The sequence below is a fragment of the Henriciella marina genome (assembly GCF_027213945.1).
Taxonomy (GTDB): Bacteria; Pseudomonadota; Alphaproteobacteria; order Caulobacterales; family Hyphomonadaceae; genus Henriciella; species Henriciella marina_A.
On record NZ_JAPWGW010000002.1, the window covers coordinates 453,719 to 619,050 of the forward strand.

The window sequence follows — 165,332 nt, forward strand, 5'->3', positions numbered from 1 at the left end:
CTGGAGTCCGATGCGAGCCTCTCCTATGTGCAGCACCTGCCGATTGGCCCCATTCTCGGAATCCTGCCCTGGAATGCGCCTTTCTGGCTCGCTTTCCGGTTTGCAGCCCCTGCCCTGATGGCGGGAAATTCCTGCCTGATGAAGCATGACCCGCATGTGCCGGGCTGTGCCGAAGCCATTGAGACCTGCTTCCGCGAGGCGGGCGCACCTGAGGGACTGTTTCAGGCGCTTTATCTGGAGACGCCGAACGTCGAAGCGGTGATCCGCGATGACAGAATTCGCGGCGTGTCCTTTACCGGCTCTTCGCGCGGCGGGTCTGCCGTTGCCGGGATTGCCGGGTCAGCGATCAAGCCTGCAGTGCTGGAGCTTGGCGGGTCTGATCCCTCCATCGTTCTGGCCGATGCCGACCTCGACAAGGCGACGGACGTGCTGACGCTGTCGCGCATCATCAATGCAGGCCAGTCCTGCATTGCGGCCAAGCGGATCATCGTTGAGGAGAGCGTCTACGACAAAGTCGAAGCGCTGATGAAGGAGAAGCTTGCGGCGCTGAAGCTGGGTGATCCGCGAGAGGGCGAGACGGATGTAGGCCCGATTGCACGCCCGGACCTGAGAGATGAGCTGCACCGGCAGGTTCAGGAGACGATCAAACAGGGCGCGGACTGTGTGCTTGGCGGTGAGTTGCCGAGCGGCAATGGCTATTTCTATCCGGTGACGCTCCTGTCGAATGTCACGCCGGACATGTGCGCCTTCAATGAGGAGACGTTCGGGCCGGTTGGTGTGCTGGTAAAGGCGCGGGACGCAGACCATGCCGTAGAGCTGGCGAACGACACGCGCTACGGCCTTGCGGCGAGTATCTGGACAGAGACCAGCCGCGGGGAGGCGATGGCGAGCTTGCTCGATACTGGTCAGGTCAGCGTCAACGGCATCGTGAAGACAGACCCTCGACTGCCAAGCGGCGGCACAAAGGCATCGGGTCTTGGGCGCGAACTGGGGCCGCACGGCATCCTTGAATTCGTGAATGCCCAACAGGTCTGGGTCGGACCTGCGAAACCTGCGTGACCCAAGGAATGCGCGAAAATCCTGACACAACTTCATCAGGATATGGCAAATTTTCTTCAAGTTTGCCGGGCGCGTTTCAGCCGGACTTCAAGTCTCGCTCTTAGGCTTGCTTACTGAACGCCTGCGAAAATGCGGGCCCCAGTAAGTAGCAATGAGGGTCAGAATGACGTCCTCCGTCCTGCAGGCAATTTCCGTCGCTCTCCTGTTCTGCGGGTTCTCCGCATCAGCTGCGATTGCCGACCCCGCGCCTCGTCAGACCGGTAGTGCCGTCTACCATGCGGCTACATCGCCCGCAGGTCCGGCGCAGACCGATCTGACTGTCGTCGTGAACCGGTCGACCCCCATCGCCGTTGGCCGCCCGTTCGCACGCATTGCCATCTCCCAGCCAGAGATTGCTGACGCTGCGCCGACCTCAGACAACCGCCTTTATGTCCGTGGACGCACAATCGGCTCGACCAATATCCTGGTCTATGATGATGATGGCGACCTGATCGAAATTATCGATGTGCGCGTCGAACATGATCTGGGCGCCATCCAGAGCGACATTGCAGCCCTTTTCCCTGACATCAGCCTCGACCTTCGCACCGTGGCCCAGCGCCTTCATGTGCGCGGCAATGTGCCGGATGATGAAACGGCAGCCGAGATCATGCAGATCGCGGCAAGCTATGCGCCCGATGCGGTGATCGATGCGCTCGACGTGAACAGTCCGCAGCAGGTGATGCTGGAAGTGCGTTTCGTCGAAGCGTCGCGTGAAGACGTGAAAGAGCTTGGCATTGGCGGTGAAGTCAGCCGTGCGGGTGATTTCCTGTTCGCGACCGGCTCGGAGCTTCTCTCCGGCGGCGCGCCAAAATCCATTCTCAGCCTGCTTGGCGCGTCTGGTGGGGTGAATATCGACTTCTTCCTTGAAGCGCTGGAAGAACGCGGCGTCATTCGCACGCTGGCCGAACCGAACCTCGTCGCCCGCTCTGGTGAGACGGCGAGTTTCCTCGCGGGCGGGGAGTTTCCCGTGCCGGTCGCCGCCGATGAAGACACGATCAGCATTGAGTTCCGTGAGTTCGGCGTGAGCCTCGAATTCACGCCGCGCATCCTGTCGAACAACAAGATGAGCCTCGAAGTCAGCCCGGAAGTGAGCCAGCTCGATCCGCGCAACTCTGTTCGTCTTGCGAGCGTCGAGATCCCGGCGCTGAGCGTTCGCCGCGCCAACACGATCATTGAGCTTGCTGATGGCGAAAGCTTTGCGATTGCTGGCCTGATCCAGAACACGGTGGACACGACCTCGGTTCAGACGCCGTGGCTGGGCGATGTGCCTGTGCTTGGCGCACTCTTTCGCTCGAACCGTTTCCGCGAGAATGAGACAGAGCTCATCATCATCATCACGCCGCGCCTTGTCCTGCCGACGCCAGCGGGTACGCGAATTCCGGATCCACTCACGAATAATCCAATGCCATCGGAAGCAGAGCGCCTGCTGCTGGGAAACCTTAGCCACGACAATGGTCCAAGCCGCGCGTCTGTTGGCACTGGCACACTTCTGACGCCTTCCGCTGCAGCAGCGCAGCCTGTGGCTCAGGCCTCACGCCCTGATCTTGGCTATGTGCCGGGAATGGGAGGCGAGTAGGCATGAGCGCCACACCGCTTCAGGTGACGGGGCCAGTGCGCCTTCACGTCTTCGCGCCCGGTGGGCACGAGGCATTGGTGGCCGCAACCACAAACCTGCCGACAGTCACCGTGACCAGCCATGCGAGCCCCGACGCTGCGCTTGAAGCGGCCCAGGCTGAACGCGGCGGCGTGCTTGTGCTGGAGAATGCCGGTAAGTTTGACCTTGTCGAACTGCTGATCCGCGTCTCGGAGACCGCGCCGAGCCTGCCTGGCATTGTAATCGGTGAGAATATTCCGATCCTCGCGGTAAAGCGGCTGATGTCGCTGCAGCGCTGGGACATGCTGCCGCCGCCGATTTCACCAGTGTCGCTGATCGAGGCGCTGGAGCTTATCTGCAAGCAGGACGGTTCGGGGGCGGATAGCTCAGGCAAATGCTGGACGGTGACGCCGTCGGTTGGCGGTGCTGGTGCGACACTGGTGGCAGTCGAAATCGCCTACCAGCTCAGCCAGCGCGAGACGCGCAGCAAGGTCTGCCTCATCGATCTCGACTTCTTCGATGGGGCGTGTGCGTCCTATTTGAACTGCCCGGCAAACCTCAATCAGAGCGCGCTGACCCAGTCGGCGGACCGGATCGACGAGGCGTTGCTTCAGGCCTTCATCACACACCACAAGAACGGTATCGATCTCCTGGCAGCGCCGCGCTCACACCGGCTGTGGAATGCGATCAAGCCGGAATCGATCCTAAAGATGCTGGAGGTTGCCTGCAGCCTCTATGATCATGTGATCGTCGACCTGCCGCGTTGGCCTTCGCCGTGGATGGCATCTGTCGTGACAGGTGCTGACGAAAACATCGTGATGAGCGAGCTTACCGTACCGGCACTCCACGCCGCACGCAACCGCGCCGAGGACCTCGAAGACGCGTCCGAAGGCATCGTTCAACCTCGCATCGTGCTGAACCGGATGTCTAAGAAGCTGTTTGGCGGCACCGTGACCGTGTCGCAGGCCGAGGAAGCCATCGGCCGCCCCGTCTTCGCAACTATCTCGTCGGAATGGGAAGCCGCGCTTGCCGCCGTGAATTTCGGTCAGGCCGTCAGCGAAGCGAAGCCGGGCAATCGCCTCGCCAAGGATATCAGCCGCCTGATCGACCTTCTCGAAGAAGGCAATGCCCCAATGGTCCAGTCACCCCCGAGCAGAAAGAAAGCCTAGATGGCCCGCTTCTCCCTTCTCTCTCGCAATAGCTCCGCCGCCGAAAAGCTTGAGCCTGAAACCGCAGCGCCAGACGCGAGCGCGGATGAAGCGACGAAGAATGAAGGTCCGCTCTTTGCAGCTGACGATGCTGACGAGGCCGATGATGAGCCCGAAGAGAGCTCAGGCTCTGCCTCATTCGACCTGCTCGAAGCCAAGCTGCGCGTCCACAACAAGCTGATTGATGAGTTGGACCTCTCGGTTCTCGACAAGCTCGACGAAGTGGAAATGAAGAAGCAGGTCGGCCGGCTGGTTTCCGAGATTGTGCGCGATGAGCGCATCCCGATGAACCAGGCCGAAGTGCTGGATTTTGCAGATTCAGTCTATCACGAGATGACGGGTCTCGGCCCGCTGGAGCCGCTTCTCGCAGACCCGACGATTTCGGATATCCTTATCAATGGCGCGAAGCAGGTCTATGTGGAGCGCCGCGGTGAGCTTGAACTCTCAGAGGCCAAGTTCCGCGACAATGCCCACCTTCGCCGGATCGTCTCGCGCATTGTGTCCGCCGTCGGCCGCCGTGTCGATGAGAGCCAGCCGCTCGTCGATGCGCGTCTTCTCGATGGCTCGCGCGTCAACGCGGCTGTGGAGCCTGTCGCGATTGACGGTCCGCTTGTTTCCATAAGGAAGTTCTCAAAGAAGCCGCTGACGCTTGAAAAGCTGATCGGCTTTGGCGCGATGCCGAACGAGGTCGCCGAGTTTCTGTTCAATGCCGTGAAATGCCGTGTCACCTGCATCATTTCCGGCGGTACGGGTTCCGGCAAGACGACGTTGCTGAATGCGCTCTCCAAGGCGATCAGCCACAAGGAACGCCTGATCACCATTGAGGACGCAGCGGAACTTCAGCTGCAGCAGCCACACGTCGCCCGCATGGAAACGCGCCCGCCAAACCTGGAGGGCAAGGGTGAGATCCGCCAGCGCGAACTGGTGAAGAACGCCCTTCGTATGCGTCCTGACCGGGTGATCCTTGGCGAGGTGCGTTCCGAAGAGGCTTTCGACATGCTGCAGGCCATGAACACGGGCCATGAAGGCTCCATGGCGACGATCCACGCCAATAATCCGCGCGAGGCGATCAGCCGTCTCGAGCAGATGGTGGCGATGGGCGGGCTGCGCATCTCGTCCGAAGCTGTCCGTGGGCAGATCTCTTCAGCTATCGGTATCATCATCCAGGCCCAGCGCCTGTCTGACGGTTCGCGCCGCATTACCCATGTGACCGAAGTGACGGGCATGGAAGGCGACATCATCCAGATGCAGGACATCTTTCTCTTCAACCGCCTTCGCACCGGCGAGGATGGCACAGTGATCGGCGAGTTCCGCGCCACGGGCCTTCGCCCCAAATGCCTCGATGAGATGCAACGGCGCGGCGTGCACCTGCCGATGGAGTATTTCGACCCGTCCAAGCCGCTTCTCGAAGTGCCGGGGAAATAGATGGAGACTTCGGTCGTCATCTATGTGCTGGCCTTCGCTTCAGCCTTTCTCGCCGCCCAGTCGGTCCTTGGTTTTGGACAGGGCGCGGTTGAGAAGACGCGGCTGAACCGGCGCCTGCGCGTGCAGGAAAAGCAGGCCAGCGTCGCTGACCTCATCATTGAGCTTCGCCGCCAGCGCGGGCAGGACAAGGAGGGCAATGGGCGTCTGGCGGTTCGCTGGTTCAACGATCTCGTGACTCGCTCTGGACTTGCTTATGATCCTGTCACTTGGTCGATGATCGCGCTCGCTGTCGGCGTCGTCGCAGCAGCTGCTACCTACTATTTCACAGCTAATCTGATGCTGACGCCTGCGGCAGGTGTTCTGTCGTCGACGGTCCTGCCGATCTTTTTCCTCAAGATGAAAGCCGCCGCGCGTGATCGCGAGCTCGGCGAGCAATTGCCTGATGCGCTCGAAATCATCGTCCGCAGCCTCGAAGCGGGCCACCCGGTACCGACCGCGGTTTCGCTGGTCGGGCGCGAAATGCCGGACCCGATCGGGTCCGAATTCGGCATGGCAGCTGACGAAATTGCCTATGGCTCAAGCCTCGAAGAGGCGGTGAAGAAGCTCGCTGAGCGTACACAACAGCCCGACGTCGAACTCTTCGCCGCCACGGTACGCCTGCAGGCGCGGACCGGGGGCAATCTCGCCAGCCTGCTCAAGGTCAACGCATCGACGGTCCGCGCCCGTCAGAAAATGCGCCTGAAGATCAAGGCTGCCTCATCGGAAGGGCGCGCCTCCGCGCTAATCCTGACGTCGGCTCCCTTCATCGTGATGGGTGCGATGCACATGCTGACCCCGCACTTCTATGGCAGCGTCATCAATGAAAAGCTTGTCCAGTATGGTCTCGGCGGCTGCCTTGTCTGGATGGCGATCGGCAACCTCGTCATGCGCAAGATGATCAGTTTCAAGGTCTGAGGGAGCGATGCCGATCAACTTTCTTCAGACCTCCAATTTCGCGCTTGTTTCCATCCTCGCGATTGTCACCCTGTCGGCACTGGCCGTGCTGGCTATCAAGCTGTTTGACGCGCTAAAGATCCGCAAGAAGATGGCTCAGAGGCTGGAGAGCGACGCTGCCCGCCGGGTTCGTGCGCAGACCCAGACCGCCAGCCAGAAGCGCGACCAGCTGATCGAGAAGATCGGCCGCCGCTTTTCCGATCCGAACTCCGAAGCGCTGAGCAAGCTGCGCGCGCGCCTGTTCAAGGCCGGGTATTACTCCAAGGCTGCGCCCTACCTTTTCATCGGTATCCGGTTCATTGCGCTTATCGTGCCACAATTGCTGCTGCTCGCGACCTGGCCGCTTTATGGCGACATGCTGCCAGGCAATGGGTTAATGCTTGCCTCAGGCGGCCTTGCAGTCATCAGCTTCGTCGCGCCATCCTTCATGCTCGATAAAAAGCTCTCGCGCCTGCAGGACCAGTACCGCGAAGGCTTTCCGGACATGATGGACCTGATGGTTGCCTGCGTTGAGGCTGGCCTCAGCCTCGACGGCGCGGTCCAGCGTGTCTCCGAAGAATTGGCGCAACGCTATCCGAACCTCGCTGACCATTTGAAGATCATGAACCTCGAGACGCGCGCAGGCCGGGCCCGTACCGAGGCCTGGAAGAATTTCGCAGACCGCCTCGGCCTCGATGAAGCGCGGGCGCTCGCGACCATGCTGCGCCAGTCCGAAGAGCTCGGCACAAGTGTGGGTGAGACGCTGCGCGTCTTTGCGACCGACATGCGCGAGAAGCGGATGCTCTATGCGGAGGAAAAGGCGCTGGCGCTTCCGGCCAAGCTGGTCGTGCCGCTGATCCTGTTCGTGTTTCCATCGCTGCTGACGGTGCTCATGCTGCCTGCCGTGGTTCGCATGATGGAAGTGATGGCGGCAACGGCGTAGCTCGCTTCACCTTAGCCGGGCGTTCAGCCCCGGCGGCGCACGACCATGATTTCGGTATACTGAACATAGGTGAACTGCCCTGCCTCAGACTCAAAGGTCGTGACCTGAGCCGCAGCCGCAATTGGCGAGTGCTCTGCCTCCAGCGTTTCTGAAAGATGTACAGGCAGGGGCGTGGATGGGTGTGTCAGTACAGGCTCATCTACAGACATGGCCGGCATACGAGCTGGCGTAGTCGGCTTGGTCTCAGTCGCTGTACTCAATGTCTTAGTCACGCCACTGGAGGCTGGCTGGGGTACACGCCTCTCCGCCGCCCACGCTGCGTTGACGACGGCGACCAGAAGGACGCCGCCAAGGCAGAAAAGGATGATGAGTGTGACGCTCATGCATGCATCCAGTTTGTCGCGCCTAATATGAAACGCGAAAGCTAGATCTAGCGCAAGATAGGCTGTTGGGCGCGGAAACTTGCCGCCAAACTACTGGCTGGACGGGACCCGGACCGTTGATTCCTGATCGCCCAGGATGATGGCGACCTGCGTGCCCGATGGTGGACGCGGTGCAGTTGGCGGCGCTGCTGCGACCTGGCGCGGCGCGGGCGCTGGTGAGCGCAGGCGCACGGCTTCTGCCATCTCATAGGCGTCGTCTGCACTGCCGCGAAGCGCCAGCGAAAGCGTACCGGACTTGCCTGCGACCGAGAGCGTCTGGGCCTGTTCAAGCGTAACGGCAAGCGTTGCGGTGCGGAATGGCGACGGGTCATTTCCGGCGACATCATCGTTGAGGTCCAGCGCCATGACTTCGACATTCTGCAATAGGACTTCTGCGCTCGCACCGCCCGCGCGCACGGGCTGGTCATCAACGAGGGCCGCGCCGTCATTGGCCATGAAGATGATATCTACCATGTCGCCCGGCAGGACGAAGCCAGCGACGCCGGCAACGTCATTCATTTGGATCGTATAAGCGCGCATGCCCGGGCGTATCTTCGATGAGAGCGAGGCGCGCATGCCGACCGCGAGCAGCATCTTTTCCGACAGGATTTCGCCGCTGCCGATTTCGATCAGGGTCGGGCGCTTAAGTCCGGTTTCTTCAAGGTCGCCGCGCGTTTCGAAAGCGCCGCGGGGAACGTCGGTCACAGGTATTGCCTCTGTCTCGAACCAGGCCGGATCAAGCGTCACGCCGCGCGGGATGTCCCGGACGGCAACGAGCACGTCGCGGGTCTCGATGACGACCGGCTGCACTTCAGTCATTTCGGCTGGTGCGGGATCCTTGTCGCCGCCAAGCCAGAGGCGCGCGCCAAGTACGGCAGCGCCGCCAAACACGAGTGACAGAACGAGCGAGACGATTGGAGACATTTTCACGAGGCGAACCTCCCAGGCAGCAATTGCCGATGAAGGTAGCGTGGCGGGGTTTAAACCTTCCGCAAACGCAGCGACGCCATTTAACCGGACTGCTTAACCAAGAACCGCGTCCTGTGTTTCCTGTTCGACTGGCACGACATCGACGGCCTGTGACCCGGCCTGCCCGGAAGCCGACTTCAGCACGCCCTTCACAGGTGAGACGTCCGAATAGTCTCGGCCATAGGCGATCACGATATGGTTAGTGGCAACCTCGCACGCATTCGTCGGATCATACTCGATCCAGCCAAGCTCCGGCCCGCACCAGGCGCGTACCCAGGCATGCATGGCGTCCGCCCCTTCAAGGCGCGGCTTTCCGGGCGGCGGTTCGGTGCGCAGGCAGCCGCTGACATATCCAGACGGTATGCCCACGCTTCGCAACGCAGCGATCATGATATGGCTGAAATCCTGGCAAACGCCCTTTCGCGCGGCAAAGGCATCTTCGTGACGTGTGTCCACCGACGTCGCCGAAGGATCGAAGGTCATCTCCTCATGCAGACGCTCGCCGAGTCTGTGCACGACATGACGTGTCGACGCGTCCAGCGGAACGAGGTCCCGGACATAATCCTGCAATACGAAATTTGGACGGATCCGCGGTGTGGTTCCGAGGAAATGGAGCGGTGAGTCGGGTGTGAGATTTCTTATTCCGCTCAGAATGTTCGGCATGGTTTCAAGGTTGGCCGATACCAGCTGAGGCCGCGGCTTCATGTGGCGCTCGACGCGCGCGGTGAGGCTGGCTTCGAAGCGCTGATGGGCCTCGGAGAAAACGACCTCGCTCGTCCAGTTGCCGAAGAAGTCCCGAAAACCACTGCGTTCGGCAGGTTCAGGCGAAACGGTGAGAACCTGTCCGGTCACTGACTGAACGACCGGCAGATCAAGAGGCCAGAGATGCAGCAGGTGACGACCTGTCAGCACCATGCCGCCGTACCGATACGCAATGCTGAGTTTGAGATCATAGAGCATAAGAGGGGCGCCTTCAGCTCATGAATATGCGGGTGAGACTATCGGATATCGCCGCGACCTTATTGCGGAAACCAGCGAGATAAACAGAGTCGATGTCCTCTGGGGAGAGCGCTTCAAACGCTTCACGCAGGGCTGTGCAGTCGCCAAGCAATTCCCCGCTTCCGTCCGCTTTCATCAAGTCAGCAAGAGGATGCATCTGCATCTCGAGCTCCCTGAGGTGGAAGATGAGCGAGCGAGGGTTCAGCTCATCAAGCGCGGTCAGCTCCGCTACCGATGGCCTGCTTGGCTGGAACCCGTATCGGCGCCGATGCGAAATAGAGCTGTCTGCATATTCCAGCGCGAGATCGAGACTGCCAAGCGGAGCGTCGTCGGCGAGAAAGCTCGCGAGTGCGGAAGATAGCGACATGAGACGCTCAAGGGACCTCCCCAGACTGAGGAAGCGCCACTCCGTGAAGCGGTACATGTTGTCCTGCAACAGGCCGGTAAAGGCACTCGACTGCCGCAGCAGGACGCCCATTTCCTGAGCCGCGCCATCTCCGGGCGCCACATTGTGTGCCAGGGCATCATCCAGCCGGTCGCTCAACTGGTTGATCGCGGCCCAACCGTCGGGCGAAAGTCGGTCGCGCACGCTTTCGGCCGCGCGTAGCGCAGACCGGATCGTACCTTCCAGCGCTGGAGGAATGGAGACCTGCGTGTCGAGACCGATAAAAGTGCAATAGCGAGTGAGGTGAACCAGAAGCGGAGATTGCGGCGATGCGGCTTCGGCAAGCCGTTCGTGGCGGGCGCGGTTCAGGCGCGTAAAACCTTCGGCCCGCTCCATGTAGCGGGCGAGCCAGTACAGGTTTTCAGCCGCCTTGCTCGGCAGTGCCCCCTGTTTCGCACGCGGTGCCTTCGCTTGCCCGCTCGCAAGGCGGGTGACCGTGTCGACCGGCTCATCGCTGACAATCCAGACATCGGCAACAGAACTGCCCGCCTGCATGCTTAAAACGTTCGAATTCGTCTCTATACCGATCCGGGCAAAGCCGCCGGGCATGACGCACCAACCGTCTGCCGTGCGGACCATGAAGACACGAAGACTCATGGGACGCGGAACGAGCGCGTCACCCACCCAGGCCGGTGAGGTAGAGAAGGACACGGTTTCCTGCCCGACCAGAAGCTCACCTTCAGTATCGATCAGTCGTTTGGCGAAATCGACCCCCTGCCTTCGAAGCTGGCTCCCCATAATGGTGGACTCGTCCGGATCGAACATCTGGCGCGTCGAAAGCGCCGGCCCGATAAGCATATTCTCAAGCCTGGAAACCACATGCTCGCGCTCAGCCGGCTGACCGCACCACCAAGTTGCGATGTTGGGTATTTCAAGCGGCTTGCCTGCCAGACGTCTTGATATACGGGGCAGGAATGCGAGCAGTGCGCGTGATTCAAGTATGCCCGCACCTAAAGCGTTTACGACTGACACATTGCTTCGGCGAACAGCACCCACCAGCCCGGCCGTGCCAATCTGCGAAGCCTCATCAAGCTCTAGCGGGTCGGCATAAAGCGTATCCAGTCTGCGCCAGAGAACGTCCACGGGCTGAAGGCCCGATACGGTCCTCACAAAGACCTTGCCTTGCTGAACGGTGAGGTCTTCGCCCTCTACGAGGAGCAGGCCGAGATAGCGAGCGATATAGGATTGTTCGAAGTAAGTCTCGCTGAAAGGACCGGGGGTCAGGATCGCCACATGTGCGTCCTGCGAGGTGCGCATGTTCAGCAGTGCGGTGCGAAACTCGGAGAAGAACCCCGAGAGGCGATGCACCTTTGCGTCGGCATAATGCTCAGCAAAGATGCGCGAGGTCGCAACACGGGTTTCGAGCGCGTAGCCTGCCCCTGACGGCGCCTGCGTCCTGTCATTCAGCACCCACCATCTGCCGTCAGGGCCGCGGCTGATCTCGAACGCAACAAAGTTGAGATGATAGCCGCCGCGGGGCTTCACGCCGACGAGGGACCGGATCCACTCCGGACTCTGGGCAATAAGCCTACCGGGCAATGCGCCGTCGGCGACGAGCTGGTTCGGACCATAGAGATCAGCCGCCACCGCCTCGAGAAGGTCGGCACGCTGTTTCAGCGATCCGGAAATGTCCTCCCACTCCTTTGCATCGATGAGCACGGGAATGTGACTAAGCGGCCATGGCCGCTCAGTCGCGCGGTCCTCCGTGTACTGACGCAAGAAAACGCCAGAATTCCTGAGATAGGCATCGCCCCTCGAAAACATCTGGCGAAGCATGTCCGGATCATGCTCTGAAAGGTGCGAGATGAAGTTCTGCCAGACCGGTCGAATGCGGCCATCAGCGTCGAGCAGCTCGTCCGGAACACCGGGCACAGGCTTGTAGAGCGCCAGCAGACGGAAGAGTGTTTCTTCTGCTGCCTTCCGGGGCCGTGACATGGATTACACGCCCTGCGGCCTGCGCAGGTCGAGGGTCAGCGGAAACTCCGGATGCACCCTTTCGACCTCTGGCGTATAGCTCCCCGGCTTGTGCCCCTGCGGCTCGAACCGGGCGAGTCTGCGGGCTTCTGCCTCGTTCGAATTGACGGGGAAGGTCTCATAATTGCGACCACCCGGATGGGCGACATGATAGACGCAGCCGCCAACCGCATGCCCGCTCCAGGTATCGAAAATATCGAAAGTAAGCGGTGTATTCACCGGCAAGGTCGGGTGAAGCGACTCCGGTGGCGCCCAAGCCTTGTAGCGCACCCCCGCGACTTCGCTGGCGCTGCCAGCTGACTGGGTCAGCGGCATGCGCCGGCCATTACAGGTCACGGCAAAACGTCCGGGGGCACCCGACAGCAGCTTGACCTGAAGACGCTCCGCCGAACTATCCGTATACCGAACAGTGCCGCCGATCGCGCCAGTCTCGCCGAGAACATGCCACGGCTCGATGGCCTGGCGAAGCTCCAGCGTGGTGCCCTCATAGGTGACCTCACCGCAGAACGGAAAGCGGAACTCAAATTGGGCTTCATACCATTCTGACTTGAGATCGAAGCCATGCGCCTTGAGGTCTGCGAGCACTTCCATGAAGTCCTGCCAGACAAATTCCGGCAACATGAACCGGTCATGCAGGCGCGTACCCCAGCGTACAGGTGTGCCCTCTACAGGGCTCTTCCAGAAGCGCGCAATCAGGGCACGGATCAAGAGTTGCTGAGCAAGGCTCATGCGCGCGTTTGGCGGCATCTCGAACGCGCGAAACTCCACCAGTCCCAGACGCCCCGTCGGCCCATCCGGCGAGAAAAGCTTGTCGATGCAGATTTCGGTGCGGTGCGTATTGCCCGTCACATCGATCAGAGCATTGCGAAGCAGCCGGTCAATCAGCCATGGCGGAATACTCCCCTGCCCCGGCGCAGGTATCTGGGAGAGCGCAATCTCAAGTTCATAGAGCGTGTCATTGCGCGCCTCATCGATGCGCGGTGCCTGACTGGTTGGCCCGACGAAGCGACCGGAGAAGAGATAGGATAGGCTCGGATGCCTCTGCCAGTGAAGGATGAGGCTTTTGAGAAGATCCGGCCGGCGAAGGAACGGGCTGTCATTTACATTCGCGCCGCCAACTACGACGTGATTGCCACCGCCCGTACCGGTATGGCGGCCATCAATCATGAATTTGTCTGTGCCAAGACGCGTCTGGCGCGCCTCTTCATAAATCGCCTCAGTCGTCGCGACGCACTCTTCCCAATTGTGGGCCGGGTGAACGTTGACCTCGATGACGCCTGGATCAGGCGCGACGCGTATCACATTCAGGCGCTCATCCGATGGCGGGGCATAGCCTTCGATATGGACAGGCTTGCCGACGGCCTTTGCCGCCTTTTCGGCCGTCGCGACCAGCTCAAGATAGTCCTCAAGCGCTTCGGTCGGCGGGATGAAGACGCAGAGGTGACCGTCACGGGCCTCGACGCTGAGGGCGGTGCGCACGCTTGCGCCTTCCTGCGGTGTCATCTGTTGCTGGCGGACATCCTGCCCCTTTGCCGCTTCGGTGCGGCTGGACACATTCTGGCGCGCATCTGCGGGCACGTTGCGCTGCTCGACCGCCTCATCAATCGAATGGTCCGGCAGCGGCCCGCGCGGCTCTGCCGGATCGGTGACATGCATGTAGGGATAGACGGATGGGGCAAGATGAGGAAGCGACTCCAGTGGCAGGCGGTAACCTGCCGCGCTGTCGCCCGGCACGAGGAAAAGCTTGCCGCGCCGGAATGACCATTTCTCACTGCGCCAGCGCGATGTCGCTGCCTTTGCCTGCCAGCGCTGGACCGGCAGGACGAAAGCCACAGGCTCTGTCAGGCCGCGCTCAAACACCTTGGCGATACGCTGGCGCTCTTCAGGATCTGAAAGCTTGGAGTTTTCGGGCGTGACATTGTCAGGCAGGCGGCCTTCGCGAAGGATCCACTCTGCCGGGTCTTCATAGGCAGGCTGCACGACTTCATCTGGCAGGCCAAGTTCGACCGCCATCGCTTCAGTCATCTTGCGCGCATCATCCGCCGTCGCGCCGGTGTCTTCGCCTTCGTAGGCAATGAGGTCCGCGTCCCGCCAGACCGGCTTGCGGTCCCCGCGCCAGTAGAGAGAGAACGTCCAGCGCGGCAGGCTTTCTCCCGGATACCACTTGCCCTGACCGTAATGCAGCATCCCGCCCGGCGCGAAACGGTCGCGCAGCCTGCGGATCAGCTGGTCTGCCAGGGCGCGTTTGGTTGGGCCGACGGCGGCGGTATTCCACTCTGCGCTTTCAAAGTCATCAATGGACACAAAGGTCGGCTCACCGCCCATGGTGAGGCGTACATCTTCTTCTTCGAGAACGGCATCAACCTTCTTGCCAAGCGCGTCGAGGTCCGACCAGCTCTCATCCGAGAAGGGCTTGGTGATCCGCGGATGTTCCGCCACGCGATTGATCTTCATGTCAAAGTCGAACGTGGTTTCCGTCTCAGGATCGCCGCTGAAACCGCCAGAGATTGGCGCGGCGTTCTGATAATGCGGCGTCGCAGCCAGTGGAATGTGGCTTTCGCCGGTCATAAGGCCGGACGTCGGATCAAGTCCGACCCAGCCGGCGCCCGGGATGTAGGCTTCGACCCAGGCATGAAGATCGGTAAAGTCATGGTCAGTGCCAGCAGGCCCATCGAGGGCAGCAAGATCAGGCTTCAGCTGGATGAGATAGCCAGAAACGAACCGGGCCGCGAAACCAAGACGGCGCAGTACCTGCACCAGCAACCATGAGGAATCCCGGCAGGAACCAGAACCCTTGCGAAGTGTGACTTCAGGTGCCTGAACACCCGGCTCCAGACGCACGATATAATCTACGACCTGTTCTACCCGCCGGTTGACGTCGACGAGGAAGTCGACCGTGTTCATCGGGTCTTCCGGAATAGTGTCGAGGAACGCTTTCAGCAGCGGCGTCAGCCGGTCCGGGCGCCGGTAGATTTCAAGGTCAGGCGCATACTCGTCAGCGTACTCGAACGGCCAGGTCTCAGCCCGTTCCTCGACGAAGAAGTCGAACGGGTTGTAAACCGTCATGTCGGCGACAAGGTCGACTTCCACCTTCAGCTCACGCACCGGCTCGGGAAATACGAAGCGCGCCAGCCAGTTGCCATACGGATCCTGCTGGTGGTTCACGAAATGTTTGGTCGGCGAGACCTTCAGGCTGTGCGAGACGATCCGGGTGCGCGACTGCGGCGCGGGCCGCAAGCGGATAATCTGCGGTCCCAGCGTAACCGGGCGGTCGTATTTATAATGCGTGAGGTGATAGATGCTGGCGAGAATGGCCATGAAGAAACTGCCTTACCTGTATTGCCCCCTTCTCTAGCCTACATGTTGAGGTTTCGCGAACGGGAAAGCGGAAATGCTGAACAGGCTGCGCCAGATGCACAGGCCGCAGGCATCCGGCAGGCTGTGATGGTCGCTCAGGCAGAGGCTTTGAAGACTGGCCAGCTTTCCACGATCTTTCCGTTCTCGAAGACAGCGATGTCGCCAAATTGCAGGAAGACCGCCTCTGACTGTGTGGGCCGGAAAAAGATAAAATCGTCAGGTCTGAGCGGCACATCTTCTGGCGCTGTCAGCATCTGCTGATTGCTTGATCGGCCATACTTTTCATTGACGAGGATGCCTTCAGGCCAGACGGGCTTCGCCATCCAGTTGCCGCCGAATGTGTAGATCGTCTTTGAATGCCCCTCTGGCATTTCCGGCTCGCGGCCCTCCAGGAAGTCGAAACCAGCGACATTGATCCCGTCTAGAACCTTGAGTGCGGGGGCAGCGATGAAGCTTGCCGGAAGGTGATCTTCAAGAAGATCGGTATCGAAATCGGTCGGCTTTACCAGCACTGATCCTGCCGACACCTCGTTTGCCATGCTCGTATCAGTGTAGAGGCGGTATGTCGGACTGCCCGCCGTGTTGAACGTCAGGAACTGCCCGTTCTCTAACGTCTCAGTGCACCTTGTCAGAGATTTCGCCGATTCATAGGCCTCCCTGGCATGGGTCCGGGCCTTGTCTCGAAGGCCATGCTTCTCCGGCATTTTGGCGATATGCGGCTCGTATCCCATCAGACCGGTGAAGCTCGCGCGGTTCGAAGCTTCCAGCTTTTGCCAGGCCTGCCCGAGGGCATCATCTGCAGGAAAGCCGCCGCGGTGCAGGCCGACATCAATTTCGAACACGATGTCGAGATGGACAGAAAGCTCAGCCGCCAGGTCGAGATACTGGTCGAGGCGTTCGGGCGTATCGATCAGCCATTGCACCTTCGCGTCCGGCGGCGCATCGCGATAGAAAGCGCGCGCCGCGGCGACGGGCATGGGCTTCCCCAGCAGCTGGTTCACATCCGGCATGGCGCGGGCAATCTCGATCAGCATTTCGAGGTTGAACGTCATCAGGCGGTCTGTGCTTGTCTTCTCGCGGATATGCTGAAGCAGCGGCAGGCTCGGCAGGGATTTGGCGACGATGCGGTAGCCCATCCCATCAGGCAAATGGCCTTTGAATGTCTCTATATTGGCATCGAGACGCGCCCGGTCGATGACCAGCGTCGGTTGCGCAATGCCAGCCGCGTTGAGCGCGCTTTGGAGCTTCTCGAAATAGGCCGCGTCAGAGCTGGTCATCCTGCCTCCGGCTCAAAGAGCGATTTGATATACGGCGTCATGAAACGGCCTTTCGGGTCGACGCGGCGGCGGACCTCGCAGAAACGGGCGAAATCCGGATAGAGGGCTTGCAGCTCATCATGGCCGAGGCTGTGCAGCTTGCCCCAGTGCGGCCGGCCCCCTGCCCGCCTGAAAATCGGCTCAATGTCTGAAAAGAAGAAGTCATAGGCGTCTTCAGCAAACGCATGGACCGCGATGGAAATCCGGCCCTCGCCATTGAACGGGCTGAGCCAGATATCGTCGCCTGCAGACTTGCGCACTTCGATGGGGAAGAAAACGTCCGGGCGCTCTCTTTCAATGTAATCGATTACCTCTTTCAGGACGTCCAGCGCGGCATTGGCTGGCAGGTGATATTCCATTTCGTTGAAGGGGACATTCCGCTCACTGGCGAGCAATTGCCAGCCATTGCCGATGACATCCTCGCCTTCGAAATTCGAGAAAGCCTGCTCAAGAAACTGGCGCCTGGAGGCGATGTCGTCCGGGGCATAGTCGCGGGCGCGTTTCAGGCCGAGGACGGCGTCATCATCATCGGCTTCCGCACGCTCAGTTGCGGGGGCATCGGTCTCTTCATGCGCGATCGAGATGCCGTAGCCAGAGAACGGCACGTAGAAAAACTCATAGTTTCTAAGGGTCTGCCAGCGCTTCATCGCCTTGGACAGAAGCTCATCCAGCGGTTCGGCCCATGTCGTGCGGTGGAGCCTGTAGGCGTCGACCAGCTGAATTTCCGCCTCCACCAGCACACCGATTGCGCCAAGCGAGACGCGGCAAGCTTCGAAAATATCCCGGTCGCGTTCGCGCGAAACCGTCAGGAGATCGCCATCAGCCGTCATCACTTTGAAGGCCGTCGTCTCGGCTGAGAGGCAGGCGAGCGTTTCGCCGGTGCCATGGGTCGCCGTCGAAATGGCGCCGGCCAGCGATTGAACATTGATATCGCCGAGGTTTCTGAAAGCGAGCCCGTGTTTCTCAAGCGCGGGCGACAGGTCCTTCAGGCGGGCTCCGGCATTTACCCAGGCGCGCTCTGTCTGAAGATCAACCGAGTGCACCAGCCCCATCCGGTCCAGCCTGAGCAGCGTTCCATCCGTCGCCGCGACAGGGGTAAACGAGTGGCCAGCCCCAACGACCCGTACCGGGCCCGGAGCTGTTTTCACGATATCTTTCAAAGCGTCAGGCGTTGACGGCTCATGGATGACGGCTGGCTTTGCCGTCTGATTGCCAGACCAGTTGGTCCAACTTTCCCCTGTCTTCACTGTGTCCGGCATGCCGTTCGTCCTCCACCTCCAAACAGACCATAGTTTCGCAAGCGCTGGCAACGGTCAGATGGATTTCAGTCTTTTCAGGCTTTCCTGGAATTCCACCGAAGGATGCGCGCAGAAGGCGCCTCTCGCTTGACTCTTTGGCCTGAGAACAAAATAAGAACATATGGAGTCCGCAGCCCTAGATATTCCCGGCGTCTTTCGGCTTGGCGAGACGCGCAGAAAGCCCGACCCCGGCTTTCCGCTGAACCTTGGCCGCGAAGGCGTGCATGAGATCTGCGAGGCGTCTCATGGCGACATGGCGGCGATGACAGGCTTTGCCTTGGCTGCCGCGCGCCCGCCGGCAGGGGCTGTGTTCTGGGTTCGCCAGTTCGGTTTGTCACGCGAACACGGGCAGCTGCTGCATGCCGGGCTGGAGACGGTCGCCCGCCCTCCTGCGGGCCTTCTCTCGGTGGAGACCCGCAAGACAAGCGATGCGCTCTGGGCAAGCGAGGAAGCCATCTGTTCAGGCGCTGTCGGTCTGGTCATCGCCGAGATCGAGGGCCTGGACTTTACCGCATCGCGCCGGCTGACCCTTGCGGCCAGTCGTCATGGCATCCCGCTCATCCTGCTTCTGCCATGGCGCCGGGATGGCAGCAGCGCCGCCACAGCCCGCTGGCGTGTGACCTCCCGCCCATCCGCCCCAAATGCTTTCGACGCCCGCGCGCCGGGCGCCAGCCGCTGGCAGGCCGTCCTGGAGAAATCCCGGCAGGCACCGCAGATGGCGGGGCACGTCTTCAACATCGAGCTCGACCATGAAACGCTATCTCTCCGTGTGGTTTCCGGGCTGGCCGCTCACGCGCCTTCGCCGCGCGCGGCGCCAGCCGACATCGATATCCGTGACGCCCCGCCCAGGCAGCAAACAGGTTGAGCCCGCCCGCAAGCCCTTCGTCCTGGTCGAGGATGGCCCGCACGGGCTGCGCGTCGCTGCGGCGAATGCCTCGGCGCGCACGCTTGGCATATCGGCTGGGCTTGGCTTTACCGATGCACGCGCCCGCTGCCCGGACCTCATGCATGAGGACATCGACCGGCAGGCCGACCAGACAGCCTTGCAGCGGATCGGCGACTGGATGGTGCGCCTCTCTCCTATCGTGGCACTCGACGGCTATGACGGGCTGATGATCGAGACCACAGGGTGCGATCACCTGCATGGCGGCGAAGCGAAGATGATGAAGGCCGTCGCTGGCCTGCTTGAGCGCAATGCCATTCCGCATAGGCTTGGCCTTGCGAGCACGCCGGGCGCTGCCAGTGCCCTCGCGCGGGCACGGCCCGGTCATATCCTTGCCGATGGAGAGGAAGCGGCAGACCTTGCAGACCTTCCGATCAGCGCCCTTCGCCTCTCGGCAGAGGCAGAAACCCTGCTCAAACGCTTCGGCCTTCGCAGGATCGGGCAGCTTTACGGCATAGACCGAAAGGCGCTGGGGCGGCGGTTTCAGTCGCGCGCGGCCGGTGATGCGGTCCTCTTGCGTCTCGATCAGGCGCTTGGTCTGCGGCGGGAACCGCTCACCCCACTAACAGAGCCACCATCACACATTACGCGCCTGCCCTGCCCTGAACCGCTTCTTGCCATCGAGGGTGTGGAAGCCGGACTGGAACAGCTGGCTGAGGCGCTTTGCGTCAAGCTCACCGATCAGGGACAGGGCGCGCGCGCCTTTGCCTTTCATGCCTTTCGCGCCGATGGCGAGGTCAGCTCTGTCTCGGTCACGCTCGCAAGGCCGGTCCGGACCCCGAAACACATCCTTCGCCTCTTTTCGGAGAAAATTGACCAGATCGACCCCGGCTTCGGCATCGACCTCATGATGCTGGAGGCCCGCCGGACCGGGCCGGTGGACATCAGCGCGCCTGCCCTTTCCGGCGACCTTGCCGCCAGCGATACAGACCCCGTCCTTCTCTCGGCCCTTGCCGACCGGATCACCGCCAAGCTCGGCGAAGGCGCGGTAAGGATTACAGAGGCGCATGAAAGCCATTTGCCTGAGCAGGCTGAACGCAAGGCGGCGTTTGATGGCGCGCTGCCAGCACCCGCTGTCCCTCATATCTCTCACGGGCCGCGCCCGATCCGTCTGATCGACCCGCCCGAAGAGATAAAGGTGCTGGCTGAAGTGCCAGACGGGCCGCCGCTTCGCTTTATCTGGCGCCGGGTCCCGCATGCCGTGACGCGGGCGGACGGACCGGAACGGCTTTCCCCTGAATGGTGGACATGGACAGCGCCCCCGCCGCCATCCGGCAGCCCTGAAGGCATGGACCGCAAATGGCTCAACCCAAAGCTCGACCCGCGCGCGGACGCGGCCCTTATAAGTCGCATCCGGTCCGAACTTGAAATGGATGACATTGGTGAGCCCATCTCGAACCTGCCGCGTGCCCGCGACTATTATCGCATAGAAGACAGCGACGGGCGCCGCTTCTGGCTGTTCCGGCAGGGGCTTTATGAGGATGGCCGGGGCGGCCCACCGCTCTGGTTCATGCATGGGCTGTTCGCATGACCGGTTACGCAGAACTCGCCGTCACCACGAACTTCTCCTTCCTGCAGGGCGCCAGCCACCCGGAAGAACTGGTCGCGCAGGCCAAGGGGCTGGGCCTCACCGCGATTGGCATTGCAGACCGCAATACGCTGGCCGGCGTGGTGCGTGCGCATCTTGCGGCCCGGGATTATGAGATGCGCCTGCTTGTCGGGGCACGCCTCATCACGGCAGACGGGTTCGACCTCATCGCCTACCCGCAGGACCGGGACGCGTATGGCCGGCTTTCGCGGCTTCTGTCCGAAGGCAAGCTGCGGGCAGAGAAAGGCGCATGCCATATCACGCTTGAGGATGTGATCACGCATGCCGAGGGTCAGGTCTTCATCGCCATGCCGCCGCTCTCTCCGGATGAGGCTTACAGGCTGCGCCTTGAATGGCTGCGCGCCCAGTGGGGAGATCGGCTCTATCTTGGCGCGCGCTATGGGTTTCAGGGCCAGAACCGTGAGCGGATCGCCCGGCTGGCAGACCTCGGTTTCAAGGCAGGCGGTGTACCCATCGTCGCCGTCAATGACGTGCTCTATCATGCCGCTGAACGCCGCCCGCTACAGGATGTGGTGACCTGTATCCGCGAGCATTGCACCGTTGATGAGGCGGGCTTCCGGCTGGAAGCCAATGCCGAACGGCACCTCAAGCCGCACGAGGAAATGGCGCGGCTTTTCAAGGGGTTCGAGCCTGCTCTTCGCAGAACGCAAGAGATTTCCGATCGCTGCCCCTTTTCGCTGGATGAGCTTGCTTACGAGTATCCCGACGAACCTGTCCCGGCCGGAACGACGCCTCAGGAGCATATCGAGAAGCTGGCCTGGGAGGGGGCCGCCTGGCGGTATCCTGGCGGTGTTCCAGACAAGGTATCGGCGGCCATCAGGAAAGAGCTGACCCTGATCGGTGAGCTTGATTACGCACCCTACTTCCTGACGGTCCATGACATCGTCGCCTGGGCAAAAGACAAGGGCATTCTCTGTCAGGGGCGCGGCTCGGCGGCCAATTCGGCAGTCTGTTACTGTCTTGGCATCACCAGCGTCGATCCGTCGGTGACCAGCCTTCTTTTCGAGCGCTTCCTGACCAAGGAAAGGAAAGAGCCGCCGGACATCGATGTCGATTTCGAGCATGAGCGGCGCGAGGAAGTCATCCAGTATGTCTATCGCCGCTATGGCCGCCATAAGGCCGCGCTGACGGCGACGGTGATCTCCTATCGACCGCGCTCTGCCGTGCGGGAGGTCTGCAAGGCGCTGGGCCTGTCGCAGGACATTGCGTCGGCGCTGGCGGGGACTGTCTGGGGCAGTTTCGGATCGGACGTGAAGGAAAAGCAGATCCGGCAAGCAGGCCTAGACCCCACCAATCCGGTGGTGCGCCGCGCGGTCCAGCTGACCCGCCAGCTGATCGGCTTTCCGCGCCACCTTTCCCAGCATGTCGGCGGCTTTGTCCTGACGCGCGGGCCACTGGTCGAGACCGTGCCCATCGGCAATGCGGCCATGGATGAGCGCACCTTTATCGAGTGGGACAAGGACGACATCAGCGCCTTGGGCATCATGAAGGTGGATGTTCTGGCGCTTGGCATGCTGACCTGTATCCGCAAGGCGTTCGACCTGCTGCGCCTTCACAAGGGGCTCGACTATTCGCTGGCCACCGTCCCGCAGGAGGATGGGGCGACCTATGACATGCTGTGCAAGGGCGACAGTCTGGGCGTCTTCCAGGTGGAGAGCCGGGCGCAGATGAACATGCTGCCGCGCCTTCGCCCGCGTGTGTTCTATGACCTTGTCATCGAGGTCGCGATTGTCCGCCCTGGCCCCATTCAGGGCGATATGGTCCACCCCTATCTGCGCCGCCGTAACGGACAGGAGACGGTGACCTATCCGTCCCCTTCCCCGAAGCATGGCCCGGCCGATGAGCTAGAGACCATCCTGAAGCGGACCAATGGCGTCCCGCTCTTCCAGGAACAGGCGATGCAGATCGCAATGGATGCGGCGAAATTCTCTGCCGACGAGGCCAATGGCCTCCGCCGTGCCATGGCGACCTTCAGGAAGGTCGGCACGATCCAGAATTATGAAGAACTGATGGTCGAGCGCATGGTCGCGCGTGGCTATGAGCGGACCTTTGCCCAGCGCTGCTTCGATCAGGTGAAGGGGTTTGGCGAATATGGCTTCCCCGAAAGCCATGCGGCTTCATTCGCGCTTCTGGTCTATGTCTCGTCCTGGCTGAAATGCCATCACCCGGACGTCTTCTGCGCCGCGCTTCTCAACAGCCAGCCCATGGGCTTCTACGCCCCAGCCCAGATTGTCCGTTGCGCGCAGGAGCACGGCGTCGAAGTCCTCGAAGCGGATGTGAACCTTTCGGACTGGGATAATATTTTGGAGCCTTGTGAGCTTTCTGCTCGGGGCTGTTCGTCACCTGAAGGCGACGGCCCCTGCGCCTGCGCGGTCGCTTGTGAGGGGAATGACATCCAAGGAGACGATGCGATTTCTTTTCCTCCCCCGTTTACGGGGGAGGTGCCCAAAGGGCGGAGGGGGCGAGCGGCAGACGCTACGCCTAAAGCATCCCCCCTTCGACCCGCTTCGCGGGCCACTTCCCCCGCTTGCGGGGGAAGAAAGAACGCGCGCCTCGCCGTGCGTATTGGCTTTCGCCAGATTGACGGGCTGCGCGAAGATGAGATGGAAGCCATGATGCAGGTGCGTGGCGGTGGGTTTGAGCGCCCGGAGGATATTCGCCGGCGGTCCGGCATGACCCGGCGGGCCATAGAGCTTTTGGCGGCGGCAGATGCCTTCCGGTCAATGGGGCTGGACCGGCGCGAGGCGCTATGGGTCTCTCGCGGGGAAGCCGCTGGCAAGACGTTGCCGCTCTTTGCGGCCGCCGATACGGCCGAACAAGGCGGCGAGGAAGCAACGCCCCTGCCCCGGATGCCGTCTTCAGAACACGTGCTTCAGGATTATCAGACCACACGCCTGTCGCTGAAGGCCCATCCCATGTCCTTCCTGCGCGAGCATTATGCCTCCATGCGGACGCTGAGCACGCGTGAAGCCTCTGACCTGCCAAACGGGGCGCGGGTGCAGACAGCCGGTATCGTGCTGGTGCGCCAGAGACCCGGTTCTGCCAGCGGGGTGTGCTTTATCACGATCGAGGACGAGTCCGGTATCGCAAACCTCGTCGTCTGGCCGAACGTATTCGAGCGGTTCCGGGCCGTCGTCATGGGGGCGCGGATCATCCTGGTCAAAGGGCGTATCCAGCGGGCCGAAGGGGTCACTCACCTGGTCGCAGAACAGCTGATCGACCGCACCGATGACCTCACCCTGCTGTCAGAAAATACGCTTCGCGATCCGATGAAGGGCGTGCTTTCCAATGCTGACGAAGTCGTCAAACCCATTCCTGAAAGACGCGGACCGGGCCGAAGGCCAGCGCAAAGTCATCCGCGAAACGTCCGCATCATTCCAAATAGTCGTGATTTCCATTGATATGACTGCAGATCAGGTCGAACGCTATCTGGCCTTCTGGCAAAGTCGGCCTATCTCGCGGTAAGGGTAAACGGTGCAGGGCGTTGCATCGCTATTTTGCCATGGAAGCAAGTATCTCCGCGTGCCTTCCCGACTGGGCAGTCGCGCGGCCTACTCAGGGTCAGCCGTGTTTAACAACTTGATCAGAATTGCCGCTTTAACGGCCGTGCTCTCACTGGGTGCATGCCAAGGCGAAGAAGCCCAGACGCAGCCTGAGCGCAGAGCACCGCAGGCTATCAAGATTGTGCCTCACCAAGTCAGCTATGCCACTGACACGGTTCGCGTTGAAGCCGTCGGCACGGCGCGGGCGCGGGCTTCCGCAACAATACAGGCCGAAGTGGCTGGCGAAGTCATCGCTGTAAACTTCACCGCAGGCGACAAGGTTTCACGCGGAGATGTGCTGATCCATCTTGAGTCGCGCGCCGCACAACTGGCCGTCGAGCAGGCGGAGGTTTCTCTCGCCGATGCACAGCGACTTATCGACCGCTACAACACTGTCTCTACACCCGGCGTGATCGCAGGTAATGAACTCGACCGCGCTGAAGCGGCCTATGATGCCGCCGAAATCAACCTCAGCATTGCACGCGATGCGCTGGGCGACCGCACAATTCGCGCGCCTTTCAGCGGCTATGTCGGCCTGACCGATGTCGACCCGGGCGCCCGCATCACGCCAGATACCGTCCTGACGCGCCTCGACGACCGCGACGTTCTCTATGTCGACTTTCCCGTGCCCGAGCAGACATTTGGGCGGATCGCCGCCGGGGACATTTTCGAAGTCGAGCCATTTTCGAACCCGGAAGCATCTTATGAGGCGGAAGTCCTGACCATCGATAGCGCGATCGATACGCAAACGCGCGCCTATACGGTAAGGACCGCCATCGACAATTCCGAGGACCAGCTTCGCCCCGGCATGAGCTTTCGCATCGGTTTCGAATTACCAGGACAGCAATATCCGTCGGTTCCTGAGGCTTCCATTGTGTGGGGCGGTGACGGCGCATTCGTGTGGGCCGTAAAAGATGGCGAGACCACCCGCGTTCCCGTGACCATCGTCAACCGGATGGAGGGGATGGTGCTGGTTCGGGCTGATATCCCGGAAGGTAGCTGGATCGTCGAAGAAGGCGTCCAGAAAGTGCGGCAAGGCACAGCCGTCGAAATGCCTGCGTCACGCAATACCCGTCCGGTCGCAACGAATGGGCTTGCATCCGGCGGTCAGGCCGCCGCCCAGCCATGACACCGCCGGGCCAGGGCCTCCCGGGACTCGCCGTCCGTCGCCCGATGATGGCGGCGGTCCTGAACCTTCTGATCGTGATTGCAGGTCTCGCCGCCATTCTGGGGGTAGAGGTCCGCGAATTGCCAGATGTCGACCGGCCGATCGTTTCGGTCCGCGCAACGCTTCCTGGCGCGGCGCCAGAAACCATCGACGCTGAAGTGACGAGCATCATCGAAGGCGCCGTCGCAACAGTGTCGGGCGTCAAGGAGATCCGATCTTCAAGCGAAGAGAACAGCGCTCGCATGCGGATCGAGTTCAATCCGGGCGTTGATCTCGATACAGCGGCTTCTGATGTGCGCGAAGCGGTCAGCCGCGTAACACGGGAACTGCCCGACCGAACGGAAAACCTTTTTGTTACCAAGGCTGACGATCAGGGCCAGTCGGTACTGACCGTCGCCGTCATCAGCGATGCCTATAGCGAAGAAGAACTCTCAAGGATCGTCGAGAACGACATCATGCCGGAATTCCTGGCCATTGATGGGGTGGCGACCGTGCAGCAATTCGGCACGCGCGAACGCCAGATGCGCGTGCTTGTCGATCCACTCAGGCTCAATCGGTTCGGCCTGACGATCGCTGACGTCGCGAACGCCCTGCGCGAGGCTCCGTTCGATGTTCCTGTTGGCAGCTTCCGGTCTGACAGTCAGGAATTGATCGTGCGGGCCGAGGCAACGGCTGCCACGCCCGAGCTCATCAAGGACATCTATATTCAAGGCAATACCAAGGTCGGCGATGTCGCTGAAGCAGTGCTGGGACCAGCGGATGCTGATAATTTCCTGCGGCTGAATGGCGAGCCGATCATCGGGCTTGGCATTATCCGACAGGCGTCGTCGAATACGATCCAGATATCCGATGCCGCTAAAGAGAAGCTGCGCCAGCTCAATCCCCGCTTTGACGACATCGAGCTTCGCGTGACCTCAGATGAAGCTGTCTTCATCGAAAAGTCGGTTGAAGAAGTGCTGACCAGCCTCGCGATCACTGTGCTCATCGTGGTGATCACCATTTGGGTCTTCCTCGGCTCGATGAAGGCGACCATCATTCCGGCTGTCGCCATTCCGGTGTCGTTGATCGGGACCGTAGCGGGCATCTGGCTGCTCGGCTTCTCGATCAACCTTCTAACGCTGCTCGCGCTTGTGCTTGCGACCGGCCTCATCGTCGACGATGCCATCGTGGTTCTGGAGAATATCCAGCGGCGCCAGTCAGAGGGCATACGAAGGCGCGCTGCCGCCGTGCTGGGCACACAGCAAGTTTTCTTTGCCGTCATCGCAACGACTGCCGTGCTGGTCGCGGTTTTTGTCCCCATTTCATTCCTGCCTTCGACAACCGGCCGGCTGTTCCGGGAATTCGGCTTCGTGCTCTCGGTGGCCGTGCTGATTTCTTCCTTCGTAGCGCTCACCCTTGCACCCGCGATCGCTTCCAAATTCCGTTTCATTCCGAGAGACCCAGCAGAGCGGAAGGATAGCTGGCTGGAAAAGCGCGGACGCACGATCTCAAACACCTATGGCGCCGCCCTCAGCGCGTGTCTTGCCCACCCTATCGTCGTCGGACTGGTTTGCCTTGGTGCAGCAGGCGCGGCGGGCCTTCTCTACACGTCTGTTCCAGAGGAGCTGGTGCCACCAGAAGACCGCGGTGTGGTCGAGGTGTTTGCGACCGGACCCGACGGCGTGGGCCTTGCTTTCATGGAGCAGGAAGCAGACGAGATCGAGCAGGTCCTCCAGCCCTATGTCGAAAATGGCACGATCGAGTCGCTCTTTACCATTGTCGGTCGCTATGACCCGAACCGTGTCGGTGTGACCGCCTGGCTCGCCCCTTGGGAGGAGCGCACGCTGAGCCAGGAAGACATTATCTCCCAGCTTCAGGGACCGATGTCGGAGATACCGGGCTCACGGGTGTCCGTATTCGGCCGATCCAGCCTGTCCAGCCGAGGCGGTGGCCGGGGTGGCGGCCTTCAGATCGCTCTGACCGGCAGCGATTACAGCGAAATCTACGCCGTTGCGCGGGAGCTTTCGTCTGCGATTGAGGACAGCGAAGTTCTCTCCAACCCGGAAATTTCCTACCAGCCGACCCAACCGCAGCTTTCGATACAGGTCGACCGCAGGCGCGCCGCAGACCTCAACGTGCCGCTGGATGAGCTGTCAGTGACCCTGCGCGCCATGGTGGATGGTGAAGACCTGATCGACCTTAATGTGAACGATCAGGCCATTCCGATCATCCTGGAATCGGAAACAGGGACGATCCGCGACCCGGGCGACCTTCAGAACCTTTATGTTCGCTCTGACAGCGGCGGGCTCGTGCCGATCTCGACGCTGACCACAATCCGTGAGGAGGGGGTTGCCGCAGAACTTGATCGGACCGAGCAACGCCGTGCCATCGAGGTGGAAATGGACACAACGCCCGGCCTCCCGCTGGCTGATGCGATTGCGGAGATTGAACGGCTAACGGACGAGATATTGCCGCCAGGCTTTGGCATGATCCTGCAAGGCGAGGCCGCGACGCTGGAGGAGAGCAACCAGGACCTCCTCCTGACCTATGGCTTTGCCTTTGTGATCGTCTTCCTTGTCCTCGTCGCGCAATTTGAAAGCCTGACCAGCCCTGTGGTTATCCTGCTCAGCGTGCCATTCGCGCTGGCGGCGGCGATCTATGCGCTGTTCCTCACCGGCACATCGCTCAACATCTATTCGCAGATCGGCCTCATCATGCTGATCGGTCTTATGGCGAAGAATGGTATCCTGCTCGTCGAGTTCGCGGACCAGCTGCGCGGCATGGGCCGCAGTGTACGCGACGCCGTGTTTGAGGCGGCGACCATTCGCCTGCGCCCGATTGCGATGACGCTGATTTCGACGGTGCTTGGCGCTGTTCCCCTGATTGTGTCGAGCGGCGCTGGCGCAGAGGCGCGTAACTCCATCGGCTGGGTCGTGTTCGGCGGGCTCGGGATTGCGGCGCTGTTCACGCTTTTCCTGACACCGGCGATCTATCTCGGCATCGCGCAGCTCTCCAAGGCCCGCACCGTTGAGACGCGGGCGCTTGAGGATGAGCTGGAAGAAGCGCGCAGCAAGACCAGTAGTCAGCCTGCCGAATAGCTCAGGAGAGCCTTGCCCAGAAACCCGCCCACGGGCCGAACGAGCGAGGCAGCTTTTCCTGATCGTTCGGCATATTGCACGCCGCAATCAAAGCGGGGAAATCTGGAGTCACATGATCCGGAATATCCACTTGTTCACCTGACAGATTGAAAACGCAGAGAATTTCTTCGCCGTCATGCCGGCGCCTGAAGGCCAGAACGGGCACGTCATCGTGTAGGAATTCAATCTCTCCCCAGCGTAGCGCTGGTGAAGTTTTGCGCAGCTCTATGAGTTTCCGGGTCAGGTTGAGGCTGGAAGACGGGTCATTCGCCTGTGTGTCCAACGCCAGCGCCTGATGAGCAGCATCGACGGGTAGCCATGGCCGTGCAGGAGAGAAGCCTGCATTGGGGTCAGTAGATGTCCATGGGAACGGCGTGCGCGCGCCATCGCGCCCCAGGGTTCGCGGCCAGTTGGCAATGGCTTCCGGATCCTGAAGGTCTTCAAAGCCGACCTGGCCCTGTGGCAGGCCAAGCTCCTCGCCCTGGTACAGAAATGCGTTCCCCCTCAGCGAAAGCAGCAGGAGAAGGAGAAGGTCTGCGGCTGCCTTGCGATGCGGCGGGCTTGCCCAGCGGGAAACGGCGCGCGGTGCATCATGGTTGGAGAAGGCCCAGCTTGGCCAGCCTTCACCCGCCTCACCGTTCCATTGTTCGAGCGAACGGCGCACGCGCGCTGGACTGATCGTCTGAGCGTAAAGGAAATCGAAATTATAGGCGGAATGAAGCCTCTCCTCGCCTTCGGTGAAGGATTTCATCTCTGGCACAGGGTTGGGGCCGACAACTTCTGCGACCGAAAACCGCTCCGGATAGGCGTCGAGGCGCGCGCGCACGCGTTCGAGGAAGGCGGGAATTTCTGGCTGGGACATGTTGTAGAGGTGATCCTGCATGTCGAAGGGGCGTGTCACCTTCTCCATGGCGAGACCGGACGGCGGATTATCGCGGAGTTCTGCGTCATGGATGGCGAAATTGATGGCATCGAGTCGGAAGCCATCCACACCGCGGTCCAGCCAGAAAGACGCCGCATCGAGCAGCGCGTTCTGAATCTCCCTGTTGCGGACATTGAGGTCCGGCTGCGAAGCGAGGAAGTTGTGCATGTAGTATTGCTGACGGCGACCATCCCATTCCCATGAAGGCCCGCCAAACACAGCCTGCCAGTTATTGGGCGGGGAGCCATCCGACATTGGGTCCGCCCAGACATACCAGTCCGCCTTGTCGCCCTCTCTGCTCTCGCGGCTCTGCCTGAACCAGTCATGGGCGTCAGACGTGTGCGAATAGACCTGGTCGATGATCACTTTGAGATCGAGGCCATGCGCCTTCGCGATCAGACGGTCGAAGTCTTCGAGCGTGCCAAAGAGCGGATCGACGCCGCAATAGTCCGCAACGTCATAGCCAAAGTCTTTCATCGGCGACGTGAAGAAGGGCGATAGCCAGATCGCATCGACACCGAGGGATGCGACATGGTCGAGCCCGCCGATGATGCCTTCAAGGTCACCGACGCCATCGCCATTGCTGTCGGCAAAGCTGCGCGGATAGATCTGGTAGATCGTAGCGCCCTTCCACCAGGGCTGTCTGTCTTCGGTCATGACGTGGGCAATAGCCTTTTCATCGGGCAATGGGCGATCTCTCTTATTTCGTGCGAAATCGGCCAAGGTAAAGCCAGCCAAAAAACTGTCTGTCTGGTTGACGTTGGGTCCGGCCCCGATAGCGCTTCACGCGTGCGCAGAATTCTGAGACGATGAGGTTGAAGACAAAAGTGGGAGGACAGAGCGATGCTCATCAATGTCAGCGAAACCGCGCAGGAAGAAGCAAGCGTCCACTGTGGCCACAAATTCGAGCGGGCCTATCCAGTCGCCCCGGCGGCGGACCTGACCGATCTTGATCTCTTCACGAAAGGACAGCCCTTCGGCGCCTTTGCGGAAATGCGCGAGAAGGCTCCTGTCTGCTGGCATGAAGAGGCCGAAGGCGCCGGCTTCTGGGCGCTGACGGGCTATCACGACATCCGCGCGGCGGAGTTAAACACCAAGGCGTTCTCCTCCCAGAAGGGTGGCATCCTCATGAATTATGGGCACGCCGATGCCCGCCATCCCCTGCTCCACCGGGCATCGCTGGATGCCATGATCTGCCTTGATCAACCCTATCATTTCCCGCTGCGCCGCGAACACATGCCTTTCTTTACGCCGGCCTACGTGGCTGAGCTACGTGAGCGGGTCGATGCCAAGGTCAGTTTACTTCTCTATGCGATGGAGGCGAAGGCACGCGACACGGGCAAGCCCATCGATATGGTCGAGACGTTCTCTGCCGAACTGCCACTTTTCACCCTGTGCGAAATTCTCGGCGTCGCGGAGGCTGACAGGCCCAAGCTGATCAAGTGGATGCATTATCTGGAGGTTTCTGCCGATACGATGCGCAAGGGCGAAGCGATCGATCCGCAATTCTTCGGCGACTTCATCAACAATGTGCTGGAAATGTTCGAGTACGGAAAACGCGTCCTCCATGATCGTCGCCAAAACCCGAAATCAGACCTTCTGTCTGCTATCGCGAATGCGAAGGTGGACGGTAAACTCCTGTCAGACGAAATGCTCGATGGGTCGTGGCTGCTCATTGTCTTTGCGGGCAATGACACAACCCGCAATTCCCTGTCGGGTACGATGAAGCTGCTTAGCGAGTTTCCGGAGCAGAAGCAGGCGCTGATCAATGATCCCTCAAAGATACCAAATATGGTGCATGAGGCCATCAGGATGGTGTCGCCAGTCATCTATATGCGCCGCACGGCAACAGAGGACACCGAGATCAACGGTCAGAAAATTGCCGAGGGCGAGAAGATCGTCATGTACTACGGCGCGGCAAACCGTGACCCGTCGGTTTTTGCAGATCCCGACAGGTTCGATGTCGATCGCGCCAATGCCAAGGACCACCTTGCTTTCGGAATGGGGCCACACGTCTGCCTCGGCCAGCGTGTCGCCAACATGCAGCTGGAATCAGCCTATCGTCAGATACTCGCTCGCTATCCAGATGTAGAATGGACCGGCGATATCGACATCGCGCCGAACAACTTTGTTCATGCAATCTCCCGCATGGGAATCGACCTCGGGCTCTCACGGTAGAAAAACAAAACCTGTGATAACAAAATAAATCATTCTGTTAAGATTTGATTTCCATCCAAATGATAGAAATTGAAACTTCACAGGGGTGGGGACGAAATCGGTTTGGATCAGGCCATTGCAATAGGCTTTACAGTGCCGGCCATCGCAACCGCGATGTGTGCGATATTTCTATGCTTCTGGCACTATAATCGCGAAGACCGGGCAGCGCTGATCTTCGCTGCCGCCTTCGTCATGTGCGCGGTGGGTTTCCTGCTCAACCACTTTATTCTGGCCAAGGAATCTGTTGCGAATGCGATTGTCCACAATGCCTGCTATGCGGCCGGACTCTATCTGCTAAGCGACGGCATCCACCGTGCTTTCAAAAAACAGACGCCTCGCCTTGCCCTGGTCACGCTTGGTGTCGGGAGCGTTATTGCGGCCGGAATAATCCAGATCAGTTTCGTCGGCCTGTCTGTCCGGATTATCACGTTGAACTTAATTCACGGCCTGATGCTGATCATCACGGCCTGGTCTCTAAGGGACATATGGAACAGAACATGGACCGGCACAGCTGTGCTGGCTGCCCTGGCACTTTGCATTATCAATTTCATTCTCGTCTCGCCTATTACCGTGACTGGCAATACGATCCGGGATGATACCTTTTTTCAGTCGGCCTACTGGCAGATCATAAATCTGATCAGCATCTTTTCCGTTCTTGGCATGGGTGGTGCGTTGGTGTCGGTCTGCGTGATGCAGCGCCTCGAAGCCCTGCGTGATGATGCTGAAAGCGATTTCCTGACAGGGCTGAAAAGCCGCCGCGCCTTCGAGCAAGCTGCGCGTCATTACTGTGAAGCCCGTTCGGGTGATTATGCGGCAAGCGTCATCATCATCGATCTCGACCACTTCAAGCATGTGAACGATGCTTACGGTCACGCCGTTGGCGACAAGGTCATTCGGGGCGTTGGCGCGCTTCTTTCTGCCAAGACGCGGATGAGCGACATGGCGGGCCGAATGGGCGGCGAAGAGTTCTGCATGGTTCTTCCGGGCACGAACATGGCCGGCGCCAAAACTCTGGGGGAACGCCTGCGCCACGCTATTTCGGAATTGCCAATGGAGGGCGTGCCAGAAGACCTGAAGGTGTCGGCGAGCTTTGGTGTGGCCGAGCTTGGGCGCGAGATGCTCTTCGAAGATGTCTATCCGATTGCGGACGCGGCTCTTTACGCGGCCAAATCGCTCGGCCGTAATCGCGTCGAATGCGCAGAACTTCCAGCCGATGTAGGCAAGCCGGTTCACCGGAAAAAACTGGAAAGCGTTCCGAGCGACGACGCAGACGGACAGCGGCTCGCCTCCTGATAAACGCTTTCATCTCCGGACAGCCCTGACCCGAGGTTAGACCTGTTCAGCGCCTGCCTCTCATGCTCTTTCAGACCAAAGACAACCGAGGAGGATATTATGTCAGACAAGCCGGAAAGCGTTGGCAACGAAGTCACCTATGAGGTGAAGGACCATGTCGCCCTCGTCACGCTGAACCGTCCCGACAAGCGCAATGCGGTGAACGGCGCTGTTGCATCTGCGCTGGGCTGGATCTGTGAAGAAACCGAACGCGATGACGATGTGCGGGCCTGTATCCTGACCTCTTCGCTGGAATCGACTTTCTGCGCTGGCGCCGATCTCTCCGAGATTTCCAAAGGCAATGCTGGCGCGCTGTCGACCAAGAAGGGCGGGTTTGCGGGCTTTGTGAAGTTCCCACGTACCAAACCATGGATTGCGGCTGTTCGCGGCAATGCGCTCGCAGGTGGTTGTGAGCTACCGCTCGCCTGCGACATGATCGTGGCTGCAGACAATTCGCGCTTCGGCCTTCCAGAGGTGAAACGCGGTATCTTTGCCGGTGCAGGCGGTGTGTTCCGCCTGCCGCGCGCCCTGCCCCGCAATATTGCGCTGGAAATCGTCGCAACCGGTGACCCGCTTCCTGCAGAACGTCTTTACCAGCTTGGCCTGGTCAACCGGATGGTTGCGTCCGACAAGGTTCTCGATGAAGCGAAATCGCTGGCGGCACAGATTGGCGTGAATGCACCGCTGGCTGTACGCAAGAGCCTCGAAGTTGCCCGCCAGGCATATGACGGCACTGAGAGCGATCTCTGGAAAGCGTCCAATGAGGCGTCAGCCATCGTGTTCTCCAGCGAGGATGCCAAGGAAGGCCCGCGCGCCTTCCTCGAAAAGCGCGCGCCTGTCTGGAAGGGTAAGTAGCGCCGCTGGTTCGCAAGAGGACCTATGAAACAGAAAAACCCCCGCATCCGGCTATGCGGGGGTCTATTTTTTTAGAGAGGCAGGAAAACGGAGCCCTTAGCCAAGTTACCAGGCGGCCTGGAAGCCGACGCGGGCACCCGTACCGCCGCGGTCCACGCCCTTGGCAACACCGGCATTGAGCTGCCAGGTCGGGTTGAGACGGAACGCGGCCGCCATGGAAAGCGCGCCTTCGTCCTCATAGTGACCATAGCCACCGCTGAGCGCGAACTGTTTGCCTTCCGGCACGAATGGCGTGTCGAGCGCAATTGCTGCGGCAATACCACCGCGATTGTCACGGATGTCATCGCTATTGCGGCCGATCAGGCGGGTATTGGCAGCGATGAGACCCGTGTTCTGCGCCAGACCGGACGAGAGGCTATAATCTGCTGCGAGATTGCCATTACGGTCAGTGGTGACGACGCCGACTTCACCCGACTGCGCGGCAGTGCTGGCAGCGGAGTTGAGACCGGCGAAATTGTAGGTCGCATCAGAACCGCCAATGGCGATCTGGTTATCAACCATCGCCGTTGCGCCATTACCGATCGCGATGGAGTTCGCGCCAACAGCCGAGGTCTGGTTGCCGAGCGCAACGGAGCCCGCACCGCTGGCATTGGCGGCTTCGCCAACAGCCGTAGAGCGAACGCCGGACGCCGTGGCAAGGTGGCCGAAGGCATGTGCACGTTCAGCCGTTGCTGCCGAGCGCCAGCCATAGGCGGTTGCTGCGGTCGCGGTCGCGACAGATTCGCCGCCGACAGCCGTAGAGGATGTGCCGCTTGCGATGGCTTCGGTACCCATGGCGACCGCGTCCTGACCGGATGCGACGGCAAGGTTGCCCTGTGCGATGCTTTCGAGGCCGGAGGCATTCGCCGCTTCACCGACGGCCAGCGAGCGAACGCCTGATGCATTGGCGAGGTGACCGAAGGCCTGCGCACGTTCTGCAGTAGCCTCAGAACGCCAGCCATAGGCACTGGCACCGGGGCCCATTGCGACAGCCTGGCCACCAACGGAGGTCGTGGACGGGCCGCTTGCCACAGTTGCGCGGCCGGTGGCGCCGTCCCGGTTACCGCCAATGGCAATTGCGTCGCCGCCATTCGCCTCAGCGGCGTTACCGATAGCGATCGCGTTTGTGTCAGTGGCCGACGCCAAATTGCCAACCGCGATGGACTGCTCACCTGAAGCAGTTGCGGCTTCACCTACAGCGGTTGATCTGACGCCGGAAGCTGTCGCGAGATGACCGATTGCATGAGCGCGCTCTGCGGTGGCAGAGGCCTGCCAGCCAAAGGCGGTTGCTGCAGTGCCCGTGGCATTGGATTCGCCACCGACAGCAGTAGTCGATGTGCCGTCTGCGTTCGCTTCGGTACCAACCGCGAGGGCATCCGAGCCGTCTGCATCAGCATCTACACCGCATTCCAGTGAGGTCGCGTCGACGGCACCTGTATTACAGTCTGGTGTAGCGTCAGCCGAAGCCGTCGAGATTGGCAGAACCACCCAGCTTGCGCCTGCAAGCGTGAGTGCACTGACGGTCTTCTTTAGATTGGAGAGTCGCATGAATTGCCTTCCCTGTTTCCTCTTGGGACCGGCATGGGCGAGGTAACATGCCGGCTTCAGGCGCGTGCCTGACGCGTCAGCTACGACCGCGAGGGGCGTCGGGGTGCAGAAATTTCGAAAAAACCGAAGGTTTATCGATCGGAATTTCGAGTTGCCCAATCTGTGACGAAGCTTCTGCAGATAGACGAAAGCCTCCAGTCCATCATCCGCTCACCAGGCTGTGATCGCTTGCAGCTTTACTTCTGCCTCAACGACCTAGATCAACTGACGAGATCAGGGGTGTGCATGAGTAAACCAGAGTTCGTGAAGCTTAATCTGGATCTGAAGTTGGCACTGTCTGCCTGTGCAGAGGGCGACGCTGCCGCATTCAAGGTTATCTATCGGCTCACCGCGCCAAAGTTTTTTGCCATTCTGAAAAACCAGCTCAAGGACGCCGAGGCAGCCAAGGACGTGCTTCAGGAAGCTTACGTGTCGATCTGGAAGAATGCGCACCGTTTCGATGCCGATAAAGGCAACGCCTTTACCTGGATGCTTGTCATCATGCGCAATCGCGGGCTTGATCGACTTCGATCAAAAGCGCGCACGCCCGTGACTGAAGAGATCGCGGAGACAATTCCGGATGATGCTGCCCGGCCGGAGCAAGAAGCGCGGACGCGCAATCTCGGTCGCATACTCGACAGTCAGCTCGCAAAATTGCCTGAGCAGGTTTCTCTCTCGATCTCACTCAACATCGTACAGGGAATGACATGCCGGGAGATCGGACATATTCTTGAGGTGTCGCCCAATACGGTGAAAGCCTGGGTCCGGCGCGGACTGAAGAAGCTGCGCGCTGACATGCCAGTCGATAGCGTCAGCGCTATAATCTGAACACCTAACAGCACTCGTCGATCAGATTGGACTAACGGCACCTGTGAACACCACGGGTCCGGTTGGGCCAGCCTCTGGAGACCCGCCTTCCGGCTCCACACTGATCGCTAGGGTGTCAGACCCGGCTGCGAGCTGTGTTGCGATAGAAAGGTTGATCACGCCATCGTCTGAGAGTTCGGTCAGAAGTCCGAGTGACTGCGGTGCATCCAGCCCGTCTCGCAACAGCCAGAGTTGCCAGACGCCATCTGCCGGCGGCTGCACATTGGTGAGGCGGCCCGTGATCTGGTTGCTGTCCTTGTCATAGAGAAGCACGACCACTGTGGGCGCTTCCCCGCCTGATGTCATCAGGGTCAACAGCTCTTCCTGCACGCTAGCGACCTCTACGGGTGCAGGCGGCGGTGTTTCGGTATCCGGGATGGAGTGCACAGCGAGTGAACCTACAGCCAAGATGAGCGAGGCAGCTGTCGCGTATTGCCAAGGCCGCTCAGGGTGACGGCGCGATCTGGAGCTGCTGCGTCGCCTGACGCGCTGTGGCGCCTCTGGAGCGGGGGTCGGAGCGACAGCTTTCGTGCTGGCTTCCGGCCCCGCAATCTGCGCCATGATGTCATCCAGCACACCTTCGGGCGGCGCTTCGTCTTCACTTAATGCACTGAGCGGCGACAGGAACTCTTCCATCTCGGCCACGAGCTCACGGAAGCTCTCACTCTCGACGTAAAGGCGCTTGAACTCTTCAAGCTGCTCAGCGTCTGCATGTCCGAGAATGACGGCACTCGCCAGCTCTTGTTGCTTATTCGGGGATATCTCGCTCATCGGGCGCCCCCCGAATTGCGTGAAACAATCTCGGCGAGACGCGCCCGTACGCCTGCGGCTGGCGCACTTGTCCTGCTGGCGATCTGATCGATGCTCTCGAATTTCAGATACGCTGCAGTCAGCATGTCTCGGTCGGCCTCGCTCAATTCTTTCAGGGCGGACAAGCCCATGAGACCCACCCCATCCGAGGGCGGATTTGGCACATGGGGCAAGAGTTCGCCATCGCTTGTATCACTGAAACGAATATCGATCGCTGCCTGGTGCGCGATAGCCGCAATAAAATGCATGTAATCGCACCCGGTCGCAGGTATCGATGCATGGTTTTTCCATAGTTTCAGATAGGTGGTGGCGAGTGCGCGCTGTGCAAGCTCCGGCTTTTTCAGAAGCGCGACAAGCTTTCCGTAAATCTTCGGCGAGGACAAAGCGAACACCTGCCTCATAGCTTCAGTATGACCTTCACCCAACGCCCGCATCGCGTCGTTCAGCTGCTGGCGCTCTCCAGAATTCATCAATCCACCGCTACCAAGGCCATTCGTCTCAAATATGACGGCCGCATCACCGATCCAGTTCGAATAAAACTGATGTGGCTTTGGCTTTGTTCCACCTTTCAATATGCTTGGCCCGACCGCTTATGTCTCCGGACAGTACAGTATGTTTTCACGGTACTGGATTCGGGAAGCTCTCTTAAGAAACCGGTACGCGGATTTTCTGAACAAGCTCCAGGATTTCTTTCGGTGGAGGCTTGGTAGCGAGTGTCGTGACAACACCGACACCTGCAGCCAGCCACATGAACACAAAGCCTATACCTTCAGGCGAGACACCGAATAGCCAGTTCGCCGGATCTGTATCGACGAACTTGAACCAGTAGATATAGCCAAACGTGGTGATTAGGCCGGTCAGCATGGAGGCGATGGCGCCTTCCTTGTTCATTCGCTTCCAGAAGATGCCAAGGAAGATGACCGGGAACAGCGAGGCTGCTGCGAGCCCGAATGCGAAGGCCACAACCTGAGCGACAAAACCCAGGCTGTTGGAGAAGATGCCGAGTAGCCCGGCCGCAAAGACGGCGCCGGCCGCAGCGCCGCGCGCCACGCGAAGCTCCGTCTTGTCGTCCATCGATTTGAACAGCGTTCGCCGGCAAAGGTCATGGCTGACAGCAGAACTGATGACCATAAGCAGACCAGCTGCGGTGGACAGGGCGGCGGCAAGCCCGCCCGCCACGACCAGGCCGATCACCCAGCCCGGCAGATTGGCAATCTGTGGATTAGCCAGAACGAAGATGTCGTTGTTCGGGCTGACCTCATTCTCGATCCCATCCGGCGCGTTCGGTCCGCGATACTGCATGACGCCATCGCCATTCTTGTCCTCGAAGGCGACGAGACCGGTCGGCTCCCAGTCCTTGTACCATTGAGGCACCGGCTTGCCGCCTGCAGCCTCAATCTCTGCTGAGCGGGCATCATAATCCTCATCGTCGGCGATGTAGGTCGCCTCATTTACCGTATCGATGAAGTTGATGCGCGCGAATGCGCCGACCGCGGGCGCCGTGGTGTAAAGGATGGCGATAAAGATGAGTGCCCAGCCAGCCGAGACACGGGCCGCATCGGCGCTTTTCACGGTGAAGAAGCGGATGATGACGTGCGGCAGGCCCGCCGTGCCGAACATCAGCGCAGCCGTGATACAGAACACGTCGATCATCGACTTGTTGGTCTCTGTATACTCCAGAAAGCCGAGATCGGTGACGACGGTGTTGAGCTTTGCAAGCATGGAAATGCCCTCGCCCTGCGCTTCGCCGATGAAGCCAAGCTGAGGGACCGGGTTACCGGTGATGATCAGGGACATGAAGATCGCGGGCACCGTGAAAGCAAAGATCAGCACGCAATACTGCGCGACCTGCGTGTAGGTGACGCCCTTCATCCCGCCGAGCACGGCGTAGAAGAAGACGATAACCATGCCGATGATGATCCCCCACTCAAACGGCACGCCGAGGAAGCCGGAGAAGGCGACGCCCACGCCTTTCATCTGCCCGGCAATATAGGTGAAGGACACGAACAGCGCGCAGACGACTGCGATCACACGGGCGGTCGTGGAATAATACCGGTCGCCGACAAAGTCCGGCACAGTGAACTTGCCAAACTCCCGCAAGAATGGCGCAAGCAGAAGCGCGAGCAGGACATAGCCGCCTGTCCAGCCCATCAGATAGACAGATCCGCCATAGCCCATGAACGCGATAAGCCCAGCCATGGAGAGAAAACTTGCCGCCGACATCCAGTCAGCCGCCGTCGCCATACCGTTTACGGTCGGGTGAACATCATGACCCGCAACGTAGAAGTCATCGGTCGAACCGGCCCGCGCCCAGATCGCGATGCCGATATAGAGTGCGAAGGTCGTGACAACGAAAAAAAGTGTCCAGGGATCCAGCATATCAGGCCCTCACCCCATGTTCCTTCTCGATCCTGCGCATTGCCCAGCAATAGAAAAAGATCAGGACCACGAAGACATAGATTGCGCCTTGCTGGGCAAACCAGAAACCAAGCGGCGCGCCGCCGAGCGACCATTGATCGAGGACGTCGCGAAGCAAGATGCCCGCCCCGAATGAAACGGCGAACCATATGACAAGCAGACCAATGGTCAGCCTGATCGTTGCCTGCCAGTAGGCGCGGCCTTCATCTGCGCTCGAATTCTCCTGCACGGCGCCCTCCCTCTTTTATTTTTGCGAGCCTGCCGCCTCAGATGCCGCTTTGCAATCATTATGGAGGAGACTTCCGCGAGGTTTATTACAACGGCGCGAAATGAAAACGGCGAGGCCGAAGCCTCGCCGTCTCCTTTCCGGTTAACCAGCCGAACGTTCTAGTTATTTGGAACGTCGAGGGGGTCGCTGGTTCGATCGATCGGTGTGATCGTGATCGTGTCCGGATCAATTGGCGCGCCGAAGCGAGCCGTACTGAAGACCGCCCCGAAACCTGCTCCAAAGCTCGACGCCGGATCGACCTGCCCTGCGGGGGGTGGCGGCGGCGGCGGTGGAGGAGGCGGGGGTGGCGGTGGAGGCGGCGGAGGTGGTGCTGGGGGAGGCACGGTCGCGCCGCCACCACCATTGTCGCCCCCACCGCAAGCGCTGATACCTATGGCGGCAACGCCAGCGAGTAATGCAAGCTTCAGATAGGAGTGTCTTTGCGTTCTCATGATCTCACCTTCCTAGTTGTTTGGTGAGCCGGCGATCGGCGTATTGAGATACGGGAACTGGTTCTGCAGTTCGAGCGCGGTAATCGGAGCGCCATCTGTAAACGCAGCCGTGCCGACATTTGCGTCCGACGGGTCGCAGAAGCCAAGATCGGTTGATTGGCCACCAATCGTCACCGGATGGCAAAGTCGGCCCATGGTAACTCGAAGCGCGATATCGACAGTATCGTCGCCCGGCCTGCGGCCATTCGGGAAGCCAGCAAGGTCATCCGCCAGCACGCCGAGATTGCTCTGCGAACTGCGCGGCGTTGGCGCAATACCCATATTGAGGCGCATCATCTCCGACGGCGTCACGCCAGCTGGCTGGTTGAGCCCCTCAATGCCGGTCAGGAAGGCCGCTACCAGATCCTGGCGTGGCAGATTGGTTGGCGCGATCGTCTCAAAATCTGTTCCCAGCGTGCCGTTCACGGCATCGCGGAAGAGAATGTCGAGAAGGACTGGCAGCGTCGGATTCGTGACATAGTCCGCCAGAGCTGAGTCCTGCGTCGGCTCTGCCGCGTTGAACAGATCCTTGTCCGGCAGACCGATAACGACTTCGTTCACGAGCGGCGCAGACAGGCGCGACTGCTGGACGAAGGCGCCGCCGTATAGCGATGTCTGCTTATAGGTCGGGGACGGGTCCTCGATCTCGGCCTGTGGCAGGCTCGCTGTCGTCCAGCCGCCGATGATGCCATCACCATCTTCATCGAGACAGCTGATCGGCACCTCAAGCGCCAGAGAGGTGACATTCGCCTTGCCGACAAGGTCGTCATTGGCGCGGTCCTGGGTAATGCCGCCCGGGAAGCCGTTGCCATCGCCGTTACCGGCGCTGCTGTCACCATCAATCGGCACGAGGTTCACGAGATCGAAGACTTCACCGAGATTGACAGCGAAAGCTTCAGCCCGCTGGCCTGCAAAAACCCGCCCGGTGCCGCAGCCTGGGATGTCGACCGTAGAAATGAAGCTGTTCGCGTAGCCAGCATAGTCAGGCAAGGTCTTGTTGCCGATATTGTCGACTGGCTTGGTGAACCTGCCAAGCTCGGTGCGTGTACCCTCGCGGCGGTCACCTGTGATGAGTGACAGTTCATAGGTTTCCAGTTCGCCGAGCGCGCCCTGATTGCCTGGACCGATCTGTCCGGCCTGACGCAGTGGGATCGCAAGCTCCTTGTCGCCGACCGGGACGGTAATACCCGTGCCGTCGCGTAGCGTGTTCTCGAAGTCGAACTGGAAGGTCAGGTCCTCTACAGCATCCCCGTCGACGTCAACGTGGATCTCGTAGATGGCGTCCGGGTCCATCGTGAAATAGTTCGGCCCGCCATATGGGGCCTGTAGCGGCTGATAGTTGGCGATGAAGGTGACATAGTCCGAACGGCCATTTTCATAGCTTCGGAACATGTAGAAATCGGTGCCATCGACTTTCGGCTGCTCGGTGATGCCTGGCGCTTCGCGGTGGCTCGATGCCAGTGCTGGCGCGAGCAACGCCCCGGCCGCAGCAACACTGAGCGCTGCTATGGAGACATAAGACAGTTTCATATTGGCGTTCCCTCTCAAGAAGAATGTCTGGCGTCGTTTCGTGTCAGACGCGGGGACAGTTACGAACTGGAAAGGATTGGGGGTGCACCCGCGCGAAAAAACTTTTCATCGGTGCCGTTCAGACCAGAATTAAGGGCGGCTGCATCCGTTCCGCTTCGCCAGCCGTACCTGTTTTGAATTTTGGAGGAGGACGATCATGAACCGCATGCTTTCACTGTCGATTTTAGCTGCCGCCATGACCACAGGCATTGCGCACGCCCACGACTTCTGGGTCCAGCCAGAGACATTTACGCCTGAGGACGGCGGCGCCCTGCCCGTCCGCCTTTTTGTCGGTCACGGTTCTGATAAATCAGACTGGCCGGTGCCGCCGCACCGGATCGTGGGCTTTCAGAGTTTCGGACCTGACGGCCTGAAAAATCAGGTGCGCAGCGCGGAAAGCCTGAGAGGAGACTTGTCCGTTGTGCTCGATGAGGTCGGAACGCATCTCATTCTTGTTGAAACAACCAATAGCTTCAGCGAACTCGAGGGCGACAAGTTTAATGCATATGTCGAGGATGAAGGCATTCGTCCGATCATGCTGGACCGCGCGGCCAATCGCGCTGAAAACCGGCCGGGCAAGGAGCTTTACTCGCGCCGCGGTAAGGCATTGGTCCAAATCGGTTGCCCCGCTGACGCTTCAAAAAACTGGAGCAAAGAACTCGGTCTGACGCTTGAGATCATACCAGGCACAAACCCTATTGAGTGGAATGCCGGCGACGTCATGCCGATCAAAGTCCACTATCACGGTGTTCCGGTATCCGGCGCGACGCTTCACATCACCAATCTTGACGATGATACGGTGCATTTCAGTGCTGAAACGGATGTCGGTGGAGAGGTCGACATCTCGTCCTCGCTGACCGAAGGGCGCTGGCTGGTGCACACGGTCTGGGCCGAAGCCGCAGACAGTTTGCTTGAAGGCGCTGACTATCAGACGGTCTTTTCGAGCCTGACATTCGACACTGGAAGCCCCTGCCCCCGTTAAGGGGCAGGCCCCCGGCTAGGCGTCGATATCTTCCAGCCCCTTCATCGCGCGGTGTTCATGGCGCATGCCGAGGAACAGGCTGATGCAGCTTGCAAGCAGTATCGACGTGAATGGCAGCGCGGCCGTAATCGTACCTGCCTGCAATGAATTCAGCGTGTCGCGTCCCCCGCCATAGAGCAGCATGGACGCCGTAACGCCGAGCATACATGCCCAGAATACGCGTTGGGGGACGGGCGCGTCGGTCTTGCCCCCTGATGTGATGCTGTCAATGACGAGCGCACCAGAGTCGGCGGATGTCACGATAAACACGACGAGCAGGAAGATCGCTGCGCAAGACGTGATAATCGAGAATGGCAAGCTATCCAGCATATGGAAAAGCGTCAGCGCGGCAGTGGTCATGCCATCGCCGAGTTCGCCCTGACCGTTTTCGTATTGCTGGATCGCCGTTTCACCAAAAGTGGTAAACCAGAGCACGCAGATCGCGACCGGCGCCAGCAGGACCACAGAGAAATACTCGCGGACCGTGCGGCCTTTAGAAATACGGGCGATGAACATGCCTACGAAAGGCGACCAGGAGATCCACCAGGCCCAGTAGAAGATGGTCCAGTCGTGGAACCAGGCAGTATCCTCGCGCCCGAACCAGTTGGTGAGAGCTGGAGTGTCGGTCAGATAGGCCAGGAAATTTTCGCCAAGCCCCATTATGATGGCCAGTGTTGGCCCAGCGATCAGAACGAAAAGCATCAATATGACGGCGATGGTCATGTTGATGTCCGATAGAAGCTTCACGCCGCCGTCGAGCCCCCGCAGGACCGAGATGACCGCGAGGCCTGTAATCGCCGCAATGAGGAGCGTCTGCAAGCCAACGCTGACCTGAACACCCGTGAGGAAACCGATACCGCTGCTGGCCTGGGCCGCGCCAATGCCAATCGTCGTGGCCAGGCCGAAGACGGTCGAAATGACAGCGAATGTGTCGATGACATGTCCCCAGAAACCCCATACGCGATCGCCTAGGATTGGGTAAAACGCCGACCGGATCGTAAGTGGCAGGCCTTTATTGTAGGCGAAAAAGCCAAGGGCGAGACCGACCACGGCATACACGCCCCATGGCGCCACGCCCCAGTGAAACAATGTTGCGCTGAATGCGAGCTTCCGGGCCTCTTCGGTGTCGGCTTCTACATTGAGTGGTGTGCCAAACCAGTCCGAGTAGTAAGCGAGCGGCTCTGCTGATCCATAGAACATGAAGCCGATCCCGACACCGGCCGCGAAAAGCATCGCAATCCATGACGGTATGTTGAAATCAGGCTTGGCGTCTGGTCCGCCAAGTCGGATTTTTCCGAGAGGCGAGAAGGCCAGCGCGAGGCAGAAAAGAAGAATAAGTGGCGGCGTCAGCGCAAAGAGCCAGTCAAATGTTTCTAGTGTCCACGTTCTCGACGCTTGCAGGGCAAATCCAGTTGCTTGCGGAAACACGAGCGATGTGACGGCGAACACAAGAACAAGACCGGCGCTGAGAAAGAATACCGGGTTGTGAATATCAAGGCCGAACCATTCGACATTGTCTTGACCGACCTCATAGTCAGTTGTGTACTCAGCATCACCCTCAGGTTCGCTCATATTCAACTTCTCCGTAGCGGCAAATTCCGCTGATTGTTTGTAGATCGAATGATTATGTCAGCCTTGATCTTTATACTCAGGGATAACTTTCAAGGTTTGAACAAATTTGCAGACATGTTGCAATGCTGCAACCATGGTTAAACACACTGAAAACTATGCGTTTTTTGCCCTTCGGACGCAGGTATTGGTCTCAGCCGTGTCAAAAGTTTGACTATTTTATTTTATTTGCCGAACTATCGCCTTATGTGAATTTGGTGCCCGGGCGCGATCTGGCTTCTGCCTGAAGCTCGCGATGGGGCCTTTCGCATGATCACACGCGACCACGCAAAGATGGGGAAATTCATGAATAAGCTTTTCGGCGGAGCTTCGCTGCTCGCCATCGGCGCTATTGTAGCTGCCACTCCAGCGATGGCGCAGTCTCAGGAAGAGGCTGCCCAGAACAATAGACGTCTTTCAACAGTAACGGTGACGGCCACCAAACGTTCCGAAAGCGCGCAGGACATCCCTGTGACGGTGAACGCACTGGGCGAGCAGGAACTTGACCAGCTCGGCGTCAAGAACTTCAGCGACTACCTGGTCCAGCTGCCAGGCGTCACCGCTGGCGGTTCCGGCCCAGGCCAGAATACGATCTATATCCGCGGCCTCGCTTCTACGACGCCAAACCTGACGGTTGCTGGCGTTGCGGGTCTCGCACCGAACGTTTCATTCTATCTCGACGAACAGCCACTCGCGCAGCCAGGCCGTAACCTCGACGTATACGCAGCCGACCTTGAGCGCGTAGAGGTTCTTTCCGGCCCGCAGGGCACGCTCTTCGGCGCAAGTTCGCAAGCTGGCACGGTTCGGCTTATTACCAACAAGCCATCGCTGTCCGGCTTTGATGCTGGCTTCAAGGCATCGACCGCCTTCACGGATGGCGGCGAGATGAGCAATAGCGTTGAAGCGATGCTCAACCTTCCAGTCACTGACAAGCTTGCACTTCGCGGTGTCGTCTACACAGACACGCAGGGCGGCTATATCGACAATGTCGGCGGCACGCTTTCAGTTCGCGAGTCGGCTCGCTTCCGTGCGCAAGGCACAGTCCGTGACAATGGTGTACCGGTGAATGCTGCCCGCGCTGGCTTTCAGGCCGGCGCTGACCTTTCAGGCGTGACCTTCATCGATGCCAATAATGGCACGATCGTCGAGAACGACATCAACGACGTTACCTATCAGGGTTTCCGCCTGAGCGGTTATTACGAGTTCAACGAAGATTGGGACCTGCTGGTCCAGCATTCCCAACAAGGGATTGAGTCTGACGGCGTTTTCTTCGCTGACCCTGAGCTCGACGATTATGACATCGTTCGCTTCACGCCTGAGGAGATCGAAGACGATTTCCACTCCACCGCGTGGACGCTCGAAGGCCGTCTCGGCATGCTTGAAGCCGTTTACACGGGTGCATACACCGAACGGACCACCGACCAGGTCGTCGATTACTCCGACTACCTCTTCGTCGGCCAGTACCTGCCTTATTACATCTGTGACTATGACGTGACCTATCCGACCGGCGCTGCGCCTGCCGGTACGTGCTACGCGCCGAACCTTTCGGTCAAATCGCATTCGGAAACGAAGGTTCAGACACACGAGCTGCGCTTCAACACGCCGGATGAGTATCGCTGGCGCGCAACCTTTGGTGCCTTCTACAGCGACCTCGAACTCGCAGAGCGCAATGACTTCATCTATCCAGGCTCGACGCAGGTCGTTTACACAGACGGTTCTGTCGGCTTCGCGCCGAACTTCCCGCTGACCAATGGCGCAGCAACGCCTGGTGATGTCGGCAATGAAAGCCAGGGCTACTTCAGCCAGCCGGGTCCATTCCCGCCAGGCGTGATCTTCCGCAATGATGTGCTTCGCACGGACGAGCAGATCGGCCTCTTCGGCGAGACGACTTTCGACCTCACCGACCAGTTCGCTATCACGCTCGGCGCGCGTTACTACGACGTCGAAGTCGATCTTGAAGGTTCAGCGAACTCGTCCTTCTTCAACCTCTTCGCGGATACTGATCAGCAGGTCTTCGGGACGAACATCTCGCAGCTCTACGGACCGAACGGCCCGGCGGATGCCCCTGACACGGCAGCGACCGACGGCGTCATCCTGAAAGCAACGGGTGAGTGGACGCCGACAGAGAACACGCTTTTCTATGCGACGTATTCTGAAGGTTACCGTGCCGGGCTGCTTAACCGTCCAGGCGGTGCATCAGGCCCGAACAACTACACGGTGCCTTATGCTGTCGATACGGACGAAATTCAGAACTACGAACTCGGTTGGAAAACCGAGCTGTTCGACAACTCGCTCCGCTTCAATGGCGCTGCTTTCTTCGTCGACATTGAAGGTCTTCAGACGACGATCTTCGACCCGTCCATCGTGAACCTGTTCTTCTCCGATAATGCTGCAAACGCAGAGCTTAAAGGTATCGAAGGCGACTTCACCTGGCTTCCCGAAAGCATTGATGGTCTGACGATTGCCGGTGCGTTCTCGCTGCTGGATTCGGAAATCACCGACGTTCTCGTCCCCACAGATGACGTTGTGGTCGGCTCTGAACTGGCTTTTGCGCCAGCTTATCAGGGCAATCTGCGCGTGCGTTACGAATGGGATCTCGAGCAGGAGATCGCCGGCCAGCGCGTGCGAGCTCACGTGATGCCGCAAATGGTCTTCTCCGATGAGTCTGTCACCGACGTGGTGGAGATCAACAAGATGGACCTTGATGGTTACGTCACCTTCGGTGCTACCGCTGGTATCACGGGCGACAATTGGGGCGCAGAACTCTTCGCCACCAACCTGACCAATGAGTATGCCGAGCTTAGCGGCAGCTTTGTCTTCGACCGTGAGCGGGTTACTCCGATCCGTCCGCGTACGATCGGCATTCGTCTGAAGTACGACTACTAGTCGATACCGAAGACAACCTTGCTTCTATCGCAGCGTCCCGGTTATTCGGGACGCTGCACTAGTTTTGAATGGATGAAATGACTGAAGCCGAGACGACTGCCGATCAGCTGAAACAGGTTCGCGCCTTGATGCAGCGAGGGCAATTCAAGGCGGCTTCGGATGCGTTGTATATCATCCTCAAAAATACGCCGGACCACAAGGACGCCGTCTATATGGCTGCGGCTTGTGCACGGTATCTCGGCGACACTGGCACCGCTTTCCATCATCTCGACCACCTCAAACGCCTGGCACCTGATTTTGGCCGAGCCTTCCAGGAGGAAGGCCACCTGCGCCGCAAGACAGGCGATCTTGATGCCGCCATCACGGCCTATCAGCGCGCGGTGCGGTACAATCCCGCGCTTGTCGCAAGCTGGACAGCGCAAGCTGAAATCCTGTCGGCTTCCGGGCGCGCAGAGGATGCGGCCCATGCGCGGGCACAGGCCGACCGGCTGAAGCGGTTGCCGCCAGAGCTTCTGGCCGTGACGAATTATATTCATGAAGGCCGCCTCATCCATGCAGAGCGTATTGCGAGAGCCTTCCTGCAAAAGAACCCGCGCCACATCGAGGGTATGCGCCTTCTCGCCGATATCGGGACGCGGCTTGGCGTGCATGAAGATGCAGACTTCCTGCTCGAAACGGCCATCGAGCTCGACCCAGACAATCCGCAGCTTCGCATTGATCATGTTCAGGTTCTTCGAAAACGCCAGAAATACGAAGCGGCACTCGCGCAGGCCGAAACGCTTCTGAAGCACGATCCTGACAGCCCGGTCTTCAACTCAATCTACGCCATCGAAGCCATGCAGGCAGGCAATTATGACGAGGCGCTGGAGATTTTCGACGAAGTGCTCAGCGCCCTTCCCGACGATCTTGCAACGCTGACCTCGCAGGGCCACGCGCTGAAGACCGCTGGGCGCACTGAGGAGGCGATTGCATCCTACCGCCGGGCAGTTGAGGTCAACCCGCTGCACGGCGATGCCTGGTATGCGCTGGCCAACCTCAAGACCTACAAGTTCAGCGCTGGTGATATCGATGTGATGCGAGGCGCGCTTGTTGACCCGAACCTGCACTTCATGGGCCGCGTCCATCTTGCCTTTGCGCTCGGCAAGGCGCTGGAAGATGCAAAGTCCTACGATGAAGCCTTTGAGGCCTATAGCAGCGGCAATGCGCTGAAGAAGTCGCAGATCCGCTACACGACCGAACAAATGCGCGCCGAAGCCGATGGACAGATCGAACATTGCACGCGTGAGCTGTTCGAGAAGCGGGAGGGCGCTGGCCATGACGATCCGGCACCGATCTTTATCGTCGGTCTCCCGCGCGCAGGCTCTACGCTGATCGAGCAGATACTAGCCTCACACAGTCAGGTCGATGGCACGCTGGAGCTGCCGAATATCCTGTCGCTGGCGCACCGTTTGCGTGGGCGTAAACAGATTTCAGATCGAGAGCGCTACCCACGCATCCTGCATGAACTGCCCGATGAAGAGCTGTCCGCGCTGGGTGAAGACTATATCGCAAATACGGCGATCCATCGTTACGGCGCGCCCTTCTTTACCGACAAGATGCCCAATAATTTCAGGCATATCGGGCTGATCAGCCTTATCCTGCCAAATGCGAAGATCATCGACGCGCGCCGCGAGCCGATGGCCTGCTGCTTCTCAGGTTTCAAGCAGCTCTTCGCGGAGGGTCAGGAGTTCAGCTATAGTCTGGAAGACATCGGCAATTACTACCGCATCTATATCGAGATGATGTCCCACTGGGACAGTGTGCTTCCCGGCAAGGTTCTACGCGTGCAGCACGAGGAGGTCGTTGACGATCTGGAAGGACAGGTCCGGCGTATTCTTGATTATTGTGGTCTGCCGTTTGAGCAGGCCTGCATCGACTTTCACAAGACTGAGCGTGCCGTCCGGACGGCAAGTTCGGAACAGGTCCGGCAGCCGATCAGCCGTTCGGGTGTCGACCAATGGCGCAATTTTGAATCGCACCTTGTCCCGCTGAAGGACGCCCTCGGTCCAGCCCTCACGGACTATCGCTAGACCTCAGGCAAAGTGCAGTCGGCGGTACTTGCCCTTGAAATAGAGGAGCGGGTCTCGGCGCGGCTCATACTTTGCACGCTCTACCTTGCCGATGAGGATTACATGATCACCGCCATCGTGGAGATCAGACTTGATGCATTCGAAATTCGCGAGCGCACCTGATATCAGCGGGGAGCCATACTGGCCCTCCTCCCATGGCGTCTGCGAGAACCTGTCCTCGCCCGGCATGGCAAATGTATTCGAGACTGGCTGTTGGCCAATATGAAGGACATTGACCGCAAAGCGTTCAGAAATCTCAAGCGCCTCAAGGCTTGAGGAGCTTTTAGCGATACAGACGAGAAGCAACGGTGGATCGAGCGAGACGGAGGTGAACGAGTTCGCCGTCAAGCCGACAGGCTCCCCCTGCGCTGACATGGTGGTCACAACTGTCACCCCGGTCGCAAAGCAGCCAAGGGCATCACGCAAGGTGCGGGCATCTGAACCCTGCTTGTAATCGGGCATCATGCGCGGAACCCGGCGTTCGAGGAAGTCGAGCAGGACCGCACTGAACGCATCGGAGCGATCGAATACGGCGAGGTGTCCAGCGTCCTCAATCTCGGCGAATTCCGCAGTCGCAACCTTCTCGACGAAGCGGTTGGCCGCATCCCGGTTACCAAAGCTGCTGAGCGCACCTCGGACGAAGAGAACGGGGACTTTCAGGCCTGAGGCAGCAACCGAAATGCGCTCGCTCGACTTCTCGACATCAATCACCTCTCCGAAGACCGGGTCGACGTGTTCTGTCTGGGCGGGGGCCGACCGGATTGAGGCAGCAAGCGCGGCTGCTGTGCGCAAATCGATTTCAGGCGGTGCATCAGCGAGGACGAGACCGGACGCAAGGTGGGCGCCTTCCTCCCCTATAGCCGTCAGCGCGATCCAGCCGCCGAGCCCCGCCCCGACGACGACCGGGCGTGAAGCAAGTTGCGCCAGAACCGCGCGCAGATCCTCAACGCAGGCATCGAATTCATAGCGGCCATCTTCGGAGCGCGCGCTACGCCCGTGACCGCGCAGATCAAGGCTGATGACGTGACGTCCTGCTTTCACAAGGGCTTCGGCCGTTTCTTGCCAGACATGGCGGGTCTGTCCGCCTCCATGTAGCAAGAGAACGGACGGGTCTTCCTCGGCGCCGCGCACATCTGCACTCAGGACCAGACCGCCGAAGCCTTTGAATTTGCGTTCTGCCATCTGTCCTACCCGTCACCATTTGAGAGGTTGTTTCCTGCCTCACTTAGGGCACTTTACCAATCCGCGAAGGGTAGAAACATTGGCGTAAACAGTCGACAGCGCCAATGGGCGCGCTTCTGGATTTTCGCGTAATCGGCGACATGCATCGACGCCCCCGGCAAGTTTGGTTACAAACTTGTTCAGGGCTGCGCATGAGACGCCGTTACTGGAAAGGATATCAGAATGAGCGATCAAACAGGATCACGCAGATCCCGGCCAAAAATGGGGACCTTCCGGCGGATTGAGACGATAACACCACTGCTCGTCTTGCCGCTGATTGCCTATGTCATCATCGCCGTCATCGCCGGCGGACAACACATGGATGAGACACCGGCAATCGCTGGCAACCTCAACGCCACGCTGTTTTCTGTACCAATGGTGTCAGGCGTAAGCTGGAAGATGCGGCTGGGGGACGTCTTGCTGCTGGTCTCACTGGTGCTGCTGTCGATTGAGATCATCAAGGCAACCAGTTCGCGCTCCAGCGCCATGGTTAATCATATGGCCTCCATGGCCGTACTCCTGACCTGCATTGTGTGTTTCATCCTGTTCGCCAATTTCGCGACTGCCACCTTCTTCCTTTTCACCTGCATCGCGCTGATCGACGTGATGGTCGGTGTGATCGTGAGCATCGTGTCTGCACGCCGCGATTTCGGCGTCGGCGACGGCTTCGGCAGCTAGCTTTCAGACCTCAGATCATGATGCGGGCGCAGCGTTTTCGCTGCGCCCTTTTTCATTGTCAGTGCGCATGTCAGGCACACCGAATATCCGCAGATGGATCATCAGGAGAGCTGGCAGCATAAAGACCAGAAGGAAGGTCCCGATCAGGATGCCGAAGCCGAGCGAAATGGCTGTCGGGATGAGGAACTGGGCCTGGATGCTCGTCTCAAGAATGATGGGCGTCACACCGAGGAAGGTTGTGAGCGTCGTGAGCAGTATGGCCCTGAAACGATCCAGCATTGCCGACACGACAGCCTCTACGGGCGCTTCGCCATTTTCGAGCCGCTCATTCAGGAAGTCTGTCACCATCAGGGACGCGTTAATGATGACGCCTGAGAGACCGATGATACCGAAGAAGGACAGGAGTGTCAGGTCTGCGCCGAGTAAGCCATGGCCGATCAACGCGCCAACATAGCCGAACGGGATGGCGCCCATGATGACAAGCGGCTGGCTGTATGACCGGAAGTTAAGCGCCAGCAGGCTGTAGATCACGATAAGCGCCAGCATGAAGTTACGAGCGAGAACGGGCTGCGCTTCGGCCTGGTCCTCCTGATCGCCGGAGACCTGCATGGTGAGGTTTTCGTATTCCTGCTGAAGCTGCGGCAGAGCCTGCTCGAACATGTAAGCGGAAACCGTGTCCGCTGTCGTCACATCCTCGTCTACGAAAGCGTTGAGCGAGTAGATCCGGCGGCCATTCACGCGGTTGATCGCGGCAGGTGCTGGCGCAATCGTCAGATCAGCTAGCGCTTCCATGGGAATGTACCCCTCCCCGACTTTGACACGCAGGCTCTTAAGCGTTTCGAGCGACGCGCGCTCGCTCTCTGGCAGACGTACACGGACCGGAATCTCTTCACGGTCACGCTGAATGCGGACAGCCTCGGCGCCGAAGAAAGCCGCGCGAACTTCTCTAGCGAGGTCGTTCTGCGTGAGACCGTAATTACGAGCGAGCGGCTTTAGCTGGATGCGGACTTCCTCTGTCGTGCGAAAACGGTCGTCGCGGACGTCATATACGCCGGGGCGGCTTTCCAGCTCACGTCGAAGCTCCAGCACCGCTTCGCGGGTTTCGGCGTCAGTCCGCGCCGATATCTGAAGCTGAATTGGCGCGCCCGGACTCACAAGGTCCGATGTAAAGGTCAGCTTTTCGGCACCGGGTATGCGGCCAACCCGGTCACGCCAGGCACGTTCGAATTCGCGCGCACCAAAATCGCGGCTGCTGGATTCCTGGAGTTGCGCAACCACGAAAGCACGGTTGCCAGATGCAGCACCTGCGCCCCCACCCGTCGCATTTGCTTCATTGCCGCCGAGAGGTTCAGCGATCTGCCAGAGGACACCGATCAGCCCATTCTCTGCCTCGGTCACGTCTTCAATGGCGGCCGATGCTGCCTCTTCAATCTGCATCGCAAACCGGCGCGTCTGTTCTTCAGAACTGCCCTCGGCAAGCTCTAGTTCAGCGGTGACATAGTCGCCTTCTACGGCGGGAAAGAAGATGAATTTGACGTAGCCGCTGGCCGTCAAAGCCTGCGTCGCGAAGAGGATACCGAAGCCCATCATCAGCACCATGGCGGGACGCAGCACCACGAACTGGATCGCTTTCTTGAGAGGACCGGCAGAAAATTTCCGCAGCGCTCCGGCAACGCGGTCGCGAACCGGGTCCGCAAAACGGCGAGGCGAGTATCGGCCCGGTGGTTCGTCGCTGAGGTGCGACAGATGACGCGGAAGAACGAAGAGGCTTTCGACCAGCGACAGGAAAAGAAGCACGATCACGACAGCCGAAACCTGGCCGAGGAACTGACCAAATAGTCCCGGCACGAGCAGGATCGGGACGAAGGCCGTCATGGTCGTGGACACAGAGAACAGTACCGGCCGTGCAACTCGCGTTACACCGAGACGCGCGGCTTCCATCTGCCCTGCCCCGGCGCGCCAGTTGGCGTGGATGTTTTCGCCAACGACAATCGCGTCATCCACGATGATACCGATGGCGAGAATGAAGCCGAATAGCGAGAGCTGGTTGATGGTGATGCCGAAGATCAGCATCGGGAAAAATGCGCCAACGAAGCTGACCCCGACACCGAGGGCGACCCAGAAGGCGATCCGGATGTCGAGGAACAGGAGGAGCAACAGCGTCACAAGGATCAGGCCGAGCACCGCATTGCGCACCAGAAGATCAATCCGCGAACGAAGGTTTACCGCCTCGTCGCGCCACAGAACGTACTGAACGTTTCCGGGTAGAGCAGCATCAATCTCCGTCTCGATATAGTTACGGACGATACGCGCATTATCGAGCGTCTTCTCCCGGCCTACCCGGAAGACGGACACCGTGACAGCGGGCGCGCCGGCATAGTTCGCCTCGACTGGGTCATCAGACAGGCCGTCATGAATGACGGCTATGTCAGACAGATAGATGGGGCCACCATTGCGCCCTGCGCCTACAACGATGTTCTCGAATTCTGCACCCGTGCGACGTTCTCCAACCGCTCGCACCCTCAGAAGCTGACGGTCATTTTCGATCTCGCCGGCTGACAGATCCAGGCTTTGCTGGGAGATGATCTGCGCGACCGATGTCAGGCTGATGTTTCGCGCGCGGAGCTCTTCCTCCGGTATGGCGATTTCGATGAGGTAATCTGCGACGCCGCCAATCTCGACGAGGGAAAGACCGTCTTTTGAAGCAAGTTCGCGCCTGACCCGGTCAGCCGCCTGCTTCAGTGTCTGGCGATCAACGTCGCCGTGCAGAATGATCTGCGAGACAAGCTCATCCGGCTCAACCTCGCTTATCTGCGGCGCTTCGGCAGCTTGAGGAAAAACGGTGATGCGGCCGATCTCGTTCTTCACCTCATCGAGCATCTCCGAAATGTCCTCGCTTTCGGGAATGTCGACGACAACGTTGCCAACGCCGGAGGCCGCAAGACTGGTGATCTTGTCGATGCCCTCAAGACCTTCGAGCCTCTCTTCGATGGGTCGGACGATCGAGGTTTCGACATCTTCCGGCGTCGCCCCCGGATAGGGGACGGTGATCGAGATATTGTAGGTTTCGATGGGTGGAAAGACACGAACGTTAAGCGCCGAAAGCGACGCAATGCCGGAGATGACAAGGAATACCATCAGGAGGTTTGCAGCCACCCGGTTGGCAAGAACGCCTTCAATCATCCGGATCAAGGCTGGGACTCCTCGAGGTGCACCAGCATCCCGTCAATCTCTTCAGCAAGGACGGTCAGCATCAGTCTGTCGCCGGAAGAGAGTTGCGGTGCACGTATCAGAACACCGTCCTCGTCGCGGTCGACAGTCTCGACATCAACGCGGCGCAGCTGCTCATCGCTGCTGACCACCCAGACAAAAGCATCCTGTCGGACGGCGCCATCTGGCACGCGCCACATCGGTGTAGCTGAGCGTCCCTCTATCAACAGGTCCATATAATCACCTGCGAATATGTCCCCCTGATGTTCGGGTGCGAAGGCGTCAGGGAAGATAGCAATCACCGTCGCGGTGCGCGATTGCTGATCTATTTCTGGTGAAAATTCAGCGAGATAGCCGTCGATATCTGTGGCACCAAGTGAACTAGAGTTTGGGACAGCCCTGACCGGCAGGCGCCCGTCATCGCGCACCGCCAATGCACCACGAACAGCCCTGACATCCTTGGCAGGCAGACCAGCCTGTATCTCGCCCTCGCCTGCACTGATTAGCCGGGCGAGAGGCTGGCCGGGCGAAACAAACGTGCCCGGCGCGACAGTTTCCGACACGACGATGGCATCGAATGGAGAGACGATCGAAGACTTCTGAAGGTCACGGCGCGCGATTGCGAGCTGGGATCTTGCCTGCCTGACCCCTGCTTCGGCATCTTCATACGCCGCGATGGCCTGTTCAGCGGCCTTCTCAGGTGACGCGCCGATTTCTGCCAGGTTTATTTGTCGATCACGCTCTGCTTCGGCCTGGCTCTGCCGTGCTTCCGCCGTCGCAAGCTGCGCCTGCGCGCGCTCCACATTAGCACGGAGATTTCCATCATCGATTTGAAGGATGGTCTCGCCCTTACCGATCCGTCCACCCGCCTGAAGGTCCGGATTGATGTTTGTTACCTTGCCTGACACTTCACCGACGAGGTCAAGTCGCTCGCGCGGCTGGATACGCCCCGGAGCCCTAACCAAAAAAGTTGAGCCAGCCTGCTCAGCCTGGACCGTCTCCACATAGGGAATGCTGTCTTCCCGGGCGACCGCGCCTTCTTCAGGAGCATTCGCAGCGCCTGCCAGTGTCATGATCACAAAGCCGAGAACGAGCACGCCGAGGCCGGCGATAATCCAGATCCAGCTCGGGCGTTTGCTGGATTCCTGCGATCGGTATTCATCAGACATGGAGGTTTTGATCTCGCTGGGGCATTAGGTGTCTTGTTCGATTGGATATAGATCGACAGGGTAAGGGCAAGATGTCAGCCAGCCGCAGAACGGTGATCATGAAAAACCTGCTTCAGATGTCGGCGGTTGCCGCTTGCGCACTCTCCCTCTCCGCATGCCTGACCGTTGGGCCGGAATATGAACCACCAGAGACAGAAGTCTATCAGGATAGTTGGATCGCCGGAGAATTAGCGGTCCTTTCGCCCTGCCAGCTACCACAGTCAGACTGGTGGACTGCCTTCGATGACGCCCTGCTGACCGCGTTGATCGAGGATGCACGAACGCGCAATCCCAGCATCGATGAGGCGGCAGCAAACGTTGCAAATGCTCAGGCAGCTCTCGGTGCGGCAAGAGCTGCCAGCCTGCCAATGGGCGCGCTCAATGCATCCGTGGTACGCCAGAAACAGTCCGCGGCGAGCCTCGGCGCCGATGTACCTTTCGAGTTTGAAGCGCAGACGCTGTATTCCGCAGGTACTGAATTGAGCTGGCAGGCTGATCTGTTTGGCCGTACTGCGAATGGCATTGCCCAGGCCGATGCGGCGCTTGGCGGACGCGAGGCGATTGCAGCCGACGCGGCGCGTGCCATTCTCGCAGAGACGGCGCGCGCCTACCTCACTCTTCGAGAGCTCGACGCCCGCATTTCGGTGAATGACAGCAATGTTGAGCGTCAGGAAGATGTTCTTGCCCTGACCTTGCGCCTCCGCGAAGCAGGCGAGGTCGCAGACATTGATGTGGAGCGCCAGACCAATCTCGTTCAGACGACGAAAGCCGCAATCAGCGCGCTGAAAGCTGCCCGTGCGCAAACCGTCACGGGGCTCGCCCGTCTCACAGGCCGTACGCTGCCTGATTTCTACGAAGATTACCCAGTACTTCAGCCGGGTGGTACGAAGACACTGGACCCTGTCGAGGCATTCGGGCCCATAGAAATCGGTGAACCAAAAGACCTGCTTCGTCGACGGCCGGACATCCGAGCGGCTGAACGCCAGTTGGCCGCGGCCACATACAGGGTGGGCATAGAGACAGCTGACCTTTACCCCAGCCTCACGATTTCCGGACAAGCGAACTATCAAGCTGGCGAGGTCGGCGAGCTCTTCAGCGCTGATGCGCTGGGCTATAATTTCGGTCCTCGGCTAAGTTGGGGCATTTTCAATCTACCGCTGACTCGCGCGCAGATCGAGCAGGCCGAAGCCGATGTGGAGGCAGCACGCGCCAACTTCGAAGGCACGGTCCTCGATGCTCTAACAGAAACGGATGCTGCGCTGCTTGCCTACAATTATGCGGTTGAAGAAACCGCCTTCCGCACGGGCGCCTTTAACGCCGCAAAGCGAGCTCGCGACCTCATCGAAATCCGCTATCGCGAGGGCGCGGAAAGCCTGCTCAGCCTCATAGACGCTCAACGCCAGACGTTGTCGGTCGAGGATGGAGAAATTCAGGCGCGTTACGAAGCCCTGCGCCGCCGGGTTGGAATTTACGCTGCCTTCGGAGGCTGACGCCGCGTCCGGTGTTTTCGAGAGTGCAACTCAGTGTAAGAGTGGCGAAAACAGCGAACACAGGGCGGAAGATGTATTACGCGGAACTCAAGCGGGCCAATAGCGAGCTGACCGGACCCGGCGGCGACTTTGAAATTGTCGAGCAGGAAATCCTTGGCAACAGGATCCGGGCCTGGAAAAACGCACCGCCCAGCGTGCGCGAAGTCTGGCTGGCGACGCTGGAATTCGCTGACCGCGATTACCTCATCTACCATGATGAAAAGCTGACTTATGGCGAGACACACGCACTCACCAATTCGGTTGCGAACTGGCTGTTTCAGCAGGGCGTAAAGCCGGGTGACCGTGTCGCGATCTCGATGCGAAATTATCCAGAGTGGATGATCATATACTGGGCCTGTTGCGCCGTCGGGATCACCGTCGTTGGAATGAACGCCTGGTGGACGGCCGAGGAGATGGCCTACGCGCTCGAAGATTCCGATCCGGCTGTGCTGTTCCTCGATTCAGAGCGTCTCGCTCGCGTTCGCCAGAAGCCAGACATGTTACAGGACACAAAGCTTGTCGGCGTCCGCCTCGACGATGTGCCCGGAGACGTCATCGACTGGAAGGATGTGATTGCGACAGGCGGCGACCTGCCAGATGTCACCGTCGATCCCGATAGCGATGCCTGCATCTTCTATACGTCCGGCACGACTGGCTTTCCGAAAGGCGCACAGCTTACGCATCGCGGCTGTGTGTCGAACCTCTTCAACATGCTTTATGCGCGTGCATCCTCTGCGCTCGCGGTGATGTATGCGACCGGTGAAGTGCCGCCTGATCCGGCACCTGTTCCTGTTACACTTATCAATACGCCGCTCTTCCACGTGACGGCGAACAATTGCGCGGCCTATGCGGTAACCGCCGCTGGCGGGACGATGGTGCTGATGTACAAATGGGAGGCAGGCGAAGCCCTGCGCCTGATCGAGAAGCACCGGGTGATGACTGTGAGCGGCGTGCCCGTCATGGCGCGTGAACTGATCAATCATCCTGACTTTGAGAAGACCGATACGTCCAGCCTTCTGGCGCTTGGTGGCGGCGGTGCGCAGGTGCCACCTGATCTTGTTCTGGCCATTGAGGAAAAAGTATCCACCGCGCGGCCAAATACCGGCTATGGCATGACGGAAACCTGCGGGATCATCACATCGGTGGCTGCCGATTTCTATGTCGACAGACCAGACAGTGTCGGCCCGGCAATGCCGAGCTATGAGGCCAAGTGCGTCGATCCCGACGGTAATGAAGTACCGCTGGGCGAGCGCGGCGAGCTGTGGGTTCGCGGCTCATCGGTCATCAAGGGGTACATCAACCGTCCCGAAGCCACGGCCGAAACCATCACCGATGGTGGATGGTTGCACACAGGCGACATCGCGAAGATGGATGCGGATGGCTTCATCTATATCGTCGACCGCAAGAAGGACATGGTCCTGCGCGGCGGCGAGAACATCTACTGCGCCGAAGTCGAAGCTGCGCTTTATCGGCATGATGACGTTGCAGAATGTTCGGTATTCGGCATTCCTGATGAGCGGCTGGGCGAGGAAGTCGGCGCGGCGATTGTTGCAAAGCCTGGCAGACAGGTCAGCGAAGATACGATCCGCGAACACTGCGGGGCCATCATGGCAAAGCACAAGGTGCCCCGCTACATCTGGATCCTGAACGAGCCCCTGCCCCGTAATGCAAGCGGCAAATTCCTCAAACGCGAGCTTCGCGACCGGCTTAGCGCCAAGGTCTGAGATATTGGATGTCGCCGGGCCGTTCAGGCCCGGACCGCCTATTCGTGACCTATATATCCCAGCGTTGAGGCCCGCTGGATTGCTCTCGCCTTGCCGGTCACACCGAGCTTCGTCGCACTATTGGTGATGTGAAAGCGAACAGTCGGCACCGAAATGTGCATGATGGTGGCAATCTCTGCATCGGTCTTGCCAGCGGCGGCCCATTTAAGGCACTGGATCTCGCGCCGCGTCAGATAGACGGCCGGTCCCTGCGGGCCAAGGTCCCGCGCATCATGATAGGTTGCCACAAACCGGAGCGCGAGTGCGTGAAGATTGGCGGCGTTGGCGGCGAAGGCGTCGGCAAGGTCAATTTCCTTATCTGATGCCCAGACAACCGCACCGATTGCCCCGCCAGGAAGATGGACCGGAGAGATAATGGCAGCCCCGATGTTCGCCGCAGCATACTGTTCAGGGTTAGTTGCCGCGACCAGCGCCTCGTTCCGGCGCCAGCTCATGACCTTGCCCTTGGAATAATAGAACGGCTCCGCGCACGTGCGTGTCGCGTGGACCAAGGTTGAGCGGAGCGCGAACATCCGATCTTTCCAGTACTCGAAATTCGGATCGATCCAGCGAAAGATCGTTTCGGCGAACGGGCGGCCCGCTGTGTCACACATGGGCTGAGGGCTAGAGATGTCGGCGCTCACCGCGTTGAATGGCAGCCCTATCGGCTTGCCGGATTCAGCAACGGATCTGGCAAGCTTGAGCACATCGTCTTCAAGCGACTGGGAGGAGCAATTTTTGGGCATGATCTGACCTATTATTAGTATTAGCTTGTCGCTCACCGAACGAGTCTGCAAGCTTGCCGCAGAGACAGGTCGACACCTGCGAACATAAGAGAAGGGTACGAGGGATGAAGCTGACACTGGAAAAGAAACACGAGCTATTTCGCGAAGAAGTCCGCACCTTTCTTGCTGAAAAACTTCCGCCGGAGCTCGCCGAGGCGGGCCGCCTGACCACGAGTTCTTTCAGCGAACCCCAGCACAATCTCCCATGGCTGAAGATCCTCAATGAAAAAGGCTGGGCCGCGCCGCATTGGCCGAAAGCATATGGAGGCCCCGGATGGGACGAGATGCAGAAGTACATCTTTGCGTCCGAGTGCGCCAAGGCGGGCACACCGCCCCTCTCTCCGATGGGCCTGCAAATGGTCGGGCCCTGCATCATGGGCTACGGCACCGAAGAGCAGAAAGCCTACTACCTCCCACGCATCTTGAACGGTGAGGACTATTGGTGCCAAGGCTATTCTGAGCCGGGATCAGGGTCTGATCTTGCGAGCCTGCAGATGCGCGCGGTCTCCGACGGCGATGACTATGTCCTCAACGGTTCAAAAATCTGGACGACGCAAGCCCACCACGCCAACAAGATGTTCTGCCTCGTGCGGACATCCACAGACGGCAAGCCGCAACAGGGAATCACTTTCCTCCTGCTCGACATGAATACGCCGGGCATCCGGGTAGAACCCATTATCACCATGGCTGGGGAGCATGAGGTAAATCAGGTTTTCTTCGATGATGTCCGCGTGCCCAAATCCGGGCGTCTTGGTGAGGAGAATGACGGCTGGACAGTTGCAAAGTACCTGCTTGAGTTTGAGCGAGGCGGCGGGTCTTCGGCTGGCATCGAAGCGGCCCTCGAACGCGTTCGTGTGATGGCCCATGCCGAGGCCGGTGCCGACGGAAAGCCGCTTGCGAGTGATCCTGCCTTCAAGCGCCGTTTCTCAGATACGAAGATCGCACTGGAAGCCATTACGGTCACCGAACAGCGGGTGGCCTCTGCGCTCGCCGGGGGGCAGAATCCAGGTGCGGCATCATCGATGCTTAAGACAGCCCGGACCGAGATGATGCAACGAATTGATACGCTCGGGATCGAGGCGGCTGGTCTCTACGGCAATGTCGACCAGATGGCAGCGCGTCAGCCCGGTTCAAATGTTGAACCTGCCGGACCTGCACACAGCCTGACGGCGATGCCGCGATATCTCAACAATCGCGCCGCCTCCATCTATGGCGGTTCGAACGAGGTACAGAGAAACGTCATGGCGAAGCTGCTTCTGAAGCTTTAGGACGTGTTGCAGATTTGCATCCCCTGTCACTTTCGATAGCTTGTTTGGGAATGGCAGTTTGAGGACCCTCACTGGGTAAAAACAACCGGTCAGAAGCCGGAATCCCAGGGAGGAAAATTTGATCCAACGAGTAACCTTACGCCACACCCTTATCTCAAGCACAGCCATTGCGCTCGCAGCGGGACTGTCCCCAGCCTTTGCGCAAGACACCGCGAGCGATGAGACAGTCGCAACGACCCAGCCTGTACCTGAAGAATCGCAGCGCCGTCTGACCTCGATCCAGGTGACTGCGCAGCGCCGCGAAGAATCGGTGCTCGATGTTCCGATGTCAATCCAGGCATTTGGTGAAGACCAGATTGAGGACCTTCGCGTCGACAGCGTGGATGACCTTCAGTCCGTCATTCCGAGCTTTTCGGTCTCGCAGTCCTATCAGGGCGTGCCGACCTACACGCTTCGCGGCATTGGTTTCAACACGATCAACGTGTCGGCGACCTCCACCGTTGGCACCTATGTCGACGAAGTTGCCTATCCGTTTCCGTTCATGAACTCTGGTCCGGTCTTCGACGTCAACCGCGTCGAAGTCCTGAAAGGCCCACAGGGTACCCTCTTCGGCCGCAACACCACGGCCGGTCTGATCAACGTTGTCACCAACAAGCCCTCCGATGAGTTTGAAGCCTTCGCGGTGGCCGATGTCGGCAATTACGAGACCTTCAACTATGAGGGCATGATCAACCTGCCAATCGCCGACACGCTCCAGTTCCGTCTGGCCGCCCGTCAGGAAACGAGCGACGAAGGCTGGCAGCGTTCGGACACTCGCCCGAATGAAGAGCGCGGCAAGATCGACAAATTGGGCTTTCGCGCCGCCCTCGCCTGGCAGCCGACAAGCAATCTCGACGTGGACCTTTCCTGGAATGGCTGGACGAACCAGTCCGACACGATTGGCGGCCAGGCTATCGGTCTGACTCCGGCCACCAATCCCTTCAGCCCCTTCGCAGGTGGCGGCGCAGGTGCCAACGCACCTGGCGTGGTCGACTATGTTCTGAACAATAATCCAACCTCTGCCGAGCAGGCGGACTGGGCCCCGCTTGATGCCCGCGCCAATAGCGAATTTGGTATTTCCGGTCTCGATGGCCCGCTTGAGGAAGACTCGACCTTCAACGCCTACAAGCTCGGAATCGACTGGGGCCTTGATAATGGCATGCGCATCGTTTCGTTGACCGGTTACAATGAACTGGAACGTGAAGCACTTCTGGACTGGTCGGGCGCACCTGCTGCGGTCCTGTTGCAGGACATCGAAGCTGAAATCGAATCGTTCAGCCAGGAAATCCGCCTCGAAGGATCCAACGGAATCGCAGACTGGATGGTCGGCGCATACTACTCGAAGGACGAAATCACCGACTCGAACCAGACTCTGTTGCGGGATAACGCCAACAGTAACTTCATCAGTTCTGTCGCGGCAGGCCTCGCCTACGACACAGAGAACACGCTGCGGCTTCTCAACCCCGCTCTCATACAGCTTGAGCAGGCAAACCCTGCGGCCTATGCGGCAGCGATTGCGCAACAGACCGCGTTTATCAACTCGCTCAACGTCGATCCGGAAACTGGCCTGCCATACTCGCCGGGCGAAATCCTTGGCTCATTCCAGAAGTACCGCGACATCGGCCAGTTCGAGTCGACCAGTGCGAGCATCTTCGCCAACGCCAACTGGCGCCTGACCAATGAATGGGAGCTCATCACCGGCATCCGCTACACAGAAGACGAGCAGGACTATATCGGCTGCTCCGCCGACATTGACGGCTCGATGCAGCCGAACGTGAACATCTTCAACCGGTTCTTCTTTGTCGGTTTCTATCCCGATGTGAACGTGCCGCCAGCGCCGCTGCTGGAGAATGGCTGTAACACCTACAGCAACATCCAGAACACTTTCGGCCCGGTCGATTCGAATGTGAAAGAGGACAATGTCTCATGGCGGGTCGTGGCCAACTACACACCGGATCGCTTTCAAGACCTTCTCCTCTTCGCCTCGGTCTCCAAAGGCTACAAGTCGGCTGCAACGCCGGTGAACGCAGCTTCCAAGGCCGAACAGAATTTCCCGGCGACGCAGGAAAGCCTGCTGGCCTATGAAGTCGGCATGAAGGCTGGTCTGCTTGACGGACGGATGCAGGCGAACGCTGCGCTCTTCTACTATGACTACACCGACAAGCAGGGCGCCCAGTTCTTCCCGGACCCGATCTACACGGCGCTCTCACAGCTCCAGAACGCCCCGGAGGCAGAAGCCTATGGCCTTGATGCTGAAATCACGTGGCTGCTGACAGATGATCTCACGGCAATTGGTGGCCTGACCCTCCTCAATACAGAGTATGGCAGCTTCGAAACGTTCGATTTTGCCGGGCGCCCAACCAACGTCCAGGGCGACCCATTTCTGTACAGCCCGGAAACGGCCGCCAGCCTGACCTTCCTGTATGATCGTCCGCTGAATGACAGCCTCGGCTTCTCAGCGGCGCTCAACGGCCGCTGGCAGAGCGACTCCACGGCAGGTGATCCGGACAATGAGCTCTACGACATCGACTCCTATGGGGTGCTCAATGGCTCGATTGCCCTGTATTCCATCAATGATGGCTGGGAAGTCTCGCTCTGGGGCAAGAACCTCACCGACGAGTATTACTGGCAACAGATCACCTCGAATGCAAACGTGATCATGCGCTTTGCTGGCAAGCCGCGGACCTATGGCGCGAGCCTGTCATACCGGTTCTAATCCAGTAGAGTTTTAGCTATTCGCAAACGAGAAGTGCCGACCTCACAGGGTCGGCACTTTTTGTATTGATCAATTGAAAAACGAACCCGCGATGCAGGTTCAAGAGCTGACTGGCTCAATGCCTTGTCTTTTCGATAATCTCATCGGCGCGGACCCGAACCGTCATGCTCGCGCGAATTGAGTCGCTAATTTCAGAGGCGGCTTGCTCGATCGCATCGGCTTCACAGGCATTTGCAAGCAGCACGAGCGCTTCGCTCAAAAGCATCATTGAGGTCGCCCGATCACGTTCAGACCCCGGCAGATCAACTCGATGATCCTCGAGATTTAGCAGGACGGTCTCACCGTCCATAATACAGAGCTTCATTGAACTCCCCCCTTCCCCACATGCACGCTAACCAGTGGTTTGAGGCCTTGTCCAGTCCTGTTCGCCCGCCGCGCGAAATGTCCGTGTGCGGAACAGCTCAGGTGTCGATGCTCGCCTTCATCGCTCGCGCAGCATCGTCGCGATAATAGCGCGCGGCGAGCAGAAGGCAGACGACACTGGCAGCGTTGAAGCCAAGGATCACCTTCAAGGCGCTTGCGAGCGGACTCGTATGGCCTGTCGCGGCAAAATAATCGCTGATTGTGCCTGCGATGAGGGGTCCGCCGCCGATGCCGATAAGGGTCAGGCAGAAAAGCGTAAACGCCGCCCCGACCGAGCGCATCCGTACGCGCACCAGTTCCTGGGTCGCTGTATAAGCGATAGACGCGTAGATAAGGCCGACAAAACTCGGCACGATATTCCAGACATAGGCCATCTCGACGGTCCGGGCGCTCAGGAACATCCACGCGAACGGCAGCGCGATCGCACTCGTTGTCGCAATAATCCAAGGCCGCCAGCGTAAATCTTTGGTAGAGAGACGATCGCATGCTGCCCCAATGATCATGGCCCCCGCACCGCCAACCCCGCCAATCAGAAGACCGAGTGGCAGCGAAACGTCCTGTGGCTGCAGGTCGAAGGTGCGTTGCAGATAGCTGGACGTGAATGCGACGAACGCATTAGCCGAAATGCAAATGAGAAGGCAGCCGAGCAGAATCAGCATGTAGCTGCGCTGGCTCAGCATGAATTTCACCGTGTCGCCGAAACCCGGCGCATCCTCTGTCGGCTGGCTCGCATCGGAGAAACCACGGACTGGCTCTCTGACCGTGAACCGAACCAGAAGCGCCAGCAGAACGCCGGGAATGCCAGCCGCGAAGAACGCTGCACGCCAGCCAAAGTGCGCATAGACATAGGCGCCGAGGATGTAGCCAATCATGATCCCGAAGCCGATGCCGCAAGTATATACGCCAAGTGCGAAGGCGCGTTGCTGAGGCGGATATAGGTCGGCGATCATACTTGTGGCTGGCGGTGTCCCGCCGGACTCCCCTATGCCCACTCCCATACGCGCGAAGAAAAGATGCCAGAAGTTTTGCGCAAAGCCTGAAAGCGCCGTCATGCCTGACCATATGGTGAGCGCCAGGGCGATGATATTTCGCCGGTTGCCCCTATCCGCCCACATGGCGACGGGAATGCCAAGCGTTGCATAGAGGGCGGCGAACGCAAGGCCCGTCAGCCAGCCAATCTGGCCATCAGAGAAGCCGAACTCGGCCTTGATCGGTTCGATCACGGTAATGAGGATCTGCCTGTCGACATGGTTGAATGTGTAGACAAGAGTCAGGACAGCAAGCACCCAGGCCCGCCCGGGAACAGATCTGGTGCTCGGGGCGGCTGCTTGCTGGTTCATCACTGTGGTTCCAATAGCTGAAGGAAGGTGGAGATGGCGCTGACGGAGGTCGGCTCATCGAGGATCGGCGCGTGACCGCGGTTCGGGATCGTCACCAATTCGCTGGCAGGATGCCTGCGCGCCATCCGCCTGGCCGTTATTTTCGACAGAATGTCTGAGGTTTCACCGCGAAGGATCAGCAACGGCACCGATCTTAGCGATCCGAACAGTCGCCACATCGCGAACTTTGTCAGCGGCCCCGCCTTCGCCTCGCCAAGCGACTGCGTGATGGCCGGGTCGTAGTCTGCACGCACGGAGCCATCGTCTTGCTCGCGCCAGGTCCGCCTTGCAAACGCCATCCAGTCTTTATCGGTGAATTCCGAAAAGGCATCGGCTTGCGCGGCTTTCACCTTTTCGGCTGCCGCCTGCCATGTCGGGGCTGGCTTTGGGTCCTGCGAATAGGCTGCAATTCGTGCAAGGCCTGCCGGATTTACCACGGGGCCGACATCGTTGAGAACGATCCCAGAAACGCGTTCGGGCGCAACCTTCACCATGATCATGGCCATCAAGCCGCCCATGGAAGTTCCAATCAGCGCCATGCGGGAAAGCTGAAGCTGATCAGCAAGCGCGAACATATCCTGCGCGTAAACTTGCGGCGAGTAGGTGTCGGGATTGGTCGACCAGTCCGACTGGCCCCGACCACGAACGTCGACTGCGATGAACCGGTAACGATTGCCGAGCCGCTCAATCATCGGCTCGAAATCCTTATGGTTGCGGGTCAGCCCATGCATGCAAAGCACGTTGAGCGGTGCATCTTGAGGGCCATAGGATTTCGCAAACAGGTCGAGACCGTCAGCGGATTTGTAATGAATATCGCTCAAAGCGCGTCCCTACCGTAAAAATCGGGGTGCGGCCGGCACGAAATGGCGCCCGCCGCACCCCTTGGGAGGAGAGATCTGGCTAGAACCGGTAGTCGATACCGGCCGTCACCGTACGCGGGTCGCCATAGAAGGCCGTCAGCGTGCCTTCGAGACCAAGCGTTGGCGTGAACGTGCCGTTCGGGTTCACCGTCACGAAGTTGTAGCCTGCAACAATGTACTCTTCATCGGTGAGGTTCTTGCCAGTCAGGCTGAAGCCCCAGCGTCCATCCTCGGTTTCCCAGCGAATGCTGGCGTCCCAGAGCGTAAAGGCCTCCTGGTCGAGGAACGGGTTTGGTACTTCGAACTGGCTCGACTCACCACGATAGGAGAGTTGAGTGTTAAGAAGCAGATTGCCCCCTGCAAACGGCGTGTCGTAGGAAATCCGTCCATTTGCGGTCCAGTCAGGCGTGTTCTGAATGACGCGCTGGTCGGAGACATCATTGCCGAAAGCGTCAATGAACTCGTCATACTGTGCGTCGAGATAGCCGACAGACCAGCCAAGGTTCAGAAGATCGCCTGAGCGGGCCATGTCTTCAGCCAGCGTGGCGGTGCCCTCAAACTCAACACCCCAGATTGTGGCAGCGCCGGCGTTTGTCGTCACGCCAGAGAAGGAGTCGTTGACCCCATCGCCGTCGGTATCGACCCCGATCGAGCCCGGCACCTGCACGTCCTTATAATCGGAATAGAAAGCGGCGAGGCTGTAATTGACGCGGCCGTCAAGCTGGCTTGCCTTGTAACCGACTTCGTAGGAGTCGACCTCTTCCGGGTCGAACTGCATGAAGGTATAGATTTCGTCCTGCGAAACGACGCCGTCCTGGTTGAGGTCAGGTGCTGCCGTTGTCTGACCGCGTGGGTCGAAGGAGCCGCCTTTGAACCCTTGCGAGTAGGTCGCGTAGAGGTTGGACTCCGGCGTCACTGCATAGCTGAGAGAGACGCGCGGACTGAAATCGTCGAAGGTTGCTTCACCCTCAAAGTCCGACGTGGTTGCAATCGGAATGCCGGCGCCGCCGAAGAATTCGGAGAAGCCACCGATATAGGTACGACGCTGTACGAGAGAGGTCCGTGTATCCTCGGTGTAACGACCGCCGAGCGAAAGCGACCAACGATCTGTCAGATCATAGGTGAAGTCACCGAAGATCGACCAGGTTTCCGTACCCACATCACCAAAGGTCTGCGCATTCAGACCCGGCAAGCTGAGCAGGTCACCTGTCGTTGCCAGCAGCACGTCAAAGACGGTCGAGGCGTTTGCATCGAGGTAGTAGACACCGATCAGGCCGTTCAGGCGATCACCCGAATAGAGGAACTGAAGCTCTTCGGAGAACTGGTCGTTCTCATAGATCGCTGGCACGTCGACATCCGCCTCTGGCAGAGAGTCGAAATCGATCGGCGAGGTGCTTTCGTCCTCGCGATAAGCGAGGATATTCTTGATCGTCCAGTTGTCGTTGAGATCCCACTCAGCGACGAGTGAACCGCCGTAGGCTTCCACACGCTGGTCAACTGCATTCAGGCCAGCGCGCGTGTCAAACACATCACCGAGCACGGGATAGGTGAAAGGCGGGAACTGGTCCGGGATAAGGCGATGCCCCTGGCGGGCGTTCGACTTGTCGAGTGAATAGTCAGCCGCAGCGCGAAGCTGGAAGTTCTCTGCAAGGTCAAGTTCAGCCGAAACGCGGGCGCCGAAGAGTTCCTTGTTATAGTTTTCTTCTCCGGTGATGCGGTTCTCACCGAAGCCGTCACGGTTGAAACTGGCAATCGCGGCACCGACACGGAAACTGTCGGTCACCGGAAGCGACGTTGTCAGCGTGCCGTCTATCTGGCTGTAGCTGCCGACTTTCACATTGGCTTCAAAGGTCGGCTCATCGCTCAGACCGCGCGTGACGTATTTAATCGCGCCGCCAATCGTGTTGCGTCCATAAAGTGTGCCCTGAGGGCCGCGAAGGACCTCGACGCGCTCGACGTCATAGACATCAAGCACGGCACCCTGCGGACGGTTGAGATAAACATCATCAACATAGAGGCCGACGCCAGCCTCAAAGCCTGCGACCGGATCCTGCTGGCCAACGCCGCGGATAAAGGCAGAAAGAGTCGTATTCGTGCCGCGGGAAACTTCCAGCGTTACGTTCGGCGAAATCTTTGCGACTTCCGTCAGATCGGCAACACCGAGATCGGCCAGAAGGTCGCCATCGAAAGCCGAAACGGACAGCGGCACGTCGACAAGGCTCTGCTCGCGGCGTTGCGCGGTGACAGTCACCGTGTTGAAGCGGCGCTGGTCTTGTGCCTCTTCAGACATATCAGAAGCTACCGTGTCGGTCTGGGCATTTGCGGCCATCCCAGCCGTCAGTGCAATAACCGAGGCAAGCGCCAGGCGAGCGGTATGCGGGGTACAAAGTTTCATGATATCCTCCCTTCATGCATCTTCGCGCATTGCAGGCAGGTGTCTCACTTTACGGAAAGGCCGCCATGACACTTAACGTCAAGGTCTGTGAACACTTTCGCTCAGACCGGACCTTCAGGACTGAAATTCCTGCGCAAAAGCTGCAGGCGTCTTGCCCTTCCAGCGCTTGAAAGCGCGGTTGAAGGCGCGGACATCGGAATAGTCCAGCGCCTCAGTCGCCTGGGCTACCGAGGCCCCGCGCTTCAGCATGCCTTCTGCACGCTGTAGGCGCGTCTCCAGAAGAAGGTCACGAAACTGCAGCCCTTCCTCCGCCAGTCGGCGGCGCAGGGTTGCTACGCTAACATCGAGTTTGCGAGCCACGTCGGACTGGCGCGAAAGACCATCTTCGAGCAGGTCGCGCGTGCGTGCGCCGATGCTGATCTCCCCGTTCGAAACATCGTGCGCGTCAAGATGGCCGATAACCCGGGAGAAGACCCCGTCGGTGCTCATGTCTACGGTTTGCCGTATCTGTAGCGGTGCACAGGCAAGATCGAAATCGTAGATGAGTTCATAAGCTGGCGCGCCATACTCCAGCGGCACGGACCAGAATGCATTCTGTGGCCGGCGCGTCTCCCCTCGTTTCCGCTTAAGCTTGATGCGCCGCAAGGCCCCGCTAGCCGCGCCCTCTGTCAGGCTATCGAGCAGGCAGTGTATCTTGATAGTGAGGCAGTCGCCAACCAGCTCGACGAAGTCGGTATTTTCCCGCGATCTATACGGAAAGTGACTGTCGTCGACGACCAGCGCCAGCCGATTCTCGCCGTATCGGACCGAATTGTAAGTGTCGCCATGCATCATATTCATGTGTTCGGCGAGGATCTCGATCGTCGCCATAAGCGAAGTGGCGTTTTGCATCTGGGCAATTAGAAATTGCCCAGTCTTGAAAGTCAGCTTCCGGCTGGAGATGACGGCTGTGAGGTCATCGGACGCCAGAGCCAATGATCTCTGCATACGGAAATAGTCAGCGATGGCGATGGAGGTAACGCTCTGCCCGAGGACATCTGCCGACACCCCAAGGAAGGGCGCAAGGTCGACACCATGCTCCACCGCCGCGTCGACAAGCGGCTGAATGTCCCCGATTTCGACGAATGCTTTGGCCATACACCTGAAATGCTTTGCTCAACTCGCTAATCTGGCGCTTGAAGCACCTTAAAAGAAACATAGCACAGTTTGCGCCAACCCGCGCCAATTCAACCGAAGCCGGGCAATTGGGCTACGCGTCCCGGCAGAGCACGCCTCCTCGCGAGAAGCGCTTGACCCTCCCATGCGTCAGCTCTCTAGCACTGCAGCCTGAACGCCGCCGCGAGAGCTGGCGTCTGCTACATTTTAGGGAGATACCAACATGTCAGAAACAGAGACAGGCGCTAGCGTCCTCTATGAGGTCGAGCGCCATATTGCCACCATCACTCTGAACCGACCGGATCGGCGCAATGCGCTGAATTTTGACGCATATGACAGGCTCGAGCGCGCCCTGCGCCGCGCGGTGGTTGATGGCGATGTTCGGTGTGTCATCGTTACAGGTTCCGATCCGGCTTTTTGCTCTGGCGACGATGTCCGCGAGATCATGGCGGCGCCGAAGCCAAAAGAGACTGCGCCGAAGTCGCCAACGGTTCGTCACCAACCGACCCCTGCCGCTATGGCTGCTCTCGAATGCGACAAGCCACTCATCGCGGCGATCAATGGTGCGGCGATTGGCTGGGGCATGGAGCTTGCGCTGTATGCTGACATCCGTATCGCTTCCGACAAGGCGAAGTTCTCTGAAATGTTCATCAAGCGCGGACTCGTCTGCGATGTCGGTGGGTTTTACCGCCTGCCTTCGATTGTCGGTCCCGCCAAGGCGGCCGAACTACTGTTTACTGGCGATGTTATTGATGCCGGCGAAGCCCAACGCATTGGCCTGGTGTCCCGGACTGTTCCTCATGCCCAACTGATGGACGAAGCAAGAGCACTCGCTGGTCGTATCGCAGAGAACCCGCCCCTGGCCCTTCGCTATATGAAGGAGGGTATCCGCAAGGGAACGTATGGAGACCCGCGCGAGCTTGGCAGCTGGGCGATTGAGACAATCCGCGCGCTGATGCAGACCGAGGACCACAAGGAAGGCGTGGCGAGCTTTCTCGAGAAACGCCCGCCCGTTTTTAAAGGCCACTAGGCAGGTTTGGCAGCGCGCCGGTCGAACAGCTCGAAGGCCAGCATGCCTGCCGCCATCGCCGCTAGGAAGCCGAGCGCCGGAACGCCGCCAATCGTGATCGCCGCAATCGCTGGACCCGGGCAGAGCCCGACAAGGCCCCAGCCAATGCCGAACAGGACAGCGCCTGTCGCCAGCTTCGCGTCAACCTTGCGGTTTCCCGGCACCTGAAAACTTTCGGCCAGCACTGGCCGTGGTCGCAGCCAGACGAGGCGATACCCGATCGCCGTCACGATGAGCGCAGCGCCCATCACGAAGGCAAGCGAAGGGTCCCAATTCCCGAAGAGGTCAAGGAAGGCGATCACTTTCGCCGGGTTGACCATTTGCGAGATGACGAGGCCGAGGCCGAAAGTGAGGCCCGCCAGTAGGGCCATGAGATTACGCGCCATGAGCATCAGGCTCCAATCAGGGGTTTGATGAGTGCGACAGTCGCCATGCCAGCTGCCATGAACAGCAGGACCGACGCCATGGATCGCGGCGACAGGCGCGACAGGCCACAGACGCCATGCCCGCTCGTACAGCCCGAACCGAGCCGCGTGCCGAAGCCGACCAGCAAGCCGCCAGCGATGATGAGCGGCCAGCCTGCCTGCATGTCAAACGCAGGTTTCTCAGCAGCCGCCAGCCAATAGACGAGCGGCGCTGCCACTAGCCCTAGCACAAAGACGACTCGCCAGCTCCGGTCACCCTTCGCCGCAAATACGGTTCCGGAGAACAGACCGCTGATCCCGGCAATCCGACCATGAAACGCCATGAGCAAAACAGCGGAGACGCCGATAAGAGCCCCGCCGATGCTCGCACTTACAGGTGTAAAACTTTCCATTCGACACATTCCTGAGCTTCTTTAATTGACGTTTTTGTAAAACGTATAATATAAAAGAGCAAGTGAATATGGAAGGTCAGATCATGCTCGACATTGCCTCAACCAATCAGGTCGCACAGATCGGCTCTGCCGCACCCGATTTTGATGCCCGCACGACTGAAGGCCTTGTCCGCCTGTCTGACTATCGAGGCCGGTGGCTGGTCTTCTTTTCCCACCCGGCAGACTTTACGCCGGTCTGCACATCAGAGTTCGTCGCCTTCGAAAAACAGATTGAGGCTTTCAATAGTCTTGATTGCGACCTGCTAGGGCTATCGGTCGACAGCCTTTATTCGCATCTCGCCTGGGTGAAAGACATCGAGGCAAGATTTGGCGTCCGGATATCTTTCCCGATCGTCGAAGACATCTCCATGGCGATTGCTCGCGCCTATGGCATGATCCACGCCGCCTCCGACTCAACGGCATCGGTGCGGTCGGTCTTTTTCATTGACCCCGAAGGCATCATCCGGGCGCTTATTCATTATCCGCTTGCTGTGGGCCGGTCGGTCGATGAAATTTTCCGGGTCCTGGCAGCCCTGCAAACATCTGAGACCGCTGGCGTTTCGACACCGGAAGGCTGGCGCCCAGGCGACGATGCCGTGCTTCCGGCACCGACAGATATGCGCCAGGTCGACGAGCGCGCCGCAATGGAGGGTCATGCTTGGTATCTGACGTCGAAAGGCGGCCAGCAATGACCCAAACCCTAGAGACGATGGAGCCGCTGGCCGACGAGGCCGCAGGTCTGCTGAAAGCGCTATCGCACCCGGCGCGGCTGATGATCTGCTGCCAGTTGCGTGACCGCGAAATGTCCGTCAGCGAAATCGAAAGCGCGCTGGAGATACGCCAGCCGAGACTGTCGCGCGAACTGGCAAAGCTTCGCGAAGAAGGCCTCGTCGAAACCCGCCGTGAAGCGAAGTCCATCTTTTACAGCCTCGCTGACAATTCACGCGTGGGCGCAATGATTGATGCGCTCTGTGTCGTCATGCTCGACAAGGTGGTGCCCGGCTCACGTCCGCTATCACGCGTCGCCCGCAATGCTTTTCTACAGAAGAACCTGACGGCGGGTGCCGGGCAATTTGCCCGCATTCTCGATTGATTAATTGGAGACAAAGCTATGCAAAAGCCAGAAGTGAAAGCCTTCTTTGACGAAGCCACCAATACGATCAGCTATGTCGTCTGGGATAGCACCACCAACCAGGCAGCAATCGTCGACTCGTTGCTGGATTTCGATCAGGCATCGGGCCGCACGATGACGAAGTCAGCGGACCTCATGATCGCCTTCGTGAAGGAAGCTGGACTGAAGGTTGACTGGATTATCGACACCCACGTCCATGCCGACCACCTTACGGCGGCCCCCTATATCAAGAGCCAGCTTGGTGGGCGCACCGGCATTGGTGAGCACATCGCCACCGTCCAAAAGGTCTTCGGCGAAATCTTCAATGAAGGCCAGGAATTCCACACCGATGGCAGCCAGTTCGACCATCTGTTCAAGGATGGCGAAACCTACAAAGTCGGAAACATCGACGCCCGCGCGATCCACACGCCCGGACACACGCCGGCCTGTATGAGCCACCTGATCGGTGACGCACTTTTTGTCGGCGATACTATCTTTATGCCTGATTTTGGCACCGCGCGTTGCGACTTCCCGGGCGGTGATGCCGGTACGCTCTACGATTCCATCCAGAAGCTATTCGCCCTGCCGGACGAGACGCGCGTCTTTCTCTGCCATGACTACAAGGCGCCCGGGCGCGACGAGTATGTGTGGGAGACGACCATCGCTGAGGAAAAGGCGCACAACAAGCATGTTCACGCGGGCATCTCAAAGGAAGAGTTCGTCAAAATGCGGACGGAACGCGATGCGACCCTCGAGATGCCGAAGCTGATCCTGCCCTCCGTCCAGATCAATATGCGCGCTGGCCAGATGCCACCCGCCGAAGAAAACGGCAAACGCTACATGAAGATCCCGATCAACGCCTTGTGAGCGGGTGAACAGCAAAAAAAAGGCGGTAATCGGAGGATAGAATGGCCATCAGAACACATGACATCGTCATCATTGGCGGCGGGGCAGCAGGTATCGGGACTGCCTCGAGCCTGCTCAAGCGTAACAGCGAGCTAGATATCGCTATCGTCGAGCCAAACGAGGATCACTACTACCAACCTGGCTGGACGATGGTAGGCGGCGGTGTGTTCAAACCAGAACAGACTGTTCGCAAGATGGCTGGCCTGATGCCCAAGGCCGCTACCTGGATCAAGGCAGGCTGCCAAAGCTTTCAGCCTGAGCAGAACACGATCACGCTCAGCGACGGCAGCCAGATCGGCTACAAGTATCTCGTTGCAGCTCCAGGCCTGAAACTGGACTGGGATGGCGTTGAAGGGCTTTTCGAAACGCTCGGCAGTAACGGCGTCACATCCAATTATCGCTTCGATCTTGCGCCCTACACCTGGAAACTCGTGAGCGAACTGAAATCGGGCCGCGCGCTCTTCACGCAACCGCCCATGCCGATCAAATGCGCCGGTGCCCCTCAGAAGGCTATGTATCTGGCCTGCGACGCCTGGAGGCGGCGCGGCGTCCTCAAGGATATTGAGGTGGAGTTTCACAATGCCGGCGGCGTCCTGTTTGGCGTGCAGGAATACGTTCCCGCCTTGATGAGCTATGTCGAGAAATACGGCATCGACCTCTGCCTCAGTGAAAAACTTGTCGCTGTGGACGGTCCGGCGAAGCGGGCAGTATTTGAAGTAACTGGCAAAGACGGCAAAGTATCTCGCACCGAACGTGACTTCGACATGATGCACGTTACGCCGCCTCAAACGGCGCTCAATTTCGTGGCCGCAAGCCCGCTTGCCAATGATGCAGGCTGGATCGACATCGACCCGGAAACTCTGCGCCATACCAGGTACGAAAACGTGTTCGCACTTGGTGACGCCGGATCGACGCCGAATGCGAAGACAGCTGCAGCGGTTCGCAAGCAAGCCCCGATTGTCGCACATAACCTTCTGCGCGTGATGCAGGGGCTTGAGCCTAACGCCCATTATGACGGCTACGGATCCTGCCCTCTGACCGTGGAGCGTGGCAAGATCGTTCTGGCCGAGTTCGGATACGGTGGAAAACTTCAGCCGACCATGCCGACCTGGATGCTGGATGGCACCAAACCAACCCGCCTGGCCTGGTTCCTGAAAGAGCGTATGTTGCCTGGCATCTATTTCGAGATGATGCTGTCTGGTAATGAGCTTTTCGCCAAGCCAGACTTAAATCTCGACAAGGCAGCCTGAGACAGCCATGGCATTCCGGCCCGCCAGATACTTCCCCATCCTTGAATGGGGCCGCGAATATCGCCGCGATACGCTGGTCAATGACATAATCGCGGCGATGATCGTGACGATCATGCTGATCCCGCAATCGCTCGCCTATGCAATGCTGGCGGGCCTGCCGCCCCAGATCGGGCTTTACGCGTCCATTCTGCCGCTGATCGCCTACGCCATTTTCGGCACCAGCCGCACACTGGCCGTTGGACCAGTTGCAATCCTCTCCCTTATGACGGCAGCGGCCGCCAGCAAGATCGCGCCGCAGGGGAGCGAAGCCTATATTCAGGCCGCGCTGATCCTTGCTTTCCTGTCGGGGGCAATTCTCTTGGTGCTTGGCCTTCTGCGCGCAGGGTTTCTCGCCAACTTTCTCAGCCACCCCGTCGTGTCCGGCTTTATTACCGCATCAGGCATCATCATCGCAGCCTCGCAGCTCAAACACATTCTGGGTGTAGATGCAGGCGGCGGTAACTTACTGGAGATCGTCGCATCGCTCATCGCCAGCATTGGCGAAACCAACTGGCCGACCTTCATTGTCGGCGCTGCGTCGCTCATCTTCCTGTTTGGCTCCCGCAAATACCTGAAGCCTACCCTCGTGAAACTTGGTCTTCCGGAAAAGGCCGCAGCGATCCTGACACGCACCGGCCCAGTCTTTGCGGTTGTCGCGAGCATCCTCGCTGTAGCGTTTCTGGCGCTCGACGATGCCGGCGTTCGCATATTGGGAGAGGTGCCGCGCAACTTGCCAGACATCGGCCTGCCGACGTTCGATCGTGAGATCTGGATGCAACTCCTTGGCTCGGCCGCCTTGATCAGCCTCATCGGCTTCGTTGAATCGGTCTCCGTGGCACAGACGCTAGCTGCCAAGCGGCGCCAGCGGGTCGACCCGGATCAGGAGCTGGTCGGACTTGGCGTTTCAAGCCTCGCAGCAGGTATCTCTAGCGGCTACCCCGTGACCGGCGGCCTCGCCCGGTCCGCAGTAAATTTTGATGCTGGCGCTGAGACCCCGGCTGCAGGCGCCTTCACGGCCGTCGGGATTGGGCTCGCGACGCTGTTTCTGACGCCTTACCTCTTCTTCCTGCCACAGGCGGTGCTGGCGGCGACCATTATCGTTGCGGTTCTGTCGCTAGTTGATTTCAAGGCGCTCCGTCAGGTCTGGTCTTATTCCAAGTCAGATTTCAGCGCGATGGCGGCCACAATACTCGTCACGCTGTTCGCCGGCGTCGAACTGGGCGTAACGACGGGGGTCGGCCTTTCGCTCTTCCTCCATCTCTACAATACCAGCCGCCCGCACTTTGCCCTCGTCGGACAGGTGCCGGGCACCCACCACTTTCGCAATGTGAACCGCCACCGCGTGGTCATCTCCGACACGGTCCTCACCATCCGGATCGACGAAAGTCTCTACTTTGCGAATGCACGCTTTCTCGAAGACACCGTCTATTGTGTCGTCAGCAACCGGCCAGACCTCAAACATCTTGTTTTGATGTGTTCCGCCGTAAACAGGATCGACGCGAGTGGACTGGAAAGCCTTGAAGCCATCAACCTCCGGCTTCGGGATGCCGGGATCAGCCTTCACCTGTCAGAGGTGAAAGGGCCCGTCATGGACAGGCTTAAACGCTCACACTTCCTCGATGAGCTAACCGGCAACGTTTATTTGAACACATACGACGCGATGGAAGACCTCGATCTTGATTGCGTCCAAAACGCCTTCAGCAAGGATGTAAAAACAACAACCCCAGACGCCATCCCCTGCCCTTCTCTAACCCTCGCAGGCCTGGAGCGGGTTTAAGTTTCGTCCGGCGTCGTGCTTGTGCCAAACCTCATAACGGCGCAAGACTCTTGAAAGCTTGTCGCGACTGAAGAACAGAAGTCGCCAAAAGATGTGTGGGGGCACATGCAGACGCCGGAGCAGACTGATGCGCTACGCATAGAATTCGAACAGGCACGTCTGCTGCGCAACAATGTCGTGCGTTCCTGTTTGTTCGTCGAGGCGGTGATCATCTATCTGACGATCATGATCGTCGCTTTCGGCAAGCCCGAATTTGCGGCGCTCTGGTTCTGCATTTCATCGGCAATGGTGGGCGCTACCTATGCGCATGCCAGACTTAATCCACGTGGCGCGCTGACGCCAACGAATTACAAGCGATATCTGCGCGGTCACATCGTTGTATGCTGCCTGACCGGATTGATATGGGCGTTCTTTGCCTGCCTGCAGGTCGACGGGAATGACCTTCTGTCCCTGTTTGTCGCCAGTAATATGGTCTTCGCCATCACAGTTGGCGGCATGTTGCCCGGCTCAGAATATCGGCCCGGTTTCATTGCCTTATCGACCTGTACAATCCTGCCATTTGCCGCTTACTGGATCTACGCCCTTGATGGCGGCACACAAATGGCCGCGCTCGGCATCATTCTCTACTATCTGTTCGGCATCATGGTCAGCGGCCAGACAGACCGCGACACGCGCGATGGCATTATTGCTCGCAGGAATCAGGCGCTGACCGACCAGCTCGTCGAGCGTAACAAACAGATCGAGAAGGCCAGCCAGGAACGTACGCGCTTCCTGGCCGCGACAAGCCACGACCTTTCGCAACCGCTGCATGCGCAAGGCTTCTTCATCGAAACGCTTCGTAACGAACTGACGAGCGAGCGGCAGAAAGAGCTGCTCGACCAGATTGATTCAACCCGACAGGGATTGAGCGACCTGCTGCGAGGCATCGTGGACATCACCAGGATTGATAGCGGCGCGGTCGTTCCCGACGTTCAGACCGTGGACCTTGTAGCTGTGATGGCCCCGCTGCTTCAACAGATTTCAACGCAGGCTGAAATAGAAGGGCTATCATTCGAGACGAAGACTGAGTCCGTTTTCGCCAGAACGGACCCTGTGTTGCTCTGCCGAATTATCAGTAATCTTCTCTCGAATGCGCTTCGCTACACTCCGGCACCAGGGCAGGTTACCCTGAGGCTGGAAACTGCCGACGGCACGCCAATGATCGAGATCGCAGACACCGGACCGGGTATTCCCGAAGATCAGCAGGACAGCGTTTTCGAGGAATATGTTCGGCTTAACCCTTCAGGACAAACGGCGCATCCCGGCCTCGGCCTCGGGCTTTCCATTGTTCGGCGGTTGACCGATTTACTCGCTATAGAACTGACGCTGGACTCGGCCTCGGGACAGGGGACGCGCTGGTCGCTCGCTTTGCCTGCAGGACATGAGACGGCTGCCATTACCGTCGACGGGCCTCAGGACACCGAATCTTTCGACGCGGCCCCTTTCTGCATAATTGTCGATGACATGAAGCCCGTGCGCGATGGGATGAATGCACTGCTGACTAGTTGGGGTTGCCGAACCTACACCGCCGCCGATGGTATGCAGGCAACCCGTCTGTTGAGCGCGAGTGCGCAAGCGCCCGATATACTTCTAATAGACAGGCGCCTCGGCCCCGGACTGGACGATGGCGTTGAGGTCATTCGACAGTTACGCGACCTGGCAGGACGGCAAACGCCGGCCATCCTGATGACGGGCGACATTGCAAACATCGAGGAAGAGGTAACGGGTCTTGGCATTCAGGTCATGCTCAAACCTGTCGCGCCCGATGATTTGCGGAACACGCTGCATAAACTGCTCGCCAACACAGATAAGCAATTCGCCTGAATGCCGCGCGCTTCGTAGCTAGATAAGCCCGAGCTGCTGCGCGCGTTGCACACATTCGGTCCGCCGGCTCACGCCGAGCTCTACGAAGATGTACTTCAGATGCGTCTTGACTGTGTTCTCGCTGATCGACAGGGCCCGCGCAATTTCACTATTCTGACCGCCAACACATAGCAGTTTCAGTACTTCGATCTGGCGGTCACCAAGCTTTGGCAGATCAGGAATTCGGTCTGCATCAGCACCCAGAGCCCCCATGCCGGGGGCCTCCCCGCTGAAATCCTGAAAACCGAACGGGTTATCGCGAACCGCATCGACTGCATTGCTAAGCGCGCGGCTGCCTTGAGATTTGTGAATGTACCCGTTCGCGCCAACAGCCTGCATTTCGGCGATCGGCGGCACGGAATTAATGCCGGACAGCATGAGAACTGGAACACGATAGCCCTGCTTCCGAATGGTATCGACGAAAGCGAGGCCATTCATCTCGCTCATGATAAGGTCGCAAATGATTAGATCAAATCGCGTGCCGTTCGCCAGCTTGTCCAGTATGTCGGAGGCCTCGGTTACGGTCACGACTTCGAAAGCCGGAAAGTCGCGCTTCACGATGAGCGCGAGCCCCTGCAAAAACAGGTCGTGATCATCTATGATCGCAATTGAACCTGCACGCTCTGGCAAACCTGCGAACCCCTACCTCTGAACCGACGGCGACGCCCTATAACTGTAATCAGCATTACAGAATCTAGTATATCCGATTGGACCGGTCAGCAAGAATTGAGCCAGATGCGGCAAAACGCTCATACATGAGATTCTGATTCAGTTTTGCGCTCTTTCAGGTTGTGATTATTCGAAAAATACACGCCAGTATCTATTAGGGTATTTTCCTAGCTGCGCTAATGAATCACCCGCGCAAACACTATCAGACAAGCTCAGAAGCAAGTCATCTCAATGAAAAACGGCTCGCGCGTAACACTCTGCATGTGACCGGGTTCCTTGCATGAAATCTTGCCAGGAGCCTCGAATGACGCAGCGACCTTTATGCTTTTTCGTCCATCATCAAGGTCGCGGCCACGCCAAGCGGTGCGAAAGTATCATTAGCCATGTTGGCGATCGGCCGATTGTCATCATGTCGGCGAGAAGAGACATATTCGGGGACGTTGACGACCGGATTGAGTTCGTCGAACTGCCCGACATGATTGCGATCGCCGTTCATACGGATTTTGACAGCGGGTACCGAACAGAACCTCGAAAGTAGAGCCCACTCTGCAGACACGTCCACGAAGAATAACCCCGGATTTCTGGTCGTCAGACAATTGGCAATGATGCCGGCATTCTGACGTAGCCGTGGTGACCCGAGCGGAACGCAATGGAATGAGCGCGGCGTGGTCTGGTCGTGCAGGGCAGGCAAGGCAGGCCGGAATGAAGATCAAGCTCGCCGCCAACATTGATATCGGCAATCCGGCCTATTTCGACAAGGAAGTCCGCCCCCTGCTTGGCGCCGACGCTGAATATGTCGGCAAGGTCAATCCGAAGGAGAAGCAGGACTTCCTGGGCTTAGCCTCCGTGTTTGCGATGCCGATAAACTGGCCAGAGCCCTTTGGACCGGTCATGATCGAAGCCATGGCGTGTGGCACGCCCGTGGTGGCGACGCCCTACGGCGCACCTCCGGAAATTGTTGAAGACGGTGTGACCGGATTTATCGCCGAAAACGGGCCGGAATTTGCTGCAGCGCTCAAAGCGGCTCAGAAACTTGATCGGGCAACCATCCGAAAACGGTTCGAAGCACACTTCATAAGCGACCGGATGGTTGCGGACTATGAGAAAGTCTACGCGGAACTTCTTGCTTGACAAAAAGCGGAAGCCGAACTTCCGTCACTCTGAAGAATGGTCAGAAACTTGGGCCGGTCACAAAGGATCGGTTGATCTTCGCGACGGCATCCTGAAGCTTCGGTGCTAGTTGTCCGCGCATCTCCTCGACCGAGAAGCGCACTGAAGGACAACATGCATTCAGGGCTGCGATGACCCGGTTGTTCACATCGCGTATCGGCACCGAAATCGAGCGCACGCCGGGCTCAAGTTCTTCATCGACGAGCGAGTATCCAAGCTGCCTGGTTTCCATGAGTATTTCGCGCAGGCGCACCTTCGAAACGACAGTGTTTGACTGGAACTGCTTCAGGTTTACCCGCGCCAGATACTGTTCCTGCACCTCTTCGGTCTCATAGGCGAGCAGAACGCGTCCCGTGGACACGGCATAGGCAGGCAGCCGTTTGCCGACATTATAGCTGACGGCCATGACCTGGTCAGGTGTGGACCGCGCAAGATAGGTGACATCGTCGCCCGTCAGAACTGCGGTGAAGATGGACTCCTGCGTCGATTGGCTGAGTTCGTTCATGATTGGCTGAACGACCTCAAGCATGCCTACAGACGACAGGGCTGAGTAACCAAGCTGCAGGACTTTCGGGCGAAGCGAAAACACCCGGTCTGTCTTCTCTGCGTACCCCTCGCGCACAAGCGTCAGAAGAATGCGGCGTGCAGAAGCACTGGTCATGCCAGTCGCTTTCGCGACTTCGCTCAAAGTCATTCTCGGCGTATAGCGTGTAAATGCGCAGATGACGTCGAGGCCTCGCGCCAATGTCGCAACATAGTCGCGATCATTATCATCAATTTGATCGTTTATATTATCGGTCACGAGTCCCTCTCTCGCAAATATAGCTAGCTGGTTTCGCGCTTCGTTCAATTCCCTCGATTGATCGGGCGAAAGACAACAGCAGCTTATCCTGATATTTTTTCTATCATAATTTCAGGATATTTCATGCCAGCGCTTCCAGTTGGCGCCGCTGGTCGGCAAAGGATCGGGGGCGCAGAGCTGCGCCCCCTACCAGATTGGTTAATCGAACTCGTCCTAGAACTCGACGTTCACACCGGCAAACAGGAACCGGCCAAGCGCGTCATAGGCTTGTGGGAACGTGTTGCCGTTGCCGAACGAGCCGCCTGCAGAACCGACATTGGTGCTGACCGGCGGGTTCTTGTCGAACACATTGTTCACGCCGACACGGAAGCCAACATTCTCACGAACGGACGCCCGCAGGAAGAGATCGAGGTAGTTACGCTCGTCCAGCGTCGTGTTGACGTTAGTCTGCGTTGCTCCAACCAGATCAACCGCACCGATATGACGCCACGTGGCCGTGAGCGAAGCATCGCCCCAAGGCATGTTCCAGGTCACCGGAATATTGTGCCGGTATTCTGGCTTCGACGTGCCGCAAGAAGCGTTGGTCGAGGCGAAGTAACCCGCACACTCAATGACGCCAAGACCTGGCAGCGGCTCCTTGTCGAGCTTGTCGAGGAAGGTTGCCAGGTAGTTGACATCAATGGAGCCATACTCGCCGACGTCAAACCCATAGCTAGCGGCAACGTCGATACCGGAGGTTTCAAGCGAACCAGTGTTCACATTCGTTGCGATGACGAATGCATCCTGGCTTGCCCACAGTTCACCATTGCTGCCGCGATTTATGAGTCCGCAGAAGAAGGCGTCACCCGTGGTGAGACACTGATTGATCGACTGCTCTTCCGGCACGCTGCCGATGAAGTCTTCGACTGTGATGTCGAAATAGTCGATCGAAACCGTCAGACCCGGCACGAAAGCTGGCGTAGCAACAACACCGATCGTGAACGTGTCGGACTTCTCCACCTCGAGGTCCGGGTTACCACCGCTGATGTTACGGAACTGACCGGCTGGGTTGTCAGCAATGTTGCCATATTGAGCGGCGGTGACGCCGGTACGGGCACACTGGTCGAACGTTGCGGCAGGATTTGCGCCCGCACATGGATCATAGAGACCGTTCGTGCCTGTCGGCAGAGTGAACTCGAACGGTGACTGAGGTGCGAAGAGCTCCAGTGGGTTTGGCGAGCGGGTAGCGCGCTGGAACTGAGCCCGGAAGCGGTAATCAGAGACTGGCGCATAGGTCAGGCCTGCTGCGTAGGTGCTCTGTTCGCCTGTCGTCTCGTAATAGTCAGAGAAGCGGTAAGCGCCCGTGACAGACAGCTCATCGATACCCGGACGGTTTTCGACAATCGGCACCTGAACTTCGGTGAAGAATTCATAGACGCTGACACCACCTTCAACGTCTGCGCGGGCCGTGCCGAGCTTGCCGTCGCGGGTGAGCGCGTCATTGCTCTGCGTCAGATACTCGTCGCGATACTCTGCACCGAACACCGTCTGCACACCGGTCTCGGCCCATGGCATGACGACACCATAATCCGTAAGGTCGCCAGTGATGACTGCGCTGAAGACTTCCTGGGTGACTTCACCTTCACGGAAGCCCGGTGCCTGAATGTAATCAAGCGCCTCTTGAGTCACGCCGCCAAGCGAGAAGATATCGTAAGGCACACAGTTGGTGTCGGTACCGTCGATCGCGACCTGACAGGCAGGTGCGCCAGTTGCCGGGTCGATCCGGACCTCAAGCGCGTCGGCGACGCGATCGAGGTTGAAGAAGTTGGCCGCCTTGTCGCTATACTGGACCTGCGAGTATTGCGCGTAGACGTCGTAGGACCAGACATTGTCGAGGTCGCCGCGGAAACCGCCGAGGACGCGGAAAGACGTGTGCTCGGTCTCGTTCTGACGTCCGCCGCCTTCCACGTTGCGACGTCCGACCTGCAGCGGCGCATTCCGGTCTTCGAGGTTCGCCGCAGTCGGGCTGTAACCATTGTTCAGACAGATGACCTGAACCTGCTCAGCCGAGAGAAGCGGGTTGTCACAATTGATCGTTTTGGTCTGGAAGAAGTTGCCAGCTGGTGCAATCTGCGCAGTCGTCACGTCATTGGTGAACGCGAAAGACCCGTACGCCTCAATCTTGTCGCTGATGTCGTAGCGTGCCAGCGCGCCGAAGGAATAGCGCTCGTTCGGGCGAATGAAGTGATTGAGAGGCGCGAAGTTGTAAGTATCGGTCGCCGGATTGTAGTCGCGGATGCCGCCATTCTCATCAAGCGTGAAGGAAAACGGATCAGCGCCGCCGCCAAAGCTGGTGAACTGACCCGGGAAGGTCGTGCCTGAACCACTACACGTAAAGTTTCCATTGCTGAAACCGAGCGCACAGGCACTACTGATGCGATCCCCCTGCAGCACTTCATTCTGCTTCTTGTAGTTGAAGTAGCTGGTGATGTTCCCGCGGCCATTGTCGCCGTTAAGACCGAAGATGAGGTTCACATCGATCGATTCGCCGTCCGACGTGGAATCAGGAACGGGCTGGTTGAACTGGCGCAGCGTGCTTTCCAGACGGCCGCTGCTATTGGCCGTCTGATAGGTACCGACCTGAACGTCGGCCATAAGGCCTTCATAGTCGTCCTTCATGATGAAGTTGACGACACCGGCGACAGCGTCAGCGCCGTAAACTGCTGATGCACCGCCGGTCAGGACTTCGACACGCTCTACAAGCATGGACGGGATCTGGTTAAGGTCTGCTGGCGCAGACACTGGCGAGCCATAAGGCAGGCGGCGGCCGTCGACGAGGACGAGCGTCCGCTCAGCGCCGAGGCCGCGCAGGTCAACATTTGCCGTACCAGCCGCTTCATTGGCGCGACCGGCACCTTCTGAAGGGTTGATCTGTGGCAGCGTGTTCAGCATGTCTTCGACGCGAACGGTACCTCGCGCCTGGATCTGGTCTGCACCGACCGTGGTGACCGGGCTAGGTGATGTCAGGTTCGGATTGCTGATCCGCGAGCCCGTGACAACGATGGTTTCTTCAACCCGGCTATCCTCTTCCACGGCCTCAACGCGCTCAACGTCATCGGCGTCCTGCGCGACGGCCGCGAGCGGCGCGGCAGCGATCAAGGCCACCAGCGGCGCCTTCGCAGCCCCCCGAAGCAGCGCGCGCGTCATTCCGCCGCCCTGCTTACTATTCCATACATACACTTTAGACATGAAAACCCCCTTCTGGCTCACGTTGTTGTACGTATTCCGAACTTTTTTCGAATAACGCACTTTGTTGGTGCCCCCTTTTGAGGTTCGTGCGGCCCCGGAAGTCAACAACTAAATTTCGAAAAAGTGTTTATGTACGGAGGAATTTGGGCTCACCGAGGCGCAATGATCACAGTTTTGTCAGCCGCGCACACACAATGGGCATGTCAGAGAAAATGCGCGCTCAGCGAATAAATACGATTTTATTTTCGGATATCGCATTTTCTGGTTGACATATTCCGTACTCGAACCTGTACAGTTCGCAGAGCTGAAGGGGCATGGGAGTCGCTTCATCAATGACCGCGAACCGGGAGGAGACGCAGATGATCAACAGGAAACTGGCAGGGGCCGTAAGCGCTGGCGCTATAATGAGCGCGCTAACAGGTGCTGCGTTCGCAGATACGTTTAGCATCCAGCTATCGGACCAGGCCGTCACGGAAGCTCATGATGGTCGCGTCATCCTGATCATCACGCCGGACGGGGAGAAAGAACCACGCTTTCAAGTAAAGCAGTCATACGACGCGCCTCAGATTTTTGGCGTGAACGTTGACGGCCTCGCACCGGGAGAAAGCGTCGAGATCGCGCCCGGCATTCTCGGCTTTCCAGCAAAGGACATGAAAGACGTTCCTGCGGGCGACTATTATGTGCAGGCCGTCCTGCACAAGTACGACACTTTCAATCTTTCCAATGGCAAGACGGTCAAGCTGCCAGCCGCCAGAGGGGCTGGACAGAACTGGCGCCTTGAACCAGGCAATGTCATCAGCGCGCCGCAAAAGGTGAGCTTTGACCCGCAGGGCGCGAACGAGATCAGCATCACGCTGGACAATGTCCTGCCGGAGATCGCTGAGCCGGAAGATACAAAGTACATCCGTTACATCAAGGTCCGCAGCGAGAAGCTGTCAGAGTTCTGGGGTACCGACGTCTATATCAACGGTCACGTGCTCGTGCCTGAAGGCTTCGATGAAAATCCGGATGCAAAATACCCGCTCGCCATCTTCCACGGGCACTTCCCGGCTGAGTTTGGCGGTTTCAGAACCACCCCGCCAGACCCGGATCTCGAATGCGAATATAGCGAGCGCTTTGACGAGCCTTGTTACAACCGGATCGAGCAGCAGGAAGCCTATGACTTCTACAAGCAGTGGACGTCGGATGACTTCCCGCGCATGCTGATCGTCGAGATCGACCATTCGAACCCATACTATGATGACAGCTATGCGGTGAATTCGGCCAATATCGGCCCGTATGGCGATGCGATCACCTATGAATTCGTTCCGGCACTGGAAGAGCAGTTCCGCGGCATCGGCGAAGGCTGGTCACGCTTTGTCTATGGTGGCTCCACGGGCGGCTGGGAAGCACTGGCCGTTCAGGTCAAATACCCCGACGAATACAATGGCGCATTCGCGGCCTGCCCCGACCCGATCGATTTCCGTCAGTTCATGCTGACCGACATCTACGAGGAAGATAACGCCTACTATTACACCGGGCCATTCACCCGCGTGGAGAAACCAGGCAAGCGCAATTACCTCGGACAGGTGCCATACACGGTTGAGATGGAAAACCGTTGGGAGCTCGTACTCGGCGACAAGACCCGTTCCGGCGCGCAATGGGATGTCTGGGAAGCGGTTTTCTCTCCGAACGGCGAAGACGGCTACCCGCAACGCATCTGGAACAAGCTCACCGGCGAAATCGATCACACGGTCGCTGAGTATTGGCGCGAGAACTATGACCTTCGCCACATCCTTGAGCGCGACTGGGCCGAACTCGGGCCGAAGCTTCAGGGCAAGATCCATATCTACACAGGCGACATGGATAACTTCTACCTCAACAATGCGACCTACCTGATGGAAGACTTCCTCATGAAGGCCGACCCGCCATACCAAGGCGAAGTCACCTATGGCGACCGCGACGAGCATTGCTGGAACGGTGATCCAGACCTGCCAAACGCCGTGTCGCGTCTGCGTTACAACACGATGTACGTACCCAAGATCCTTGAACGGATTGAAGCAGCTGCGCCTGAAGGCGCCGACCTCACAAGCTGGCGGTACTAGGCATCGTCAGGCCCCGGGTTTTCCTCCAGATGCCCGGGGCCTTTCATTTTTTCATGCAATAAAGACGACAAGGAGCGCCGCATGCGCCGCACGAACCTATTTCTCGCAGCCTGCACCTCAGCCCTGACGATCGGTTTGAGTGTTCCGACCGCCGCCAAGGCATCACCGGCAGCAGAGATTGAACAGGACGACCGTCAATCGGCGCGGGCTCTGCTGGAAGACATTCTCAAACTGCGTACAGCAAAGGGCTATGGACAGACGAAAGCCCAGGCCGAACTTCTGGCCGACAGACTGCGGGCGGCTGGTTTTACTGATGACCAGATCGATATCCCGACGATGACGATCGATGGGGAAGAGGTCGCCAGCTTCCTCGTGCGCTACCCCGGCAAGACTGGCAGCGAGCTCGCGCCGATTGCCCTTATAGCCCATATGGATGTCGTGGACGCTTCTACCGAAAACTGGGCAACGGACCCCTATGAACCGGTTGAGAAGGATGGGTATCTCTATGCAAGGGGTGCCGTCGACAACAAGGCCGGTATCGCGCTTCTGGTCAGCACCTTCATTCGCCTGAAGGAAGAAGGCTACCAGCCAGATCGTGATCTCGTTATCGCTTTCTCCGGAGACGAGGAGACGGGCATGCAGACGACGCGAAAACTGACTCAGCACCCCTGGGTTAAGGGCGCTGAATATGCGCTGAACTCTGATGCCGGCGTCGGTTCGGTCGATAGCGAAGGTCTCAACCCAAGCTATTCGATCCAGTCAGCTGAAAAGACTTATGCGACCTTCCACCTGACGGCCCGCAATGAAGGTGGCCATAGTTCTGCGCCGCGCGCCGATAACGCGCTATTTGATATTGCTGACGTGATCGACGCTGTACGATCATTGAGCTTCCCCATTGGCTTTAATGACATCACCCGGCAAATGGCGCGGGACCTCGCCGAGAATGAGGGCGGTGAATTCGCCGCAGCAATTGAAACGCTGATCGAGGATCCAGACAATAAAGCCGCGCGTGAGACGATCGAGGACCACGAGGCGGGGACACACTTTCTCTATACGACCTGCGTCCCGACGATGTTGTCTGCAGGCACCGCAGAGAACGCACTGCCGCAAAAGGCGGAGCTGACGGTCAATTGCCGGATCCTTCCCGGCACGTCGGTCCAGAGCGTTCAGGACGCCCTTTCAGACGCCGTAGCCAATCCTGACATCTCCATCGACCTTGTGGGCGAGCCTCTGGAGAGCCCGGTTTCACCGATCAATGAGGAGCTGTTCGCTTCGATACGATCAGCTGTTCACACCATCTATCCCGGCGCACCGGTCAAGCCGTCGATGTCCTCAGGCGGGACTGACGGCAAGGAGTTTCGCGCGGCCGGCATCCCGACCTATGGCGCCGGGGCGATCACTCTGGTGCGTCCTGACGACTACCGCGCGCACGGCATTGATGAACGTCTCCCGCTAGAGAGCTATTATGATCAGCTCACTTTCTGGGACGTACTGCTCAAGGATATCGCAGGGGAGGACGACCAGTGAGCCACCGCAATTCATCCGCACTGAACAGGCGCGGCTTCATGATGGCAGCAACCGGCACGGCATTGTCCGCGTCCCTACTCGCGCGGCCAGGCTTTGCTCAGAACCAGGCCAGCCCGCAGATCAAGCGCGCAGCCCCCATTACACCGGAAGAACGTCAGGCGCGCCTTGCCAAGATCCAGGAGCTGATGCGCCAGCAAGGCATTGGCGCCACGATTGCCGAAGCTGGCTCTTCCCTCTTTTACTTTACCGGCATCAACTGGTGGCGCAGCGAACGACTGACCGCGGCGCTCATCCCTGCAGAGGGCAAAGTCTGCATCGTGACACCGGAATTCGAGGAGCCTTCCATTGAGGAAATGCTTGTCGTCCCCGGCGAAGTTCGCATCTGGAATGAGCACGAAAATCCGCATGCCCTCGTGGCTGGCTGGATCAAGGAACAAGCGCTTGGGGATCGCCCCGTCGCGATCGAAGATACGGTTCGCTTCTTCGCAGTTAATGGCCTGAATAAGGAAAGCCCCGACATTGAGCTCGTGTCGGCCGAACCGATTGTAACGGCCTGCCGCATGATCAAGTCCGACACCGAGCTTGCCTTGCTTCAGGAAGCTGCCGACATTGTCGATACTGCCTACCGCAGCATTGATGGAAAGATCGAGCTCGGCATGGATGGGCAGGACGTCTTTGCCCTTATGAGCACCGCGATCACCGAGCTGGGCGGAACGTCCCCATCGGGCGGCGTGCAGATCAATGAAGGCTCCGCCCTACCCCACGGGTCCAAGATCCGCGAAACCGTCCGGCCCGGCTCCGTCATTCTCATGGATTGCGGCTGTACCGTGGATGGCTACTTCGCCGACATTTCGCGAACTGCAGTCTTTGGGGATCCTACGAAGCGTCAGAGAGAAGTATACCGCCAGGTCCGCCTTGGACAGGAAGCGGCCATGGAAGCGGCCAGGCCCGGCGCGACAGCAGGCGCCGTCGATGATGCTGTCCGCGCGCTTTACGAAGGCATGGGCTATGGCCCGGGATATGGCGTTCCCGGCCTGCCGCACAGAACCGGGCATGGCATCGGTCTCGATATCCACGAGCCTGTAAATCTCGTTCATGGCGAGCAGACTGTTCTGTCGCCAGGCATGTGCTTTTCAAACGAACCGGGCCTCTACATCCCGGGCTCATTTGGCGTCCGCATCGAGGACTGCTTCTACATCTCTGAAAGCGGTCCGGTCTATTTCACTCAGCCTCCAAATTCTCTGGACGCTCCATTCGGCTAAACAATTCAGGAGCCTTTCATGCGCAAACTTATCTACGGCCTCTCTGCTGCAGCGATCCTCGCTGGTAGTCCGGCCACAGCTCAGGAACCGGCACAGGGCGAAGTCAGCATGTCGCCCGAGATGCCTGAGATTCTCATCCTGCGTGAGCGTGCGGCCATTGAGGACGCCTGGCTCGGCGAGCGTCTCGACACGGTCGTACCGGCTCTGATGCGCGAGAACGAGATCGACATGTGGGTGCTCGTCGCCCGCGAATATCTCGAAGACCCAGTCGTCGATACGATGCTCAACTCAACGAGCCTTCACGCACGCCGCCGTACCATCCTCGTTTTCCACGATCCGGGCGAAGGCCAGGAGGTCGAGCGGCTGACAGTCAGCCGATATGGGCTGGGCGGTTTCTTCGAGTCGGCCTGGAACCCGGAAGAACAGGGCCACGACCAATGGGCTCGCTTTGCAGAGATCGTCGCAGAGCGTGATCCACAGAAAATCGCGCTCAACATCTCGTCGGTAAATGCTTTCGCAGATGGCCTGACCAGCAGCCAGTTCACTGATCTCGCCGAAGCCCTCGACCCGAAATACCGCGACCGTATCGTTTCAGGGTTCGACCTCTCGATTGGCTGGCTCGAAACCCGCATCCCGGCCGAAATGGACTATTATGGCCATATCGTCCGCGTCGCTCACAGCATTATCGGCGAAGCCTTCTCTACAAAAGTCATTGAGCCAGGCGTGACCACGACGGACGATGTCGTCTGGTTTACGCGCCAGAAGACCGCCGATCTCGGCATCGACTCCTGGTTCCACAACTCGGTTCACATCTTCCGCGAAGGTGAAGACGAAGAGCTGATGGGCGACGCCGTCATCCAGAAGGGTGACCTTCTCTGGATCGATCTTGGCATCGTCTATATGGGCCTCAGCACCGATACGCAGCATCTCGCTTACGTTCTGAAGGATGGCGAAACGGATGCGCCAGAAGGCATCAAGGCTGGTCTGCGCGCCAGCAACGATGTTCAGGATGCGCTGACCTCATCATTCGAGACGGGTCTCACGGGCAACGAAATCCTCGAGATCGCACGCAAGAAAGCCATTGATGCGGGTCTAGAGCCGAGCATCTACAGCCACCCGATTGGCTATCACGGTCATGGCGCAGGTAGCTCGATCGGCTTCTGGGATAATCAGGGCCCGACCGAGAAGGGCGAGTACCGTCTTCGTGCAAACACCGCCTGGTCAATCGAGCTCTACGCCAAGGAAGCCGTACCTGAATGGGGCGGTCAGGAAATCACCTTCCGCACCGAGGAAGACGCCTTTTTCGATGGCGAGACCGTCACCTATATCGACGGCCGTCAGATCAAACTGCACCTGATCGGCGATACGACCGAGTAACGCCCAGATTTTCATCCAACCCCTGGGTGAAACCCGCCGGCCGGACACGAGCTTTTCCTGAGAAGGTGAGTTTCCGGTCGGCATTTCAATTTCTCCGGCGTAGCCGGCCGGATAACCGGCGGCTCCAAGCCGTAAGCGGTGACAATTTGTCATTGGCTGCGTCTTAGCGCTTGGACGCCCCTCCATCGCTGTGCGATGCAATCTCTCAATCGTCCGATTGAAGGGATTGCACGCCACGACCCGCCTTCGTTCCCAATCCAGACCTCAACCAAGGTCGCGCCAGACGAGTGCAGAGCGTTGAAGGCGCGCTTTGGGTTTTCGCGTGCCGCTGAACACGGTCAATTTAGGGCGGGTGCCTGGTGGACCGTGTTCCTCCTCAGCACCTTCTATGTCATTTCCTATATCGACCGGGTCATCCCCAGTCTTCTGGTCGCGCCGCTCAAAGACGGGTTCGATATCAGTGACTTCGAATTCGGCTTGCTGTTCGGCGGCGCTTTCGCTGTCTTCTATGGCCTGCTTGGGCTTCCAATTGCGCGCGCCGTGGACCGCGGCAACCGCAAGCGCCTGATCTTTGCCGGTGTCGTGATCTGGAGCGCCTGCACCTTCGCATCGGGGCTTGCGACCGGTTTTTGGATGCTTGTCATGATGCGGATTGGCCTGGCGGTCGGCGAAGCTGTGCTGTCCCCCGCTGCATATTCCATGATCGGTGACCTGTTTCCGCCTGAAAGACGGTCCCTGCCTTCTGCGATTTACGCTGCGGCTGGAAATATGGGCACATATGGCGCTTACATTGCTGGCGCTGGCATTTTCGCTGCCGTCTCCACGCCGCCGGCCGCGTCGTTCTTTGATCTCAATGGTCTCGATACATGGCAAATTGTTTTCTTCATCGTCGGCCTGCCCGGTATCCTCGTCGCCCTCATCTTCCTGGCAACGACGGTCGAACCCGGACGAAGCACTGACGCCGGAGAGACGAGCAAGGACTTACACGCTGCGGCCCGTTTTTTCACCAAGCGGATCAGGCTGTTTGGCGGCCTTTTCATCGGGGCGAGCTTCATCACCGTGATCATCTTCGCTTACGGCGCCTGGGCGCCGGAATTCCTTCACCGAACATTTGGATGGTCGATTGAAAAGGCTGGCTTGAGCTATGGAGCGACGGGTGTCATCGCGAGTGCGCTCGGCACATTGTTCTTCAGCAGGTTATCGGAAGCACTCACGCGCAGCGGACGGCGCGACGGGCTCGTTATCTCGGCGATTGCGGCCTCGACTCTCGGCTGCAGCTCTGCCTGCCTCGCCGCACTCATGCCCAGCGCAACGCTCTCAGTCGCCGCTATGGGTGTCATGATCTTCGCGCTGTCGGGATGCAGCAATGTCATTGTGATCTCAAACCAGTTCACCGTGCCGTCGCACTTCCGCGCAACCGCCATAGCGATCATGTTCATGTGCACGATACTGATCGGTTTGGGCGTCGGCCCCCCACTGGTCGCCTGGCTGGCTGAAGCCTTCTTTGCTGGGCCACAGGGTATCGGGCCTGCCCTGGCACTCGTCTCTATCGGCATGCTGGCGCCGTCAGTCGGGTGCCTGCTATCAGCAAGAAAAGTCTACACAACAGAAGCGGATGAGCCCGTTACTTCCTCACCTCGAGGTCCGAATAGCTTTTGACTTCCCTTAGGATAATCGTCCGTATTGGCCCAGACGGTTGCTCGGGAGGAATATATGAAACTGATCAGTGATGACATTGTGGTGGATACCGGCGCTGCGGCACCGGTCTATCCTGCGATCTATCCCGAGCTGGAGACAGACTTCGAACTCTGGAACCCCAACTCCTGGAGACGTGGACACCCCCATGAGCTTTACGCAGGCATGCGCACACAGGCGCCGGTCATGTGGTCGAAGATGCGCAGTGGCGCTTCACGCTATTGGTCAGTATCACGATATGAGGACATCAAATCCGTAGAACTCCAACCTGAGATCTTTTCCTCCGCGCGTGGTGGCATCAATCTGGCTGTCCCCGAACGCAAGCACTGGAAACCTGAAATCCTAGTACGTGCGTCTATGGATAATCTCATCAGTATGGATGAGCCGCAGCATATGCAGATGCGCATCCAGCAGAAGGACTTCTTCATCCCTGCCTATGTGGCGGAGCTAAGAGAGAAGGTGCGCGCAAAGGTCGACGATCTCTGTGATGATCTCGAGGCCAATGGTCCCGTCGTTGATTTTGTAAAACTGTTCTCAAACGAACTTCCGCTCTACACGCTTTGCGAAATGCTCGGCGTGGATGAGGCTGATCGGCCCAAAATTGTCCACTGGATGCACTATCTGGAAATGGCCAGCCAGTTCATGTCCAATCCACTGAGAACGTTCGTAGGCGAACCACTCTTTCCGTTCCGCTTCCGGAAAGTCGTAGAAGAAATGTTCGACTACGGCGCACGCGTCATGGCAGACCGGCGCGTTAACCCGAGAAACGATCTTCTCACTGTGATTGCGCACTCAAAGCTCGAGAACGAAGAGCTCCCCCAGGAATACCTAGATGGCTCCTGGCTGCTGATCATCTTCGCTGGCAACGACACAACTCGAAATTCACTCTCGGGGACGATCAAGCTTATGACCGAATTCCCTGATCAGAGGGCCATGGTCCTGAACGATCCTTCCATGATCCCCCAAATGTCCGAAGAAGCTCTTCGCATGGTTTCACCGGTCAAGCACATGCGTCGTACCGCAATGGAAGACACGGAGCTCAACGGACAGAGGATCGCCAAGGACGAAAAAGTGGTCATGTGGTACGGGGCCGGCAATCGGGATCCCGAAGTGTTCCCGAATCCAGACGTCTTTGATATGACACGCGACAATGTCGGCAAGCATATCGCCTTCGGCCACGGGGTTCATAAATGCCTCGGCTCACGCGTGGCGCAGATGCAGCTACGTGTCGCCTACGAGCAACTGTTTGCGCGCTTTCCCAAGATCGAGTTCACCGGTCAGCTTAAATACGGACCGAATGCGCTCGTGCATGCGATCTCAAAACTGGAAGTCAATCTATACGGTCGGGGAAATTCGAAGCCGACCCATGTTCAAGTGAAGACACCGGCCACGGCCGGCTGATCACGCCGAGCCGTAACCTGACGGAGATCAAACAGAGCACTTTCAGGGTGAGATACAGTTCTGGCTTTAATGAACTCGATCAACACTCTGGAAAGGCTGGCGGTGCAGTCAGTCTAACGCAAACCCGCCCCCATCCAGCCATTCGCGTCAGGCCAACAAACCGCTCTGGATCGCCTTGACGACGACTTCTGTCCGGTTCCGGGCTTCGAGCTTCAGGGCGAGTGAGCGAAGATGAAGCTTTACCGTTGTTTCCTGAATATCGAGGCTACGGGCAATTTCCTTATTCGCCTCGCCGCGTTGTAGACAGAACAGGACTTCGCGCTCCCTTGGGGTCAGGGAAACCGAACCTGCATCGTTCTCGACATCGGCTGGCATGGGTGAAAACACCTGTCCTGCGAGGATCAGCCGAACCGCCGCAACGAGACCGTCAGCGGGCATTGTTTTCGGGATGAAGCCCCGAGCCCCGTTCTCAAGCAGCATTTGAATTTCCATGCGAGCCGCCATGCCCGAAAGAATTGCTGTAGGCTGGTCGGAATGTCGCTTCATCAATTCCTTGACGTCCTGGGCTCCTGAAATTCCAGGCATGCGCAGGTCCAGCAGCAGCAAATCGAAGCGCTCGCCAGCGTCGAGCCTTTTCTCGACCTCTGTCCCGGACCGGGCGAGTTCGATCTCTACATCCGGCAGCTCGTTCTCCAGCAAGGAGCGAACGGCGTCCAGCACCAGGTCATGATCGTCAGCGATCAGAAGTTTCATGCGCTTGTTCCTGTGTGATGTGCGGCAAGTCTAATCCGCAAAAGTAGTAGAGGTCTGACTGTTCACGGCATCCGGAGGCGATCCGGCCATTTCAGCAAGAGCTTCGACGGATGCAGGCTTGTGCAAGGCCCCCGCAAGTCCCACGGGGAGCGGACGCTGTAGCGCTCCAGAACACATGATTATCCGTGTGCCGGGCTGAATGGCTTTCAAAGATCGGACAAGATCGTCGCCGCTCATCTGGGGCATACGGCGATCGGTGATGACCAGCCCAAACGCCTTCGGCGCAGCACGAAAAACCTTGAGCGCTTCGGTCGGGTCGGTGAAACCCACCGGGTTCCAGCCAGCTCGACGCACTGCCTCACAGCCCAGATCTACCTGCACCGGGTCGTCATCCACAATGATGGCTCCGGCCGCCATATGCACCTTGTCCTGGGGCAAGAAGCTGCGCCCAGCATTCGCATACCCGGCTTCCAGCAATGGCAGGTCCAGGACGAAAACTGTGCCGTCGCCGGGCCGACTATAGACCGACATCCTGCCCCCCTGGCTAGTCAGCAATGCGTCAACTGTGACCAGACCAAGACCGCGTCCCCTGCCCTTGCTCGACTGGAAAGGCGTGAACGCATTATCCAGGGCCTCCTGAGGCATCCCCGTTCCATCGTCCCTGACGATCAGACGCGCGGCAGGATAGGCATTCAACTCGCCTCGATGCACCGTTGCGGAGGGCTGAAACGGCAGGTCGACAGGCTCGTCCTCGATGATTCGAGCGGTGCTGACGATGACATGACCCGTCGCTCCGAGAGCCTCCCAGGCATTCTTGACCAGATTAGCAACGAGACGGGCGAATAGCGTCGGATCGGTCTCGCATACCAGTCGCTCGGGGCTTTCGATTCGCTCCAACCTATGACCACCGATGAACTGGTTTGACATCATCTCTACAACGTCTGTTACGAGTTCATCGATAGCGCGCGCCTCGAGCACAGGGGTCGAGTCGAAGCTCATGAGGTCTTCAACCAGAGCATTTGCCTGTCTGCACGACGTCTGGATACGGCTGATCAGCGTGTCATTCGAATGAGACGAGATCTCGTCACCGAGTAGGCGGGCGGAAGCGTTTATCGTAGTCAGGATATTTGCAAAATCATGCGCTACCGACGAGGCCATCCTGCCGAGCGCATCGCGGCGCTCTGCGTCGGCCAGCATCTGCTGCAATTGTTCGCGCTGCGCCTCGCGCCGTTTGGCGATGGCAATATCGCGCGTCGAACACAAAATTCCGCCATCCGCCAACGCTGTCAGGGAAAGACTTTGATGGACGGCTGAGCCATCCTTGGCGCGACCGGTTGCGTCGCCGCGCCAGTATCCATCGCGCGTGAACACCGGAAAGATATCACGCTCGAATATGGTGAGAATTTCGGGCGTGTACAGACTGGTCCAGTGCAGGCCGATACACTCATCTACCGAGCTATAGCTGAACATGCTGGCATGCATCGGGTTCATGTATGTGAAGAGACCGTCGGCATTGGTGATCGCGATACCGTCTGCCGATACGTCAATAGCTGTGCTCAATCGCTGGACCTTGGCAGTCTCCTCACCCAACCGCTCAATCGCTTCGAAAAGGTTGGCCGACTTTTCTTCGAGCAGGCGTTCAGCCTCCCGGCGCGCAGCGCTTTCTCGAGCCAGCCGCCGCTGTAGGCGGGCAACGTCATCGGCAGTCTCTGGATCAGTCAGTGTCAGCCCCAATCGTGATGTCGAACCGTGCCTCCCTCAACGGAGCGCAGTCATTGTCCAGCCGAATGATATCATAATCGCCATCCTTCCCGTAATAGGCGAAGGTTGCCTTGATCATGCCCTCGCACAAATCCGCCATTGGCCGGGCGGAGCGGTATTCAACCACAATACGCCCTTCACCCACGCGCTCCACGACGATGATCTCCGGCACTTCAGCGTCGGGATAGAGTTTACGAACATCCCGGTGGATAACGCCGTGAATGCGTTCAAGCAGATCAAAGGGGTGGGACACGCCCTTCTGCGCATGACTTTCAATCAATGACCGGAATAGCGTGCTGCCAAATCCAACCAGCAGATCGCGCACCGACTTACCGGTCAGTTCGGATGTCCGCCCGACCAGCGCCAACATCTCTTCATGGTCATAATAACCGACGCTTGTGTACGCCCCGCCGGATGGCAGATCAGCCGTCTCTAGCACCTGATCGACCAACGCAACGCCGAAAACGGCCTCCGCATGATCGAGAAACTCTCGAAACACGACACCTTTCATGACTTCTCTTTCACTCAACCCGCTTTGCATTGTCCATGCGAACGGCGCCAAGACAACCTGACCGTTCGGACAGGTAGGTTGCACCCCAGCCGCCTGATCATCTGCGTGTGCCCGTTCGGTTATGCGCCCTGACTGAACGGTCAGGTCTCCCTGCCCCTCTGCCTTCACCAACGTCCCGTCCGGTCAATATCGCCGGCCCGCTCTGCCTGCGATTGTCGTTTCAAGTTGAAAACGGCCCGAGGAGACAGGGATGCCGCTCGCCAGTATCATAATAGCCGCGCTTCAGGTGTCCGCACCGGTAAGCCTCGACAGCGGTTTCGCCATGAACCAGGCGATGACTTTCCAGCAGGATAGCAACGGCAATCGGGTCATCACATCGGGCGTGGGTCAGGTCTCCAACGCTTCGGCAGGTACCTCGTTGAGGGACCGCATGATGCCGAGCTGGGGCCGGACAGCGACTGTCGGTCAGGCAACCGCGCTCGGAAATCTTCTCAGCGTCACCGTCACCGGCAACAATAACACCGTCGTTCTCAACACCACCCAGATCAACCTTGGCAACCAGACCGCCATAATCGGCCAGGTCCCATCGGGATCGGGAGGCTGAGATGCACTGGATAAAAACCCTTTGCGTCGGCGCGTCCGGTCTCGCGCTCTTCGCCGCCACCGGATGTGCCAGCTTTCCCCGGGATGTGCATGACCGTCTGACCGAATCTACCGGAGCCAAGGTCACGGATAATTCGACCGCCTATTCGCCGCGCCTGGACTGCCTGCTCTTGGCAGCAGAGGAAGACCGCCCGCGCATCGCCGTCGGCGAAGTCGGTGACCTGACTGGACGCTTTTCGTCCCTTGAGGGCACAGTTGCCACGCAGGGGGCGGCCTTGATGGTTGTGTCGGCCCTCGCCCGTGCAGGTTTCCCACTGGCCGAACGGCTCGACACGCGCGTGGCGCAACTGGAACTGGAATACGCCAATAGCCGCCTCATCGGACCTGACGGAGAGCCGACAGAAGACTATCGGCGCGTCCTGGCCGGATCGATCGCTGGTAGCGATTACATGGTGCTGGGTGGCATTACAGAGCTGAACTTCAACCTTCATTCCGGTGTCACCGAAGCGCGCATCGGGCCGGTTGTCGGCGGTCGCCGTCACTATGCCATGACCGTAGGGCTGGATCTGCGGCTCGTCGATATCACTGACCTTCGGGTCATCAATGTCGTTAGCCAGAGCAAGGTGATCCGAGGTCACGAAATCCGCGCGGGCGTCTTTGAGTTCATCGGTGACACCACACTGGACATCGGCGTGGGCGAGCGCGTCCAGGAACCCATCCACACCGCCATCCGAACGATCGTCGAAAGCGCAGTTTTCGACCTCGTCTCAGGCCTTGCCGGCCCCGCCGCGCAAACCTGTTCCGCCGCAGGGACCGCCAATTCCGGCACCCCTGCCCCAATCCAGACCCTCAATTCGGGAGAAAACTCATGAAAAGGTCTGTTCTACTTGCCACCACAATGGTGGTCCTTTCCGGTCCTGCGGCCCTGGCCCAAACGACCGATCCTCTTATCGATGTCGACCTGGGCATTGGCGACGTCGCCGACGCCACCGTCGATGTTGGCGGCGACAGCCTGATCGACGCCGATGTCGATCTGGGCGGTAGCGATCTTCTCGACACCACGGTTGACTTGGGCGGCGATAGCCTGCTCGATGCCGATCTCGGCCTCGGCGGAACCAGCGACACCGTGAACGATGCTGTCGATTACGCCAACGGGCAGACGAATTCCGGTAATCAGGATTCTTATCTGAACCTAGTGGCTGCCACGGTTGACGACATCACTGGCACCTCAGCAGCAATCGGCAATTCCTACTCGCTCGATACGGCCGCCAATGTCGCAGCTGACCTCACTCAGGGGAATGAAGGCAACGCGACGGCTGACGCCGATGCCGTTCTCTCGGCAATCGATACTGCCGCCATAACCTCGGCAGCTATTGGAAACACGGCTTCGGTCGGATCTATCTCATCTCTGACCGACATGACTGTCGACCAGAACAACCTCGGTAACATGACTGCGGATCTCACCGGCAACACCTCCGATGTGACCGAAGTCAGCATGACGGCAGCCTCCATTGGCAACTCGCTGTCAGTCGAAGTGCCGGGTGGCAGCTCCATCGCAGCAGCCCAGCGCAATTCCGGTACGATGGTCGCAGAACTCAACGGCTCACTCGCCGGTTTCTCCGACGCAACCGTAACTGCGGCTTCGATCGGCAATTCCTACAGCCTGACCAGTCTGAACAGCGCCATTGCTGGCAACGTCTCGAGCTCGGTCAATCAGTGGAATTCGGCCGGTCAACTGGCCGTGCTCAATACGACGATCGGTTATGGCGCCGATGCTGCTGCTACGGCCGCAGCTATCGGAAACTCCGTCAGCATCAACGTCAATTGAGCCCGGGAAAGATGCCGGGCCACCCCCCAGTCACTCCCCAGGCCCGGCATCTTTCAATTCACAAAAGTCAAAGGAGGACAGGTCATGAGACCCATTCTAGTTGTCCAGAACGAGCCATTGATGACGACATTGCTTTGTCATCGTCTGACCATGAATGGCCACTCGGTACTTACCGCGATCGACGGCCGCTCTGGTCTGGATCTGAGTGGCTGGGCACGCCCAAAACTGATCCTTGTCGACATGCTTCTGCCCGACATGCGCGGTCTGGAAGTCCTGATGCGTCTCAAGCGTGAAGCGGCGACGGCGAATGTGCCTGTCATGATGCTGCTGCCCTATGCGCATGAGGGCGATACGGTCGCCGCGTTGGAGGCGGGTGCCCATGACTGCCTGGTCAAGCCGATCCAGCCACGGGAGCTCGTCGCCCGCATTGCGTCGACGCTGTCGCGTCAGAAGATTGCGGCATGACTATCAGGCTCTGCATTCTCGCTGGCCTCGGACTGGCTGGATTACTGGCGCCTTGCGCCGCAGCCCGGCCAGCTCCGAGCTGGACTGCCGATATTGCGATCGAGCATGCAGAGCTTCGGCGGACAACTCTCGAGGACTGGTCGGGGGCCGCTCTCCAGCTTGGCCGTCGCACCGAAACAGGCCGCCTCGTCTGGGCGCGCGCTGAGTGGTCGCAACGATTTGGCGCCCAGGACTCCTTTCTTCAGCTTGGCCTACAGGACCAATTTGCCGGAGGCGTAGGATCGCTGGCGATCGGCAGTGCGTTTGGCGGCGATTTCCGGGAAGATCTAGACGTCCGTCTCGCCTGGACCCGTCCGGCCTGGCGTCCTGATCAGGGGCCCGGCGGCCTCGATCTCGACTTGACAGCCCGCATTGCAGACTACGGCGACGGAGCAGTCACGGTACTCGCCCCAGGCCTGGTCCACTATCTACGTGACCGCGACGCATGGCTGTCAGTCTCTCCCATACTCGTCCGGGGCTCTGAAGGGCGCTGGGAAAGCGGGCTGGCGGTGCGCGGGGACGTTGGTCTCGATGCGAACTGGCGTCTGCGAGGCGGCGCAAGCTTCGCGCCCGAGGTGGAAGCAGGCAAAGTCGCATGGACGCGCGGCTTAGAGATCGGCGCCCGCAGAAAATTTGGACCTGATCGGGAATTGGGCTGGACCGTGACGCATGTCGACCGGTCAGGCAGCTATGCACGCACAGGGCTGACCCTTTCGCTGCGCCAACGCTTTTAGGGAACAGGAACATGCACTCACTCGAATGGATATGGATAGCAGCCGCAGCGTTCGGCGCGACCGGTCTTGGCCTGGTGGCCTCTGCCGCAATCATTGTTCTGTTCGAGCGTTGGCGGGCCCCCGTGCGCGCCAGCGTGGATGCCTACCGCACTGCGTGCGTGCTTGCTTGATCATGTTGCCGCTGGCGCGCCCCTACCGACGATCAGAAGCCGGCGCTCAGCTCATGCATGGCAACAAGTAGCTGTGAGGCTCTCAGAAATGCTGGCGGGCGTGGAGGGCGAGGCTATGGGAAAGCTGGCTGAACGTTTTGGTGCGCTTTCACCATCGAAACGTCACCCCATGCGGCCATCATCAAAAAGAGAGATGCTCAAACCGGATATTGCTCTGGAAGACCTGGACCAGATGGCCAGCGTCAGTCTGGCGGCAGATCGTAGGCGCGCGCTGCGCTTACTTGTTGCCCGTGGTCATCCCGATGCCAGCAATACTTTCATTTGCGCCCTGGACGATCTTGATGCTGAATGTCGATGCCTCGGACTGGCCGGTCTGGCCGACTTGCGCGTTTCGACTGCCGCTGACCGCATCGCGGACATGATCGACGACCCTTCCTGGCGCGTACGGGAAGCCGCCCGGCGGGCGCGTCAGCTCATCTCAGCACAACCATCGCAAACCAGCCCGTCAGGAGTGATCCAATGGATCTGATTACATCGATTTTTGTCTGGCCTGATTTTACCTTTCCGGTCACCTTCCTCATTCTTGCGAGCGCCCTTTTTCAGGACACGCTCTATGCGGTGCTGATTGCGATTTCAGGCTTCACCTTGATGCGCCGCCAGTTTGAACCCAATGCACACCGTCTTGTGCGCAAGATCGGGCGCGATACCCCGCGGGTCAGCATTCTTGCACCCGCCTACAACGAGGCTGCGACAGTCGTCGATTGCACGCGGGCCCTGTTGCGTCAGAATCATTCCAACTACGAAGTCATCGTCATCAATGATGGCTCGTCAGACGAGACGCTGGCTTACCTGCGCGCGGCATTCAAGCTCGAACCAGCGGAGCGTGAATGCTCGGACAGGCTGAATTTTGCTTGCGTTCGTGGCATCTATCACGCTCCCGGTCCCGTACCGCTCTGGGTCATTGATAAGGAGAATGGCGGCAAGGCGGATGCTTTGAATGCCGGTATCGCTTATGCTTCAGGCGAACTTTTCTGTGCGATCGATGCCGATTCCCTGCTGGAATCCGATGCATTGATCCGCACCAGTCAGCCTTTCATAGACAATCCGGATACCGTAGCCGTTGCGGGTACAGTGCGGGTCGCCAACGGGTGCCGGCTACGCGAGGGGGCTGTGGCCGAAGCAGGTCTGCCACGGCGTTTCTTGCCTCTTATTCAGTCTCTCGAGTACCTGCGCGCATTTCTCGTCGCACGATTTGCCCTGAGTGAACTTGGTGCGCTGATGATCGTATCAGGGGCTTTCGGCATGTTCGACCGCTCCCGGGTTGTCGATGTCGGCGGTTACGATCTGCGCACGGTAGGCGAAGATGCAGAGCTGATCGTCCGCCTCCATCGTGATGGCCGCGATGGCGACCGCCCGGCTGCTGTCCGCTTCATCCCGGAACCGGTCTGCTGGACTCAAGTGCCAGAACGCCTTTCGGACCTCGCCAGCCAACGCCGGCGCTGGCAGCGGGGCGCGCTCGAAACGCTTTGGCGGCATCGCGACGCCGCCTTGCGACCCGGATACGGCGTGCCCGGAACACTCGGTCTTGGAAGCATGATCGTCATCGACGTCATCGGCCCTGCCCTCGAAGTATTGGGTTACACCCTTGCCCTTCTTCTGGCTGCGACAGGTCATATTGCCTGGAGCTGGTTCATCGCATTGTTTGTCCTGGTTTCCAGCTTCGGCTTTCTGCTTTCTGCGTCAGCGATCTTGCTACAGGAGGTCGAGCTGCGCCGCACGGGCTCCCTGAAGGCTGTCGGACTGCTGCTACTGGCTGCAGTCATCGAGAACTTTGGCTACCGCCAGCTCAGCAATGTCTGGCGATGTGGCGGAACGATCGACTTCCTCATGGGTCGTCACGAATGGGGGCAGATCAAACGCCGCGCCTTCGAAACATCCTGAAGCGATAGCGCGGCAGGTATTGAACCCTTTCTGCAGACGGCTGCCCAAACGGTTTCATCGTGCCGGTTGCATGATCGATCCTGGGAGCGGCGAAGCCTGCTGCACCGCTGTTTTGGTCGAGCGGCCCCATTCCTTCGGCGATTGTCCATACATACGCTTGAATTCCCGGCTGAATTGGGACGAGCTATGATAGCCCACGTCCCAAGCTGCTTCGGACGCGGTTTCTCCATCAGCTATCTTCATAGCAGCGCGGTTCAGGCGCATCGACTTCACGAACTGGATCGGTGACATCGTTGTTGCTTCCTTGAACCGTCGATGAAAGGCGGCGCGGCTCATCCCCGCATGATCGGCCAAGCGGTCGATGGTGACCTGCTCATTCAGATGAGCGGACAGGTAATCGATGGTGCGCGCGATCTCATTGCCGACACTGAATGCACTTCGGGCAGCAGCACCTGCTTCGCCCTTCAGGACCGCATAGTACAGCTCCCGCAAGCGCCCGGGACCCAGAACAGCGGTATCGACCGGGCTGTCAAGCAATTCCAGAAGTCGCAGGAGTGCTTCGGTGAAACCAGTGTCCCAACGGGCTAGCGCCAAGGCCGAAGCTGCGCCTTGAAGCCGCCTGCTGCCAGAAATGGAGGTCTCCATCTCCATCGCAAGTTCCCGCATTACGCTCGGATCCAGCGCAATCATCACGCCTAGCAACGGCTCATCTGCTGACGCCTGCGGCGCACCTGCCTCTACAGGTACGATCATCGGGCACAACAGGTATTGGTGACTGCCATAAATGTGTTTCTGGCCGTCCAATACAGCTTCCTTCCTGCCGCTGAGGATGGCCACGATGGTGGGCTCGTATACCGCGGGCGCGCACGGAACGGGCTCAGTAACCCTGAAGAGCTGCACGCCCTTTAGCGCAGTATCTACGAGGCCAGCCGTCGGGAGGCATCGTTCGACGAGGTGTTTGATGTGCGGCATGGTCATAGCCGCAAGCTGGCAGGGAATTCGTCTATTTACAACAAGACTGAGATAATCAGGCAAGCAAAAGAGACGATTTCGTCTGTTTCGAGAGCCGTAAAAAGACTATCCAGCACTCCTCAACACACCAACACCCCGTCAGATTGCCAGCCCGAGCTGGCTGGAGAGACAGAATGGCAGACACGACATTCGGACCGAAAGGCTGGACGCCCCGACGCATCGGCGACCTTTACGGGAAAACCTACCTGATCACCGGCGCAAACTCGGGCGTAGGCTTTCAGGCGACGCGGACACTGCTGAAGAAAAACGCGAAGGTGGTGATGCTCAACCGTTCGGCGGAGAAATCGAGAGCTGCCATTGATGAGCTGAAACAGGAGTTCGGCCCGTCCGCCGAAATCGACTTCGTGCGCATGGACCTTGCCAATCTCGATAGCGTCCGCGATGCGGCAGCCAAAGTGCTGAAAACGGTGCCGCAGATCGATGCGCTGGTCTGCAATGCCGCCATTGCGCAGGTTCCGGCCCGGAAGATGACTGTGGACGGCTTTGAAAGTCAGCTTGGCACCAATCACTATGGTCATTTCCTGCTGAGCGGTCTGCTGTTCGACCGGGTCGCGAAAAGCAACGGTCGCGTCGTGGTTGTCGCCAGCCTCGGCTATAATATGGGCCTCAGGACCATCAAATTCGACGACATGAATTGGGATGAAGACTACACCCCGAATGACGCATATTCGCAGTCCAAACTGGCCCAGATGATGTTCGCATACGAGTTGCAGGATCGATTGGAGGCTGCTGGGCGAACAGAGGTCAAGGTGTTCGTTTGCCATCCCGGCGCCTCGGCCACCTCTTTGATTAGCACGAACGGGAACCGCGTTACGCGAATGATCTGGTGGCTGATGACAAAGACACCGGTGGTGCAGACCGCCGAACAAGGATCATATCCCGAGCTGATGTGCGCGACCGAAGGTGACCTGACTGAGCAGCGTGCGCTCTACGGTCCGACCGGCACCAGGGAGTATGTCGGACCAGTTGGCAAGGGCACGCTGCACGCCCACGCCTACGACAAAGCGGCGATGACACGTCTATGGACTGTCTCTGAAGAGGCCGTTGGGTTCCGCTGGCGCCTTCAGTAATCTCGGACTGCTCGTAACATAAGGCAAAGCTGGTCAGTGCCAGCTCGCTCACCATCCGAGTGCGCCGGTACGTTTCGCTTTCGATAAGAAGGTGCGGATGAGGCAAGGAAACTGTTATCCTTGCCGGAATGCTATTTATCTACTTTCGACAATGGGAAGCTTGTGATGCCGAGGACCAAAATGAGCGTTGAAGACATTCACCCGGACCTACAGCAAGCATTCAGGCGGATGCCCAATGTCTCGCTCAGAAGCCCGCTTCCACGTATATTCATGAAAGCAATCATGTCGGTGTCTTATCGCGCTCAGGCCGATGATGAGGTCGCCAGGCATACGCATAGGTTCAGCAACTTCAGCGTTCGTGTCTACCAACCAAAAGGGCCGACTGCAGGAGCGGGAATACTTTTCATCCATGGCGGCGGCTACGTCCTGGGTAACGCAAAGATGAACGACGCGACTTGCAATGCTTACGTCAAGGATCTCGGGGTGACCGTCGTTTCAGTGGATTACAGGCTGGCGCCAAAACATCCATACCCAGCTCCCCTGGACGATTGTTACGAAGCCTGGCGATGGCTCGTGGATAACGCTCCATCGTACCGCGTTGATCCATCGAGAATAATCGTTGCCGGACAGAGCGCGGGAGGAGGACTCGCGGCCGCTCTGTGCCAGCGCATCCTTGATGAGGGCGGGCTACAGCCTGTTGCTCAGCTTCTCTATTACCCCATGATCGACGACCGGACAGCACTCGATAAATCACTGACTAAAGTTCGGCATCTGGCATGGAATAATGAGAGTAATTTCTACGGCTGGTCATCCTATCTCGGCAGTGAGCCGGGACAGTCTATAGGCGAGCGGGCCTGGGCGGTGCCGTCTCGCCGAGAGGATCTGACGGGTTTACCTCCTGCCTGGATAGGTGTGGGCGACAAAGACCTTTTTTATCACGAAGATCTCGCATACGCCGCGCAACTCAAGCGATGCGGCGTAGATACCGATCTCGAAGTTGTTGAGGGGTGCCCACACGGCTTCGACGCGGTCGCTCCCGACGCCGAAATTTCTCAACGGTTCCGGAATTCGTCGCTACGATTTTTGCGCTCGCATATTGCCGAAAAGAAAGCCGACCCGGCACGCGAATAGCGCTCCGGGTCGGTCAAGTCGGCTGGGAGGACCGGCTTAGAACCTTGCTGAAACCGAGAGGCCGGCCGTGCGGGGGGCCGAATGTATGCCTATAAATCCGCCGCTAGATGCCAGATAACTGCCATTGTTCAAAACGACTTCATCGGTGGCATTGTTTACGAAGGCGCGCAGCCGATAGTTGCCCGACGCATCGGTGAGCGTCGCCGACAGGTTCACCATAGTGTACTCCGGCTGGCGAAGTTCAGGGTAGTCAATAAATGCGAGCTTATAGTCCGACGAATGGAAGACATCGCCTCGGAGGAGTATGCCCCCTATCGCATTGGAACGTATCGGAATGTTCCATTCAGCACCGAGATTGGCGGTGAATTCAGGCGCTCGAATGAGTTCTTCGCCCGCAAGGCTGACTTGCGGTGCGCCGGGCAAAGCCTGGTCGGTAGTTACGAGATCCGTATATTCCGTATCGAGAAATGACACGCCGAGATTGATGGAAACGTTCTCATTGACCGCGTAGTAAAGTTCGCCTTCAAGCCCGCGCAGTTCTGCATCGCCGCTTTCCACGAGCGTTGTCGAAGGTGGAACGGTTATCGTTGCCTGCAGGTCGGTGTAGTCATACGAAAAAACGGCAGCGTTTGCAGTGAGGTTGCCGTTCAACCACTGCGTCTTCAAGCCAAGTTCGAAGGCATCAAGCTGCTCGCTGTTGAATTGCTGTGGCAGGCTGAGCTGATGGCCTCCCGACTTGATGCCCTGCTGCCAGCTCGCATAGATGTTCGCATTCTCAGAGACATCAAACTGAACGCCGACTTTCGGCAAGACGTCGTCAGTATCGATATTTCCTGCCGGCGAAGGCGCGCCGAAGAATGCAAACTCCTTCTCCTCAGCATTGAATCTCAATCCAGCATTCAGCCGAAGACGGTCGGTTACGGCATAAGTCACGTCGGTGAAGACGGCATATGACTCCGTAGTCTCTTTCAGGTCGCCCGCCATGACCTCAAGTTTTGGAAGTGCTGGAACGCCGAATAGAAATCCGGGAAATTCCACGGGCAGCGTAAGCTCGAAATCCTCGTGAAAGTAGTAAGCGCCGACCAGCCAGTCCAACCGGCCATATTCACCATAAAGATTAAACTCTTGGCTCAATGATTCAGAGGGGCGACTAGAATTGACCAGATGGGCAAAGAAAAAGTCGGTCCCATCCGCGTCGAAAGAGTTTACAATCTTATGATCGACATAGCCCGTGACGGAGCGGAACGCCACGTCATCAGATATATCCCAATCAACACGTGCAGCGGCAATGGTCGTTTCAACCGAAGACGAATTATCGCCGTCTGCGAGAAGCTTGTTGGGAACAGTCGTGAAGTTTGCGTTCGTCATGAACAGATTGGCTGTTCCCGTCACGACCGTTGGTTCAGAGACAACTGACTGCCAACCGAAATCTCCCGTGTCTTCCTCGTGCTGAACCGCAAGGTTGATGGTAAGGTCAGATGATGGCTCGACTTTCAGAGCCGCGCGTGCGTGCCACAGATCCTGCCCACCAAGGTTTTGCCCCGTGTTCAGGACATCGACATATCCATCCTGTTCCTGGAGCCCGCCGCTCAGTCTGAACGATACGCCGTCCGCAATCGGACCTGAAACATAAGCGTCGACGCCCTGGCCATTCCGTTCCTTGAAGGTTGCGATAACGCCGCCTTCAAATGTGTCACTTGGCCCCCGCGACACGTAGTTGATCGCGCCGCCGGTTGCATTGCGCCCATAGAGGGTTCCTTGCGGCCCCCGAAGAACTTCCACCCGCTCCAGATCTACCTGTCTCAGAAGCGCCATCGTGGGCCTCGGCAGGAATACGCCGTCGACGTAAGTGGCGACGGACGGTTCAGCCACGCCTGAATCGACTGTTGTCCCTATTCCCCGAATTGTGACGAACGTATTCTTGCCAAACTTGCCGAAGGATAAATTCGGGATTTGAAGCGCCAGGCTTTCAACATCCTCTACGCCGCGGGTGTCGAGATCGTCCCCACCCACCTGGGAGACAGAAGCGGGAATATCCTGAATACTTTGCTCTCGTTTGGTCGCAGTGACTGTGACGGTTTTCTGCCGGTACTCGGCACCCTCGCTAACATCAGATTGCGCCGAAGCCGGCGCTGCTACAGGCAGTAGCGCCGACATTGCGACAAGCGTGAGCACATAGCCCGACGCTTCGCGTTTTCTTCTGAGCGCACGGAAACGGCTTCCGCGACGGACGTCGCAACTATTGAACATTTCTATCCTCCCACATGGGCATGCTGTTTTCATTTTTTGCCCAGAATGACATAGGAAACAGAATCTGTAACTTGTGTCAATAATGAGGTGACAAAGTCTACGTTTTGTGTCACCCCAAAGCGATCAGGTGTCCCTGGCAGAACTCTGCCATCGCACCAAATTATCCAATAAACCGTTGAACTTACGGGATAATTCAAGGAGGAGACTGGCATGACCGCGTTTGATCTTGTGATCGCTGGAGGATTTATAGCCGATGGAACGGGAAGCCCCGGTTGCTACGGCGACGTCGGAATCGTGGGCGATGAGATAGTCGCTGTCGGTGACCTTAGAGGGCGAAGTGCGAAGCGGACAATCGACGCGATAGGCAAGATCGTGGCACCCGGATTTGTAACTCAGCACACACATTACGACGCCGCGCTCTTTTGGGATCCCTACTGTCTCGATGCCGGAAGAAACGGCGTCACAACCGTCGTCAATGCAAACTGTGGCTTTGGCGTGGCACCTGTTAGAAATCAGGACCGCGACCGAATTATGGGAATGCTTGAAACGACCGAGCAGATCCCTGTCGCGCATCAGAAGGCGGCGCTACCTTGGGATTGGGAATCGTTTCCCGACTTCATGGATCGGATTCGCTCGCTTCCCAAAGGCGTGAACGTTCTTACCTTCTTGCCTCTCAATCCACTCCTTGTTTACGTGATGGGCGTCGATGCGGCCAAAACGAGAGGCCCGAACCCGGGTGAGCTTGCCGAGATCCACGGGCTGATTAACGATGCCATGGACGCCGGAGCTATCGGGATTTCCATGTCGGTGATGGGCGCTGAAGGCAATTCACATGTCGATATGGACGGCAGTCCAATGCCCACCGATCTTCTGGACCAAGACGACATTCTCAACATCTGCCGGGCTGTGGTGGATCGGGGCGAAGGCGTCATCCAGATGCTGCCGCAAATCATGTATTATGGCGACAGGACCATCACCGAACGCGTCGCCGAAATGGCGAAGGGCACACGCGTGCGTGTCATACACGCAGTGTTTTTGACGCACGATGCTGTTCCTCAAGTAGTGTCCGAAGACCTTGCCTGGCTTGATTCCCTACGCGCCGCAGGATGCGACGTCACCGCTGGTGCTCTGGTCAATCGCGCCTGGGTGGAAGCTGGCCTGCAGGAGTTGGATTCGGCTGCCGGCCAATTGCCCGCTGTCCGCGAAATCATAGGCTGTAATAGCCAAGAGGAAGTGCTGCGGCTTATCGACGACCCACAATTCGTGCGCCGTTTCGAAGAACAGTACGCGTCTATGGGGGCCGCAAGCGGCGCTGCCGGGTTAGAAGGCCAGACCATTATCGCAGTCGGCTCAAATCCCGAGCTGCAAAGGTATCTCGGATTGACCTTCGCTGAAGTTGGTAAGGAGTTGGGCTGCAGCGCTGTTGCGGCGATGCTGCAGTTGGGCCTGCAATCCGATTTGGCTCTGCAGATGAAGTCGCCGCCAATCGCGTCAACCAAGCCGGATCAAGCTGTGCGCCTCATGGCGAACCCTGCAGTCGTTGCGGGCGGTTCCGATGGTGGCGCGCATACCAAAGCATTTGGAATGGGACATTACGCAACAGACTTGCTGATATGGTTGGTGCGAGAGGAAAAGCTTAAAACCGTTGAGGAAATGCATTTCCAGCTCAGCCTGAAACACGCTCGTTCAGTGGGAATCAAAAATCGCGGCGCCCTACTTTCCGGCTTCAAGGCCGATATACTGATCTACGATCTCGATCGCCTATACTTCGACATGAACAAGTATGAGGTCGTTCACGATATGCCAGGAGGCGACTGGCGCCGGCAGGCCAAGGCTGGCGGATATGACGTGATCATCGTGAATGGTACGATCACCCATGAAAACGACAAACCCACTGGCATGACGCCAGGCTCGTTTGATCGGGTCACGTCTGCGAATGGCTTCTCGGAGGTCAGAGCTGCAGTTTAGGTCCGACAAATAAGGGGCGTTACAGTCACTCGGACTACCGTTATGTACCGGGCACCAGATAAGCGAAACAGCACATTCAGAACGCGATACCAGGTTAATGCATGGCGGGAACAACTTCCACAGAAGACGAGAATTCCAGCATCGAAGAGTCCCGGACACTCGTAGTCGAAGCTGCACTGAGATGCTTCAAGCGGCTCGGTCCGCAGAAAACCTCGATGAGCGACATCGCTCACGATGCTGGGATATCTCGCAAAACGATCTATCGCCTTTTCAATGATCGTCCCACACTGGTGAATGAAGTGCTCTTCAAGCTGCTTCGCGGTATGAGCTCGAAGGCGAAGAAGGCGCTGGAAAAGTACTCAAACTTCAAGGATGCCATTATTGAGGGCTCGATTGAGCACATCAAGATCGGGCAAAAAGAAGAGCTTTTGCAAGCCATCGTGAAGACCGAAACCAATTACATGGTCGAACATTTTCTCGTTCAGGGAAACGAGAAAATTCGAAACGAGATGGTGAAAATCTGGTCTCCGATATTCCAGTTAGGCCGAAGCGAAGGTCTCCTTCGGACAGACCTGTCGGACGATCGATTGGCAGAGTTGATCCAGAATGTGCATTCACTCGCTCGGATTCGCGAAGATCGAACCGATGAAGCGCAACGGGCCTTTCTTGAAGACCTTCTCTGGGCAGCAATAACAAATCGCCGGCCCGACTAAGATTGCGGAATATAAAGAGTTTTCGACGCGTAATGGTTTACCCGAACTCTTCCAGACGCTGACCGGTTCAACCTGTCGGCCCAATCGACGGGGTCCGGGAAAATCCAGCTCGCTTGCACCCAAAACTTATGACATTATACATGCCACAATGTTGCGGGAGTCGGAGGGCGCAGTTTGGTTATACGTTGGGCGATCGTTTTTCTGGTATCGGCTTGTCTTCTCCTAAGATGTTCAGCCGCGGCTCAGTCTGTCCCCGCATCTGAAAACCATGATCCAGCACAACCGCCCAATTTCGTGATCCTGCTGATTGATGACGCTGCCTTCATGGATCTCGGCATTTATGGCGGCGAGGCATCGACACCAAACATTGATGCGCTGGCCCGCAGCGGGGTCATGTTCACCCGCTACTATACTTCACCACTTTGCGCGCCGTCGCGCGCCATGCTGCTGACCGGGGTCGACAATCATCGCACAGGCGTGGCCACAATCCCGGAAGTTCTGCCGCGCGAGCATGTCGGGCAGCCCGGCTATACGATGTCACTTGAACCGGGCGTGATGACGGTTGCCGCCCGGCTTCAGTCGCAGGGCTACCGCACGCTGATGACCGGCAAATGGCATCTTGGCAGCGACGAAGGTGAGCTGCCTTCCGATCACGGGTTCGACCGCTCTTTCGCGCTCGACGCCTCAGGCGCGGACAATTGGGACGACAAGTCCTACATGCCCTATTATCGCGACGCCCCGTGGTATGAAGACGGCCAGCCCGCCACCCTTCCAGACGATTTTTATTCCTCGGAATTCATTGTCGACAAGATGATCGACTATCTGTCCGAAACGGAGATCTCTCAGCCATTTTTCGCCTTTCTGGGCTTCCAGGCCGTCCACATTCCGGTTCAGGCACCCGCCGAGATCACGGCACGCTATCGCGAAACTTATGCGGGCGGCTGGCAGGAGCTGAGGGAGTCGCGCTGGCAAAAGGCAAAAGCGCTTGACCTCATCCCCGCCGCTGCCCCGCTCGCCCCACTACCTGAAGGCATGCGGCGCTGGGAAGATCTCAGCGACGAAGACAGGGAGGTTTACGCTGCCCGAATGGCGGTCAACGCCGCCATGCTCGAAGCGATGGACCTTCATATTGGCCGGCTGGTCGAACACCTCAAAGCGACCGGCGATTATGACAATACGGTCTTCCTCGTTACCTCGGACAATGGACCGGAGCCGAGCCGCGGCGACAATGACTGGCGCCTGACGCTCTGGATGAAACTGAATGGCTACCATCTTGATGTCGATGGCATCGGCGAAGAGGGAAGCTGGGGTTTCATCGGACCGGAATTTGCCATGGCGGCGGCTTCGCCCGGCAATCTGTTCAAGTTCCACGGAGCGGAAGGCGGCATACATGTCCCAATGATCATGTCGGGGCCGAACCTGCCGCAAAACATTCGCCAGGACGCACTCGTCCAGGTCACGGACATCGCGCCCACCTTTCTCGGAATGGCAGGCGTGGAAAGCGAAACCGCAGGCGCTGTTGCCATGACAGGCCGCAGTCTGATGCCGCTCCTCACTGGGGAAACAGAGGCCGTATATGGACCCGATGATCCGGTTGCGATCGAAGTGTCCGGCAATTCAGCCCTTATCCGGGACAATTACAAGATCACCCGCAATCAGCGCCCATGGGGCGACGCTAAATGGCGGCTTTACGATCTGGCAAACGATCCGGGCGAGGTAAACGACTTAGCTGCTGAGCGGCCAGAGCTGATGGCGAGCATGCTGGCCGCCTATGACGCCTATGGCTCAGCGGTTGGCGTTCTCGACGTGCCCGAAGGGTACGATAGTCACGCTATTATCACTCGCAAGACGCAGATGCGGCAGCTGCGCATCTACTGGTGGGTGCCGGCCCTGCTCTTCCTTATGCTCATTGCCGCTTTCTGGGGCGGGGTACGCCTCATCATGCGCGCGCGCCGACCCCGTCCCTGACTGACCCGCTCACAGAAAGCCTCAGCCCATGTGGAAGAAGATCGTTCTAGGTGCCTTGATCGTGGTTCTGGGTGGGCTTGGACTAGCCTGGCTCAATCGTGAAGCCGTCATCCTCTTCATCGCAGCTCACACCGGAAAGCAGGCGGTCGCTGAAAACCGTCAGGTAGATTGGCAGCAAGGTCCTGTCGAAGGGACAACCAGCCCGCTGACGCGCGCGCCCAATGTCATATTCATTCTCGCCGACGATCTTGGCTATAATGACATTTCGACCTTTGGCGGCGGTGTCGCAGGCGGCGCAATTCAGACACCCAATATAGACCGGCTGGCCCGTGAAGGTGTTATCTTCACCAACGCCTATTCAGGCACGGCAAGCTGCGCGCCTTCGCGGGCGATGCTGATGACAGGACGCTATCCGACCCGGACGGGTTTCGAGTTCACCCCAACGCCGAACGGAATGGGACGTGTCATTTCATTCGTGTCCCGTTCCCATGAAAGCGGCATTCCGCCAATCGAATGGAGTGAAGCCGCCGCAGCGACGTCACCCCCGTTCGAGGAACAGGGACTTCCCGGCTCTGAAGTAACGCTTGCCGAGGTGCTAGGTGATGCAGGCTATCACACAGTCCATATCGGCAAATGGCATCTGGGACGCGGGCCTGAATTTGGGCCGAATGCGCAGGGCTTTGATGAAAGCCTTCTCATGGCAAGTGGCCTTTACCTGCCCGAGAATGATCCAGGCGTTGTCAATGCGAGGCTCAATTTCGATCCGGTCGACAAATTTCTCTGGGCCAAAATGCAGTACGCCGCCAGCTATAACGAAAGCGACTGGTTTGAGCCGGGTGGCTATCTCACCGATTACTGGACGCAGGAAGCGCAGTCAGTCATCCGCGCCAATCGCAACAGGCCATTTTTTCTTTATCTTGCCCATTGGGGAGTTCACACCCCGCTCCAGGCGACCCGGGAAGACTATGAGGCGGTCGGCGACATCCAGCCACATCGTCTTCGCGTCTATGCCGCCATGATCCGCGCCCTTGATCGCAGCGTCGGAAACATCCTCCACACACTGGACGAAGAGGGGCTCGCCGAAAACACGATCGTCATCTTCTCAAGCGACAATGGGGGCCCCGGCTATATCGGCCTGCCTGATATCAATGCCCCCTATCGGGGCTGGAAACTCACCCTGTTTGAAGGCGGTATTCGCGTCCCCCTTTTCATGAGGTGGCCGGCCCGGATAGACGCAGCCCGAGAGGTTTCAGCGCCCGCCGCCCATATCGACCTCCTGCCAACGATTGCATCAGCCTGCGGCGCGCCGCTCCCCGAGGGGGTTGAGATTGATGGCAGGGATCTGTTGAGCGTGGCGACAGGTGAGGCAGAGCCAGCTGCAGGCGACCCCATATTCTGGCAAAGCGCTTATTATCGGGGCGTTAGGCGCGGTGACTGGAAACTTCAGGTCAGTCAGCGCCCTCACAAGGTCTGGCTATACGACCTCTCCAGTGATCCGACAGAGCAGATCAATATCGCCAGTGAACGCCCGGAGATTGTGGCGGATCTGGCGGCTCTGCTTGACGCCCACCAGCAAGCCGCGCGTGAGCCCCTCTATCCATTCACACTCGAAGGACCTGTCGCGGTGGACCAGACCCTGGCGGAAAAACTGGAACCCGGCGCCGACGTCATCTATTGGCCCAACTAGGCCGGGCCATCGATGTCTTTCAGGAGCTTGCTCGCTGAATGAATCAGCACTTCCTTGGCCTGATGCGCTGAAAGCTCCTGATCCTGACGCAGCCGGCGCCAGGCATGAAAGCCTGTCAGCAATTCCAGCGCGCCAAGCAGAATCTCATCTTCAGCGACGCTCGCTGGCAGGATCCCCTTGAGGCCTGCCCGTTCCATCACCAGAAAACGGCGATAGGCATAACCGAGCTGTGGCGAAGCAAATCGCCGAAGGCTTGATGCGACCTTGAGCGGCATGATCCGTTCGTAAATCTTCGCGCGCCGTTCGATCAGCTCGATAACCCGCTCGCGCCAGGTTTCAGTTGTCCAGGGCGTCATCACCACAGGCAGGATTTCTGCCTCCAGCCGTTCGGCCATCTCACGATAGAGCCCGTCCATATCTTCGAAGTGGCGAAAGACGGTCCGAAGACCGACGCCGGCTTCTTCTGCGACCCTTGCCGCGCTCGGGTCCATGTCTCCACTTTCGACAAGGGCAAACAGGGCATCGACGATCTGCGCCCGGCTACGCTGACTGCGGGCCTTGCGGCCATCATCTGGTTCACCTGCCTGCACGATCTTCAAATCAGGTTTGTTTTTCTCAGCCATTCTCGCAGCTCCGGAGGTCTCAATTGAGCAGATTGCGCCGGACGATCCGGTCACTTTTTGCGGGCAGGCTGATCATCAGGCCATCCTCACCAATCTCCATTTTTCCATCAAACTTGTCGCCCGCGCCGTCAAGAAAGGCTGGATAGAGCATCGGCATTGGAAGCGGCGGCACAATATGAGTGAGGACAAGCGCCTCGACGTCCGCCGCCTGCGCGGTCTCAGCCGCTTCAGACGGGCTCGCATGATAGTCGAGTATATCGCTGAAAATCCTGGAGAGTTCAGCATCGCCATTTCTGGCTGCAGCTGCTGACATGACTGCGACCATCTCCCGGTTCAGGGCTTCGTGAATGAGAAGGTCGCTTCCTTTGGCTACCTCGGTCACGGCGTCGCTCCTGACCGTGTCTCCACTGATCGTGACGGCCCTACCCTTATAGTCGATCCGGTAGCCAAAGGCCGGCTCAACAGGCTCATGATTGACGAGGAATGCCTGCACGCGCACGCCACCCTCTGAAAACACCGTCACTGCACCGTCCGAAGGTAACGAAATCTCGGTCACTTCAGCGCCGAATCCCGAGGGGTTTGCAACAGCTATCCCATGATGCGCCGTCCTGTATCCCGCATCGGTCCGGTAGGCTGACATAAATCCATTCGCCACAACGCCCGTCCCCTCCGGCCCGGATATCTGGACTGGCGTCGTACGGGACCCGGCGATCCAGGCCTGCAGCATCATCTCGCCGAGACCGTCGATATGGTCCGAATGCAGGTGGGTGAGAAAGACCCTATCGGTCTCTCCAACCGGAAAGCCCATCCGCATGAGTTTGCGCAAGCTGCCGGAGCCGGTATCGAAAACGAGCGCTTTATCGCCCGCCAGAATACCGAGACACGGCCCGGCGCGCTCTGGATCCGGGAGCGGCGAACCCGTGCCGCAGAAATAGACGTGAAGGCCGTCTTCCAGCGTGGCGGTCTGATCAAGGCCAACCAGCCTGCCTGCCATTCGCTCAAAGACTGAAGCTCCAATTCTCGCCTGAAAAACCTTGAAGGTCCCCCCCGTCAAAACGAGCAATAAAATCAGGCCAACGACGCTGCGTAGAATCCATTTCATCAGCTTCCCCCTATCTTGGAAATCATGACCCGACCGTAGAAAGCGAGGCTTTCATGGCGTCCTCGATCACCCACAACCGGTCCTGTCCCCAGGCAGAAACCTCTCCGAAACGGTAGCTCGGCACACCCCACAGGCCGCGCGACATCATCTCGCGTCGATTGTCTTCCGCCTCCGCTTTCCAATGGTCATTTCCAATCAGAGGTCTGGCCTCGCCCCAGTCCAGACCAGCGCGCTCAGTTATGATGCGCAGACCCTTATCGGTGCCAGCATCAATGCCCTCGGCCCAGACACCGCTCAAAAAACTTTCAGTGAACGCAAAGCCCCGGCCCTGATCAATGGCCCAAGGCAAAATCGAATACCCGCGTTCGACTGGTTCTCCAACGGGATCGCAGATCCTTCCGAAAGGCACTGAAAGTCGGCGCGCTTCCCGAGCTGCGTCCTGAATGATGTACCGTCCCTTCGCGCGCGGCACCTGCATGCCCCGCATGACCATGGGAAGGACGAACCGAAGCTTCAGATTCGCCCCATAGGCATCGGCAAGCGCTTTCACACGGCGCGCGGAAATCGCGGTGTAGGGGCTGCGAAAGGACAGATAGAAGTGTAGATCTGGCGCGTTTTTGAAACCTCCGCCAATGGGCTCGTTAACGACCGCCGGCGGCGCAAAAATAAAGCTATCCGGCGCCTGCTCAGACGCAGCGCCCTTTTCTCTCAGACGCGCCTCAAGGTAGTGGAGACGGTCGATGCCCCAGTACCATTCACCCCCATAGTGGAACGTCGCTCCAAGATAGTGACCAAGCTCATCGCGAAGCCTGTCACCTTCCTCAAACAACAATATGGGATTCAGCGACTGGTCCGGTGCACTGCCTGATCCGGTCCAGAGCCATTTGCCAATCGGCGCCGCAGCGGCCGCAAACTGGCCGTCATTGATGGCAGCGGCGAGCGCCCCGCTGGCTGTTTCTAATGCCTCTTTCGAGGGCTGTCGGCCAGGATCCATGAAGCTTAGCCCTGCTTTCCGCGCGAGGCGAGCCGCGTCGATACGGGAATAGTCAATCAGCCTCTGGCGGTCCGGTGCGGCCCAGCCTGGCGGAGGCGAAACAAGGTGAGACTTGAAGACAATATTGTAGCGCTCACACAGGCCGTTCAGAACCTGCGACGTCAGATAGGAATAAGGGTCTGCAGTATCGTGAAAATAGTCGACCGTCCTCATAAGGCCCTTTCTCTTACGCCGACTTTCAACAACGGCGCGTCGGCGATCGAGCCTGCCCTTGCTGGTTAGATAGCCCGTCACGATTGGTGAAATAATACCCTTCAAAGACACGTGATGATTGATCTCCTCTTCGCTCCCAATTATTATTTGGCATGCATAGTGTCAATTTTATTCCAGATTGCCCGTCTACCGGTATGAACAGGAAAATTCGCCTCGCTTCTTGCATGTCCGGACTTGCCTGCCTGGGATTTGCAGCCTGCAGTCCAGCAGAGAATTTGCCCGCCGCACCAGCCAATCGATGCCCTCTTCCTCCCGCCGGCAGTTTCGTTTCGATAGAAGGCGGCACCTTTCTCATGGGATCAGACACTGGCTACCGCGAGGAAGCGCCCCAACGCCCTCAAACTGTCAGCAGCTTTGCGATGGAGGTAACCGAAGTCACGAACGCGCAATTTGCCGATTTCGTGGCCGAAACCGGATACGTGACCAGCGCCGAACGCGCCCCTGACCCAGCCCTCTTGCCCGCCAGTGCCCCTGCACGCTTCAGAAAACCCGGGGCAGCGGTGTTTACTCTCCCGAAGGGAGCGGGGCCCGGCCATTGGAGCTATGTGCCGGGGGCGAGCTGGCGGCGACCTGAAGGTCCAGGCAGCACCATTGAAGGCAAGCCGAACGAACCGGTTGTTCAAGTCTCTTATGAAGACGCTGAGGCCTTTGCCAGCTGGAAGGGCGCCCGTCTGCCCACAGAGGCCGAGTGGGAATATGCCGCGCGCGCTGGCCGGTCGCCGACGACCTATGAATGGGGCGATGATCCGCCGACGGCAGAGGTCCCGCAAGCGAACACCTGGCAGGGTATTTTCCCAATCTCCGATACAGCCGCTGACGGGTTCCAGGGGCGCGCGCCGGTGGGATGCTATGCGCCCAACTCCTGGGGGCTTTACGATATGTCCGGCAATGTCTGGGAATGGACCGCCAGCCCCTATAGCCAGATCGCGCAGGGCCCGGACACGGTGATGACCATCAAGGGCGGATCATATCTCTGCGCAGACAATTTCTGCCGCCGCTATCGCCCGCCTGCCCGCCAGGGACAGGAAGCCAGCCTTCCCTCAAACCATATCGGTTTTCGCATCGTCATGGGTAAGGCGCCTTGAGTTGTTCATAGGAATTCTGGCGGCCGGCGCGCCTGATAAGCCTCATAGGGAGAGTAAATCCCCGAAAACTTCGGACTATTCGTCGACGTCGATTTCGTGCGGGTTCTCGGGAAACTGGCTGGCGGTGCTGTCAGTCTAATGCGAACCCGTCTCCAGCATCGCTAGCCGCACGCTGCCCTATCCAACCACAAGTTGGCGCCATTCGAGAAGGGCAGCGTCGCGTCGTAATTTGAAAGTCTGGCGGTGGTTGATGTGGCGCTCGAGGTTAAAGTGATTATGGAACGAGGCGTGCGTCGAAGCGAATTTCTGCAGGTTCGACATTCGCCTGAATCTCAACATTGCTCGCTCTCGTCGCCGCAATGGCAAGTGGCTCTTCTCGGCGCGGTTGTTCAAATGGCGACCAACCTCCTGGCGATCGATATTTCCGATTTCCTTCACCGCTGCACCATAGGGTCTCAGCCGGTCTGTCACGACTGTCCGCGGCGCACCGTATCGCTTCATCGTTTTCTTGAAAAACCTCAAAGCCGCTGATTTATCTCTAGTTTTGGTGACGTAGCTTTCTAGAACTTCGCCCTCATGGTCGATGGCTCGCCAGAGGTAATGCGTCTCTCCGTTGTTCTTCACGAACACCTCGTCCAGGTGCCACTGCCATTGCGTGATTTGGCGCAAGTAGCTGGCGCGGCGAATGCGGATCTTGCCGGCAAACATCGGACCGAACCTATCGACCCAGAGCCGCACGCTCTCATGGCAGACGTCAATTCCACGCTCATGAAGGAGGTCTTCTACATTGCGCAGAGAAAGCGGAAATCGGACGTACATCATGACCGCAAGTTGGATGATCTCGGGCGACGTTTTGAAATAGCGAAATGGATTTCGGGGCATGAAGCAATCCTAGCCGCGTCGCCCTACCCACTCAATCGCCCGGTTCTCCTGACAATGCCCGTAATTCAGGAGCGGTAGCAGCAGGCCAGCCGTCCGAATCACGGGCTGGGTCAGATTGAACGTCAGCTAGCCAGGTTTTGTCTAATGACCTGGATCACTGATGACGCTGCCTCAATTTGCTCTTGAGACAGACCGCCAAAGGCATTGTTAGCAACACTTTCGGCGAGGCGCGCGATCTCTTCTGATCTCGCCAACGCAAACTCTGTCGGCACCACTCGCCAAATACGACGATCCTGCGTGTCAGCCTCACGCGTTACGTAGCCCGATTTCTCCAACTGATCGATCAGTGTGCCAACAGATGGACGGGCAACTTCTAATGCCTCGGCAAGTTGGGTTTGAGAAGCTGCCTTCAGCCTGAGTACGTAAATCAAGGCGTGCCACTGTGACCGCGTTAAGTCCAGCCGCTTCATTTCCTGATCAAAGGCCGCTCGCAACAAGCGAGTAACTTCTGCCAGCAAAAAGCTGAGATTCACTCGCTCATCATCCCCCATACGTCCGACAAAGCTATTTTCGGCAGTTGGAATTTTCAAAATATCATTCCGATTTACTTTATTTGTGAGTTACCTTACATTTAGGAGCATAACAATAATATTTTAGGGGATTTATTATGGCTATGAATGACGGTTGCGAGCGAGAAATCCAAGCAAGTGGTCTGACACTGACCTGTTCCGCTTACGGTCAGAACTCTGCGCCAACTGTAATATTTGCTCACGGAGGTGGTCAGACTCGCCATGCGTGGAAAGGCGCAGCCAGATCGCTTGGTCAGCAAGGATTTTATTCTATTGCCCTAGATCTTCGAGGGCACGGCGATAGCGAATGGGCTGAGGATGGCGACTATTCTCTGGAGGCCTTCGGGCGTGATCTGGTCGCTGTCGCGGAGCAGCTAAGCGACGAAGGGCGTGCACCTCACATTGTCGGCGCCTCGCTCGGCGGGCTCGGTGCCATGGTCGGTGCTGGCATGCTGCAACCAAAAGCTTTTGCTTCAATCACTTTGGTGGACATTACGCCAAACATGGAAGCTAGCGGCGTCGCAAAGATAATCGGCTTTATGGCCGAGCATAGCGTGGATGGATTTGCGACGCTGGAGGAGGCCGCAGATGTTATCGCGCAATATTTACCTCACAGGCCCCGACCGACAGATCTTGACGGCTTGCGCAAAAACCTTCGGCAAGGTCAGGACAAACGCTGGCGTTGGCATTGGGACCCGGCCTTCATTCAAGGGGTTATGAAGCGATCAGCCGTTGAGAGAGCTGGGGACCTTGAGCAATCGGTACGCAACATCACTGTTCCTGTTCATTTGGTGCGTGGACGCATGAGTGAGCTTGTCTCGGAGGCCTCAGTGCAAAAATTCCAGGCTTTATTGCCTCAAGCCCACTTCACAGATGTTGCTGGTGCGCGACACATGGTGGCTGGCGACAACAACGATGTATTCACCACGGCTGTCAGTAACTTTCTGCGGCAGCATTCGGAAGTTGTTGAAGCATGAGTGCAACTCTGCCTGATCTCGCTTTCGTTCAGCAGGCATTAGAAGCGGCTCCGTTTCATCGCTGGCTCGGACTCACCGTGACCGAAACAGGCGCGGATGAAATCAAACTGTCTATGCCTTGGCGCGACGAACTCGTATCAAACCCGAAGGTAGAGTCCGCGCATGGCGGTGTGCTCGCCGCGCTGATCGACCTGACGGGGTTTTACGCTTTGATTGCGACTGGAAATATGCCTCTGGCAACGGCAGATTTACGTGTTGACTATCATCAACTTGCAACGCCTGGCCCGCTTACAATTGTCGGAAAGGTGGTTCGCCTCGGAGCTACCCTATCCGTGGCGGAGGCCAGTGTTTACAGCAGTGACGGCGATTTGCTTTCGAGTGGCAGAGGGGCTTATCGGATGCTTAGGCCGTCAGCATGAACCGGCATTTGTCTTTCCGCGCGCTTATCCTAGTTTTTCTTTTTGCGTCTTGCTCAAATGAGCGACCTCCGGAGCAAACGGCTGTTGCGGTAGATGAGAGGCCAAAAACTATTGCCCCGATTAAAGTGAGCACAACTAGCGCTGAACGCATTGACCTTGCTCAGCCTCTAGTCGCGTCAGGAACAATTGCGGCAAAGCAAACGAGCAACATTGGCGTGCTATCGCAAGGCGTAGTCGAAAAAATTCATGTCGGAGTTGGTGACCGTGTGAAAAAAGGCCAGGCATTGTTTCAGACGCGACGTATCGACTATCAACAACGACTTTCTGAAGCTGAAGCCCAACTTGATATTGCAATTGCGGGGTCGGCAAATGCCGAACGTGCGTTTAAAAGATATTCTGTTCTCGTCAATGATGGCTCAGTCTCACGAGCTGCTTACGAAGATGTTCAAACGGCATTTCAGGTTGCGGCATCGCAGGTCACGCTTCGCCGCACTCAAGTAGCTACCGCGCGGCAGGCGCTAGATGATACGATTGTTCGCGCGCCCTTCGATGGTGCGGTGACAGCCCGCTACGTCGACGAAGGCGTTTTCATGGCAAATAGTTTCTCTGGAATGGGCAATTCGGCGGTCCTTCAAATACAAGAGTGCGAGATCGCAGCAGGGATCCTATTTGCGCCGGAATCTGAAGTTGGTCGGTTGCGTCTTGGCTTGCAGGGCAACCTCTATGTCGATGGCCGGAGTGCACCTATCCCATCAGATATCATTATTTTAAATGATCGAGTTGATCCGCAAGCAAGAACCGTCGAATTCAGAATGGCATTTTTGAATGAGGGATGCGCAGTGCGAGCGGGGCAATCAGTGCGGGCGGAAGTGAACGTTGACCCGCGTCCAGCGCTTGTTTTGCCTAGGGCAGTGCTTCAGGGTTCGAGCACTTCTCCCTATGTCTTTAAAGTTGATGGTGATCGAGCCCGACGAGCATCGATTACGTTTCGAGATATTGATCCAGTTCGAATTGAAATTCTATCGGGCGTGAGTGAATCCGACTTAATTGTTGTCGACCCTCTAGATGCGATGCGTGACGGCACGGTAGTGGAGACCGACGTTTCATGATGGGGATCGTCAAGACCTCTATTCGACACCCGGTTTTCGCTGTCATGATCATTGCCGCGCTCGTTGGGCTCGGGTGGATTTCCATTGGTCGACTGGGTGTCGATCTGTTTCCAAATGTCGAATTCCCGTACGTTTCTGTCACGACAACACTTGAGGGTGCTTCGCCTGAAACGATAGAATCTGAAGTGACGGATATTATCGAAGAAAACGTCAACACGATTGATGGGATCGAAAGCCTGCAATCGTTCAGTAACGAAGGCGTTTCGAGTATCTTAGTCGAGTTTGCGTTGACAACCGATATCAACGTAAAGGTACAAGACGTACGCGATAAGGTTCAACTCGCATTGGCTGACCTGCCAAGCGACGTTGACCCACCGGTTGTCGATAAAGTTGATCCCGATGCCGCACCCATAATATCGGTTATGATTGCTGGTGATATCCCGATCCGGGAGATAACTGCTTTCGCCGATGATATCGCCAAAGACGAGATTCAACGCATCAAGGGTGTGGGATCGGTGTCGATTGTTGGTGGACGAGACCGAGCTATCCGCGTTTGGCTTGACAACAACCGGATGCGATCATTCGGAGTGACTGCGGATGATGTTCGCATGGCTGTCCAGAGTGAGCATGCTGAGCTTCCAGGTGGGAGGCTAGAAGTTGCTGGTGGCACTCGCGAGTTCGGCGTCAAAACGTTGGCTGAAGCAACGACGCCAGCAGATTTCGCAGATCTACCCGTGGCGTATCGAGAAAACGGCGTTGTAATTCATGTTGGCGATGTCGCAAGAGTGGAAGATGGTTTGGAAGACGAACGCTCTGCGGCCTTCCTCAACGGTCGGCGCGGTGTTTCGCTTGATGTCCGCAAGCAAGCCGGACGAAACACAGTTGAGGTTTCGCGTGCTGTAAAGTCTGTAGCTGAGCGTTTGCGGACACTCGCCCCGGACGGTGTGGAGATTGTCGTCACACGCGATATTTCGAAATTTGTAGAAAGTTCGATCAAGGACGTCGGACATGACTTGCAGATCGCCATGGGGCTGGTGGTCGGCGTAACATTTATCTTCCTTTTGAATGTTCGCGCGACCCTTATCGTTGCTATTGCGATCCCGACCTCTTTGGTGGCAACCTTTTTCGGCTTCTATCTGATGGGCTTCACGATCAACGTGCTGACCTTACTAGCGCTGACCGTTGCGATTGGACTTCTGGTTGATGATGCCATAGTCGTTGTTGAATCCGTCACCACGGAGATTGAGAACGGCAAGCCACCTATGCAGGCGGCTTATGACGGTACGAAAAAGGTAGGATTAGCGGTCTTGGCCGGTACGGCGGCCACGCTCGCAGTTTTCGTTCCCATCGCTTTTATGGGTGGTATCGTTGGACGATTTTTCTTCCAGTACGGCTTGGCCATCGTCTTCTCTGTAACCGTTTCTCTAATTGTAGCTTTGACTTTGACACCCATGCTGGCGTCGCGAATGCTTAAGCATCGAAAAACTACATTCTGGCTCCGCCCGATAGAATTGCTATGGGACCGTGTTGACGGTGTTTATGGGCACATCGTGTCATGGGCGGTGACCTTTCGATATCCTGTGCTGCTTTTGGCCGCCGGGTCGGTAATTGTCGGCGGATGGTATGCCGCGCGCGTGCCGTCTGGCTTCACCTCAAAAGCAGATAGAAGCGAGTTTCAAGGTACAATAGAGCTTCCATTAGGAATTGGAATTACTGCTTCTAGTGAAGTGGCAAGCAATGTTGCGAGAGCACTGCTAGACGTTGAGCATATTGAAAGTATCTTCATCACGATTGGCGCGGGCGCACAAAGCGATACGAATGTGTTGTCCCTTTATGCCTCTCTCACACCAAAGTCTGACCGCGCGAAATCTCAATTTTTGATTATGGACGAAGCTCGCGCTGTTATTGCCACGGTCGCGCCGGACGCAGTCAAAACATCGGTGCTTGAAGTGCCTTGGGTGAGTGGAACAGGTTCCGGTGGAACGGACATCGATCTAATTCTAAAAGGCCAAAATCTTGAAGAAATATCAGATTACGCAGACGAACTGGTACAGCGAATGCGGGCGCACGGTGCGTTTTCCGACCCACGAACCAGTTATCAATCAGGACGACCCGAAGCACAGATCCTATTCAACCGACAGCGCGCCGGAGATCAAGGTGTTTCAGCGCGCACGCTTGCGTCTACATCCCGCATTGCTCTGGGTGGTCTCAACGTCGCGAGCTTTGAAGATGGCGGGAAGCGTTATGATGTGCGCTTGAGATTGGACGACCTTCAGCGCGAAACCATTAGCGATCTATCGCGTGTTCAAGTGCGCGGAGTCGACGGTCGTCTTGTAGATGTTGCATCAGTTGCAAAGATACAGTTTGCGTCCGGACCTGCGCAGATCGACAGAAAAGATCGCTCTCGGAAAGTGTCCGTATTGGCGATCACGGCAACAGGATCATCCTTGGGTGAAGCTTCTGGAGCACTGCTCCAGATGATTGACGATGTGCCTCCACCGCCGGGCATAACATTCGAAATGGGGGGCATGGCTAAGAACATGGCTGAGACTGCAGATGCAATCGGATTTGCGCTGTTATTTGCCTGTATTGTTCTCTACATGGTTCTGGCAAGCCAATTCAATTCTTTCGTACAGCCTTTAATCATTATGCTGACAGCACCGCTTAGTTTTTCCGGCGCGTTCGCAGGTCTTTACTACTTTGGATTGGAATCGTCTCTGTTTGCCCAGATCGGCCTAATTGGGCTGATGGGTATCGTGATGAAAAATGGCATTCTTCTTGTCGACCGCGCCAATCAGCTCATGGAAGAGGGCGTGCCTAGCGGCGATGCAATCAGACGAGCCTGTCCTGAACGCCTTCGCCCAGTATTAATGACAGCTCTTTCAGCGATCTTCGGGATGGTTCCTGTCGCCTTGGCGACATCGGATGGTGCCGAATGGAGAAACGCCTTGGGAGCATTGCTGATTGGCGGCTTGTCGACTTCAACGATATTGACGTTACTCGTTGTTCCGGCAGCGTACGTGATACCAAGAGATATCGCTAATGTTGCAAAGTGGATTTGGCGACTGTTTTCCCGGACCGTGCTTGGCAAGCGGGGAGCGGGTGTTTCTCCAACTCAGGCGCAGCGCATCGATCAGTGACATGGAGCGATCTGGATTGTGTGTCAGACAAATGTAAACTCGTCTCTGCTAGTCGACGAAAATGCCGGTTTAGGCAGCGAGAGGTGCTGTCAGTCTAATGCAATCCCGTCTCCAGCAACTCTAGCCGCACTCTGCCCTATCCAGCCAGAAGCTGACGCCATTCAAGGAGAGCGGCATCTCGTTTCGTTTTGAAGGTCTGGCGGTGGTTGATGTGGCGATCAAGGTTGAAATGATTGTGAAACGAAGCGTAGGTTGAGGCGAATTTCTGCAGGTTGGACATTCGCCTGAACCTCAGCATCGCTCGCTCTCGTCGGCGGAATGGTAAGTGCGAATTTTCCGCTCGATTATTGAGGTGACGACCGACCTCCTGGCGATCGATGTTCCCGATGTCTTTCATTGCCGCACCATAAGATCTCAGCCTATCGGTCACGACGGTCCTTGGCGCGCCGAATCGCTTCATTGCTTTCTTCAGGAACAGCAAAGCCGCTGATTTATCGCGTGTTTTCGTAACGTAGCTCTCGAGGACTTCGCCCTCATGGTCGACAGCTCGCCAGAGATAGTGGGTCTCGCCATTGATCTTCACGAAGACCTCATCGAGATGCCATTGCCACTGGGTGATCTGTCTCATGTAGCTGGCTCGACGCACCCGGATCTTGCCCGCGAACATGGGCCCGAAACGATCAACCCAGAGCCGTACGCTTTCGTAGCAAACATCGACTCCGCGCTCATGCAGAAGATCTTCGACATTCCGAAGCGAGAGCGGGAAACGCACATACATCATCACCGCAAGCTGGATGATCTCGGGCGATGTTTTGAAATATCGGAACGGATCTCGGGACATCCCGAAACGCTAACCGACCTGCCCTACCCGCTCAATCGCTCGGTTGCGCTGACAATGCCTCGGAATGGATTGCGGGGCATCCGGCGATGCTAGCCAAGACGGCCGACGGGCTCAATCGGCCAGTTCCCCTGACAATACCCTCTCATGGCAGACGTCAATTCCACGCTCGTGAAGGAGGTCTTCGACGTTGCGAAGGGACAGCGGAAAACGAACGTACATCATGACCGCGAGCTGGATAATTTCGCGAGATGTCTTGAAGTAAAGAAACGGGTTTTGGGACATGCAGGCAACGCTAGTCGGGTCGGCTTGCCTGTTCAATTGGCCTGTTCTCCTGACAACACCAGCCGAGGGGCTCAGGTCACTGACAATGCCGGGCCAAGCCGAAATAACACCGGCTTGGCCCCACTTGGTATGCCTGAATGTAATCTACACTACCACGACTTTGAAATCGTCACCCCGTAAAGGGCTGGCTCAGTCAAGAATGCATTGCTGTAGAGTCCGGGACTGTCATCTTGCAGATAGGCCCCTGTAATGACCTCCTCATCAAACAGGTTCTTCGCAAATGCCTCAATTTGCAGACCAGATTCTGTATTCGCTAACACAAGAGAAAGGTTGAAGTTTTCCCAGCTATCGATCTGATCGCGTCCAACGTTCCAGATGCGTGAAAAGCTGTCTGCCTGATAGTAGTAATCTCCTCGCACCGTCAATTTCCAGTCGCTGTTTCCTAGTGCGGACCAAGTATATTCTGCGGCCAAGTTTAATGTGGTATCAGGTGCGCCAGGAAGATTGTTACCACGCAAATCTTTGTTGACGCCGTCAAAGGGCGTGAGAGCACCGACCGCACGGGTCGCCCCATCCCCGTCCATGTAGGATACATTACCTAGACCAAACGCGGCTTCCTGGCCTGCAAAGTTCCCAAGACAAAGACCTGCAGTACTGCCGGGTGCGAGTTGACCGGCCGCGATCGCGCCTAGCACGGTCGCATAACCTTGGGCTGATACAACACAGTTTGAGTAGTTGGCTGCGTTTTTGATAACAACGAAGTCTGGGTTGCTCGCTGTGCGGTCCAGAACGTCAATCGCGAATACATCTACAAGCTCTGTCTCCAGCAAGCCTAAGTTGGCGGTCAGAAGCCAGTTGTCTGCAGGGCTCCAGAGATATTCAACCTCCAAGCCATACAGTTCAGCATCCACGTTAAAGTTGACGGACGCCCGGTTGATTACCTGAGTAATCTGATAGTCGGTATAGTCATAGTAAAAGCCGGTTAGATTGAGTTGCTGCGTGCCTTCGGCGAACAGATTCTTGGTTCCCACCTCGTAAGCATTGATAAATTCAGGTTCGAAGGTGTTCGGAAACGCATTGGCGTTTTCCGCGGGCTGTGGCGGATTAATCCCACCGCCCTTATACCCCCTGGAATAAAACCCATAAAGCAGAGTATCATCTGTAAATGAGAAATTTGGCGACCAATCAACGCCGGCGCGACCAGTCACTTCCTCAAATTCTACTTCGAAGATTCCATCGACGGTTCCATCGAGTTCCGCTTCTGTTGCCGGGCTCGGAACGGGTGCCGTCGGATCCGGCCGCACCGCATCTGGTGTAAACAGATAAGTCGGAATGTTCTTTTGTGATTTCTCGTCTTTGGTATAACGCAATCCCAGTGTGAACGTTAGATCATCGGTGAGGTCGTAATACGTTTCGCCAAACAGAGCCGTAGACTGCAACTCATACGGAGAGACTGTTCTGAAATAATTCCGGCCTAGCCCGTTAAGCGAGTTCAGAATGTTCGTATCACCATCCACGTTCGACGTATCCAAACTTGCTGGAAAGGGTACGCCAGGGATCGCAGGAGGACCACCTTGGGCCAAGGATGCGTTGTGCAGTTGCAAAAGTCCGGTCAGCGCGTTGCTTACGAAGTAGTAACCGTCGATTACATCGCTGTTTCCTGCTTCGTAATCCATATAAATTGCCCCAACATTAAAGTTGAAGGGGCCGTCGAAATCAGATTGCAAGCGCAGTTCTTGCGTAAACGCTTCGCTTGTCGCGCCGGACGGGTCAGCCACAGTATATAGATTGCTTGGACCAATTTGTGGATCATTGACTACGCCGCCAGGGAAAAGTGCATTGTAAAGATCGATAGAGGGGTTGATGCCTGGTGGGATGCTGGAAAAGTCATTGAATGTAATTGTGGGCTCGACTTTGGAAACATCTTCGACGGAAATCACAGATGTTTCGTTCCGACTCGTTAGCGATGTAAACTCAAGTGTGTCGGTGACGTCCCAGCTGAGATTGAGTGTCCAGAGATCCTGTTCGGCCTGGTAGAATGGATCGAACCCAGCCGCGATGGTCCTAAGGTCCTGGATAGCAGGTGCGGTGAACGCATCACCATTTAGCAGTCCAGCCCTTACAGCCAAGCCACCTGCAAGTGTTGCTACCGAATTCACTGTATCGCGAGACTCCGAGAAAGGAGCGCTGAGGCAGCCCTGGGAGGTATATATCTGATCCTCAAATGCGATTGGTATGCCCGCAAAATTAGTGTCTAGCGGGTCTTTCTTGCACAGTTGCTTACCGGACCGCAGGCGAGCATCTTCCTCTTCAAAATGCTCGTAAAGGAGCCAACCCCTAAATGATTCGGTCGGTTCGAATCCTAGTGTCGCGCGCACTGACCAAAGATCCCGGTCATCCACATCATTCCCCGTGACCAAATTTTCAACATATCCATCACGCTGTGTGAGCGATCCGGCAACACGTAGCGCAACCCGGTCGCCAAATGGGATGTTTGCCATGCCTTTGGCTTTGATGGTGTTGTAATTGCCGTAGGTAAGGGCGGCGTCCGCCTGGTATTCGCCAAAGACTGGTTTTGCAGTTATGAGGTTGAAAACCCCACCGGTTGCGTTGCGGCCATACAATGTACCCTGCGGCCCACGCAGAACTTCCACACGTTCTGTGTCAAAGAACTCTGACTCAAAGAGCCGATTGGACTGAAGCGGCACGTCGTTCTGGTGAATACCGACACCAGCGTCGCCAGACGTGGCTACCACATCTACGCCAATGCCTCGAATTTTTAAGTTGAAACCGGTGAATTGACCCTTGGTGAAGGATACGTTGGGGACCGCTTTAGTTAAATCGGGGCCTCCAGTGAGCTGAAGTCTCTCGATCGCCTCGTCATCGAACGCTGAAACTGCAATTGGAACGTCCTGAACGGATTCCTGAGCCTTCTGTGTGGTCACAACCACCGATTGCAGCGTTCTGACGCTGTCGCTGTCTTGGGCTTGGGCAGAAAGTCCAGCCCCCAAGCTTGAAATTGAGACGCTACCAAGCAGGCAAACTGTCAACACTTTTCTGGATAAATTCAAAATGTCCTCCCTCGTTTCGTCCGTCTTATGCGGACTTTATCAGACAAGAACACTTTCCTATTTTATGCAAGCATAACGTTATTATTAGGTAGGGAATGGGCTAATAGCCCCGTCTTCTCTAAGCCAAAGCGCACACTTTTTGTATTGACACCGATTGTAAGCCGCCATACTGTATCTAGATCAATGATTGAGTGCGTTGCTTGATCCTTGATTTGTAAAGAGCGATAGTTAGCCTTGTCCGCTAGACGTTAATTGAAACGGCAAATGGACAGACAGGCCTCTTCTGCACTTTGCGTTTCCCAATACACCTGCTGGCTAAAGTCATTTAGCCAGCCCTTTTTGGTGCGCATGCGATTTAGCGATTGAACCGGAACAACCACTCAGCCATTCTCTGAAAACAAGAAAATGAAGTGGTTGGAATGAATATAAAAAAATCATCGACGATAATGGATATACGTTTTGCTGCTAATGAGCGTGTGGAACTGACCTTTCTTATCGGTCGCGTTTCGCGCGAGCTTCGACGCCGGTTCGACATCGACATGGCTTCTCTCAAGCTTACGCGCGCCCAGTGGAGGGCGATGCTTTATGTATTTAGGCTAAAACAGCCCACTCAAACCGAACTGGCTGAGGTTCTAGAATTAGGACGAGCCTCAGTCGGAAGCTTAATCGATCAACTAGAGCGGCGCGGCAATGTCGCGAGAATTGTTGATGAAAAGGATCGACGCGTCTGGCGAGTCGTACCGACAAGTTTAGCATCCGTCAAATGGGCGGAAATCGATGAGGCGGGCTCCCATGTGGCCACAGAAGTGTTTGCAGGATTTACCGAGGAAGATTTGCTGAATGTCAAAAGCTATATGGAAAAAGTCATTTTGAATCTCAATCGCGCAAACGAAATGAGCGCTCACGCTTCAAATAAGGGCATTGCGAACGACACCGACTGACGGATTGATCGGACGGCATGGCGACTGAACAAGGCTCACCCCTAAATTATCTTGGCATCAGAAACCCAAATTCACAGATAGTCACGGCGGATACCGCCATGACTATCGCGAATATTTCCAATATCAGTAACCTGAGCCCCTCGGCTCCCTCAGTTACTTGAAGAGCAGAGCATTAATGTCTAAGATACTGAGATTAGAACCGCAGACGGGCGGTTGCACCGAAGGTAAGGGGCGGTGCCAGGAAAGCACCAACAGCGGTACCCGGTGACGTTTGGGTAGCCGCGGTACCCTGGAGGGGCGTATCAAAGGCTAGCTCATAATAGTCTTCATCGAACAGGTTCTGCGCCCAAATCTCCAGCTCAAACGGTGAGTTGTCGCTATAAAACCCCATTCTCGCGTTGACCACGACCAAGTCGTCAACTTCCTTGAGCGGATCGAGGTTCGAGCCTGTATTATACCGTGAAGTGTACCGGCTCGAGACATTGAATCTCGTATCCCAGTCGCGGACAAAAGAGGTCTCATATGTAACTGCCAACGTACCTGACCAGCGGGGCGCAAATGAAATCGTGCTTCCTGGCAAACGCGGCGGCGCAAAAAAGTCCACTGCTTCAAAATCGTCGTACTGCGTTTCAGCATAAACGAGCCCCCCCTGAAGTGTCAGCCCTTCAAGCTTTTCAGGCAGATATCGGAAATCGAACTCTGCACCCTTTGAAATCACGGCGGGAACGGATGTCACGATAAAGCTCGTTCCGGTGAAGGTGTTTAACTGAAAATCATTATATTCCTGATAGAAAATGGCACCGTTGAAGAACAAACTATTTGCAGCGTTATTGCTCTTGAAGCCGACCTCGTAGGCATCCACGGTTTCAGGATCAAAGCCGGTGTCAAGGTTAGGCTGGAAGGGCGCGGGATCTGCGGGTCCGAACTGACTGCGATCCAAATTGAAGCCCCCGGCCTTGTAACCACGGGAGTAAGATGCGTAGGACATCAGATTTTCACTGAAGCGGTATGAGCCCTTTACTGTACCGGAAAGATCCTCGTCTGAACGATCTTGAGTGGAACTAACACCGACGAAGTTGTCGTTTACCCAAGGCAGACAAAGAGTTGGGGTTAAACCATTTGCCGCTCCAAAAACAGCCAGGGCGGTGGAGCAACTGCCTTCATTTCCATCGAAATCAGAGTTCAACGTCTTCTCATCGATCGTATAACGAAGACCAACGGTAAGATCGAACTGGTCAGTGAAGCTAAACGTATTGTTGGTAAAAATGGCATACGTATCAGCTTCCTGCTTAAAAATATCCTCTGTCGCTTTGGTCTCACCTGTGTAGATGGAGCCGGGTAGCGCAGCGAGGTTAAACGCCCCACCGCTCGCACCGAGCAGCAATTGCTGAAAGTAGAAGAAATAATCATTGCCGAAATTGATGAAATCGGTGCGGTCAAGCGTTTCGTTAGCGTAGTAGGCCCCAACTAGCCAGTCCAGTTTGTCCGTCGCGCCTGCGAGACGGATTTCCTGGCTGAACGTAGCAAAAGCATCAGTGGTTTCGTCAGAATCGCGGAACCAGATGTCAGCGGCGCTGAAGTCCATGTCTTGTCCGGAACCATTGTCCCAGTCGCGATATGATGTGATCGAGGTTAGTTCACCGACATCGCTTTGCCACGAAATGTCGGCCGACACGCCCCAATCTTCGGTCGTCTGCGTGGCGTCACGATTTGCAAAGGCAACTCGATCATACGGATCGACAGGGAAGGCGGATGCACCGTCGCCGCCTGCCAGCAGGGTGATTAGCGGACCACGCGCTGGGTCCACCGCTATATAGTCCCCCATGCAACAGTCCTCTTCCCGGTCGGTATAGTCGGCCGAAAGAAGGATTTCGAGGTCACTGGAAGGTTCGAAAAGAAGCTGCCCCCTGAAGGAGTAGAAGTCATATTGACTTGTTTCATCTGCGGTGCGCGGACCATTGCCCGTTTTCACATCAAGAAGCCCGTCGCGCTCCTCGTAGACCCCGTAAAGACGACCGCTCACTGCATCAGACAAAGGACCCGTAACTTCTCCGGACGTGCGGAGAAAGCCTTCATTGCCGATTCCAACTTCCCAGATGGATCCAAACTCATTGGAGGGCTTCTTTGTAACAACGTTGATAACGCCCGCAGAGGTCGATTTACCAAACAAGGTTCCTTGCGGTCCTTTAAGGACTTCGATGCGCTCGATTTCTCCAAGATCCCCAAAGGAAACACCATTCCTGGCACGTGGAACACCGTCGACAACAACGCCCACAGAGCTCTCTAGACCTGGATTGTCACCAACCGTACCAATGCCACGGATCCGAGCGGTGGTATTGGCCTGCTTCGACGAAGACGTCACGAGAAGACCAGGAGTCACTACCGTCAAATCCTTAATGTCCTGAACACCGGCATCATTCAGTAGTTCGCCGGACAAAGCCGTCACGACGATCGGCACATCTTGTAGGCTTTGCTCGCGCTTTTGCGCTGTGACAGTTACAGCACCAAGGCGACGAATGGTCGGTTCGCTGTTTGCTGAGACCGCAACGTTCTGCTCGTTCACTTCCGCTTGGGCATGCGCACCTGCGGCCAGCAGCAATACTGCCCCGGATACAGACGCGGTGACCTTCGACAGTCGATTAAGATATGGCAATTATCTCTCTCCCTTTTGTTTGCGCCATACTATATGCCTTCGTACTTCTTTAGAAAAGAACTTTTGTATTTTCGTTGGGCCCAATGGTCGCAGGTCAAAAAAAAAATTGGGCGCGCGACCAGTAGTTGTGCCGGTGACCCCGACTCCGATTGGTGCCGCATTTGATTTAGAAGTCTGTCGATATGGAGCGAGACAGTGCGCAAGAGCAGAATCGCGGAATAACAAATGACGGCGAACTTAGCCGAACACGAGTGTGGCATGGCAGCTTGTGCGCGCCCCTTAGACGCCGCATTCGACATTTGACAACTCAGAACTGAACACAGTCATAGCTCGGCGATAAGTTCCGATAAAAGATGTTCGAGTGGAACCGGCATAACACCTGCCCGCAATAGTCTTTGTAAAATCAATGAATTTAATTGGCTCTCATCGAATTCAGTCGGGCAGAAAAATGCTTCAAACCCTAAACTCAGAGTACGAAGACAAAGATGAGACACTCCCAAGCTTGAGACGTTGCCCTTTATCAGAATTTGCCTACGGCTCGTCTCCCAAACAGTCTGCTTATCATTCAGAATGCTATCAAGGGTCGGCGCGATGGCGAATTCGCCAGCCTCGTCATGGACTTCAAGATAAGGAATTCCATATGCCGAAAGAGCCGACATAATCAGTCCGTCTTCATATACAGCGTCAACAAATATTACTTGAATGTCCCTACGCCGCATTACGCCTGGCACGGCAGCTTTCTCAAACTCGGTCAGTTTAGACATTCGAGAGCCTCTACAATATTGTATGCCTCCATACATTATGTATGCGGTTGTCGGCAACGCCAAAAGGGGCTCTCGGAAAGCGTCCTCTAGAGGGCCACTTTAATGCGGTGGTCTTGAGTGGTTTGAACCCATAAGCACCAGCGCAGATTTCGGACATCTCATCGGTCGATAGAGGCGTCTATTTTCTCAAGGGGATTGGCGCCGGACGCTAAAAGAAAAATAAGGGCGCGGATGGCGCATCCTTACTCACGATGGCGCCCTAAGCATGCGATAAGCACCCCTGCCGCTCGACAGCAAAGCACCTGTGCTGTTAAAAACACTGGCCTCCGCCACGGACAAAGTGGTGCCAAGTCGAATCACTTTCCCGACAATTGTAAGCGCGCCGGGCGTTGCAATTTTATGATAATCAACACGCAGGTCTGCCGTTGCCACAGGCATGTTTCCAGTCGCAAGCAACGCATAAAATCCCGTCAGGTCGATCAGCGCGGCGAGCACGCCGCCATGTGCGGACTGCACCTTCGGGTTCGACACAAGTTCGTCTCGCCAGGGCATTAACAGTTTAATTTCATCTGCGCCCGTTTCGGTCACACTGAGTCCGAGCCAGCGGTGAAACGGTGCTGCTTCTAATGCCTCCTGAACAAAGGCGCGATCAGGCAAGGTCGCGTTCATGCGTCAATCCCTTCTGAATGCTTCCGTAGAAAATCACTGACAGCCGCGGTGAACACATCATTCTTGTCGCCAGCTACCATGTGCCGCGCATCAGCGACGTCCGTAAAGTGGGCGTCGGGTGCCAAGGCTTTAAAAGCTTCGACCGAGGCATCAGAGACGAGTTCACTCATGCGGCCTCGCACCAAATGAATTGGGGCTTTTATGTTTCGAACCGATTGCTCGAGGTCGCCGACCCGCTCAACCGCAGATCGCCTCACAACGTCTTGAATGAAAGCTGGATCCCAGTGCCAACGCCAGCGGCCGTCCTGGCCTAGCCGAAGGTTTTTCCGCAAGCCTTCAAGGTCTTTAGGCCGGCGTCGATGTGGCAAGTATTTAGCGATGACATCTGCAGCCTCATTGAGCGATGAAAAACCATCTTTGCTGTGCTCGCCCATAAAGCCGACAATCTTTGTGACACCGCTTTCTTCCAAATTAGGGGTGATATCGACTAGAGTCACCGAGGAAAAAACTCCGGGTTTCAAGGTTCCAGCCGCAATGACCGCGCCGAGCCCACCGAGCGACGCACCGACAATGTGCGGCGCACAGCGCTCACATTCGAATTCTGCGGCCACTGCAATCAGGTCGCTACCGAAAGCCTTAAGGAATAGTCGCCATCCAAAGCCCAATCGCTATCGCCATGTCCGCGGAGGTCTAGAGCGACAGAATGATAGCCTTGCTCACCGAGCGACTTGGCTGCATCTTTCCAAGCATGTCGAGTCTGGCCACCCCCGTGAGCGAAGATTACGACCGGCGCTACTTCTTGACCATACACCGAGCAAGCTAATGTCAGACCGTTTCCTGAGATTCTTCGATCAGAAGCATCATAGTTTTTCATGCCGTACTCTTACTTATATATTATAAGATAGCCGATTATATGCATTCTTACGATCAAGTAAACCGTGATGGACCTTTGAAGTATCACTCGCAGGCTAAATCAACCTTTAGCGAAGAGTGGCAAGCGCAAGCACATCATCACCGCAAGCTAGATGATTTCTGGTGATATCTCGCAGTAGCGAAAAGACGAGTTGGTCATTCAACCTAGAAATCAAACACCGGTAAAGCGCCGGTTCCTCTAACAATGCCCTGCAACATGCTCGTTCAGGTTACCGATTATTCGTTGTTCTGTGAATCAGCAATGCCTCATTCGTCCACTTTTCATCATCAACAGATAAACCTCAAAGCATTGGCTTTTCAGTTGATCCGGTCAAAATGCAAGAGAAAATGGGGCACAGGTCGATAGCCCAAAGGAATAGGATCGGCTCTTCAAACTATTAAGTTTCATTGTTCGCCTGGGACGCATGACTGAAAACCCATAAACGTAGTACGTTTATTTCCCCCAAACGGAAAGAATACTCCTGAGTGCCGTTAGAAAAGCTAATGGCTGGTCGAGCATCAAATGGTGGCGAGCTTCGGGTACGGCAATTATCGGAATATCGTCCCCACCTAACTCGCGGATGTATTCGCCCGAGTCCTGGGTAAATAGTTGGCTTTTAGCACCGTGTACAATGGCTTTGCGGCCCGGCGCTTTCACCAGTCTCTCGCCCATTTTCAGCCACTCATCTGGCTTATTGCTCTGCCGGAATACCTCGGGTGAAAACTTCCATGTCCAGTCTTCCCCGTCGCGCCGCAGGGAATGATACGCCATGTAGTCCGCGAGGAAGGGCTCGCCAACCGGCTGGGGCGGGGAAAGGATGTATCTTTTGCGCGCGGCTTCATAACTGGGATAGCGTTTGTTGGGCTTGTCTGGATTACCCGATCCAGGGCTTGCGCGTCGACGATTCCAGTATTGCTCCATCAGCTCAGGCCGCATGATCATCAGATCGCAAATTACAGCGCCGGAGAATGCATCGGGCGACTGGGTGACGGCCGTCAGTGCCGCGCCGGAACCAAAACTGTGCGCGATCAGGGTGGGTTTGTGCCCATCCACGAACATATCGAGCGCCTCCGCGATTTCACTGAACTCACGTCCTCTGGCCGTCGGATCGACCTCCCCGCGCATCTCGCTGTCGCCCATTCCTGCAAGATCGAACGCCACCACATCGTGGTCCTCCGCAAGAAACGGAGCTATGAAGGCAAAGCAGCGGGCGTGTGCGAGGAAACCATGCGTCATAAGCAGTTTCGGTTTGCGCCTGTCGCCCCAACGGAAGTAATGCGCTCTGGCACCGTTGATCTCAACATAGCCCTCTTCGCGTGGCACCTTCAGGGCCGACACAAACCATTTCGGCAGATGAGATCCGTCGCCTGCCCAGACGGGATCGATGTCCCCGGAAAGATCTTCGATGTTGGTCAGTACGTTCATTCAGTTGTCGTCTCCTTGGTTGAGATATTTTCAACAGCGAGACCGTGATAGCCTTTCTCTGCGACATCGTCGCAAAGCGCGGCGTAAATCGACAGGCTCGGAAAGTTAATAAGTTGACGCTTGTTGTCTGGAATGTTCGCACTCATGTACCAAGAGTCCGCTTCGGGAAACAATGTCATCTCGCCGGCCTGAGCAACTATTTCTGTCCATCCTGCTTCAGCGGCCGGATCGGCTTCGAAAAGGTCCTGTTCGTTGTTCCGCATCCAGACCAGGAAGTCGCAGATCCAATCGCCCTGGACCTCTGCGCTTGAAGGGCCATTTGAAAAACCCGACGGGCTAAGGGGGCCATAAGAAAACAGCATGTTGGGAAATCCCGACACGGCCATGCCCAAATACGCGCGCAACCCGTCTTTCCATGCTTGCGAAAGGGATAATCCGTTCGCTCCGGTGATATTCATGTCGCTCAGCCCTCCACGCCCGGCATCGAAGCCGGTAGCGAAGACTATGAGGTCGCATTCCATCTCGCCGTCCACAGTCTCGATCGCATGCGGCTTGACCCGGAGGATCGGCGTTGATCTCAGATCGATCAACGCAACGTTATCCTGCGCGAAAATTTCATAGTATCCCTGCTCAAGCGAAGGTCTCTTCGTGCCGAACGGATGGGGCGGATCGGCGGGCGCGAGCCGCTCGGCAAGGTCGGGATCTGCGATTCTCGCACGAACCTTGTCGCGCCAGAAATTGTAGGCGTGGCGGTTTGCTTCACGGTTGGAAAGCAGGTCGGCAAAATTGTGATACCAGAACCTCAGGCCGCCACGCTGCCATAAATATTCGAAGTGCGCATCGCGCTCTTTTTTGTCTACTTCAAGGGCTGAAACCTCTAGCGATTGGCATTCAAACCCACCGCTCGTCTGCCGGCGTTTTTCGAAGATCGCGGAATAGCCCTGTTTTTCCCTTTCCTGATTTATCTTGGACAGCTTTTCTTGCCTCATCGGCAGAGCCAGAATTGGGGTTCTTTGATACAGAGTCAGTTTCTTCGCTGACTTGGCCGCTTCTTGCGCGACCTGTACGCCACTTGCACCGGTGCCGATCAAGGCAACCCTACGGTCGGCGAGGTCGATTCCCTCTTGCGGCCAGCGTGCTGTGTGAAACCACTGGCCTTTGAAATCTTCGAGGCCCGGGAAATCAGGAAGATACGGCTTTGAGGCGAAACCAAGGGCTGGCAGCAGAAACTGTGTCGAAATGATTACATCATCGTCGAGATGCAAACGCCACCGCTTCGCTTCCTTCTCAAAATGCGCGCTTTTGACTCTCGTCCCCATGCGCATCATTGGCCAAAGGTCTAGCGTATCGCAAACATGCCGGAAGTACGCTCTGAGCTCTTCCCAGCCTGGAAATCGCTCGCTCCAGGTCCATGACTTCCACACTTCATCTATCGAAAATTCGTAGAGCGGGACCTGCGAATCAACACGTGCACCGGGATAACAATTCCAGTACCAGATGCCCCCTGGCTGCGACGCAGCATCCACAAGAAGCACGTTGAATCCAGCGTCACGCAACTTGTGGAGCAGATAGATTCCACTGAAACCCGCGCCGACAATTATAGCGTCGTAATGGCGAGAAGCCTGATTAATCACGTTGCAACCGTCAGACGTTCCGCGATTGCTTTCGCGGTTGCATAATCGGCCTTGCCGTTGGATGCACGCAGGGGTGTTTTCGTCGGATGAACGGCCTTCGGCGTTTTGTATCCTGCCAGCTGCCCGCGTACATGGTCCTTGATGGCTTGCTCTTCGAACGGAACATCGTGGTTGAGGTGGACGACGGCGGTGACGGCTTGACCCCATTTATCATTCGGAACACCTACTACCAGCGCATCACCAATGGCAGGATGGGTCTTGAGCACTTCCTCGACTTCTTCTGGGTATACCTTCTCGCCAGCAGTGTTGATGCATACGCTACCGCGGCCTAGCAGGATCAGGCTTCCGTCGGCCTCTACCTGGCACCAATCGCCCGGTATTGAATAGCGCACGCCATCAATTGTGCGAAATGTCTTGGCTGATTTTTCGGGATCTTTGTAATATCCCTTGGGGATGGCTCCCTTGCGCGCGATAAAACCGGGTACGCCGCTTCCCGGTTCAACTTTCTGATCGTTCTCATCAAAGACATCGCAAAACTCGCCAATCCCGAATTTCGCAGTGTTCGTGCCGCCCTGTGCGGTCGTGATGGACAGCCCGTAGCCGAGGCCTTCAGAAGCCCCAAAACTGTCCATCAGGACGACCTGGGTTATGTGCCTGCAAAGACCGGCTTTAACCTCCTTGCTCCACATCACGCCGGACGAGATGATGGACACGAGACTCTTGGTATCCCAGCGCCCGGGATGTTCATCGAGGGTGCGAAGCATCGGCTTGGCAAACGCGTCCCCCACAATTGCTATACTCTCGACCTTGTGCTTATCGACGGTCTGCCACAGTTCTTCGGCATCAAAGGACGGGTCCGAGAGAGTAACAATTGCACCGCCGGACATCAGCGCACCGATCGCGGTAATAAAACCAGTCCCATGCATCAGCGGGCAGGAGGAAAGAGTACGCCTGCCAGGTCCCTCATTTTTGATCAGGGCAACATTTTCTTCCAGTGTCTGCGGTACGGTGCCAAGTAGCTTCTGCGCGTCAAGCTGGGCTTTACGCATGTCGTCGTGCCGCCACATCACGCCTTTCGGCATTCCAGTTGTGCCGCCGGTATAGATGAAGAGCAGATCGTCAGGTGAGCGTTCGATACCGAGCGCCGATCCGTCTCCCTCACCCGCCAATGTTTCATAAGAACGTGCAAAAGGCGCTATTTCGGAAGGATCGCCAATTTCGACGAAGGTATGAACCTTCTTCAGCCTGTCCTTGAGCTCAAGAATACAGTCGCGAAATTCAGAGCTGTAGACGATCACCTCGCTATCGGAATCGTCGAAGATGTAAAATACTTCTTCGGGCCGATAGCGATAATTGATGTTCACATGCGTCAATCGACCCTTGAAGCATGCCGCCATCAACTCGCCATATTCAGGTCGGTTGCGCATGTAGAAGGCCACCTTGGCACCATTTTTTGCGCGTTGACGCAGTGCGCGTGCGATATTGTTCGAGCGCGATGACATTTCGGGCCAGGTAATAATCCGGTCGCCGTGTATTAGCGCCGGAGCGTTGCGAGGCATGGCTGGCTCGATCGCGTCGAGGATGTCACCGAGATTCCAGTCTATCATGTCGATCTTCCTTTCGGACAAGGCAGCAAGTCCCGAGGGAACCACCGTTAATGAGTATCTTATGCGGCCTTGATCCAACCTTGCAGTACTGCCGCCTCGGCCCGCGCCGATTCGGGACCCCCCAGAACCTGCCGGTCGAATCCTATGCGTTTGAACCAGTAATGCAGACCAACCAGGTCGGTGAATCCCATACCACCATGCACCTCGGTAGACGTGCGGGCGACAAAGCGATGGACGTCTCCGGTATGTGATTTTGCCTGGCAGGCGGCGAGCGATACATCCTCCGGCATCGCCTCATAAGCATACGCGGCGTACCAGATAAGCGAGCGGCATGGTTCATGATGTGCGGCCATCTCTGCGCACATGTGCTTCACGGCCTGAAAGCTACCGATAAGACGACCGAATTGCTCCCGCTGTCCAGAATAATCGACCGCCTTTTCGATCATGGCCTGGCCTGCGCCCAGGCTGTCGGCGGCCAGGAGGATGCGTCCCGCATCGCGCAGGCGCCCGGCAGTGAAACCGCTATCGTCGGCCAGTGGCTCGGCGGTGACCTGTGCGAAGCGCAGTTCCCCGACACTGCGGGTCCGGTCGATCGTCGTCAGGGGGATTTTCTCGAGACCCGATGCGTTGGCCGGAACAAGGTGCAACCGCCCCGTGGTATCAGTCACCAGGAAGGCATCAGCCCCCGCAAAATCCAGCGCAAACAGCGCCGTGCCGTCGAGTTTGCCACCCCTGCAGGTTACGCCAGCACCATCGCGCGCCTCGACTGTTTCGGAAATTGCCACACTTATATGCGCCTCGCCACTCGCGATCTTCGGCAGCCATCTGACCTTTTGATCCTCGCTGCCTGCCTCGCTGAGTGCGAGGGGTGCCAAAACATGACTGGCAAGGAAAGAAACTGGTGCGACCGCATAGGCGAGCTGCTCTGCAACTAATGCAGCGTCGAGAAGGGTCATGCCTAGGCCGCCATGCTCTTCCGGGATCATCATCCCGGGAATACCCAGGCCTTGCAGAGCGTCCAGCACCTTGTCGCTAACTGGATTGTCCCGCTCGGAGCATTCGCGGACATGCTCCAGCGGACAGGTATCGGCTAGACACCGCGCAACTGCATCGCGCAGCATCTGCTGCTCTTGAGAAAGTCCAAAATCCATCAGGCTGACCCCTGTTTCTGACGTAACATGTCTGCCGTTCCCTTCGCCGCACCCGAGATCTTCGGCAGCTTCGGTTCGCGCGGCATGTCGAGGCCACGCTCAGCGATGATATTCTTCTGGATCTGCGCGGTGCCGCCACCGATGATGAGCCCCAGCTGAAACATGTAATTCCATTGCCATGTCCCCCTCATCCGCTCGCGCGCGCTACCGCTATAAAGGATGCCCATCTCGCCCATTGCGTCGATGGCGAGCGCCGAAATCTGGTGTGCCAGCTCGCAGCTTTGCAGCTTCACGATAAGCTTCGCCATGCCGCCTGGCTCGCCTTTGAGGCTGTTCGAAAGTATACGCATTCCGTTGCATTTCATCGCAGCCACTTCGGCCTGAAGCGCGCCCAGCCGATCGCGCAGCACGGAATTGTCGATCGCGCGGCCCATGCCGATGCGTTCTTCCTTCATCAGCCTCACAAGAGCCTGGAAGCGATTTTCCAGGGCGTCAGGATCGCCCAGCATGCCCCGCTCGTGGCCCAGCGTTGCATTGGCAACGAACCAGCCCTGGCCCCGCTCGCCGACAATTTGTCCTACAGGCACCCGTACCTCAGAAAAGAAGGTCTCATTGAATTCCGCATGACCAGTCATCGTCTTTAATGGCCGCACCTCGATCCCCGGTGTATCCATCGAAAAAATCAGATAGGAAATGCCGCCATGCTTGGGCGCGTCGTGTTCGGTCCTGACCAGGCAGAAGATCATGTCCGCCTGCTTCGCAGTACTGGTCCAGATTTTCTGGCCGTTGATGACAAACTCACCGCTTTCGATTCGTGCGCTGGTCTTCAGACTGGCAAGGTCCGATCCCGCGCCGGGCTCCGAATAGCCCTGACACCAGACGACCTCGCCTTTCAGCGTCGGCTCTACCCACTGGCGCTTCTGTTCCTCGGTGCCGAGTTCCAACAGGGTGGGGACCAACATGGATATTCCCTGATTGGCGAGTCCGCCGGGAATGCCCGCGCGCGAGAATTCCTCGGCGATGATGCGCGATTTGAGGATGTCTGGCTCAGACCCGTAGCCGCCATAGTCTCTGGGGATCGTGCGCGCGGTATAGCCATGTTCGATCAACAGCTTCTGCCATTCGACCGCTTCGGCAGAGGGACGAGCGGCGCGGGCCTGCCCAGTCGGCGCGCGATGGCCGTGCATCTTCAAGAATAGCCGCATCTCCTGACGGAAAGCATCATATTCGGGTCCGTAGTCGAGATCCATGTCGTACCTATCTTTTCTCGCGCCGGTTCATATCAGGGCGGAAAACGGGCAGGCGAAACTCGGGGCTGATCGGTTCAAAGTCGAGCTCCACCGGCAGATCCAGCTCCAGCGTATCGCGGTCGCAATCAATCAGGCGCGTGGCCATGCGCACGCCTTCTTCCAGTTCTACGACTGCAGCAATGAACGGAAGATCTTCGGCAAAGGCCGGGTGCAGAGCCTGGTGCGTGACGGTCCAGGAAAAAAGCGTGCCCTTGCCGGTGCTGCGCTCCCACGAAAATTCTGGTGAGCCACACTTGGCGCACATATAACGCGGCAGGTGCCGGAAAGTGCTGCAACTGCCGCAGCGCTGGAAGTAGAGATAGCCATCCTGACACCGATTCCAGAACTCCTGTTCGATTGGGTCCTGCGGGCGCGGCAGCGGCTTGGGCGGCACCTTCTGCGCTGCGGCACGGGTGTTCGGCAGCCGTTCGTTATCGTCGTTCACGCATACCTCCTGAGGATAGCGATACTTCCGTCACCGAGGTCGCCCCAGCCAGTTACGAGGCCGGTCTGCGCACCCATTACCTGTCGCTCGCCGCAATCATGCCGCAGCTGTCGCACAGCTTCCACGACATGGTTGAGGCCCCAAACGTGTGCTTCGCTGAGCAAGCCGCCATGGGTGTTGATCGGAAAGCGTCCACCTAACTCAATCTGGCCATTGTCCACGAATTCGGTCTGACCGCCAGGCTCACAGTATCCGAGGGCCTCAAGTTGCAGCAACACAACATAAGTGAAACAGTCATAGATCTGGAGAAAGTCCATCTCGTCACGTGTAACGCCTCCCATCTCGAATGCACGTGGGGCGGCATATTTGAGGCCAATCTTGAAAGGATCCGGACGCGAGGGAATGTCGTCGGCGGGATACGGGTGCCCTTCGGCGGCGCCAGCAATGCTCACTGGAACATGCGGCATATCCTTGGCCTGCTCCATCCGCGAGACAACGACCGCGCAGGCGCCATCGGTTTCCAGACAGCAATCATAGAGCCGGAAAGGCTCGGATATCCAACGCGCCGAATGATATGTCTCCGCGTCAAGCTTTCGGCCGAAGCTGAAGGCTTTCGGATTCAACTGCGCGTGTTGGCGACAGGCAAGTGCGACGGCGGCCGTCGCATCCGGTCCGACCCCGTAGAGCTTGGAATGGCGCATGGCGAGCCAAGCATACATCTGCACTGGCAGGAACACTCCATAGGGCATGTAATAGCCCTTTATGGTGTTGGTCAGCGTGTTCATATTCATCGGTCGGGTCGGTGGCGCGCCCGGCTTCGGCCTCAGAGCAGAATATCCGTTCCATCCAAGGGTTATCAGAACATGGTCGCACAGGCCGTTGGAAATCGCCATCGCTGCGTTCTGCAAAGCCGTGATTGGGCTCGCCCCGCCCATATGTACTGTCGACGCAAAACGCAGGACATCGATACCAAGATTGGCGGCCATTTCCTCTGATGTCGTATAGATCGGGGGAGGCACCATACCGTCTATGTCAGACGGTTTCAGTCCGGCATCGGCAATCGCCCGGCGCGAGGCATCAAGCATCATGTCGACCGCTGTCCGTTCGGTCCCCTTGACGAATTCTGTCTCGGCGACACCGGTGATCGCGGATTTGTCGCTGAAATTGAAGGTGGAGGAGACACTCATGCGTGATGCTCGCTCTGACGGCTGGCTTGGAAATCTCGCTCAAGTGAGCGGGACAGATCCTGCACCCGAAGATAGCGAATCGGTGGCTTCAGATTCAAAAGCCGTCGCACCTCCTCTAATGGTGTATCGAGATGTTTTTCCCAATAGAAGGTTGTGAAATCGGCGGCAGTCCTGCCCCGCTTCCACGCTTCGAACGCAGTACGGGCCACCGGCAATCCCGAGACCTCAGCAAGAGTTTTTGCAATTCCGGTTGCCACGATGAAGGCGATTCCGTGATTGTAGAACTGAGCGTTGCCGAGCGATAGCACACACAATTCACCCAGCGCATCTCGTCCATACCCGGTCACAACGTGAAACAGATCGTGCGAATCTCGCAGCCGCTTCCGATATAGTGAGACTTCCGGATCGCTGAAATCGTCGGCTCCGACCACTTCACTTGCATCCACTAACCCCTCAGCGGTCAACCCCTCTCCATAAACGAAATCAAGATAAGCACGCCCCAGCGTTCCCGGTTCGCATCCGCTCAAGCGATCACGGTCACATAAGGTGCCGAGTAGGTCCGCATGGTCCAGAAGGATACGCTTCCCCTCAGGCGAGGCAGCGAAGCGCCGGAAACTGCGATAATAGGAATTGCCCGACAATGCCCTGACAATATGGAAGACCTGCGCTGTGTCTTCCTTGTCCCGGATAAGTCGGCGCATGGCCGCAATTGCTTCACCCGGGCGAATTGGCGAGCGCAGTTCATGTCCCTTCAGCGGCTGGTCGGCGTTTCTCATCACATGTCTGCCTTTATCCCGTGTCATTCGTAAGATTTGGTGCGGGCGAGTGCGGTTTCCGCCCCTTCGACGAGTTCGCGCATCACTTCGGCTGCGGGCCGGATCGAATGAATGAGACCAATTCCCTGGCCTGCAAAACCCGGAATTACATCCTTGCGCTGGGCCTTGATACCGGACGCCATGACAGGCCCCGAGATCATCGACTGATAGGGCATGGGCAATGGTTCCTTGCCTGCTTCTATCCAGGCATCAGCCCATTTGTTGCGGATCATTCGCGCAGGTTTGCCGGTGAGAGAGCGACTTACCACGGTGTCGGCATCACCGCTTTCTATGATCGCTTCTTTCTGGAATCGTTCGATGCCCGCTTCTTCGGTTGCAAGAAACGCTGTCCCAATCCACGCGCCCTCGGCTCCCAGCATCAGCGCTGCAGCAATACCTCGGCCGTCGGAAATGCCCCCCGCACCAATCACAGGAACGCGGCTGCCCACCGCATCAACCACTTGGGGAATCAGCGAAATGGTGCCGACTGGTGAGTTGTGGCCACCTCCGTCGTGCCCCTGCGCAACGATCATGTCGACGCCGGTTTCGACGACCTGCTGAGCATGCTTTACCTTACCAATGACGGCCATAACCTTGGTGCCATTAGCGTGCAGCCGGTCCATCCAGGGGCCGGGATTACCAAGCCCAGCAGCATAGACGGGCACTTTCTCCTCGATCACCACCTCCATTTGCGCTTCAAAGAATTCCTTCGAGAACAGCTGGGGCATTCCCTTACCTGCTTCCGGCGCGCCAGCAGCGCGCATTTCAGATGCGAGGTCCGTTTCCGGCAGATGTTCGCGCCGTATGAAGTCGCAGGTGAACTCTTGGTATTCGCCAAGAAGCGCCGCGGGATTTCTGGTCGAATCTTCACTCTGCGGGGCCGGGTCTCGCCTGACAGATGCAGGAAGAAGAGTATCAACACCAAACGGCTTGTCTGTCATCTCGCGGGTCTCGCGAATCCAGCTGCGCAACTGGTCTGGCGAGCATGCCGCCGCCCCGAGAACGCCCAGCCCGCCGGCATTCGATACCGCGGCAGCGAGAGCAGGAACGCTCGCCCCACCCATTCCAGCCAGAAAGATGGGGTGTTCTATACCGAGAATTTCACAAATGCGGCTTTTGAGCGCCATAGTCTTGTATCCTTTATTCCGCGACCTTTGATGGACGCAATTTTTTTTAAATCTGTCCCCACCGGATCCTTTGGGAAACAAGCTCCGGACTTCTTTCAGCCAAATAAGATGCAGATCCCGACACGAGCCGGGTCATAGCCTGTCGCGCCGCTTGAGCATCCCCTGTGCGGACGGCCTCCAGAACGCGGCGCAGGAAGCGCAACTGGACCGCCCGCTCCTGCGCCGAATAGCCGAGCGAGCTCGAGAATTCGCGAGTAAGCAAATGCATGGAGGAGGTCAGAAGACCGAAGAGCGGATTGCCGCTGGCCCACCCGAGAAGATCGTGAAAGCGGCGGTTTAATTCCTCGAACTGACTTCCAGCCTCATTGCGCTCCAGCTCTTTGAGGCAATCGACCAAAGCACTGAGGTCACCCGTGGTCGCTCGTTGGGCAGCATAGGCTGCAACGTCCGGCGCGATGGCTTCGCGCAGCTCGAGCAGCCCCCTTAAATCGGCTTCCATGAAATGCAGGATGAGTGAAAGACTGCTGGCAAAATCGCCAGTCTGGGGACGCGCCACCACAGGCCCGCCAGATCGGCCAAGCTGAAGATAGATAACACCCTGAAGCTCGAGAAAGCGAAGCGCTTCACGCAAGGTCGCCCTGGCAACTTCGTATCGGGCAAGCATCTCTTCTTCACGCGGCAACCTGTCTCCCGGAACATGAGCCCCTGCCTCGATATCGCGAACGATGTCTTGCGCGAGCGAGAGCGCACGCTTGGCTTTCTTCGCGTTATCGACCATCGGCTGCATTTCTGAAACTCTCTCCTGTGGCAAAACTCTTATAAGATTTAATCTTATTCACCGCTTCCGCTACACATAAACTTTCCACGGTCACTAGGAGGTGTCAAGAAAACATTATAAGCTTTATTGACTGCGCTCTTTCGAAAATTTATCTCTTCGAGAATAACGAGTCTTTTTGAGGTGATTTATGAGCGTCGAGACAGTGGAGCTGGATACAGTCGAGAAAATCGCGGCCATTCCGATTGAGCAAATTGATGTTTCGCGGCCGAACCTATTTCAGAAGGACACAATTGGTCTGTTCTTCGACCGGTTGCGCAAGGAGGATCCGGTCCATTACTGCCGGGAAAGCAATGTCGGACCCTACTGGTCTGTCACCAAGTTCAACGACATCATGGCCGTGGACACCAACCATAAAGTCTTCTCGTCAGAGGCGAAACTTGGCGGCATCGCCATTCAGGACATGCATTCGGTGGAAGGTGCCCTGGAGCTTGAAATGTTCATCGCCATGGATCCGCCCAAGCACGACCAGCAACGAAAGGCTGTTACCTCCTCAGTTGCGCCATCCAATTTGCGGCTGCTTGAGCCAACAATCCGCGAACGCGCATGCGAGATTCTCGATGACCTGCCGATAGGGGAGGATTTCGACTGGGTCGACAAGGTCTCGATTGAGTTGACCACAATGACACTTGCGACCCTGTTTGACTTTCCATGGGAAGAGCGGCGCAAGCTCACGCGCTGGTCAGACATCGCAACGGCCGCCCCCGAAACCGGCATTGTCGAATCCTATCAGGCAAGGCGCGAAGAGCTCATCGAATGCGCAATGTACTTCAAAGAGCTGTGGGAACAGCGCATCAAGCAAGAACCGAAAAACGATCTCATTTCCATGATGGCACACTCTCCGGCGACACGGGAAATGCCCTTCATGGAATTTCTCGGAAATCTCCTGTTACTTATTGTGGGCGGCAACGACACCACACGCAACTCGATTAGCGGCGGTGTACTCGCCCTCAATCAAAACCCCGACGAATATCGCAAGCTGAATGATGATACATCGCTAATCACAAGCATGGTGCCGGAGATCATCCGATGGCAGACGCCACTTACCCATATGCGCCGTACCGCCCTTCAGGACTGGGATATCGGCGGCAAGCAGATAAAAGAAGGGGATAAGGTCGTTATGTGGTATTTGTCAGGCAACCGCGATGATACGGTCATCGACAAGGCTGACCAGTTCATTATAGACCGCAGTAATCCACGTCATCACCTGTCCTTCGGCTTTGGCATACACCGCTGCATGGGCAATAGGCTTGCAGAACTGCAGCTGCGGATCATCTGGGAAGAGATCCACAAACGTTTCGTAAAGGTCGAAGTGGTTGACCAACCCGAGCGCCTCTTTTCAAACCTTGTGCGAGGGATCACGAAACTGCCTGTGCGACTGCATGCTCGCTAATTGACTGCGCCCAATGCCGACAAGGGGTTATGGCGATGTGTACAGCGTGACCGTGGTTTTCCGCAATAGATCTTCGACGTTGCGCAGCGAGAATGGGAATCGCACATACACCATCACTGAGAGCTGGACGATCTCAAGCGACATTTTGAAACAACGAAATGGGTTCAGAGGCATGAGACGCGACTAACCAAACTGCCCTATCCGACCAGTTTCGCTGACAATGCTATTCGAACTTCAACCTTCTCGGTCCTCACTTTAAGAAATCGACTATGGATAGCTGACCGGTTACCTCGGCAAGATGAAACTACCGTTGAACCCCTCGAGCGTAAAAGGCTTCCTTGATGATGAGGAAGGGCTTGCGCTGCATAACGCGGCCCTTGAACGCGCAGATTACGGGCCTTGCCTCGAAGTGGGTGGATATTGCGGAAAATCGACCATCTACATTGGATCGGCTTGTGCACGCGCTAACGAACTTCTGTTCTCCATCGATCACCATCGCGGATCTGAAGAGAACCAGCCTGGCTGGGAGTACTTCGATGCGGAGCTATGGGATGAGACCGCAGGTGCTGTCGATACACTCCCGTTTTTCCGGGATACAATACGCAAGGCTGGCCTAGAAGCGACTGTGATTGCAATTGTCGGTCAATCAAAGGACGTCGCCGCGCGGTGGGGAACGCCTCTAAGTCTGCTCTTTATCGACGGCGGACACACGACGGAACACGCACTCAATGACTATGAAGGATGGGTTCCCCATCTCATGGTCGGCGGGCTGTTAGCGATCCATGATGTATTTCCTGACCCGAAAGATGGCGGGCGACCTCCTTTTGATATCTACCAGAAAGCACTGAGGTCTCATGCCTTCGCTGAAGAAGGCGCGATCAAAAGCCTGAGGCTGCTGCGGCGCCTAAAGTAGCGGGGCCAGAAAAATCCGGTTGGCGCCGCTGAACCCTTTCAGCGCGTCCGCGGCTAGTATTGCGGCCGCCTGCGTCCAGGTTGGCCTCTCCTTCGGCCAGATGACACTCTCGGCGGTTTGCCAGCCCATCCAGAGCACGCCTGCCGGGTCGCGGATGGTCATTGCCTGACGAAAAAGCCTCTCAGCCAAAGTCTGGTCGCCAACGGAAGCAAGAGCGATCACCAGTTCGCAAGTCTCAGCGACTGTAACCCATGGCTCATCGCTCACGCAGCGGCAGCCGTGCCCTGCAATGACGAAGCGGCTCCAGTTGTGATCGAGACGCTGACGCGCTGAGGCTTTGCTCAGGGCTCCAGAGAGCACCGGATAGTACCAATCCATGGCGAAGCGCTGCCCTGTGGCCCGTCTGTCGAAAGCGCTTGGCTTATCTCTGAGAGCCATAATAATTTTTGCATGTGCCTCGCGCCATAACGCTGCGGGTTCATTGAATTTATCAGCCAGAAATAACGCACATTCGAGACTTTTGGCGATCGAGGCATTCCCCGCCACCAGAGCGTCATCATCGCTCGAATTGATCGCATCGAGCGCCCATGGGACCGCCCCGTCTTCGCGCTGAAGGGACACCACGAAATCAATGGAAGCTTTGATCATCGGCCACCACCTACGAACGCCCCGCCAGTCGCCGGTCGCCAATGCGTAATGCGCGACACCCACAGCCGGGTAAGCGCAGAAATTCGTATCGACCAACTGCGGCGCAGGCTCACGACTAATAAAATCGCGGTCGACCATCGGAAGCGCATTGCCATAGCCCCCGAGCCAGGCGCCGTCAGCGCGCTGTGTGGCGCGCAGATAGTCCAAAGCCGCGCCTGCCGCCTTGGTTCTGCCCATTACCGTCAGGGCCATCGCGCTTTCGACATGATTCCAAGGGTCCCAGGGACCATCCTCGAACCAGGGGATTGCCCCCTGCGGTGTCTGGAGATCAAGGATACGCTGAAGCGGCGCCTCAAGGTCGATTGCTCCAAGGGACAGCGCTTTCTTGAAAGAGCCATCCATCAGAGTTTGCCTTCCTTCTCGAAGTACATGACGAGGCTCTTACCCATAACCGGCGTAAGCAGGGCATCCAGAACCCGCGTCAGAGGGGGGCGCTTCATGATGTCCCAGACCAGAAACCGGTGATAGGTTTTTACCCAGGGATGATCATCTCGCCTCGCCCAGAACGCACATTTCAACCACCAGAGCGGCGCATGCAGCCCATGCGCATAATGGCGGCGCACCATTCGAAAACCCTTCCGCTCAATGGAGATTTTGAGGTCGACCTTGTCGAAAATCCGGATATGGCCACCGGGTTGAAAAGGATATCCGTCCGGTGGCGGTGCGAGGTGCCAGCATATCCTCTCCGGCCAGGCACGTGGGACGGATATGCAAAGGCCGCCGCCTGGTTTGAGCACGCGGCGAATTTCGGCAATCGCCGCATGATAGTCTGGCAGATGCTCTAGAACTTCTGAACAGATGACGGCGTCAAAGGTGTTGTCTTCAAACATCAGAGCCGTTGCATCTCCCTGCGCAAAACGGGCCACTCCATCATCGCTGCCTCGAGGCGGCGGAAGTGAGCTGAGCCCCACCTCTGCCTTTTCGAGGGCCTCCGCGTCGAGATCAATACCATCGATTTCGAGGCCGCCGATCATATAAAGTCCATGAACGTGGCGACCTTCACCACAGCCGAGATCCAGTACGCGGTCCCCGGCAGAGAGCCCAAGGTGCTGTAAGCGCGCTGTCAGCATGGGTTCGCTCTCGCCTCTTCCATAAGCGAGAGGTAGCGCGGCGCGATCTGACGCCAGTCGAACTCGGTCCTCGCACGCATGAGACACGCTTCGCCGACGGACAGACGGTTGTCAGCATGATCCAGCAAGCGCGCAATCGAGGCCGCGAGCGCGTCCGCATCGCCGCGCGGCACCACGATGCCAGCATCTCCTGCAACTTCCGGTAAAGCCCCGCCATCCGTAACGATGACCGGGGTGCCACAACTCATGGCTTCTGCTGCCGGAAGACCGAAACCTTCGTAAAGTGACGGCGTGACGGCAATTGTGGCCCTGCAAAACTCTTCAGCGAGCTCTCGCCTGGTCAGTCCGCTCTTGAATTGCACGCAGTGCTCCAGCCCCAGCTCACCAAGCATCCGCCGGGCCAGCCCATCCCTAAGCTTTCCAATGACAACAAGCTCCAGATCAGGATGATTATCAAGCAGCTGACGATAGGCCTTCAGAAGGACCGGCAATCCCTTGAGCGGTGTGTCCGCACTGGCTGTCGAAATGATCCGGTTTTTCGCGCGTGGAATCTGGGGTTTGGGACGAAACGCGCTCTGATCGACACCAAGTGGGATTGGATGGAGACGATCCGGGTCGACACCGAACGCCTCTACGATGTCTCTTTTCGCCGCTTCGGAGGGGCAAGTCATCACCTTCAGCCTGCGTGCGACACGGATTTGCATATGATGAAAGGCGTACCAGCGCTTGATCAACCAGCGTTGACGCCAGGTTTCCGCGGCTTCGAGAGCGAGCCTTCGATCCTGCGTGACGGGATGGTGTATCATCGTCACCAGCGGCAATCCCAAACCTGACTGAATCCTGAGCATTCCGCTGGCAAGGGTCTGATTGTCCAGAACGACGTCGTAATGATGTGCTCTCTGCCTGAGGAACCGATATACGCGTTCGCCGAAAACATAAGGTTCGACAAACTTGCCAGAGAGATGACCGAAATACTCGTAGGTATCCGTCTTGCTCAGCAGGTGCCGGGGACGCAAAGAATAGTGCCCATTGTGGGGCTGCGCATAGAGGTCAAGCGAGGGGATTTTCAAAAGACGTACATCGCCAGAGAGTTCGGGGTAAGGCGGCCCCGAAATCACGTCGACATGCGCCCCCGCCTCGCTCAGCGCTTGAGACAGATAATCAATGTATACGCCCTGCCCTCCCACTTTCGAATCCGAGCGATATCCAAGGATCGCAATACGAAGAGGCGCCAGCTTAGAGGGCAAGGCGACTCTGCTATGCCGAAGCCGGGGGCGTGCGGTGACCATTACGCGGTGCTTAAAGCCGGACTGGACGAAAGCAAGTGGTCATGCGGCACATCGTCGAAACCCGTAAAGGTGCCTGCTGAGGATAACGAAGGTTAGGAACAGTCAGGGGCAATACAAGCAATACTTCGCATCTGACTTCCCTTCGAAAATCTCCCTGGAAACCTTTGATAACTGGCCTGCTGCCGGTTTGATGGACGGCAACTTAAGCTTCCATCGCTTGCTCCTCATACTGCATAGGGCTGAGATATCCCAGCGTCGAGTGCCGGCGGGTGGGATTGTAGAACCGCTCGATATAATCGAACACATCGGAACGCGCCTGATCACGGGTTCGGTAAACTTGGCCCCTGATCCGCTCGGTCTTGAGCGATGAGAAGAAGCTCTCCATCGCCGCATTATCCCAGCAGTTGCCGGACCGGCTCATTGAGCATGTGATGCCATTGTCCCTCATCAGGCGTTGGAAGGCCTCACTGGTATACTGGCTGCCCTGATCGGAGTGATGCATCAGCGTCCGGGGACGCCCTCTTCTCCAGATGGCCATCATCAGGGCGTCGGTGACCATCTGCGTGGTCATCGCTTCCTTCATCGACCAGCCGACGATGCGCCGGGAGAACAGGTCGAGGACCACGGCCAGGTAAAGCCAGCCTTCAGCGGTCCAGATATAGGTGAAGTCCGCGACCCATTTCCGGTTTGCTCTGCCCCACCGAGTTGGTCCACCGGCTTTGTTAGCCCGGCGGTTTCCACGTAGCGGCGTTCATGCCGCTACTTCCACACAGTAAGGCGATATGAACGCCGCGGGCAAGATGGCTTGTGGCGCGGGCGGCCGGTAGCCCAGAGAAGAGTGCGGACGCGCGGTGTTGTAATGCCGGCGCCAGGTCTCGATCAGGACTTTCGCCTCCCTGAGATCATAGAAGATTTCCCTCGCCAGCAACTCGTCTCTGAGCTTGGAGTTGAAGCTCTCGCAGTATCCATTCTCCCATGGAGAACCCGGCTCGATATAGAGCGTCCTCACGCCGATCCGGCCAAGCCACTCGCGCAGGGCAGTGGCGATGAACTCGGGGCCATTGTCGGAACGGATATGCTCCGGCGGGCCATGATGCACGAACAGTTCGCCCAGCGTGTCGAGGACATCGCGGGAGTTCAGCTTGCGCTCGACGCGGATGGCGAGGCATTCGCGAGTGAACTCATCAATGACGCACAGCATGCGGAACACCTTGTCGTCATGCGTGCGGTCCTGAACGAAGTCATAGGACCAGACATGCCCCTTGTGCGCAGGGCGAAGCCTCACGCACGAGCCGTCATTCAGCCAGAGACGGCCGCGTTTCGGTTGTTTCATTGGCACTTTCAGCCCTTCACGCCGCCAGATGCGATAGACGCGCTTCTCGTTCACATGCCAGCCATCCCGTCTCAGCAAAGCTGTGATCCGGCGATAGCCATACCGGCCAAACCGTTCTGCCAGGGCGATGATGGCCGCTGTCAGCACATCCTCGTCCTGGCGCGGCACGCGCGGCTTGCGCTGGGTGGAACGATGCTGGCCCATCACGCGGCAAGCCCGGCGCTCTGTTGCGCCGAGTGTCTCTACCACATGATCGACCGCTTTGCGCTTGCGTGAAGGGCTTAGAACTTTCCCCGCACGACTTCCTGCAGGATCTGGTTGTCGAGGGTCAGATCAGAGATCGCCCGGCGAAGCCGCGCATTCTCCTTCTCCATCTCCTTCATCCGTTTGGCCTGGCCGACCTGTAGCCCGCCATACTCCTTGCGCCACCGGTAGTAGGTCTGCTCCGTCACACCGATCGAACGCACCGCCTGACCCGTCGTCTCACCGCGCGCGAGGCGCACCTCCACCTCCCGCAGCTTCGCAATAATCTCTTCAGGCGTTGATCTCTTGCCCATCTCTAAGCTCCATATCTGAAGCCGGAACTAACTCAAATAATGGACCACTTTTCAGGGAGCAGACCAATCCGCCGATGCTTCGAATGCACGCCCGCACCAAGAAATGGGTGTAATGGTCTCTTCCAATGGCTCGGCGCAACACTTGCGTGAACAATTTCAAGTCAAACGCGACTACGCAAGTTAGATAGCACCTTTCGACGGGCGCCCCCCCAGCAAAGGCCCAAAGTTGGTGCTCTCCATCTCGACTGCGATCGAAATTTAGTGCTCATCAGAGAGCAGGCGCTCAGCCGCTTCGAGCCTTAGGACCGCTTTTTCAATGCGACCATTTAGGGCGGCCAGTCCAGTTGTAATTTCCTGTCTTCCTGACATTGGCGCCTGCGCTGGCAAACCATCATCCAGCGCCCGTTCCAACTCCGCTATTGCTTCCACGACTAGTTCACGGATGGGATCTAATTCGTCCATGCGCGGACCTCGCACCACTTCACGCTCGCAGTCCACGCAGCTTCTTCGCCCCACTGGACTTGCCGCCCGATCCGAGCGTCGCTGTCTCTGGTAACAAGGTCGCGCTGCCCGGTATCATCCCGGGCTTGTCTCTGTGGGAGCGGATAATGGCGCCTGCAAATCTACAGTAGACAAGCCATGACTGACCAACACACAATTGACGCTCCGAAAGACGGCACGAAGGAAGCTCGCCTAGTCGAGGCGCTGACCGGCAAAGGCCAGACGTTGAAGCAGCTATCTCGCTGCTCACTTGGCAACCACACACGGTCCGCGCCGCGATGACCCGACTCCGCAAACGCGGCTACGTCATCTACCGGATCGCTAAGACCGAGAAATCCGCCGCACGGTTCAAGTTGCGCGGAGACAAGGCGTGAGCCGGATCGACTTCAAGCGTCATTTGCGAGAGGCGCTAATCGAGTGCTGGATCGAGACGATCCGTTCAGCGCCCCCTCGCAAGCTCCGTTCGCCCATGATGGCGAAGATCCTGACCTGCGAAGACCAGTGGCACACCTCTGGCAAACCACGCGCGGCAAATGCAAGAAAGCTCAGACGGCTTGCATCAGCCTCACCCGATACCGCCGCGCCTGGCAGCAACGGCCAACGTAGCGTGCGAGAATGGAACGGGGTACAGCACACCGTCGGTATTACGGAGGCAGGCTATCTCTGGAATGGCAAGACTTGGCGATCGCTCAGCGCCATCGCCAAGGAGATCACAGGGACCAAATGGTCGGGGCCTCGCTTCTTCGGTGTGCAGACACGAAAAAAGTCCGCTGCGTCATTTACACCCGAAAAACCTCTGACGAAGACCTTGACCAGGCTTTCAACTCGCTGGACGCGCAGCGTGAGGCCTGCGAGGCCTATATACGCTCGCAGCGCCACGGAGGACGGAAGCTCCTGCCGCAGCACTATGATGATGGCGGGATATCCGGTGGGACCATGGATCGCCCTAGCCTAAGGGCCCTGCTCGCTGAACTCAAGGCCGGCAGCATTGACATGGTCGTAGTATGCAAGATCGACCAGCTCACGCTCACTCACCGACTTTGCTCGGTTGTCCGAACTGATTTCGCTTGAGCTACCCGCCGAAGAGGATTTGCGGCTGCGCACGATCGCGCACGATCGCGCGCGAGCAAGCCGTTCTGTCCTTCTTTCCAACAGCGGAGTCCGCAACGATTTCACGGTCCGCGGCTCCTCGAAGTCGAAATCATCGCCGTGTATTGGTGATGCAAGGTCGATGTTTATGCGCCCAATCCTTGCCGAAGCCGCGAGAACGAAGCAAAAACACTGACGGTGGCCACTCTGGCAATTCGTCTTGTACTTCCGATCGATAAAAGGGGACTCAATGCATGGCCAAGGCGGCAACACAACAGGCAGCTGGCCTTGCCTATCATGGATTGAGCGGGGTCACGCGGCCTTGCGAGGAAGCGGTTCTTGAAGCGCTCCAGCGAGAAACCAGGATAGAACGCGCGCGGATCTTGTCCTTTCGAGAGCAGCACGGACTGTTGCTGATTAACGCCGTCGGAGATGGTCTTGTCATTAGACCGGGATTTGCGTCCGGCTATAGCGGGGAGGGGCCTTCTGGGCTGTCCAAAGCGATTGCCATGCTAAGCGCACATGAGGTGCAGATTGACGAGGTGGATCTGACACCGGCGGAGTTTCAGCGGCTGGATGACTCTGTCCTCACCGAATCGGATCTGCAAGACCTAGCCGCGCGGCGGGCCGTGCGTATTGGTCAATATCAGGATTATATGTTCAGGGGCGATTGGGACGACGCCCGCGCGGGTCGTTTGTGGTCACACTATCCTGCCCGCCTGCCATTAGCCGCATTGGCGCCTGGGCTGATTGACCTTGTTCTGGAGTTCGACACGCGGCCGGGACACGCCTTGCATTTGGGATACATCAGGCTTGAAGACCGACTGCGGAAACTGACATGCACAAGACTTTCGGGTACTCGGCTTGTCGATGCCGCTTTTTCTCCAAAACACGCCTTGTTGAAGTTGAGCGGCCGGGAGGATCCCGGTGAGCAAGCCGGGCTTGAGTTCCTGTTCCGTGGCGTGCTTCAGCTACACAGAAATCCCCATGCCCATAGCGAGCTCAATCGGTCGCCGGTTGAAGCTGTGAGCGAGTTCCTGGTGCTCAATCATCTGTTTCGCCTTCTTGATGCAGTTGAAGTGGCCAATGGCAAGGCCGGTAAGGACCCATCCGATGAAGGGAGCGGGCTTGGCACTGGCTGAACTCCTGATCTCTGGCGGGGGCGGCTGGGCCATTGGCAAAGCGGCCGACGCACTGAGCGCACCACTCGAGGGCCTTGCTGAAGACATCAATGTGCGTTTTGCCATTTCAGCGGCCCTGGAGCGAAGTGCTGCACGTCTAGATGAGGTGTTCGGCGAACGCGAGCAGGCCGACCTGACGGACATGTTGCGCGGCCAGCACGCGCTCGTTTTCACGCTGATCCTAGAGCGGCTTAAACGCGCACCGGCGTCTGATCTCATGCGGGGCGGACTATCGGCAGAACTCGCGCAAGTCTTAAGGGCCGGAAACGGTCAAGCCCGAGATGCCCTGCGAAAGCTCGCGGATCTGATTGACAGTGAGCTTTGGGCGAAGCCGCCTTTGGCCGCGTATCGTCAGAAACTTAGCGAATATGTAAATGAACAGCGGCTTGGCCATTTGCTTGAGCGACTGGCGCCGGACATGTCTGCCGCAGCGATTGCCGCGCGGGTGAGATTTGCCGCGCGGTCCGATATCACAAGACGGCTGAGCAGGGTTCACACGACACGTCTTGTTTTGCCGCGACGCGTGAGCGAACTGAATGACGAGGACAGTGCGCCTGGCCCGCTGACCGCGCTGGCGGAGCGTTTGACACCAGGTTGGCGCGGCGCCCTGATCGATCAGGGCGGCGCTGGAAAGACCATTGCGCTGCTCACAATTGGCGAGGCCGTGTTCAGCAGGTTCGATGAAGCGGCTGCGGTCTATGTACCGATGGCGGAGGCGGCGACGCACGGTTCGGTAATTTCGGCCCTCTTGCAGCGCGATGCGCTGATCGCCGAAAACATCTCGCAGGCGGATCTGGCCGCACAGGCTCGGGCCGGGAGATTGACGTTTCTGCTGGATGGTTGGAATGAGTTGTCGGTTGACGAGCGGCGCCAAGCCCGGTCTGCGATCGAAGCCTTCCACGGCGAATATCCGGATGCACCGCTTCTTTTTGCAACGCGGCCATACTGGTCAACCTTGCCAACGACGATCAGCGCGAGCTTTGCTCTCGACCGGATCACCTTCGATGACCAGGCGCGCTTTATTGAAAGCGTTGGTGGTGTTGCAGGCCTTCAAGCGCATACTCGTACGCGCGATCACCGCCCGCTGCGCGAGCTCCTCGGCATACCGTTTTTCCTGAATCTGTTCGCTCGTCTGGAATGGCAGGCAAGCGATGGCGACCTGCCGGAAAACAGTGTCCAGCTTGTCTCTCGTTTCGTCGAGGGCGAATTTGGCCGTCCGGCCTATCTTGATCCGCCGCCGGGCGGGTCGGCAGAGTTCGTGCGTGGTCTGCTCATGGAATTGGCGGTTCGCATGGCCGGGTCCGGTACAGTTGAACTGCACATCAAAGCGGCGAGCGCCGTCATTGCTGCACGCCTGAAGGCCGCTGGCCATGTCCACAACGCCGCCGAGTGCGAGCGCGCTCTTCAGCGCCTTTCACAGCAATCTCTCATCCAGGTTGCAGGTGAGGGCAGAGCGAGGCGGTTTGTCTTCGATCACCAACTGCTCCAGGATTGGTTCGCTTCGTTTCACGTACGGGATGCTATTGTCGCTTGTGCCAACGACACGGCTTTGCCGTCGCCCGCCGCAGCTGAATTCGGCAATGCGAGAAGCTGGGAAGGGGCGGTTGAAATCGCGGTGGAGGCGCTCGGCCAATCTGGCCCAATTGATCCGGGCCTGCGCCGGTTTCTGATGGAACTTTGGGGAATGGATCCCGAATTTGCGGCGAAGATGATGTCTCGGCTGAGTGACGCCGCTTGGGACGGGATACGCGACGATGTGCAGCGCTTTGTTCGTGCTTGGCGCAGGAAAGATCCAGGTGTGGAGGTTTTATCCTTCATGGTGGGCACCGGGCGCTCCGAGTTCGCAGAGACGATATTCGAAGACCTCGCTTCGGAAAAGGAGAGGCGCCGCGAGCGCCAGTTAACCCGACGGGGTGGATTTCACCCGGATGTGCTTGGACCAGACTGGAGCGCCAAGGCCGAAGGGCTTTCCAGATCCCAGCGCCGGATACTGGTCCATGATCTGGCCTATTCCGGCGGTGATCGCGGACTGGATATGGCGATTGAGCTTAGCGCCGGGGACACCGAGACTGATCATCTTGGCTTCGTCCTCGATGAAATCCACTACCTCGGCCGGAAAGACAAATCGACCGCGCTGTTCGCGGCCATGACTGAAGCCTCGGCTGACAAATGGGCGCTTGACGAGAGATACAGGGAGATTGCGGCGGAACACGACCCTGAGCGCTATCGGGCAACGCTCAAGCGGATTATTAAGAAGGGGCCGAACACAACCGGCGGCGTACACGCCCGAATGATCCTTTGTGAGCTTGATGGCGAGCTTTTTCCCGCGGACCTGATTGAGGCCGGGCTCGCTCTAGATGATCAGAGCAAGGATAATCGCCACTGGCATTTGCACAGGTTTTCCGAAGATGCCCCTAGCGCGCTTTCAGACGTGCTCCTGGAGCACATGAAAACTGGCAAGGTGCTCTACAGGCTGCATGAGTATGTCACCAAAGTGAATCCAGCCCAGGCTGACGACATTCTGTCGTTCTTGCTCGACGATAGGCGGGAGCGTCACGACGGGCTTGGGATGGCGACGCATCTCAAACCGGGACAGTTACGCTGTGTCCTCACCGAGGCCTTGCAGATTTGCCGCACACTTGAGGGTGCAGATCGTTATGCCATGCGCGACGAGCGCAGCCGGCTTGCGCGCCTGATGGATGTGCTCAAGAATTCCGATAACACGCGCCTTATTCAGATTCTTATTAACTCGCCCGCGAAAAACCGGTCCGAAGTGGTCTTGCTGATGAAGCTCGTGACTGGCTGGAAGGGCGCGGACCATCATGATGAGAGAGGTCTGAGCCCGACGGGCCTCGCATCGCTGGGCTTGCACAGTGCAATCGATCGGTGGTGTCGATTGCTATTGGCGGTGCCGGACAAAAGCAGCGACGATCTGCAATTGGCCTTACGGGCACTGGCTGTTCCCGGCCGTGTTTCAGCATTGAAACGCATGCATGAAGTGCATGAAGCTGAACTCCTGCAGTATGAGCAGGAGCATGCTGACAACCCGAGTCGGCTGAGGCTACGGGGCGGCTATCCAGGGGACTATCGTCGCCGGGAGCCATTTATGCGCCATGGTTGGCCGGAGGCGAAGGCGCTGTTGCTGGGCTATATTGGCGATGAACGATTTGAGCTCGGCGCGGCGATAGCGCTTCGCAAATTCGCTCCTTTTGTCGCGGCCGATGTTCAGGGCAAGGGGCTCTTTCCAAACGATCGCAGTCATGAGCTGAAACGGGAGCGCCGGGCGGTCTGTCTGGAGCGGGGACCTTCAGCATCGTGTCATCACATTGCAGCCCGTATCCTCGATCGTGTTGCTGAGATTGATCTTGATGCTAAGGATGGCTGGGCGCGGGCGCGCAGTCTGGCTGCCTCTGCGGCCTGGATGGATTGTGGCCCGCGCCTGGCGGAGGTGATCGATCTCATTCGACGCGATCCCGAGCCGGTCAAGTCCCTGGCGATACTTGAGGCGCTGGCCGAGACCGGCCAGCCGCTCAAAGCGGACTGGATCCTGCCAGGTCTTGCAGCGGCAGAGGCTGAGTATTTTGCGCAGACCTGGCGTTCCGAGAACGATTTTTACATCCTTCGCCCATGGCTCGACCTCCTGGCGCGATCAGACACGCCGCTTGAGCTCATCGCCAGAAAAGCCAAGCACCCCCGCGAGGTTCACCAATGGCAGGCAGGCGATTTCATCTCGCTGCTCATGCTGGAAGACGCTGATGCGATGGTTGACGCCATCGAAGCCCTGCATGCTGAATGCCGTCTCGGCCATGGTGACTATGATCGCATCCGCGCGCTCTTTCGCGTCGGGTCGGACCGAGCGCTCAGTCTGCTTTTGGATGATGTTCTTGAAGGGCGATATCAAGACTTGCTTCATTTCGGGTTTCATGGGCCCAATGCCATTGCCGATATGCTCGAACGCGAGCCGGACAAGCTAAAGGCGGCCGTCGCAAAAGCTGCGTCAAATGATAATGCGCGGGGAAATGCAGCGTATCGTTTGGGCAGTCTTTGCCGGGGGGCACAAACCGCCAAACTGTTCGAGATAGCGTTGGAAGAGAGCCGCAGTGGGTCCGAAGCTATGATATGGCGTGTTTTAGCGGAGCATATGTTGGAAGGACAGTGCACAAGATACGAGCCGCTCGGCCCTGGCAGCTATAAGCTTCACCAAAAGTCTGTCGGCGAGTTGCGGCAAAGCCTCTTTTCCTGGGTTTTGGCGGAACCCGAGGAGCCTTTCTGGCGGAAGCTGCTTGCCGGCGTCGATGATCTGGTTTCGCAACATGGCGGACATCCCGATGATCCGCGTCACCCCGATGTCGTCACGGGGGTACCTTATCCGGATTTTGAGCCCGATATCTGGGCCAAGGTGCGTATTTTGGAGAACCCTCCGAGCCATTTTGACTAGGAGGGTTACGGCAACAATCACATGCATAATATGATGGGTGCTTTGTCGGTGTGCGCAAATAGCTGGTGAATGGTGGGATACCGAGTGCGAGTGTTGTTCCAAGTAAATTTACCCGCATTTCTTGCGCAGGCTGACTCGGCAATCGTTATAAACTGACTGGCTGAATTGAAGCGTGGCCGCCATTCAATCTACAACATAAGTCTGGAAGGGTTTGGCCCGAAGCGTACAAACTGCTCCTTTACGAGAATGCTCGATAGCGGGATTCAGCTGATTTCGGATAGGCGGACTTCAGCGTGTTCAACTTTTCTGGTGGCAGATTCAATCCGCGCTCGCAATGCCGCCCACCCAACCTTAATTTCCTGCCCTTTAGCGCTCGGTGCCCGAGCTGGCAGACCATCAATCAGCGCCTGTTCCAGCTCTACCATCGCCTAAACAAATTTGCGAACAGGATCTAGCTCGTCCATTTCGGACACATTCCGCGACCTCACGTCACCAGTCTACGCAGCTTTTTCGACAGCCGCTGGACTTTGCCCGCATTCGGAGCATTGCTGTCTTCGACAATTTAAAGCGCGGCCCGGTATCGGCCCGGGCTTGTCTCAGTGGGAGCGGATGATCGCCCCTACAATCGAAAGGAGACAAGCCATGACTGACCAACACACAATCGACGCTCCTAAAGACGGCACCAAGGAAGCCCGCCTAGTCGACGGCCTGACCGGCAAGGGCCAGACGCTGAAGCAACTTTCGGCCCTACTGACTTGGCAGCCACACACGGTCCGCGCCGCCATGACCCGGCTGCGCAAGCGCGGTTATGTTATCGACAGGGTCGCAAAGACCGAGAAGTCCGCTGCCCGCTTCAAGCTGCGTGGAGACAAGACGTGAGGCACGGCGACTTCGAGCGTCTTTCCCGAGAAGAGCTGATTGAGTGCTGGACCGAGATGATCGGTTCAGCGCCGCCGCCCAAGCTTCGCTCGCCCATGATGGCGAAGATCCTGATCTGCGAACACCAATGGCAGGCCTCGGGTCGGCCGCGGGCGACGCTGGTTCGAAGACTGCGACGGCTAGCTAGGGCCGCGCCCGATAGCGCCTTGCCGGCCGGCAACGGCCAACGTCTGGTTCGAGAATGGAACGGCGTTGAGCACACCGTCGATGTCACTGAGGCCGGCTATCTCTGGAATGGCAAGACCTGGCGATCGCTCAGCGCCATCGCCAAGGAGATCACCGGGACCAAATGGTCCGGGCCTCGCTTCTTCGGTGTGCAGACATGAAGAAAGTCCGCTGCGCCATCTACACGCGGAAGTCCTCCGACGAAGGCCTCGACCAAGCCTTCAACTCGCTCGATGCGCAGCGAGAGGCCTGCGAGGCCTACATTCGGTCGCAGCGCCATGAGGGCTGGAAGCTCCTGCCGCAGCGCTACGATGATGGCGGGATATCCGGTGGGACCATGGATCGCCCTGCCCTCCAGGCATTGCTCGCTGAACTCAAGGCCGGCCGCATTGACATGGTCGTGGTCTACAAGATCGACCGGCTCACACGCTCGCTTGCTGACTTCGCACGGCTGGTTGAACAATTCGAAATGACGGGCGCATCCTTCGTATCCGTGACCCAGCAGTTCAACACCGCCTCCAGCATGGGCCGACTAACACTAAATGTCCTGCTCTCCTTTGCCCAATTTGAGCGTGAGGTTACAGCCGAGCGGATCCGCGACAAGATCGCCGCCTCCAAGAAGAAGGGTATGTGGATGGGTGGTGTTCTGCCGCTAGGCTACGATAAAGCTGATGGCGGCCTAATCATCAACGAAGGTGAAGCTGAGACGGTCCAAACTCTATTCAAAACATACATCGACGTCGGCTCGGTCCGGAAACTGAAGGACTACGCTGATACCGAAGACCTAAGGACCAAGCAGCACGTGTCTGCCTCGGGCCGGGTCACTGGCGGCAAACCATTCACAAGGGGCCATCTTTATCAGCTGCTCTCCAACCCTCTCTATCGCGGAAAAATCAAGCATCGCGACCAGGTCTATGATGGGCTGCATGACGCGATCATTTCGGAAGCGCTCTGGGTCCGGGTTCAGGAGAAGCTCGCAAACAACCGTGTCGCCCGAAAAACACGAAAGAATGCCGCCAATCCATCCCTGCTCGCTGGCAGAGTGTTCGATGAGAATGGACGATCCTTCTACGCCCATCATGCTCGGAAAGGGCAGCGACGATACCGCTATTACGTCTCCGCAGATAATCAGGTCCGTTTGCCTGCGCGCGAGCTTGAGCAGGCTGCGTTCAATGCGCTTATCCATCGGCCTGGAGTTCGACAGCTATCGGCCCATGGCGCCCCATCCCAGCGCGAAACGCTGAAACAGATCAACCGGCTGGTGGTTGGCTCGGCGAAGCTGGAAATCCACCTCGCCGGGCAGGAGAACGTGCACCCGGTCCGAACTCCATTTATCCAACGTCGTCGCGGCGTGGAACGAAAACTCGTTCTGGAAAATGCAAGCGTGTCTCGAAAGGTAGACCGAACGCTGATCCGACGGATTGTCCAGGCGATGGATTGGCTCGACGACATCAAAGCTGGACGCGCGATTAGCGACATCGCAGCCGAACAAAATGTCTCGCCATCGTACATCACCCACAATCTCGATCTGGCTTTTCTATCGCCACGAATTCTTGAGGCGGTCAGTGAGGGACGCCAGGCGCCGCATATCTCTGCGTACCAGCTTTCGAAGATTTCGATCCCGGTAAATTGGGACGAACAGGACCCGATTTTCCTCTCCTAGATTCCCGCGTAATCACCCGGTGCATCCTCTGCAGAATCTTCAACGGTATGCGCTGAGGACTTGAGATGTTTCTCTCGGTCATACCCTTAGTCATATGACTTAGCTTATGACTAAAGCTATGACTTAGCCCCCCGCGACGATAGAGCAGGTCCAGCAGCTCCGGCCGCGGCTCGCGTCTGAACTGGGCGCACCAGTTCCCAAATCGCTTCAGCGGTAGGTCGTTTACTTTGCAATATTCCCGCTGATTCAAGTCACTGCGCTTCACGCCTCGCGATGAGCCCACAAGAACGCTTGCAGCTCCGCACGTTTCTCAACTGACAATCTCGTCATCGGCAGCTCCCCTCGGCTTTTGAACACCAACCGAAAGAGATCGAACGCCCCGCACAAGCATGTCACTATTTGACGCTTTCCTGGTCCGTTGTAAGCGTCCAGTTCTTACACGTCCGCGCGTGAAGCCGCCCAGTTCCACGGTAGCAGATCGTCGATCCGGTTCATCG

At 57.8% G+C, this 165,332-nt stretch carries 128 protein-coding genes and 5 pseudogenes (1 of these 133 cut by a window edge); 67 read left to right on the forward strand and 66 right to left on the reverse strand.

The window, feature by feature from the left end:
- The 6 genes from O4G74_RS08630 to O4G74_RS08655 form a co-directional block, all read left to right on the forward strand.
- Nucleotides 1-1,059 carry the 3' portion of an NAD-dependent succinate-semialdehyde dehydrogenase gene (locus O4G74_RS08630; protein ID WP_269402234.1) on the forward strand. 315 nt of this gene lie to the left of the window's left edge, so 1,059 of the gene's 1,374 nt are visible here — the last part of the coding sequence; its start codon lies beyond the left edge, outside the window; it ends in the stop codon at nucleotides 1,057-1,059.
- Between the two features lie 163 nt (nucleotides 1,060-1,222).
- Complete coding sequence (locus O4G74_RS08635; protein WP_269402235.1) at nucleotides 1,223-2,674, forward strand: type II and III secretion system protein family protein; 1,452 nt, start codon at nucleotides 1,223-1,225, stop codon at nucleotides 2,672-2,674.
- A 2-nt stretch (nucleotides 2,675-2,676) separates the two neighbouring features.
- A complete protein-coding gene (locus O4G74_RS08640) occupies nucleotides 2,677-3,861 on the forward strand; it encodes an AAA family ATPase (RefSeq protein ID WP_269402236.1) in 1,185 nt (394 codons plus the stop codon).
- Nucleotides 3,862-5,325: a CpaF family protein gene (locus O4G74_RS08645; protein WP_269402237.1), complete on the forward strand. Its 1,464-nt coding sequence runs from the start codon at nucleotides 3,862-3,864 to the stop codon at nucleotides 5,323-5,325.
- Nucleotides 5,326-6,279, forward strand: a complete 954-nt coding sequence (locus O4G74_RS08650; RefSeq protein ID WP_269402238.1) for a type II secretion system F family protein — start codon at nucleotides 5,326-5,328, stop codon at nucleotides 6,277-6,279.
- Nucleotides 6,280-6,286: 7 nt separating this feature from the next.
- Nucleotides 6,287-7,240, forward strand: coding sequence for a type II secretion system F family protein (locus tag O4G74_RS08655; protein WP_269402239.1), 954 nt, complete (start codon nucleotides 6,287-6,289; stop codon nucleotides 7,238-7,240).
- Between the two features lie 23 nt (nucleotides 7,241-7,263).
- Here O4G74_RS08655 and O4G74_RS08660 read toward each other — a convergent pair whose 3' ends face one another.
- The 7 genes from O4G74_RS08660 to O4G74_RS08690 all read right to left on the reverse strand — a co-directional run bounded on the left by O4G74_RS08660 (nucleotide 7,264) and on the right by O4G74_RS08690 (nucleotide 17,981).
- Nucleotides 7,264-7,623, reverse strand: a complete 360-nt coding sequence (locus O4G74_RS08660; RefSeq protein ID WP_269402240.1) for a hypothetical protein — start codon at nucleotides 7,621-7,623, stop codon at nucleotides 7,264-7,266.
- A 90-nt stretch (nucleotides 7,624-7,713) separates the two neighbouring features.
- The gene (cpaB, locus tag O4G74_RS08665; protein ID WP_269402330.1) at nucleotides 7,714-8,586 is read right to left on the reverse strand and encodes a Flp pilus assembly protein CpaB; all 873 of its coding nucleotides are present in this window, start codon (nucleotides 8,584-8,586) and stop codon (nucleotides 7,714-7,716) included.
- Nucleotides 8,587-8,685: 99 nt separating this feature from the next.
- Entirely contained in the window at nucleotides 8,686-9,591 is a 906-nt protein-coding gene (locus tag O4G74_RS08670) for a transglutaminase family protein (RefSeq protein ID WP_269402241.1), read from the reverse strand.
- Between the two features lie 13 nt (nucleotides 9,592-9,604).
- On the reverse strand, nucleotides 9,605-12,010 hold the full coding sequence (locus O4G74_RS08675) for a circularly permuted type 2 ATP-grasp protein (RefSeq protein WP_269402242.1): 2,406 nt from the start codon (nucleotides 12,008-12,010) through the stop codon (nucleotides 9,605-9,607).
- A gap of 3 nt (nucleotides 12,011-12,013) precedes the next feature.
- Entirely contained in the window at nucleotides 12,014-15,367 is a 3,354-nt protein-coding gene (locus tag O4G74_RS08680) for a DUF2126 domain-containing protein (RefSeq protein ID WP_269402243.1), read from the reverse strand.
- A 134-nt stretch (nucleotides 15,368-15,501) separates the two neighbouring features.
- On the reverse strand, nucleotides 15,502-16,683 hold the full coding sequence (locus O4G74_RS08685; RefSeq protein ID WP_269402244.1) for an alanine racemase: 1,182 nt from the start codon (nucleotides 16,681-16,683) through the stop codon (nucleotides 15,502-15,504).
- On the reverse strand, nucleotides 16,680-17,981 hold the full coding sequence (locus tag O4G74_RS08690) for a D-arabinono-1,4-lactone oxidase (protein WP_269402245.1): 1,302 nt from the start codon (nucleotides 17,979-17,981) through the stop codon (nucleotides 16,680-16,682). The genes O4G74_RS08685 and O4G74_RS08690 overlap by 4 nt, the downstream gene beginning before the upstream one ends.
- A gap of 160 nt (nucleotides 17,982-18,141) precedes the next feature.
- Here O4G74_RS08690 and O4G74_RS08695 point away from each other — a divergent pair, with 160 nt between their 5' ends.
- The 5 genes from O4G74_RS08695 to O4G74_RS08715 all read left to right on the forward strand — a co-directional run bounded on the left by O4G74_RS08695 (nucleotide 18,142) and on the right by O4G74_RS08715 (nucleotide 28,359).
- A complete protein-coding gene (locus O4G74_RS08695; protein WP_269402246.1) occupies nucleotides 18,142-18,885 on the forward strand; it encodes an ImuA family protein in 744 nt (247 codons plus the stop codon).
- Nucleotides 18,854-20,494 carry a Y-family DNA polymerase gene (locus O4G74_RS08700; RefSeq protein WP_269402247.1) on the forward strand — a complete coding sequence of 547 codons (1,641 nt, stop codon included), beginning with the start codon at nucleotides 18,854-18,856 and terminating at the stop codon, nucleotides 20,492-20,494. Before O4G74_RS08695 ends, O4G74_RS08700 begins: the two co-directional genes overlap by 32 nt.
- Nucleotides 20,491-23,973, forward strand: coding sequence for an error-prone DNA polymerase (locus O4G74_RS08705; RefSeq protein WP_269402248.1), 3,483 nt, complete (start codon nucleotides 20,491-20,493; stop codon nucleotides 23,971-23,973). The genes O4G74_RS08700 and O4G74_RS08705 overlap by 4 nt, the downstream gene beginning before the upstream one ends.
- A gap of 283 nt (nucleotides 23,974-24,256) precedes the next feature.
- On the forward strand, nucleotides 24,257-25,243 hold the full coding sequence (locus O4G74_RS08710; protein ID WP_269402249.1) for an efflux RND transporter periplasmic adaptor subunit: 987 nt from the start codon (nucleotides 24,257-24,259) through the stop codon (nucleotides 25,241-25,243).
- Nucleotides 25,240-28,359 carry an efflux RND transporter permease subunit gene (locus O4G74_RS08715; RefSeq protein ID WP_269402250.1) on the forward strand — a complete coding sequence of 1,040 codons (3,120 nt, stop codon included), beginning with the start codon at nucleotides 25,240-25,242 and terminating at the stop codon, nucleotides 28,357-28,359. Before O4G74_RS08710 ends, O4G74_RS08715 begins: the two co-directional genes overlap by 4 nt.
- A 1-nt stretch (nucleotide 28,360) precedes the next feature.
- Here the strand turns inward: O4G74_RS08715 and O4G74_RS08720 are convergent, their stop codons facing one another.
- On the reverse strand, nucleotides 28,361-29,977 hold the full coding sequence (locus tag O4G74_RS08720; protein WP_269402251.1) for an alpha-glucosidase family protein: 1,617 nt from the start codon (nucleotides 29,975-29,977) through the stop codon (nucleotides 28,361-28,363).
- Nucleotides 29,978-30,163: 186 nt separating this feature from the next.
- On the opposite strand from O4G74_RS08720, the gene O4G74_RS08725 reads away from it, so the two are divergent.
- The 3 genes from O4G74_RS08725 to O4G74_RS08735 all read left to right on the forward strand — a co-directional run bounded on the left by O4G74_RS08725 (nucleotide 30,164) and on the right by O4G74_RS08735 (nucleotide 33,724).
- Complete coding sequence (locus O4G74_RS08725) at nucleotides 30,164-31,498, forward strand: cytochrome P450 (RefSeq protein ID WP_269402252.1); 1,335 nt, start codon at nucleotides 30,164-30,166, stop codon at nucleotides 31,496-31,498.
- A gap of 69 nt (nucleotides 31,499-31,567) precedes the next feature.
- Complete coding sequence (locus O4G74_RS08730; protein WP_269402253.1) at nucleotides 31,568-32,830, forward strand: GGDEF domain-containing protein; 1,263 nt, start codon at nucleotides 31,568-31,570, stop codon at nucleotides 32,828-32,830.
- Between the two features lie 99 nt (nucleotides 32,831-32,929).
- Nucleotides 32,930-33,724 (forward strand): enoyl-CoA hydratase-related protein, encoded by a 795-nt coding sequence (locus O4G74_RS08735; RefSeq protein ID WP_269402254.1) that lies wholly within the window; start codon nucleotides 32,930-32,932, stop codon nucleotides 33,722-33,724.
- A gap of 105 nt (nucleotides 33,725-33,829) precedes the next feature.
- Here O4G74_RS08735 and O4G74_RS08740 read toward each other — a convergent pair whose 3' ends face one another.
- The gene (locus tag O4G74_RS08740; RefSeq protein WP_269402255.1) at nucleotides 33,830-35,311 is read right to left on the reverse strand and encodes a YadA-like family protein; all 1,482 of its coding nucleotides are present in this window, start codon (nucleotides 35,309-35,311) and stop codon (nucleotides 33,830-33,832) included.
- Nucleotides 35,312-35,596: 285 nt separating this feature from the next.
- On the opposite strand from O4G74_RS08740, the gene O4G74_RS08745 reads away from it, so the two are divergent.
- Nucleotides 35,597-36,178, forward strand: a complete 582-nt coding sequence (locus O4G74_RS08745; protein WP_269402256.1) for an RNA polymerase sigma factor — start codon at nucleotides 35,597-35,599, stop codon at nucleotides 36,176-36,178.
- A 21-nt stretch (nucleotides 36,179-36,199) separates the two neighbouring features.
- Here the strand turns inward: O4G74_RS08745 and O4G74_RS08750 are convergent, their stop codons facing one another.
- The 6 genes from O4G74_RS08750 to O4G74_RS08775 form a co-directional block, all read right to left on the reverse strand.
- A complete protein-coding gene (locus O4G74_RS08750) occupies nucleotides 36,200-36,988 on the reverse strand; it encodes an anti-sigma factor (protein WP_269402257.1) in 789 nt (262 codons plus the stop codon).
- On the reverse strand, nucleotides 36,985-37,599 hold the full coding sequence (locus tag O4G74_RS08755; RefSeq protein ID WP_269402258.1) for an RNA polymerase sigma factor: 615 nt from the start codon (nucleotides 37,597-37,599) through the stop codon (nucleotides 36,985-36,987). The genes O4G74_RS08750 and O4G74_RS08755 overlap by 4 nt, the downstream gene beginning before the upstream one ends.
- Nucleotides 37,600-37,672: 73 nt before the next feature.
- The gene (locus tag O4G74_RS08760) at nucleotides 37,673-39,406 is read right to left on the reverse strand and encodes a sodium:solute symporter family protein (protein WP_269402259.1); all 1,734 of its coding nucleotides are present in this window, start codon (nucleotides 39,404-39,406) and stop codon (nucleotides 37,673-37,675) included.
- Nucleotide 39,407: 1 nt separating this feature from the next.
- The gene (locus tag O4G74_RS08765; protein WP_269402260.1) at nucleotides 39,408-39,674 is read right to left on the reverse strand and encodes a DUF4212 domain-containing protein; all 267 of its coding nucleotides are present in this window, start codon (nucleotides 39,672-39,674) and stop codon (nucleotides 39,408-39,410) included.
- A gap of 158 nt (nucleotides 39,675-39,832) precedes the next feature.
- A complete protein-coding gene (locus tag O4G74_RS08770) occupies nucleotides 39,833-40,165 on the reverse strand; it encodes a hypothetical protein (protein WP_269402261.1) in 333 nt (110 codons plus the stop codon).
- Nucleotides 40,166-40,177: 12 nt separating this feature from the next.
- Entirely contained in the window at nucleotides 40,178-41,734 is a 1,557-nt protein-coding gene (locus O4G74_RS08775; protein ID WP_269402262.1) for a DUF4331 domain-containing protein, read from the reverse strand.
- Between the two features lie 196 nt (nucleotides 41,735-41,930).
- Between O4G74_RS08775 and O4G74_RS08780 the strand changes: the two genes are divergently transcribed.
- Entirely contained in the window at nucleotides 41,931-42,755 is an 825-nt protein-coding gene (locus O4G74_RS08780; protein WP_269402263.1) for a DUF4198 domain-containing protein, read from the forward strand.
- 15 nt (nucleotides 42,756-42,770) lie between these two features.
- On the opposite strand, the gene O4G74_RS08785 is transcribed toward O4G74_RS08780, so the two are convergent.
- Nucleotides 42,771-44,366 carry a BCCT family transporter gene (locus tag O4G74_RS08785; protein ID WP_269402264.1) on the reverse strand — a complete coding sequence of 532 codons (1,596 nt, stop codon included), beginning with the start codon at nucleotides 44,364-44,366 and terminating at the stop codon, nucleotides 42,771-42,773.
- A gap of 342 nt (nucleotides 44,367-44,708) precedes the next feature.
- Here O4G74_RS08785 and O4G74_RS08790 point away from each other — a divergent pair, with 342 nt between their 5' ends.
- Nucleotides 44,709-47,288, forward strand: a complete 2,580-nt coding sequence (locus tag O4G74_RS08790; protein ID WP_269402265.1) for a TonB-dependent receptor — start codon at nucleotides 44,709-44,711, stop codon at nucleotides 47,286-47,288.
- A 77-nt stretch (nucleotides 47,289-47,365) separates the two neighbouring features.
- Nucleotides 47,366-49,357 (forward strand): tetratricopeptide repeat-containing sulfotransferase family protein, encoded by a 1,992-nt coding sequence (locus O4G74_RS08795; protein ID WP_269402266.1) that lies wholly within the window; start codon nucleotides 47,366-47,368, stop codon nucleotides 49,355-49,357.
- A gap of 3 nt (nucleotides 49,358-49,360) precedes the next feature.
- On the opposite strand, the gene O4G74_RS08800 is transcribed toward O4G74_RS08795, so the two are convergent.
- Complete coding sequence (locus O4G74_RS08800; RefSeq protein WP_269402267.1) at nucleotides 49,361-50,578, reverse strand: alpha/beta fold hydrolase; 1,218 nt, start codon at nucleotides 50,576-50,578, stop codon at nucleotides 49,361-49,363.
- Nucleotides 50,579-50,800: 222 nt separating this feature from the next.
- Between O4G74_RS08800 and O4G74_RS08805 the strand changes: the two genes are divergently transcribed.
- Entirely contained in the window at nucleotides 50,801-51,295 is a 495-nt protein-coding gene (locus tag O4G74_RS08805; RefSeq protein WP_269402268.1) for a hypothetical protein, read from the forward strand.
- Nucleotides 51,296-51,310: 15 nt separating this feature from the next.
- Here the strand turns inward: O4G74_RS08805 and O4G74_RS08810 are convergent, their stop codons facing one another.
- Together O4G74_RS08810 and O4G74_RS08815 are read right to left on the reverse strand one after the other, a co-directional pair.
- Entirely contained in the window at nucleotides 51,311-54,478 is a 3,168-nt protein-coding gene (locus O4G74_RS08810; protein WP_269402331.1) for an efflux RND transporter permease subunit, read from the reverse strand.
- 5 nt (nucleotides 54,479-54,483) lie between these two features.
- Entirely contained in the window at nucleotides 54,484-55,674 is a 1,191-nt protein-coding gene (locus O4G74_RS08815; RefSeq protein ID WP_269402269.1) for an efflux RND transporter periplasmic adaptor subunit, read from the reverse strand.
- Between the two features lie 98 nt (nucleotides 55,675-55,772).
- On the opposite strand from O4G74_RS08815, the gene O4G74_RS08820 reads away from it, so the two are divergent.
- Both O4G74_RS08820 and O4G74_RS08825 read left to right on the forward strand, forming a co-directional pair.
- Nucleotides 55,773-57,203, forward strand: coding sequence for an efflux transporter outer membrane subunit (locus O4G74_RS08820; protein ID WP_269402270.1), 1,431 nt, complete (start codon nucleotides 55,773-55,775; stop codon nucleotides 57,201-57,203).
- A 71-nt stretch (nucleotides 57,204-57,274) separates the two neighbouring features.
- Nucleotides 57,275-58,966, forward strand: a complete 1,692-nt coding sequence (locus tag O4G74_RS08825) for a class I adenylate-forming enzyme family protein (protein WP_269402271.1) — start codon at nucleotides 57,275-57,277, stop codon at nucleotides 58,964-58,966.
- 38 nt (nucleotides 58,967-59,004) lie between these two features.
- On the opposite strand, the gene O4G74_RS08830 is transcribed toward O4G74_RS08825, so the two are convergent.
- A complete protein-coding gene (locus tag O4G74_RS08830; RefSeq protein WP_269402272.1) occupies nucleotides 59,005-59,787 on the reverse strand; it encodes a helix-turn-helix transcriptional regulator in 783 nt (260 codons plus the stop codon).
- Nucleotides 59,788-59,855: 68 nt separating this feature from the next.
- On the opposite strand from O4G74_RS08830, the gene O4G74_RS08835 reads away from it, so the two are divergent.
- Complete coding sequence (locus O4G74_RS08835; RefSeq protein WP_269402273.1) at nucleotides 59,856-61,058, forward strand: acyl-CoA dehydrogenase family protein; 1,203 nt, start codon at nucleotides 59,856-59,858, stop codon at nucleotides 61,056-61,058.
- 118 nt (nucleotides 61,059-61,176) lie between these two features.
- Nucleotides 61,177-63,813: a TonB-dependent receptor gene (locus O4G74_RS08840; protein ID WP_269402274.1), complete on the forward strand. Its 2,637-nt coding sequence runs from the start codon at nucleotides 61,177-61,179 to the stop codon at nucleotides 63,811-63,813.
- A 115-nt stretch (nucleotides 63,814-63,928) separates the two neighbouring features.
- Here O4G74_RS08840 and O4G74_RS08845 read toward each other — a convergent pair whose 3' ends face one another.
- From O4G74_RS08845 to O4G74_RS08865, 5 genes are all read right to left on the reverse strand, one after another.
- On the reverse strand, nucleotides 63,929-64,177 hold the full coding sequence (locus O4G74_RS08845; RefSeq protein ID WP_269402275.1) for a hypothetical protein: 249 nt from the start codon (nucleotides 64,175-64,177) through the stop codon (nucleotides 63,929-63,931).
- A gap of 97 nt (nucleotides 64,178-64,274) precedes the next feature.
- A complete protein-coding gene (locus O4G74_RS08850; protein ID WP_269402276.1) occupies nucleotides 64,275-65,576 on the reverse strand; it encodes a spinster family MFS transporter in 1,302 nt (433 codons plus the stop codon).
- Nucleotides 65,576-66,436: an alpha/beta fold hydrolase gene (locus tag O4G74_RS08855; protein ID WP_269402277.1), complete on the reverse strand. Its 861-nt coding sequence runs from the start codon at nucleotides 66,434-66,436 to the stop codon at nucleotides 65,576-65,578. Before O4G74_RS08855 ends, O4G74_RS08850 begins: the two co-directional genes overlap by 1 nt.
- 79 nt (nucleotides 66,437-66,515) lie before the next feature.
- Nucleotides 66,516-68,870 (reverse strand): TonB-dependent receptor, encoded by a 2,355-nt coding sequence (locus O4G74_RS08860; protein ID WP_269402278.1) that lies wholly within the window; start codon nucleotides 68,868-68,870, stop codon nucleotides 66,516-66,518.
- Between the two features lie 114 nt (nucleotides 68,871-68,984).
- On the reverse strand, nucleotides 68,985-70,007 hold the full coding sequence (locus O4G74_RS08865) for a helix-turn-helix domain-containing protein (RefSeq protein WP_269402279.1): 1,023 nt from the start codon (nucleotides 70,005-70,007) through the stop codon (nucleotides 68,985-68,987).
- Between the two features lie 241 nt (nucleotides 70,008-70,248).
- On the opposite strand from O4G74_RS08865, the gene O4G74_RS08870 reads away from it, so the two are divergent.
- On the forward strand, nucleotides 70,249-71,055 hold the full coding sequence (locus O4G74_RS08870) for an enoyl-CoA hydratase/isomerase family protein (RefSeq protein WP_269402280.1): 807 nt from the start codon (nucleotides 70,249-70,251) through the stop codon (nucleotides 71,053-71,055).
- On the opposite strand, the gene O4G74_RS08875 is transcribed toward O4G74_RS08870, so the two are convergent.
- Both O4G74_RS08875 and O4G74_RS08880 read right to left on the reverse strand, forming a co-directional pair.
- A complete protein-coding gene (locus tag O4G74_RS08875) occupies nucleotides 71,052-71,480 on the reverse strand; it encodes a DUF6691 family protein (RefSeq protein WP_269402281.1) in 429 nt (142 codons plus the stop codon). The two genes, O4G74_RS08870 and O4G74_RS08875, sit on opposite strands and share 4 nt — an antisense overlap.
- Nucleotides 71,481-71,485: 5 nt before the next feature.
- The gene (locus tag O4G74_RS08880) at nucleotides 71,486-71,911 is read right to left on the reverse strand and encodes a YeeE/YedE family protein (protein WP_269402282.1); all 426 of its coding nucleotides are present in this window, start codon (nucleotides 71,909-71,911) and stop codon (nucleotides 71,486-71,488) included.
- 68 nt (nucleotides 71,912-71,979) lie between these two features.
- On the opposite strand from O4G74_RS08880, the gene O4G74_RS08885 reads away from it, so the two are divergent.
- The 6 genes from O4G74_RS08885 to O4G74_RS08910 all read left to right on the forward strand — a co-directional run bounded on the left by O4G74_RS08885 (nucleotide 71,980) and on the right by O4G74_RS08910 (nucleotide 78,896).
- On the forward strand, nucleotides 71,980-72,642 hold the full coding sequence (locus O4G74_RS08885; RefSeq protein ID WP_269402283.1) for a peroxiredoxin: 663 nt from the start codon (nucleotides 71,980-71,982) through the stop codon (nucleotides 72,640-72,642).
- The gene (locus tag O4G74_RS08890; RefSeq protein WP_269402284.1) at nucleotides 72,639-73,043 is read left to right on the forward strand and encodes an ArsR/SmtB family transcription factor; all 405 of its coding nucleotides are present in this window, start codon (nucleotides 72,639-72,641) and stop codon (nucleotides 73,041-73,043) included. The genes O4G74_RS08885 and O4G74_RS08890 overlap by 4 nt, the downstream gene beginning before the upstream one ends.
- An 18-nt stretch (nucleotides 73,044-73,061) precedes the next feature.
- Complete coding sequence (locus tag O4G74_RS08895; RefSeq protein ID WP_269402285.1) at nucleotides 73,062-73,928, forward strand: MBL fold metallo-hydrolase; 867 nt, start codon at nucleotides 73,062-73,064, stop codon at nucleotides 73,926-73,928.
- 41 nt (nucleotides 73,929-73,969) lie between these two features.
- Complete coding sequence (locus tag O4G74_RS08900) at nucleotides 73,970-75,217, forward strand: NAD(P)/FAD-dependent oxidoreductase (RefSeq protein ID WP_269402286.1); 1,248 nt, start codon at nucleotides 73,970-73,972, stop codon at nucleotides 75,215-75,217.
- A 7-nt stretch (nucleotides 75,218-75,224) separates the two neighbouring features.
- Nucleotides 75,225-77,033 (forward strand): SulP family inorganic anion transporter, encoded by a 1,809-nt coding sequence (locus O4G74_RS08905; protein ID WP_269402287.1) that lies wholly within the window; start codon nucleotides 75,225-75,227, stop codon nucleotides 77,031-77,033.
- Between the two features lie 105 nt (nucleotides 77,034-77,138).
- Entirely contained in the window at nucleotides 77,139-78,896 is a 1,758-nt protein-coding gene (locus tag O4G74_RS08910; protein WP_269402288.1) for a hybrid sensor histidine kinase/response regulator, read from the forward strand.
- A gap of 18 nt (nucleotides 78,897-78,914) precedes the next feature.
- On the opposite strand, the gene O4G74_RS08915 is transcribed toward O4G74_RS08910, so the two are convergent.
- Together O4G74_RS08915 and O4G74_RS08920 are read right to left on the reverse strand one after the other, a co-directional pair.
- Entirely contained in the window at nucleotides 78,915-79,565 is a 651-nt protein-coding gene (locus O4G74_RS08915; RefSeq protein WP_269402289.1) for a response regulator transcription factor, read from the reverse strand.
- Between the two features lie 358 nt (nucleotides 79,566-79,923).
- Nucleotides 79,924-80,100: a hypothetical protein gene (locus tag O4G74_RS08920; protein ID WP_269402290.1), complete on the reverse strand. Its 177-nt coding sequence runs from the start codon at nucleotides 80,098-80,100 to the stop codon at nucleotides 79,924-79,926.
- 206 nt (nucleotides 80,101-80,306) lie between these two features.
- On the opposite strand from O4G74_RS08920, the gene O4G74_RS08925 reads away from it, so the two are divergent.
- The gene (locus O4G74_RS08925) at nucleotides 80,307-80,735 is read left to right on the forward strand and encodes a glycosyltransferase (protein ID WP_269402291.1); all 429 of its coding nucleotides are present in this window, start codon (nucleotides 80,307-80,309) and stop codon (nucleotides 80,733-80,735) included.
- Between the two features lie 40 nt (nucleotides 80,736-80,775).
- On the opposite strand, the gene O4G74_RS08930 is transcribed toward O4G74_RS08925, so the two are convergent.
- Together O4G74_RS08930 and O4G74_RS08935 are read right to left on the reverse strand one after the other, a co-directional pair.
- Entirely contained in the window at nucleotides 80,776-81,576 is an 801-nt protein-coding gene (locus O4G74_RS08930; protein WP_269402292.1) for an IclR family transcriptional regulator domain-containing protein, read from the reverse strand.
- A 213-nt stretch (nucleotides 81,577-81,789) separates the two neighbouring features.
- The gene (locus O4G74_RS08935; protein WP_269402293.1) at nucleotides 81,790-84,804 is read right to left on the reverse strand and encodes a TonB-dependent receptor domain-containing protein; all 3,015 of its coding nucleotides are present in this window, start codon (nucleotides 84,802-84,804) and stop codon (nucleotides 81,790-81,792) included.
- A gap of 359 nt (nucleotides 84,805-85,163) precedes the next feature.
- On the opposite strand from O4G74_RS08935, the gene O4G74_RS08940 reads away from it, so the two are divergent.
- From O4G74_RS08940 to O4G74_RS08965, 6 genes are all read left to right on the forward strand, one after another.
- Entirely contained in the window at nucleotides 85,164-86,888 is a 1,725-nt protein-coding gene (locus tag O4G74_RS08940; RefSeq protein WP_269402294.1) for an alpha/beta hydrolase-fold protein, read from the forward strand.
- An 81-nt stretch (nucleotides 86,889-86,969) separates the two neighbouring features.
- Nucleotides 86,970-88,415, forward strand: coding sequence for a M20/M25/M40 family metallo-hydrolase (locus O4G74_RS08945; RefSeq protein ID WP_269402295.1), 1,446 nt, complete (start codon nucleotides 86,970-86,972; stop codon nucleotides 88,413-88,415).
- The gene (locus O4G74_RS08950) at nucleotides 88,412-89,677 is read left to right on the forward strand and encodes a M24 family metallopeptidase (RefSeq protein ID WP_269402296.1); all 1,266 of its coding nucleotides are present in this window, start codon (nucleotides 88,412-88,414) and stop codon (nucleotides 89,675-89,677) included. The genes O4G74_RS08945 and O4G74_RS08950 overlap by 4 nt, the downstream gene beginning before the upstream one ends.
- Nucleotides 89,678-89,695: 18 nt before the next feature.
- Nucleotides 89,696-91,054: a M24 family metallopeptidase gene (locus O4G74_RS08955; RefSeq protein WP_269402297.1), complete on the forward strand. Its 1,359-nt coding sequence runs from the start codon at nucleotides 89,696-89,698 to the stop codon at nucleotides 91,052-91,054.
- Nucleotides 91,055-91,249: 195 nt separating this feature from the next.
- Complete coding sequence (locus O4G74_RS08960; RefSeq protein ID WP_269402298.1) at nucleotides 91,250-92,713, forward strand: MFS transporter; 1,464 nt, start codon at nucleotides 91,250-91,252, stop codon at nucleotides 92,711-92,713.
- Between the two features lie 54 nt (nucleotides 92,714-92,767).
- Nucleotides 92,768-94,150 (forward strand): cytochrome P450, encoded by a 1,383-nt coding sequence (locus O4G74_RS08965; protein WP_269402299.1) that lies wholly within the window; start codon nucleotides 92,768-92,770, stop codon nucleotides 94,148-94,150.
- 147 nt (nucleotides 94,151-94,297) lie between these two features.
- On the opposite strand, the gene O4G74_RS08970 is transcribed toward O4G74_RS08965, so the two are convergent.
- From O4G74_RS08970 to O4G74_RS08980, 3 genes are read right to left on the reverse strand one after another with little or no spacing between them, the layout of a single operon-like run.
- On the reverse strand, nucleotides 94,298-94,903 hold the full coding sequence (locus O4G74_RS08970; protein WP_269402300.1) for a response regulator transcription factor: 606 nt from the start codon (nucleotides 94,901-94,903) through the stop codon (nucleotides 94,298-94,300).
- 30 nt (nucleotides 94,904-94,933) lie between these two features.
- On the reverse strand, nucleotides 94,934-96,637 hold the full coding sequence (locus O4G74_RS08975; protein WP_269402301.1) for a hybrid sensor histidine kinase/response regulator: 1,704 nt from the start codon (nucleotides 96,635-96,637) through the stop codon (nucleotides 94,934-94,936).
- Nucleotides 96,618-97,175, reverse strand: a complete 558-nt coding sequence (locus O4G74_RS08980; protein ID WP_269402302.1) for a heme NO-binding domain-containing protein — start codon at nucleotides 97,173-97,175, stop codon at nucleotides 96,618-96,620. Before O4G74_RS08980 ends, O4G74_RS08975 begins: the two co-directional genes overlap by 20 nt.
- Nucleotides 97,176-97,425: 250 nt before the next feature.
- On the opposite strand from O4G74_RS08980, the gene O4G74_RS08985 reads away from it, so the two are divergent.
- The 8 genes from O4G74_RS08985 (at nucleotide 97,426) to O4G74_RS09020 (ending at nucleotide 102,955) form a co-directional block, all read left to right on the forward strand.
- On the forward strand, nucleotides 97,426-97,779 hold the full coding sequence (locus O4G74_RS08985) for a hypothetical protein (RefSeq protein WP_269402303.1): 354 nt from the start codon (nucleotides 97,426-97,428) through the stop codon (nucleotides 97,777-97,779).
- Between the two features lies 1 nt (nucleotide 97,780).
- Nucleotides 97,781-98,650 carry a CsgG/HfaB family protein gene (locus O4G74_RS08990; protein ID WP_269402304.1) on the forward strand — a complete coding sequence of 290 codons (870 nt, stop codon included), beginning with the start codon at nucleotides 97,781-97,783 and terminating at the stop codon, nucleotides 98,648-98,650.
- Entirely contained in the window at nucleotides 98,647-99,606 is a 960-nt protein-coding gene (locus O4G74_RS08995; protein ID WP_269402305.1) for a hypothetical protein, read from the forward strand. Before O4G74_RS08990 ends, O4G74_RS08995 begins: the two co-directional genes overlap by 4 nt.
- Nucleotides 99,607-99,690: 84 nt before the next feature.
- Nucleotides 99,691-100,071 carry a response regulator gene (locus O4G74_RS09000; protein ID WP_269402306.1) on the forward strand — a complete coding sequence of 127 codons (381 nt, stop codon included), beginning with the start codon at nucleotides 99,691-99,693 and terminating at the stop codon, nucleotides 100,069-100,071.
- Entirely contained in the window at nucleotides 100,068-100,844 is a 777-nt protein-coding gene (locus O4G74_RS09005) for a YaiO family outer membrane beta-barrel protein (RefSeq protein WP_269402307.1), read from the forward strand. The genes O4G74_RS09000 and O4G74_RS09005 overlap by 4 nt, the downstream gene beginning before the upstream one ends.
- 11 nt (nucleotides 100,845-100,855) lie before the next feature.
- Nucleotides 100,856-101,014: a hypothetical protein gene (locus O4G74_RS09010; RefSeq protein WP_269402308.1), complete on the forward strand. Its 159-nt coding sequence runs from the start codon at nucleotides 100,856-100,858 to the stop codon at nucleotides 101,012-101,014.
- 115 nt (nucleotides 101,015-101,129) lie between these two features.
- Nucleotides 101,130-101,543 (forward strand): hypothetical protein, encoded by a 414-nt coding sequence (locus O4G74_RS09015; RefSeq protein ID WP_269402309.1) that lies wholly within the window; start codon nucleotides 101,130-101,132, stop codon nucleotides 101,541-101,543.
- Nucleotides 101,534-102,955: a glycosyltransferase family 2 protein gene (locus O4G74_RS09020; protein WP_269402310.1), complete on the forward strand. Its 1,422-nt coding sequence runs from the start codon at nucleotides 101,534-101,536 to the stop codon at nucleotides 102,953-102,955. Before O4G74_RS09015 ends, O4G74_RS09020 begins: the two co-directional genes overlap by 10 nt.
- A gap of 54 nt (nucleotides 102,956-103,009) precedes the next feature.
- Here the strand turns inward: O4G74_RS09020 and O4G74_RS09025 are convergent, their stop codons facing one another.
- Nucleotides 103,010-103,933 (reverse strand): AraC family transcriptional regulator, encoded by a 924-nt coding sequence (locus tag O4G74_RS09025; protein ID WP_419715381.1) that lies wholly within the window; start codon nucleotides 103,931-103,933, stop codon nucleotides 103,010-103,012.
- 167 nt (nucleotides 103,934-104,100) lie between these two features.
- Between O4G74_RS09025 and O4G74_RS09030 the strand changes: the two genes are divergently transcribed.
- Nucleotides 104,101-105,057, forward strand: coding sequence for an SDR family oxidoreductase (locus O4G74_RS09030; RefSeq protein ID WP_269402312.1), 957 nt, complete (start codon nucleotides 104,101-104,103; stop codon nucleotides 105,055-105,057).
- Between the two features lie 180 nt (nucleotides 105,058-105,237).
- Nucleotides 105,238-106,188, forward strand: a complete 951-nt coding sequence (locus tag O4G74_RS09035; protein ID WP_269402313.1) for an alpha/beta hydrolase — start codon at nucleotides 105,238-105,240, stop codon at nucleotides 106,186-106,188.
- A gap of 36 nt (nucleotides 106,189-106,224) precedes the next feature.
- On the opposite strand, the gene O4G74_RS09040 is transcribed toward O4G74_RS09035, so the two are convergent.
- Nucleotides 106,225-108,438: a TonB-dependent receptor gene (locus tag O4G74_RS09040; RefSeq protein ID WP_269402314.1), complete on the reverse strand. Its 2,214-nt coding sequence runs from the start codon at nucleotides 108,436-108,438 to the stop codon at nucleotides 106,225-106,227.
- A 210-nt stretch (nucleotides 108,439-108,648) separates the two neighbouring features.
- Here O4G74_RS09040 and O4G74_RS09045 point away from each other — a divergent pair, with 210 nt between their 5' ends.
- From O4G74_RS09045 to O4G74_RS09060, 4 genes are all read left to right on the forward strand, one after another.
- Nucleotides 108,649-110,406 (forward strand): N-acyl-D-amino-acid deacylase family protein, encoded by a 1,758-nt coding sequence (locus O4G74_RS09045; RefSeq protein ID WP_269402315.1) that lies wholly within the window; start codon nucleotides 108,649-108,651, stop codon nucleotides 110,404-110,406.
- Between the two features lie 101 nt (nucleotides 110,407-110,507).
- The gene (locus O4G74_RS09050) at nucleotides 110,508-111,119 is read left to right on the forward strand and encodes a TetR/AcrR family transcriptional regulator (protein WP_269402316.1); all 612 of its coding nucleotides are present in this window, start codon (nucleotides 110,508-110,510) and stop codon (nucleotides 111,117-111,119) included.
- Nucleotides 111,120-111,413: 294 nt separating this feature from the next.
- Entirely contained in the window at nucleotides 111,414-113,087 is a 1,674-nt protein-coding gene (locus O4G74_RS09055; RefSeq protein ID WP_269402317.1) for an arylsulfatase, read from the forward strand.
- Between the two features lie 28 nt (nucleotides 113,088-113,115).
- Nucleotides 113,116-114,774 carry a sulfatase gene (locus O4G74_RS09060; RefSeq protein ID WP_269402318.1) on the forward strand — a complete coding sequence of 553 codons (1,659 nt, stop codon included), beginning with the start codon at nucleotides 113,116-113,118 and terminating at the stop codon, nucleotides 114,772-114,774.
- Here the strand turns inward: O4G74_RS09060 and O4G74_RS09065 are convergent.
- The 3 genes from O4G74_RS09065 to O4G74_RS09075 all read right to left on the reverse strand — a co-directional run bounded on the left by O4G74_RS09065 (nucleotide 114,771) and on the right by O4G74_RS09075 (nucleotide 117,811).
- On the reverse strand, nucleotides 114,771-115,397 hold the full coding sequence (locus tag O4G74_RS09065; protein WP_269402319.1) for a TetR/AcrR family transcriptional regulator: 627 nt from the start codon (nucleotides 115,395-115,397) through the stop codon (nucleotides 114,771-114,773). The two genes, O4G74_RS09060 and O4G74_RS09065, sit on opposite strands and share 4 nt — an antisense overlap.
- Nucleotides 115,398-115,416: 19 nt before the next feature.
- On the reverse strand, nucleotides 115,417-116,391 hold the full coding sequence (locus O4G74_RS09070) for an MBL fold metallo-hydrolase (protein WP_269402320.1): 975 nt from the start codon (nucleotides 116,389-116,391) through the stop codon (nucleotides 115,417-115,419).
- Between the two features lie 130 nt (nucleotides 116,392-116,521).
- Complete coding sequence (locus O4G74_RS09075; protein ID WP_269402321.1) at nucleotides 116,522-117,811, reverse strand: DsbA family protein; 1,290 nt, start codon at nucleotides 117,809-117,811, stop codon at nucleotides 116,522-116,524.
- Between the two features lie 119 nt (nucleotides 117,812-117,930).
- Between O4G74_RS09075 and O4G74_RS09080 the strand changes: the two genes are divergently transcribed.
- Nucleotides 117,931-118,851, forward strand: a complete 921-nt coding sequence (locus O4G74_RS09080; RefSeq protein WP_419715372.1) for a formylglycine-generating enzyme family protein — start codon at nucleotides 117,931-117,933, stop codon at nucleotides 118,849-118,851.
- 177 nt (nucleotides 118,852-119,028) lie between these two features.
- Here the strand turns inward: O4G74_RS09080 and O4G74_RS09085 are convergent, their stop codons facing one another.
- Together O4G74_RS09085 and O4G74_RS09090 are read right to left on the reverse strand one after the other, a co-directional pair.
- Nucleotides 119,029-119,733 carry an IS6 family transposase gene (locus tag O4G74_RS09085; RefSeq protein ID WP_026180626.1) on the reverse strand — a complete coding sequence of 235 codons (705 nt, stop codon included), beginning with the start codon at nucleotides 119,731-119,733 and terminating at the stop codon, nucleotides 119,029-119,031.
- Nucleotides 119,734-119,855: 122 nt separating this feature from the next.
- Nucleotides 119,856-120,323: a MarR family winged helix-turn-helix transcriptional regulator gene (locus O4G74_RS09090; protein WP_147372394.1), complete on the reverse strand. Its 468-nt coding sequence runs from the start codon at nucleotides 120,321-120,323 to the stop codon at nucleotides 119,856-119,858.
- A gap of 77 nt (nucleotides 120,324-120,400) precedes the next feature.
- Between O4G74_RS09090 and O4G74_RS09095 the strand changes: the two genes are divergently transcribed.
- From O4G74_RS09095 to O4G74_RS09110, 4 genes are read left to right on the forward strand one after another with little or no spacing between them, the layout of a single operon-like run.
- Nucleotides 120,401-121,279 (forward strand): alpha/beta fold hydrolase, encoded by an 879-nt coding sequence (locus O4G74_RS09095; RefSeq protein WP_018147825.1) that lies wholly within the window; start codon nucleotides 120,401-120,403, stop codon nucleotides 121,277-121,279.
- Entirely contained in the window at nucleotides 121,276-121,698 is a 423-nt protein-coding gene (locus tag O4G74_RS09100; RefSeq protein WP_018147826.1) for a PaaI family thioesterase, read from the forward strand. Before O4G74_RS09095 ends, O4G74_RS09100 begins: the two co-directional genes overlap by 4 nt.
- The gene (locus O4G74_RS09105; protein WP_083910934.1) at nucleotides 121,695-122,807 is read left to right on the forward strand and encodes an efflux RND transporter periplasmic adaptor subunit; all 1,113 of its coding nucleotides are present in this window, start codon (nucleotides 121,695-121,697) and stop codon (nucleotides 122,805-122,807) included. The genes O4G74_RS09100 and O4G74_RS09105 overlap by 4 nt, the downstream gene beginning before the upstream one ends.
- Nucleotides 122,804-125,947 carry an efflux RND transporter permease subunit gene (locus O4G74_RS09110; protein ID WP_018147828.1) on the forward strand — a complete coding sequence of 1,048 codons (3,144 nt, stop codon included), beginning with the start codon at nucleotides 122,804-122,806 and terminating at the stop codon, nucleotides 125,945-125,947. Before O4G74_RS09105 ends, O4G74_RS09110 begins: the two co-directional genes overlap by 4 nt.
- A 136-nt stretch (nucleotides 125,948-126,083) precedes the next feature.
- Here the strand turns inward: O4G74_RS09110 and O4G74_RS09115 are convergent, their stop codons facing one another.
- From O4G74_RS09115 to O4G74_RS09125, 3 genes and pseudogenes are all read right to left on the reverse strand, one after another.
- On the reverse strand, nucleotides 126,084-126,788 hold the full coding sequence (locus O4G74_RS09115; protein WP_018147829.1) for an IS6 family transposase: 705 nt from the start codon (nucleotides 126,786-126,788) through the stop codon (nucleotides 126,084-126,086).
- Between the two features lie 135 nt (nucleotides 126,789-126,923).
- Nucleotides 126,924-127,070: pseudogene (locus O4G74_RS09120) on the reverse strand (IS6 family transposase); the annotation flags it as partial.
- Nucleotides 127,071-127,219: 149 nt separating this feature from the next.
- Nucleotides 127,220-130,141, reverse strand: coding sequence for a TonB-dependent receptor (locus O4G74_RS09125; protein WP_026180627.1), 2,922 nt, complete (start codon nucleotides 130,139-130,141; stop codon nucleotides 127,220-127,222).
- Between the two features lie 419 nt (nucleotides 130,142-130,560).
- On the opposite strand from O4G74_RS09125, the gene O4G74_RS09130 reads away from it, so the two are divergent.
- Nucleotides 130,561-131,082, forward strand: coding sequence for a MarR family winged helix-turn-helix transcriptional regulator (locus tag O4G74_RS09130; protein ID WP_269402323.1), 522 nt, complete (start codon nucleotides 130,561-130,563; stop codon nucleotides 131,080-131,082).
- A 193-nt stretch (nucleotides 131,083-131,275) separates the two neighbouring features.
- Here the strand turns inward: O4G74_RS09130 and O4G74_RS09135 are convergent, their stop codons facing one another.
- The 15 genes from O4G74_RS09135 to O4G74_RS09200 all read right to left on the reverse strand — a co-directional run bounded on the left by O4G74_RS09135 (nucleotide 131,276) and on the right by O4G74_RS09200 (nucleotide 147,548).
- The gene (locus tag O4G74_RS09135) at nucleotides 131,276-133,735 is read right to left on the reverse strand and encodes a TonB-dependent receptor (protein WP_026180628.1); all 2,460 of its coding nucleotides are present in this window, start codon (nucleotides 133,733-133,735) and stop codon (nucleotides 131,276-131,278) included.
- Between the two features lie 323 nt (nucleotides 133,736-134,058).
- The gene (locus O4G74_RS09140; RefSeq protein ID WP_018147834.1) at nucleotides 134,059-134,499 is read right to left on the reverse strand and encodes a hypothetical protein; all 441 of its coding nucleotides are present in this window, start codon (nucleotides 134,497-134,499) and stop codon (nucleotides 134,059-134,061) included.
- Nucleotides 134,500-134,745: 246 nt separating this feature from the next.
- Nucleotides 134,746-135,168 carry a PaaI family thioesterase gene (locus O4G74_RS09145; RefSeq protein ID WP_018147835.1) on the reverse strand — a complete coding sequence of 141 codons (423 nt, stop codon included), beginning with the start codon at nucleotides 135,166-135,168 and terminating at the stop codon, nucleotides 134,746-134,748.
- Nucleotides 135,165-135,779 (reverse strand): alpha/beta fold hydrolase, encoded by a 615-nt coding sequence (locus O4G74_RS09150; RefSeq protein ID WP_269402324.1) that lies wholly within the window; start codon nucleotides 135,777-135,779, stop codon nucleotides 135,165-135,167. Before O4G74_RS09150 ends, O4G74_RS09145 begins: the two co-directional genes overlap by 4 nt.
- A 5-nt stretch (nucleotides 135,780-135,784) precedes the next feature.
- Complete coding sequence (locus O4G74_RS16440) at nucleotides 135,785-136,042, reverse strand: alpha/beta fold hydrolase (RefSeq protein ID WP_366041824.1); 258 nt, start codon at nucleotides 136,040-136,042, stop codon at nucleotides 135,785-135,787.
- Nucleotides 136,043-136,534: 492 nt separating this feature from the next.
- Complete coding sequence (locus O4G74_RS09155) at nucleotides 136,535-137,506, reverse strand: alpha/beta fold hydrolase (protein ID WP_018147836.1); 972 nt, start codon at nucleotides 137,504-137,506, stop codon at nucleotides 136,535-136,537.
- Nucleotides 137,503-139,140 carry a flavin-containing monooxygenase gene (locus O4G74_RS09160; RefSeq protein ID WP_040500468.1) on the reverse strand — a complete coding sequence of 546 codons (1,638 nt, stop codon included), beginning with the start codon at nucleotides 139,138-139,140 and terminating at the stop codon, nucleotides 137,503-137,505. The genes O4G74_RS09155 and O4G74_RS09160 overlap by 4 nt, the downstream gene beginning before the upstream one ends.
- Entirely contained in the window at nucleotides 139,137-140,747 is a 1,611-nt protein-coding gene (locus tag O4G74_RS09165; RefSeq protein WP_018147838.1) for an acyl-CoA synthetase, read from the reverse strand. The genes O4G74_RS09160 and O4G74_RS09165 overlap by 4 nt, the downstream gene beginning before the upstream one ends.
- A gap of 59 nt (nucleotides 140,748-140,806) precedes the next feature.
- A complete protein-coding gene (locus tag O4G74_RS09170; RefSeq protein WP_018147839.1) occupies nucleotides 140,807-141,898 on the reverse strand; it encodes an acyl-CoA dehydrogenase family protein in 1,092 nt (363 codons plus the stop codon).
- Complete coding sequence (locus O4G74_RS09175) at nucleotides 141,898-143,148, reverse strand: acyl-CoA dehydrogenase family protein (RefSeq protein WP_018147840.1); 1,251 nt, start codon at nucleotides 143,146-143,148, stop codon at nucleotides 141,898-141,900. The genes O4G74_RS09170 and O4G74_RS09175 overlap by 1 nt, the downstream gene beginning before the upstream one ends.
- 7 nt (nucleotides 143,149-143,155) lie before the next feature.
- The gene (locus O4G74_RS09180) at nucleotides 143,156-143,632 is read right to left on the reverse strand and encodes a Zn-ribbon domain-containing OB-fold protein (RefSeq protein WP_018147841.1); all 477 of its coding nucleotides are present in this window, start codon (nucleotides 143,630-143,632) and stop codon (nucleotides 143,156-143,158) included.
- On the reverse strand, nucleotides 143,629-144,819 hold the full coding sequence (locus tag O4G74_RS09185) for a thiolase C-terminal domain-containing protein (protein WP_018147842.1): 1,191 nt from the start codon (nucleotides 144,817-144,819) through the stop codon (nucleotides 143,629-143,631). Before O4G74_RS09185 ends, O4G74_RS09180 begins: the two co-directional genes overlap by 4 nt.
- Nucleotides 144,816-145,595 carry a Coq4 family protein gene (locus O4G74_RS09190; protein ID WP_233349004.1) on the reverse strand — a complete coding sequence of 260 codons (780 nt, stop codon included), beginning with the start codon at nucleotides 145,593-145,595 and terminating at the stop codon, nucleotides 144,816-144,818. Before O4G74_RS09190 ends, O4G74_RS09185 begins: the two co-directional genes overlap by 4 nt.
- A gap of 23 nt (nucleotides 145,596-145,618) precedes the next feature.
- Entirely contained in the window at nucleotides 145,619-146,761 is a 1,143-nt protein-coding gene (locus tag O4G74_RS09195) for an NAD(P)H-dependent flavin oxidoreductase (RefSeq protein ID WP_018147844.1), read from the reverse strand.
- Nucleotides 146,762-146,807: 46 nt separating this feature from the next.
- Nucleotides 146,808-147,548: a FadR/GntR family transcriptional regulator gene (locus tag O4G74_RS09200; protein WP_018147845.1), complete on the reverse strand. Its 741-nt coding sequence runs from the start codon at nucleotides 147,546-147,548 to the stop codon at nucleotides 146,808-146,810.
- 178 nt (nucleotides 147,549-147,726) lie between these two features.
- Between O4G74_RS09200 and O4G74_RS09205 the strand changes: the two genes are divergently transcribed.
- Entirely contained in the window at nucleotides 147,727-148,989 is a 1,263-nt protein-coding gene (locus O4G74_RS09205) for a cytochrome P450 (RefSeq protein ID WP_018147846.1), read from the forward strand.
- 48 nt (nucleotides 148,990-149,037) lie between these two features.
- Here the strand turns inward: O4G74_RS09205 and O4G74_RS16445 are convergent.
- Nucleotides 149,038-149,163 (reverse strand): annotated as a pseudogene (locus O4G74_RS16445) (IS6 family transposase); the annotation flags it as partial.
- 124 nt (nucleotides 149,164-149,287) lie between these two features.
- Here O4G74_RS16445 and O4G74_RS09210 point away from each other — a divergent pair.
- Nucleotides 149,288-149,902 (forward strand): class I SAM-dependent methyltransferase, encoded by a 615-nt coding sequence (locus tag O4G74_RS09210; protein ID WP_026180629.1) that lies wholly within the window; start codon nucleotides 149,288-149,290, stop codon nucleotides 149,900-149,902.
- On the opposite strand, the gene O4G74_RS09215 is transcribed toward O4G74_RS09210, so the two are convergent.
- The 6 genes and pseudogenes from O4G74_RS09215 to O4G74_RS09240 all read right to left on the reverse strand — a co-directional run bounded on the left by O4G74_RS09215 (nucleotide 149,894) and on the right by O4G74_RS09240 (nucleotide 155,321).
- Entirely contained in the window at nucleotides 149,894-150,952 is a 1,059-nt protein-coding gene (locus O4G74_RS09215) for a hypothetical protein (protein WP_018147849.1), read from the reverse strand. The two genes, O4G74_RS09210 and O4G74_RS09215, sit on opposite strands and share 9 nt — an antisense overlap.
- The gene (locus O4G74_RS09220; RefSeq protein ID WP_018147850.1) at nucleotides 150,952-151,680 is read right to left on the reverse strand and encodes a class I SAM-dependent methyltransferase; all 729 of its coding nucleotides are present in this window, start codon (nucleotides 151,678-151,680) and stop codon (nucleotides 150,952-150,954) included. The genes O4G74_RS09215 and O4G74_RS09220 overlap by 1 nt, the downstream gene beginning before the upstream one ends.
- On the reverse strand, nucleotides 151,674-152,969 hold the full coding sequence (locus O4G74_RS09225) for a glycosyltransferase family 4 protein (RefSeq protein ID WP_051076821.1): 1,296 nt from the start codon (nucleotides 152,967-152,969) through the stop codon (nucleotides 151,674-151,676). The genes O4G74_RS09220 and O4G74_RS09225 overlap by 7 nt, the downstream gene beginning before the upstream one ends.
- A gap of 202 nt (nucleotides 152,970-153,171) precedes the next feature.
- Nucleotides 153,172-153,657 (reverse strand): annotated as a pseudogene (locus O4G74_RS09230) (IS3 family transposase); the annotation flags it as partial.
- A 63-nt stretch (nucleotides 153,658-153,720) separates the two neighbouring features.
- A protein-coding gene (locus O4G74_RS09235) for an IS3 family transposase (RefSeq protein ID WP_407637647.1) occupies nucleotides 153,721-154,859 on the reverse strand; the annotation gives its coding sequence in 2 pieces (ribosomal slippage) (nucleotides 153,721-154,601 and nucleotides 154,601-154,859; 1,140 coding nt in all).
- 258 nt (nucleotides 154,860-155,117) lie between these two features.
- Nucleotides 155,118-155,321, reverse strand: coding sequence for a hypothetical protein (locus O4G74_RS09240; RefSeq protein ID WP_018147856.1), 204 nt, complete (start codon nucleotides 155,319-155,321; stop codon nucleotides 155,118-155,120).
- Nucleotides 155,322-155,498: 177 nt separating this feature from the next.
- Between O4G74_RS09240 and O4G74_RS09245 the strand changes: the two genes are divergently transcribed.
- The 8 genes and pseudogenes from O4G74_RS09245 to O4G74_RS09280 all read left to right on the forward strand — a co-directional run bounded on the left by O4G74_RS09245 (nucleotide 155,499) and on the right by O4G74_RS09280 (nucleotide 164,835).
- On the forward strand, nucleotides 155,499-155,642 hold the full coding sequence (locus O4G74_RS09245; RefSeq protein WP_269402326.1) for a hypothetical protein: 144 nt from the start codon (nucleotides 155,499-155,501) through the stop codon (nucleotides 155,640-155,642).
- An 88-nt stretch (nucleotides 155,643-155,730) separates the two neighbouring features.
- Nucleotides 155,731-156,051: pseudogene (locus tag O4G74_RS09250) on the forward strand (DUF2924 domain-containing protein); the annotation flags it as partial.
- Nucleotides 156,052-156,083: 32 nt separating this feature from the next.
- Nucleotides 156,084-156,417, forward strand: a pseudogene (locus O4G74_RS09255) (recombinase family protein); the annotation flags it as partial.
- Between the two features lie 286 nt (nucleotides 156,418-156,703).
- Nucleotides 156,704-157,591, forward strand: a complete 888-nt coding sequence (locus tag O4G74_RS09260; RefSeq protein WP_018147857.1) for a TIGR02391 family protein — start codon at nucleotides 156,704-156,706, stop codon at nucleotides 157,589-157,591.
- 91 nt (nucleotides 157,592-157,682) lie between these two features.
- Nucleotides 157,683-162,068 (forward strand): NACHT domain-containing protein, encoded by a 4,386-nt coding sequence (locus tag O4G74_RS09265; protein ID WP_269402327.1) that lies wholly within the window; start codon nucleotides 157,683-157,685, stop codon nucleotides 162,066-162,068.
- 642 nt (nucleotides 162,069-162,710) lie between these two features.
- A complete protein-coding gene (locus tag O4G74_RS09270) occupies nucleotides 162,711-162,947 on the forward strand; it encodes a DUF3489 domain-containing protein (protein ID WP_018147859.1) in 237 nt (78 codons plus the stop codon).
- A complete protein-coding gene (locus O4G74_RS09275) occupies nucleotides 162,944-163,333 on the forward strand; it encodes a DUF2924 domain-containing protein (RefSeq protein WP_018147860.1) in 390 nt (129 codons plus the stop codon). The genes O4G74_RS09270 and O4G74_RS09275 overlap by 4 nt, the downstream gene beginning before the upstream one ends.
- On the forward strand, nucleotides 163,330-164,835 hold the full coding sequence (locus O4G74_RS09280) for a recombinase family protein (RefSeq protein ID WP_018147861.1): 1,506 nt from the start codon (nucleotides 163,330-163,332) through the stop codon (nucleotides 164,833-164,835). Before O4G74_RS09275 ends, O4G74_RS09280 begins: the two co-directional genes overlap by 4 nt.
- The last annotated feature ends 497 nt before the right edge of the window (nucleotides 164,836-165,332 follow it).

Coding starts and splice junctions, on each gene's coding strand:
- O4G74_RS08990 (WP_269402304.1), top strand. CDS start 97,781: ATGCACTGGATAAAAACCCTTTGCGTCGGCGCGTCCGGTCTCGCGCTC.
- O4G74_RS09100 (WP_018147826.1), top strand. CDS start 121,276: ATGAGTGCAACTCTGCCTGATCTCGCTTTCGTTCAGCAGGCATTAGAA.
- O4G74_RS09115 (WP_018147829.1), bottom strand. CDS start 126,788: ATGTCCCGAGATCCGTTCCGATATTTCAAAACATCGCCCGAGATCATC.
- O4G74_RS09050 (WP_269402316.1), top strand. CDS start 110,508: ATGGCGGGAACAACTTCCACAGAAGACGAGAATTCCAGCATCGAAGAG.
- O4G74_RS08650 (WP_269402238.1), top strand. CDS start 5,326: ATGGAGACTTCGGTCGTCATCTATGTGCTGGCCTTCGCTTCAGCCTTT.
- O4G74_RS09170 (WP_018147839.1), bottom strand. CDS start 141,898: ATGGATTTTGGACTTTCTCAAGAGCAGCAGATGCTGCGCGATGCAGTT.
- O4G74_RS08670 (WP_269402241.1), bottom strand. CDS start 9,591: ATGCTCTATGATCTCAAACTCAGCATTGCGTATCGGTACGGCGGCATG.
- O4G74_RS09130 (WP_269402323.1), top strand. CDS start 130,561: ATGAATATAAAAAAATCATCGACGATAATGGATATACGTTTTGCTGCT.
- O4G74_RS08660 (WP_269402240.1), bottom strand. CDS start 7,623: ATGAGCGTCACACTCATCATCCTTTTCTGCCTTGGCGGCGTCCTTCTG.
- O4G74_RS08835 (WP_269402273.1), top strand. CDS start 59,856: ATGAAGCTGACACTGGAAAAGAAACACGAGCTATTTCGCGAAGAAGTC.
- O4G74_RS08905 (WP_269402287.1), top strand. CDS start 75,225: ATGGCATTCCGGCCCGCCAGATACTTCCCCATCCTTGAATGGGGCCGC.
- O4G74_RS08800 (WP_269402267.1), bottom strand. CDS start 50,578: ATGGCAGAACGCAAATTCAAAGGCTTCGGCGGTCTGGTCCTGAGTGCA.
- O4G74_RS09200 (WP_018147845.1), bottom strand. CDS start 147,548: ATGCAGCCGATGGTCGATAACGCGAAGAAAGCCAAGCGTGCGCTCTCG.
- O4G74_RS09185 (WP_018147842.1), bottom strand. CDS start 144,819: ATGAGTGTCTCCTCCACCTTCAATTTCAGCGACAAATCCGCGATCACC.
- O4G74_RS08895 (WP_269402285.1), top strand. CDS start 73,062: ATGCAAAAGCCAGAAGTGAAAGCCTTCTTTGACGAAGCCACCAATACG.
- O4G74_RS09245 (WP_269402326.1), top strand. CDS start 155,499: ATGACTGACCAACACACAATTGACGCTCCGAAAGACGGCACGAAGGAA.
- O4G74_RS08970 (WP_269402300.1), bottom strand. CDS start 94,903: ATGAAACTTCTGATCGCTGACGATCATGACCTGGTGCTGGACGCCGTT.
- O4G74_RS09080 (WP_419715372.1), top strand. CDS start 117,931: ATGTCCGGACTTGCCTGCCTGGGATTTGCAGCCTGCAGTCCAGCAGAG.
- O4G74_RS08775 (WP_269402262.1), bottom strand. CDS start 41,734: ATGAAACTGTCTTATGTCTCCATAGCAGCGCTCAGTGTTGCTGCGGCC.
- O4G74_RS09015 (WP_269402309.1), top strand. CDS start 101,130: ATGGGAAAGCTGGCTGAACGTTTTGGTGCGCTTTCACCATCGAAACGT.
- O4G74_RS09210 (WP_026180629.1), top strand. CDS start 149,288: ATGAAACTACCGTTGAACCCCTCGAGCGTAAAAGGCTTCCTTGATGAT.
- O4G74_RS08890 (WP_269402284.1), top strand. CDS start 72,639: ATGACCCAAACCCTAGAGACGATGGAGCCGCTGGCCGACGAGGCCGCA.
- O4G74_RS08745 (WP_269402256.1), top strand. CDS start 35,597: ATGAGTAAACCAGAGTTCGTGAAGCTTAATCTGGATCTGAAGTTGGCA.
- O4G74_RS08680 (WP_269402243.1), bottom strand. CDS start 15,367: ATGGCCATTCTCGCCAGCATCTATCACCTCACGCATTATAAATACGAC.
- O4G74_RS09175 (WP_018147840.1), bottom strand. CDS start 143,148: ATGGATCTCGACTACGGACCCGAATATGATGCTTTCCGTCAGGAGATG.
- O4G74_RS08940 (WP_269402294.1), top strand. CDS start 85,164: ATGATCAACAGGAAACTGGCAGGGGCCGTAAGCGCTGGCGCTATAATG.
- O4G74_RS09025 (WP_419715381.1), bottom strand. CDS start 103,933: ATGACCATGCCGCACATCAAACACCTCGTCGAACGATGCCTCCCGACG.
- O4G74_RS08825 (WP_269402271.1), top strand. CDS start 57,275: ATGTATTACGCGGAACTCAAGCGGGCCAATAGCGAGCTGACCGGACCC.
- O4G74_RS08810 (WP_269402331.1), bottom strand. CDS start 54,478: ATGATTGAAGGCGTTCTTGCCAACCGGGTGGCTGCAAACCTCCTGATG.
- O4G74_RS09065 (WP_269402319.1), bottom strand. CDS start 115,397: ATGGCTGAGAAAAACAAACCTGATTTGAAGATCGTGCAGGCAGGTGAA.
- O4G74_RS09060 (WP_269402318.1), top strand. CDS start 113,116: ATGTGGAAGAAGATCGTTCTAGGTGCCTTGATCGTGGTTCTGGGTGGG.
- O4G74_RS09215 (WP_018147849.1), bottom strand. CDS start 150,952: ATGGATGGCTCTTTCAAGAAAGCGCTGTCCCTTGGAGCAATCGACCTT.
- O4G74_RS09225 (WP_051076821.1), bottom strand. CDS start 152,969: ATGGTCACCGCACGCCCCCGGCTTCGGCATAGCAGAGTCGCCTTGCCC.
- O4G74_RS08850 (WP_269402276.1), bottom strand. CDS start 65,576: ATGAACCAGCAAGCAGCCGCCCCGAGCACCAGATCTGTTCCCGGGCGG.
- O4G74_RS08885 (WP_269402283.1), top strand. CDS start 71,980: ATGGAAGGTCAGATCATGCTCGACATTGCCTCAACCAATCAGGTCGCA.
- O4G74_RS08770 (WP_269402261.1), bottom strand. CDS start 40,165: ATGAGAACGCAAAGACACTCCTATCTGAAGCTTGCATTACTCGCTGGC.
- O4G74_RS09030 (WP_269402312.1), top strand. CDS start 104,101: ATGGCAGACACGACATTCGGACCGAAAGGCTGGACGCCCCGACGCATC.
- O4G74_RS08725 (WP_269402252.1), top strand. CDS start 30,164: ATGCTCATCAATGTCAGCGAAACCGCGCAGGAAGAAGCAAGCGTCCAC.
- O4G74_RS09005 (WP_269402307.1), top strand. CDS start 100,068: ATGACTATCAGGCTCTGCATTCTCGCTGGCCTCGGACTGGCTGGATTA.
- O4G74_RS09145 (WP_018147835.1), bottom strand. CDS start 135,168: ATGAACGCGACCTTGCCTGATCGCGCCTTTGTTCAGGAGGCATTAGAA.
- O4G74_RS08945 (WP_269402295.1), top strand. CDS start 86,970: ATGCGCCGCACGAACCTATTTCTCGCAGCCTGCACCTCAGCCCTGACG.
- O4G74_RS08685 (WP_269402244.1), bottom strand. CDS start 16,683: ATGACCAGCTCTGACGCGGCCTATTTCGAGAAGCTCCAAAGCGCGCTC.
- O4G74_RS08740 (WP_269402255.1), bottom strand. CDS start 35,311: ATGCGACTCTCCAATCTAAAGAAGACCGTCAGTGCACTCACGCTTGCA.
- O4G74_RS09280 (WP_018147861.1), top strand. CDS start 163,330: ATGAAGAAAGTCCGCTGCGCCATCTACACGCGGAAGTCCTCCGACGAA.
- O4G74_RS09070 (WP_269402320.1), bottom strand. CDS start 116,391: ATGGCAGGCAGGCTGGTTGGCCTTGATCAGACCGCCACGCTGGAAGAC.
- O4G74_RS09110 (WP_018147828.1), top strand. CDS start 122,804: ATGATGGGGATCGTCAAGACCTCTATTCGACACCCGGTTTTCGCTGTC.
- O4G74_RS09020 (WP_269402310.1), top strand. CDS start 101,534: ATGGATCTGATTACATCGATTTTTGTCTGGCCTGATTTTACCTTTCCG.
- O4G74_RS09140 (WP_018147834.1), bottom strand. CDS start 134,499: ATGTCTAAACTGACCGAGTTTGAGAAAGCTGCCGTGCCAGGCGTAATG.
- O4G74_RS09165 (WP_018147838.1), bottom strand. CDS start 140,747: ATGATAGACTGGAATCTCGGTGACATCCTCGACGCGATCGAGCCAGCC.
- O4G74_RS08690 (WP_269402245.1), bottom strand. CDS start 17,981: ATGCCGGACACAGTGAAGACAGGGGAAAGTTGGACCAACTGGTCTGGC.
- O4G74_RS08645 (WP_269402237.1), top strand. CDS start 3,862: ATGGCCCGCTTCTCCCTTCTCTCTCGCAATAGCTCCGCCGCCGAAAAG.
- O4G74_RS09095 (WP_018147825.1), top strand. CDS start 120,401: ATGGCTATGAATGACGGTTGCGAGCGAGAAATCCAAGCAAGTGGTCTG.
- O4G74_RS08780 (WP_269402263.1), top strand. CDS start 41,931: ATGAACCGCATGCTTTCACTGTCGATTTTAGCTGCCGCCATGACCACA.
- O4G74_RS08790 (WP_269402265.1), top strand. CDS start 44,709: ATGAATAAGCTTTTCGGCGGAGCTTCGCTGCTCGCCATCGGCGCTATT.
- O4G74_RS08965 (WP_269402299.1), top strand. CDS start 92,768: ATGAAACTGATCAGTGATGACATTGTGGTGGATACCGGCGCTGCGGCA.
- O4G74_RS08735 (WP_269402254.1), top strand. CDS start 32,930: ATGTCAGACAAGCCGGAAAGCGTTGGCAACGAAGTCACCTATGAGGTG.
- O4G74_RS08925 (WP_269402291.1), top strand. CDS start 80,307: ATGAAGATCAAGCTCGCCGCCAACATTGATATCGGCAATCCGGCCTAT.
- O4G74_RS08860 (WP_269402278.1), bottom strand. CDS start 68,870: ATGAAACTTTGTACCCCGCATACCGCTCGCCTGGCGCTTGCCTCGGTT.
- O4G74_RS09000 (WP_269402306.1), top strand. CDS start 99,691: ATGAGACCCATTCTAGTTGTCCAGAACGAGCCATTGATGACGACATTG.
- O4G74_RS08655 (WP_269402239.1), top strand. CDS start 6,287: ATGCCGATCAACTTTCTTCAGACCTCCAATTTCGCGCTTGTTTCCATC.
- O4G74_RS08995 (WP_269402305.1), top strand. CDS start 98,647: ATGAAAAGGTCTGTTCTACTTGCCACCACAATGGTGGTCCTTTCCGGT.
- O4G74_RS09155 (WP_018147836.1), bottom strand. CDS start 137,506: ATGAACGTACTGACCAACATCGAAGATCTTTCCGGGGACATCGATCCC.
- O4G74_RS08715 (WP_269402250.1), top strand. CDS start 25,240: ATGACACCGCCGGGCCAGGGCCTCCCGGGACTCGCCGTCCGTCGCCCG.
- O4G74_RS08795 (WP_269402266.1), top strand. CDS start 47,366: ATGACTGAAGCCGAGACGACTGCCGATCAGCTGAAACAGGTTCGCGCC.
- O4G74_RS08880 (WP_269402282.1), bottom strand. CDS start 71,911: ATGGAAAGTTTTACACCTGTAAGTGCGAGCATCGGCGGGGCTCTTATC.
- O4G74_RS08845 (WP_269402275.1), bottom strand. CDS start 64,177: ATGAAGCTCTGTATTATGGACGGTGAGACCGTCCTGCTAAATCTCGAG.
- O4G74_RS08875 (WP_269402281.1), bottom strand. CDS start 71,480: ATGGCGCGTAATCTCATGGCCCTACTGGCGGGCCTCACTTTCGGCCTC.
- O4G74_RS08865 (WP_269402279.1), bottom strand. CDS start 70,007: ATGGCCAAAGCATTCGTCGAAATCGGGGACATTCAGCCGCTTGTCGAC.
- O4G74_RS08870 (WP_269402280.1), top strand. CDS start 70,249: ATGTCAGAAACAGAGACAGGCGCTAGCGTCCTCTATGAGGTCGAGCGC.
- O4G74_RS08785 (WP_269402264.1), bottom strand. CDS start 44,366: ATGAGCGAACCTGAGGGTGATGCTGAGTACACAACTGACTATGAGGTC.
- O4G74_RS08900 (WP_269402286.1), top strand. CDS start 73,970: ATGGCCATCAGAACACATGACATCGTCATCATTGGCGGCGGGGCAGCA.
- O4G74_RS09035 (WP_269402313.1), top strand. CDS start 105,238: ATGAGCGTTGAAGACATTCACCCGGACCTACAGCAAGCATTCAGGCGG.
- O4G74_RS08635 (WP_269402235.1), top strand. CDS start 1,223: ATGACGTCCTCCGTCCTGCAGGCAATTTCCGTCGCTCTCCTGTTCTGC.
- O4G74_RS09040 (WP_269402314.1), bottom strand. CDS start 108,438: ATGTTCAATAGTTGCGACGTCCGTCGCGGAAGCCGTTTCCGTGCGCTC.
- O4G74_RS09190 (WP_233349004.1), bottom strand. CDS start 145,595: ATGAGAAACGCCGACCAGCCGCTGAAGGGACATGAACTGCGCTCGCCA.
- O4G74_RS09205 (WP_018147846.1), top strand. CDS start 147,727: ATGAGCGTCGAGACAGTGGAGCTGGATACAGTCGAGAAAATCGCGGCC.
- O4G74_RS08920 (WP_269402290.1), bottom strand. CDS start 80,100: ATGAACGGCGATCGCAATCATGTCGGGCAGTTCGACGAACTCAATCCG.
- O4G74_RS08815 (WP_269402269.1), bottom strand. CDS start 55,674: ATGTCTGATGAATACCGATCGCAGGAATCCAGCAAACGCCCGAGCTGG.
- O4G74_RS09220 (WP_018147850.1), bottom strand. CDS start 151,680: ATGCTGACAGCGCGCTTACAGCACCTTGGGCTCTCTGCCGGGGACCGC.
- O4G74_RS08640 (WP_269402236.1), top strand. CDS start 2,677: ATGAGCGCCACACCGCTTCAGGTGACGGGGCCAGTGCGCCTTCACGTC.
- O4G74_RS09085 (WP_026180626.1), bottom strand. CDS start 119,733: ATGCCCCGAAATCCATTTCGCTATTTCAAAACGTCGCCCGAGATCATC.
- O4G74_RS09240 (WP_018147856.1), bottom strand. CDS start 155,321: ATGGACGAATTAGATCCCATCCGTGAACTAGTCGTGGAAGCAATAGCG.
- O4G74_RS08750 (WP_269402257.1), bottom strand. CDS start 36,988: ATGAGCGAGATATCCCCGAATAAGCAACAAGAGCTGGCGAGTGCCGTC.
- O4G74_RS08935 (WP_269402293.1), bottom strand. CDS start 84,804: ATGTCTAAAGTGTATGTATGGAATAGTAAGCAGGGCGGCGGAATGACG.
- O4G74_RS09260 (WP_018147857.1), top strand. CDS start 156,704: ATGGCCAAGGCGGCAACACAACAGGCAGCTGGCCTTGCCTATCATGGA.
- O4G74_RS08695 (WP_269402246.1), top strand. CDS start 18,142: ATGGAGTCCGCAGCCCTAGATATTCCCGGCGTCTTTCGGCTTGGCGAG.
- O4G74_RS08805 (WP_269402268.1), top strand. CDS start 50,801: ATGAGCGATCAAACAGGATCACGCAGATCCCGGCCAAAAATGGGGACC.
- O4G74_RS08720 (WP_269402251.1), bottom strand. CDS start 29,977: ATGACCGAAGACAGACAGCCCTGGTGGAAGGGCGCTACGATCTACCAG.
- O4G74_RS08760 (WP_269402259.1), bottom strand. CDS start 39,406: ATGCTGGATCCCTGGACACTTTTTTTCGTTGTCACGACCTTCGCACTC.
- O4G74_RS09195 (WP_018147844.1), bottom strand. CDS start 146,761: ATGGCGCTCAAAAGCCGCATTTGTGAAATTCTCGGTATAGAACACCCC.
- O4G74_RS08820 (WP_269402270.1), top strand. CDS start 55,773: ATGAAAAACCTGCTTCAGATGTCGGCGGTTGCCGCTTGCGCACTCTCC.
- O4G74_RS08675 (WP_269402242.1), bottom strand. CDS start 12,010: ATGTCACGGCCCCGGAAGGCAGCAGAAGAAACACTCTTCCGTCTGCTG.
- O4G74_RS08955 (WP_269402297.1), top strand. CDS start 89,696: ATGCGCAAACTTATCTACGGCCTCTCTGCTGCAGCGATCCTCGCTGGT.
- O4G74_RS16440 (WP_366041824.1), bottom strand. CDS start 136,042: ATGAAAAACTATGATGCTTCTGATCGAAGAATCTCAGGAAACGGTCTG.
- O4G74_RS08980 (WP_269402302.1), bottom strand. CDS start 97,175: ATGAAAGGTGTCGTGTTTCGAGAGTTTCTCGATCATGCGGAGGCCGTT.
- O4G74_RS08985 (WP_269402303.1), top strand. CDS start 97,426: ATGCCGCTCGCCAGTATCATAATAGCCGCGCTTCAGGTGTCCGCACCG.
- cpaB (WP_269402330.1), bottom strand. CDS start 8,586: ATGTCTCCAATCGTCTCGCTCGTTCTGTCACTCGTGTTTGGCGGCGCT.
- O4G74_RS08705 (WP_269402248.1), top strand. CDS start 20,491: ATGACCGGTTACGCAGAACTCGCCGTCACCACGAACTTCTCCTTCCTG.
- O4G74_RS08910 (WP_269402288.1), top strand. CDS start 77,139: ATGCAGACGCCGGAGCAGACTGATGCGCTACGCATAGAATTCGAACAG.
- O4G74_RS09270 (WP_018147859.1), top strand. CDS start 162,711: ATGACTGACCAACACACAATCGACGCTCCTAAAGACGGCACCAAGGAA.
- O4G74_RS09105 (WP_083910934.1), top strand. CDS start 121,695: ATGAACCGGCATTTGTCTTTCCGCGCGCTTATCCTAGTTTTTCTTTTT.
- O4G74_RS09010 (WP_269402308.1), top strand. CDS start 100,856: ATGCACTCACTCGAATGGATATGGATAGCAGCCGCAGCGTTCGGCGCG.
- O4G74_RS09045 (WP_269402315.1), top strand. CDS start 108,649: ATGACCGCGTTTGATCTTGTGATCGCTGGAGGATTTATAGCCGATGGA.
- O4G74_RS08960 (WP_269402298.1), top strand. CDS start 91,250: ATGCAATCTCTCAATCGTCCGATTGAAGGGATTGCACGCCACGACCCG.